This is a genomic window from Lysinibacillus sp. GW823-FHT06C08 (genome assembly GCF_058795135.1).
Genome location: NZ_JBXAHN010000001.1, coordinates 346029 through 576714, shown reverse-complemented (window position 1 = coordinate 576714; position 230686 = coordinate 346029). Strand labels below are relative to the sequence as shown.

Annotated in this window: 195 protein-coding genes, 2 pseudogenes and 1 other annotated feature (2 of these 198 only partly in view); of the genes and pseudogenes, 43 read left to right on the top strand and 154 right to left on the bottom strand. The window is 36.8% G+C overall.

Annotation, left to right across the window (positions count from 1 at the left end; genetic code table 11):
- The 16 genes from AC1Q6O_RS02600 to AC1Q6O_RS02525 all read right to left on the bottom strand — a co-directional run.
- Window positions 1-175 carry the 5' portion of a vWA domain-containing protein gene (locus AC1Q6O_RS02600; protein WP_008174099.1) on the bottom strand. It extends 1571 nt beyond the left edge of the window, so 175 of the gene's 1746 nt are visible here — the first part of the coding sequence; the start codon lies at window positions 173-175; its stop codon lies off the left edge, out of view.
- 11 nt (window positions 176-186) lie between these two features.
- On the bottom strand, window positions 187-1062 hold the full coding sequence (locus AC1Q6O_RS02595) for a DUF58 domain-containing protein (RefSeq protein WP_008174101.1): 876 nt from the start codon (window positions 1060-1062) through the stop codon (window positions 187-189).
- A complete protein-coding gene (locus tag AC1Q6O_RS02590; RefSeq protein WP_492400906.1) occupies window positions 1059-2054 on the bottom strand; it encodes an AAA family ATPase in 996 nt (331 codons plus the stop codon). The genes AC1Q6O_RS02595 and AC1Q6O_RS02590 overlap by 4 nt, the downstream gene beginning before the upstream one ends.
- A gap of 11 nt (window positions 2055-2065) precedes the next feature.
- Window positions 2066-3505 carry a DUF8809 domain-containing protein gene (locus AC1Q6O_RS02585; protein ID WP_492400905.1) on the bottom strand — a complete coding sequence of 480 codons (1440 nt, stop codon included), beginning with the start codon at window positions 3503-3505 and terminating at the stop codon, window positions 2066-2068.
- A 12-nt stretch (window positions 3506-3517) separates the two neighbouring features.
- Window positions 3518-4363 (bottom strand): ABC transporter permease, encoded by an 846-nt coding sequence (locus AC1Q6O_RS02580; RefSeq protein WP_008174107.1) that lies wholly within the window; start codon window positions 4361-4363, stop codon window positions 3518-3520.
- The gene (locus AC1Q6O_RS02575) at window positions 4360-5295 is read right to left on the bottom strand and encodes an ABC transporter ATP-binding protein (RefSeq protein ID WP_008174109.1); all 936 of its coding nucleotides are present in this window, start codon (window positions 5293-5295) and stop codon (window positions 4360-4362) included. The genes AC1Q6O_RS02580 and AC1Q6O_RS02575 overlap by 4 nt, the downstream gene beginning before the upstream one ends.
- Window positions 5295-7688, bottom strand: coding sequence for a DUF8725 domain-containing protein (locus tag AC1Q6O_RS02570; protein ID WP_492400904.1), 2394 nt, complete (start codon window positions 7686-7688; stop codon window positions 5295-5297). The genes AC1Q6O_RS02575 and AC1Q6O_RS02570 overlap by 1 nt, the downstream gene beginning before the upstream one ends.
- A 166-nt stretch (window positions 7689-7854) precedes the next feature.
- Entirely contained in the window at window positions 7855-8742 is an 888-nt protein-coding gene (ccpC, locus tag AC1Q6O_RS02565; RefSeq protein WP_008174113.1) for a transcriptional regulator CcpC, read from the bottom strand.
- Window positions 8743-8811: 69 nt separating this feature from the next.
- Complete coding sequence (cbpB, locus tag AC1Q6O_RS02560) at window positions 8812-9252, bottom strand: cyclic-di-AMP-binding protein CbpB (RefSeq protein WP_008174114.1); 441 nt, start codon at window positions 9250-9252, stop codon at window positions 8812-8814.
- A 198-nt stretch (window positions 9253-9450) separates the two neighbouring features.
- On the bottom strand, window positions 9451-9690 hold the full coding sequence (locus AC1Q6O_RS02555; RefSeq protein ID WP_008174117.1) for a hypothetical protein: 240 nt from the start codon (window positions 9688-9690) through the stop codon (window positions 9451-9453).
- A 63-nt stretch (window positions 9691-9753) separates the two neighbouring features.
- The gene (fadH, locus tag AC1Q6O_RS02550; protein ID WP_090002001.1) at window positions 9754-10521 is read right to left on the bottom strand and encodes a 2,4-dienoyl-CoA reductase; all 768 of its coding nucleotides are present in this window, start codon (window positions 10519-10521) and stop codon (window positions 9754-9756) included.
- Between the two features lie 152 nt (window positions 10522-10673).
- Entirely contained in the window at window positions 10674-11858 is a 1185-nt protein-coding gene (locus AC1Q6O_RS02545) for an iron-containing alcohol dehydrogenase (RefSeq protein ID WP_090002003.1), read from the bottom strand.
- 16 nt (window positions 11859-11874) lie between these two features.
- Window positions 11875-12636, bottom strand: coding sequence for a 3-hydroxybutyrate dehydrogenase (locus AC1Q6O_RS02540; protein ID WP_089985208.1), 762 nt, complete (start codon window positions 12634-12636; stop codon window positions 11875-11877).
- Between the two features lie 12 nt (window positions 12637-12648).
- A complete protein-coding gene (locus tag AC1Q6O_RS02535) occupies window positions 12649-13965 on the bottom strand; it encodes a GntP family permease (RefSeq protein WP_342550807.1) in 1317 nt (438 codons plus the stop codon).
- 66 nt (window positions 13966-14031) lie between these two features.
- Window positions 14032-15552: a CoA-acylating methylmalonate-semialdehyde dehydrogenase gene (locus AC1Q6O_RS02530; RefSeq protein WP_043989693.1), complete on the bottom strand. Its 1521-nt coding sequence runs from the start codon at window positions 15550-15552 to the stop codon at window positions 14032-14034.
- Window positions 15553-15567: 15 nt separating this feature from the next.
- Entirely contained in the window at window positions 15568-16461 is an 894-nt protein-coding gene (locus AC1Q6O_RS02525; RefSeq protein ID WP_090002009.1) for an NAD(P)-dependent oxidoreductase, read from the bottom strand.
- Window positions 16462-16696: 235 nt separating this feature from the next.
- Here AC1Q6O_RS02525 and AC1Q6O_RS02520 point away from each other — a divergent pair, with 235 nt between their 5' ends.
- Window positions 16697-17308 carry a TetR/AcrR family transcriptional regulator gene (locus AC1Q6O_RS02520; RefSeq protein ID WP_492400903.1) on the top strand — a complete coding sequence of 204 codons (612 nt, stop codon included), beginning with the start codon at window positions 16697-16699 and terminating at the stop codon, window positions 17306-17308.
- A gap of 45 nt (window positions 17309-17353) precedes the next feature.
- Here the strand turns inward: AC1Q6O_RS02520 and AC1Q6O_RS02515 are convergent, their stop codons facing one another.
- From AC1Q6O_RS02515 to AC1Q6O_RS02490, 6 genes are all read right to left on the bottom strand, one after another.
- Entirely contained in the window at window positions 17354-19360 is a 2007-nt protein-coding gene (locus tag AC1Q6O_RS02515; RefSeq protein ID WP_008174133.1) for a putative bifunctional diguanylate cyclase/phosphodiesterase, read from the bottom strand.
- Between the two features lie 29 nt (window positions 19361-19389).
- Window positions 19390-21546 (bottom strand): RNA degradosome polyphosphate kinase, encoded by a 2157-nt coding sequence (locus AC1Q6O_RS02510; RefSeq protein ID WP_008174135.1) that lies wholly within the window; start codon window positions 21544-21546, stop codon window positions 19390-19392.
- Complete coding sequence (locus AC1Q6O_RS02505; protein ID WP_492400902.1) at window positions 21536-23089, bottom strand: Ppx/GppA phosphatase family protein; 1554 nt, start codon at window positions 23087-23089, stop codon at window positions 21536-21538. The genes AC1Q6O_RS02510 and AC1Q6O_RS02505 overlap by 11 nt, the downstream gene beginning before the upstream one ends.
- A gap of 161 nt (window positions 23090-23250) precedes the next feature.
- On the bottom strand, window positions 23251-24153 hold the full coding sequence (locus AC1Q6O_RS02500) for a chemotaxis protein (RefSeq protein ID WP_008174137.1): 903 nt from the start codon (window positions 24151-24153) through the stop codon (window positions 23251-23253).
- Between the two features lie 65 nt (window positions 24154-24218).
- A complete protein-coding gene (locus tag AC1Q6O_RS02495) occupies window positions 24219-25541 on the bottom strand; it encodes an MFS transporter (RefSeq protein ID WP_089985199.1) in 1323 nt (440 codons plus the stop codon).
- Between the two features lie 197 nt (window positions 25542-25738).
- Window positions 25739-26059: a winged helix-turn-helix transcriptional regulator gene (locus tag AC1Q6O_RS02490; protein WP_043989697.1), complete on the bottom strand. Its 321-nt coding sequence runs from the start codon at window positions 26057-26059 to the stop codon at window positions 25739-25741.
- A 154-nt stretch (window positions 26060-26213) separates the two neighbouring features.
- Here AC1Q6O_RS02490 and AC1Q6O_RS02485 point away from each other — a divergent pair, with 154 nt between their 5' ends.
- Entirely contained in the window at window positions 26214-26606 is a 393-nt protein-coding gene (locus AC1Q6O_RS02485; RefSeq protein WP_008174140.1) for a DoxX family protein, read from the top strand.
- Window positions 26607-26672: 66 nt separating this feature from the next.
- Here the strand turns inward: AC1Q6O_RS02485 and AC1Q6O_RS02480 are convergent, their stop codons facing one another.
- From AC1Q6O_RS02480 to ykzS, 3 genes are all read right to left on the bottom strand, one after another.
- A complete protein-coding gene (locus AC1Q6O_RS02480; RefSeq protein ID WP_090002015.1) occupies window positions 26673-27539 on the bottom strand; it encodes an NAD(P)-dependent oxidoreductase in 867 nt (288 codons plus the stop codon).
- 295 nt (window positions 27540-27834) lie between these two features.
- Window positions 27835-28011: an aspartyl-phosphate phosphatase Spo0E family protein gene (locus AC1Q6O_RS02475; protein ID WP_008174142.1), complete on the bottom strand. Its 177-nt coding sequence runs from the start codon at window positions 28009-28011 to the stop codon at window positions 27835-27837.
- A 92-nt stretch (window positions 28012-28103) separates the two neighbouring features.
- Complete coding sequence (gene ykzS, locus AC1Q6O_RS02470) at window positions 28104-28292, bottom strand: protein YkzS (RefSeq protein WP_492400901.1); 189 nt, start codon at window positions 28290-28292, stop codon at window positions 28104-28106.
- A gap of 123 nt (window positions 28293-28415) precedes the next feature.
- On the opposite strand from ykzS, the gene AC1Q6O_RS02465 reads away from it, so the two are divergent.
- From AC1Q6O_RS02465 to AC1Q6O_RS02455, 3 genes are all read left to right on the top strand, one after another.
- The gene (locus AC1Q6O_RS02465) at window positions 28416-28604 is read left to right on the top strand and encodes a YkvS family protein (protein WP_004224583.1); all 189 of its coding nucleotides are present in this window, start codon (window positions 28416-28418) and stop codon (window positions 28602-28604) included.
- Between the two features lie 79 nt (window positions 28605-28683).
- Window positions 28684-29301, top strand: a complete 618-nt coding sequence (locus AC1Q6O_RS02460; protein WP_043989700.1) for a CPBP family intramembrane glutamic endopeptidase — start codon at window positions 28684-28686, stop codon at window positions 29299-29301.
- Window positions 29302-29362: 61 nt separating this feature from the next.
- Window positions 29363-30058 (top strand): DUF8580 domain-containing lipoprotein, encoded by a 696-nt coding sequence (locus tag AC1Q6O_RS02455; protein ID WP_089985192.1) that lies wholly within the window; start codon window positions 29363-29365, stop codon window positions 30056-30058.
- 121 nt (window positions 30059-30179) lie between these two features.
- Here AC1Q6O_RS02455 and AC1Q6O_RS02450 read toward each other — a convergent pair whose 3' ends face one another.
- Window positions 30180-30626, bottom strand: a complete 447-nt coding sequence (locus AC1Q6O_RS02450; RefSeq protein ID WP_008174146.1) for a MarR family winged helix-turn-helix transcriptional regulator — start codon at window positions 30624-30626, stop codon at window positions 30180-30182.
- Between the two features lie 121 nt (window positions 30627-30747).
- Complete coding sequence (locus AC1Q6O_RS02445; protein WP_258955259.1) at window positions 30748-32166, bottom strand: PAS domain-containing sensor histidine kinase; 1419 nt, start codon at window positions 32164-32166, stop codon at window positions 30748-30750.
- 259 nt (window positions 32167-32425) lie between these two features.
- Here AC1Q6O_RS02445 and AC1Q6O_RS02440 point away from each other — a divergent pair, with 259 nt between their 5' ends.
- Entirely contained in the window at window positions 32426-34165 is a 1740-nt protein-coding gene (locus AC1Q6O_RS02440) for a B12-binding domain-containing radical SAM protein (RefSeq protein ID WP_089985189.1), read from the top strand.
- Window positions 34166-34889: 724 nt separating this feature from the next.
- Here the strand turns inward: AC1Q6O_RS02440 and AC1Q6O_RS02435 are convergent.
- Window positions 34890-36245 (bottom strand): TrkH family potassium uptake protein, encoded by a 1356-nt coding sequence (locus AC1Q6O_RS02435; protein ID WP_089985187.1) that lies wholly within the window; start codon window positions 36243-36245, stop codon window positions 34890-34892.
- Between the two features lie 151 nt (window positions 36246-36396).
- On the opposite strand from AC1Q6O_RS02435, the gene AC1Q6O_RS02430 reads away from it, so the two are divergent.
- Entirely contained in the window at window positions 36397-36693 is a 297-nt protein-coding gene (locus AC1Q6O_RS02430) for a hypothetical protein (RefSeq protein ID WP_090002020.1), read from the top strand.
- Between the two features lie 412 nt (window positions 36694-37105).
- On the opposite strand, the gene AC1Q6O_RS02425 is transcribed toward AC1Q6O_RS02430, so the two are convergent.
- The 6 genes from AC1Q6O_RS02425 to AC1Q6O_RS02400 all read right to left on the bottom strand — a co-directional run bounded on the left by AC1Q6O_RS02425 (window position 37106) and on the right by AC1Q6O_RS02400 (window position 47442).
- On the bottom strand, window positions 37106-37861 hold the full coding sequence (locus AC1Q6O_RS02425) for a TerC family protein (RefSeq protein WP_008174164.1): 756 nt from the start codon (window positions 37859-37861) through the stop codon (window positions 37106-37108).
- A gap of 338 nt (window positions 37862-38199) precedes the next feature.
- Window positions 38200-39285 (bottom strand): SDR family oxidoreductase, encoded by a 1086-nt coding sequence (locus AC1Q6O_RS02420; RefSeq protein ID WP_008174165.1) that lies wholly within the window; start codon window positions 39283-39285, stop codon window positions 38200-38202.
- Between the two features lie 19 nt (window positions 39286-39304).
- Window positions 39305-42358, bottom strand: a complete 3054-nt coding sequence (locus AC1Q6O_RS02415) for an efflux RND transporter permease subunit (protein WP_492400900.1) — start codon at window positions 42356-42358, stop codon at window positions 39305-39307.
- Window positions 42359-42550: 192 nt separating this feature from the next.
- Window positions 42551-44128, bottom strand: a complete 1578-nt coding sequence (locus tag AC1Q6O_RS02410) for a peptide chain release factor 3 (protein WP_008174169.1) — start codon at window positions 44126-44128, stop codon at window positions 42551-42553.
- Between the two features lie 135 nt (window positions 44129-44263).
- Window positions 44264-45730: a UDP-N-acetylmuramoyl-L-alanyl-D-glutamate--2,6-diaminopimelate ligase gene (locus AC1Q6O_RS02405; protein WP_043989703.1), complete on the bottom strand. Its 1467-nt coding sequence runs from the start codon at window positions 45728-45730 to the stop codon at window positions 44264-44266.
- Between the two features lie 323 nt (window positions 45731-46053).
- Complete coding sequence (locus tag AC1Q6O_RS02400) at window positions 46054-47442, bottom strand: aldehyde dehydrogenase (protein ID WP_008174173.1); 1389 nt, start codon at window positions 47440-47442, stop codon at window positions 46054-46056.
- A 204-nt stretch (window positions 47443-47646) separates the two neighbouring features.
- Here AC1Q6O_RS02400 and AC1Q6O_RS02395 point away from each other — a divergent pair, with 204 nt between their 5' ends.
- Window positions 47647-47799 carry a hypothetical protein gene (locus AC1Q6O_RS02395; protein WP_008174177.1) on the top strand — a complete coding sequence of 51 codons (153 nt, stop codon included), beginning with the start codon at window positions 47647-47649 and terminating at the stop codon, window positions 47797-47799.
- Window positions 47800-47845: 46 nt separating this feature from the next.
- Here AC1Q6O_RS02395 and ssuE read toward each other — a convergent pair whose 3' ends face one another.
- The 7 genes from ssuE to AC1Q6O_RS02360 form a co-directional block, all read right to left on the bottom strand.
- Window positions 47846-48379, bottom strand: a complete 534-nt coding sequence (gene ssuE, locus AC1Q6O_RS02390) for an NADPH-dependent FMN reductase (RefSeq protein ID WP_492400899.1) — start codon at window positions 48377-48379, stop codon at window positions 47846-47848.
- Window positions 48380-48544: 165 nt separating this feature from the next.
- A complete protein-coding gene (gene lpdA / locus AC1Q6O_RS02385; protein ID WP_446935878.1) occupies window positions 48545-49882 on the bottom strand; it encodes a dihydrolipoyl dehydrogenase in 1338 nt (445 codons plus the stop codon).
- 232 nt (window positions 49883-50114) lie between these two features.
- Entirely contained in the window at window positions 50115-52196 is a 2082-nt protein-coding gene (locus AC1Q6O_RS02380; RefSeq protein ID WP_008174182.1) for a catalase, read from the bottom strand.
- Between the two features lie 125 nt (window positions 52197-52321).
- Window positions 52322-52897 (bottom strand): RloB family protein, encoded by a 576-nt coding sequence (locus tag AC1Q6O_RS02375; protein WP_089987213.1) that lies wholly within the window; start codon window positions 52895-52897, stop codon window positions 52322-52324.
- The gene (locus AC1Q6O_RS02370) at window positions 52894-54174 is read right to left on the bottom strand and encodes an AAA family ATPase (RefSeq protein ID WP_043989705.1); all 1281 of its coding nucleotides are present in this window, start codon (window positions 54172-54174) and stop codon (window positions 52894-52896) included. The genes AC1Q6O_RS02375 and AC1Q6O_RS02370 overlap by 4 nt, the downstream gene beginning before the upstream one ends.
- A gap of 101 nt (window positions 54175-54275) precedes the next feature.
- On the bottom strand, window positions 54276-55202 hold the full coding sequence (locus tag AC1Q6O_RS02365; RefSeq protein WP_008174188.1) for an NAD-dependent epimerase/dehydratase family protein: 927 nt from the start codon (window positions 55200-55202) through the stop codon (window positions 54276-54278).
- 188 nt (window positions 55203-55390) lie between these two features.
- Window positions 55391-55918, bottom strand: a complete 528-nt coding sequence (locus tag AC1Q6O_RS02360) for a YceI family protein (protein ID WP_008174190.1) — start codon at window positions 55916-55918, stop codon at window positions 55391-55393.
- 393 nt (window positions 55919-56311) lie between these two features.
- On the opposite strand from AC1Q6O_RS02360, the gene AC1Q6O_RS02355 reads away from it, so the two are divergent.
- Window positions 56312-56749: a VOC family protein gene (locus AC1Q6O_RS02355; protein WP_008174192.1), complete on the top strand. Its 438-nt coding sequence runs from the start codon at window positions 56312-56314 to the stop codon at window positions 56747-56749.
- 140 nt (window positions 56750-56889) lie between these two features.
- Here the strand turns inward: AC1Q6O_RS02355 and srtB are convergent, their stop codons facing one another.
- The 8 genes from srtB to AC1Q6O_RS02315 form a co-directional block, all read right to left on the bottom strand.
- A complete protein-coding gene (srtB, locus tag AC1Q6O_RS02350) occupies window positions 56890-57663 on the bottom strand; it encodes a class B sortase (RefSeq protein ID WP_237068728.1) in 774 nt (257 codons plus the stop codon).
- An 11-nt stretch (window positions 57664-57674) separates the two neighbouring features.
- The gene (locus AC1Q6O_RS02345; RefSeq protein ID WP_090003290.1) at window positions 57675-58445 is read right to left on the bottom strand and encodes an ABC transporter ATP-binding protein; all 771 of its coding nucleotides are present in this window, start codon (window positions 58443-58445) and stop codon (window positions 57675-57677) included.
- A 5-nt stretch (window positions 58446-58450) separates the two neighbouring features.
- Window positions 58451-59416 (bottom strand): FecCD family ABC transporter permease, encoded by a 966-nt coding sequence (locus AC1Q6O_RS02340; protein WP_089987217.1) that lies wholly within the window; start codon window positions 59414-59416, stop codon window positions 58451-58453.
- A gap of 94 nt (window positions 59417-59510) precedes the next feature.
- Window positions 59511-60416 (bottom strand): heme ABC transporter substrate-binding protein IsdE, encoded by a 906-nt coding sequence (gene isdE / locus AC1Q6O_RS02335; protein ID WP_090003291.1) that lies wholly within the window; start codon window positions 60414-60416, stop codon window positions 59511-59513.
- A 15-nt stretch (window positions 60417-60431) separates the two neighbouring features.
- Window positions 60432-61709, bottom strand: coding sequence for an NEAT domain-containing protein (locus tag AC1Q6O_RS02330; protein WP_342550801.1), 1278 nt, complete (start codon window positions 61707-61709; stop codon window positions 60432-60434).
- A gap of 83 nt (window positions 61710-61792) precedes the next feature.
- The gene (locus AC1Q6O_RS02325) at window positions 61793-63217 is read right to left on the bottom strand and encodes an NEAT domain-containing protein (protein ID WP_089987219.1); all 1425 of its coding nucleotides are present in this window, start codon (window positions 63215-63217) and stop codon (window positions 61793-61795) included.
- 1 nt (window position 63218) lies between these two features.
- Entirely contained in the window at window positions 63219-63836 is a 618-nt protein-coding gene (gene isdC, locus AC1Q6O_RS02320) for a heme uptake protein IsdC (protein ID WP_237068730.1), read from the bottom strand.
- A 229-nt stretch (window positions 63837-64065) separates the two neighbouring features.
- Entirely contained in the window at window positions 64066-64638 is a 573-nt protein-coding gene (locus AC1Q6O_RS02315) for a manganese efflux pump (RefSeq protein WP_036147235.1), read from the bottom strand.
- Between the two features lie 242 nt (window positions 64639-64880).
- Between AC1Q6O_RS02315 and AC1Q6O_RS02310 the strand changes: the two genes are divergently transcribed.
- The 3 genes from AC1Q6O_RS02310 to AC1Q6O_RS02300 all read left to right on the top strand — a co-directional run bounded on the left by AC1Q6O_RS02310 (window position 64881) and on the right by AC1Q6O_RS02300 (window position 68470).
- A complete protein-coding gene (locus tag AC1Q6O_RS02310; RefSeq protein ID WP_239354215.1) occupies window positions 64881-65753 on the top strand; it encodes a glycine betaine ABC transporter substrate-binding protein in 873 nt (290 codons plus the stop codon).
- A gap of 631 nt (window positions 65754-66384) precedes the next feature.
- Window positions 66385-67290: a PucR family transcriptional regulator gene (locus AC1Q6O_RS02305; RefSeq protein WP_008174212.1), complete on the top strand. Its 906-nt coding sequence runs from the start codon at window positions 66385-66387 to the stop codon at window positions 67288-67290.
- A gap of 82 nt (window positions 67291-67372) precedes the next feature.
- On the top strand, window positions 67373-68470 hold the full coding sequence (locus AC1Q6O_RS02300; RefSeq protein WP_342550799.1) for an ABC transporter ATP-binding protein: 1098 nt from the start codon (window positions 67373-67375) through the stop codon (window positions 68468-68470).
- 293 nt (window positions 68471-68763) lie between these two features.
- On the opposite strand, the gene AC1Q6O_RS02295 is transcribed toward AC1Q6O_RS02300, so the two are convergent.
- The 13 genes from AC1Q6O_RS02295 to AC1Q6O_RS02235 form a co-directional block, all read right to left on the bottom strand.
- On the bottom strand, window positions 68764-69639 hold the full coding sequence (locus AC1Q6O_RS02295; RefSeq protein WP_090003295.1) for an ROK family protein: 876 nt from the start codon (window positions 69637-69639) through the stop codon (window positions 68764-68766).
- Window positions 69640-69738: 99 nt separating this feature from the next.
- Window positions 69739-70755 (bottom strand): SIS domain-containing protein, encoded by a 1017-nt coding sequence (locus AC1Q6O_RS02290; protein WP_239354212.1) that lies wholly within the window; start codon window positions 70753-70755, stop codon window positions 69739-69741.
- A gap of 10 nt (window positions 70756-70765) precedes the next feature.
- Entirely contained in the window at window positions 70766-71704 is a 939-nt protein-coding gene (pfkB, locus tag AC1Q6O_RS02285; RefSeq protein ID WP_089987223.1) for a 1-phosphofructokinase, read from the bottom strand.
- The gene (locus AC1Q6O_RS02280) at window positions 71701-72543 is read right to left on the bottom strand and encodes a class II fructose-bisphosphate aldolase (protein WP_008174227.1); all 843 of its coding nucleotides are present in this window, start codon (window positions 72541-72543) and stop codon (window positions 71701-71703) included. Before AC1Q6O_RS02280 ends, pfkB begins: the two co-directional genes overlap by 4 nt.
- A gap of 71 nt (window positions 72544-72614) precedes the next feature.
- Window positions 72615-73346: a GntR family transcriptional regulator gene (locus tag AC1Q6O_RS02275; RefSeq protein WP_008174229.1), complete on the bottom strand. Its 732-nt coding sequence runs from the start codon at window positions 73344-73346 to the stop codon at window positions 72615-72617.
- 69 nt (window positions 73347-73415) lie between these two features.
- Complete coding sequence (gene nagA / locus AC1Q6O_RS02270; protein ID WP_008174231.1) at window positions 73416-74594, bottom strand: N-acetylglucosamine-6-phosphate deacetylase; 1179 nt, start codon at window positions 74592-74594, stop codon at window positions 73416-73418.
- A complete protein-coding gene (locus AC1Q6O_RS02265) occupies window positions 74591-75259 on the bottom strand; it encodes a YesL family protein (RefSeq protein ID WP_237068732.1) in 669 nt (222 codons plus the stop codon). The genes nagA and AC1Q6O_RS02265 overlap by 4 nt, the downstream gene beginning before the upstream one ends.
- A gap of 174 nt (window positions 75260-75433) precedes the next feature.
- Window positions 75434-77044, bottom strand: a complete 1611-nt coding sequence (locus AC1Q6O_RS02260) for an extracellular solute-binding protein (RefSeq protein ID WP_089987233.1) — start codon at window positions 77042-77044, stop codon at window positions 75434-75436.
- A gap of 24 nt (window positions 77045-77068) precedes the next feature.
- Complete coding sequence (locus tag AC1Q6O_RS02255) at window positions 77069-77947, bottom strand: carbohydrate ABC transporter permease (RefSeq protein ID WP_036226084.1); 879 nt, start codon at window positions 77945-77947, stop codon at window positions 77069-77071.
- Between the two features lie 13 nt (window positions 77948-77960).
- On the bottom strand, window positions 77961-78953 hold the full coding sequence (locus AC1Q6O_RS02250) for an ABC transporter permease (RefSeq protein WP_492400898.1): 993 nt from the start codon (window positions 78951-78953) through the stop codon (window positions 77961-77963).
- Between the two features lie 18 nt (window positions 78954-78971).
- Window positions 78972-80123 carry a Gfo/Idh/MocA family protein gene (locus tag AC1Q6O_RS02245; RefSeq protein WP_043989712.1) on the bottom strand — a complete coding sequence of 384 codons (1152 nt, stop codon included), beginning with the start codon at window positions 80121-80123 and terminating at the stop codon, window positions 78972-78974.
- 823 nt (window positions 80124-80946) lie between these two features.
- Complete coding sequence (locus tag AC1Q6O_RS02240) at window positions 80947-81762, bottom strand: thermonuclease family protein (protein WP_492400897.1); 816 nt, start codon at window positions 81760-81762, stop codon at window positions 80947-80949.
- Between the two features lie 551 nt (window positions 81763-82313).
- Window positions 82314-84062, bottom strand: coding sequence for an ABC transporter ATP-binding protein (locus AC1Q6O_RS02235; RefSeq protein WP_272898254.1), 1749 nt, complete (start codon window positions 84060-84062; stop codon window positions 82314-82316).
- Window positions 84063-84174: 112 nt separating this feature from the next.
- On the opposite strand from AC1Q6O_RS02235, the gene AC1Q6O_RS02230 reads away from it, so the two are divergent.
- The 3 genes from AC1Q6O_RS02230 to AC1Q6O_RS02220 are packed head-to-tail and all read left to right on the top strand — an operon-like array spanning window position 84175 to window position 88939.
- Window positions 84175-85605: an ABC transporter permease gene (locus AC1Q6O_RS02230; protein ID WP_171365804.1), complete on the top strand. Its 1431-nt coding sequence runs from the start codon at window positions 84175-84177 to the stop codon at window positions 85603-85605.
- 13 nt (window positions 85606-85618) lie between these two features.
- The gene (locus tag AC1Q6O_RS02225; protein ID WP_492400896.1) at window positions 85619-87115 is read left to right on the top strand and encodes an ABC transporter permease; all 1497 of its coding nucleotides are present in this window, start codon (window positions 85619-85621) and stop codon (window positions 87113-87115) included.
- A gap of 12 nt (window positions 87116-87127) precedes the next feature.
- Window positions 87128-88939, top strand: coding sequence for an ABC transporter substrate-binding protein (locus tag AC1Q6O_RS02220; RefSeq protein WP_096363630.1), 1812 nt, complete (start codon window positions 87128-87130; stop codon window positions 88937-88939).
- A 116-nt stretch (window positions 88940-89055) separates the two neighbouring features.
- On the opposite strand, the gene AC1Q6O_RS02215 is transcribed toward AC1Q6O_RS02220, so the two are convergent.
- Complete coding sequence (locus tag AC1Q6O_RS02215; RefSeq protein ID WP_008174245.1) at window positions 89056-89637, bottom strand: phosphatidylglycerophosphatase A family protein; 582 nt, start codon at window positions 89635-89637, stop codon at window positions 89056-89058.
- Window positions 89638-89750: 113 nt separating this feature from the next.
- Between AC1Q6O_RS02215 and AC1Q6O_RS02210 the strand changes: the two genes are divergently transcribed.
- The 3 genes from AC1Q6O_RS02210 (at window position 89751) to AC1Q6O_RS02200 (ending at window position 91499) form a co-directional block, all read left to right on the top strand.
- Window positions 89751-90470 carry an alpha/beta hydrolase gene (locus tag AC1Q6O_RS02210; RefSeq protein ID WP_096363628.1) on the top strand — a complete coding sequence of 240 codons (720 nt, stop codon included), beginning with the start codon at window positions 89751-89753 and terminating at the stop codon, window positions 90468-90470.
- Between the two features lie 81 nt (window positions 90471-90551).
- The gene (locus AC1Q6O_RS02205) at window positions 90552-91067 is read left to right on the top strand and encodes a YjcG family protein (protein ID WP_008174247.1); all 516 of its coding nucleotides are present in this window, start codon (window positions 90552-90554) and stop codon (window positions 91065-91067) included.
- A 3-nt stretch (window positions 91068-91070) separates the two neighbouring features.
- On the top strand, window positions 91071-91499 hold the full coding sequence (locus tag AC1Q6O_RS02200; RefSeq protein WP_008174248.1) for a GNAT family N-acetyltransferase: 429 nt from the start codon (window positions 91071-91073) through the stop codon (window positions 91497-91499).
- Window positions 91500-91618: 119 nt separating this feature from the next.
- Here AC1Q6O_RS02200 and AC1Q6O_RS02195 read toward each other — a convergent pair whose 3' ends face one another.
- The 6 genes from AC1Q6O_RS02195 to AC1Q6O_RS02170 form a co-directional block, all read right to left on the bottom strand.
- Window positions 91619-91867: a stage VI sporulation protein F gene (locus tag AC1Q6O_RS02195; protein WP_008174251.1), complete on the bottom strand. Its 249-nt coding sequence runs from the start codon at window positions 91865-91867 to the stop codon at window positions 91619-91621.
- Window positions 91868-92005: 138 nt separating this feature from the next.
- Window positions 92006-92188, bottom strand: coding sequence for a YjcZ family sporulation protein (locus tag AC1Q6O_RS02190; RefSeq protein ID WP_012292972.1), 183 nt, complete (start codon window positions 92186-92188; stop codon window positions 92006-92008).
- A gap of 65 nt (window positions 92189-92253) precedes the next feature.
- Window positions 92254-92613: a stage V sporulation protein AE gene (gene spoVAE / locus AC1Q6O_RS02185; RefSeq protein ID WP_008174255.1), complete on the bottom strand. Its 360-nt coding sequence runs from the start codon at window positions 92611-92613 to the stop codon at window positions 92254-92256.
- 16 nt (window positions 92614-92629) lie between these two features.
- Window positions 92630-93625: a stage V sporulation protein AD gene (locus tag AC1Q6O_RS02180; RefSeq protein ID WP_008174258.1), complete on the bottom strand. Its 996-nt coding sequence runs from the start codon at window positions 93623-93625 to the stop codon at window positions 92630-92632.
- Window positions 93619-94074 (bottom strand): stage V sporulation protein AC, encoded by a 456-nt coding sequence (gene spoVAC / locus AC1Q6O_RS02175; RefSeq protein WP_008174259.1) that lies wholly within the window; start codon window positions 94072-94074, stop codon window positions 93619-93621. The genes AC1Q6O_RS02180 and spoVAC overlap by 7 nt, the downstream gene beginning before the upstream one ends.
- Window positions 94075-94476 (bottom strand): YhcN/YlaJ family sporulation lipoprotein, encoded by a 402-nt coding sequence (locus AC1Q6O_RS02170; protein ID WP_225316259.1) that lies wholly within the window; start codon window positions 94474-94476, stop codon window positions 94075-94077.
- A 125-nt stretch (window positions 94477-94601) separates the two neighbouring features.
- On the opposite strand from AC1Q6O_RS02170, the gene AC1Q6O_RS02165 reads away from it, so the two are divergent.
- Window positions 94602-95126 (top strand): CotY/CotZ family spore coat protein, encoded by a 525-nt coding sequence (locus tag AC1Q6O_RS02165; RefSeq protein WP_008174263.1) that lies wholly within the window; start codon window positions 94602-94604, stop codon window positions 95124-95126.
- Between the two features lie 65 nt (window positions 95127-95191).
- Here the strand turns inward: AC1Q6O_RS02165 and AC1Q6O_RS02160 are convergent, their stop codons facing one another.
- From AC1Q6O_RS02160 to AC1Q6O_RS02135, 6 genes are all read right to left on the bottom strand, one after another.
- Window positions 95192-95620, bottom strand: coding sequence for a hypothetical protein (locus tag AC1Q6O_RS02160; protein ID WP_008174264.1), 429 nt, complete (start codon window positions 95618-95620; stop codon window positions 95192-95194).
- A gap of 29 nt (window positions 95621-95649) precedes the next feature.
- Window positions 95650-97026, bottom strand: coding sequence for a magnesium transporter (gene mgtE / locus AC1Q6O_RS02155; protein WP_492400895.1), 1377 nt, complete (start codon window positions 97024-97026; stop codon window positions 95650-95652).
- Between the two features lie 285 nt (window positions 97027-97311).
- Window positions 97312-98220 carry an RluA family pseudouridine synthase gene (locus AC1Q6O_RS02150; RefSeq protein ID WP_328038663.1) on the bottom strand — a complete coding sequence of 303 codons (909 nt, stop codon included), beginning with the start codon at window positions 98218-98220 and terminating at the stop codon, window positions 97312-97314.
- Between the two features lies 1 nt (window position 98221).
- Window positions 98222-99016 carry an NAD kinase gene (locus AC1Q6O_RS02145; RefSeq protein WP_025116813.1) on the bottom strand — a complete coding sequence of 265 codons (795 nt, stop codon included), beginning with the start codon at window positions 99014-99016 and terminating at the stop codon, window positions 98222-98224.
- Entirely contained in the window at window positions 99013-99684 is a 672-nt protein-coding gene (gene yjbM / locus AC1Q6O_RS02140; RefSeq protein ID WP_008181494.1) for a GTP diphosphokinase, read from the bottom strand. The genes AC1Q6O_RS02145 and yjbM overlap by 4 nt, the downstream gene beginning before the upstream one ends.
- 53 nt (window positions 99685-99737) lie before the next feature.
- On the bottom strand, window positions 99738-100121 hold the full coding sequence (locus AC1Q6O_RS02135) for a UPF0738 family protein (protein WP_036123426.1): 384 nt from the start codon (window positions 100119-100121) through the stop codon (window positions 99738-99740).
- Between the two features lie 127 nt (window positions 100122-100248).
- Between AC1Q6O_RS02135 and AC1Q6O_RS02130 the strand changes: the two genes are divergently transcribed.
- From AC1Q6O_RS02130 to AC1Q6O_RS02115, 4 genes are all read left to right on the top strand, one after another.
- Window positions 100249-100836 carry a CYTH domain-containing protein gene (locus tag AC1Q6O_RS02130; RefSeq protein ID WP_008181498.1) on the top strand — a complete coding sequence of 196 codons (588 nt, stop codon included), beginning with the start codon at window positions 100249-100251 and terminating at the stop codon, window positions 100834-100836.
- A gap of 28 nt (window positions 100837-100864) precedes the next feature.
- Window positions 100865-101632: a lytic transglycosylase domain-containing protein gene (locus tag AC1Q6O_RS02125; RefSeq protein ID WP_492400894.1), complete on the top strand. Its 768-nt coding sequence runs from the start codon at window positions 100865-100867 to the stop codon at window positions 101630-101632.
- Between the two features lie 216 nt (window positions 101633-101848).
- Window positions 101849-102256, top strand: a complete 408-nt coding sequence (locus AC1Q6O_RS02120; RefSeq protein WP_008181502.1) for a globin domain-containing protein — start codon at window positions 101849-101851, stop codon at window positions 102254-102256.
- Window positions 102249-103058, top strand: a complete 810-nt coding sequence (locus AC1Q6O_RS02115) for a DsbA family protein (protein WP_008181503.1) — start codon at window positions 102249-102251, stop codon at window positions 103056-103058. The genes AC1Q6O_RS02120 and AC1Q6O_RS02115 overlap by 8 nt, the downstream gene beginning before the upstream one ends.
- Window positions 103059-103443: 385 nt before the next feature.
- Here the strand turns inward: AC1Q6O_RS02115 and pepF are convergent, their stop codons facing one another.
- The 4 genes from pepF to spxA all read right to left on the bottom strand — a co-directional run bounded on the left by pepF (window position 103444) and on the right by spxA (window position 108115).
- Complete coding sequence (pepF, locus tag AC1Q6O_RS02110) at window positions 103444-105261, bottom strand: oligoendopeptidase F (protein WP_089986716.1); 1818 nt, start codon at window positions 105259-105261, stop codon at window positions 103444-103446.
- Window positions 105262-105314: 53 nt separating this feature from the next.
- Entirely contained in the window at window positions 105315-106436 is a 1122-nt protein-coding gene (locus AC1Q6O_RS02105; protein ID WP_492400893.1) for a competence protein CoiA, read from the bottom strand.
- Window positions 106437-106616: 180 nt separating this feature from the next.
- Window positions 106617-107285, bottom strand: a complete 669-nt coding sequence (mecA, locus tag AC1Q6O_RS02100) for an adaptor protein MecA (RefSeq protein WP_008181512.1) — start codon at window positions 107283-107285, stop codon at window positions 106617-106619.
- 434 nt (window positions 107286-107719) lie between these two features.
- Window positions 107720-108115, bottom strand: coding sequence for a transcriptional regulator SpxA (gene spxA, locus AC1Q6O_RS02095; protein WP_025116803.1), 396 nt, complete (start codon window positions 108113-108115; stop codon window positions 107720-107722).
- Window positions 108116-108602: 487 nt separating this feature from the next.
- Window positions 108603-108828: a binding site (T-box leader), on the top strand.
- Window positions 108829-108889: 61 nt separating this feature from the next.
- On the opposite strand from spxA, the gene trpS reads away from it, so the two are divergent.
- Window positions 108890-109879, top strand: coding sequence for a tryptophan--tRNA ligase (trpS, locus tag AC1Q6O_RS02090; RefSeq protein ID WP_008181516.1), 990 nt, complete (start codon window positions 108890-108892; stop codon window positions 109877-109879).
- A 4-nt stretch (window positions 109880-109883) separates the two neighbouring features.
- Here the strand turns inward: trpS and AC1Q6O_RS02085 are convergent, their stop codons facing one another.
- The 3 genes from AC1Q6O_RS02085 to AC1Q6O_RS02075 form a co-directional block, all read right to left on the bottom strand.
- Window positions 109884-110105 (bottom strand): YuzI family membrane protein, encoded by a 222-nt coding sequence (locus tag AC1Q6O_RS02085; RefSeq protein WP_043990806.1) that lies wholly within the window; start codon window positions 110103-110105, stop codon window positions 109884-109886.
- A gap of 111 nt (window positions 110106-110216) precedes the next feature.
- On the bottom strand, window positions 110217-111458 hold the full coding sequence (gene fabF / locus AC1Q6O_RS02080; RefSeq protein WP_090003095.1) for a beta-ketoacyl-ACP synthase II: 1242 nt from the start codon (window positions 111456-111458) through the stop codon (window positions 110217-110219).
- 30 nt (window positions 111459-111488) lie between these two features.
- The gene (locus tag AC1Q6O_RS02075; RefSeq protein WP_008181752.1) at window positions 111489-112427 is read right to left on the bottom strand and encodes a beta-ketoacyl-ACP synthase III; all 939 of its coding nucleotides are present in this window, start codon (window positions 112425-112427) and stop codon (window positions 111489-111491) included.
- 385 nt (window positions 112428-112812) lie between these two features.
- Between AC1Q6O_RS02075 and AC1Q6O_RS02070 the strand changes: the two genes are divergently transcribed.
- Window positions 112813-113007, top strand: a complete 195-nt coding sequence (locus AC1Q6O_RS02070) for a YjzD family protein (protein WP_025116798.1) — start codon at window positions 112813-112815, stop codon at window positions 113005-113007.
- Between the two features lie 49 nt (window positions 113008-113056).
- Here AC1Q6O_RS02070 and AC1Q6O_RS02065 read toward each other — a convergent pair whose 3' ends face one another.
- On the bottom strand, window positions 113057-115183 hold the full coding sequence (locus AC1Q6O_RS02065; protein ID WP_107921572.1) for an ATP-dependent Clp protease ATP-binding subunit: 2127 nt from the start codon (window positions 115181-115183) through the stop codon (window positions 113057-113059).
- 269 nt (window positions 115184-115452) lie between these two features.
- Between AC1Q6O_RS02065 and AC1Q6O_RS02060 the strand changes: the two genes are divergently transcribed.
- The gene (locus AC1Q6O_RS02060) at window positions 115453-116139 is read left to right on the top strand and encodes a Crp/Fnr family transcriptional regulator (RefSeq protein ID WP_492400892.1); all 687 of its coding nucleotides are present in this window, start codon (window positions 115453-115455) and stop codon (window positions 116137-116139) included.
- A gap of 59 nt (window positions 116140-116198) precedes the next feature.
- Here AC1Q6O_RS02060 and AC1Q6O_RS02055 read toward each other — a convergent pair whose 3' ends face one another.
- The gene (locus AC1Q6O_RS02055) at window positions 116199-116507 is read right to left on the bottom strand and encodes a metal-sulfur cluster assembly factor (RefSeq protein ID WP_036123413.1); all 309 of its coding nucleotides are present in this window, start codon (window positions 116505-116507) and stop codon (window positions 116199-116201) included.
- Between the two features lie 53 nt (window positions 116508-116560).
- Window positions 116561-117325: a prolyl oligopeptidase family serine peptidase gene (locus AC1Q6O_RS02050; RefSeq protein ID WP_008181759.1), complete on the bottom strand. Its 765-nt coding sequence runs from the start codon at window positions 117323-117325 to the stop codon at window positions 116561-116563.
- A gap of 121 nt (window positions 117326-117446) precedes the next feature.
- Here AC1Q6O_RS02050 and AC1Q6O_RS02045 point away from each other — a divergent pair, with 121 nt between their 5' ends.
- Together AC1Q6O_RS02045 and AC1Q6O_RS02040 are read left to right on the top strand one after the other, a co-directional pair.
- Window positions 117447-118256 carry a Cof-type HAD-IIB family hydrolase gene (locus tag AC1Q6O_RS02045; RefSeq protein ID WP_089986724.1) on the top strand — a complete coding sequence of 270 codons (810 nt, stop codon included), beginning with the start codon at window positions 117447-117449 and terminating at the stop codon, window positions 118254-118256.
- 144 nt (window positions 118257-118400) lie between these two features.
- Window positions 118401-119258, top strand: a complete 858-nt coding sequence (locus AC1Q6O_RS02040; RefSeq protein WP_069480125.1) for a DegV family protein — start codon at window positions 118401-118403, stop codon at window positions 119256-119258.
- 101 nt (window positions 119259-119359) lie between these two features.
- On the opposite strand, the gene AC1Q6O_RS02035 is transcribed toward AC1Q6O_RS02040, so the two are convergent.
- The 8 genes from AC1Q6O_RS02035 to AC1Q6O_RS02000 all read right to left on the bottom strand — a co-directional run bounded on the left by AC1Q6O_RS02035 (window position 119360) and on the right by AC1Q6O_RS02000 (window position 132563).
- Window positions 119360-120856 (bottom strand): alpha-amylase family glycosyl hydrolase, encoded by a 1497-nt coding sequence (locus tag AC1Q6O_RS02035; protein ID WP_275443951.1) that lies wholly within the window; start codon window positions 120854-120856, stop codon window positions 119360-119362.
- Window positions 120857-121025: 169 nt separating this feature from the next.
- On the bottom strand, window positions 121026-121394 hold the full coding sequence (locus tag AC1Q6O_RS02030; protein ID WP_012292941.1) for a YisL family protein: 369 nt from the start codon (window positions 121392-121394) through the stop codon (window positions 121026-121028).
- A gap of 186 nt (window positions 121395-121580) precedes the next feature.
- Window positions 121581-122483 carry a fumarylacetoacetate hydrolase family protein gene (locus AC1Q6O_RS02025; protein ID WP_025116790.1) on the bottom strand — a complete coding sequence of 301 codons (903 nt, stop codon included), beginning with the start codon at window positions 122481-122483 and terminating at the stop codon, window positions 121581-121583.
- 127 nt (window positions 122484-122610) lie between these two features.
- A complete protein-coding gene (locus tag AC1Q6O_RS02020) occupies window positions 122611-123774 on the bottom strand; it encodes a DUF418 domain-containing protein (RefSeq protein WP_492400891.1) in 1164 nt (387 codons plus the stop codon).
- An 83-nt stretch (window positions 123775-123857) separates the two neighbouring features.
- Complete coding sequence (gene addA, locus AC1Q6O_RS02015; RefSeq protein WP_089986727.1) at window positions 123858-127574, bottom strand: helicase-exonuclease AddAB subunit AddA; 3717 nt, start codon at window positions 127572-127574, stop codon at window positions 123858-123860.
- 1 nt (window position 127575) lies between these two features.
- A complete protein-coding gene (gene addB, locus AC1Q6O_RS02010) occupies window positions 127576-131085 on the bottom strand; it encodes a helicase-exonuclease AddAB subunit AddB (RefSeq protein ID WP_492400890.1) in 3510 nt (1169 codons plus the stop codon).
- A 276-nt stretch (window positions 131086-131361) separates the two neighbouring features.
- Complete coding sequence (locus AC1Q6O_RS02005) at window positions 131362-132000, bottom strand: TVP38/TMEM64 family protein (RefSeq protein WP_008178779.1); 639 nt, start codon at window positions 131998-132000, stop codon at window positions 131362-131364.
- An 11-nt stretch (window positions 132001-132011) separates the two neighbouring features.
- Window positions 132012-132563 carry a helix-turn-helix domain-containing protein gene (locus tag AC1Q6O_RS02000; RefSeq protein ID WP_008178780.1) on the bottom strand — a complete coding sequence of 184 codons (552 nt, stop codon included), beginning with the start codon at window positions 132561-132563 and terminating at the stop codon, window positions 132012-132014.
- Window positions 132564-132688: 125 nt separating this feature from the next.
- On the opposite strand from AC1Q6O_RS02000, the gene AC1Q6O_RS01995 reads away from it, so the two are divergent.
- Together AC1Q6O_RS01995 and AC1Q6O_RS01990 are read left to right on the top strand one after the other, a co-directional pair.
- On the top strand, window positions 132689-133423 hold the full coding sequence (locus AC1Q6O_RS01995; protein WP_008178782.1) for an AzlC family ABC transporter permease: 735 nt from the start codon (window positions 132689-132691) through the stop codon (window positions 133421-133423).
- Window positions 133420-133746 carry an AzlD domain-containing protein gene (locus AC1Q6O_RS01990; RefSeq protein WP_036123398.1) on the top strand — a complete coding sequence of 109 codons (327 nt, stop codon included), beginning with the start codon at window positions 133420-133422 and terminating at the stop codon, window positions 133744-133746. Before AC1Q6O_RS01995 ends, AC1Q6O_RS01990 begins: the two co-directional genes overlap by 4 nt.
- Window positions 133747-133777: 31 nt before the next feature.
- Here AC1Q6O_RS01990 and AC1Q6O_RS01985 read toward each other — a convergent pair whose 3' ends face one another.
- The 12 genes from AC1Q6O_RS01985 to AC1Q6O_RS01930 form a co-directional block, all read right to left on the bottom strand.
- Window positions 133778-133999, bottom strand: a complete 222-nt coding sequence (locus AC1Q6O_RS01985) for a DUF2198 family protein (protein WP_008178785.1) — start codon at window positions 133997-133999, stop codon at window positions 133778-133780.
- Window positions 133999-135180 (bottom strand): PDZ domain-containing protein, encoded by a 1182-nt coding sequence (locus AC1Q6O_RS01980; protein WP_171365798.1) that lies wholly within the window; start codon window positions 135178-135180, stop codon window positions 133999-134001. The genes AC1Q6O_RS01985 and AC1Q6O_RS01980 overlap by 1 nt, the downstream gene beginning before the upstream one ends.
- A 121-nt stretch (window positions 135181-135301) precedes the next feature.
- Window positions 135302-136744, bottom strand: coding sequence for a S41 family peptidase (locus tag AC1Q6O_RS01975; protein ID WP_036123391.1), 1443 nt, complete (start codon window positions 136742-136744; stop codon window positions 135302-135304).
- Window positions 136745-136978: 234 nt separating this feature from the next.
- Entirely contained in the window at window positions 136979-137566 is a 588-nt protein-coding gene (locus AC1Q6O_RS01970) for a redoxin domain-containing protein (RefSeq protein WP_008178790.1), read from the bottom strand.
- A 2-nt stretch (window positions 137567-137568) separates the two neighbouring features.
- A complete protein-coding gene (locus tag AC1Q6O_RS01965; protein ID WP_171365797.1) occupies window positions 137569-138201 on the bottom strand; it encodes a hypothetical protein in 633 nt (210 codons plus the stop codon).
- A gap of 323 nt (window positions 138202-138524) precedes the next feature.
- Complete coding sequence (locus tag AC1Q6O_RS01960; protein WP_008178793.1) at window positions 138525-139835, bottom strand: murein hydrolase activator EnvC family protein; 1311 nt, start codon at window positions 139833-139835, stop codon at window positions 138525-138527.
- Window positions 139836-139893: 58 nt separating this feature from the next.
- Window positions 139894-140778 carry a permease-like cell division protein FtsX gene (ftsX, locus tag AC1Q6O_RS01955; RefSeq protein WP_025116776.1) on the bottom strand — a complete coding sequence of 295 codons (885 nt, stop codon included), beginning with the start codon at window positions 140776-140778 and terminating at the stop codon, window positions 139894-139896.
- Complete coding sequence (gene ftsE / locus AC1Q6O_RS01950) at window positions 140768-141454, bottom strand: cell division ATP-binding protein FtsE (protein WP_008178797.1); 687 nt, start codon at window positions 141452-141454, stop codon at window positions 140768-140770. Before ftsE ends, ftsX begins: the two co-directional genes overlap by 11 nt.
- A gap of 240 nt (window positions 141455-141694) precedes the next feature.
- Window positions 141695-142882: a DUF4097 family beta strand repeat-containing protein gene (locus tag AC1Q6O_RS01945; protein WP_089986733.1), complete on the bottom strand. Its 1188-nt coding sequence runs from the start codon at window positions 142880-142882 to the stop codon at window positions 141695-141697.
- A 197-nt stretch (window positions 142883-143079) separates the two neighbouring features.
- Window positions 143080-145947: an excinuclease ABC subunit UvrA gene (gene uvrA / locus AC1Q6O_RS01940; protein ID WP_089986734.1), complete on the bottom strand. Its 2868-nt coding sequence runs from the start codon at window positions 145945-145947 to the stop codon at window positions 143080-143082.
- 7 nt (window positions 145948-145954) lie between these two features.
- Entirely contained in the window at window positions 145955-147934 is a 1980-nt protein-coding gene (uvrB, locus tag AC1Q6O_RS01935) for an excinuclease ABC subunit UvrB (protein ID WP_342531982.1), read from the bottom strand.
- Between the two features lie 327 nt (window positions 147935-148261).
- A complete protein-coding gene (locus AC1Q6O_RS01930; protein WP_036123367.1) occupies window positions 148262-148510 on the bottom strand; it encodes an IDEAL domain-containing protein in 249 nt (82 codons plus the stop codon).
- Window positions 148511-148736: 226 nt separating this feature from the next.
- On the opposite strand from AC1Q6O_RS01930, the gene AC1Q6O_RS01925 reads away from it, so the two are divergent.
- Window positions 148737-149246 carry a competence protein ComK gene (locus tag AC1Q6O_RS01925; RefSeq protein WP_036123364.1) on the top strand — a complete coding sequence of 170 codons (510 nt, stop codon included), beginning with the start codon at window positions 148737-148739 and terminating at the stop codon, window positions 149244-149246.
- Between the two features lie 40 nt (window positions 149247-149286).
- Here AC1Q6O_RS01925 and prfB read toward each other — a convergent pair.
- From prfB to AC1Q6O_RS01745, 36 genes are all read right to left on the bottom strand, one after another.
- Window positions 149287-150391 (bottom strand): peptide chain release factor 2 gene (gene prfB, locus AC1Q6O_RS01920; RefSeq protein ID WP_216604756.1). Its coding sequence is split into 2 segments (ribosomal slippage): window positions 149287-150315 and window positions 150317-150391, totalling 1104 coding nucleotides; the frame shifts between segments, so codons are not numbered across the junction.
- Between the two features lie 100 nt (window positions 150392-150491).
- On the bottom strand, window positions 150492-151028 hold the full coding sequence (locus AC1Q6O_RS01915) for a competence protein ComK (protein WP_008178809.1): 537 nt from the start codon (window positions 151026-151028) through the stop codon (window positions 150492-150494).
- A gap of 365 nt (window positions 151029-151393) precedes the next feature.
- A complete protein-coding gene (secA, locus tag AC1Q6O_RS01910; protein ID WP_427071506.1) occupies window positions 151394-153904 on the bottom strand; it encodes a preprotein translocase subunit SecA in 2511 nt (836 codons plus the stop codon).
- Between the two features lie 141 nt (window positions 153905-154045).
- Entirely contained in the window at window positions 154046-154597 is a 552-nt protein-coding gene (hpf, locus tag AC1Q6O_RS01905; RefSeq protein ID WP_008178812.1) for a ribosome hibernation-promoting factor, HPF/YfiA family, read from the bottom strand.
- Window positions 154598-154696: 99 nt separating this feature from the next.
- Complete coding sequence (locus AC1Q6O_RS01900) at window positions 154697-155077, bottom strand: PilZ domain-containing protein (RefSeq protein ID WP_008178814.1); 381 nt, start codon at window positions 155075-155077, stop codon at window positions 154697-154699.
- Window positions 155078-155270: 193 nt separating this feature from the next.
- Window positions 155271-155681, bottom strand: a complete 411-nt coding sequence (fliS, locus tag AC1Q6O_RS01895) for a flagellar export chaperone FliS (RefSeq protein WP_239354203.1) — start codon at window positions 155679-155681, stop codon at window positions 155271-155273.
- A gap of 210 nt (window positions 155682-155891) precedes the next feature.
- Window positions 155892-156251: a flagellar protein FliT gene (gene fliT, locus AC1Q6O_RS01890; RefSeq protein WP_008178818.1), complete on the bottom strand. Its 360-nt coding sequence runs from the start codon at window positions 156249-156251 to the stop codon at window positions 155892-155894.
- Between the two features lie 28 nt (window positions 156252-156279).
- Complete coding sequence (gene fliD / locus AC1Q6O_RS01885) at window positions 156280-158772, bottom strand: flagellar filament capping protein FliD (protein ID WP_107921579.1); 2493 nt, start codon at window positions 158770-158772, stop codon at window positions 156280-156282.
- Window positions 158773-158793: 21 nt separating this feature from the next.
- Window positions 158794-159183, bottom strand: a complete 390-nt coding sequence (gene flaG / locus AC1Q6O_RS01880; protein WP_391538787.1) for a flagellar protein FlaG — start codon at window positions 159181-159183, stop codon at window positions 158794-158796.
- Between the two features lie 197 nt (window positions 159184-159380).
- Complete coding sequence (locus AC1Q6O_RS01875) at window positions 159381-161402, bottom strand: sulfatase-like hydrolase/transferase (protein ID WP_342531969.1); 2022 nt, start codon at window positions 161400-161402, stop codon at window positions 159381-159383.
- A 25-nt stretch (window positions 161403-161427) separates the two neighbouring features.
- Entirely contained in the window at window positions 161428-162093 is a 666-nt protein-coding gene (locus AC1Q6O_RS01870; protein ID WP_342531967.1) for a class I SAM-dependent methyltransferase, read from the bottom strand.
- An 83-nt stretch (window positions 162094-162176) separates the two neighbouring features.
- Entirely contained in the window at window positions 162177-163229 is a 1053-nt protein-coding gene (gene pseI / locus AC1Q6O_RS01865) for a pseudaminic acid synthase (protein WP_342531965.1), read from the bottom strand.
- A gap of 16 nt (window positions 163230-163245) precedes the next feature.
- A complete protein-coding gene (locus tag AC1Q6O_RS01860) occupies window positions 163246-163938 on the bottom strand; it encodes a PIG-L deacetylase family protein (protein ID WP_342531963.1) in 693 nt (230 codons plus the stop codon).
- Window positions 163935-164636, bottom strand: a complete 702-nt coding sequence (locus tag AC1Q6O_RS01855) for a formyl transferase (protein ID WP_342531961.1) — start codon at window positions 164634-164636, stop codon at window positions 163935-163937. The genes AC1Q6O_RS01860 and AC1Q6O_RS01855 overlap by 4 nt, the downstream gene beginning before the upstream one ends.
- Window positions 164633-165184, bottom strand: a complete 552-nt coding sequence (gene pseH, locus AC1Q6O_RS01850; protein WP_342531959.1) for a UDP-4-amino-4,6-dideoxy-N-acetyl-beta-L-altrosamine N-acetyltransferase — start codon at window positions 165182-165184, stop codon at window positions 164633-164635. Before pseH ends, AC1Q6O_RS01855 begins: the two co-directional genes overlap by 4 nt.
- Before the next feature lie 44 nt (window positions 165185-165228).
- The gene (gene pseG / locus AC1Q6O_RS01845; RefSeq protein ID WP_342531957.1) at window positions 165229-166233 is read right to left on the bottom strand and encodes a UDP-2,4-diacetamido-2,4,6-trideoxy-beta-L-altropyranose hydrolase; all 1005 of its coding nucleotides are present in this window, start codon (window positions 166231-166233) and stop codon (window positions 165229-165231) included.
- A gap of 8 nt (window positions 166234-166241) precedes the next feature.
- Complete coding sequence (locus AC1Q6O_RS01840) at window positions 166242-166967, bottom strand: cytidylyltransferase domain-containing protein (protein ID WP_342531955.1); 726 nt, start codon at window positions 166965-166967, stop codon at window positions 166242-166244.
- Entirely contained in the window at window positions 166964-168121 is a 1158-nt protein-coding gene (gene pseC / locus AC1Q6O_RS01835) for a UDP-4-amino-4,6-dideoxy-N-acetyl-beta-L-altrosamine transaminase (protein ID WP_342531953.1), read from the bottom strand. Before pseC ends, AC1Q6O_RS01840 begins: the two co-directional genes overlap by 4 nt.
- Before the next feature lie 37 nt (window positions 168122-168158).
- Window positions 168159-169130: a UDP-N-acetylglucosamine 4,6-dehydratase (inverting) gene (pseB, locus tag AC1Q6O_RS01830; protein ID WP_342531951.1), complete on the bottom strand. Its 972-nt coding sequence runs from the start codon at window positions 169128-169130 to the stop codon at window positions 168159-168161.
- Window positions 169131-169387: 257 nt separating this feature from the next.
- Window positions 169388-169711 (bottom strand): DUF8042 domain-containing protein, encoded by a 324-nt coding sequence (locus AC1Q6O_RS01825; RefSeq protein ID WP_342531948.1) that lies wholly within the window; start codon window positions 169709-169711, stop codon window positions 169388-169390.
- Window position 169712: 1 nt separating this feature from the next.
- Window positions 169713-171398: a motility associated factor glycosyltransferase family protein gene (locus tag AC1Q6O_RS01820; RefSeq protein ID WP_342531946.1), complete on the bottom strand. Its 1686-nt coding sequence runs from the start codon at window positions 171396-171398 to the stop codon at window positions 169713-169715.
- Between the two features lie 188 nt (window positions 171399-171586).
- Window positions 171587-172396 (bottom strand): flagellin N-terminal helical domain-containing protein, encoded by an 810-nt coding sequence (locus AC1Q6O_RS01815; protein WP_342531944.1) that lies wholly within the window; start codon window positions 172394-172396, stop codon window positions 171587-171589.
- Between the two features lie 182 nt (window positions 172397-172578).
- Window positions 172579-172797 carry a carbon storage regulator CsrA gene (csrA, locus tag AC1Q6O_RS01810; protein ID WP_036225876.1) on the bottom strand — a complete coding sequence of 73 codons (219 nt, stop codon included), beginning with the start codon at window positions 172795-172797 and terminating at the stop codon, window positions 172579-172581.
- On the bottom strand, window positions 172797-173240 hold the full coding sequence (gene fliW / locus AC1Q6O_RS01805; RefSeq protein WP_342531941.1) for a flagellar assembly protein FliW: 444 nt from the start codon (window positions 173238-173240) through the stop codon (window positions 172797-172799). Before fliW ends, csrA begins: the two co-directional genes overlap by 1 nt.
- 14 nt (window positions 173241-173254) lie before the next feature.
- Complete coding sequence (locus tag AC1Q6O_RS01800) at window positions 173255-173818, bottom strand: DUF6470 family protein (protein WP_328203278.1); 564 nt, start codon at window positions 173816-173818, stop codon at window positions 173255-173257.
- Between the two features lie 60 nt (window positions 173819-173878).
- Window positions 173879-174781, bottom strand: a complete 903-nt coding sequence (gene flgL, locus AC1Q6O_RS01795) for a flagellar hook-associated protein FlgL (RefSeq protein ID WP_036167117.1) — start codon at window positions 174779-174781, stop codon at window positions 173879-173881.
- A 72-nt stretch (window positions 174782-174853) separates the two neighbouring features.
- Window positions 174854-176446 (bottom strand): flagellar hook-associated protein FlgK, encoded by a 1593-nt coding sequence (gene flgK / locus AC1Q6O_RS01790; protein ID WP_342550737.1) that lies wholly within the window; start codon window positions 176444-176446, stop codon window positions 174854-174856.
- A 16-nt stretch (window positions 176447-176462) separates the two neighbouring features.
- Window positions 176463-176963 (bottom strand): flagellar protein FlgN, encoded by a 501-nt coding sequence (locus AC1Q6O_RS01785; protein WP_008178860.1) that lies wholly within the window; start codon window positions 176961-176963, stop codon window positions 176463-176465.
- A 27-nt stretch (window positions 176964-176990) separates the two neighbouring features.
- Window positions 176991-177251 carry a flagellar biosynthesis anti-sigma factor FlgM gene (gene flgM, locus AC1Q6O_RS01780; RefSeq protein WP_036123292.1) on the bottom strand — a complete coding sequence of 87 codons (261 nt, stop codon included), beginning with the start codon at window positions 177249-177251 and terminating at the stop codon, window positions 176991-176993.
- A gap of 121 nt (window positions 177252-177372) precedes the next feature.
- Entirely contained in the window at window positions 177373-177786 is a 414-nt protein-coding gene (locus AC1Q6O_RS01775) for a TIGR03826 family flagellar region protein (protein WP_008178864.1), read from the bottom strand.
- Window positions 177787-177865: 79 nt separating this feature from the next.
- Window positions 177866-178456, bottom strand: coding sequence for a ComF family protein (locus AC1Q6O_RS01770; RefSeq protein ID WP_239354190.1), 591 nt, complete (start codon window positions 178454-178456; stop codon window positions 177866-177868).
- A complete protein-coding gene (locus AC1Q6O_RS01765; protein ID WP_239354188.1) occupies window positions 178453-179838 on the bottom strand; it encodes an ATP-dependent helicase ComFA in 1386 nt (461 codons plus the stop codon). Before AC1Q6O_RS01765 ends, AC1Q6O_RS01770 begins: the two co-directional genes overlap by 4 nt.
- 45 nt (window positions 179839-179883) lie before the next feature.
- A complete protein-coding gene (locus AC1Q6O_RS01760) occupies window positions 179884-180726 on the bottom strand; it encodes a DegV family protein (protein WP_144788499.1) in 843 nt (280 codons plus the stop codon).
- A 245-nt stretch (window positions 180727-180971) separates the two neighbouring features.
- A complete protein-coding gene (locus AC1Q6O_RS01755) occupies window positions 180972-181523 on the bottom strand; it encodes a DUF3225 domain-containing protein (RefSeq protein ID WP_008178872.1) in 552 nt (183 codons plus the stop codon).
- 295 nt (window positions 181524-181818) lie between these two features.
- Window positions 181819-182493 carry a response regulator transcription factor gene (locus AC1Q6O_RS01750; RefSeq protein ID WP_008178876.1) on the bottom strand — a complete coding sequence of 225 codons (675 nt, stop codon included), beginning with the start codon at window positions 182491-182493 and terminating at the stop codon, window positions 181819-181821.
- Between the two features lie 30 nt (window positions 182494-182523).
- Window positions 182524-183672 carry a sensor histidine kinase gene (locus tag AC1Q6O_RS01745; RefSeq protein WP_008178877.1) on the bottom strand — a complete coding sequence of 383 codons (1149 nt, stop codon included), beginning with the start codon at window positions 183670-183672 and terminating at the stop codon, window positions 182524-182526.
- A 165-nt stretch (window positions 183673-183837) separates the two neighbouring features.
- On the opposite strand from AC1Q6O_RS01745, the gene AC1Q6O_RS01740 reads away from it, so the two are divergent.
- Complete coding sequence (locus tag AC1Q6O_RS01740; RefSeq protein WP_069480059.1) at window positions 183838-184473, top strand: YigZ family protein; 636 nt, start codon at window positions 183838-183840, stop codon at window positions 184471-184473.
- A 149-nt stretch (window positions 184474-184622) separates the two neighbouring features.
- Window positions 184623-185684, top strand: coding sequence for an LCP family protein (locus AC1Q6O_RS01735; RefSeq protein ID WP_107921598.1), 1062 nt, complete (start codon window positions 184623-184625; stop codon window positions 185682-185684).
- Window positions 185685-186150: 466 nt separating this feature from the next.
- Here the strand turns inward: AC1Q6O_RS01735 and AC1Q6O_RS01730 are convergent, their stop codons facing one another.
- The gene (locus tag AC1Q6O_RS01730) at window positions 186151-187218 is read right to left on the bottom strand and encodes a glycosyltransferase family 4 protein (protein WP_008178880.1); all 1068 of its coding nucleotides are present in this window, start codon (window positions 187216-187218) and stop codon (window positions 186151-186153) included.
- A 225-nt stretch (window positions 187219-187443) separates the two neighbouring features.
- Between AC1Q6O_RS01730 and secA2 the strand changes: the two genes are divergently transcribed.
- The 3 genes and pseudogenes from secA2 (at window position 187444) to AC1Q6O_RS01715 (ending at window position 192331) form a co-directional block, all read left to right on the top strand.
- Window positions 187444-189807, top strand: a complete 2364-nt coding sequence (secA2, locus tag AC1Q6O_RS01725; RefSeq protein ID WP_492400889.1) for an accessory Sec system translocase SecA2 — start codon at window positions 187444-187446, stop codon at window positions 189805-189807.
- Window positions 189807-190703: an accessory Sec system S-layer assembly protein gene (locus AC1Q6O_RS01720; RefSeq protein ID WP_036147111.1), complete on the top strand. Its 897-nt coding sequence runs from the start codon at window positions 189807-189809 to the stop codon at window positions 190701-190703. Before secA2 ends, AC1Q6O_RS01720 begins: the two co-directional genes overlap by 1 nt.
- Before the next feature lie 300 nt (window positions 190704-191003).
- A pseudogene (locus tag AC1Q6O_RS01715) lies at window positions 191004-192331 on the top strand (IS1182 family transposase).
- A gap of 209 nt (window positions 192332-192540) precedes the next feature.
- Here the strand turns inward: AC1Q6O_RS01715 and AC1Q6O_RS01710 are convergent.
- Window positions 192541-193434: a C40 family peptidase gene (locus AC1Q6O_RS01710; protein ID WP_090003135.1), complete on the bottom strand. Its 894-nt coding sequence runs from the start codon at window positions 193432-193434 to the stop codon at window positions 192541-192543.
- A 250-nt stretch (window positions 193435-193684) separates the two neighbouring features.
- Between AC1Q6O_RS01710 and brnQ the strand changes: the two genes are divergently transcribed.
- Both brnQ and AC1Q6O_RS01700 read left to right on the top strand, forming a co-directional pair.
- Window positions 193685-195019, top strand: coding sequence for a branched-chain amino acid transport system II carrier protein (brnQ, locus tag AC1Q6O_RS01705; protein WP_089986780.1), 1335 nt, complete (start codon window positions 193685-193687; stop codon window positions 195017-195019).
- Between the two features lie 191 nt (window positions 195020-195210).
- Window positions 195211-196587 (top strand): S41 family peptidase, encoded by a 1377-nt coding sequence (locus tag AC1Q6O_RS01700; RefSeq protein WP_089986781.1) that lies wholly within the window; start codon window positions 195211-195213, stop codon window positions 196585-196587.
- Between the two features lie 24 nt (window positions 196588-196611).
- Here AC1Q6O_RS01700 and AC1Q6O_RS01695 read toward each other — a convergent pair whose 3' ends face one another.
- Window positions 196612-197232, bottom strand: coding sequence for a TetR/AcrR family transcriptional regulator (locus AC1Q6O_RS01695; protein WP_089986782.1), 621 nt, complete (start codon window positions 197230-197232; stop codon window positions 196612-196614).
- Between the two features lie 611 nt (window positions 197233-197843).
- On the opposite strand from AC1Q6O_RS01695, the gene AC1Q6O_RS01690 reads away from it, so the two are divergent.
- The gene (locus AC1Q6O_RS01690) at window positions 197844-198818 is read left to right on the top strand and encodes a proline dehydrogenase family protein (RefSeq protein WP_008181796.1); all 975 of its coding nucleotides are present in this window, start codon (window positions 197844-197846) and stop codon (window positions 198816-198818) included.
- A 124-nt stretch (window positions 198819-198942) separates the two neighbouring features.
- Here the strand turns inward: AC1Q6O_RS01690 and AC1Q6O_RS01685 are convergent, their stop codons facing one another.
- Window positions 198943-200280: an AAA-type ATPase lid domain-containing protein gene (locus tag AC1Q6O_RS01685; protein ID WP_089986784.1), complete on the bottom strand. Its 1338-nt coding sequence runs from the start codon at window positions 200278-200280 to the stop codon at window positions 198943-198945.
- A gap of 179 nt (window positions 200281-200459) precedes the next feature.
- On the opposite strand from AC1Q6O_RS01685, the gene pruA reads away from it, so the two are divergent.
- Together pruA and AC1Q6O_RS01675 are read left to right on the top strand one after the other, a co-directional pair.
- A complete protein-coding gene (gene pruA / locus AC1Q6O_RS01680) occupies window positions 200460-202004 on the top strand; it encodes an L-glutamate gamma-semialdehyde dehydrogenase (RefSeq protein WP_036123130.1) in 1545 nt (514 codons plus the stop codon).
- A 263-nt stretch (window positions 202005-202267) separates the two neighbouring features.
- Window positions 202268-204238, top strand: a complete 1971-nt coding sequence (locus tag AC1Q6O_RS01675; protein ID WP_171366121.1) for an S-layer homology domain-containing protein — start codon at window positions 202268-202270, stop codon at window positions 204236-204238.
- A gap of 127 nt (window positions 204239-204365) precedes the next feature.
- On the opposite strand, the gene AC1Q6O_RS01670 is transcribed toward AC1Q6O_RS01675, so the two are convergent.
- From AC1Q6O_RS01670 to AC1Q6O_RS01655, 4 genes are all read right to left on the bottom strand, one after another.
- Complete coding sequence (locus tag AC1Q6O_RS01670; protein WP_170844175.1) at window positions 204366-206288, bottom strand: N-acetylmuramoyl-L-alanine amidase; 1923 nt, start codon at window positions 206286-206288, stop codon at window positions 204366-204368.
- Window positions 206289-206521: 233 nt separating this feature from the next.
- Window positions 206522-207433, bottom strand: coding sequence for a C40 family peptidase (locus AC1Q6O_RS01665; RefSeq protein ID WP_008180868.1), 912 nt, complete (start codon window positions 207431-207433; stop codon window positions 206522-206524).
- Between the two features lie 221 nt (window positions 207434-207654).
- Window positions 207655-208722, bottom strand: a complete 1068-nt coding sequence (locus AC1Q6O_RS01660) for a CAP and S-layer homology domain-containing protein (RefSeq protein ID WP_008180870.1) — start codon at window positions 208720-208722, stop codon at window positions 207655-207657.
- 213 nt (window positions 208723-208935) lie between these two features.
- On the bottom strand, window positions 208936-212937 hold the full coding sequence (locus tag AC1Q6O_RS01655) for a cell wall-binding protein (RefSeq protein ID WP_492401026.1): 4002 nt from the start codon (window positions 212935-212937) through the stop codon (window positions 208936-208938).
- 599 nt (window positions 212938-213536) lie between these two features.
- Between AC1Q6O_RS01655 and AC1Q6O_RS01650 the strand changes: the two genes are divergently transcribed.
- Complete coding sequence (locus AC1Q6O_RS01650; protein WP_008180873.1) at window positions 213537-214214, top strand: hypothetical protein; 678 nt, start codon at window positions 213537-213539, stop codon at window positions 214212-214214.
- Complete coding sequence (locus tag AC1Q6O_RS01645; protein WP_492400888.1) at window positions 214214-215467, top strand: HlyD family secretion protein; 1254 nt, start codon at window positions 214214-214216, stop codon at window positions 215465-215467. The genes AC1Q6O_RS01650 and AC1Q6O_RS01645 overlap by 1 nt, the downstream gene beginning before the upstream one ends.
- Before the next feature lie 88 nt (window positions 215468-215555).
- Here AC1Q6O_RS01645 and AC1Q6O_RS01640 read toward each other — a convergent pair whose 3' ends face one another.
- The 5 genes and pseudogenes from AC1Q6O_RS01640 to AC1Q6O_RS01620 all read right to left on the bottom strand — a co-directional run.
- Entirely contained in the window at window positions 215556-218057 is a 2502-nt protein-coding gene (locus AC1Q6O_RS01640; RefSeq protein WP_492400887.1) for an S-layer homology domain-containing protein, read from the bottom strand.
- Window positions 218058-218116: 59 nt separating this feature from the next.
- Window positions 218117-220009 (bottom strand): stalk domain-containing protein, encoded by a 1893-nt coding sequence (locus AC1Q6O_RS01635; RefSeq protein WP_492400886.1) that lies wholly within the window; start codon window positions 220007-220009, stop codon window positions 218117-218119.
- Between the two features lie 571 nt (window positions 220010-220580).
- A complete protein-coding gene (locus tag AC1Q6O_RS01630; protein WP_492400885.1) occupies window positions 220581-225089 on the bottom strand; it encodes an endonuclease in 4509 nt (1502 codons plus the stop codon).
- A 92-nt stretch (window positions 225090-225181) separates the two neighbouring features.
- Window positions 225182-227008 (bottom strand): annotated as a pseudogene (locus AC1Q6O_RS01625) (bifunctional metallophosphatase/5'-nucleotidase); the annotation flags it as partial.
- Between the two features lie 2027 nt (window positions 227009-229035).
- Window positions 229036-230686, bottom strand: partial view of an S-layer homology domain-containing protein gene (locus AC1Q6O_RS01620; protein WP_342531890.1) — the end only. The gene runs 1796 nt beyond the window's last position; only the last 1651 of its 3447 coding nucleotides appear in the window; its start codon lies off the right edge, out of view; the stop codon is at window positions 229036-229038.

The following is a 230686-nucleotide window of genomic DNA, read 5'->3' as shown; positions in this document are numbered from 1 at the left end:
CATTCTTTTGCAAATGCTTTAAATACGGAGATACCCGTGTTTCCTGCATAATCTCGGACCAGAAAAGTGTTGAAGAAACCGTCTGATCTGTATATTTTTTTCGAAAGAAATAATAGAGTAGGACAATGACCGGGATGATGGCCGTCCAGCTAAATATGATTTGACTAAAGCCCAATACGGCTCACCTCACCTAATCCAATGTGCTTTTAATAATTGCTGAAAGATTGCCTGTTGCAAACCATCTTCCACCTTCAATTGTAATTTCCGAATGCCGAAACGCCGACAAATGGCTTCAAATTCTTCTTCATGTAATAAACGTCTTGCGTGATAGGTTTCTAAAACTTTTGTGGACATTGTCACATTGACTTCATTACCTGTTTCACGATCCAGAAGGCGAACATCACCCGAATAGTTTGGTGATAATTCTTCTTGCGTCACAATTTGTAAAATCCTTACATCACCAGCATAGCGTGGTAGCCTTTTTAAAAGTTGCTCCCATTCCTCGATGGACTCTAATCCATCTGTCACAATAAATAACACTGTACTGTCTTTTGGTAAAGCCTTTAAGGCACCCTGTGCAAAAGGATTCGAATAACTCGCTTCCTCTATATCTGTCACTATTTGTAAAAATGTTCGGCGATACATAGCACCCTTCCGACGAAACGGTGGCTTCGCATCATCCTGTAAAAATGAAAAAGACAAACGATCGTCTCGACCAAGTACCATAAAACCAAGGGATGCCACTATTTGACGAGCAAAAATCCACTTGGCTTCTGTCCCCATTGATTTTGTGGTATCGAGTAAAATGTGTACGCGCATTTCTTGTTCATCTAAAAATCTTTTAATAAAGTATTTATCCGTTCGGGCAAAGACGTTCCAATCCACTTGTCGTACATCATCACCTAAATGATATTCTCGAAAATCCGAAAAATCGAGGGAAGCCCCAAAGCGCTGTGAACGATGCGAGCCTTTATGCTGCCCGCGTAGTTTGGAGGCAGTCGCTATTTGAAAACGACTAATTTTTGCTAACCAGTCTTCGGGCAATAAGTAGTTGGCTGTCACTTGCTAACACCTTGCTGAATTTTTTCTAAAATAACATCAATGACATCATCTGCTGTCTTTCCTGAAGCCTCCCCTTCATAGTTCAACAGCATTCGATGACGTAATACAGGCTTAGCTACAGATTTAATATCCGCTACCGAAACATGGAACCGCCCATTCATCAGCGCTCTAGCTTTAGCTAATTTTATTAAACTTTGCAAACCACGAGGTCCACTTCCATACATGGCATATTGCTTGACCTCGTCCAGAGCATCAGCTCTTTCTGGGTGCGTTGCCACCACTAAATCAGTGGCAAATTCCAGCATTTCATCAGCAACCAGCACTTCTTTCACCATTTGCTGTGCTTCTATTAGAGCCTCAGTGTTCATCAATTTTTGTAAGCCAATTTCCTGAGCACCTGTCGTACGTTTCATAATTTCCATTAGTTCATTTTTTTCTGGATAGGGAACAAGAATTTTACAAAGGAATCGGTCCATCTGTGCTTCTGGTAACGGATATGTCCCTTCCATTTCAATAGGATTTTGCGTCGCTAACACGAAAAAGGGTCTCGCCATTTTTTTTGTATCTCCCAAAATCGTTACCGTTTTTTCTCCCATTGCTTCTAACAAAGCACTTTGAGTCTTCGGTGTAGCACGATTTATCTCATCCGCTAACACCATCTGACTAAAAATCGGACCTGGCTGAAACGTAAATTGTTGCTTCCCATCTGGGATACGTTCAATCATACTTGTTCCAGTTATATCAGCCGGCATAAGATCTGGTGTAAATTGTATTCGTGAAAACGACAAGTCAAGTACTTCAGAAATTGTACGGATTAACATTGTCTTCCCTAAGCCTGGTAAACCTTCTAATAATGCATGACCATCTGCTAGTACAGCGTACAAAGTATAATCAATTGCATCTTCTTGTCCTACAATAAAGCGATGGATTTCATCTTTTACTTGTTGTAATTTTGTACTCATTTCTACATACTGTTGCTCTGTAAATGCCATTTCATTTCCTCCTACTGCGACTCAATTGACGTGAAATAAGATTGCACGACATTTTGTAAATCCTTCGGTAATTGTAAACGCTCTGAGCTTTCTAAATAGCTGTCTTTATAGGAGCCAATTACTTCTTCATACGGTCGAATGGTACCCTTTGTTATCGGACCATTCCCCTGTTGCTCAGAAACATGGGAACCATCTCCCAATGCTCCCCCATCTACGGATGTCTCGTTTGACCCACCTAGACGATTCGGTGTCGTCAATAAATCACGACCACCTTGACCTCTGCCTGCGCCTTGTCCCTGACCTTGACCCTGTCCTTGTCCTTGTCCTTGTCCTTGGCCCTGACCTTGGCCCTGTCCTTGGCCCTGTCCTTGGCCCTGTCCTTGGCCCTGTCCTTGGCCCTGTCCTTGTCCTTGATTATTACCATTCTGTTGTTGGGAACCACTTTGAGCATTATTTTGACCAGACTGGCTTGCCTGCCCTTGCTGATTGCTTGGCTGGGAATTCCCGGATGACTGCTGACTACCTTGTTGTTGGTTATTATTTTGATTGTTAGTGCCAGCATTATTAGCACTAGCAATCGCATTTTGTAAGGAATTACTTGCTGGTTTACCAAGTTTACTCATAGCTGTTTGTGTGGCATTTGCATTTTGTGTGAGGTTTTGCTGCATTTGAGCAAGTTCTTTCAATTGTTCAACTTCTGCTTTCGATAAGCCTTGTTCGTCGGTAGCACCGTCTTGACTTGCCGTTTGCTTATCCTTTAATTGCTGCTCCTTAAGAGCAAGCTCCTTTTGCTTCTTCACCACTTCGCGCAGTGCCTCTTCAGCTGTTTCTGCTTCCTTAAGCGTGTTTTGAAGCTCTTGCAATTGCTCTTTTACTTCTTTTGTCTGTGCTTTATTCTCCAGCTCCGCAACTTCCTTCTTCATATCGTCGATTACAGCTTGCTCTTTTTCAACTTCTATCGCTTCAATTTGAGTCGCTGCTGGGAACATATAAAGGATTGCTAGGACGACTGCTGTGCCAAATAATCCAATAAACGCCTTTGGTCGAAACAAATTTTTCTTCCGAGCCTTAAAGCGTATGAAAGCCTGTTCAACATTCTGTATTGCCTTTAATAATAATGCTTGAACAAGTGGGTCCTGATCGTCTTTCAATGATAAAGCAGTCACCAACTCATTATGTGAAAAATAATGATCCAATGTATGCAAAGCTTCTTTCTCTTTAACACGTCTCCACCAGATGTAAACTATCGTTGCAATCAGAAGCGTAACAAAGACAGCCAACGCAATTTGGCGATAATAGGGCCAGACAAATAATCTTGAAATAAGAACAAGAGAAGCACACGAAAGCAATGCCAAAAACAGACCGTATTGTGCAATAGGGATGCTTTTTTCAAATGTTAAACTCGACTTTGCACGCTGAATGTATTTTCGTAATTGCTTACGACGCTCCATAATAATTCCTCCTCATCGGTTACTTTTCATGTTGGCACGTAATTTTTTTATCGCAATCGTTAAACAAAGTACAATAATCAATACATACGCAATTAAATAAGTAATCCACACAGGTAGTTCCACTCCTGAAAGCTCAGCTAACGCATTGCCCATCTCCGGTGAAATCAGCGTCAGCATTAAGGCACCTGGATTAATTGAAGCCCAAAAATAAGTCATAAAGGAGGTACTTGCACCAACGGCATTACCCATTTGATGGAAAGCCATTGTTAAAAAGAAGAAGAATGCAGTAATCCCTCCTAAAAAGATAATAGATCCATATGTGGCTATCATGGCAACTATTGTTTTTTTAGTAATCGTTGAAAACATGACGCCAATACTACCTATTGCTACAACAGTAACTAAGTAAAATAAAAATATAGAAATAAGCTGAGAAGGTGAAACTCCACCAAATAGGAACACTAAACTATATAATGGTAATCCTGCTACGAGCATTAAAACTAGAAACGACACGGACGATAATAATTTTCCAATGACAATTTGTGTAGAGCTTTGTGTCGTTGTTAGCAAAATATTTAAGGTTTGTTTTTCACGCTCACTACTGATAGCTCCTGCTGTTAAGCTTGGTGTAATGAATAGAACTAATGCCATTTGTAAAATCGTTAATACAGCAAACATCATAAAACTTGTTTCTGGTCTAAAAAATCCTTTGCCAGTAAATTCAGTTGTCAGCAATAAAAAGCCTGCAATGAAAATACAAAGTACTGCTAAGTAAAACATTAATCCTGAGAAGCTTTTAAAAGAACGGAATCGTAACTTTAACTCTTTCACAAATACTGGATTATAAAATCTTTCCATCATTGACTGTCCGCTCCCTTCGTAATCGCCATAAAGACATCCTCTAAATCTTTTTCTTCCTCACTTAACGCATAAATTGGTAAATCGGCAAGTATGGCCTTTTTCAGTAATGCCACCTGCTCTGCATCTGTTCCACGATAATTAAAGGCTATTTCAAGACGATGCTCAAGAACATCAATAGACGAAATATGGGGATCTTCTTCTAAATATGAGCGTACTTCATTTATACGATCTGTCACTTTCATTACAATACGCTTTTCTCCCTGTAGCTGTGCCTGAATGGCAGCAACATTTCCATGTGCAATTAATTTGCCATTATCAATGACGCCAATTTCATCACACATTTCAGCTAGCTCCGGCAAAATATGAGAAGAAATTAAAATGGTTTTACCCATAGACTTTAAATTTCGTAAAATATCTCGCATTTCCACACGGGCGCGAGGGTCTAATCCAGATGCTGGTTCATCTAAAATCAATACTTTAGGATCATGAATAAGTGCACGGGCAAGACATAAACGTTGCTTCATCCCACGCGATAATAAATCTACGTATTCATAACGTTTACTCGTTAAATTTACAAGTTCTAAAAGCTGTGGAATCAGCACTTGGCGTTCTGCCAGTTGTATACCATAGCTAGCTCCATAAAAATCTAAGTATTCATCTACTTTTAGCTGATCATAGACACCAAAGAAATCAGGCATATAACCAATCTGCTTGCGTACTTCTTTCGGTTCCTTGACGACACTTTTACCGTTTATCAACGCATCGCCTGATGTCGGTGACAATAATGTCGCTAAAATAGAAAATGTTGTTGATTTCCCTGCTCCATTTGCACCAACAAAGCCAAACACGATGCCTTCTTCTAAGGACAAATTTAAATGATCCAGGGCCGTAAAGGAGCCATATCTTTTCGTTAAGTCACGAATTTCAATCATTATTTTGCCACTCCCTTCAGCTCTATTTCAGGTAATTTCGTTTGTTCGCCAGTTGGATCTGGGCCATATTTTATTTCAAGTCGAACTTCACTATCTTGATTAATATAATTTTTAATGTTATTTGTAAACACTTGCTTTGTATCCACTAATGGCTCATACATATTCGTCGCATTATTCCATATCGACAGTTGCATACGCTTAACATCCTTATTAGAAATAGTTAGTTCATTAAGTGATTCCACAGCGTCCATAAATTGATCGGGCATTGCCATTGTTAATTCGTATAAACCATCAGATAGATACCAGTTATTTAATTCCTCATCAATTTTATCGAAGTATCCACTCGCCGATAGTGAGTTTAATGAGTACGTGAAATTATTACGTTTCATTGTAAAGGGTCCTGATAGTTCCACTTTCCCTTTAAACGGTTGAACAAGCATTGTAATTGGAGACATATTTGCACTTGTTTCAAGTTCAGCTCCTACAATCGCTTGATCTGTCCATGCTGTCAGTACTGGCTGTCTATCATTCTCTACAAGTGGCAATGCTAATGTTTTCATTCGTTCAACACGCATAGGATCTACCTCATCCTTCTGAGATGGGTAACTATAATTATAACTATTAAAAACAGATGGCTTTTGAAGTACTGTTGTCTTCATTTCCTTGTCTACTTGTAAGGTTCCGTTTGCTTTAATATCACCCAGTTTTACTTCTTTCACGCCAGAGATTAAAGTGACGTCTTTTAATTCAAATGGGAAATTATTTTTTATTGTTCCAGTTAGCTTCTCATTTTTCAACGTTATATCAACATCCATTTTGCCAATATTTTGAGCAGATGTTTTCCCTACAAATGATTGAACAGACCAATAATTTAAATCACGTAATGTTAACGTTGAACCGTTGGCATTTTCCTTAATATAAGAAGATTCATGTAAATCACCCACTGAACCCGTGAAATTATTATAATTTCTCATTGCAACAGCCGTTGTGTTTTTATCCGTATTCACAATAAAATCCCCGCTACGATTCGTTAAGATTGATTCAACATAGTACCCATTTAAACTACTATCCTCATTGACCTTATAAAATGCGGATTGTTGTACTTGTGGCTGAACAATTCTGTCTTTTGCTCCAACAATGAAAAGACCAATCGAAAGAACGATTGAGAACACCGGAATAATCCACCATGCATGCTCCCGCTTATCTACCTTTTTCAGGACAAAATAAAGAACTGGACCAATGATGATAATATAAAGAATAATGACGATAAGCATATAGCTTACTGAAACTTCAAAGGACGGGAATAGTTCATTTATGTTACGAAGCTCATAAGAAATTTGATCGAGTGGGGATTGTCCCTGACTCATCATTCCTTGCTGTGAAATACTTTGAATATCAATTATCTTTGCTAGGAGGGCTGCATAGCCATCCATTGAAGCGAGCGGCTGATCTCCTAAAGAAAAGGCTGTTTGAATAATTTCGCCACTGCCAATTTTTTTCTTCGAGGCTAGGACTACATTATTCTCCGTTAATACAGGTAAACTTTCTTCATGATTAGTAGCTGTATGAATCGAAATTGGCTGCGTAAAAATACCACCGCCCGATAATTTTGTTAATGTTTCTGCAGAAATAGATGTCATTTCTTGTGATAATGACATTGGTAAATAATCTTTAAAAACCCCTGCTGTGGCATCTACTTGATCAGTAGCCCCTAAAAGTAATGTACCCCCATCTTGTACCCATTTCAGCAATGCCGCTTGTTGTTTTTGTGCTAAGTCGGCTATTGCTACTTCATCTATGACGATGACGTTTGCCATGGCAAGTCCTTGTTCATCTTCTGGGAATGTATAATCCTTTAATTGATTAATATTAAATATTTCCACATTGTTTTGAGAAACAAATGATGATAAACGTAAAAGTGCAGATAGTCGATCACTTTTATCTGTTAATGTATAGACAAATGTTGATGTAGGATCTAAAAAATTGGATTGTAGGCGCTTGGTCCCCTTATAGGCAATCTTTTTTCCCTTTTCAATATTCCCTTCATAAAAGGCAAATAAATCTGCGTCCGAATATCCATTGTCAGCTAAACCATCTAGATAGAAGGTAAATGTCTTCTCTTCTCCTGCTGCAATATCAATTGGAACGACAAGTGCGGATGCTGCTTCATAAGAATTGGAAGAATTTATTGCCATATCCCCAGAAAAATCTGCACCGTTATTTTTCACTGTCACTTGTAATGGCACAACTGATTGATATTTAGCTTTCCCTGATATACCTGCTGTTGCTTTGACCTCTAATGGTGCAGCTGCTTGCGCCTGTGTGGAAGGCAGCAGAAAGCTCATCATCAGCATAACTAATAAGGTCAGTGCCGTAATTTTTGTCTTTTTCAAAAGCTCAACCCCTTTTTATGTAAGTAGATGGTTACATAATTATACGATTTAAATTGCATTTTGTTCCATTTCTTATGATATCTTCATCAATATTCATAAACTCTTAAGAAATCACCGAGCCAAACGAAAAAGACAATCCCCTAATAGACTGGAATTGCCTTATTTTTTATTTTGTATAGTCAAACAAACAACGAGCATGGTCTTGCACTACTTCTACAAATGCTTCTACCTGTCGCAATTCAAAAGATGATTCATAGCCAATGAGCCATGTATCGCGTGTAATTCCAAATTCCTTTTCATCGTTTGTTAAAGGTATTTTATGAATTTCATCATGGTCATTTAATGTAATGGATGGTAGTATAGCATACCCTATTCCATTTAAAGCCATCTGTTTACAAATTTCTATTTGATCGACTAAAATTTGTTTTCTTGGATTGGAGGCAAAGTGCTGCTGCCACCATTGTTGAATTTCCTGATAATAGTTCGAGTCACTTTTATATTGAATAAAAGGACGATCTGTTGTCAGCACATCTTCAATTGTCTTCACCTCTTTATCCACCAAATAAAGGGTGTCTCTGAAAAGGTGAATCTTTTCCCCTTTCCAATCTACCTGACCTCGTACAATTCCAATATGTGCCTCGCCCTCATAAAGGGCTTTCACAATTTCAGAACTCCAGCCCGTCATAAGTGATATTTTTGCATCGGGATATTTAGATACAAATTCCTTCAGGATTTTAGGCAACCAGTTTTGACCAACAATAGACGCACAGGCAATTTTCAAGGTTCCATTTACCTTTGTCGTTAAGGATTGAATCGTTTCAAATATTTCTTCCTTTTTGGCTAGCATTTCCTTTGCATAAGCAATAACCTGTTCACCAGCAGGTGTTGCTGTTAAACCTTTTTGTGAACGAATAAATAATTGTGCACCCCAGTCCTTTTCAATCGTTTGTAAACGTTGGGAAAGGGCTGGCTGGGATAGAAATAGACGTTCAGCCGCTTTCCGCATATTGCGTTCCTCAGCTAAAATTTTTAAAATCTCTGCCTCTGTTGCCATCAATCTGTAAACCTCCAATTACAAGCAAAGAGGGCCTCATGATTTTCATATGAGCTCCCTCTTAAACTACTACTCTTTTTGATAAATATATTTTTTCAATTGCTTTAAAATAACACGTCTTGTTAATATCCCTGCAAAAGTACCATCTTCGTCCACTACACATAAAAATGCGTGGTTAATGACTAAATCCAAAGCTCGCTGAAATGTATCTGACAACTTTAATACAGCGATCTCTTTTTCCATAATAGAGTCAACTTTAATATCAGGAAGCTTTTCATACTCAATATGCTCGAGTCCTAGAATCGATTCCGTTATCATTTTCATGCTCAGTAAACCTTGAAGTCGATATTTCAAATCTAATACAGGTATGGACGAATATCCTGTACGCGTTAGTACAAGTAGTGCGTGCTCAGCACTATTGCCACTTTGTACATGCGCAACTTTTTCAGAGGAAATGATAAAATCACTAATTGGCATTGCTAATAAGTCTTTGCTGTTAGTTGAAATCATGAACTTCTTCTCCTTTTCTGTCCTGGCTGTGCAGAACAGTCCTTCCCTTTCATCATATCACAACTTTTCTATGTCTGACCATGATCAGGACGGGAAGAGTTTTTCAGGAATAACGAATTTTTTTGAGCTATTCAACAAAAACTAAGTACACCCTCAATCAGTTAAAGTGTTTCATCTCTGATTGAGGATGAGTTATTTCTAATAGCCAGCCTTACTCCAGTAATAAAAAATCATGATCCCTAAAAAGAGTAAAAATATCAGATATACCCATACGATTGGATTGAGCATCGTTGCATACTCTTCAACCGTTTCTGAAATCGGAGTATCCTTTTCAGACTTCCGTTCAGAAGTCATCTTTGCAATTTTCAACGTGGATACAAACGAAATAACACAAATAATTATCATGGCAATTAGAGCTGGTATTAACCACATACCCATTGTCAAAACTCCTTTCTTTACCCTTAGTATGCGTCAATCCAGCTCTTCATTATGCAAACATTTTTAGAATGGATATTGATTGAGCCACTGACCACCATCCAGTGTCACACATTCTCCGTTCATATAGCTTGCCTTATTAGACATCATAAATGTAGCTAAATCAGCTATTTCCTCAGGTGTACCCGTACGTCCTAGTGGAACAGAATCTAATGTACGCGCAGCAGCTGCTTCAGATTCCCAAAGCTTATCAGCACCACCTGTTCGTTCTATTGGCCCTGGTGCTATGGCATTGACGCGAATACCATATTGCTTCCCCCATTCTACTGCTAATGTTCTCGTCAATGATAATACTCCCGCTTTTGCTGCAGCTGAATGGACCACACCAGCTCCTGCATTCCAAGCATAAGTAGCAACCATATTCAAAATAGAGCCCTTAATATTATTTTTAATCCAATATTTACCTACTTCTGAAGAACAGAAGAACGTACCATTTAACACGATATCTACTACTGCCTTCCAGCCATTAGGTGTTAAATCCTCAGCATGTACAATGAAATTACCAGCGGCATTATTAACAAGACCATCAACCTGTCCAAATTTTTCAACAGCAAATGCTAGCATCGCCTCGGCATGTTCTGGTACTCGTACATCCATTTGGAAAGTTTCAATCGTTGAGCCAGCCTCTGCAATAAACTTTTTTGCCTCTGCTAAACGTTCTTCATTGCGCCCTGTGATGACAACATTTGCTCCTTCGGCAACAAATTGCTTCGCCATATAAAGACCCATTCCACTTGATCCACCTGTAATTATAATTGTCTTCCCCTGCAACATTCCATTTCCCCCTTTGTCAAAAATGAATGGTTATTCATTAAAATTTTACTATATTTTCTCGAAACTGTCATTTTAATTCTGTCAATTGCACTTTTTATTTTCTATAAAAACATAAAAGAGCTATCCACATGAATGAATAGCTCGGAAATTTTTTAGAATTCATAAGTATAAGCTGTATGATATAACTCCATTAGTTCCTCTTTTGTTGGTATCTTTGGATTATTGCTAGGACTACCACTTGCAATTGCGTCTTCGACCATTTTAGGGATGGCCTTATAATACGCGCCTTCCTCTATCCCCCACTGTTTTAAATTTCCAATATTCATTCGTTTACACATTTCTTTAATGGAAGAAATAGCTAACTGAGCAAGGTCTTCTTGTGATAGAGTTTCATTCTTTTCATGAAAGAACTGGCCTAAAACTGCTAACCGATCTATACAAGCTTCTTTAGAAAATTCTAAAACCACTGGTAAAAGCATAGCATTGGAAATACCATGGGGCACGTGGAATAACGCACCTATTGGACGAGACATTCCATGTACTAATGCAACCGAGGCATTAGAAAAAGATAGACCTGCCTGCATGGAGCCTAATGACATAGCTTCTCTCGCATCTACATCATCCCCTTGCTCATAAACTCTCAAAATATTATGGACGATTAAATCCATGGCAGAAAGAGCAAGTACATTTGAATATGGATGGGCTAAACGGGACAAATAACTTTCAATGGCATGGCTTAAGGCATCAATCCCTGTAGCTGCAGTAATCGCAGGTGGTGATGTAATCGTTAAAATAGGATCAACAATGGCAACCGTTGGCATAAAGGCAGGCTGCTTAATCATCATTTTGACTTCACTCTTTGTATTGGTAATAACAGTGGCATCTGTTGCCTCTGAACCTGTTCCAGCTGTCGTTGGAATAGCAATATGTGGGATTGGCACTTGCTCTGCCATTTTTGCCATTTTCATATAATCTCCTATGTAGCCACCGTTTGTAGCCACCACTGCAATCGCCTTTGCTGTGTCAATACAGCTTCCACCTCCAACAGAAATGATAACATCACAACCTTCCTGCTGAAGAAGATGTAGCCCTTCCTTTACATACGTGTCATCTGGTTCAGTTACTACCCCTAAGTATGGAACCGCTTCTATTCCATATGTGTTTAACAAACTTCTACATTGCTTTACAAAGCCTAAGCTGTCCATAATTGGATCACTAATAATAAGTGCTTTAGTGCCGAGTTTTTTAGCATACTCGCCCACCTCTTCAAAGGAATCACGCCCATACACAATCGTTCCAGGTGAATGAACGGTAAAGCTTGTTTTTGTTTGAATCATCTTTTTCCCTCCTACACTATTGAGCTGTATACCCACCATCTAAAAGAATAGCTTGACCCGTTAATCCTTTAGCTAAATCACTCGCCAAATATAATGCAAGCCCTGTAACTTCCGATACATCAAGTAAGCGTTTTTGAGGTACAAGTGGATAGAGCACCTCTTCAAGTACTTCTTCTACTTGAATTCCTCTAGTTTTCGCTAAATCTTTAAATTGATGGCGCACTAGTTCGGTATCAACATATCCTGGACAAATCGCATTTACCGTAATTCCATCCTTTGCTACTTCCAGCGCAGCTACCTTCGTTAAACCAATGACTCCATGCTTTGCCGCATTGTAACCTGCCTTACCTGCAAATCCAATCACACCATTAATGGAGGCCATATTGATAATACGACCAAACTGATTTTTCTTCATATGAGGTAATACATATTTCATCGCAATAAATGGTGCAACGACCATTACTTTTTGCATGTCTTCGAAAATTTCCGTCTTAAAGTCTTCAATAAGGGAGACATGTTGAAATCCTGCATTATTAATTAAAATATCTAACGTTGTAAAGCGATCGATTGTCCATTCAATTGCCTCTCGTATGACTTCTTCATTTGACACATCACATGTATAAGCCGTTAAGGAAGGATTGTTTTCAACGGCCTCTCTTAAAAGCTGTTCATTTTTATCCGTAATTACGACATTGGCTCCTTGTTCGGTAAATGCTTGTGCCATGGAAAGACCAATACCACGAGCTGCTCCAGTAATGAATACTGTTTTTCCTTGCATACAACATTCCTCCTACATCCCTATTGAAAATAATATAATGGCAATTATTGTACCGATGGTTGGAATCATAACCGTCAACGCTCCAAATGGCATATAGGCGTCCTTATGCTTTTCATTACAGACTGAATTAATGGTAGTGACAACATAACCACCATGTGGCAAAGAATCAAGTGATCCTGATGCAATGGCAATTGTCCGGTGCAATGCCTCTGTATCTACCCCTATATCAATATAGTGGGGTGCAAGCAAAGGCATCGCAATTGTTTGACCACCCGATGCTGAACCTGTTAAACCTGCAATGACAGCAATCGCTAGGGCTCCCCCAATTAATGGACTACCAGGAATATTTGTCATGACATCTACTGTAGCCAAAAAGGATGGCGTTGCTTTTACGACACCACCAAAGCCTACTACAGCCGCTGTATTAGCAATAGCAATAATGGCACCCATTGCTCCCGCTGCTAATGTCGCTCCAACGGATTTGGCATACTTGTAACTCACTAAATAGGCGACAATACAACCACTTGTCAAAGCGACAATTAAAGCAGAAGTTCCAAGAGAATTATGGAAAGCAAAAGAAATCACTAAAACGACTAGTAATGGTATTAGACTAAGTAGTGGACTAGGAAGCTTCTGCGTTTCATCAACCACTGGATCTGTTGAGCGTTCAATAAATATTTCCCCATTGTTCACAGCTCGTTTAATCATCCAATTCAGCCAAAGTGAACCACCAACAGCCATAAAAATAGCGACAACAATACTAACTTGCCATCCTGCATAGGGTGTCGTTCCAAGGTATTGAATTGGAATCCAATTTTGAATTTCAGGTGAGCCAGCTGACGTCATCGTAAAAGTGACCGAGCCTAGACCAAGTGCAGCGGGGATAAAGCGTCGTGGAAAGTTCGCTTGTTTGAATAAACTGATGGCCATTGGATAAACAGAAAATGCAACGATAAAAACAGAAACACCCCCATATGTGAGGACCGCTGCGGCTAATACAACCGCATATGTTGCATATTTCACCCCGATTTTTTCAACAATCCATTTAGAAACACTATCAGCTGCTCCTGTATCCTCCATAACTTTCCCGAAAATAGCACCTGCCATAAACATTAAATACCAAGAACCAACGAAACCAGTAAATCCATCCATATAGCTCGTTAGAAAATTAGCTTGATTTTCATTAGCGGTTTGTGGAAAAAACGCAAGACCATTAGTTAAAGCAGCTAACAGTGCAGTTAACGGTGCTGAAATAAGTAAATTAACGCCTCTCATTGTTAAATACACTAATAATGCTAAACTACCAAAAAGACCAATGTACGCCAACATGTACATCCCTCCCCTCCCCTTTTTTTTGGAAAAAGAGCTGTATATCGCTACAGCTCTTTGTTGGTACTAATCGTTATTGCTTGGGAATGCAAATGTTGATGCAATTGATGTATCACTTACCATCCAGCGTTCTGAAACGGTTTTTGTCTTTGTAAAAAATCGCGCCTGATCTGGACCAAACATATGCCCTTCACCAAAACGAGACCCTTTAAAACCAGCAAAATTATGGTAACCTACTGGAATAGGAATTGGTACATTCACTCCTACCATGCCGACGTCTATTTCTGTTGTGAATTTACGAGCTGCTAATCCATCATTTGTAAAGATAGTGACACCATTTCCTAGCTCATGCTTATTAATTAGTTCAATAGCCTCCTCCAGAGAATCTACGCGTACAACATTACGAGCAGGTCCAAATACTTCTTGCTCATAAATTTCCATACCTGGCTTTACATGATCTAATAATGTAGGACCTACATAGAAACCTTTTGACTCTTTAACAATATCCAACTCACGACCATCACAAATAATGGAGGCTCCCTCAGACTCTCCACGATCAATGGCAGCGAGTATTGCTTCTTTTGATTGTTGAGAAATAACTGGACCAAAGTCTGAATCTGGATTTGTATATGGACCCACCTTTAGATTAGTAATTTTTTCCTTTAAAATCGACACTAGACGATCAGCAGTATCTTTTCCTACAGGCATGATTGTGGATATCGCCATACAACGTTGAGATGCTGCTCCATAGGCTGCCCCTATAAAGGCGTTTGCAACTTGTTCAAGATCTGCATCTGGCATGACAACCATATTGTTTTTTCCACCGCCAAGTGCCGTTACACGTTTCCCATGCTTAGAACCAGTTTCATAAATATACTTGGCCACTGGTGTTGAGCCCACAAATGAAATCGCTTGCACAGTTGGGTTCTCTAAAAGTTCATTGACTGCATCTTTATCACCATTCACCACTGTCCAAATTCCATCTGGTAAGCCCGCTTTTTTCCATAGCTCACTAACATATAAAGCAGTCATTGGTACACGTTCAGATGCTTTTAAAATCACAGCATTTCCGACCGCAATGGCCATACTCGTTTGAGCTAAAGGCACCATGATCGGGAAGTTAAAGGGTGAAATGGCCGCTACCACACCAAGTGGATATTTTGCGGAATAAGCGTTTATTTGACCTCCAACATTAACGGAGTACTCACCTTTCATGAGATGTGGGGCACCGATGGCTAAATCGACAGATTCAAGACCTCGTGTAATTTCACCTTTGGCATCTTCCAACGTTTTTCCGCTTTCCTTACAAATAATTTGTAGTAGCTTTTCCATATTTTCTGTCATAAGATTGCGGAACTTTAAGACGATTTCTGCACGTTTAGCCACAGATGTATTACGCCATAATGGAAAGGCTGCTTGAGCCTGCTCGATTGCCTCTTTTGTCTCCTCTACTGTTGCCAGTGGCACTTTAGCAATGACATCACCCGTAGTTGGATTGTATACAGAGCCAAATCTGCCACTTTTCCCTTCAACTAACTGTCCACCAATAAAATGCGTTAATGTTTTTACCTCTTGAGCTGTCGTCATCATCATTTCCTCCTCTTATAATTGTTTTATTTTACATGTATCCTTTAAGCTTAAATAAGCTGCAGACATATCATTTTCACCATAGCCCTGCTGAGCAATCTCACTATAAAGTTCCACCAATTTTTCCCCAATACGTAGAGATACACCAGCTTCATCAGCCATGCCCTTTGCTAACTTCAAATCTTTCAATAATAGATTCGTTGAAAAACCAGGTGCATAATTATTATTTTTCATATATTCCACATAGTTACGCTCATAAATCCGACTTTGACCGTAGCTATTACTTAATACTTCATACAGCGTATCCGCATCAATCCCCATTTTTTCACCAAGCACAATCGTTTCAGCTACAGCCTCTGTGTAAAACCCGATCATTAGATTATTTAATAATTTAAGACGTGTACCTACACTTGAGGATAAACCTAGATGATAAATATTTTTACCGACTATTCCGAATATTTCACTTGCACTATCATAATCGTCCTTGCCACCACCGACCATTATCGTTAAGGTAGCATTTACAGCTCCTATGACCCCTCCACTTACAGGTGCCCCTAAATATCGTAATCCCAACGTACTTGCTTCTTTATGTAACGAATCATTTAAGTCAGGATTGACCGTACTAAAGTCAACCAGTAAGGCACCTTTCTTAGCATGATGTATAATGCCCTCCTCTGATAAATACACCATTTCTACAATTTGAGGAGTTGGTAGGCTAGTCATTACCACATCACATTGCTTTGCAACATCCTTTGCTGATGCAAGACCTATTCCGCCAGCTTCTGTAAATAGCTCCACTGCCTTTGCATTTGTATCAAAGCCATACACCTCATAGTTTGCCTTTAATAAGTTAATAGACATTGGTAACCCCATATTTCCTAACCCGATAAAACCTAATTTTCTATCCATATGGATATCCCCCAATTCTTGAAAATTCAGCAATAGTGCTGGATGGTCACTAGCCAACTACAGTTTTTTATCGTAACATTAATAACGAGATACCTTTAATTGACCTCGGTCAGTGACTACGGTCAATTAAATCATAATCAAAATAAATCCATCTCGTCAATTAAAAATTTTATATTTTCAGAATTTTTAATTTAGAAAATATTTTACAATACTTAATATCGGAGGTAATCTCACTATGGAATCTCTAACTAACAGGCAAAAGAAGGCATTAGAAACTCGTGATAAATTATTAAAAACATCATTAGATCTATTCAACAAATTCGGATTTGAACATGTTACTGTCGAACAAATTACAAAGGCTTGTCATGTCTCAAAGGGTACATTTTATACACATTTCCCATCTAAATATGATGTTATTTTAGAAAAATTTAAAGATCTGGATCACTTTTATAGCACTGTAGAAAAAAATATCGACCCTACATTACCGGCAAGTGAAAAAATTTTATTCGTGTATCAAGAACAAATGAAATACTTAACGAATGTTGTAGGAAAGGACCTGTTACGCACTGTGTATACTGCTGCAATGACAAATCAGGTAAAACAGGATCATTACTTAATTAATCCCGAGCGCAAGATTTTTCAAATAATGAATACATATATTGAGGAAGGGCTACAACAAGGTGAGCTAAGACATGATGTATCAGCTCATGAAGTGCAAGCCATCATACAACGTTGTATGCGTGCCAATGTTTATGATTGGTTAATTCACGGTGAAGACTTTGACTTGGCCGCTGAGATGAATCGATTTACAGCTATTGTGTTAAACGGCCTCAAAAGCGTCAAATAAAAAAAGTAGCACTTCATCCTATGATGATGAGTGCTACTTTTTTAACTAGCTGACGAAATATTTCTGTACAATTGTTTCAACGGGTAAAGGTTTATTATACAAATAACCTTGTCCCTTTTGACAATGATGACGTTTAAGGAAATCAACTTGTGTGGGCTCTTCGATTCCTTCAGCAATTACCTCTAGCCCTAGGTTATGAGACATCGAAATGATAGCTTTAATGATGGCCTCATTTTTGTCATCTTTAGCGATATCTCTAATAAACGATTGATCGATTTTTATAATATCGATTGGATAACGCTTTAGATAGCTTAATGAAGAATAGCCTGTTCCAAAGTCATCTACTGACACATAAACCCCTAATTGCTTCAATTCCGTAAGAATCGAAAATGTCTCATGAACATTTGTCATAGAGCTTTCGGTAATCTCTACCTCCAGAAGTTCTGGAGGCACCTCGTATTTCTTTAATGCCGCTTTTATTTTTCGTGCGAAGTTTTCTTTTCTGAACTGTTTTGGTGATATATTGACGGCTATTCTTACAGGACGATACCCTTTGGATTGCCATTCATTTTGATGACGACAAACCTCGTCAATAATCCAATCACCAATTTCAATAATTAATCCTGAAGCCTCCGCAATAGGTATAAATTGTGCTGGTGACACAAAACCAAATTTACGGTTATTCCATCGCAATAAAGCTTCAAAGCTATTGATGCTATTATTTGTTAGGTCCATCTGTGGCTGGAGATGCAAACTAAGTTCATTAAATTCAATAGCACGTCGTAAATGCGCTTCCATTAAAGCTTCATTCGGGAAAATTGCCGTCATATCTTCACGATAATAACGATAGTGAGATCGTCCATGCTCTTTAACAGAAAATAAAGCCTTATCAGCTTTCCTTACAAGTGTCTCTAAATCCTTGCCATCTGCTGGACTAAGGGAGATACCGATTGAAACGCTAATAAAATATTCCTGTCCTTCTATCATAAATGGCTGCTTTAAAACTTCCAAAATGGCATTAGCGGTATGTTCAATTTTTTGAATAGTCGCATCTTTTAGCACAAAGATAAACTCATCACTGTTATAACGAAAAAGGGCACATTTTGAATAGCACAGTTCATTAAGCCTTTGACTAAACATACGCATAAGCTCATCCCCCTTACTTTCACCTAGGGATTCATTAAATTTTTTAAAACGATCTATATCCACTAAAATAAGGGCTGCTTGCTTATGCTCTTGTTTTTTATCGTTTAGATGATGTAGCCAATGCTCCTTGAATGCCTTACGATTCCAAATACCTGTTAATTCATCCATTAGCGCTAGGTAATAAAATGCCTCATGATCATTCATAAATGAATTTGCATCTTTTACAAATAAATGGACACCTATAACCTCACCATTATAATAGGTAGGGTGTGTTCTTAAGTAAAAAGGCTCTTTACTTAGCAATTGGTTCTTAAACAAGCATTTCGGCATACCAAAAGCTGAGCCTTCAATAGTTTTAGCAAATAATAATTTAAATTCTTTCATATATTTACTTTCCAATAATGAAAAAATATCTCGTCCTATTAGACATTGCTGCTCTCTAGAAAGTGCTGACGTAACGGCCATATTTTGATGAATAATTCGGCCTTGTAAATCGACCGTTAGCACAGGACTCACATGTTGTTCCACGTATTGTAAATAAGGTTTATCTTCTATCTGTGTTTCTCTCAAAATAACCGCAACCATGGATTTAGAAAAGTGTTGTACATGAATAGCAAATGCTCGTTCATAATAACCGGTACCTAATTTCAGGACATGCTGTGTATGGTCTTCTTCGTTTAGAAAATTCGACAACTGCAGCCAGCATTGCTTGGTAAAAAAACGTTCAGCGTTCGTCGCTGCTTTATCTTGCAGCTCCATAAATGATAATAACTTATCATTAAAATCAACGACCTCGAACACCTTTTTATCAACTTTTCTCAAACAAATGACTGCATCAAACGGATTCATTTGAATGAGTTGTTGATAATCTGCAAATGGCGCTACACTCTCTCTATAATTTTTCATTCTATCCCTCACTAAGTATCGTGTTTGCTCTATTCTTCGTCTAGCGTAGGCTTTAATGCATCTTGTAAGAAAATCTCCTGGCTATTCAATGGATCTTCACTACGATCAAAATCTTTATAATGATACTTACCATTGGAATCTTGAATACGAGCCTTAGCAGTATCCATTAATTGTGTATTCATTATGTCAATAATACGAGTTTTTGCTTCATTTGCATATACAGGGAATAAAATTTCTACACGTTTAATCATATTGCGTGTCATCATATCAGCTGAAGATAAATATACTCTATTCTCTCCATTATGATGGAACCAATAAATTCGGGAGTGTTCAAGGAAACGACCGACAATACTTGTTACTGTAATGTTTTCACTAATGCCAGGGATACCAGGTCTAATACAGCAAATACCACGTATGATAAGCTCTACCTTTACCCCAGCAATCGAAGCCTCATATAACTTCATCATAAGATCTTTGTCTGTCAATGAATTCATTTTAGCTCGAATAAAACCATTCCCGTATTTTTTATGACAAGCAATTTCTTCATCCATTAATCGAATAAATTCATCTCGAATATCAAAAGGTGCCACGACTAAATGATTAAATGTAGGTTTTTCTGTATAGCCACTTAAATAGTTAAAGAAGTTTGTCGCATCAATACCAAATTCTTTATCTGTCGTTATTATGCCCATATCCGTGTAAATTTTTGCAGTGGCATCATTATAATTTCCTGTGCCAAGATGAACAAAGCGTTCAATTTTGCCATTCCGACGACTAACGACTAATGTGATTTTGGAGTGTGTTTTTAAATTGTTCATCCCATAAATAACAAGACAGCCTGCTTGTTCTAGCTGTTTTGCCCAATGCACATTATTTTCTTCATCGAATCTGGCCTTTAATTCAACTAAAACTGTTACTTGTTTACCATTTTCTGCTGCCAGCTTCAGTGCTTGAATAATGGGTGAATTACCACTTACTCGATATAATGTTTGTTTGATTGCTAAGACATTGGGATTTACGGCTGCCTCAGAGATAAAATCAACGATTGGTGCAAATGATTCATATGGATGATGGAAAAAGATATCTTGTGTTAATGCTTTTTCAAAAATATTTTCATCGGATTGTAAATCTAAAGGTGGCTGTGGAATAAAACTTTCATATTCCAGATGTTCACGACCAACAGCTATACCTTTAACAAAAGAGAACATAAAGGTTAAATCTAAAGGTCCATCAATATGGAAAACGTCATTTTCTTCAATTTCAAATTCATCTAATAAGTAGAGAAGTACTTCCTCATTCATTTCTCCAACTCGAACTTCTAAACGGCTTCCTACTCCCCATTTACGTTTCTTCAATTCTTTTTCAATTTCAACGAGAAGATCCCTTGCTCCCTCTTCATGGATCGTTAAATCTGCATTCCTTGTTAAACGGAAGGCTTGTGCTGATTTTACGCTATAGCCATAAAATAATTTTTCAATATGCGCTACAATGACATCTTCCAACAATACAACGACCGTTTTACCTTCTTCAGTGGGCACTTTAATATAACGATCTAAAACAGATGGCACTTGAACGATTGCCACTTTTTCGCGACTTTCAAGATCCGATTCATCCTGCTCTAAAAGGACAAGTAAATTGAGTGTTTTCCCTAGCAATGTAGGGAATGCACGATACGCATCTACTGCTACAGGTGTTAGAACTGGGAATATAGTTTCTGCAAACATTTCATTAATAAAAGCTTTTTGTGTGCTATTTAAATCTTTCATGTCTGCAATATGTACATTATGCTGTGGTAATAAATCATAGATTAAATGGCGGTATACTTCAGTTTGTCGACGCACTAAAGCCTGTGTACGTTCTGCAATTTTAGCTAATTGTTCCTTTGGTGTTAACCCAGATTTATTCTCAGCTTTATGGAACCCTGCGCGAACTTGATCTTGTAAGCCAGCGACACGTACCATAAAAAACTCATCGAGATTTGAGCTAAATATAGCTAAAAATTTCAAACGTTCGAGCAGAGGATTATTCACATCCTCCGCTTCCTCTAATACACGTTCATTAAAAGCAAGCCAGCTTAACTCTCGATTATTATAGTATTGAGGCTTCGCAATCTCCTCTAATAATTGACTATGATTTTTTAAAAACTCTTCCTCATTCAGCTCGTTATTAGTTATTTCAGTTGTCATCCGTATTCCATCCTTCTTCAATAAAATTGATTGTCATTGGGATTTTTAATGCTCGCTCTAAATGCTTTTTATGTCGATTAGCTTGATACTTTTCAGCTGCTGCATTGTTCTTTACATAAATATTGAGCTGTACATAATCTTCCTCTGGATGCATCTCAATTGCATGTACAACATTTCGCTTTGAGACATTTAAAGCATAGACAAATTTTAATAACGCTCCAAAATCTCGTATTTTTCGATAGTCCTCACGATTCATCCAAGTGGAGAACGGGGCAGCAAATCGTTCAAAATAATCTTTGTTTTTATAAGAGGCTAGAAGGGCTAGTTTGACTCTTTCTGGGTGATTTAAACCATCAATAGATTGATTCGCAATCAAATAAAAGGTGTGTTGGCTTGCAGAGCTTAATTCGATATATTCACCGATATTAAAAACCTTCGCTGCTTTTCTTATTAACTGCAAATCTTCTACATTATATGTTAAATAGCCTAAATGACAACATTCGCGATACAATTGATCAGCTAAATGCATCAAATAATCAACCTCTTTTTCTGTTCGACCATACTGTCGTGCAAGCCTTCTGGCATTTCCTTCAAACACATTATATTTATCAAAGGCATTGCTATCTGCTTGCAAAATCTTTTTAATAATCAGTCCCTCACGTAAACCCTTCTTCGTAAGCTGAAATGACTTGGTTCCTACAGTATCCATTAACACTCTAAATACTTCTAAGGCAGGTAAAATAATATCAGCTCGGTCTGAAGACAGGCCATCTAGCTGCTTCAATTCTTGGAAGCTTAATTGACTTAAAAATAAGCTTAATTCATCTAAATTTTCTTTTGTCATTTCGTATCCATGGACACTAGCAATGGGATAATCATGTTTTTGTTGATGAATCTGTGCAATATTACGTGCACTCCCCCCAATTGCAATAATTGGTAAACCACTATTTTGAATCCATGATAATGTTTGAAATTGCTCTTTTATAAAGGCAATAAGCACCTTTCTTTCACCGCTATTCATAATGTCGCCCTTCACAAAACGTTGCTTTAAAGAAACTGTCCCGAATGGAAAGCTATGTGATTGCAGAATTTCTTTGTTTTCAAACAGCGTAATTTCGGTACTACCACCACCAATATCAATCGTAACTCCCGATTTGGTTCCACTGGAATAAGCAACAGCTACAAAGCCAAAATATGCTTCTTCTTCTTCTGATAAAAGCTCAATTTGAATACCAGTTCGTACTTTCATTTCTGCAATTATTTGGTCACGATTAGACGCTTGGCGGATAGCAGCCGTTGCCGCCGCTTTCACATCTGTCACTTCAAAATCTTCTAACATCGCTTTAAATGTTTGTAATGTCTCGGCTAACACATAGATTCCTTCTTCAGACATCTCACCAGAGGGTTGTATATATGTACGTAAACGTGCCACCGTTTTAATATTGCCTAGTTCATGGAGTCCCTCTTCATTGTTGTACTGATATAACACTAAACGAATAGTATTGGAGCCGATATCAATAATGGCTGTTTTAAGTTCATTCAAATAATCACATCCTTCAAGCATCTTCTAATTATTTTGTTCACAATATGTAGACCTATACAAAAAAGTCGGATACTTTAAAGGCATCCGACTTTACTTTCATTTATTTATACTTTCAGGATACCCATTATTAAAATTGTGAAGTATCATGTAAAGCACAACTATTACAGAATTAATTGGTCAACACGTAGGATGAGCTCTGCAATTTCTGGCTTACTAATTTGATCTTCTGCTCCTACCTGATCACCTTTATGACGAAGGTCATCCGTAATTAGACTTGAGAATATGATAACTGGAAGTTTTTGAAGATCAGGATGCTCTTTGATTTTTCTTGTCAAATGATGCCCATCCATTTGTGGCATTTCAATATCTGTTACGACTAATTGAATATGTTCTGCGATATCACTACCGCTCTTCGCAATTCCTTCTAAGTATTCATATGCATCTCGGCCATTTTCAAAGAACTCTACATTGTCATAGCCTGCTTCATTCATCGTATCAAATAATAACTTCCGTAATAATGGTGAATCCTCTGCAATTAAAATACGTTTACCGGTACGTTCACGTTTACCCAGCTTTTTAACAGATTCCACACTTATGCCTGATTCAGGATTAATATCCACCATAATTCTTTCGAAATCGAGTAGTAGAATCATTTGCTCGTTTTGTTTAATAACACCTATAACTTGTGATGTTCCGCCTTGATACATATCTGAAGGCTTTTCAATTTGATTCCATGATATACGGTGAATTTGTGTCACGTTATCCACATGGAACACAACACGTTGCTTATTAAATTCAGCAACAATATATTTTTGTTGCGGGTTACGCTCAGTACTCTGAATTCCAAGTACCCGTAGCATATCCACAACTGGTAATACTTCACCTCGTAATTGAATGATTCCTTCTACATGCGGGTGCGCGTGTGGAATAAATGTTACTGGAATCGGTTGAATGATTTCTTTTACTTTAATTACATTGATACCAAATTTATTGTTAGCTACTTCAAATTCAACGATTTCTAGCTCATTTGTGCCACTTTCTAATAATATTCCTTTATGTTCCAATGCAACCCCGCTCCTTTCTCTACTTCAATTTATAATTCAATTGTATCATAGGCAATACATTTCTCCTACTTGCTATTTCCATTTTTATCATTAACTTTTAGATGTACCAATAGGCCAATGACTGTCATGACGATTAGCGTCGATAGTGCAACACGGCTAGCTAGTGTTCCGTAATCCTTCATCCATAATGTAACTGTTCCGTATACGGCTGGCCCAATAATGGATGATACTTTCCCAGAGAAAGCAAACAAGCCAAAGAACTGTCCACGTTTCTCATCTGGTGACAATTCAATAATATAGGTCCTAGACGTTACCCACATAGAGCCAAGTGATATACCAAAAAGACTACCTGCAAGCCAAAACATCCATTGTGCTGTCGCAAATACAGCAAACACTAAAGCGACAATCATAATGAGGGCTACCATAGTAATCGCGCGTTTAGCGCCTACTGATTTTGTAATATAGCCAAATGCCAAAGACCCAATTATCGTGGATACAGTAGAGACTAAATAAAGAATGATAAATTGACCCGAGCTAAAACCGACAATAGCCGTCGCGTAAACGGCCATCATTGCAATCGTAGTAGCGATAGCATCATTCAAAAAGAAATAAGCAATCATAAAAGTAAAGATCGCCTTATATTGCTTCATATCCTTAAAGGTTTGAATAATTTCTTTATAGCCATCTAAAAATTTTAAAGACTTCCTCTGTGCTTTTGGAATTGGCTTATCTTTATTGATCAAAAATAAAGGCAGTGAAAATAATAAATATAAAATTGCAGTAGGAATAAATGCACGATGAAAATCACTGTTGCCAACATACAAATAAACGAGAAGACCAAAAAGTGTACCCAAATACCCAATTGCAACGCCATAGCCAGATATAAGTGGCATTTCTTCTTTCGTTCCTAAATCTGCCATCATAGAATCATAGAATACTAGACTTGAATTAAAGAAGAACTTTGCAATGACAAAACTTGCCACGACTAAAAATAAACTAAGGGGTACGCCTGAGTAATGAGTGGTTATCTGTAAATCCGCAAATATCCCCATCATAAAAGTAAAAAGAATGGAAATAGAAGCAAACCAGACAATAAATCTTTTTTTATAGCCAGTATTATCAATCCACACTCCGAAAAGTGGAGAAAATACTACAAGTAATAAGCTAGCAATGGCATTCGCATACGAAATAAATGTACTAGCTACTTGTTGCATAACTTCATTTGTTCCTAATACCTCATCCATATAAAACGGGAAAAAAATGGTATTAATATTTGAAGAAAAAATTGTATTAGCAAAATCATAGAAAGCCCATGAAAGTATTGGTAATGATAAGTAAATCGCTAACTGACTTCGATGCTGGACGTCTATTGCTGAACTCTTTTTCATAAAACCCTCCCTTACATTCTCTATAATAATCAATTAATTTCTTTCCGTAATGAAAAATTTCTTTTTTTAAAGAAAATTAATATTATTTACAATATAACAGTAAATTCATTGAAACATAACTGCTAAAAGATCGATAAATAATGCTTTCTTCAATCAAAAAAAGATATCCAAGCCCCCTCGCTTGAATATCTTTTTTATTATTCTTCTGTTATTGCTACCCATTCAGAAGACCATTGTTCAATTGCTTTTAGTACGGGTGCAAGTGCGTATCCCTTTTCAGTAAGTTCATACTCAATGACGACTGGGGTAGAAGGAATGACAGTACGTAATACAATTTCCTCGATTTCTAGCTCCTTTAATCGCTCAGTTAAGACGCGGCTGCTTATATTTAACTGATTTTTAATAACTGAATACCGCTGAGGACCATCTAATAATTGAAAAATGAGTAAAGTATTCCAGCGATGATTGACTATTTTTAGCGCCTTTTCAAATCGAGGACAAATTTTTTTTTGATCCACGTTACAAGCCTCCATTGTTAGTAGTTCATATACAACAGTATAACACTTCTTTCAATATTCAGTTCTTAAAGCACATTTAGTTACTTGACAAAAGTTATTTTTAAAAATAAACTAGGTTACGAATTGTAAGTTAAAGAAAAGGAGATATTTTATAATGCAAAACATTGGTTCAACTATTTTACGTGTCGTTCTCGGCATTATTTTTGCGGTGCATGGTTTTCAAAAATTTCAAGGAGGCATTAGCTACACGGCAGACTTCTTTGATAGTTTAGGTATACCAGGATTTATGGCGTATATCGTTGCAATTATTGAGTTAGTGGGAGGTATTGCCCTTATTTTAGGTTTAGCAACAAGAATTTTTGGCGCATTACTAACAATGACTATGATTGTAGCCATTTTCACAGCTAAGCTAAGTATTGGCTTTATTGGAGCTGATGGTTTAGCGGGATACGAATTAGATTTAGCCTTGGGTGCAATTGCACTATACTTCACTCTAGCTGGTGCTTCTAGCTTTTCATTAGACGCCCAACTTTTTGGGAAAGAGTAACAAAAAAACCTGAAGTCTCTCCAAAATGAAGAAACTTCAGGTTCTTTTATCCAAATAGGATTTTTATTATCTATAACGTTGAAGAAGAGCCTGTGTACCATTATCACCATAGCCCTCTTCGATCAATTTTTCATACATTTCATAGGCTAACACCAATCCTGGCAAAGTAATTCCCATTTTCTTGGATTCATCCAAAGCTATTTTCATATCCTTCACAAAATGTTTGATATAAAAACCTGGTGCAAAGTCTTCTTTGATCATGCGTGGTGCCAAATTACTTAGAGACCAAGAACCTGCCGCACCTGATGCAATGGACTGCAATACGGTTGGTAAATCTAGCCCTGCCTTGAGACCGTAAGCAAGCGATTCGCATACCCCAATCATGCCTGAAGCTATGGCAATTTGATTGCACATCTTTGCATGTTGACCAGCCCCTGCCTCACCTTGATAAACGATATTTTCTCCAAAATGCTTCATCAGCGGTAAAGCCTTATCGTAAGTTGTCAAATCGCCACCGACCATAATCGACAATGTACCATGTTGCGCACCGATATCACCACCTGATACAGGTGCATCTAAAGACTCTACACCAATAGTTTGTGCATGCTCATATATTTTCTTAGCCAAAGATGGCTCTGAAGTCGTCATATCAATGATAAGGTTGCCAGGTTCAGCTGTTTTGAAAAGACCATTATCTCCAAAATAAACCTCTTCAACATCTGAGGGGTAGCCAACCATTGTAAAAGCAATGTCTTGATGTTTAAATGCTTCTGCTGGCGAACTAGCCCATAATGCTCCTAAAGCTACTAGCGGCTCTGCTTTTTCTTTAGTACGAGTGTACACCGTCACCTCATGGTCATTTTTCAATAAGTGTTTAATAATACTTGTCCCCATTACACCAGTTCCGATAAATGCAATACGTTGCTTTTTCATATGTATATACTCCTTTGTCATAAAAGTTAGGATTCTTTCACCTACGTGACTTGATGTTTTCAGTTTAGGCGAATAAATAAAATAATTCAAACTCTTCCTATAACTTGTACTAATAATTAGATAACTTGCATATATACCGAATAAGCAAAAAAAAGAGAGCAAGTGATTGGGGGATCACTGCTCTAAAGGGGGAAATGAGAATGTTGCTGTGTTCATAGTAAGTTATTCCCCATTAAAATGCATTTTAAACATCTATTTTTTAAATGTTATTACTCTGAATACTGGAACAATCTTTTTATTCGTCTTGGTCTTTTTCTTCATCAAATGCTGTCTGTCTATAATAGGTATTCATTAACTGGTCTAATCTGCGACTCAGTTGAATGGTTTTTGCATTTTGTAACCCGTTTTCAACACCAGAGCGAATCATCAACTCACGAGTTTGTTCCATTTGTTTCAAGAGTAGATTGACCATTCATACAACCCTCCACACACAAATAATCATACCATTATTATACATTTATATTTCATTTCTTACAGCATTAACTTACGACAATGTTCGACAAATTAACTCCTAGGTATTTCGTTATAAGTATAGATAATTTGTCCATTTTGCTTGGCCTCACCTCTGAAATGTTTAAATAAAGGATGCCCTACAAGAATTTCTCGAAATTCGTAAAAATCTTCCTTTTGAATTTCAATACTTCCTATTTCCCCATTTTGTAATTGTTTAAGCATATTTTCGTATTTTTCCATTAGTTTTATTCCTTTCTTTTCATCTTTTGTGTAATAAATTATGAATTATTTAAAAAAAGCTTTACGTTTACCATTTTTTCATGCAAACTGTATATTATTAGTCGATGAAGGAGCTGACTGTCTGTGAAAATAGCTGAAGTTGGAAATATTATCGAGTTTAAAAATGGTCTCCAAGGTATTGTCGAAAAGGTAAATGAAAATTCGGTGATCGTTAACTTAACATATATGGAGAATTTTGATTCCCTTGAAATTGAAGAGAAAACGGTCGTCAATCATAAACGTTACAAAATTTTATATACGAATGAAGCTTAATAGTCTGAATAGTCCCTATTTGTCTTTATAGATGATATGGGGCTTTTTTTTTGATAAAATTAAAGCATGGAGGTCGTATATGCTAACAAATTCAAAACAAACAGTACTATTACTCCTTTCTCTATTATTCGTTTATGGCATGCTTGCCTTTACCTTTGCTAACCAGGCAGTATTTTGGTACATGTATGCATTTACTTTACTAGTATGTATTGCCATTGCCATATTAGCTGGTTCTATTGAAGATCAATTACCCACATGGCAATTTTTACTCTTTGGGATTGGATACGGTACCATCACTTATGGTATTATTCGCTTCGGTTATTGGCTTGCTCCATTTATTAATAATAACTTAGTACAATCTGTTCATAAATTTTTAACCAACTATGGACCACAAAATATTTGGCACTATGCATTACTTGTTTTTATTGTTGCCATCGGCGAAGAATTATTTTGGCGTGGTTATGTTCAGCAACAATTAAAACGATTTATGCGCCCTACTCTGGCTATCCTAGTGACGGCAGTTTTATGTGCAATCTCCATTGCCCTCAGTGGTTTTATTTTAGGCGTGGTTGCTGCATTGGTGACAAGTATTATTTGGGGCTTCTTGTATGAATGGCGGAAAAGTATGCCACTTGTTATTGTAGCTCATGTTGTTTTTGTACTATTATTATTTTTAGTGTTACCTTTAACATCATAACATTATTATTTGGAAACATTTTAGCTTTACTAACGTTTAATTTAGAAAAGGAGGGTTTTTTATGCAAAAAAAATTATTTTCAATTCTTGCATTATTATTAACAGCAGTACTAGTTGTAGGTTGTAATACCTCTGAAAAAACAGAGGATTCAGATACTCAACAAAATGAGCCGTCTGATACTGCTGCCGATCAAAAACCATCTGGCGATGATACAGCAGGTGAAGCACAAGAGGAAGAGAATACAGATACACCTGCATCAAATGAAACAAATACTGAGGATGCTTCTAAACAGCCACAACAAGATGTGACTTACAAACAAAATGGTGTAGATAAAACAGAAAAGGCAACTGAATCTAAAAGTGTTGACCAAAGCTATAAGCTACAACAACTTCCAGGATTCACATTAACGCAAGAAGAGCCAGGTAAAGATATGCTAGTATCTAATGATGATGACGAAGTGTTTATGCGTATTGAAACAATTGAAGCATCACAATCAAGCTTTACTGAAGTAAAAACAGCTATGCAAGATTATATGAATGCTGTAGGTGAAACAGTAGCTTTAACTACTGATGAATTAGCTGCATTTAAGGATGTTCAAAATATTGAAGGTTATGTTGTAGACTTTGACACAGAGAAAGTAATCGGGGTTGTTTTTGAAAATGATGGTCTCATTACAAAATTAACGATTCACGATAATGATAAGCAAGATTTAACGAATGCTATGATGAACATGGCAGCAACTATTTCTAAAAAATAATAATTTGTAATACAAGAAGGACGATAGACAAGGCATTGTCTATCGTCCTTTTATGTATATTTGAGATCTTTCTTTATCCACATGATTAAAAAAGTTGTCTCAAATGAATGAGACAACTTTTTTAATAAGATAAATCTTTAATAGAAAGGCCCATTTTCTTTAATAACGTAATAGCTTGCTCTTTTTCTTCTGAAGATAATACGCTCATTATTTCATGCAAATGCTGCTCATGCTTTGGGAATAGTTCCCCCATAAATGCTTCGCCTTCATCCGTGATTTCTGCATATGTCACACGACGATCTGAAGGACAGGATACACGCAATAAATAGCCTCTTTTTTCAAGCTTATCAATGACATACGTAATAGACCCACTGGCAAGTAAAATTTTATTGCCAATTTGCTGTAATGGCTGTCTTCCTTTATGATAAAGAAGCTCGAGAACAGCAAATTCAGTTGGGTTTAAACCATTATCCTGAAATAATTGATGTGTTGTCTCATTGATAGCTTTAAGTGCACGTGACAATACAATATATAATTTTAAAGATTGTTTTAAGTCTTCTGACGTCATATTCTTTTCCTCTCACTTCGCTCTTTATACTTGACATTATAGCGATATTAGAAAAGCATTGTCAAAAGCATTATCCGATTTAGAAGGTTATATTGTTGTTATCCAACCATTTTTACTCTCTTTATGTTACTAAATAGGCAGAATCTTTTGTGGATACTTCCATTGTATCCACTTGGTTAAATGTATAGATTGGGAACTGTAGATGGAAGCATGTCCCCTTCTGTAATTCACTATTAACACCTATAACTCCATCGTGCTCTTCGATAACTTTTTTCACGAATGCAAGGCCCAGTCCTGTCCCTGTTGATTTTGTCGTGTAAAAAGGCTGGAATAGGTTTTGAAGGGTTGTGCTATCCATTCCAACGCCTTCGTCTTTAATTGTAAGTTCAACAATCGCGCAGTCATTTGTTGTCATTTCTACAGTAATCGTACCACCGTTATTCATGGATTCCATCGCATTTTTAATGAGGTTCATTAATACTTGCTTTAAACGATTTTCACTTCCACCAATATAAACTTGATTTGGAATTGAAATGTACTGAATCATAATATTTTTCATGAGTGCATCTGGTAACATGAACTCAATGACTTGTTTTACAATATGATCTAGTTCCAATAACTCCACTTTCATAGTTGATGGCTTGGACAAAACTAAAAGCTCTGATAAAATTTGTTCCATTCGTTGAAGCTCACTATCAATGACAGAAAGGTACATGCGTGATTCATCGTCAGCATTTATTTTTAATAAATCAGTAAAACCCTTTAAAGAAGTTAATGGATTACGAATTTCATGCGCAATACTCGCAGCCATTTGTCCAACAACATTCAAAGCTTGTTGATGCTCCACTTTATGTTGAAGTTGCTTCTTCTCTGTTTCATCATTAATAACTGTGACAATAATATTATTGTATTCATCAAAAATACTGGAAATTTCATAATAACAAGTTCTACTTACTTGTGTTTCATCGACAACGTGAAGACTTGCATGTTTGTCACCCATTAATTTAGAAAGGTAGGATGTAATTTGCCCTTTTTTCAATGTAAATAGATCAAATATATGCTGATGAGCTTTATGGAGTAGCTGAGAGCTTTCTACTTTGAGAAACATTTCTGCATACTTATTAAGCCCAAGAATAATACCGCTAGCATCACTTACAATAACAGCATAAGGTAAGTAATCATATGCATTAAAAGATTGGGATCTTTCATGCTCTTGACTAACGTATAATTTATGGGCAACATCTTCATTTAATGTTGAAATTTGTGCAACAATTTCTTCTGCATTTGGGTCGTAGAAACATTTAAATGATAACATTTCGTACTCATTTCCTACTGTGCGAATGTTGAAAATTTCTTCCGATCGTAAATCCTTTTGTAGTTGTTGGACGAACTTCGCCCATTTAAATTTAGATGGCTCGTCCATAGCCAAATTGCCAATATACGTTAAATTAAGATTAAATAGTTGGATAGCAGCCTCATTGACGTTCAAAATTTTCCCTGCTTTATTGAGTATAAGTGTTGGTGACGAAGTACTTTTCATAAGATTTCCAAAACATTGATTAATATCATTTTGCTTCAACTTTCTCACCGAACCTTTCAAAAGAGTAAAAAACCTCTAAATCGAATTTTGAGCCTTTACTATACATTATGACAGCACGATTCTATTATTACAAAATTTAGTAAATTTAAGTATTTTAAATTATTTCACGAACTGTTCACAAAATAAATAGGCAAAAAGAATTATATTGTATGTCAAATACTTGACTGATACAATTAGATATTGAAAGGAAGATTATTGTATGAATACTATTTTAACTACTTTAAACGCAAAGTATATACACACAAATCTAGCATTGCGCTATTTAAAAGGTGCCGCTTCACCCGAATTTAATCCAATTATAGCAGAATATACAATTAAAGACCCTGCTTTTAATATTGTATCAGATTTGTTCCAAAAAAAACCTGATATCGTTGGATTTAGCTGTTATATTTGGAATATTGAAGAAACAATTCATGTTATTAAAATGTTAAAAACGGTCTGTCCAGATGTTAAAATTTTGCTTGGAGGTCCTGAGGTTTCTTACGATTCTCACCATTGGCTACGCCGTATACCTGAAGTAGATTTCATAGTGATGGGTGAAGGAGAAACTTCATTTAAGCAATTGTTACGTTATTTACACGGTGAGATATTACTGGAGGATGTCCCTGGAATTTGCTATTTAGAGGACGGAAAAGTTAAGATTCACGCTCAACCACCTAAGATAGATTTGCGTGAATTAGCGAGTCCGTTTCGCTTTGAAGAGGATCTTCCTCACCTTGGGAAACGTATTCAGTACATTGAAACAAGTAGAGGCTGTCCGTTTAGCTGTCAATTCTGTTTATCTTCTATTGAGGTTGGTGTTCGATACTTTAACCGAGAAAAAATTAAGGAAGATATTCGTTTCTTAATGGATAATGGCGCTAGAACTATAAAATTCGTGGATCGAACGTTTAATATAAGCCGTAGCTACGCTATGGAAATGTTCCAGTTTTTAATTGATGAACATAAACCAGGTGTTGTATTCCAGTTTGAGATTACTGCCGATATTATGCGTCCGGAAGTTATCCAATTTTTAAATGACAATGCGCCGAGAGGTTTGTTCCGCTTCGAAATTGGTGTTCAGTCTACAAACGATTTAACCAATACACTTGTACAGCGTCGCCAAAACTTTGAAAAACTAAAACGAACAGTGACAATGGTTAAAGAAGGCGGAAAAATCGATCAACACTTAGACTTAATAGCAGGTTTACCTGAAGAGGATTACGCAAGCTTCCGTCAAACCTTTAATGATGTTTTTGCCATGCGACCAGAAGAACTTCAACTTGGTTTTTTAAAGCTTTTACGCGGTACAGGGCTTCGAGTGGAAGCTGAGAAGTTTGGTTATACTTACGTCGATCTAGCGCCTTATGAAATCTTTTCTAATAATGTCCTCACATTTGATGACATAGTTCGCATTAAACATGCAGAGGATGTTCTGGAGAAATATTGGAACGATCATCGTATGGATCATACAATCGAATATTTAGTAACCGAGGTCTTCGATACACCATTTGACTTTTTCCAAAGCTTCGGTACGTATTGGGAAACTAAGGGATGGTCCCGTATTGGCCATCAATTAGAAGATTTATTCCGTCGTTTACTAATGTTCTTAGAAACTGTAGATGGCGCGAATTTAAACATTATACAAAGCTTAATGCAACTAGATTATCTAACGGCTCAGCAATTCCAGCCACGTAAACTATGGTGGAAGGAACGCCCAACAGTAGAGCAACAAAAAACAATCTACCAGACATTACGTGAAAATCCGGCTATCGCTGGTGAGGAATTTGCAGACTTTAAACTTACTGAGAAAGAGCTGTTTAAGCATACTTTGGTAATCCCACATGCTCTCAATTATGATGATTTCTTGAATGGCAAAATTGTACAAAAAGATGGCTACCTATTAACTTATTTCCGTCATGGTCAAGCACCTTACTTTGCAACAATCCCCACACTTTAATAACAAACGCTAGTCCTGTATGAGCGATCAGGACTAGCTTTTTTTATGTCTTAAACAATTCTTAAAGATGCACTGAAAAAGAAACGGGTAGCTGTTTTATAGCGTTTCTGCCTGCTTAATCTATTAGTCAAGTATTCATAGCCATTTTAAAAAAGTTTAGGGCAAATTTCTTAAAACAAACAATCTATACGTTGAAAATATACCCACTTAAAATGTTCACATTCGGGAAATTAAATTTTAAATTTTCCGAATATTTTGTGACAACTTACACATTTAGGCGTTTTAGTAACAAATGGAGCCCTCTTATCCTATATCAGACATCTTATTCTGTTCATAATTTTTACGTTTATTTGCTAGTTGTATTTTTTATTTTATTGGAACTACCTATTCCATTTCAATAGTTAATTTTCGTTTTCTAAAAAATGTATAGAATTAGTATAGATGTTTTTAATGTATATACAGTTGTAATGACAACTTTCGACAATTTTATCTCTTTTTACCCTATATAATAGAAGAAAGTCAATTACTCTTTATGCTATTTCTGGCTTTCGAAAAGAAGATTGTTTCATGTATGACAGTTTTAATTTATAAATGCAAGCTCACTCGGCTATGTAGCTACCAAACAAAAACATTTTTACTTAACACTTTTGACAGAAAAAAGGGGCAATATCATGATTACCCCTCAACAAATCCTTATATATCAATGTTCTGTGTTCTGTGAGCGTTACCCAATTATTACGCGTTCCTTTGGATAATGGAATTTCGATTTCTTTCCTCGTCCACCACCACCTAGCGTATACAGGAAGGATATTAAACCAACTCGACCAATGAACATTAAAATAATAATAATAATTTTACCAATAACCGATAAATCTGAAGTTATTCCTAACGACATACCACAAGTACCGAACGCAGAGGTGATTTCAAAAATAATTTGAATAAGGGAGGCATGTGGCTCTGTAATAAGCAAAATAATCGTTGCAATTAAAACCATGAAAAAGGCTAATAAGATGACAACGAAGGAGCGGAAAACATCAATTAAATGAATTTCTCGCCCAAACACTTGAATATCCTCTCTCCCTCTTGCAAATGTAATTAAAAATAAAATAGCTATGGCAAAAGTGGTTGTTCGAATTCCTCCCCCCACTGAACTTGGAGAAGAACCTATGAACATGAGAAAACTCATAAAAATATCTGTCGCCTCACTAAATGTCGTCACATCGTAAGTTGTAAGCCCAGCAGATCTTGTCGATACAGAATGAAACATCGCTGAAAAAAGCGCTTCGTGCCAGGACATTTCCTTGAAAGAATGGAAAGATTCGAGAAGTAAAATGACCAGAGCACCAACAACAAATAAAATGGCATAAGTAGACGTAGTAATTTTTGTAAACAAGCTAAATCGAAAATTCGCATGACGTTTGAGTAAGAAAGTTTTTAGTTCAATTAAGACAGGGAAACCTATTGCCCCTAACACAATAAGTACCATTGTCACCAGTTGAACAAAATAATCATCATGGAATGGCAATAAGCTCATTCCCGTAATGTCAAATCCCCCATTGGTCGTAGCAGAAATTGAAGCAAATGCTCCGTGTAAGAATGCTTCTTCTAACGTATCAAAATAATTGGTAAAATGTAAAGTTAAAATAAACGTACCTGCTACCTCAATACCAATTAAGATTTTTAAGATTTCACGTATTAATTTCACAACACCAGACAAATTGTACTGGTTGTGGTCAATCATAATTAACTGACGCTCACGCATCCCTATTTTTTTCCCGACTAAGAGCCACACAAAGGTACCCAGTGACATAATACCAATTGCGCCTAACTGCAAAATAACAAGAATCATCACAAGTCCAAATGTCGTATACGTTTCAGAAATATTAATAGTTGTTAAACCAGTTACACTTACTGCACTTACTGCCGTAAATAAACTATCTAAAAAGGATACCTTTACTCCTTCTTGATGAACGCCTGGAAGCCGTAATAACAGGAAGGAAATCGCTATAGCTATAAAATAATAAGAAACAAGTACCTGAAATGGTGTGACAAGTCTATTGGAAGATTTTTTCCAAGGCACTTTAACAACCCCTCCTACATATGATGCCCAACTAGATAGATTATAGTATAGAAAAAATACAAGAAAAAAGAAAGAGGAATAGTTATTACTATACTTTTTGAAAATGGACGATATCTGAACAAAAATGCTTTTTTATTTTGGAGGTGAAGTTTTGAATAAGCGGTTAAAGGCTTGGAGTATATTTATTTTTACAATCGGAGGATTATTAGTATTACTAATAACTAGGAGTGTTTTGCTTTTTTTGCATTTTAAGGATACATTACATCCAGATGAATCTGAAGAAGCAAAGGTACTTTTACAAGCAAACTATCCAACTATGACATACGAAATTTCTGGAGTTGAAGCAATTTGCGAAGAAAATTTTATATCTTCTATTGAGTATTTTCACTATGATTTGCCTATCGAACATACTCAGGTAAAGATTTTCTCTCACTGCAAAATGGGTTAATGAGTTTAGCTCAAAAAAGCTCGAAGTATGTAGGTGGAGTGATAATGTAGAAGTTGATCGGATCGTAGGGTGGCGACTAAGTGGGAATGTCGAGATCCTGGACTGAGCGCAGCGAGGGAAGCAGCTCGGCCCCGCCAGTGGAAACGTCAGCCCGTAGTGGAGATTAACGGCTATACTTTATAAACAGTCACTCCGATTGATTCTAAGCTATTTTTTTATTGTTGAAAAGTAAATCCTTAGAGTGACAAACAATGTTGACGAAAAATCACATTCATGACGTAAGCTCTCCAAGATTTAAGCCGAAAAAGTGAGATTAGATTTAGTAGTAAAATATCATAGAAAAAGAAAATACCAAAAGCCATCGATCATACTTTCGATGGCTTTTGACTACAGCTGGATAATTCAATCTAAGCTATTTTTTATTTCGAACCCCTACTAGATAACCTACAAATGCTATGCCGAGTAAGACAATCCAGAATGTTAACTCCCATGCAGTGGAATGTGGGAATTCTGCAGGTAATATCCCTACTTTTTCGTGGGCTAATGTTAAGACAACAAGCTTCACACCTACCCAGCCTACAATTAAAAATGCAGCTGTTTCAAGTGAAGGATAATCATTTAATACTTTGACAAACCATTGGGCAGCAAAACGCATCATAATAACCCCGATAAACCCACCAAGGAGCATGACGATAAATTGTCCACCATTAATGCCACCGATATCAAAATTCCCCAAATGAGGCAATGTGACAGCGATAGCTACTGCAGCCAACATGGAATCAATAGCAAATGCAATGTCTGCAGCTTCTACTTTGAGTACCGTTAACCAGAATCCAGAACCCTTTTTCCCAGCTTTTTCACTCGTCTCTTCCTCATCATCTTTATGTTTACGTAAATCATAAATATTTTTCGCAGACATAAATAGCAGGTAAGCCGCACCTACTGCTTGTATTTGCCAATAGTTTACTAAAACTGTAATGACAAAAAGAGCAGCAAATCGAAAAATCAGGGCGCCAAATAGTCCATAAAATAACGCCTTTTTTTGTTGTTCTTGCGGTAAATGTTTGACCATTACAGCCATTACTACTGCATTATCAGCTGCTAGTAATCCCTCTAATACAACTAGGACAATTAAAACCCAGCCGTATTGTAATATTATTGCTTCCATTTATGCTAGTGCCTCCTCTAAGCTCTAAATACCCAAATGACTAGTTCCACTAAAGTACAAAAGAAAAAAACCCCTGCCTTATGTAGGCAAAGGTCTCGCTAAGTAAATTAGTACCTTATCGGTACATCAATCTACACGTCATCAGTCATCATTTTACGCATAGAGCCATTCACTATCACACCCGATGGTAAAACCATGTCTTGACGAATGTGAAACCAGGTAAAATAATTGCAAAACCTGTTAGCTACTCCCCTTTGACAAAGTGTCGAAGGTATCTTCTTTCAAACATTATAGCACTATCATTTACAGCTTACAAAAATATCTATATGGTTTTTTCATTACTTAATTTGTATCTGGTAGCTCTTATCTTCTTTATGTGCTAAATAAAAATCAATCATTCGCGGCATCGTCCGAATAAAATCAGGACATGTAATTCCACCTTTTTGTAAAATTTGCTGGGCTTCAGTCGTGTCGAATGTGGCATTCCATGTTAAATAATCTAATGTCTCCTGCTCCACCCCTAGCTTTCTCCGAATAAAAGGAATTTGCAAGGATAGCTTTGCCCACGCAAACGGTAAATGTCCCTTCGGATAAGCATTTGTTACTAGTTTCACCATAGTACGATACACTTCCTGTACAGGGTGAGGATTTGGATCTGTTAAATGAAGGGTCTTGCCTTCAGCCTCTTGTTCTGATGCCAAAAAAGTTGAGGCATTTAATATATAATCTACTGGTACTACATTGATCGTAGATGTAGATTTTCCAATATAAGGAATTATGGGTAAACATTTTAAACGTTCTACTAAATTTAAAAAGAAATAGGGGCCATCAAACTTAATAGTTTCACCCGTTTCCGAATGTCCCCTCACAATGCCAGGTCTAATAATTGTTAATGGAATTTCGGATTTTAAATCTTCTACTCGGAGCTCAGCCTCATATTTTGTCTCTTCATAATAATTTTTAAATGCGAATGGTCGAATCAGTTCATTTTCACGCAGTACCCCCTCACGTGTACCAGCCACATATGCCGTACTAAAGTACATATAGCGTTTTAAATGGGGTAAAGTGCGCACAAATTCATTCACCATTGTTGTCCCATGTACATTCACTTTCCAAGCAATATCACGGGGTACAGCTAAATCGTATATAGCTGCCAAATGCCAGAGCACTTCAATTTGAGGTACGATTTCTTCAATCACTTGATTATCTAAACCGAGGTTCGGCAAGGTAATATCACCCTCAACAATACGAATCGATCCATTAGGAAACTCCTTTAATATTTTATCTTTTTCTCGATGAGCCTTAATGGTTTCGCCAGCTAATACGATTGCTATAACCTGTTGTGTTTGTTTTTTTTGGAACAATGTCCTAATTAATTGACTTGAAATGAAACCAGGAAAACCAGTAAAAAAATGAACTTTCATCTCCCATTCCCCCTCGATTCTAACGCATCTTTCTTGTTTCCTTATCCACTAAACTATAAACAATCGGTACAATATATAGTGTTAGTAACGTGGACGTCACAAGTCCTCCAATCACTGCAATTCCCATCGGTTGATTCATCTCTGTTCCTTCCCCAATGCCAAGTGCAAGTGGAAGCAATCCTAAAATAGTCGTTAACGCGGTCATTAAGATTGGACGGAGACGATCCTGAGTAGCCAGTAAAATGGCTTCATACGCTGACATACCACTCGCTTTTTGCTGGTTAATATAATCAACTAACACAATACCGTTATTTACAACAATCCCTACAAGCACTAAAATTCCGATTACAGATGTCACACCTATTAATGTATTTGTGGCAAACATGGCAATTGCTACACCTATGATCATTAATGGCACCGTAAACATAATGACAAACGGATATTTGAATGATTCAAATTGAGCAGCCATCACAATATAAACTAATATAATTGCCAGAATAACGGCTAGTAGCATATCATCGATTGCACTATCATAAAGCTCTCGATCACCGCTAAATACAATTTGCGTAGTAGGTGATAAATGAGCACTCTCTATTGCTTTATCTACCTTTGTTGACATTCCGCCTAAAGATTCCTTCGTTTCATATTCAACAAAAAATGCCACTGCTGCAGCCTGATCAGAACGACGAATAGAGATGGGACCCTCTTCTATAGAAACCGTAGCAACATCTTCTAATTTCACAAACAAGCCCGCAGGTGAACGAAGTTGCATTGCTTTTAGTGAATTCACACTGTCGTTGAAGGTCTGTCCGAAACCTGTGTAGATAGGTAACACAGCACCATCCTCTGCGATTAATTGGGACGTTAATTGTCCCCTTGTCATTTGATTGACAGACTGTGCAATTTGGGCCGGTACAAAACCATAATCTTTTGCAATCTCTCGATTAACTTCAATTTGAATTTCTTGAACCGTATTATCTAAATCTGTGGAGACTTTCGTCACTTCTTCAATCGCTTGTAGCTCTTGTTGTACTTTATTAACAGCCTGTTGGAGCCTTCCTTCATCAGAGTCAGTTAATCTAAACGTTAAAGTATGTGGTGATGAGCCAGTTGCTGTCGATACGTTAAATGTCAGCTCAGTCTTATCTCCTAACTCTCCCTGTAATTCTTGCTCTAACTCTTCGACAAATTCAAAAATTGAGCGTTCTCTATCCACTAAAGGCACTAGCTTTACATACATTTCTGCTTGGTTCGGGCTAGTTTGTCCACGTGATTGAGATTGTTGTGTGCCACCAATTAAACTAACATAAACATCTACATCTTTTTCCTGCTTTAAACGTTCCTCGATCTTCCTGACAACCTTTTCAGTTTCAGATACAGCTACACCCTTTTCAAGATTGACGCTAATGGTTGTGAATCCTTCATCGGTAGGTGGTAAAAATTCAGTACCAATTCTAGTCAATCCGAATAATGATAGGCCAAAGCAAGCTACTGTGAAAATTAGTATGAGCATACGATGCTTCAGAACCCAAACAATAGACGATTTGTATCGCTTATAAAATTGAGATTGACTACGCTGCTCGTAAACGTTAATACTTTTCATTTTTAAAAGACGACTCGCTAGCATCGGCACTACTGTAAGGGCAACTACTAAAGAGGCAATTAAACTAAATGAAATTGTGAGAGCAAATTCTGTGAAAATTTGTCCAATCAATCCTTCGATGAACATAACAGGAATAAAGACAGCTATTGTTGTTAGTGTTGAAGCTGTGATAGCAAGAGCCACTTCCCTTGTCCCTTCCATTGCTGCTGTAATAGGATTTTTTCCTAGCCCTAAGTGTCTTTCAATATTTTCAATAACAACGATTGCATTATCCACTAGCATGCCAATACCCAAAGCTAGAGCACCTAAAGTCATAATATTGAGTGAAAAATCAGCAAAAAACATCAATACAAATGTCACTATAACTGAATAGGGGATAGCGATACCAATGATGATAGGGCTCTTTATACTGCGTAAGAACACAAAAAGGACGAACATTGCAAACAATCCTCCTAAAATTAAGGAAGAGCCGATATTACTAATAGCAACATCCACGTAGTTGCCCTGATCTACTAATATGTCTGCTGTTATTCCCCTGTATTGCTCTTTCTCTAGCAGATCATTTAAGGTTTGTTGAAACTCCTTCGACACTTCTGCAGTATTCGCACCCGACTCCTGTATGACAGACATAAGAACTGCTGCATGCTCATTGGCACGAGTTGTCGTTACAGATGGCTGTTCTGCCCTTTTAACAGAGCCGAGATTGCCAACTGTTAACGCTTCACCTGTTAAAGGATTCACAGAAACGATTAAATTGGCTATATCTTCAGGGGAGGTTAATGTACTAACAATCCGTGTTGTTAACATTTTTTCATCATTAGTTAAAACCGGATCACCAGGAAGTGATACATTGTTCGCTTGAACGATTTGAATAATATCTGCCTGTGTTAAGCCTTTTTCGACTAGCTTTCCCTCATCTAATGTAATTTGTATTTCCTCTATAAGCTTCCCCGAAACATTCACACTTGCGACACCCTCTGTCCGTCGAAGCTCTTTTTCTAAATCCTCTGCTAATAAGCGCACATCAACATTTTCATTTTCTGCGCGCAATGATAGCTGAATAATTGGAAATTGAGATGGATCAAACTTTAAAAAGCTTGGCTTGCCCGAATCATTGGGAAGAGGTGTCATATCAATTCTTTGTAAAATATCAAGTTGGACATCTTCTAGGTTGGTGGACCAATTGAACTCAAGGACGATTAAATTGCTTCCTTCTTGCGAGGTTGACTGTAATTTCTTAATGCCTGGTAAGGTGGCTAGTGTTGCCTCTAAAGGCTTCGTTACTCTCTCATTCACCTCTGTTGGGCTTGCTCCAGGATAGGAGGTGACTACTACACCTATCGGAGGATTTAACTCCGGAATTAAAGTAATTGGTATTTTTAATAACGATACACCGCCTAATAAAATGACAAAAAGCATCGTTACAATTGTAAAGACCGGTCTTTTAATTGAAAAATTACTAATGTTCATATGATAAACTCCTTTTTCTGCCTCTTCCTTTCTATGATAGCCGAAAAGGGGATTATTTTATAAATAGGCTAATTTTCTACCATCTAGCGATGGCAATCTTAAATTTCCTAATACTTTATATATTCTACAGTCAGTGTCAAATTTCCTTGAAAAAAAACACGAATCGCAAAATTGTCGATTCGTGTTTGACTATTAAAGAAGGCTATAAAGTTTAATGTTCTCGTTTTTATCGTTAAACCATCGCATGGCAAATTCATTTTCGAATAAGAACACAAGGTTGTCAAAGCGGTCTTTCACCAGCATTGAACGACCAGAGGACATGGACTCTTTAACATCCTCTTCATTTTCAATCCAACGTGCAATTTTTGAACCAATTGGCTCCATTCTTACTTCCACATTGTATTCATTTTTCATACGATGTTCGAATACTTCAAATTGCAGTTGACCCACTGCTCCAAGAATAACTTCCTCTGTGTGCAGTGTTTTATAATATTGAATAGCACCTTCCTGTACTAATTGTAAAATACCTTTATGGAATTGCTTCGATTTCATTACATTTTTAGCCGTTACACGGACAAATAACTCTGGTGTAAACTGTGGTAATTTTTCAAATTGGAATGTTTTCTTACCACCCACAACTGTGTCTCCAATTTGATAAGTCCCCGTGTCATATAACCCGATAATATCTCCAGCAACCGCTTCATCTACAGTCTCACGATCATCAGCTAGGAATTGCGTAGATTGCGTAACTTTAAAGGATTTGCCTGTACGAGACAATGTCATATTCATGCCACGCTCAAATTTACCAGAAACAATACGTACAAAGGCAATACGGTCACGGTGCGCAGGATTCATATTAGCTTGAATTTTGAATATGAATCCTGAAAATTCTTCTTGTTCAAGCGGATCAATAAACTGTTCATCTTCCGTAATTCTAGGCTGTGGTATTGGTGCAAATTGTAAGTAAGTTTCTAGGAATGTTTGTACACCAAAGTTTGTTAAAGCTGAACCAAAGAACACTGGTGTTAATTCGCCACGACGAATTTTTTCCTCCGAATATTCATTACCAGCCTCGTCTAATAGTAAAATATCGTCCATTGCTTGAGAATAATAAGAAGTGACTTTCATTGGATGTTCTACAGCAAGTTCACCATTTTCATCTATTGGTAGAAAGCGCTCTGTCTCATCCGTACGGAACTGCTCAATACGCTTATTGTAACGATCATAAATACCAAGAAACTCTTTCCCCATACCAATCGGCCAGTTCATTGGATACGCATTAATCCCTAGTACTTCCTCAAGCTCTTCAATTAGCTCAAGCGGCTCTTTCCCTTGTCGGTCTAATTTATTAATAAAAGTGAAAATTGGAATACCGCGCATTTTACAAACCTTAAATAGCTTTAATGTCTGTGCCTCGATCCCTTTAGCAGCATCCACTACCATGACAGCACTATCTACTGCCATTAGTGTACGATACGTATCTTCTGAGAAGTCTTGGTGCCCAGGAGTATCCAAGATGTTTACACGTGAGCCGTTATAGTCAAACTGCATCACGGAAGAAGTTACAGAGATACCACGTTGCTTTTCGATTTCCATCCAGTCAGATGTTGCAAACTTACCTGTTTTTTTCCCTTTTACTGTTCCTGCGTCACGAATGGCGCCACCAAAAAGTAAAAGCTTTTCTGTAATCGTCGTTTTCCCAGCATCAGGGTGACTGATAATGGCAAAAGTACGACGCGATTGTATATCTTTTTCTAAATTTGAATTCATCTCGTCATTCTCCTTTTTTCATACTTAATAATAATAAAAGAAGACTTGCCTTTCGTACAACCTTTTTACATGAAATCGCCAAAAAGAAAACCCTTTAGTACTATCTAAAAGGGTTTCCTAAGATCTTATATTCCATCAAACAAATTTCAATCGGCCAGCTTCTATTGCTATTTCTGCATCACTATGTGGAAATTTTGTATTTTCAATAATTTGATAATCCTCATGGCCTTTACCAGCAAAAATTATCATATCGCCTGGTTCAGCAACCTCAATGGCATGTCGGACTGCCTCTGCACGATCCCCGATGCAAGCAAAATTGTCATGTAACATCCCTTTGGCTAAATCACCTGTAATACTATTATAGTCCTCATAGCGTGGGTCATCTGTTGTCAGAATGACATACTCTGCTGCCGACGCCTTCTCAGCCATTGCAGGACGTTTTGATTTATCGCGGTTACCACCTGTCCCAACTAAGAAAATAAGTTTGCCCTTTTTATATGGTTGTGCTGCTTCAATCGCTTTTTCAATGGCATCAGGTGTATGTGCATAATCAACAAACATTTGAACAGGTAGGTCAGAGCATACTTTTTCCATACGACCTTTAACTGGTGGGAGTTGCTCGATTTGCTCAATAATGGCTTCCATAGTATAGCCACGACCATAAAATGCCACTATCGCTGCTAACACATTATAAATGTTAAATTCACCTAGTAAATTCATTTTCACACGATAAATTCCTTCTGACATCTCCACATCAAAGGATGTCATATAATCGTGATATTCACAGTTAATGGCACGGAAATCTGCTGTTTCATTTTTTAAACCATATGTCCACACTGGAAATGGTGTCATAGCTGCGTATCGCTCTGACCACGCATCATCGGCATTTAGCACAACAAATTTATTTTTTTCTAAATCTTGTCCAAGCTGGGAGAATAATAAACCTTTAGCATGGCCATATTCCTCCATCGTACCATGGAAATCAAGATGATCGTGCGTTAGATTTGTAAAAATAGCAATATCATAGTCAACACCTGCTAAACGTCCAAGTGCTAAGCCATGGGATGAAACCTCCATCGTCATTAAACGACAGCCTTCCATTTTTGCTCTAAAAATCATTTGTTGCGTCGATAACGCATCACTCGTTGTATTGGCAGATTCATATAGAATTCCATTTAAATTAAAGCCAATTGTGCCAGATAGGGCCGATTTTTCACCCATACCATGCATGATATTTTGAATAATACCCGTCACAGATGTTTTACCATTCGTTCCCGTTACCCCGATCATCGTTATATCTTTTGAAGGATAATCAAAAAACTTTGCGGCTAATAAGCCTACTGCACGGTCCGTGTCTTTCACAATTACTTGAGCAATAGTCTCACCTAGTGGTAATTCTCGCTCCGTTACAACAATCGTAGCCCCACCATCTACAGCCTTTTGAGCATAATCATGTCCATCCACTGTATAACCTTTAATACAAACAAACATACTATTTGGCTGTACACTTCTTGAATCCACTACGATATCAGTTACTTGGTCTGGCAACATGCCAATTATTTTTTTCAAAGGTAATGCACTTAACAATTCCTCTGCATACATTTCATAGTCCTCCAATCAATCTCTACACTCACGTCATCATTTTTGATTATTCGACAAAAAACGACAATATGAATCCCCCCACGTTCTATTGAACTTATTTTACTACTTATTTCGTGATAAATAAAATGTCTCTGTGCTGTTTTTTCAACGAAAACGCTTACATTTGAACAAAAAACACGTTTTCTTCGAAATTTTCATAAATAATCAGGAATCGGCATTTTTCGACACGACTAGGATAGGATTTTTGGGAACATTTTTCTATACAAAGGAGGGGGTTTTTAGAATGAGGGTATCTTCATTTGAAAAAAGATACCCCCATTTTACTATTTCATAATAGAGCGTACAATTTTCACCTTTTGATTATAGGGTGGAAAAAGTACATTCGTCTCAAGCTTAGAAGATTTCTTTAAAATGGATTTCGAATGTGTAAAGTTTTCAAAGCTCGCTTTACCATGATAGGCTTTCACACCTGAAGGACCAACACCTCCAAATGGTAAATGTAAGTTACCAACATGTGTAATAGTATCATTAATACATCCTCCACCGAATGGCAATTCCTCTAAAAAGTATTGAGTCGCTTTTTCGTGCTCTGAGAAGAAATATGCCGCTAGTGGTTTCGGCAATTGGCGAATTTGATGGATAGCTAGTGGTAAATCGTTATACATCATAACAGGTAGGATAGGACCAAAAAGCTCTTCCTGCATCGATGGACTTGTCCACTTTACATATTCGATGATTGTTGGTTCAATATATAAATCATCTCGATCTATCCGCCCGCCAAATGTTATAGCATCTCGCTCTTCCTTAATAATTTGCTGTAAACGATCAAACTGTCTAAGATTCACGATGCGTCCGTAATCAGGGCTTTTTAATGGGTTCTTCCCATAAAAAGAACGTATTGTTTCTTTTAAAATTTTCATAAAGCGATCATACACATCTTTGTGAACAAGTAAATAATCTGGTGCCACACATGTTTGCCCAGTATTTGTAAATTTACCCCATACAATCCGCTTCGCTGCTACTTCTAGGTTCGCTGTTTGATCGACAATAGCTGGACTTTTCCCTCCAAGTTCTAAAGCAATAGGAGTTAGTCGTTCTGCTGCTGCCTTAGCTACCACTTTGCCGACTGCAACACTTCCTGTAAAAAAGATATAGTCAAAGGAAGCATGGATTAAGGCAGTAACCTCATCTTTTTCCCCTTCCACTATACGTACATAGGACGGGTGGAATGTTTCTTCAATTACTTTTTTTACGATGGCTGCAGTGTGTACAGATGTTTCTGACGGTTTGACAATAGCTGTATTACCGCCAACAATAGCACCTACCAGTGGTTCCATGACCAATTGAAATGGGTAATTGAAAGGTCCAATTATTAATGTAACACCATACGGTTCACGAACAATAAAGCTCTTACCCATCTGATATTGAATAGGTGTTTTGACAGCTTCTGGCGCCATCCATTCTTCCACATGCTTCACCATATGAGAAATACTATCTAAGACAATGCCAATTTCAGTTGCATAAGCTTCAAACTCACTTTTCCGAAGGTCTAAGTATAGGGCGTTCAGTATTTCCTTTTCATATTTCAAAATGGATTTCTTTAGTTTTTTTAATTGCTCTTTTCGAAACTTGACACTTTTAGTGGCACGAGAAAAATAAAATTGACGCTGCTCTGTTATCATATTTTCCACATCTTGAGACGTAAAATTCATCAATAAAGCACCCCTTTTTCAAAAATGGCATACATAGTTTTTTCATTTCGAAACAAACTATCATTGTCTATACGATACAACATCAGGAGGGAAAAATCCTCTTTCTACATCAGGGAGGATGAAATTTGAGTATGTAAAATGTTTTAGTTTTTTTATCTCGGGAAATATACAACTACATATTAATTAAAACGGGGGCGTAGATGAATGAAAACAACAACGACATGGTGGGAGTCTATTTTTTCAGGACCATTATCGCATGGGATTTGTGAAGAAAAATTAATGCTTTTGCAAGATGAGGCTTTCTTATATCTTTCTACAGCACCAGTAGAAATAGAAGAAGATCTTGAAGTAAATTAAAAGAAAGCGCATTATAGGATACCCCTATAATGCGCTTTTATCATATTTAATTAGCAATTAATACTCGTTGCAACTGCTTTAGCTCTGCTTCCAATCTGTTGATTGCTTCTTCTTCTATGGCAAAGCCTCCTTCATCCAGACGAATAATTTGTTTATCCACAATATAAACTGAATGTGATATTGTGGTCGCCCCGAGTACAGCTAAAACGGGCTTTAAAGCATACTCTAATGCTAATAAATGACCAATAGAACCTCCGACAGCAATAGGTAGTATGACCTTCTCATGCAGAGCTTTCTGGGGTAGTACATCTAAATAAGTCTTCAATATCCCTGTAAAGGATGCTTTGTATATTGGGGTTAAAATGATCACTATTTGTGCTTCCTCGACCCATTTATTCTCTAGCTGGATACTTTCGCTCCCAAAATTGGCTGTCATTAAATCTTTTGCTGGTAGCTCATGAACATAATTAGAATGGACTTCTACTCCTTGTGCCAGTAGATGATTTACAACCTTTTCATGAATTGCCGTAACTCTAGAGCTTTTCGAGTTACTTCCATTAATAATTACTGCTTTTGTCATTTCCCCACTCCTTTTATTTTTTTAAGCCATTAAAAAAGCTTCTATTTTACAATCAAACGGAAACCGCCTTGTAAAATAGAAGCCTCTAGATGCCTAGTCAACTTCAAAACCAAGTATTCTTATAAAATTAATCTAACATATATTCCTTTAAAGTCAATAGCTTTTTTATTGGTAAATAGCTTTTCCAAAAACGGCCTTGGCTGCATCTCCAATATGCTCACATACAGTCGGATGTGGGAAAATCATTTGTGCTAATGAAAGAGCTGTACCACCTGCATTTTTTGCCGCCAATATCGCATTCAGCATTTCTGTTGCACCATCTCCTACAACACAAGCACCTAGAATTTGACCGCTACCCTCTTCTGTAATTAGCTTCACAAAGCCTTCTGTATTGCCTTCCATTAAACCTTTTGGATTTGTCTTTAAAGGCATTTTTGTCATCGTGTAAGGCACTTTTACCTGTTCTTCTAGTAAACCAAATGTGGCAATCTCAGGATGTGTATAGACACAACGTGGGATAGATGCTTGGTCAATTGATGCTGGTTGATTACCCACAATATAATCTACAGCATAGATTCCTTCTGCACTTGCTGAATGTGCTAGCTGATAACCACCGACCAAATCACCAATTGCATACAGATGGGGCTGACTCGTCTGTAAATGGTCATTGACGGCAATTAAAAGTCCTTCAAATGCTAGCCCTAAATGCTGAGCGATCTCTGTATTAGGACGACGCCCTGTGGCAAATAGAAGATTTTCATATGTATATGTACCTTTAGTTGTATGAATAGTATGGCCTTCAAATTTTTCGAATTCGAAATCTGTTACAAGTTCAATACCAAGTTTCTTCATCTTTTCTCGAATAAGAGGTCTCGACTCTGGTTCTTCCGTTTGTAAAATATCCTCACTATGATTAAGCATTGTAACTTTCGTTCCTAGAGGTGCTAAACTAAAGGCCATTTCTACTGCAATGACACCACCACCAATAATCGTTAACTGTGCTGGTAGCTCTTTAAGATTGAAAAATGTATCTGTTGTATAGTAGGTAGCAGTCTCTAAACCTTGAAATGGTGGGACAAATGGATGACTGCCTGTTGCCAATATAATATCCGTGGCTGTCAAAGTTTCATTTCCAACTGTTATCAGCAAGTCTTTAGTTAATGTGGCTTCACCACGATATAAAGTTATATCGTTGTTGATGATATAGTGCTCAATATTTGTTAGAAGCTCTTGAATAATTGTATCTTTTCTTTGCATCAATCGAGGGAAATTTATTCGCACATTGTCCGTTTCTATTCCCCAATTATTTCCTTGATTGATTGCCTGTACTAGTTTACTATGCTCCAATAAAATTTTAGATGGAATGCAGCCGACATTATAGCAGGCTCCTCCTAATTTATCTCGTTCAATCAATGCAACCCTTTTGCCATTTTTCGCCGCATGAATGGCCGCTACATAACCTCCTGGCCCTGCGCCAATAATCGCTATATCAAAATTTTCCATATTTCTCACCTCATGTAACACCTTATCATTTGGAAAAATTGAATGCAATATTATCAGGAATGTCTTAGAGAGGGTTCTTTTAGAAAAGGAACAGGCTCATTTAAAGAAATGCCCACCAAGTAGAACACTCCAAAATCTTAAAATATGAAAATAACAAAAGCCACCGAGAGAAAGAACTTCTCGATAGCTTTTGTCCACAGTCTAAGCCTTATACGTTTATATTTTCCTATGCTTAATAAATATTGCGTTGCCAAAATCTTTGTTGTGCAATCGCGCCTACAAATTTTTTAGCAAAATCCTTATTACCAGTTGCTAAAACAATGCCTGGTCCCACATTCGCATTTGACATATTGAAAAACGTTGTACCTGTAACAGCAAACCCAATAGGTTTATAATGGCGATATGCCTCATTAATATAATTCACGATATGTGTATTAAATTTAGCTTGATTACTTGCCTTTACCCCCACCACATATAACGTGTCAAATAAAACGGCATCGGTTGTAATAAATGTGTCGGTTGCCGTTAATTGAACACCATTATTCCCTGTTACAACACCTAGTCGATCAGAAATAATGCTGTAGCGCACACCTTGCCTTGTTAAATATTTCAATACTTCGCCTACCTCATTTGCATCGAATCCATCACCAATTAAAACACCCACCTTAAGCGTATAAGGCAATTTAATGGTATTGGCTTGACTAAGTGCAGGTGAAGAAGCTGTTACCTTGGACTGTTCCCCACTAGGAGGGTTAACACCAACATTTTCAGCCACAGTTGTAGCCATTGCTTTATCCACACGAACAAACATATCCACAACTTGTTGTCGCACCGATTTACTTTTTACTTTTCCAACCTCAAAGCTAAAAGCGTCTATAATATGCTGTTTTTCAGGTGGGGACATACTGTTCCAAAAGAGCCTAGCTTGCGAAAAGTGATCGTCAAAGGATTTACTACGTGCTCTTGTGATTCGCCCTTCAACCTTTTCTTCATAATGAACGTATCCCCCTTCCCTTGCAGTAGATGTTGCAGGCGTATTATTGGCCAATGAATTTTTATGATAGCTTACTCTACCTAGATTAATTGCCTGTCGACTAAAACCATTCCGTTGATTATTATGCACAGGACAAAGAGGGCGATTAATAGGGATTTCCGCAAAGTTTGGTCCCCCGAGACGAATTAACTGTGTATCTAAATAGGAGAAGAGTCGACCTTGTAACAGTGGATCGTTAGTAAAATCAATGCCTGGTACAACATTCCCTGGGTGGAAGGCAACTTGCTCCGTTTCAGCAAATACATTATCCACATTACGATTTAAGGTCATTTTTCCAATTTTCTTTACGGGTATTAGTTCTTCTGGCCAAAGCTTAGTGGCATCTAAAATATCAAAATCAAATTTAAATTCGTCTTCCGGTTCAAGTATTTGCACCCCTAACTCAAACTCTGGATAATCTCCAATTTCGATGGCCTCCCACAAATCCCGTCGCTGAAAATCTGTGTCTTTCCCTGCAATTATCTGTGCTTCATCCCAAACTAGTGAATGCACACCTAGTACAGGCTTCCAATGAAACTTCACAAATCTCGATCGTCCTCTGTCATTAACAAAACGGAATGTATGCACCCCGAAACCTTCCATCATACGGAAGCTTCTAGGTATTGTTCGATCAGACATATGCCACATAATCATATGTGCTATCTCCTGATTGTTCGCAACGAAATCCCAAAACGTATCATGGGCAGAGGCTGCTTGCGGCATCTCATTATGCGGCTCTGGCTTTACAGCATGAATTAAATCTGGAAACTTAATAGCATCCTGAATAAAAAAGACTGGAATATTATTGCCTACTAAATCATAATTTCCTTCATCCGTGTAAAATTTTGTTGCAAACCCCCGTACATCACGAGCTGTGTCCATCGAGCCTAAACTACCTACCACTGTCGAGAATCTAACAAACACTGGTGTTTTCTTTTTCGGGTCTTGCAAAAATTTCGCTTTCGTATACTCTCTCATTGACTCATATAATTCGAATTCACCATGCGCTGCAAAACCTCTAGCATGTACGACTCTTTCTGGAATTCGTTCGTGGTCAAAATGTGTAATTTTTTCTCGAAGGTGAAAATCCTCCATAATTGTCGGACCGCGGACTCCTGCTTTTAAGGAATCCTCATCGTTAGACACTCTAAGACCCTGATTCGTAGTCATTTTTGTGCCTTCATTCTCAACACGAAACGGCTCTAGTTGCTGATCCTTGGCATTATCCTCTATATTTTTGCGTTGATTCGAATTTGGCTTATCCACGCAATCCCCTTTCATACTATTACTGATTTCGCTCAATAGACACTATATGTTTGTTTGGAATAAACATGCATTTATTTGACAATCTATCTCCACTAAAGTAAAAAGTAGGTTCCCTATATAACATAAAGAACCTACCAATCTTAAAATATGTATCGTATCATTTCATGTATGTTACAGTAGGGGTTGTCACGGCTCTCCGTACTACGAAGAGCCATCATGTCCGTACAATTTTTAATCGCTACCTCATGTCGTAATGCAATAGGGGCAATAAGAGACTCGTCAGCCTTATGACGGAAATATCGACTCACGCCAAGATGTTGTTCCATTTTGTCATTTAAGACAGCTCGTGGATATTTTTCCGAGCTATCCACTTCTTCAAAATGCAAAAGTAACCACAATTCAAAAGCTTCATTTGAATAAGCAATATGAATCCCTTTTTCCTCACAAAATTGATTTACTTCCTCCAATTGCTTTTCAGTTAAATCATCCTTATCAAAAACAATCCAGACCTCGTCAAAATATTGATAACTTGAATCCCGATATGCATGTTGAGCAAGCTTAATTGCAGAACGTTTAACGTTTTTTATTTTCACACTCACCATTTTAGAGCGCTTCAAAATACGTAGCTGCTCAAAATAAATACGTTCCGTTTCACCTTCACAATAAATTAAAATAGTTTTCCGCAGTGTTCGGTTTCCTTGTTGTCGTACTCTCACTGCTCAGATACCTCCGCTTCATCTAAATATTGTTCAGATAAATATTCATTAATAACGGGAGTTGCGCCAAATTCTCCTTTTAAATAACGTTTTGCATATGAAAGGTCGCCACGCTTTTTTTGCAGGTCTGCAAAATCAAATAAAGAATAAAGCTCAGATTCATTTTTAAAGGTTTTATTAACAAACCAAATTTGATCGGACCGCAATGGCTGATCCAATAATTCTATTTCATGACTCGTCACGACAAATTGATTACTCGTATTGCGTTTACTATTCATGATTGCCATTAGAAATTCACAAATTGACACATGAAAAGCTGTATCAAATTCATCAATAAAAATAGTTTTTCCTTTATTATAAGCATCTACCATCACACAAGCTAAATGCAACATGCGCACAGTACCTTTAGAATCCATCGTCCAATTGATCGTCTCTGTCCCGATGGGGGCACCTGCTTCATCGAATGATAAATAATGCAGATCGATATCAACTTCTTGAATGATCTCAGGGGTGTCAAATTCGTAGCCAATGGTATTTTTTTCTCTGCGTTCCACACGTCTTGCTGTGACATCTTGAATCGAAAAATCGGCAATTTTAAGAAGTTTGATGACCTCTTTTTTAAAAGGCTCTTCTTCAAGTTTACGAATAAGGGGATGACTTGATAACCGATTCGCTTCATCGAGAAACAGGATTTTATGTAAAAACCAATCGAATACCTTTAACGCATCTGAATCATTAAAAACATGGAGCACTGATAAAAAGGCTGTATTATTACGTGTATATTTTGTTAATTCCTGTGCCGTCGAATGAGCTGTGTCATACGAATAGTCCACACCATCCCAACGTCGGACAAAAAGTTCTTCCTTCAAATTATTTGTTGTCTTGTGAAGGCGCTCATATAAAACTAAGGAAGCATTATACTGAATTTCATAATCATACAAAGCTCCGTCCAAAAATAGGGAAATCATAAATTCTGTTGGTTTGCCCTGCTGACTTCCTAGCTTAAATGGTTGATAAGGTAGACGTAATTGTTTAATATTGTTTAAATTTTCAAAGTTAAAAAGTAAGGACCGCAAAACCTTAATTGCGGTAAATAGATTAGATTTACCACTTCCATTTGGCCCAAAAATAAATGCACTTTTCACTACACGCAGTGAATCATCCAATTGCATGGTATGGGTATCCTTCCATTTTCGCAGACGACTTCCCGCTACCATTGAAAATAATGTATCCTCTTTATAGCTTAGACAATTGTTTACTCTAAAATCTACAAGCATATGTAAGCCTCCGTCCACATCCATTTCTTTAATGAATTATTATACTATAGACATAGAAAAAGACATATTACACAGTGTAATATGCCAAATCCTCTATATCGTTAAATTTCCGCTAATTTATCAACTTGTAAAGCATTCAGCGTACGTTCAATTCCCTCTGCAAAAGAAATTTTGGGTCTCCAACCAATTGCATTAGCTAATTTGTCATTATTTAAAAATGAATGTTCAATATCTCCTTCTCGCGCGGGGGCATATTGAATTTCAAGTGGATGATTTAAATGCTGAAGTAGCAAAATAACTTGATGAAGTGACCAGGCTTCATTTGTGGACACATTATAGATACCCTGCAATCGTGCATGGACACCGGCATAGATGGCGTCTGCAATATCATCGACGTAAATAAAGTCACGTGTCTGTTCACCATCACCATAAATCGTAAAGGGTTTTCCCTCCATACTACTTTTTAACATGCTTGGGATGACAGCAGCTTCACCTTGCATTTGTTGTCTTGGACCGAAAACATTGGCGAATCTGTAAATAAGAATAGGTAACCGATAATCCTTTTGCCATTTCTCACAATAGGTTTCTCCAATGCTCTTGTTTAATCCATACATAGATATCGGTTCACAGACATCTGTTTCTTCTAGTGGCGGGTAGTGACTATTTCCATACACAGCAGCTGAGGAGGCAAAAACAAAATGCTTTACCTTATATTTAGATGATAAAAAGAGCATTTGACTTAGCCCAACAATATTCGTCAAAATATCCTTTACTGGCTCCTGTAAGGATTGTTGAACACTTGTTTGCGCTGCACAGTGAATCACCACATCGAAATGTGTTTCTTTAAAAAGGTGCTCACAAACCTCATCTTCCACATTTAAAAGATAAGATTTATGCTCAAAGTCAACATTTCGTAAGTGACCCGTACTTAAATTATCAATAATATAAACCGATGCTCCTTCTTCAAAAAAACGCCTACCTACTGCACTGCCAATAAAACCATAGCCACCTGTCACTAATACATTCATCCTATCGCCCCCAAAAACAATATGATGATTTATATGCAGTATTTGCTAAAAATATGCAAGAAACTTATTTGGTGGGATTTTTTTACAGAATATCATTACTAGAATATATGATAAGCACATGCCTATTTTGGGACATATAAAAAGCATGCTCGAATATTACTTCAAGCATGCAAGGAAAAATCTCTTTATTACGCTGGGTTAATTTCTAACTCAACTGATACTTTAATATCTTTACCTACAAGAACTCCACCAGTTTCTAAGGCAGCATTCCAAGTTAAACCAAAGTCTTCACGATTGATCGTTGTTTCAGCTTCAAAACCATATACTTCTTGCCCCCATGGATTTGTGCCTTTGCCGTTAAACTCCGTATCAAATGTTACTGATTTTGTTACACCTTTAATTGTTAAGTCACCTGTTACTGAATATTCATCGCTAGATTTTTTTGTAATATTTGTTGATTTAAACGTAATTGTTGGATATTGTTCAGCATCAAAGAAATCTTCTGCTTTTAAATGGTTATCACGATCTTCACTACGTGTATTAATGCTTGCTGGATCAATTGTAAAGCTGATGTTAGCAGTAGTTAAGTCTGCAAGATCTGCCGCCTCAATGTCCGCTGTGTATTTGTCAAATACACCTTTCACTTTTGATACCATCATGTGTTTTACTTGAAAGTTAATTGCTGAGTGCCCTAAATCAATATTCCATTTTGCCATTTTAAAATTCCTCCAATAAGTTGATTTTATCTCGATTTCGAGATATATTTTAAAATATGAAGCAACTACAGTAATTATGTTACCCAACATTATTTAGGATAAACATTTGTAGTTACTTATCTTTTTTTACTACTTTAGTTATAAAAAGCAATTGATTACTTTATGTAACCTACTATATATTAATAATCTAATTACGTCAAGTAATTAAATTGTTTTTTTATTTAATGTTCATGTTGAAAACTGAGATATCCTATTCCTCTGAACATGTATACGTTTTTCCATAGCCGAAGTAGCAAAAAAAGCATGACGGTAAAGAGACTTTTACAGATACTTAAAATAGTAGGTTGTTGTATAATTCTGCGAAGAACACTTGATTTCAAGGAGGTATAACATATGAAAATCAATCGAATGGATCATGTGAGTATAAACGTAAATGATCTTTCAGAGGCTAAAGCATTTTTTCTTGAGTTAGGACTTGAAGTAAAAGCAGAATGGGAATTGGAAGGAGAACAATTAAGCCGAATAGTTGGGCTTAATCATGCTAAAACGGCATGTGTAGGTTTGGGGATGCCTGATGGTCAGACATGGATAGAGCTAGTGAAATTTTATTCGCCATCAGATGACAAAGATATTCAGCAACCTCTTGCCAATACGCTAGGAATCCGACATATTTGCTTTAATGTTGAAGATATTGACGGTATTATTGCTAAATTGAAAAAAAGGGGTACAGAAATTTTTAGTGAGATACAGCAATATGAAGATAGTTATAAATTATGTTACGTTCGTGGTCCTGAAGGAATTATTTTAGAGCTGGGAGAGAAAATCAAATAAAAAGAAACTGAAATAATGGAAACGTAGACACCTGCTTATTGAGAGTAGTCATTATGGCTTAAAAAATAAATGGAGAACCTTGACAATAATGGTTCTCCTCCATAAAAGGGTGTCGAACTTTTCGTACTTCCCTACTATTCTTATTCTCCACGTTTTACTAATTTACCCTGCACAACAAAGCGATGATCGTCACTCATCACTGAATCCTTACAAGTAGACAATGTCAGGATTTTATCACTGGGACTTATAGCGACATTCATTTGTATGGATGAGCGCTTCTGAATGTCCTCTAGAAATTGCTGATAAGCTCCGTCACTTGTAAAGTCCGTTTCAATATAATAGAAATCAATAGTTGTCTCATATGCAGCAAATACCTCGATATCATACCCTTCATATAGGGTATCTAAATAAATAATTGGATGGTCATCCGCGTAGTCTTGCTTTAAATAATTTTTTAGACTACCAAACATCGTATTGTTTTTCATAGCATGACCATATAAAATTGTATTTTGATTCATAGAAAGAATATTATTGCGATAATCCATAAAGACACTTCCTGCACGACTTTCCTCGTCTTTAAAATTATGATTTAAATAAAACTCATTATTGTCAGCTTGTAGTACTGGATTATTTAACTTTGTTCCATCCACTGAAATCCATCCCACAATTTGACGGTTCATTGCTAATAAATCTTGGAATTGAGGTCTTATCGTTGAAGGAGCTTGAGTTTCTTCCTCTTGACTTACTGGCTGATCCTCAATAGTGCTTAATGTAGCTTGATATATATCCTGCACTTCCTTCAGTGATTTTGATGTCTCATAGTACGTATATAGATACTTAGCCAGAGAAAATGCAGAAAATAAAAATATCACTAAATATAGAAATGTGACTAACTTTGACGCCTTCTTTTTCATCCTATCACCAATCATATCCCTATTGGCATCATATAATAGCCAAGTTGTTTATCTTCATTAAATACCGCGTCAACTCCATAAACCTCTTTAATAACATCTTTTGTGATCACATCACGTGGAGCACCTTCTGCGAATAGTTGACCATCCTTCATTAAAATAATATGGTCACTATAGCGAATAGCTTGATTAATATCATGAAGCACCATGATAATCGTTAAGCCGTGCTGCTCGTTTAATGTTTTGACTAGCTCTAATAATTCTAATTGATAATAAATATCCAAATACGTTGTCGGCTCGTCCAAGCATAGTATTTCAGATTGTTGTGCCAAAGCCATAGCAATCCAGACACGTTGGCGCTCGCCACCTGATAACGCCTCTAAATTTGTTGTACTCTTTTGTTGTAAATTTGTACAAGCCAATGCCCATTCAATGGCTTTTGCATCTCCTTCATTGTCTTTTTTCAGCAATGTTTGATGGGGAAGACGACCAAAGCCGACTAATTTTTCAATTGTTAAATCTTTCGGTATATCGTTTTGCTGATACACTATCGCTAGTTTTTTAGCGAATTCCTTAGGCTTATAGTTTAGTACGTCTTTATTTTCTAACAGGACATTCCCTGATTTAGGTAAATGAAGACGAGAGATAACACTTAATAAAGTTGATTTCCCACAGCCATTCGGGCCAATAATTGTTGTAATTTTGCCCATTGTAATGGATGTTGAAACGCCATTTAGATGGTTACGTGTATTATCATGCGATACAATGATGTCTTGTATATCCATGTTTGTCACTCTTTTCGTAATAAGAATATGAGGAAGGGTCCACCGATAATTGCCATAATTGTGGACGCTGGAATTTCAAGTGGTGCAACAATTGTACGTCCAATTGTATCTGCTACTAAAATTAATAAAGCTCCTGCCAGTGCTGTAAACGGAATAAGCACAGCATGATCATGACCAACCAATCTGCGAGCAATGTGAGGTACTAATAGTCCCACAAATGAAATAACACCTGCAACAACAACTGAAACGGCTGCTAATAAAACAGCCACGGCTGCAATTAATAACCGTGCTCGCGCAACTTGAAATCCTAAACTTTTAACAGTTTTGTCTTGTAATACGAGTAAATTACACCAACTATATAAAGCAAAAGCCCCTATTAATCCGATTGAACCATATGTCACAATTGTGGAAACATCTTTCCATGTTCGCATTGTTAGATTAGAACCAATCACACTAGATGCGGACATATTTAAGGAGCCACCTAAGCTAATCATAGCCTCGGTTAAGCCTGTAAACATAGCGTTAATCGCTATCCCTACTAAAATCAATTTGAGAGGGCTTAGGCCAGATTTCCAAGATAGTGCAAAGACAAGCATACAGGCTAAGGCTCCGCCCATAAATGCTAAAACGGGTGTCATAAAAAATAATGTGGGGAAAAAGGCAACAATAAATAATTGAACAAATGCTGCACCCGAAGATATTCCGATAATCCCTGCATCTGCCAATGGATTACGCATCACCGATTGTAAAAGCACCCCAGAAACTGAAAGTGCGGCACCTGCAAATAATGCGACGATGATACGTGGGAAGCGTAAATCACGGATCGCCTCCATTTGACTATTTCCTTCATCAAATAATGCCCCTATAAACTCAAAAAAGCCCATTTTAATGCTACCTGTTGTGGCTGAATAAATAACTGTCACAAGTAATAGAAAAATTACAAGTAAAAAACTGACGATTCTTTTTGTCATATCGGACTTCCTTTTTCTTTTTTTATTCCATATAGGATAAGAAAAACGCTCTATGACGAGTAAAATACTGATCATACGAGCGACATTCAAGTTACTATTTACGATAGAAAATTTCCATCAGCTGCCCTAAAGCCTGTGGTACCTGCAAGGAGGATGTCGTCCCGAATAATTCTTCCTCTAAATCATAGACTTTATCGTTTTTCACTGCTTCGAAATGTTTCCAAATATCATTTGTTTTAAATTCTTCATCAAACATTTTCACAACTTCATCGGGCATACCATGTGATAAGCGCAAAATAATATCCGGATTACTATTATGGAGATATTCCGTATTAGAAGATAGATATTCTGCATCCTGTCCTTCCATTACATTGATACCTCCTGCTCGTTTCACAAGATCCCCAGCATATGAATTTTCTGTTGCTACTAAATAACTCCCTGGTATACCTAGTAAAATTAATACGCGAGGACCTTCTTTATTCGCAGCTACACTTTGGACTGCCTCGATATTCTTCTGTAGATCTTTTACTAATGCATCGGCTTGGGATTGACGATTATAGCGTTCTCCTAGCGATGTTATTTCCTTCAGCATGGCATCAACGCTTTGGAAATTAAGAAAATCAACAGGAATATTAAGTTGTTTAAATTTATCCTGTAAATCGTATTCTAAAGTTGAAACGGATAATACTTCTGTCGGATTTAATGACTTAACTATTTCCATATCCGGCTCCATCGCATTACCGATTGTTGGCAGACCATCATAACGCTTTGCTAATTGCTTTTCTGTTTCTGGTACAGCAATTGCGTCAAGCTCCAGCTTATCTAGGATATCTGCTATAACTACCGTCCCCGCAATGATACGTTGCTCATTATCTTCTGTTACCTGTTCTTTATCAGTAACTGTCTCTTTCTTTTCTGCTTGATCACTGCTACTACATGCAGCGAGAATTAGTGATAGTAATGTCAACAACAGTAACTTCAGTTTCCAATCTTTTTTCATTGTGTCATCCCCCACTTATTTCTGCTCAGTCGTCTCATTTTTGTTTTTTCTAATACGCTTAATAAGTAGCCAGCCTGATACGAGACATATAACGATTAGCCCAATAATTTTTACGATGTTTAACGGTTCAATTGGCTGTTCTGCAGTCGTATTTTTCACTACTTTATTGTCCGTAGTCTCCTCCATCGTTTGGCTATCCTCTAATGTTTCATCTAAAGTTTCATCAGTTGGTTCATCAAGTGTACGATCAAATGTTAATTTTTCTTCCCATGGTATAAGCAATGGTGATTGAATAGCTGGTAATGTCTGTGTAGCTTTGCTAGATACACTCTCTCTACTTATTAGTGCTTGTGGCTTTTGTACCTGCTCCTTAACCGTTTCCACTGACTTGTCAGGTACAACTTGCGTAGTAGGTTTTTCGTTGATAGGTTTTTGTAAAAGCAATGCGACCTGTTTTTGATTGAATGCTAGCTGAACATAGTATTGATGATGATATGAAATGTCAGGAATATCGATTTTCACCCACATTCGTAACGGCTGTGTTAAGTCCTCAACCTCAAATTCCACAATGCGTACATTGTCTAAAAGTGAAACTTGCTTCGGTTCAATCTGATTTCCCTTATAATCTACTTGTAGACCTGTCACCCAAGCTGATTGTAAAATGGTCATTTGCGCATAGTATCTACCATCCTTTTCAATCACCTTTGCGGTTGGATTCACATAGTTATTCATAATAGAAGGTTCATTTTTACCATCCGCTAATAATACATAATCCACTGCCCATTCTTGACCCTTTGTTTCTTCTACAACTACGTTTTCAGCATCATCCGTCTTGTTTTCTTCCTGAGGAACGGTCGGTATAAGTCCCGCCATTTCAATTCGTAGCTCTTGAGTGAATGAAAAATAAGTTTCTTCAGCTGCAAGCTCTACATTGCCCTTTATAACAATAGGGTCTTGTAATGTCAAAACATCAAACTGAACTAAATTTTCTATATCTTGAGTCCAAGAAATTTCATTACCAAGCTGTTCGATATGTATATCACGTACAGAATATGGCTGTTCAAGTGCCAAAGCTAATTGATACTGTCCATCCTTTACGGTGAGAGTTGCTTTATGTTTAAAAAGATTTTCTTCAAAGCCCTCAATAGGAGAAAAACTTAGTTCAACTTGATAACTACCATCTATTATGCCAAGGTTTTCAGCTTTTGCTTGCATAAAAATGGATGGAGGAAAAACAAGCAATAAAACTGCCAAAACAGCCAAAATACAAATGTGCTTTTTTATGATTGTCATTGCATAGTCTCCTCCCATTTTAAACACATAGGAACTTCCTCCCCCATAAAATATGAGAAAGGAAGTTGCTGTAAAAATTCTTATTATTTATTCATGTATTGCAAAGAGCCATTTAAAATTTTCGCCATATGTGAACGTTTTAATGGACTATTTGCATCAATAACTGTCTTACCATCAGCAGTTGGAGAGCCAGTCATTACTTTACCTGCATATAGAAGGGCAAAGGCTTTTTTTGCTTCTTCATCTTTCACTTTTGCTCCATCAGCATAGTAAGAAAGACTTGTATCACCAAAGCTCATTTCTTTTCCTGCTACATGTGTTACAGTGCGATAAATCATTACAGCTGCTTGTTGACGAGTAAGTGTATCATTTGGATTGAAGTTTGTAGCTTTTTTAACAATCCCAGCTTCAGCTAATGCATTAATAGCTTGAACAGCTTCCGCACTAAGCTTGCCTGTATCTTTAAATCCAGCATCTTTTGTAGAAGTTACGTTCAATGAACGTGCTACCATTAAAGCAAATTGAGAACGTGTAATGTTGTCATTTGGTCTAAAATTATCTTGTGCCTTCACAATACCTAAGCTGTAAAGTGATAGGATGGCATCTTTATTCGCATCTTTACTAATGTCCTTAAATGGATTAATAACTGGCTTCACTGCACCTTCCACAGCAAAGCTAAATTGTACTGTATGATTCGAATCATACTTCACACCTTGTGCTGGTTCATTTACAACGATGTGTAATTGAGCATTTACCAGTTTCTTCAAATCTGCAACTTCAAATGAATATGTGCGTGAATTTGTTGTATCATCTTGTTTCACTAAAGTTGCTTCCTTACCCTCTACAGTGAAACCTTTTACATATTGACCTTGAGGGAATGTCATTGTTACAACATTTTTACCGTCTTTTACAGTAATCCCTACTTTTGGTGCGATATACTGTTTCATCATCGACTCTTCTGTTGTACCATCTTTGTAAACAGTGACAGCTACTTCATTCACTTTCACTTCTTCTTTTACTTCTTTCACTGCTTTTAAATCAAAGTCATACCATTTATCCATATTTGCGGACGGAACGACTACATGAATTTTTGCTGATTTAACTTCATCAACAACAACAGGGAAACTGTATGTAATTGTACCATCGCTATTTTTTACTTCTTTAGCATCTACAAATGTATCGCCTTGTTTTGTTTGTAGACCTGCAATCATTGGTGCAGATTTAGCTGTAATTGTTAATTGAGCTTCAAATTTACCGTCTTTTTCAACAATTGTTCCTTGTGGTACTAAATGAGAACTAATTGCAGGCTGTGCTTCTGTCGTACCTGTTTTAAAAATTTGGAAATTAATAACTGAATCTGTTTTAGCAGCTTTCGTTGTTTCTGCTTTCACTTCTGTATTTGTTGTTGCTAATTCTGCCGCAGATGCAAAGGAAGGAACTGTAAGAGATGCTGCTAACAATGAAGCTAGTACTATTTTAGTTGCGCGTGATTGACGTTTTTTAGCCATTTTATTGACCCTCCGTTTTTGTTTGTAGTTTTTTTCTATAAAGTAAAAATGCTGACCCCACTAATGCAACTATTAATAGATAAGGTGTTGCATCATCTGTTTGTGGATTGGGCACTTGACTTTCAGTTGTAGTTGCTGAAGAAGTTGGTTGTGATTTACTGGATTCTGTTTTTTGAGTAGAAGCAGATGCTGAGCTTGCAATTGATGTGGCATCAAATACAAGTGATACACTGTATTCATGATGATAATTGATATCATCAATATCAATTTTCATCGCTGTTACTACAGGTTTTGTTAGGTCTTTAACGGTGAATTGTACAGTTCGTGTATCTGCTGCTTGATCTTCACTTACTACAGTTGCTCCACCTGGTGGTTGAAATTTCGTAATCCATGCACTGTTTTTTAATGTAATTTGTACTACTGCAGTGCCATTTTTCACCGTAACTTTCGCAGGTTTTACAAAATAATCATTAGCAATTGATGCGGAATTACTTTCAGGTTTATTGACCTGATATTTTATCGAATGAGTGCCATCAGCTAGTTGAGCAGATGCTTGTGTTAAGCCGAAGTTAACGACAAAAATACTAACAAGCATGATCAACATGAGCATTTTCTTCATGTGTTGCACGCCTCCCTTAGTCATAATAAAACATCCTAATTGATAGATTCACTTCCACGAAAGCACTTTCATGTAAACGAAAATAATTCTCAATTACGATTCTACTCCCAAGAATAATCGTTACTGCCAGTCAATGTCAACCGTTAATCCAAATTCGTCCTCAATATGTCAAATTTTCCTCCTAATAAAAAGAATATCACCAAAATTTGGTGATATTCTCGCTCTTAATTTATTTTGCAAAAATCTCTAAAATACCGATCAACAATAAAAGCCATCCTGAAATGGCTGTTGAATGCCTCCCAATAAACGTTTTGGAGAGCAATGCACCACATTGACTGCCTACCCCCACCGTAACAAATGAGAAGACACCAATGGAAATTACTGTCCATATTGCAGAAATGCCATTAGCACCGATGGCAATACCTCCTGCTAAGCAATTAGCTGACAATACAAATCCGAGTGCCATTGCCTCTCGAGTTGAGATGACTAAATTTTTATCTTCATCAAATAGCTCAGGGTTACCTGCTATGCGTTGATTAGAAAAGTTATTGGACATCAAGGTCCATATACCAATAACACATAATAGTAAACTTCCTAATAAATTGGCAGTATGCGGTGAAATATATTCAACAACAGTGCTGCCAGCTGTTACTGCGACATATGTGACAATCATTGACATGCCAGCGATCACTGCATTCGATAAAATAGGAATTTTAACTTGCTTGACACCATAGGCTAGGCCAATCCCCAAATTATCTAGATTTGCAGCAATTCCTATTAGAATAATAGTAATCCAGTGCATACTAAGCCTCCTCAAAACCCAGTCTCCATTTTCACCTATCATATGTAATCGTGTTAAAAATCTATGGGCATTTTAGAACCCTATTCAGAACCTTTTCCGTAATGAAGCCCCCATTTTATTGCATGCGTTGCATGAATCATCAATTTGACAAAAGTAACAACTTCTATATAAAATTAAGTTGTTACTTGTTAATATTTATTAATTTTCACTAGGATGTAAGTAATTATTGAAAGGGGAATTTGATGAGATATTTAAAAATATGGAAGATAGGATTTGCTTTATCATGCCTACTACTATTAGCTGCATGTGGTTCTGCTGATGCGGGTACAAAAGATAAAAAAGAAATTAACTTGGCGTATGTGGAATGGGATACAGAGGTTGCTTCTACCCATGTTATAGGACAAGTTTTAGAGAATTTGGGATATGATGTGACGCTCACACCATTAGACAATGGCATTATGTGGGAGGCACTTGCGAACGGTGAGGTTGACGGTATGGTATCTGCCTGGTTACCCCAAACACACGCTCCGCAAGTAGAGAAATACAAAGATAAAATTGAGAATTTAGGCGAAAACCTTACTGGTGCTAAAATTGGCTTAGTCGTTCCAAGTTATATGGACGTTAATTCCATTGAAGACTTAACAAATCAAGCCAATAAAACAATTACAGGTATTGAACCAGGAGCTAATATGATGGCCACAACAGAAAATGCCTATAAGGAATATCACAATCTAGAAGGCTGGAATATACTAACCTCTTCTGCCGGTGCCATGACCGCAGCCCTTAGTCAAGCCATTTCAAATAATGAAGAAATCATCATTACAGGTTGGTCACCCCATTGGATCTTTAATGCCTACGATTTAAAATATTTAGAAGACCCAAAAGATTTATATGGTACGGAAGAATATATTGGTACATTTGCCCGTAAAGGATTAAAGGAAGATGCTTCCGAGGCATATGATGTCCTAAATCGTTTCCATTGGACCGCCGAAGATATTGAAAGTGTGATGTTTGATATTATGGAAGGTATGAGTGCCACGGACGCTGCAAAAAAATGGATTAACAATAACCAAGATAAAGTAGCTGAATGGACAAAAGATGTAAAGACACCATAAATGAAAAATATCCATTTACTAGCGATTAGTAAATGGATATTTTTCATTAACCTTCTAACTGGAAGCCTCCTTTTAGAAGTGATCATCTTGAGGCTAGTTTTTAATTTTGCACCATGCATTTTCGCTCAAGTTACTCCGTCACTGTATAACTCAACAAACTGGTCCTAAATCCAATAACTAATAGCCCTCAACAATAAATAGTAAATAGCGAACTTAGGTAAATTGATTGGAACGAAGGCGGCATCTACTCCTATAGTAAAACACAACTAAAAATTATTAGAGTTTGTCTACAACATTGAAATGTTAGACAATTTTTACATCGTTCAAACATTATTGGGATTCATGAAGAAACAATCAACTCAATAATGTTAACTATTTTTCCTCGTTTTTCACCATGTGACACGAATGAATATAAACTTTCTTTTCACTCATATGGGCCTCCACGAATTATTATCTTCATATCAGTGAATTTACTTATATTTCTTAACTTTTTTAACCTCAACATTTATTATTACTAGTAATGATAGAAAATTTTAAAGCATATTTTTGATCATCATCTTTTATGTAGCTTTTTCCCGCACAACCTTTCAGTTACATCTTTTACTATATATCGAAAGAAAAGGAGTCTTTCATGAACTTAAATCTCAAAGCATTGTTTCCTTCCTATCGTTATTTTCGTTCAAAGCCAACTCAACTATCCTATGATTCTCATATTTTTTATCATCACGAAACAAAGGAATGGTTTTCTATTTCCAAGCATGAGGTTTCACAGCGGGACTACGAATGGTTGACGGTTTTTTATACTGAAGTTACCTCTTCGCCAGTTCAGGCATCAGATTTATGGTATGAATTTATTTATTCGAATGGTGACATGCCGCCCAAATTAAAATTTAACAAAGCACGGGTTATTCAAATAACGTTTATTAACGAAAACCCTCCTTTAGAAGCTTTAAAAGAAGCGCTTTATAATTTTTTTCAGGAGGATACGGTATTCCTTCAAGTTGCTAAAAATCAATTTTTACTTATTGAACCTGAAAAACATTCAATACGTGAGAAGGAAGATTTCATTGCCCTTATCCGTACGATAGAAGCCGATTTTTATGTTCGCATCCATTTATATTTGGGAGAATTTTATACAATCAATCAAGATTTTTCGGTTAAATTCCAAAGGGAAGCACAATGGTTCAAGGAATGCTTACATTTAAGATTTGCTGAACCTTATTATTCATTTCAAACGATATTCCCTATTTTACTAACAGAACAATTGCCCACTTCTATTCTTACATTTATCGAGGAGCAAATTATTATACCTTTAAAATCTGACAAGGAATTATTGGAAACGGTTAAAACCTTTTGTGAATGTGGTTTCAATATTTCTTTGACATCAAAAAAATTACATATGCATCGTAATACGCTTACCTATCGATTATCCAAGTTCCAAGAAATCACCAATATTCATATCAAAAATTTAGATGGTGTTATTCTTGTTTACTTTGCTAGTTATCTTTGGTCATTTTTACAACATGCACAAAAATAATTAACTGAAAATTATGCACATTAAACATAGGTTTTCTTCATTACTTTATTTACACTGAATAAAAGAACAAAGGGGATTAAACATGGAGAAAATAGTACTTAATCATATTTATAAAATATATGATGGCGGTGTAACAGCTGTATCTGATTTTAATTTAACTGTTCAGGATCAAGAGTTTATAGTACTTGTTGGTCCTTCAGGTTGTGGAAAATCAACAACATTACGTATGATCGCTGGGTTAGAGGAAATTTCGGAAGGTGATTTTTTAATTGATAACAAGAAAATGAATGATGTGCCATCTAAGGAACGTGATATTGCGATGGTTTTTCAAAACTATGCTCTCTATCCACATATGACAGTTTATGACAACATGGCATTTGGCTTAAAGCTCCGTAAGTTTTCAAAACAACAAATCCAAGAACGTGTCCACAATGCTGCAGCCATACTTGATTTAGAAAAGTATTTAGATCGTAAGCCTAAAGCTTTATCAGGTGGTCAGAGACAACGAGTTGCCCTTGGTCGAGCAATCGTCCGAGATGCGAATATTTTCTTAATGGACGAACCATTGTCCAATTTAGATGCAAAACTACGGGTGCAAATGCGTGCAGAAATTACTAAGCTCCATCGACGATTAAAAACAACGACAATCTACGTAACACATGACCAAACTGAAGCCATGACAATGGCAACACGTCTTGTCGTCATGAAAGATGGTATTGTTCAACAAGTCGGTACTCCTGAAGAAGTATACGGTTTACCTGAAAATAAATTCGTTGGTGGTTTTATAGGCTCACCATCGATGAACTTTTTTAAAGGGATTTTCCATGAAGAAGGGATTCAAATAGGACCTATTTCACTAACCATTCCTGCAGAAAAATCCAAATTATTAGTAGAAAAAGGTTATTTACAAAAAGAGCTGATCTTGGGCATTCGTCCTGAACATATTTATGAAAATTCTTCTGTCAATTCAGACCCCTTCTTCTCAGCTATTGAAGCAGATATCGATGTATCCGAATTAACAGGGGCTGAGCTGATGTTACATGCACAGTTAAATGGCCAGCCCTATATTGCACGTGTAAACTCTGATACTCGAATAACTCAGGGTCAGGTAGCAAACCTACTATTTGATATGTCACGCGCTCATTTCTTTGACTTAGAATCAGAGCAGCGTATTCGGTAGAGTAAAAGCTTTATTGAAAGGGATTCAGATAACAAGTCTGTTTCCCTTTTACAGTTCAACATTGGTTTTTTAGCTATTTTGATCCCATTTTAGAAGGCGATTAGTGTTTCCCCATTGGGAACAACCACATTTATCTTCCTAACAGTTCGCCATCCTCCGCTACCTTACGTCAATCAAAATGTTGACGAAAAAAACCCAATTTCTCAATATAAGCTATATATAGAAGTTGGGTCTTTGTATGAAATTTTTATCGCTGTAATTTTCCATTTTCCTCATCACGCCACTGTTTTTGATTACTTCAATGCTGCACCATACAGTCCCGTCTCACCTTTATGAATACTACTCTCTATAATTTGCTCTTTCCCTTCAAAAGGAGTATTCAACAGGCGCTGCTGAATTCCGTCTTTAATCAGTTCAATGATTTTCGGCTGATGATTAAAAAAGCCTCCGCCTAATACTATGCAGTGTGGATCAAGCATTAAAATCATTTGATGTAACTGTTTTTCCATGCAATAAATGATTTGCTGCAATACTTTCACCATAATAGGGTCACCCTTGTAATAGAGCTCCATCATATCTTTTAATCGGATATTTGAATTTCCCAGTAATGTTCTTCCCAGCTTTTCTATAGCTGGCCCTGCGACACTTTCTTCTAAAGTTTCACCAGCTTGACCGACAATATTAAAACCTATTTCACCAGCTAATCCTGTTCCTCGTAAAAAATCACCATTAACAATGGTACAACAGGATATCCCTGTACTTAATGTTATATATACCATCGTTTCCTTCCGAAATCCTCTAGCATTATACTCTCCCCAAGTAGCCATATGCACATCGTTATCCATCATAATCTGTGCATGGGGAAAAAATTCAGTTAATCGTTCACAAATAGGAAAGTTACTCCACGGTATATTATTTTGGTAGACGGCTAGACCCTTTTGAACATCAACAATACCAGGTACACCAATACATACCTTAGAAACTTCATTAAAAGAGAGCTTCTTCTCCATACAGAGTATTTCAAAGCTATCAATTAAACAATGGAATAAAGCTTCTTTTGTGGAAATATCACTTGGTACCTCTCTTTTAATTAAAATATGCTGATGTTGGTTGAATAAAGCCGTGGCTAATTTTGTTCCACCAACATCTGCTACTAAAATATGACTCATCCTTACATCACCAGTTCTCCCCACAGAATTTATTTAAATTCAAAATTATCAGAAAGTAATAAGTGGAATAATATCTATTACTTATTGAATAGGTTTTTATTATGAAAGTTTAACGACTTGTGTTAAATTACGTGGTTTATCGGGGTTACGCCCTTTAAATATTGCATGTTGATAAGCTAAAAGTTGAAAGTAAGGGACCGCTTCAACAAGGCGATTTAAATCATCTACTTCTGCTGATAGCTTAAAAATTAAATCTGCTTCTAACTCCTCTGAAGCTATACCAATAATAACAACGAAGCCTCCAAGCTTTTGAATATCCTTCACTAATGCCTGATCATATTCCTTCGTTTCATTTTGTGTAAATATAATAACAACCGTTTCTTTATCAACAATAGAAATTGGTCCATGTCGGAATTCCAGATTTGAGTAACTTTCACATTCCGTTTGAGTCATTTCTTTTAGCTTTAATGTTGCTTCTTTAGCCAACCCATTATAAGCACCTGACCCTAAAAAGATAAAGCGCTTTTTTGAAGCATCTTCCGTCACCTGCGTTAATTGTTGTCCATTGCCTAATGCTGATTGAACAAGAGCGGGGATTTTCTCTAACTGTTCCAGTATATCCGTGCGTCCACTAATTTTCGCAGCATATAATTGCAAGGCGTATAGCATATTAGAAAATGATTGTGTCATGACCACACTTTTTTCTGATATATCATTTAAGGCAATCAATTCATTTGTTAATCTTGCCATAGGTGTGTCACTATTACATGTTACTGCCATAGTACGTATATTTTTCGCACCATTCAAATGCTCTAAGGACATAATAATTTCCGAAGTTGTCCCCGACCGGGAAATTCCAATAATCAGATACTTTTTATGCGTTAAAATAAATGTGTCTGTGTGTAAAAATAACTCAGATGCGGGTACAGCAATGGCAAACGCTCCAGTAACAGTTTGATAATAACGCGCTGCTGCAATCGCTAAATAATAGGATGTTCCACATCCTGTGAAAAGCACTACATCTACAGCATCTTCATTAAAAGTCATTAATTGCACAATATCTTTTGTTCTTTCTAACTTTTGTCCCTGTGCCATAATCTCATTGTAAGTGTACATAAACAAATCCCTACTTCTCTTTTATTTTAGTTATTTGTATCTCCTCTAAGAGTTTTTCCACTGTATCTCTTTGGACTTTTGCAATCTCTTTATGTGCTGCATTCGCTGAGCCACATGCAACAGCCCATTTATATGCCTCTGTATGGTCTGCACCATGTGAGAGCTTATAAATAAGACCTCCTAAAAAGGCATCACCACTTCCTACTGTATTGACCACATTTATCCGTGGTGCATTTACTTTGTAAATCCCTGACGGATGAACAAATAGAGCGCCTTGCTCGCCCAATGAAAAGCATACATGCTCAATGCCTAATTTTTGAAATTTTATACCCACCTGAACTAAGTCTTCATGAGTTAAAGCAGGTCTACCGATTAATTGAGTAATTTCATCCTCATTTGGCTTAATAATGAAAGGTATTGCTGTAATACCTTTTCTCAAAGCCTCGCCACTTGTATCAAGTGCGACTCTAATACCTTTTTCCTTTAATAAATGGATAATCGTTGCATATGCCGTTTTTTGTATACCTTGAGGAAGGCTCCCTGACAATACAAAATAGGTAGCATGTTCTGCTTTAGTTTCAATCCAATTTAACATGTTTATCCATTCTTGCTCATGAATGGTTGGCCCTACCTCTAACAGCTCGCTCATTTCCTTCGTTTGCTGATTAATAATCGTTAAACAAATGCGATTTTCTTCCTCTATTTGTATGAACTCTGTTTGGAGATTTTCTTCCTGTAAAAGCTCGACTATTTTACTTCCATTTAATCCACCAACGAAACCGCCAATATTCACTTCGCCACCAAGTGATGCAATTACACGAGCTACGTTAACCCCTTTCCCACCACCTTGTTGTGATTTCTGCAATACACGATTTGTTTGACCAATCATTAAAGAGTCCAGCTCATATACTTGGTCAATGGCTGCGTTTAAGGTTAATGTAGTAATCATTTTTGTAACATCACAATCTTTTGCTCTACTAATTTAATTAAAGATTCACGTGCAGGAAGGAAATACTTTCTTGGATCATTTTCTGTTGGATGATCATTAAAATATGCTCTTAATTCTTCAGCAAATAAGTCTTTAAGCTCGGTAGAAAAATTCACTTTTGCAATTCCATACTTCAAAGATTCACGTACATCCTCTTCTGGCACCCCAGAGGCTCCATGCATGACTAATGGAATATTAGTAGAGCTATGGATTTCTTGTAAAAGCTCAAATAGCAATTTTGGCTTTTGCTGATACTTACCGTGTGCTGTACCGAAAGCAGGGGCGAATGAATGAATTCCTGTTACTTTCACAAAATGCTCCGCTTGCTTTGGGTCAGTAAAGAATGCATTCTCTTCCTTTACGCTTACACTATCCTCGACACCACCAATTGTCCCAAGCTCTGCTTCAACAGGCACATTTACCGCACTTGCAGCTTCAACTACTTTTTTTACTAATAAAATATTTTCCTCATAAGGTAAGGAAGATCCATCAATCATTACAGAGGTGTAGCCTGCTCGTAAACATTCCATAACAGTATGATAAGATTCGCCATGATCCAAATGTAATGCCACCGGTACTTTTGCCTGTTCCGCTGCTGTTTTTGCCAGTGCAATTAGATAAGGCATCTCTACATATTTATACGTGCTTGAAGTTGTTTGCAAAATTACAGGTGCCCCCACTTTTTCTGCCCCAGCAATTACAGCTTTAATCACTTCTAAATTATGTGCTCCAAAAGCACCGATTGCATAATTATTTTTATAAGCGTCTTCTAACATATCTTTAGTTGTCACTAATGGCATAATAGAATTCCTCCCTCAATGGGTTGTTGGTATAATTTAAAACAAAAATAAATGCAGCAAACGATTAGATTTTAATTTAATTCCGTATAAAAACGGCAACGATCTCCTCTTACAATTGAAATACAGAATTCCACTGGTTTTCCTGAGGTATCAAACGCAGTCCTTTCTAGCAATAAAGCTGGTTTTCCAGCATCTGTTTTCAATAAAGGTGCTTCGTCTTTATTAATTAGGACCGGTTCGAAGGCTTCTCTCGCCCTTACAACAATAATGTTAAAACGTTCGGCTAATAAACTGTATAAAGATGAAGACGTTACTTCTCGTAAAATTTCAATATCCTTAATAAGGCGTAAAGGTAAAAAAGATGATTCCAAAATAATCGGCTCATTATCGGCAAATCGTAAACGCTTCATTTCTACAACTTGTTCATTTTCCTCTAATGCTAAATTCGATCTAACTTTAGTTGAGGGATACACCTTTTGTATTTCTAGTACTTCATCTTTTTGATTAAATCCTTTTTCTTGAATCATGCGACTAAAGCTATAAAACCCTCCAAGAGATTGTTCAAGTCTTGGCTTGGAAACAAAGGTTCCTTTTCCTTGAATACGATATAATTTATCTTCCTTTACTAATTCCTCGATTGCTTTTTTTACTGTATTTCGACTAACATGGAACATCTCCATCAATTGATTTTCCGAGTCAATTTTATCTCCTGGTTTCCATTCACCTGATTGAATTTTCCCAAATAAAATTTGTTTTAATTGATGATATAATGGGATTACACTAGATTGATCTAATAAATGCATCTTTTTTCCTTCCTTCTCTAGGTTTTGTAATCAATATACCATCTATATAATAGGATGCCTATTGATATATCAATCCTTTTCAAAGGCAAAATTCCCTAAGCAAAAAGTTTTTTCTACTTCTCCTTCTTCGTTCAACCAAACGATATCTGCGTCCTTTCCTAGTGCAATAGACCCTTTCCGATTGTCCATGCCTAAATGCTCTGCTTGATTTAAAGAAACAATACGTATTTGCTCAACAAGTGAAAGTGTAAGCCACTCTCCTATGTTTTTCCTTGCGGTATTCATATTTAACACACTTCCTGCTAAGGATCCCGTTTTGCGTTGAATACATTGATTATTCATGACTTCTACTTCATTACCACCTAATTGATACAAACCATCTGGCATCCCCTTTGCACGTATACCATCTGTTATGATGAGCAAACGATTTAAGCCCGTCATCTTGTAAACCATTGGTAGTAGATCTTTATGAAAATGTACATTATCTGGAATTATCTCCACATACACATCTTCCGCTAGAAGTACTGCTCCCACAACACCTGGATCACGGTGGTGTAGTCCACTCATGCCATTAAATAGGTGTGTTACATGGGTAATACCAGCTTTTATTGCATGTTGCGCTGTATCATAGTCAGCGTCAGAGTGGCCAATAGATGCAATAACCCCTTTATTAGTTAATTCGTGTAGTAATTCAAAATCGGTATCTTCCTCCGGTGCAAATGTGACAAGACGAATTGAATGATGAGACTTATCATACAAATCATTAAATTGTTGAACATTTGGTTTTAAAATAAAAGCTTCGGATTGAGCCCCTTTTTTAGCTTGACTAATAAATGGACCTTCTAAATGAATTCCTAACATCTCAGGCACTGCTGTTGGTTGGTTTTTATAATAATAGGCAAGTGCCTCAACAGCAGATTCGATCTCAGACATAGGACCTGTCATCGTTGTAGCCAAAAAAGCAGTTACGCCCTCACTTGCTAAGTATTTGGCTATTTTCGAATAACAAATATGGTTCGCATCCATAAAATCATGACCTACAGCACCATGTATATGGATATCGATCATTCCAGGGATGATATAGCCTTTTTGCTGACAGTCTATTACATTCTCTCTTAAAGCGAATGAAGGGCAATTTGCCATTTGATCAATTACTGTAATTTTTCCTTCCGACATTTCTAGAAATCCGTTAGTAATAATTTTATTTTCCATTACGATATTCGCATTAATAATCCATTTTTTATTCATGAGGTGATCCCTCTCCCAGCAGAGTAATATGGTAGATTAGTATGTTCGTCTGCTTCTCTATCATTCTTAAATATATGGGATGACATCCACGTTAAAAATAAGGCAGCTAAACTAACACCGAAAAACGGTATTAAGCCTGGAAAACAGCTATATAGTTTATAAAGAATTATAAGCCCAACAATATTGCTAATCATTTGTAATGGATACGCAATACTAAATATGATGGAAGCAGCAAAGTAGCGCAATATTGGTAAATCATAATGGGCGTATAGCTGAAATATATTCACAACAATCATACCGAACAGTATACTAATAGAAATAAACACTGTGAGTAATAGTAAGCCTAGTAAGCCATGTAACGATGAAACTATTTGAAAATTAATCGTTACAAAGTAGCCAACACTCAGTAAGATCATACCTATTTTATTTGATGGAATAAATTCAACTTTATATGTATTCCAATAGATTTTGACTAATCGTTTTAAGTCATCTTCTCCTTGTAATCTTTTCCGTAAAGTAGTAAACATGGCAACAGTCGCTGGGGCTACTCCAAATAGCAAAAGTCCAAGTAAAGTTAAACCTGTCCATAGTAACTGTAATACTGCTAATAATGTGATCCATTCTACAAACCAGTATAGTTTACCTTTCCACCCTTCCAATTCCATGCCCATTACCTCCCTACGATTCACATATTACTATCTATACATTTTTTGCATTTACACTCTGCTACATCCATCAATAGAAGGTTCAACAAGCGTGCGTCACATAAGCCTAGTTGAATGGTAATCTTTCAGCTTATGTGACCTTCTACTTGTTAAGTTTGAAGAAATTGAACCTCCTTATTTGGAACGGTCATATGCCCCTTGTGCTACTTCCATATAGTCTTGCAAACCCATTTTTTCAATTGTATTCTTATAGTCATTCCATTTATCGAAGCTTTCTTTTCCTGTTATAAAGCTTGCTGTCATTTCATTTACATAGGTTTGAATGTCTGTTAAAACAGCGGACACTCGATCATTTTCTTCCACTGTGAAATTCAAGCCTGGAATAATATCTTCATCCTTCAAAGCATATGGCATGACTTGCTTGGCATTGTTAAGAGAGTTTTCCTTAGCCTCTGCCCCTTGGAAATACTTTTGCGTTACAATCCCAGGATAATAACCACCAGGCCATGTTAAATAATCACTTATTGCTTGGTCTAAATTTTTGCCATCTGGATTATTAGTAATATTGTCGATATATTGAATTGTTCCATCCTCATTTTCTTCGTAAGTGACACCTTCAAAGCCCATAAAGAACATTTTAGCTCCCTCATCACCATATAAATGGTCAATCCAACGAACCATTGCTTCAGGATTTTTTGCTTTATCTGTTACTACAAACATCCCTAGATTCCCAAGACCATTAGACATCGCAGTATATTGTCGATCCCCATTTGGCCCTTCTAACACTTGTGCACCCGTATAACCATCTAGTTTAAATAATTCTTTAGGATCTACTTCACTAAGAATGCCAAACGTTCCTTTAGCTGCTTCTGCCGCAAATTTTTGAGGCTCTGTCGTAAATACATCCTTATTAATTAAACCTTCTTTATAAAGCTTATTTAAATATTCAAGTAATTGTTTATATTCGTCGGTCGTTGGCACAAATCGGAATTCCTCAGTACCTTCTTTAAAATCTAAATTCAGATTCATCGTTCCTTGTTTGTTCAAGCCAAATGATCCTCTTAAGTAATTAATAATTTGATTCACACCATAACCAGTTCCCCAGCCTTGCTCATCTTGTAAACCATTACCATTCGGATCATTTTCTTTAAATGCTTTTAGTACTTTGTACAAATCATCTGTTGTTTCTGGTGATGGCAAGCCTAGATGATCAAGCCATTCCTGATTAATCCACGGCGCTCCAACGCGAAGTGATGAAAATTTTGGATCATAAATTGTTGGGAAGCCATAAATATTTCCATCTGCCATCGTCACACCCTGCTCGACAGATGGGTATTCTTCTAATAGCTTTTTAAAATTGGGTGCATATTGATCGATGTATTCATTCAACGGTAAAAATACACCTTGTTGACCGTATTTGATTAAATCTGTTTTTGAAAATGCCGATGCAAAAAATATTTCTGGATAATTTCCTGAAGCTAAAAGCAAGTTCTTTTTGTCCGCTAATACCTCCGTCTGAACAGTTGTCCAATTTATATGGATATTAGACATTTTCTCGTATTCTTCCCACAACATTAGTTGATTCCAGTCCTGAGATGCAAAAAACTTTGCTGCAAAACCATCTACTTCAATTTTCTCCTTTGTAATCGGCATATCGGTCGCATTCAAATTATCAATATTATCACTTTTCACTCCACCGGTTGCTTTATCATCCGAACATGCTCCTAGCAAACTTGCAGCTAACATTAGGCTTGTTACGACACCATAAACACGCTTTTTTTTCATTTCCACTTAAATCGCTCCTATTCTTTAACCTTTTAATGAACCAATCATGACACCTTTTACAAAATATCTTTGTAAGAATGGATAAAGCATTAACATTGGTAGGTTAGCAACGATTAAAACTGCGTATTTTAACCCTTCAACGCTAAGTTTTTGAGCTAAAAAGCTTTCTGACGTCGCTTGAATCATATCGTCAGCTTGTCCTTGAATTAATATTTGCCTCAGGATAAGTTGTAGTGGAAACTTATCTTGGTCTTGCAAGTAGATCAATGCCTGGAAATAAGAGTTCCAATGCCCTACAGCGTAAAATAAAACCATGACTGCCATAACAGGTAATGATAGTGGTAGAACGATACTCCATAAAATACGGAAGTTCCCTGCACCATCGATCATGGCCGATTCCTCTAACTCATAAGGAATGGATTGGAAAAATGTCCGCATAATGATGATGTTCCATACAGCTACCGCATTCGGAATAATCATGACCCAAAATGTATTTATCATACCCAAATCACGGATTAATAGATATGTAGGAATTAGTCCCCCACTGAAAAACATGGTGAATACCATAAATGCCATAATAAAGCCCTTCCCTTTTAAGTTTCTACGTGAAAGAGGATAAGCTGCACAAATGGTCATCACGATATTTAGTAATGTTCCAAAGAATGTGTATTTCAAAGTATTGATAAATCCATTAATAATATCTGGATTTTGGAATACTTTTTCGTAAGCCTCCACTGTAAATTCCTTTGGCCATAGCCATAAATCCCCTGAAATGACGTACTCGGGATTACTAAGAGAAGCACTTAAAACAAAAATAAGTGGATACAAAACAACAACTGCTACGATTGCTAAAAAAATATAATTAAAGATAGTAAATGCACGATCGCCCTTTGATTCTTTCATGTCAATCTCTCCTTTACCATAAACTTGTATCACTCACTTTTTTGGCTATTCTGTTAACCATAATAAGGAGGATAAAATTAATGATAGAGTTGAAGAAGCCCACTGCTGCTGAAAAGCTATACTGTGCTTCTAAAATTCCGCTACGATAAACAAAAGTGGATATAACATCTGATGCCGACATATTTAAGTTATTTTGCATTAAAAATACTTTCTCAAATCCAATAGCCATGACAGAACCAACATTTAAGATGAATAAAATGATAATTGTCGGCATAATCGCAGGAATATTAATATGAATAATCCTTTGAAATTTTGATGCCCCATCTATCATTGCCGCCTCATGCTGTGCCGGATCTACGGCAGCCAAAGCAGCAATATATATGATGGAACTCCATCCCATCGTTTGCCAAACATCAGACAGTACATATATGGATTTAAACCAGGCAGGTTCTGAAATAAAATCAATGGGTGTACCCCCAAACAACATAATGATTTGGTTGATCATCCCATCCGATTTTAAGAATAGTAATAGCATCCCAACTACGACTACTGTTGATAAAAAATGTGGGGCATAAATGACTGTTTGTACAAATTTCTTAAAGTGAAGACTCTTCACTTCATTTAATAGCAATGCAATAATGATTGGTACTGGAAAAGATATAAGTAACGTGAATACGCCAATCCCAATTGTATTTTTGATTAAACGCCAAAAATAATAACTATCAAAAAAACGTTCAAAATGCTTTAATCCTACCCACGGACTCCCCATAATTCCCTTTGTAGCAATAAAATCTTTAAAGGCAATTTGCAACCCATACAGTGGGTAATAATGGAAAATCAAAAAGTAAAGTATAACAGGGGCTAGTAAAAAATAAAGCTCCCAATTTTTTTTGATAGATTTTTTCCACTCTACCAGGTGATTTTTCTTTACCTTTGATTGCTTTTTGAAAAAACGTTTTGTTTTAGATGATTTTTCCTCAACAGTTGTTTTATCTAAAAGCGTCATAACTACACCCCCTATTTATCAATGTTGCAGAATGGTAGATTCCTGCTTAATCTCAATAACCTTACCTCCGTTACGAATAGATTCTGTTGCTGCACAGCCCACTGCGACACTCATACGTCCTGCAAATGGCGTTGTCAAAGGTTTTTTATCGTAGAGGATGAGTTCTACAAAATCTTGGGCAATTTTCGGGTCAGCTCCGCCATGGCTACCTTCCTCAGGCTTCATTTCGTACACAACATCACTCAATTCCTCCCAAGAATTTGATTTCCGTGTTTTTAAATAAACTTTATTATTGATATCATCATTTTCGAGACGCCCCTTCGTACCGATAAATGTATAATTTCGCGAATAGTCAGGTGTAAAGTGACATTGTAAATAAGAAGCCTTTATGCCACCTTCCAACTCCATCATGACCATATTATTATCCTCTACATCAATTTCTTCACGGAACGCACATTCCGTAAATGTATGGGCAACATATTCTGGACAAGTTTTTTTCTGATCACAGGTTGGACATGTTAACGTATTAGGTTGATTTCCACCGTAATAATCTAAGCTTCCAAATGCAGATACCTTCTGTGTATATTTCCCTGAAATCCAATGAATGACATCTAAATCGTGTGAGCCTTTTTGAAGTAGTAAGGAGGTTGTATTTTTTGAATTACCATGCCAATCGTGGTAATAGAAATAACCACCGAATCCAACAAAATGACGCACCCATATTGCCTTTAATTCTCCAATGGCCCCTGAATCAATTATGCCTTTCATCGTTTGATACATACTCATATAACGCATATTAAAGCCAACCATCAGATGCTTTCCTGATTTTTCCCAAGCATCTAATATTCGATCGCAGCCTTCCACCGTAATAGCTAATGGTTTTTCCGCATACACATGCTTACCCGCTTGTAAACAAGTAATAATATGCTCCTCATGTAAATAATCTGGCGATAAAACCGCAATGGCATCGATGTCATCTCTTGTTAATAACTCTTTATAGTCCTTTGTTAAAAATAAGGGTGTATCAAATTTTTCCTGAAATTTTTCTAAACGTTCCTGAGAAATATCGGCTAGTGCTACTATTTCTGATTCCCCATTAGGTTTATGCCAGTATTGTGCCAATCCCCCCCTTAAGCCAGCTCCAATCACACCTATCCGTATTTTCTTCATGTTAGTTCCCCCTCGTTTCATCCTTGTGCCTCTGTATTTCTTAAACATTTGCAACAAAACTTATATTACCCAAAACAACACGACTACACGTCAACACGTTGTAGGTACAAGTTAATATATAATGAATATTCAAAAAATTTAACTGGAATAAATATATAATTCCAATACTTAGTATGTCAATACCCTAGATTATGGTTGCTTGTATGCACCAACTGCTATCAACATGAGTTGACCCATCCTAAAATTTAGAACATATACCGCTTCTTCAAGAGCTCAATCTACCACTCCATTTGTTTAAATTTTTTTCTGACATGCCAAGTTCTTCGGCGGTACCCTAGCTATTTTAGATACAATCACCCCTGTTTGACCTAAGCAAAAAATTATCTGAGTTCAGGAGTTGACCTGACTCAGATATTTTAGTAGGAACATTATCTTTCATCCACCTTAAAGCCTGTATCTTGAGCTTCTTTAACTGAACGATAAAGTTAATATAATTTTTAAGCTTAAAGAAATTAAGAAGCTTGTATCAAGGACTTTACTATAAATTGAGGTATTAATTCTCGATCCCTTAGAAACTGCTGATAAATTTGAAGGAGATATTAATTTCAAAGAAGTTTATAGCCGTTTTTTCCTTTTGATAAACCCATTCCCGCAGTCGAAGTCATAAAATTGTATTATATAGACAAATAACACAAAAAAAGGGAGATGGTTTCTCTCAACATAGAAACCATCTTCCTTTTTTCACTTACGTTTTCCCTGGTGCTCGTTCATACTTCTTAGCGTAAACACTGAACATGCCGCTAGAAGTATGTAATGCCTGATTTTATTGCTTAGCAGGAATAAACCCAGCGGCTTTCGCTTCTTCTTCCGTACAGAACATCTCTTCTGCTATTGTATTCTCATAGTCCCGTTGCCCTGGCATATGATAAATTTTATTACCCTTGGAGTTAATATTTCCTTTGATTTCGCAACTGCCCTTGTTGTTATTGGTATTCGATTTATCCTCAACTATGTTAGACTGATTTCCATTTTTTATAGCAGCATAATATACATCTTTATCGTATCCACGATTTGTTACATAGTCTTCAACTGACCATATCCCAATAGCCGACTGTTGTGCAGTTTTTTGAATGGATTTAAACCAATCTACATGCCTCGTATTTGGATCATATATATAGGCCACTCGTGCTAATCCATTTTTCAATAACTGCTCCTGAACACTTATACCTTCTTTCGTATAAATATAGGCAAGTAGTCTTTTATATTTATCACGATAAGAAACGTCAAATTCTAAATAGACTGTATCCAGACCAGCTAATAGTTGCTTAGTAAATTCTTTAGCTTCTGGTCCGTACGGTTGCTCTCCTAATGTCTCATGATTAGTTTCCGGGGTATCCACAAGTAAAAAGCGAACTTTTTCAGGGCTACCGTTATATTTTATCCTTATTGTGTCCCCGTCAATTACACTTTCTAGTTCATATTCTTCAAACTTACTTACATCGTGTTTCTCTGCGTTTTCTATCGTTGAAGATATTAGATCTCCCATATCTCCAGTCTTAATACTATTCGTACTAGTTTCTTCTGTGCATGCACTCAGAACCCATATAGAAATGAATAAAACAAAAATAATTTTCTTCAAATTTACACTCTACTTTCTAATTTATATCCCCTACAATTAAAAATCTCCGGAGTTAACTAATTATTTTTTCATAAATGGTTTCCTTCTCCCATTGCAAGATTGCTCCTGTAACGAATGAAAAGCCTTCAGTCATTGTAACAACTGAAGACTTTTATACATATATTTATTTAAATATTAAATATAAAACAACAGCCAAAATAATTGTTCCACTAGTTATTAGCGTTTTAATATCTGATTGTTTCACTTTTATCTCCCTCAGCTATTTATTTACACTAATCATAACATGTCCTAGCCCTTTTTATATAGATTCAAAATTATTCTAAACAAAAAGATTATGTACAGTAACTACATAATCCCCTTGTAACAAATATATATTTTTCTATAATTCTTTGAATGTATTAAAAGACTTCCATTATATGCAACTACATTTTATTTATGCAAAATAAATAATGTAGATATTCCATCTAGGCTCTAATATAGTTTAATTAAAGGTTGTTCATTTTCAGCGGAAACCTGCCAAATGTCTCTATTGTACTATAATATGGCAGCCATCATGTTGAAACGGCAACCCAATGATTTGGAAAAACTTCTACAAGCTGGCTATTTTCTACCTCGTAGTGAACTTTCACGTCGTCTGTATTTTCCGCATCACTATATTTCTGCTTTTCAATCGCTGGATCGGGGATTGGTATGGACTGTAATAATGCACGTGTATAGGGATGCTGAGGATTAGCATATAGCTCCTCACTTTCAGCTAATTCTACAATTTTCCCCGCATACATAACTGCTACCCGATCACTAATATGCTTCACCATCGATAAATCATGTGCAATAAATAAATACGTCAACCCAAGCTTTTGTTGTAATTCCTTTAGTAAATCCACAATCTGTTTTTGAATGGATACATCTAAGGCTGACAAAGGTTCATCACAAACTATAAAATTAGGCTCAACCGCTAATGCTCTAGCAATCCCAATACGTTGTCGTTGACCTCCTGAGAATTCATGTGGATAACGCATAGCGTGTTCTTTCTTCAAACCAACAAGCTCAAGCAGTTCCTCTACCCGTCCTAGTCTTTCACTATGTGATTTCACTAGACCATGAATATCAAGTGCTTCCCCAATAATATCTAAGATTTTTTTACGAGGATTTAACGATGAATAGGGATCTTGGAAAATTATTTGCATATGGCGACGCATCGCCTTTAACTGCTTTTTCGTTAGTCTCGTTACAGGAATCCCTTGGTATAAAACTTCTCCATTAGTAGGCTGATGAAGCTGTAGAATTGTTCGACCAGTGGTAGATTTACCTGATCCTGATTCGCCTACTAAGCCTAAAGTTTCCCCTGGGAGTATATGGAATGATAAATCATTGACAGCTCTTAATGTTTGGCCTTTTCCTAATGAAAATTCCTTTGACAGATGTGTGACTTCGATCAAAGGTTTATTTGGATCAATACCTGGTTGGATAGTAGAAATTTCTTTTGGCTGCTTTTTTTCATGTAGCTTTGGTAGCGCATTCAATAATTTTTGGGTGTATGGATGCTGCGCATTTGCAAAAATCTCTTCCGTCGTACCCTGTTCAACAATTTCTCCTTCTTTCATGACAATGAGACGATCACACATACCAGCAACGACACCTAAATCATGTGTAATTAAAATAATAGATGTGCCCATTTTCTTTTGCATATCTCGCATCAATTTCAAAATTTGGGCTTGAATAGTTACATCCAATGCTGTCGTTGGCTCATCCGCAATCAGCAGTGACGGATTACATGCAAGTGCCATAGCTATCATTACACGTTGTCGCATACCACCTGAAAATTCATGTGGATATTGTCGATAACGCTCTTCTGCATCCCGAATGCCAACAAGTTTTAATAATTCAATGGTTTGCGTATAGGCTTCCGTCTTTGACATGGATTGATGCTTGATTAAACTTTCAGCCACTTGATCTCCTATTCGTATGGTAGGGTTTGTAGATGTCATAGGATCCTGGAAAATCATGCTAATATCTTTTCCACGAATTGTTTCCATTTGTTTTTCTACTAATTCCGTTAACTCCTGACCTTTGAACTTAATAGTGCCAGATTTTAAAAATGAAGGTGGAGATGGTAATAAGCGCATAATGGAGCGTGCTGTTACACTTTTCCCACTCCCAGACTCACCTACAATTCCGAGTGTTTCACCTTTATTTAGATGGAAGCTTACATCTTTTACAGCTTCAAACTCTGTCTCCCCGGTAAGAAAGGAAACACGAAGATTATTGATTTCTAAAAGCTTTTCGCTCATTCGAATCATCCTTTTTAAAATTTGTGATTGACTTACTTTCATGTATAATCCATACTTTACAATACTGATAGGAATTATACAATATAGTGTTGAATATTTTATTAACGCTTGGAGGAAATGCATGGTTACTTCAAAAAATTATTTAAAACCAAAGGAATTTACGTTCTTTTCTATGGTTTATCAAAAACTAATGCACCAAAAGCCTTATAATATACTACTTTTTCTTTTAAGTATTTTGGTTCATCCATTTACATACTTTATCTATCGGAAAAAGAAACATTCAAATACTTATGACCAGGCTTTTGAATTGCGTAGTCAGTATTACTTGAAGAATGGTTTATTTGCCCAATGGCAGCAATCTTTTGAACAGCAAGAAATAGCAAAAGCTTCATTTTTTCAAGAAGCTGTATCATCATCGCGAATACAGCAAACTGCTAATGAATTAGCCAAGAAAAGGCTTCAACAGCAAGTAGATCATGATTTACAAAATGAAGGTATACAACCATTAACTTATGATCAATTTTTTAATCAGCAACTGAAAAACAAATATTTTGTAGCTCTTACCTTTCTACCAGCTGTTTTATTTTATGTAGTGCTAATTTTATTTGCGAACCCGTTTTTGCAATTTATCATTGAAAGAATTTTACAAAGCTTCATTGTGATTGTTGGTGTGGCAACATTAGTGTTTACAATTTTGTATCTATCACCTTTCGATCCAGCCAGAAACTTACTTGGCGTTGAGGCGACAGCAGAGCAAATAGCCAACTTTAATCGCATTCATGGTTTGGATCAACCTTATTTATCTCAATTATGGCATTCACTATCTGGCCTATTTACTTTTGACTTAGGCACATCCTTTGCAGGTAAAGAAGATATTACGCACAGCATTACAAATAAATTTCCTGTCACACTTGAAATAGCCGTATTATCACTGTTAATGGCTATTGCTATCGCCATTCCAGTCGGTATTATTTCAGCGGTTCGTCCTAATTCGTATTTGGATTATACATTTATGTTTATTGCTTTAATTGGTTTATCCATTCCAAGCTTTTGGCAAGGTTTAATTTTTATTTTAACGTTCGCGTTAAAGCTACAATGGTTTCCAGCGACCTATAACCCCCAAAATTGGTTATCCCTTATCATGCCAGTTATCGTCTTGGGGACATCCATTACGGCATCCATAGCTAGGATGACAAGGTCGAGTATGCTTGAGGTGATCCACGAGGATTACATTATTACAGCTAAAGCAAAAGGTTTGAATGAATTTAAAGTAATTTCAAAACATGCCATTCGTAATGCCATGATTCCGATTATTACGGTGATAGGACTTCTTTTTGGAGGTATGTTGGGAGGCGCATCTGTTACAGAAAAGGTATTCAATATTAGTGGGATTGGTAGCTATATTGTTGATAAACAATTTATTCCTGATATTCCCGCAATCCTTGGAGGCGTTGTTTATATCGCTATTACGATCTCCATTGTCAATTTATTGATTGATATCATGTATGCCTTTTTTGATCCACGCATTCGCTCGAAAATGAAGAAGTCTTAAAGGAGGATCACCTGTGAAAAACATCTTACATGTCAAACTACTTTTGAAGATTACACAGGAATATGTCAATTCTCATTTTACCTTTGTCTTTTCCTTACTGTTTTCTTTATTGTTTCTAGCCTATAGCTATAATTTTTCAACCCATAGCTGGCGACCAATTGTTCTACTATTCTTTGTTATTTATGCCATTACTGCGATCTATGTGGCTTTTGTAAATTTACGAATAAAAAGAGATTTAGCAAAGTTTGGGGAGATTCGAAGAGGTACTCGTATTTTCGGCTATCCTCTACTATTAACCGTTCTTTCTGGCAATATTTTTTCTACATCATTTGCGTTTATGCTTGTGTCCACTAGAAAGACTGCCGAATATACGTTTGCTGCCTATGCCTTTATTACGCAATTATTCATCATTGGTATTGCAGCATTAAATTTATTTAAGCCTTATGTAACAGATACCTTTTTACTGGCGATGAGTGTTTTCTCCATACTTGCGCTTATTTATATCGTGATGACCATTTTATGCGTTAAGTTTGTCACACCAACAGCGGCTCCAAGATGGATGCTTATCCCTGGTATTTTATTACTATTGGCTACTTTCACTGGTAATCTATTTGCTACATTACTAGGTTATAGCCTTATTCAAAAGGCTCGAAAGGCAAACCCTTCTTCTATTGAAAAGTGGCAAAAAATATGGGAAAAGATTTTACGAAATACGATGGCTGTATTCGGATTATTTTTCATTATTTTTATGTTTTCATTGTCCATCACAAGTACTTGGACTTTTGACTATGACTTTGCTACAGAAAATAACTACGGTGCCCTGCTGCAAACACCATCATTAGAATATCCTCTAGGCACAGATAATTACGGGCGAGATTTATTTTCCCGTATTGTATTTGGGGCACGCATTTCATTAATCGTCGGATTTTTCTCAACGATTATTCCTGCGTTAGTCGGAGGCGCGTTAGGGGCATTTTCCGGCTATTACGGAAAAACAACTGACAATGTCATCATGCGAAGCCTAGATATTTTATATGCTATTCCGGGCATTCTGTTAGCCATTGCTATTATTGCTGCATTTGGTGCTAATACGATCAATCTCATTATTGCACTTAGTGTTGGGGCAATTCCAACCTATGCACGTACAATGCGGGCGAATGTCATGCAGCTAGCAAATTTTGAATTTGTGGAATCCGCCCGAGCTTTGGGGGCATCTGATGCGGCCATTATTTTCAAGCACATTGTTCCTAATTCATTAGCACCCATGATTGTTAAGGCAACACTTACGATTGGTGGAGCTGTTATTTCAACAAGTAGTTTAAGTTTTTTAGGGCTTGGTATTGAGCCACACATTCCCGAATGGGGCAATATTTTAAAGGTTGGTAGTACGTACCTGGAAACTCATTCATATGTTGCGATTTTCCCAGGTCTTTGTATTATGCTTCTTGTCCTCTCCTTTAACTTCTTAGGAGATGGTTTACGAGATGCTTTAGATCCAAAAACAAATTAATTGGAGGTACCTATGAAGAAATTACTTGTATTATTATTCGTCGCAGTATTAGCTTTAGCTGGCTGTGTACAGACGAAAACTGACGTAGAAGGAAGTAAAGATTCAAAAGATAGTGACAAGAGCAATGGCAAAGTAGCCATTGAAGTATTAGGCATGGCAGCTTCTGAAGAAGATATGAATATTGTTCGAGACCAATTAGTAAAAAACGGCTTTGATGTAAAGCTTAATATTCAACCAGATTACGGTTCATTCTCGGCCCAAAAAGAAGCAGGCAACTACGATCTTGCCCTTTCAAGCTGGACGACAGTAACAGGAAACCCGGACTATGCTGTTCGTGGATTATTTAAAACGGGTGGAGATTACAGTGTTGTTGCAGATTCAAAATTAGATGCCCTAATCGATGAGGCGAGTACATTAACTGGTGAAGAAGCAGCGGCTAAATATAAAGATTTAGAGCAATTACTAGTATTCGATCAAGCTTATATTGCGCCTTTATATATTTCCAATAAGTATCAAGGGATCTACTCGGAGTTAGTAAATCCTAAAACTGTACATTTACCAAAATCTCGTGCGCAAGTATGGGAAAAAATCGAATTTAATGATTCTGCTAAAAATGCAACTGAACCATTAATTTTACACCAAACAATTAATTCTCTTACCTCGCTAGATCCGATTAAAGGAAATGATGGTTCCATCAACACATTAAATACAAATATGTATGTTCGTCTTGTTAATTTAACAAACACGGATGACGTTGTTTCAGATGGTTCATTATCTTATAACCATGTAATGGCAGAAGGCAATCAAGACTATTACTTTATTTTACGCGATGATATTCATTTCGCCGCAGTGAAAGATGGCGCAGCTGTTGATACAGGTGATCTAGTATCTGCTGAAGATGTGGTCTTCTCATTAAACCGTGCTAAAGATGCTAATTCAGTACCAGATCACCGTACTTATAGTATCCATGAAAATATTGAAACAGTAGAGATTGTTTCAGATTTAGCTGAATTACAAAATAAAAAAGTATCTGGCTCTGATCAAACAGTTCTGGAAGCATTATCACAAAACCTCCCTGCATCTGTAGCGCAATTAGCAAAAGACAAAGGGTCTGTTAACAATGCTTCTGGTTCATACCAAGTTGTTAAAATTACAACACCAACACCATTCCCGCAAGTGTTAAACTATTTAGCACACCAATCTGGTGGTATTGTATCTGAAAAACAAGTAACAAGTATTAATACGTATGATGTAGCTAACTATGACCCTGACAAAGATATTGCCTATGGTGATCAAGCTACAATCACTGAAGGATCAGCAACTTTCAACAATCAACTTTATGCAAGTGGTCCTTATATTTTAGTAAAGAAAAATGATTATGAAGCACAATTTGTGAAAAATCCTGCCTACCGTGTTGGTAGTGAGTATGAACCAAAAATTTCGAAAATCAATGTTCGTTTCATCTCTGATGTTGACAGTGCTTTATCAGCATTACGTAATGGAGAAATTCACGTTCTTCAAACAGTTCCAGAAACAAAACTGGATATTGTGAAATCTGACGATAAATTAACTTTAAATACTGCCGATAGCAATGCTGTTTCTTACTTACAAATGAATACATCTGGTCGCGCAGTTTCAGATTCAGCTGACTTACGTAAAGCGATTTTGTACTCCATCAACCAAGACGAGTTCATTAGCTATTACCAAGGCAATAAGAAACCTGCTGTATCAACTGTATCTCCTTTAGTTGACACTGGGTTAAAACTTGAAGCCGATAGCGAAAAAGTAAAAGAATTTTTAAAAGCCTATAACGATAAAAAGTAATAAAGGGATTTTTTAAAAGAATAAAATGACAAAAGCCATTGAGAGTAAAAATTCTCGATGGCTTTGTCTATCCTTCCCATATTTGAGAAAGTTATTTTTTATAGTAGAAACTCATTTTATATTTCATTATGTGATTTTGGCTTTGGTCCTAGCTCTTCTGGCTCGATATCCGCAAATGTCTCGCCCTCTTCCTCTAAATCACGCATACGGTGAGCAATTCGTGATGCTGCAGAAGCCGCGATACTGCCAACTAAATCATCTAAAAACGTGTTAACATGATGCCCAGGCTCAGTATCTAATTTTTTAATAATGCCAATTTTTTGCTTGTCTAAATGACCAAATGTGGTTACTGCAATGCTGCCATATGTAAAAACAGATCCTAGTGCGATTGTTTCGTCCACACCAAATAAACCTTCATCAGATTCTATAATTTGCTGTAATGGTGATGATAATAATTTTTTCTCAGCTAGCTCATCTAATTCAATTCCTACTAAAAGTGCATGTTGCACTTCTCGTTTACGCAGTACACGCTCAACCGAATGAACACAATGATCCAGTGTTAAACCTTCATTATAGGTTTTTTGCATTTCGTAAACAATTTTTGCGATATCCTCGATCGCCACACCTCTACGAATTAACGCGGCATGTGCTGCCTTCGCTACTTCATCAGAGTGCACACGAATACTTTTATTATGCATAAGCTACCCCTCATTTCGATTTTATTGCTAGTATAGTGCTAGCCCAACCTATTATACCTTTACTTTCGTAATATGGTACAATTTTGTTACAAACATAAGAAGGAGTGTCATCATTGGATAAGGGAACAGTACAGGATTTAGCATTCTATAGTGAGGCATTACAGGAAGAATTACAGCTCTATATTTATGTTCCTGCAAATTATTCTCCACTATATAAATACAACATTCTAATCGCATCAGATGGTAAAGATTATTTCCAGCTTGGTGGTATTACAAAGCTAGCTGATGAACTGATTGATGACTATGAAATCGAAAATTTAATTATTGCTTTTGTTCCATACAAAGATATTAACGATCGACGTCATAAATATATTCCTAGTGGTGAGCAGCATGAAGCTTATCTCCGCTTTTTAGCACATGAGCTAGTACCTTATTTAGATAACGAGTTTTCCACGTATCAAATGGGTATGAGTCGTGGAGTAATTGGAGATTCGATGGCTGCTACAGCTTCCTTAATGGCCGCATTAAAGTATCCCAGTATTTTTGGCAAGGTCATTCTTCAATCACCATACGTGGATGATGACGTTTTGAAGGCAGTCGAAAATTTCAAAGATCCAGCAGCCATTTCTATATACCATATAGTTGGTAAGGGTGAAGACCAAGTAGTGACTATGGATAAATCTGTGAAGGATTTTTTAACACCTAATCGTCAGCTCCATGATCTTATGATCCATAAAGGGTTCTCTATATTTTATGACGAGTTTGATGGCAATCATACATGGAAATATTGGAAACCAGACCTTCGACGTGCATTAATTGAAAATTTTAATTAATGTGAGTGATTAAATTACGAAAATTGGATTTTCTGATATACTTAAATAGAAAAATTGTTTATTTACGGGAGGTAATGGACTATGAAGTACGGTATTGTGGCATTTCCATCAAAAAAATTGCAAGATTTAGCGAACACTTATCGCAAACGATATGATCCTCATTTTGCGAAGATTACACCGCATATGACGTTAAAAGACAGCTTTGATGCGTCTGAAGAAGAAATTCAAACCATCGTTAAGCAATTGGATGAGCTTGCTGCTAAATATGCGCCTTTAAACATTCATGCATCACGCATCAGTTCGTTTTTCCCTACAACCAATGCCATTTATTTCCGCATTGAACCAACTGAACAATTAGCTGCTTTCCAACATGAAATCCAAGAAAATATTTCTTATGGGGAAACGAAACATGTATTTGTACCTCATATTACAATCGCTCAAAAAATGTCGGATTCTGAGCATGACGACATCTTTGGTCAATTACGTATGACTGGTGTAGATGAAAAAGATACAATTGATCGCATTCATCTTCTATATCAATTAGAAGACGGTTCATGGACAACATACGAAACATTCCGTTTGTCTGGAGCTGAGTGATGATTGTATAACGTTAAGATTGTTGAAACAAAGCAAGAACATGATGATGCGTTTACTGTACGAAAAAAAGTTTTTGTTGAAGAGCAAGGCGTTCCACTCCATTTGGAATGTGATGCTGAAGATGCAACTGCAACGCATTTTATTATGTATGAGGACGATGAGCCTGTAGGAGCAGCGCGTTTACGTAGTATTGAAAACAATACAGCAAAAATTGAACGTGTTTGTATTTTACAATCTCAACGTGGTAAAAAATTAGGGGCTTTACTAATGAAGGAAATGGAGAAATACGCCATTTCTATCCCAAAAGAAACATTGAAGCTTCACGCGCAAAGCCATGCAATTCCATTTTACGAAAAGCTTGGCTATGCGGTAACTTCTCCAGAATTTCTGGATGCTGGTATTCCGCATCGAGCAATGGAGAAAAAAATTTAATGAAAGGGTGTTACGATATTGTTCAATGTCGTAACACCCTTTTTTAAACCAAAATCCGCTTGCCACCATTTATCTACTCTATCGTAACAAGCTGCTTTGCCAAGTAGATATGCCATGCGCTACTTCATCATTCTAGTGATTTTATCGAAATCTAGTGATGCTCCATCTTGAATAATAGATTGTACTAATTTATCTTCTAACTCTTGTGTAATCGTTCTGTTAGATATCTTAGCAACACGTCGTACGATTTTTCTTACTTGTTTTTCACTTGTAAAATCCGCATGTTGAATGGCATTGGCTAATGCGAAGATTTCATCCATCGAAACACCTGTTTTTTGCTCAATTGAATTAAATAACGAGCGATGCATGTTTTCCCTCCTATCATTAAAACTCAATTTGACCTTGCGACTTGCCCGAAGCATTCACAAATGGTGGAGGCCTTAACTTTATTTAGGTATGTGAACCCTCTAAATAAGAGTTAAAGCCTTTACAATATGTTCATCAAATTAGATGTAAGTAGCGCCAACAATAATTAAAAGAATAAATAGAACAACAATTAGAACAAATGTTGAACCATAGCCAGAGTTGTTGCCTCCACAATAACTATAGTTATTGCCTCCGCAATAGCTATTGTTCCACCCACCAACATTATTTCCATACGGTTGTGAGGACCAGCCTTGATATCCCATAAAAGCACCCCTCCCTTCTACAACCTATAATATGTTTGGGTTGTAGAAATGGGAGGGGTATTCGTCTAGTCGATATTTCCTTTAGGCTTAAAAATTAATGCACCAATAAAAGCAAAAACAATAGCAGCACTGATACCTGAGCTTGTTACTTTAAACATTCCTGTTAAGACGCCAACCAGTCCATGCTTTTCTGCCTCAGCCATTGCCCCGTGTGTTAGAGAATTACCAAAAGAGGTAATGGGTACGGTAGCTCCTGCGCCAGCAAAATTAATTAATGGCTCATATAACCCCATACCATCCAATATAGCACCGAGGACAACGAGTGTACTTAATGTATGGGCCGGTGTTAAATTACCGACATCCATTAATAATTGGCCGATGACGCAAATAATGCCTCCAACAATAAATGCAAATACAAATGTCATTACCATAATTTATGCCTCATTTCATTGTAATTTCGATGGCATGTGCCGTACATGGAATCGTCTCACCTTGTTGAAACGATAATGGAGACAATAATGCCCCAGTTGCCACTAGTAATACACGCTTATAGCTACCCGCTCGCATCTGCTGAAGAACGTAACTAAAAAAAACAGCTGCTGAACAGCCTGCACCACTTGCCCCTGATTGAAAGGATTCATCTTGCCCATAAAACTCAGCACCTGCATCGCGTAAAAGAGTTAGTTCCTCATTTTTCACACCATTTTCAACAAGCATTCCCTTCAAAAGCTTTAACCCAAGCTGACCTAAATCGCCCGTCAAAATTAAATCGTAATGATAAATTTTTTGATTTCGTTGTTGTAAATGAGATTGAATCGTTTGAAAGGCCGCAGGTGCCATTGCAGCACCCATATGGAAAGGATCATCCATGCCGTAATCCACAGATTTTCCAATTGTGGCAGCTTCGATGGAAGGATACTCTTCACGGTGTTTACCGATTAGCGCATAGCCAGCAGCTGTTACAGTCCATTGAGCAGTTTGTGGCTTTTGTGCACCGTAATTGATAGGATAACGAAATTGACGTTCTATCGCATTATGCTGACTTGACGCACCGGCTAATGAATAATTAGCAGCACCTAATTCTGTTAAAAGACAAGCAATAATGACGGAAGAAACAGAGGTGGCACACGCAGAAAATAGTCCAATAAATGGTATTTCTAAATCCCTTGCTGCAAAATTGGTCGGTGTCATTTGATTGACCAAATCTCCACCCATTAAATAATCAATATCTCCACCTTGTACGTTCATTTTCTTCATAGCCGCATCACATGCTTCTTCAATCATTTTACGATGCCCCTGTTCATTGGTTTTCATTTGCCAACGTTCATCATCATACACAGCATCAAAATACTGACTAAAAATACTTCGGTTCTCTAATGGGCCTGCTACAACTCCACCTGCTAATAGGGATGGTTTCGATTGAAAAACGATTACCATGAAACCACTCCTATCATCACGAAGATATATTTAATAAGTGCTACGAAAAACGCTGCTACTACACCAAATAAAACCACTGACCCTGCTAGCTTAAATAAATTACCGCCAACTCCTAATACTAAGCCCTCTGATCTATGCTCGATGGCTGCGGAAATAACGGCATTACCAAATCCAGTTACTGGCACTGATGAACCTGCCCCAGCAAATTGACCCATTCTTTTATATAGACCAAGCCCCGTTAGCAACATAGCAAAAAATACCATTGTAGCTACGGTTGGATTACCGGCTGTCGCTTCTGTAAAATTGAAGAATATAATATAAAAAAGGGACACAGCTTGGCCAATTGTACAAATAAGACCGCCGACAAAAAACGCCTTTGCTATATTCTTTATATATGGAGGCTTTGGTGTCACATTTTGCTCCAACTGCTGATATTGCTCTTTTTCCATTTATGTCTTCTCCTTTGCTAGCTCTTTAAGTTCTTTAATTTTATCGCTCAATTTATTATCTTCAATCTGATCCTTTTTTATTTTATTGGCTTCATAAAAAATTTTATAATCAGCTGAGACAAAAACATCTTTATTTGGATATTTCTCATCAAATTTTTTCTGCAACTTTTTCTCTAACTTAGTCTTTTTCCACTTTTCCCATGGTTTAATTTGTACTGCAACAAGCATACTATCGTCATAATGGATAACGGTTGATCGTTCCACATAGTCCTCTTCTTTTATAAGGGCTTCGACTTCACTTCCATTTTGGGATGGACCGTAGACGATAAATTTTTCTTTTTCAGCACAACCATTTAACAGCAAAACGACTAAGAGAGGTAACGTCATTCCAAGTAGCCTCAAGTTTTACCCTCCTTTTCTTTAAAGTTTCTCCACACATAAAAAAACTATTCATAGATACAATAGCCCGAGTCCAAATTTGAAAAGCACATATTGTAGAAGTAGTAACAAGGAAAGGAGGTGACAATATGGGTTGTGGTAAGCCAACAAATCCTATTGGACCAATCCATTCAGCAGGCTGCGTTTGTGACGTAGTGCGCGCTATTTTAGATATTCAAAATCAAGCGGTGCGAGATGAGTGTTCTCCATGTACAGCAAACTGTTTCTTAGAACCACTAGGCGGGATTGTTAGTCCTGCTCGCTCTCAAGCAGATACACGTGTATTTATGTTAATTACAAAAGATGGTACTCCTTTCAAAGCATTCTTTAATTCCCCAACTGCAGATCCTTGTATTTGTACATCCGTATTCTTCCGCGTTGAAGATATGTTTGATGAGTGTTGTGCGACTTTACGTGTTTTAGAACCTCTATGTACATTCGATTCTAGTGAAAGTACAGTAGATTTATTAAGTCGTGACGGCTGTTGCGTAAATATGAAGAAGATCTGTAAAGTGGATGATTGGAACTCAACAGATAGCTGTATTACTGTAGACTTATCTTGCTTCTGCGCTGTACAATGTATCGCTGATGTTGACTTAGGGATTTGTGACTAATTTCTTTCACCTTTGACACACACACATAAAAAAAAGTGTACAGCATCCTCTGCTGTACACTTTTTTTATAATGATGGTAATTGTCTTCCTCGCCAAAGGACTTGTTTTATATCTTCAAAATAAATGATTTCCTGTGTTTTTAATTCTAGTGAGGTAAGCATTAAAGAATCATTTTGTACATCTGAAGCAGAACCAGTTAATTTTCTACCATCTTTTAAACAAACTAGAAGCGGCTGATAGGCTCGCTGACGAAATGGCTTTTCTAAAAATTGAAGTTGTTTTAGTAAATGCGGATCCACTTCCACATCTTTTACAACTTCTTCTTCTTCTTCGTCAACCGTTTCATCTACATAAGTATTGTCCTTGACGTATACAGATGTACTTTCATCTAAATCAAGTTCATGCAACACCTTAGAAATATTTAAAAAATACGATGGTGATTTTATAAACAAGCGTGGTTCTTGACCCACAATACTCACTTCCCCTTTTTCCATACAATATGCGAAAGTAAGTAAATTGGTTCTTAGCCTATTTGACTTAAGAAAACTGTTGCTAAACCTAAATAAATTAAAATACTTGTAATATCATTTAAAGTTGTAATAAACGGGCCAGAGGCAACAGCTGGGTCAATTTTTAAACGGTGCATTAACAAAGGTATAAATGAACCAGCTAATGTCGCAACTAAAATCGAGCCACAAAGTGCAGCACCTACTAACATCCCAAGTACTAGTTCTTGTTTCCAAAAATAAACGATACCAATGACAATTAAGCCGCAAACAATTCCTGAAATTAAGCCTGTGCCCGCTTCTCGTAGCAGTAATTTTAATTTACTATGTTCTTCTACATCACCTGTAGCAATACCTCGAATAGCTACGGCCAAAGCTTGTGTTCCACTATTCCCCGATGTTCCTGAAATCAACGGAATAAAGACTGCCAATAAGGCAACCTTATCTAAAGTATCCTCAAATTGCCCCATTAAATTGGCTGTTAGCATACCTAAAAACAGGAGTACCACCAACCATGGCAAACGTTTTCTGGCAGCTTGGAGTGGTGTGACATCAAATTTATCCATATCGGAAATACCGGCTAACTTAGAGTAATCCTCAGATGCCTCTTCATCAATAACGTCGATAATATCATCGACGGTAATAATCCCAAGTAATTCACCTTTATCATCAATAACAGGTGTCGCTAAGAAATTATAATCTTTCATTATATGTGCAACTTCCTCTTGGTCATCTCCTACATGTACCATAACGACACGTTCATTCATAATTGAACGAATAAGTGTATCCTCTTCGGCAATAATTAAATCTCTTAATGAAATAACACCCGTCAAACGGTGCTTTTCATCTACTACGAAAATATAATAAATGGTCTCAGCATCCGGTGCCTCTTTACGTAAAATGGCCATTGCTGAACGCACTGTAGAGTTTTCTGGAATAGCGACATATTCAGTTGTCATAATGGACCCAGCTGTATATTCATCATAGCTTAGTAGCTCATTAATTTCTTCAGCCGTTTCCTCATCCATCATTTCCAGATAACTTTCACGTTGTTCCATATCCAGTTCATTTAAAACATCGGCTGCATCATCTGCATACATATGAGAAAGCATTTCTGCCCCATAAGATGGATCCATTTCAGCTAGATATGCTTTATACTCATCATCTTCAATCTCGATTGCCTCAAAAATATCAGCCATTTCTGTTGGAGACAAGAACGAATAGATGATCTTCCTTATATCAGGTTCCACCTTTTCGTAAAACGTTGCCTGATCATATGGATGAAGTTCTAAAAACTCATCACGGAATGCGTCAATATTATGTGCTTCGAGCATGCCTCGTAAATGTGCTTCGTCAAATTGCACATCATCCTTTTCATTTCTATCCTCTATCATGCTTGTCCCCTCCTTCCGAGCTATCCATCATTATTACGGGCAATGCCGTAAATCTACCTTCTATATAATAGAGCGAATTATACCCTTCTGCAAACCCTTTTTTGTTTATTTCCACGAGGATTTACATGCCCTTCAATATAATGGTATTCCTTCCTAAAAAAACGTGACGTTTTCACTATACCCTATATTTGTACTTGTCAAATGAACAGGGTGTAAAGAACACTTTATTTACTATCAAAAATGATAAGGAGATGCCCGTCGTGCGAACATCTCCTTATCATAATATTAAGCGGAAGATCCTTTAAGCAAATTTTGCATATCTTCATTAAGCATACTTGTGAACTGCAAATGTTCACTTGTTAAGGGATGTGTCATATTTAAGGACACACAATGTAGTGCCTGACGGTCCATATGAAGTCGACTTCCTCCATAAAGTTCATCACCAACAAGTGGATGACCTAAAGACGACATATGTACACGAATTTGATGTGTACGTCCTGTATGCAATTTAAGAGCTACATGTGTCATCGGTTCATTCCCTAAATAAAAACGTTGGATGACGGTTACATCTGTATGAGCATATTGCCCATCCTCACGTACTTCTCGCTCAATAATGCTTGTTGCTTTACGCCCAATAGGTGCCACGATTGATTGGCTATCCTGGTCAACATGTCCGTGGACAATTGCCTCATATTGCCTTGAAATCTCCCCATTACGCTGAGCCAAGCCTGTCAAATGATGAATATGTGCATGCTTGGCAATACAGAGTAAACCTGAAGTATCTCGGTCAAGTCTCGTTACAATATGAGCAGTGGACGCTAATCCTTGCTGCTCAAAGTAGCCACAAACTAGATTGGCAACACTATTGGTTGGGTGTTCACGTGAGGGAATCGTACTTTGGTGAGCTGGTTTATTTAACACCAAGATTGTATCATCTTCATATACAATAGCCAAATCGCCATGCTCGATCATGAGCCCCTCACTCTTTTCCTCAGGAGGAAATGTCACTTCCACACAATCATCAACTTGAAGAGCATATCTCACATTACGTTCGATCCCATTCACCGTTAATAATCCCCCATCGAACTTTATAGCTGTTAATGCTCGCTTAGATATACGCCATTCTTGTAGAGCTTCTCGTAATAATTGGCCTTCTTTCTTAGCCATAAAGCGCAATGTAAATCTTGTATCCATCTTACTCATTTGCAACGAAAGATTCATGCACACGTTCCCAAAATGGGAATGGACGGAAACGTGCGAAACGTACCCTTTCATTAGCCACGTTAAATACAATTGCCTTTACATCACCCTGTGTAATTTGTAAATGGTCCACAGTCATATTAAAGTTTTGTTCATTTACTGGACGTAAAACACAATGATGGTGGGCGGGTAAAATTAATGGAGAACCAACTGTCCTAAATACACGATTATTAATCGATGCAATTTCTGTAATTTGAAGTGCTGCTAAAGTTGGATGGATGATTGCTCCTCCAAGCGCTTTATTGTAGGCTGTACTTCCAGAAGGAGTTGACACACAAAGACCATCTCCTCTGAAACGCTCGAATTGATTGCCATTTAACTCAACGTCCATTACCAGTGTGACATCTGGCGATTTAACTGTTGCCTCGTTTAAAGCTAGATACGTATTTGATTCTGCATTATGATGCTCCACCTTCACTTCTAACAGCGGATATTCCACCACATTAAAATCCTTTTTAGCAATGGACAAAACTAATTTTTCTAATTCTGAAGGCTTCCAGTCTGCATAAAAACCTAGGTGTCCTGTATGGATGCCGACAAATGCCACTTGATCTAATAAATGAGAATATCGATGAAAGGCATGTAAAAGCGTTCCATCTCCACCTATAGAGACAACAATTTCTGGTGCTTCCTCATCATACGTTAAGCCAAAATCCTGTAAGTAGGTTTTAGCTAGCTCCATTAGCTCATTGGATTGTGCATCTCGACGTGATTGAATCGCAAATTTCATTGTGAGTCACGCTCCTTCTCCGATAGTAAATTAGGATTCGATGCTTCCTTGTATTCGCTGAAATACGCCTGTGCTTCTTGAATTTCACTACGAATAGATGACATTTCCTCATCTAAGCGAAATGCCGCCTCAGCCGCACTTTGCAAGCGATTTTTTATTTCCTCTGGGAACATGCCCTTATATTTATAATTTAAAGAGTGCTCAATAGATGCCCAAAAATTCATAGCGAGTGTTCGTATTTGGATTTCGGCTAACACTACCTTTTTCCCCTGAATCGTTTCAACAGGGTATTCAACAATCATATGGTAGGAGCGATAACCACTTGGCTTATTATGTGTAATATAATCGCGTTCTTCCACTACACGCATATCTTTTCGTTGACGAATAAGCTCCGTTACTGTAGCAATATCATCAACAAATTGACACATAATTCGAAGACCGGCAATATCACCGAGTTCATCACCAAGTTGTTTAGATGGCTCAAAAGCTAACCCTTTTTCCAATGTTTTATCATATATACTTGCTAAGGGCTTTACACGACCTGTTACAAATTCGATAGGTGAATTGGCATTAACAATACCGAATTGCGAACGCATGCCCTTTAATTTTACTTTTAGTTCATCTACTGCTTGTTTATAAGGACTTAAAAATATTTCCCATTGTCCCATCACAAAAACCTCCCGACATTCGGTATCGAACACCGTCTGTTCGTTTTGTCTTTCTATTCAGCGAGAATTGCCTTGAAGTGTTGTTCCACTGTTTGGACAAATTCTGCCCCGTAATTGTAATTTCCTTCAATATTATACACGAGCATTTCCAATTCATCGTAGAAATTTGTAAGCTCGATTGCTTCTTCACTTATTCGTAGTATTGGATCTTTCTTTTTTTGTAAAATATGTACAAGATTTTCCCAACTACTCGGTGGAAAACGCAAGTAATGATAGTCTTCGCCTGCATCCAGTAGATAAATAAATGCAAAATCATCTGAATCTGCAATAAGTTGTCCAGCAGGTTTTAACTGTAAATTTACTTCATTGTCGTTTAAACTAAAATGAAGTTGATCTTGTTCAAAATTCGATGTTTCTATTGTATAAATTTTACGCACGTGCGGTTCCCCTTTTCGTTGTACTCTTCCTCTTATTTTAGCACAGAGGGTAAATAGTTGCAGTGTGTAAATGTTAAATCAAGCGAAACAGCGAATGAAAAATAAAAAAATAAATAGGTGAATATAAATGACACAAGAAATTGAAATCGAGTTTAAAAATCTCCTAACTAAACATCAATACGAGCAACTATTACAAGATTTCCACATTCGTAATAATGCTATTCATCGTCAAACAAATCATTATTTCGACACACCTACTCATGCGATTCGCAAGCTACAAAGTGGACTGCGCATTAGGCAAATCGGTGAATATTATGAATGTACACTGAAAGAAAAAAATGCTGAGCATGCTCACCTTGAAACTACGGACCCATTAACAGCAGATCAAGCTCAGAAAATGCTGGAGGGCGAAGGCTTTTTTGCTCAAGAGGTTGCCAAAAAACTTGCCCTTCATGGCATTCCCTTAGACCAATTACGGGTGTTTGGCTCACTTACTACAGATCGTGTCGAAATTCCATATAAAGAGGGGCTTCTTGTTTTTGACCATTCTTACTATTTGCAGTGCGACGATTATGAGGTAGAATATGAAGCAAAAGATGCCATAAAAGGAAAAGCAATCTTCGACGAATTTTTACAACAATATGGTATTCCAAAGCAGGAAACTGATAAGAAAATCGCCCGCTTTATGAAGGCTTTACAGCAGCAAAATTTATAATAGTATAAAAAGAAAGGTGACTAACTTCTTGGATATTCAATCACTAAGATCTTTAATGGAGATTCAAGCATTACAAACACTTGGATCGACAGATGGTTCAGCCACAAACGCTTTGACAGACAATCAATCTATTTTCTCTGACATGATGAATGAATTATTAGGGGATGCTTCAACTGCCAGCAATGCCAAGCTTTCTAGCTTACTAGGTCTAGGCACAGCAAACGCTGATATCTTCAATCAGTTAGCTAATACTTCAGAAGGCACGCTTGAATCATTGTTATACAAAGGTTCTAATGCTGTGTACATTCCTGAATCCGTTAAGCAGGCATTAACAAGCTCTTATGAGCATACAAAACTTGATTCCTATGTTTCAGATAATGTGATTGGCTCAACTGCCTATGCAAACTCCTTGGCAGGAGCAGATCAATATGCTGCTATTATCGAAAAGGCCTCAGCAACCTATGGTGTACCTGAGAAGCTTATTGCAGCCGTTATAAAACAAGAATCTAATTTTAATCCATCTGTAGTTAGTCATGCAGGAGCCCAAGGCTTGATGCAATTAATGCCTCAAACAGCACAGTATCTAGGAGTTACCAATGCTTTTGATCCAGAACAAAATATTATGGCTGGGGCAAAATATTTGCGCCAAATGCTAGATAAGTTTAATAATGATCCTACACTAGCATTAGCAGCCTATAATGCTGGCGCTTCTCGTGTCACAAAATATGGAGGCATCCCTCCTTTCAAAGAAACACAGAATTATGTCAAAAAAGTAATGAATTACTTCACCGTGTAATCGCATTATTCTTACTATCTATCTATTTTCCAACAAATTTCACCCTCTGTGGTGAAATTTGTGCTTTTATAGCGAACAACAATTCGAAAGAGCTCTTTATTTGTGAAAACGAAAAGACGTTGATAGAATGAAGGTAGTCACAAGAAATTCACATTTTAATGACGGAGTATGTAAATGGTACTTTACGATATAAAGAATTAAAGGAGCATATAACTTATGAGTCGAAAATACACTGTTCCTTATGAGGAGCTGGGGGCTGAAAAACTGGCAGAGCTTATTCATGCATTCTATAAAAGAGTTGCTCAGCATCCTGATCTTATTCCAATCTTTCCAGAGGATTTAACAGAGACAGCCCGTAAGCAAATTCAATTTCAAACACAGTATTTAGGTGGACCAAATCTCTTTACTGAAGAACATGGACATCCAATGATGCGTGCACGTCATATGAATTTTCCGATTACACCAGATCGCGCACAAGCTTGGCTGGAATGTATGTCAGAAGCTATGGATGAAGTAGGTTTGGAAGGGAAGTTCCGTGAAACTTATTATCAACGTTTAGTATTAACAGCTCATCACATGGTTAATACGCCTAATGACGATGAGGGGGAATTGTTACGTGAATAATATTCAAATGCTACAAGAACCAACGCCAACGATTTCTACTGCCAATAAGCCTATTGAATTGTATATTTTCGTAGATCCACTTTGTCCTGAAGCTTTTAGTATGCAAGCTGTACTTCGTAAATTACAGCTTGAATACAACCATTACTTCACTTGGCGTTTTGTTCTAAGCACTGAGCTTACTTCTTTAAACTGCTTAAGCAAGCGTGTAAAGGGTTGTATATCAGGCATAGAGCTAGATATTAATCATCCTGTATTACCTTCTATCGCTATTAAAGCGGCCGAATTACAGGGCAAACGCGCAGGTGCACGATATTTATCGAAATTACAAGAATATGTATTACTAAGCCATCAAGATGTAAACTCCTATGCTACTCTTTTAAAGATCGCAGAGGATATTCAACTAGATATGAATGAATTTACCGTTGACTTCGGCTCAAAGGAAGCAGCACGAGCTTTCCAATGTGATTTATACATTAAACGTGAAATGGAAGTTGACGAAGTCCCAAGTATCGTATTTTTCAATGAATGTATAGAAGATGAGGGACTAAAGGTTAGTGGTAGCTATGCCTATGAAGTTTATGAACATATTTTAGAAGAAATGCTCAATGAGCAGCTTGTACGTCAGCCTTTACCATCAATAGAGGACTTATTTTCAAAATTCCATACACTTTCTACAAATGAAATAGCATTTATCTATTCATTAACAGAACAAGCAGCCGAACGTGAACTAAAGAAACGTATGCTGCAACAAAAGATTGAACGAATCCAGACAACTCACGCTACATTATGGCGTCTTAAATAATACACGTTAAGGACTTAGCTAATAATCATTAGTTGAGTCCTTATTTTATTACATAAAAACAAAGAAACGCCTCTATCCTCGACCGATAGAGACGCTACTTTTTCACAAAGGGGATGGGAGAAATGTTCACGTTCAAACAAAGGGGTGTATGTTTGTTTTGTGATTTATTTCACAAGAATTACTCTATCATGGAATAATATAATTAGCAATGAATCCAATACTAGATTCACAAATTTGTCAAATAGAAAGCGATTTCAAACAGTATTTTTCCAAGATGCACTCTTTTAAAGTATTTATAAATCAAAAAAAGTCATTATTCTTTCCATTCAATTAAAGCTGTCTATAAAAAAAACAGGCTATAGGAATAATCCTATAGCCCAACAAATTAGTTATTCAACAATAATTTTTCTAATTCAATTAAACGCTCTTCAAATACTTTACAAGCATCCTCTATTGGTTTCGCGACGTTCATATCAACACCCGCTGCCTTTAATACTTCAATTGGGAAATCCGAGCAACCTGCTTTTAAGAAGTTATTAATATAACGTTCTACAGCCGGTTCACCCTCCTCTAAAATCTGTTTACTCAATGCTGTAGCTGCCGATTTACCTGTCGCATATTGATAAACATAGTAATTATAATAGAAGTGCGGAATACGTGCCCACTCTAAACCAATTTCCTCATCCACAACCATATCATCACCGAAGTATTTTTTATTAAGTTCATAATACACTTCAGTCAATCGATCGGCTGTCAAGGATTCACCATTCTTATCCATTTGATGAATTAGGTGTTCGAATTCAGCAAACATTGTTTGTCTGAAAACTGTACTTCTGAAACCGTCTAACCAATGATTTAGCAAGTAGATTTTTTGTTGAGGGTCATCAATGGTTTTAAGTAAATAGTCATTTAATAGCTCTTCATTACATGTCGAAGCAACCTCAGCGACAAAAATAGAGTAATCCCCATAAACAAATGGCTGATTATTTCTTGAATAATAACTATGAACACTATGACCAAATTCATGTGCCAACGTAAAGAGATTATTCACATTATCTTGCCAATTCATTAGAATATAAGGATTTGTTCCATAAGCACCGGATGAGTATGCACCACTTCGTTTCCCTTTATTCTCTAAAACATCTACCCAACGGTTATCTAGTCCGTTTTGAACAATGTTTTGATATTCCTCACCTAATGGTGCTAAAGCCTTCACTAAAATATCTTTAGCTTCGTCGTAAGTAACCTTCATTTCCACCTCTTTTACAAGAGGTGCAAATAAATCCCACATATGCAATTCATCAACACCTAAAAGCTTCTTACGTAACGAAATATAGCGCTGCATCGCAGGTAAATGCTTATGAATCGTTTCTACTAGTTGATCGTAAACATTTTCAGGAATGAAATTATTAGACATTGCTGCCTCGCGTGCAGAGTCATAATGACGAATACGAGCACTCACATTATGTTTTTTCACATTCCCTGTTAGCGTTGACGAGAACGTATTTTTAAACTTGCCATATGTTGCGTACATGGCTTTAAAAGCACCTTCACGAACTGAGCGATCTTTGCTCTCTAAAAACTTGATATAGTTACCATGTGTAAGTTGTACTTCTTCCCCATCTTCATTTTTCACGTAAGGGAATTCCAAATCCGCATTATTTAACATGCTGAATGTATTAGAGGCAGTGCCAGTTACCTCAGACATTTGAGCGAGTAATGCTTCCTGTTCCGCTGGTAAGACATGTGGACGTGCCATTGTTATTTCTTTTAATGATTGCTTGTACAATTGTAGGTCTTGATTTTCAGCTAAATAGCTTTCGATTGTCTCTTCATTTAATGCCAAAATTTCTGGCGTTAAAAATGATAGACCAGCAGAAATACTCGTTGCTAATGTTTGAATACGGCTATTCATATCTTGATAAAAACTATTTGTCGTATCCTGGTCATAGCGCATATGAGCATATGTGTAGAGCTTCATTGCACGTTCATAAATATGATCGTGATACTGTAAAGCTGCTAATAATGCTTGTGCTCCATTATTTAAAGTACCTGCAAAACTAGATGCTTTTTTAGCAAGCTCTGCAACTTCCTTGAACTCATCTTCCCAAAGTGCATCGGATGCAAAAATATCCTCTAACCGCCATGTTAATTCTTCAGGTACTTCATTTCGTACCAAAATTTGATTACTGTTACTAGCCATGTGCATGCCAGCCCCCTTTATATGTGCTTTTTTCCCTATACTCTCATATTTTCTCAGTATATTGCGGCAATTGCAAATAATTGTGCGTAAACGATCTCACAAATATCCTGTAGTTTCTGATCTTGTTCTATTCCATTCAATATGAGGCTATATTGTTGAACAGCTTTTACTGCCTGCCCGGTATATTCTAAATGAGACTGCATGAGAAAATCTTGAATATGGTGTTTTTTTAATTCATATGGCTCTAAACGTAACTGTTGACTAAAATGCAACAGCATCGTTTGCCATTCACTTGCAAATAGTGAAATTGCTGTCCCATCTTTTACCGGAATTCCGATATAAGAGGGCATTGCCGAAATAGAAAAATTCAACTCATAACAACTTCGTAAAAATGTATCCTGCACGCCTTGTTTACTATGTAGGAGGCGCCTATTTGCAAATTGCTGGCAAGCATGTTTATATAGCTGCCAATACTGTTGAAATTCTTCTAAGGAAATGCAAGTTGGTAAATAAAATGGAAAGCGTTGCTTATCTATGGGGATTTTTTGGACTTTCCCTATAAAAGTATGCCCATGCACATGAAGGAGATTCGTCCAATATTCAAAATGGGCTGTTTTGGCATTATAGGTCATTAAATAAGGAAGGCCTGTTGAAGTGGTCATGAATGACTTTTGTAGTAATGGAGGAATACTTATTTTTCGAATTCCATTGATTGCTTCGTATCTTTGAGGCGTTAAAAAGAGCCAAATGGCTTGAATGTTATTTTTTTCATAGCCTGTTGTCCGCTCCTGCCATTTATGATGAGTAAGTGGGCTACATTGAAATTCCAGTGCGACGTTGTTAGTTTCTAAAGCAACAAGCAAATCTGGACGCTGAGAAAGCTCTGTTAAATAGGGCTCCAACTTCACTTTATGTCCAAGCTTTTGTAGCCATTCAAACAATTGAATTTTACCTTGTAAATGAAGTTTTGATTCACCTTCAGCAAATAATTTCGGACATTGACTTTGCGTATGATGTGCAAAATGCGGGATATTATAGGAACCAATTTTTAAATGAACTGGTTCTAGACATTGAGGACAAAAAAATGTCATCTGGCGCCTATATGTCTGCAATGCTTTTCTCGTATATTGATATGCGTGAAAAAGCTGCTGTAAATTATTATAGGCAATTAGCATATAATCAGCTCCTTTTTGGCCAACTATAGTAAAAATTATTAGCTATCACAAATTAAAAGCTGTTTTTTCTTGAAATTTATGAAATGCCACACTACTGAGCTTTTCGTATAAAAAAACTGTAGTGAATCTCGATAAATTTACCGAGTTCACTACAGTCTAAAAAATCAAGTAAACATATGCTTAAGCAAAGTATTTTCGAACTGTCTCAAAGCAATTAAATTCCATAATTTTTTCGCCGTACTCCTCTAAACGATGAATCGTAAAATTAGATGGCGTTAAAAATTCTTTGATGACCGCATTTCGATCGTGACGGTTTAACTCTTCATCTGCATTACCGAAATCAACAACTAAATAGTACCAATTTTCATATTTAAATAATGAGGAATCCACTAATTCGTCCGTCATTCGTTTTGCAACAGGGATTAACTCATCAATATCTTTAAATTTATATACATAAATGTCTGTATCCATAAATAATTCTGATTCATCCATGTCACCAAATTGAGTTAGTTGGCTAAGAAGATCGTCCCCAACTTCATCGAATGGTGCAAACATCTCTTTGTGTTCATCAAAATTCGAATGACCATCTAATGTTTCACCGTCTTTTAAGATATGTGCACGTGTGACAATGATTTCTAAGCCTACTTCAGATGCATTGATATGAATCCAAATCGGACCTTCTACATCAAAATAATCCTCCGTATTTACTTCATCAATCATATCCCAAAAAAGCTGTTCACCCTTTGCTCGATTGTACCAGATTTCTTCACGACTATAGCCGCGATCCTCTATATCATTGTACGTAATAAAGAGCTTAAGTGTATTTTCATTTACACGTTCGATGTCCACTAGACCTCATCTCCCTTCACTGTCATATGTCGAAAAACAGTTTTGTTTCATTAGTATGCTTTTATTCTTTGTTTTTAACCTTCATACTGCATTGTTTTTCAACCTTTGACCACACCAGTAAAACCACACGAGGAACTGCAAACATTAAAATTTTTTATTTACAGTTGTCTCTAACACTATTGTATGCTGTTCTGTCATAAAATGAAAAGGATATACACCATTTCACAGAAGATATTTGAATTATTGAAATTGTAGTAAACTATTTAACTTAAATCAAGTTTAACATACTTTAACGGAAATATATGACTTTGCCCTATTAATTATTATACTTTATATAGAAGGTTTTACATAAGTAAAACATAAAAAAATAGATGTCACAATATGCATCTCACATCTGTAACATCTACTACTTATTTTATTCAGAATAGATAAAATTAATTCACCATTCTTTGTGCTTCTTGCAACTGATATGCTCGAACTTTTCGAGGTAAGAAACGACGAATTTCATCTTCGTTATAGCCAACTTGTAGACGTTTTTCATCTAGAATGATTGGTCGGCGTAATAAACCAGGATATTCCTGAATTAATTCATATAAACGTTGTAAAGGTAAACTTTCCACATCTACATTTAATTTTTGGAATATTTTAGAACGTGTAGAAATAATTTCATCTGTGCCATCTTCCGTCATACGTAAGATTTTTTTAATTTCACTAATACTTAGTGGTTCAGAAAATATATTACGTTCTGTATAGGGAATTTCGTGCTCCTCTAGCCATGCTTTCGCTTTACGGCAAGAGGTACAACTTGGTGATGTAAATAAAGTTACGATCATTCGTTCTGACACATCCTTTCATTTTGTAATCATATCTATAAACCAGTGTGTTAAATTAGAATTAATGTAATGTAAAATACACAGTACCATTATACAGCACTCCGCTGTTTTTGAATATAGTTCCAATAAAAAAAAGAATGAGCGTCTTGCTAAATTTTCTGTCTTTTTATATACCTTTTTAATGTATATACTTTTTTCACAACATTTCGAACTACTACTACTATTCCCACTTTAAGTGTATTTTAAACATCTTTTTACGTCGCTCTGCTGTTCTCATTTACCTAAGATAAACGAGAAAATTGTCAGTTCGACGTGTACACCTCAAGTTAATTTTAATAAAAAAGTTTCTTTTTATAACAAATTTACACAACAAAAAAAGCATATAATTTTTTCTCTAAAAAAAACACCGCCAAAAGTCTGACTTTACACAATGAAATCTTTATAATATAATTCAATGCAATAAAATCAATTTCATGTTAAATTGAGAAAAACGCTGACGAAGAGTAGTACATATGTTAATGACACGTTTAGAGAGTCTGTGGTTGGTGAAAACAGATCGTGGGGCATATGGAATGGACTTCCGAGTTAGCTTTGTGAACGTTTCATGAATGGAAACTACTAGCAAGGCTCGTCCCTTCACGTTACGAAGCTGAGTGGCCGTTAAGGCAAGCTGGGTGGTACCGCGGATTCAAACATCATTCGTCCCTTCATTAGAAAAAGTCTAATGAGGACGCGTGATGTTTTTTATTTGAATTCGAGGAGGAAATTTTCATGACAACCATCTTTTCTGGTGTACAGCCTACAGGAATTGTAACTTTAGGGAACTACTTAGGAGCCTTCAAGCAATTCCCTGCCCTTCAAGATGAAGGAGATGCAATCTATTGCATCGTCGATCAACACGCTATTACAGTCGCTCAAGATCCGAAGGAATTACGAGAAAGTATTCGTAAGCTTGCTGCTACTTATATTGCCACTGGCATCGATCCTAAAAAATCTACATTATTTATTCAATCTGAGGTGCCAGCACATGCTCAGGCAGGATGGATGTTACAGTGTGTTGCATCTATCGGTGAACTTGAACGTATGACACAATTTAAAGATAAATCTCATGGTAAAGAGAGTGTCTCTGCGGCTCTTTTAACATACCCACCATTGATGGCTGCAGACATTCTACTTTACAACACAAATATTGTCCCAGTAGGCGATGATCAGAAACAACATATCGAGTTAACACGTGATCTAGCAGAACGCTTTAATAAACGTTATGGTGACGTTTTAACAATTCCAGAGATTCAATTACCAAAAGCTGGTGCTCGCATTAAATCTCTACAAGAGCCAACAAAAAAAATGAGCAAATCTGATCCCAATACAAAGGCGACAATCAGATTGCTAGATACAGCAAAAGACATTGAGAAAAAAATTAAATCAGCTGTAACTGATTCTGATGGGATTGTAGCATTTGATGTAGAAAATAAACCAGGTGTTTCAAATTTATTGACGATTGAATCGGCTATTTCAGGTATTTCTATTGATGATCTAGTTAAAAAATATGAAGGCATTGGTTATGGTGGCTTCAAGCAAGGTGTAGCTACTGCTGTAATCGATCACCTGACGCCAATTCAAGAAAAATTCTATCATTTAGTAGAATCCTCTGAATTAGACGTCATCCTTGATGAAGGTGCTGAAAAAGCAAATGCAATTGCCAGTGCCACATTAAAACGTATGGAAGAGGCAATGGGCCTCGGTCGGGCACGCCGCTAATCATTTATAGCTTATCTGACGTTCGATCAAAGCCTATATCAAGAACGACAGCGCATATGATGATACAAGCACCAACCGCCATATAAAATTCCGTTGTTTGAAACATAAATTTGAACACAACTTTCCAAGAATACCCTAGCGTACGGTAATTTAAATACAATATAAGATTCCCTAATGAGAGGATCATGAGACCATAGCTTACTAAAAATAAAAAGAGACGGAACAATGTAACGGCATCCTTTCTATTTCTTCTTACTTATCATTTATTCACAAAACTATAAAAAAAGACGTCAGCCGTTTAAATTTGGCTGACGTTTTTTGAGTTTAGATGTACTATTTATGCTTCATATTTTTTAAATAGAAGACTTGCATTGTGCCCACCAAAACCAAGAGAATTACTCATTGCATATTGAATGTTTGCTTCTCTCGCTTCATTTGGAACATAATCTAAATCACAATCAGGATCTGGATCTGTTAAATTAATTGTTGGTGGTAATATACCTTCTTTAAGCGCAAGAGCGGTAAAAATAGCTTCTACGCCCCCTGCTGCCCCTAATAAGTGTCCTGTCATAGACTTTGTAGAACTCATAGCTAGGTTATAAGCATGGTCACCGAAAGCAGTTTTAACAGCTTGTGTTTCAAATAAGTCATTATATGGCGTACTAGTGCCATGTGCATTAATATAATCAACTTGAGATGCCTCTACACCAGCATCTGTCAATGCTTGCATCATTGCACGTGCCGCACCTTCACCCTCTGGAGCTGGAGCAGTAATATGATGAGCATCTCCTGTTGCACCATAACCTAATACTTCCGCATAGATTTTTGCGCCACGAGCTTTTGCATGTTCGTACTCTTCTAAGATGACAATACCTGCGCCTTCACCAATAATAAATCCATCACGATTTTTATCAAATGGACGGCATGCTTCTTGTGGATTTTGATTTAAAGATAATGCAGTATTGGCACAGAAACCTGCGACAGCCATCGTTACGATTGGTGATTCCGCACCACCTGAAATCATAACATCTGCATCCCCACGTTCAATAACTTTAAAAGCATCTCCAATTGAGTTTGTTCCAGAAGCACATGCTGTTACTGAGCAAGAGTTAATTCCCTTTGCACCAAAATGAATCGACACTTGACCTGAAGCCATATCAGGAATCATCATTGGAATGAAGAATGGGCTAACTCGTCTTGCCCCGCGCTCTTGGAATGTTAAAAACTGTTGCTCATAGGTTTCCATTCCACCAATACCCGAACCAATCCAAACACCCGCACGTGGAGCTAACTCCTCATCAATTGTTAGCTGTGCATCTTCCATAGCCATGATTGAAGCAGCTAATGCATAATGTGTAAAGCGGTCCATCTTTCGAGCTTCTTTACGATCAATATATTTTTCAATATCAAAATCTTTCACTTCTGCTGCAATTTTGGCTGCAAAAAGCTCTTTATTTAAACGTGTTAGCTCACCAATGCCAGATTTACCAGCTTTAATGTTCGTCCATGTTTCTTCGATGCTATTTCCTAGTGGTGTAACTGCGCCAATTCCTGTAATTACTACTCGTCTTTTACTCATTGTCATACTCCCCTCAAGCATTTTTCCTATTTATTTTCCCCATCTCATGGCTACGGCACCCCATGTTAAGCCGCCACCAAAACCAACAAGGACTAATAAATCATCCTCTTTAATTTTACCTGCTTCAAGCTCATCTACCAAGGAAATACCAATCGATGCTGCAGAAGTATTCCCATATTTATGAATCGTTTTTGACATTTTTTCTGGTGGTAGCTCTAATCGCTCACGAGCAGATTCCATAATACGTATATTTGCCTGATGCGGCACTAAAAAATCTACGTCTTCTTTTGTTAATCCTGCTTTATCTAACACACTTACAGCCGATTCACCCATTTGACGTACAGCAAATTTAAATACTTCACGACCATTCATGGCAATCGTGTCTTGTTTTGTTAAATAAAGATTTTTACCGCCTGTGCCATCTGCACCAAGCTCAAATGATAAAATACCTCTGCCTTCAGATACTGGCCCTACAACTGCTGCGCTCGCGCCATCACCGAATAATACTGCTGTATTACGATCATTCCAATCAATGACTTTTGACAGCTTTTCAACACCTACTACTAAGACATATTTATAAGTGTTTGCCTCTACAAAATGTTTAGCTGTCACTAAACTATATATAAATCCTGCACATGCGGCTGCTTGATCCATCGCCGCAGCATTTACTGCTCCGAGTTGTTCCTGAACCATACATGCTACACTTGGGAAAGTTTGATCCTGTGTGACAGTTGCTACAAGTATTAACCCAATCTCCTCAGGCGTAATACCCGCTTTTGCAATAGCTTCTTTAGCAGCGGCTACTGCTAAATCTGAAGTTTCCTGATCATCTGCCGCAAAATGGCGTTCTTCAATGCCTGTTCGCGTACGAATCCACTCATCCGAAGTATCCATTATTTTTTCTAAATCAAAATTTGTCACGACTTTCTCAGGAACGTATTTGCCTATTCCTAAAATACCAGCGTTCATATAGCAACCCCTCAGCTTTCTTACTATCAATTATTAGTAACTGGTCATAATTATAACGCATAGTAAAGGAATGACGCAAGATGATTTAAAATTATTGTGTATGGAACGAGTCGTTTCTTTGTTATTGAAAGTAAGCTTAGGCTTATACTCCGTATAGTGTGAAGTCTATAGAGTTGCCAAATTCCCTTTTTCAGGTTTGCATACTTTGGCAAAATGAATGCCGCAAAAAATACATGAGAATTATAAAATGCAAAACCTTGTATTTGTTGTGACAAATTCGCCATGTTTCACATAAAAGATTCATTTTTTTTCGATTTATGTTATGATATGATAATGAATATGAGTAAAAACTTATGATGAAAAAAGTTCGGTTGAGGTGAAATTAATGCAATATATCGTAACGTTCGTATGGTCATTCCTACTAGTTTCAATGTTAAACTATGTAGTCAGCTCTGTACTTGGTGCACCATTTGATTTTAAGACAGGGGCAATCGTTTCAGTTGTATTCTCCATCTTAATTTTTATTATTGGAGCAATCATTCCAAACGATCCTACACCAGAGGCTGCAGACCATCATTAATTCAGCTAGAAAAAACCTGTTCCGCATTATGCGAAACAGGTTTTTTCTGTTATTTTTCCACTATACAATGGCCATCACGCATTTTTACATGCAATGTTTCTCCAGGCAATACCTCGCCTCGTAGCAGTTCCTTAGCCACAGCCGTTTCGATATGTCGTTGTACGAAGCGTTTTAGTGGTCTTGCCCCGAATTGAGCATCTGCTCCTTGTAGGACAACCCAATCAATAACTTCATGGTCGACAGCTAATGTAATTTCCTGTTCAGCCACACGGTTAATTAACTGCTCTACATACTTCCAAGCAATCGCTGTAAAGTGTTTATTTGATAGGGCATGGAAAAAAATAATATCATCCATACGGTTTAATAACTCTGGTTTGAAATGCTGTCTGAGAGCAGTCATAACCAAGTCTTCAACGGTTGGATCGTCATCTTTTGCCTCCATTAAATAACTAGAGCCGATATTCGATGTTAAAATCACTACGGTATTTGTAAAATTGACCATACGTCCTTGACTATCTGTAATTCGACCGTCATCTAAAATTTGCAATAAAATATTAGCCACATCTGGATGTGCTTTTTCAATTTCATCTAATAACACTACAGAATAAGGGTTACGACGGACAGCTTCCGTTAATTGACCGCCTTCCTCATAGCCAATGTACCCTGGAGGAGCACCAACTAAGCGAGACACACTATGCTTCTCCATATATTCGCTCATATCAATTCGAATAAAATGATCCTCTGAATCAAATAATTGAGCAGCTAGTGCCTTAGCAAGCTCTGTTTTACCAACACCTGTCGGACCTAAGAATAAAAAGCTACCAATTGGACGATGCGGATCTTTAATGCCTGCACGAGCACGCCATACAGCCTCTGTTACTAATTGAACAGCTGTATCTTGGCCAACTACGCGTTCATGTAATGTATCTTTTAAACGTAATAGTTTTTCTCGCTCGCCTTCCACTAATTTTGTCACAGGAATACCTGTCCAGCGAGAAACAATTGCTGCGATTTCTTCAGCTGTCACTTCTTCACGTAAAATACGGGACTCTGCGCCGCTTTCTAATTCTTTTTCGAGCACTTGAATGTCTTTTTCAAGTGTTGGAATTTTACCATGACGTAATTCTGCGGCTTTATTTAAATCATACTTACTTTCCGCTTCATCTAAATCACGACGGTACTTATCTAATGTCTCCCGTTTTTTCTGAATATCATGTAGCTTTTCCTTCTCTGCCTCCCATTGTTGCCGCATTCCTTCAGAGGACTCTTTTAATTTTGCCAATTCCTCTCGTAATTGCTCCAGACGCTTTTTACTTGCTTCGTCCTTTTCCTTACGCAACGCTTGTTCTTCAATTTCTAGCTGCATAATACGACGAGTCACGGCATCAAGTTCCTGTGGCATTGAATCAATTTCTGTTCGAATCATTGCACATGCCTCGTCAATTAAATCAATCGCCTTATCTGGTAAAAATCGCTCTGTAATATAACGATTGGAGAGTTCAGCTGCGGCCACAATCGCGCGGTCATGAATACGTACTGCATGATGTAATTCAAAGCGTTCTTTTAAGCCTCTTAAAATAGACACAGTATCCTCAATAGAAGGCTCACGTACAAGAACTTGCTGGAACCGGCGTTCTAAAGCAGGATCTTTTTCAATATACATACGATATTCATCTAATGTAGTAGCACCGATACAATGTAATTCACCACGAGCTAGCATGGGCTTTAACATATTTCCTGCATCCATAGCGCCATCCGTTTTGCCTGCGCCTACAATTGTATGAATTTCATCAATAAATAAAATGATTTGACCTTCTGAATCTTTCACTTCTTTTAACACGCCTTTTAAACGCTCTTCAAATTGGCCACGGTAGCTTGCACCTGCAATTAAGGCACTCATATCCAGCTCGTATAGCACGCACTCTTTCAAGCCCTCTGGTACATCACCCTTCACAATACGTTGAGCTAAACCTTCTACAATCGCTGTTTTACCAACTCCTGGCTCACCAATTAATACAGGATTATTTTTTGTTTTACGCGTTAAAATGCGAATGACATTTCGAATTTCCTCATCGCGCCCAATGACAGGATCCATTTTGCCATTTTTAACTTCTTCTATTAAATTACGGCCGAATTGCTCTAATGGCTTTTGATTATCTGTTTGTTGAAATTGCATAACTAGCACTCCTTTACTTTAATATTTCGCATAATTTTTATACCCATTCTGGTTCTTTTTAAAAGTTTGACCTTCTTTGACTAACTTTATTTTACATCACTCGACAGTTCTTCGCAAAGAAATAGCACTAAATTTTTACACTTATTCATGAAAATTTACGTTATAATAATAGTATGTTTCTATGTTTTAGTATCGAAAAATCCACTGTCCTTTTGTAATAATCGCCATTTATTACAAAAAGAAAGCGATGTGTTGGAGATATGGTTTCAATGGATAATATGTTTGAAAAAATTATGGACCTTTTTCAAAAGCATGGTGTTTTTATCAAAGTAAATAAAGGGAATAAAATTTTTCTAGAAGGTGAACGGTCAAAGGAAATATACTATATTAAGTCAGGTGTTATATCGATTAGTCAAGAAACTGAGGCTGGCAAGGAATTGACGATTCGTATATGTGGTCCTGATAGTATCATTGGAGAGGGTTCATTATTTTGTAACCTTGTCTATAACTCCATGACTGCAAAAGTTTTAGAATCTGCTACGCTATATGTTTTAAGTCGAAAGTCATTAGAACATTTACTGGAAGAACAGCCTACAATCATGGTGGAATACATGAAGTGGCTACAGACAGAAAATTTAAAGCATCAGAGTCGTTTGCGTGATTTAGTGTTAAATGGGAAAAAGGGTGCCTTGTTTTCAATACTCATTCGTCTATCTAACACGTATGGTAAACCTTTAGAGGATGGTTCCATTTTTATTGAGTTTCAACTAACAAATACGGAAATTGCCAATTTGTGTGCGACTAGTCGTGAAATGATTAATCGTATGTTGAATGATTTAAAAAAACATGACATTTTGACTTTTGACAAAGGCTTTATTACTATTCATGATTTACAATTTTTAAAAAATGAGATTGCCTGCGAAAATTGTCCATTACAAGTATGCCGTATCGATTAATTCGTTACATGCTAAATCCCTGCTTATTTTTTATAAGCAGGGATTTTTAATAGCCACTATTAGCGTACACCCAATGCCATTTTTGCATAGCGTGACATTTTATCTTTTGACCAAGGTGGATTCCATACAATGTTTACATTTGTACTTTTCACTTCTGGAAGTTCATTTAATGCTGTATTCACTTGATCCACGATTACTGGGCCAAGTGGACACCCCATCGATGTTAGCGTCATTGTAACCGTCGCTACACCTTCATCATCTAATTCTACATCATACACTAAACCTAAGTTGACGATATCAATTCCAAGCTCAGGGTCAATTACGTTTTCTAATGCACCTAACATGCTATCTTTCATATCTTGATCCATTCTCATTTCTCCTTCCATCATAGTGTTAACCTTATCATAGCAGATGCATCATATTATGCCAAATGCTCTGCAAGCCAATCTGTTGCTGCTACCATTCCGTCACGTGGTACAGCATGTCCAGCCTTTTTATTCACCATGAATGTTAAATTTTCAGGGGTTGCTTGATAGTATTCCCGTAATGTTTCATAAAATTTATAGGTTTCATGGAAAGGTACAGTTTTATCTAATTCACCGTGCCAAAAGAAAACCGGGCGTCCCGCAAATTTTTCAGGAGTTAGACTGACATCATAGGTTGCGAGGACCTCATTAATCTTTTGCACATCATCCTCTGTCATGGGCCAATTAACACCATTTTTTATAAATTGCTGCAATTGGTATTCACCCAATTTTATAAAACCAGGCGCACCCATACATATTGCAGCCGATTGAATCCAATCATAAAGCTTAAGACAGCCTGATGTCACAATACCACCCATGGACGTACCTGCTATGCCAATTTTATGATGAGCTAATAAATTTTTATTCTTTAATTCATTATATAATTGTTCCACTTCATGAATAGAATTTATAACAATGTCCCAAAAATTCAAGTTCATTTGCATCTCTGTGAGGCCTTCGCTACGGTCACCATGAAATTTTGCATCTGGTAATAGGACACGCACCCCTTTATGCACCAACTGATATGCATAGTGTAAGTTATGTTCTTTTGCACTCATAAAGCCATGTAAAAAGATCACTACCGGGGTATCTTCATTCATATTGTCTGTATGTATATGTAATAAAGGAATATTTCCCCACATTTCTTTTTCTACAAACATTCTTGTCACTCCCAACTCTTGTCTCACCTTTATGTTAGCAAACTTTTTTCACTGTGACAAAATTTTGACGAATGAAAGACAAAGAGATACTATTCAAACTATAGGAAAGGGGCAACAAGCTATGAAACCGCATTTAATCGTATTGGATTTAGATGGTACTTTATTAACAGACCAACAACAAATTTCCGCAAAAACAAAAAAATCATTATTGCAGGCTAAGGAACAAGGACATCAAGTAATGATTGCAACTGGCCGTCCATACCGTGCCAGTGATATTTATTATCATGAGCTTGGGCTTACAACACCAATAGTCAATTTTAATGGAGCCTATGTGCATCACCCTAAAAATGTCTCTTGGCAGCATATGCACACTCCCATTGATTTAAGTGTTGTCCATGATGTCGTTAATTCCATTAATAGTTACGAGTATGAAAATATCATTGCTGAGGTGAAGGATGATATTTATGTACACACAGAGGATGAACGCATCTTAAATATTTTTAATATGGGTAATCCGAAAATTACACTTGGGGATTTATATACACATCTCTTAGATAATCCTACAAGTTTACTGATACAGGCAAATGAAGCCAATTCTGTCATTATTCGCGACCACTTACAGGCAGTGCACGCTGAAGTTATTGAACACCGTCGTTGGGGCGCACCTCTTCATATTATAGAGATTGTTCGACGTGGCTTAAATAAAGCAGTAGGCCTTGCACACGTAGCAAAGGATTTAGGTATTCCACGTGAACGTATTATTGCTTTTGGTGATGAAGACAATGATTTAGAGATGATCGAATATGCTGGACTTGGCGTAGCGATGGGGAATGGTATATCAAGCCTTAAAAATATTGCCAATGAAATAACTACTACAAATAATGATGATGGGATTGCAAAAATACTCATCGAACGCTTGAAATTATCATAGTTACGTAGTAAGTTCAAGTTACCATACCATTTTTACCAGTTTAACTTTATTCAGTGGTACCCCTTCCGGTTGATTTAAGTGAGTACCGGCTGAATAAAGCTAAAAAGGCTTTAAAAAGTAAGTTGAAATTAGGGGGACAAGAGAATGAAGATTTTTACGGATAGTGGATGTGATCTACCAAAGTCTTACTATGAAGAAAATGATGTCGTGCTACTCCCTTTACGAGTGCAATTGAACAACAAAGAATATGAAGATGTCATTTCCATTGATTCCAAAGAGGTTTATGATGGAATCCGTCAAGGTGCCCAACCCAAAACATCTCAAGTATCGCCAGAGCTTTTTTTGAAGCACTTTGAAGATTTAGCTAAAAATGAAGAAGAAGGTATCTATATTGCCTTTTCATCAGAATTATCCGGCACATATAGTACTGCTCAAATGATTCGTAATCAAGTATTAGAACAATATCCTTCATTGAAGTTAGTCATTATCGACTCTAAATGTGCATCACTAGGACATGGTCTTGTTGTGGAAGAGGCTGTTCGGCTTAGAAATTTAGGTACCTCATTTGAAGATGTAGCGTCTAGAATTAGCGCTTTCGCTCCTCAAATAGAGCATTTATTTACAGTTGAAGATTTGGACTACCTCGCTAAAGGTGGCCGTGTCTCAAAAGCGAGTGCCTTTTTAGGTGGCCTTCTAAGCATTAAACCTATTTTAAATGTAGAAGATGGCAAACTTGTACCGATAGAAAAATCACGTGGTCGTAAAAAAGCACTTAATCGTATGCTGGATTTAATGCAGGAGCGTGGAGGTAACTTTACGAATAAAATTGTTGGTATTAGTCATAGTGATGATATGGCCTTTGCTAATGAAGCAAAAGCATCCATTCAGGAGCGTTTTTCTCCACAGGCTGTTCAAATTACGATGATTGGCTCAGCCATCGGTTCACATGTGGGGCCGGGCACTATCGCGATTTTCTTCACGAATAAAAGCTATGAAGGCTAAACTATGATAGCTTGGAATTGCCGAGCTATTGGAGCATCCGTAAATGAAAACAAAAATAGCATGTTAGGATGATTCCTAGCATGCTATTTTTTGTGTAGATATTAAGAAGCGTCTTGTTCTTGACGACGAACTTTTCCTCGTTTAATGATGATTACAACAAAGCCAATAAAGATGACCCAAACTAAACCAAGGGCAACCATATACGGCACGTTTAGCCCCTCATCATTGCGAACCTGATAAATCTCTACCATTTCTCTGTCTAAAATGACTGGATACACTTGCTTTTCATTTATACGAACTTTTTCCTCATGTAAAATCCCGTTTAGCATTTTCCCTTCACCCAGTTGTTCAGGTGTTAAGTCCACTCGCTGGGTTTTGCTCGTATTATTGACCATAATTACCCATTGCTCTTCATCCGAAGTACGTGTAAAGACAAGTAAACCATTCTCATTAGTAATGATGTTAAAATCACCATTACGTAAAGTAGCAGACTGATTTCGTAAGGATTGAACATTTTTAATATAGTCAATTAATTCTTCATCTGTTTTAAAGTTATAAAGTTGATGTGTATCAGGTTTAGCTTCCCCGTTCATCGCAATTTCTGTACCATATTGGACAACTGGAGTTCCTGGCATCATAAATAAAGCACCCATAGCCATTTTTAAACGTGTAGGTGGGAACATGTTTTCATTCGCAGAATCGAATGTAAAACGGTGTGTTTCTAAAGAATCCACCATAATTTGCGTCGGCTTTTCGCCTGAAAACGGTTCTGTCAATTTAGATGAGTCCATATCAACATTCTTAAAGATATTGCGATAAATTTCTGCTGTCGCTGGTGAGAAGGTTGCATCAAAATCAGCCTCGCTCGCTTCATTTGTTATGACATAAAGAGATGCTTTTGACTCTTTTAATGCCGCTATCATTTTATTAATAAAATCCGTATCAGCATCTGAAATATGAGTTAATCGAATTCCACCAATATCATATGTAGAAACAAAATCGATTGCAGATTGAATAAGTGCTTCTTGCACATCTGTATTCGTTAAATCCCATTGAACTTGTCCATTATTCGTTGAAGCAATCCAGTCTGCTTTCGCAGCATCCTTTGCCCATTCATGTTTAGGACTTACATCATTGAGTGGAAAATCCACCATTATAGACATATTTTTAGCTTTATAAGCCTCTACAACACTTTGGAATTCTTCTGCAGTTCCAAAATGGCGTTCAATCGTAGAATAGCTTGTTAGCATGGATCCATCATATTTCTCTGTAGAATAAATAGGTCCAATGGAAACAATCGAATAGCCCATTTCATCGATAAATTTTAATTTATCTTGTAAACCTGTAAAATCCCCTCCTGCAAATTTCGAAGGGTCTTGCGTATTTGTATCAAAATCGTTTGTGCCCGAGCCATTAAAGAAACGGTCAACGAGTAAATCATAGATGCTCTCTTCTGCAATCGATGTTGTCGCTTTTTCATCCGCATGCGCTACAGGTGTAGTACTTACGAATGTAGTAGCTAGTAAAAGTGATGCAGCTGTCGCACTTATCCACTTCTTGAATTTCACTGTTATTCCCTCTCTTTCAAACCAATCCATCGTCATTTTACCAAATATCACTGTCACGTCGCTATCTTTTCAAAAGATTTTACGAAAATGCGGAAGGAATTACGGCAAAAAGGTGTCCGTTCCCTTCCATTTCAGTATGATCGCTGTTTTTAATAAAATAAAAGCCGCGAAGCAAATACTTCACGACTTTCACCAAATATTATGCTAAGAAGTTTTGACCCATTGGTAGCTTGAAGCCTAGGAACAATGTAATCAATAAGAATACTGCAAATAAAATCCAAAACATGCCAGTTGGTTTATTTTTCTTTTGGCGTACTAAAACCATTTCCATCATACCAATTACTAGAATACCGCCTATGAATTTAAAGCCGTAAAGCATGCCCATGTTGTAATTCATGCCTTCAATGAATAATGCCCCACCTGTAATGATAATTAGTACATAAAATAGACGCAATGTCATATGTAAGCCTTTTGATTGCTTGCCCATTAGCGCAGCGATTAAAAAGATAACAATAGCTACTACCCAAGTAGTAATATGCAAATGCGTTTGGCTAGTTAAAAAACCCATGTTTGTCCCACCTCATTCATTTTTCTATCAAACTCTATCCTACCATGCGATGGAAAGGGTTTCAAACATTACAATAGTGTTCACATAATTTACACCATTTGTGACTTAGAAACTCCCTAAAAAACAACTTACACGGTAAGTATTAAAAAAATCCGCGGAGTAAAGACTCACGCGGATTCCCTATTATTATTCAAAATGGTTGACTAAAGTACCGATGCCTTGAATAGATACTTTTACCGTATCTCCAGCCTTTAAGAATTGTGGCGGGTTCATGCCTTTTCCAACTCCAGCTGGTGTACCTGTTAAAATAACATCCCCTGGCTCAAGTGTTACATGCTGAGATAGGATAGATACTAAAGTTTCAACTGAGAACATCATGTCCTTCGTCGAGCCATTTTGGCGCACTTCATCGTTTACCTTTGTGACTACTGTTAAGTCCTGAGGATTGGGAATTTCATCCTTTGTCACAAGATATGGTCCAAGCGGACAAGTGCCCTCCAAGCTTTTACCTAAGAAGAATTGTTTATGCTTCTCTTGTAAATCACGAGCTGTTATATCATTGGCAATTGTATAACCAAATACATAATCATATGCTAAGTTTTTCGGAATGTTTTTACCACGTTTTCCAATGACAATCGCAAGCTCCCCTTCATAATCCATTTTCGATGAAAGGTCCGCGTGAATGGAAAGTGTTTGTCCATCTGCCGCAATAGCCGTTGGCGATTTTGTAAATACCATTAATTCCGTTGGTGCTGCTTCTGCACCCATTTCTTTGGCATGTTCATTATAATTTTTACCTATACACATAATATTTTTGGGTGTACGTGGAATGGGTGAAAGCCACTCGATTTCTGTAAATTCACGTTTAAAACTATTAGCACGATCTGATTTTTCAGCTGCTTCTACTAATTTACGAATCTGTTCAACGAAATCAAAGCCTAGTGCAATACCATCTACAATAGAACTTGAAAAAGAAGGGAGAACTTGAAGTTCATTTTGAATAGCGAGTACATCCCATACCGCTTCTTCTTTTTTTACTTTTGGTCCAAAGCTTACATGTCCACCTAATTTGAATGATAAAATTTTCATGATTGAAAGAGCTCCTTCTTTTTTCTACATGATACAACAATATGATAGAAATTGCCTCACTTTTGCGACAATAATTTTATAAGTTGTTATATCTTCATAGATTATGCATGTGAAGCGGAATATATTATCACATTTCTACTTTTTCCTTATACGTTAATTTACGCCATAAAGCCTCTAAAGGACCTTGCTTCCATTTTGTTAACCAAATTTCGGCGATGATCATTTGCACAACAATTATTCCAATGGCAATGAGTACGCCTGTTTCTACACTTATCTTCCCATACCAGCCAAAGCCAAATTGATAGAATAAACACGTGCCGATAATGGAGTGCATAATATACATCGTTAACGACATCCGTCCGATTTTACCAAAAGGACTAAGTAGCTTGGGTACAATTGGTAACAGGCAAAGTAGCACTATGACCGCGGCATAACCCACTGAAAGGATAGGACCACCTATGTATACCTTTAAATAATCAAATAAATACGTCCGTGTAAACATGATGGGTAAACTTTTGATCGTTATACCTATAATCACCCCAGTAATCGCAAGTGCTAGCCATAGCCATTTTAATTCTTTCGCTCGCTCTACTAGTCGCCATTTTGATGCAGCTGCCCCTATTAACATATACGGTAAAATAGTAAACAATGCCGCAAACCACATTCCTATACCTGCTTGTGTCGATAAGTCTGTTAAGCGTTGCATAAAAGCATCTAGCCAGTTTCCTGTACCGTAAGCTGTAATCGCCTTCTCTACAGATACAATATCTAAATAGTCATCCACCTTCGTATTAAATTGCATAATCCCAATGACAAATAACATAAAAACTTGCATCAAACCGTTAATCATAACTGCACTAACCACTAACCAAATAGGGCTTAAACGTAGTAAAAGCACTAAAAATATCCCACAAAAGGCGTACATCATTAAAATATCGCCCCACCATATTAGCACGGCATGTATGAAACCAAAGGTAAATAATACAGAAAGTCTACGTAATCCTAGCGTATAGAAATTTTGCTCACGACTTTGTGCTTTTTGCCACTGCATGGCAAGCCCATATCCAAATAGCATCGCAAACAGTGGGTAAAAGCTACTTTGTACATAAATATCTAAATTTTTTTGCCATACGATATCGGATGGTGTTGTAAACCAAGATGCTAAATCAATATGCGGCATTGGCAAATAAAAGGTATACATATTTACGAGCAAAATGCCTACTAAACTAATACCTCGTAAAATATCTAATGTTGCTAGTCGATCCTGCAACATTGTCGGTTTGAACTCCACAAAATAGCCTCCTCTTAAATAGCAGCTATGGTTGAAGCAGAGCAAGCAAAAAATTGTATCCTCCGCTTTTCCATAACAAAAACTTATGCCTGTACAGTTTGTTCATTATCGAATAAATACAGCACTTTATCGCTTACTTTAATTTGTAAAATGGACTCAATAGCCTCACTATAAACACGAAGCTGAACAGCATAACGCCCCATTATTTCTTTTGTCAGAGCGGGCTCCTTTGCAAAATGAGGCAAAATACGGTCTGTCTTATAATCTAGCAAGACCCAGTTGCCATATTCATCCTCAAACAAACAGTCGATAATCCCTTGGACGATTTGAGCATCCCCATCTTCATCTACTCTGCTAATAGTAAATGGCATTTCTCTACGAATCTGTCTTGCTTGCTTAAAGCGTTGCCCAATTTCGGTATGAAAGAAATGAAAAACTTTCGCTATAGGGACCACTTTTCCTTCTGCCTCTGTCAGTAGCTGTTTTGCTACTAAATCTGCTACAAAGCCTTTTACAGCTCCAATATCATCAAAGCCAAACTGTGGAATATGCTGCATCACTGTATGGACAGCCGTTCCTATTTCGGCACCTGTTAGCTGTTGATCCTGTAAAAATGTTGGTCGTGGTGCAATAGAAGCTGACGTCTGCTTAGCTGGAGGTGCAAAATAATATTCTGGCTCCTCCTGACGCTGTAAGTTTTCTATACGTTTAATTTCACTAACCGATGTTTTAGAACGTTTTCTTGTTGACTTTTGATACGTATACTGCGCTTGAAAGCGTGTCGTTATTTCGGATAAAAGCGCCTCGTCCTCTTGTGTTGTAAGGAGTTGTTGTATGTCATCATCAAATGGCTGTATATCATACGAATAATGTCTCGTATCAACCGGCTGTATCCACCAATGGGATGGGCTGTCCAATTCCTTATATGAAGTGGTAGCTTGAGAGGCAAAGTCACCATGCCTTGCCACGGCTGGACCAACCCAGTCTAGATAGCTATTAGCTCTTGCCCGCAAATATTCTTGAAGTGGGGCATCACTTGATATATTTTGCGCATCCTGCCAGTTGTCTCGCGTTTTCTCCCAATTTTTCACGGAACCCACTAAAATTAGACGCTCCTTCGCGCGTGTCATGGCAACATATAAGACACGCATTTCCTCTGCACGCATTTCCAGCTCTTTCTTCTCTTTCAGCGCCAAAAACGGTAATGAAGTATAAGTAATGCGATTTTCTGGGTCAATGGCCTTTACAGCTAGTCCAAAATCTTGGTCGAATAAATAAGGATTATGAAAATCCATTTTATTAAACGGACGTCCCATCCCTGCCACAAAGACTACAGGATATTCTAATCCTTTGGAGGAGTGAATGGTCACAAGGCGTACTACATCGTCCTTTTCACCAATTGATTTAGCCGTACCTAAATCATCCCCACGTGTACGCATCCGATCAATAAAGCGTAAAAAGCGGAAAAGACCTCGAAAGGCTGTTTGCTCATACATTAATGCACGATCATGTAAAATTCGTAAATTGGCCTGACGCTGCTTACCGTTAGGCATTGCGCCAACCATTTCATAATAATGTGTATCTAAATAAATTTTCCAAATTAAATCTGATAGTGACCCACGACGTGCTAAATCTCGCCAATTTTCAAAAGCTAGCATAAAGCGTTGAAGTTTTTCAAACGTAGTTGTCTGTATCTCTTGTCCTTCACTTCGGATAAATTGTCGTAGCGCATCATAGAAAGGTACCTTTGAATCAGCTAAGCGGATTTTAGCTAATTCATTTTCTGTTAAGCCAACAAACGGTGCACGCAGTACGGAAGCTAACGGGATGTCCTGATAAGGGTTATCTACTACCTTTAGGACATTTAACATAATCATGACTTCCAGTGCATCAAAATAGCCTTTGGACGACTCTGCATAGAGTGGAATACCTGCTAGCTTAAATTCCTCCACTAAATCTGTCGACCATGTCATAGAACGCATTAAAATAACAATATCACTATACTTCAACGGCCTTTCTGTCAGTGATTTCGTATCATAAACAGTTGTTCCATCTTCCATCATTTGTCGAATACGATCAATAATAAAACGTGCTTCATATTGTGACTTTTTTAATTCCTCTAGCTCAGTCGCTTCTTCCGTCTTATCCTCTTGCTCGTCTACCACTTCCTCATCCTGTGGAGGGTGCATTACGACAAGCTCAACAGGTACTTCTTTTTCATCATAGGGCGCTGCGGGCTTTAATGACGCATTGTCATCATAAAGAATTTCGCCAACACGCTCACCCATAATTTGTGCAAAAATATAGTTCGTCGCGTTCAATACCTCTTTACGACTACGAAAGTTAGCATTTAAATCAATACGCATGCCCGTTACCTCAGGCGTTTCCAAGAACTCACTATACTTCCTCATAAAGAGCTTAGGTTCAGCTAAGCGGAAACGATAAATACTTTGTTTGACGTCTCCCACCATAAACAGATTACCATCCTGTTCTTCCCCTGACTTGACAAGTTGTAAGATCGTTTCCTGTAGCATATTTGTATCCTGGTATTCATCCACAAGTACTTCTTTAAAACGTTTTTTCAAATCAAGTGCTACGGGAGATGGCTGTAGCTCTCCATCGATCTCGACTGTTAAAATTTGCAGTGCATAATGTTCTAAATCTGAAAAATCAATAATACCCCGCTCTAATTTGGCAAGTCGGAATTGCTCACTAAAAATCGTCGTCAATTCCACTAATGTGCCAATAATTGGCGCCATTAAGCGTATTTCTTCTAGCAATCGTGCGGGGGTGCGAATAAAATAGGTTTCTTTCATTTTATTCATAATTTTTTTCGCTGCTTCTCGCTTTTTCTTTGCAAGCTCCTGTAGCTCCACGTCTACTAAAGCATCCTTGGATACTCGTTTTAATGTAGACCATTTAACGGTCGCAAAATAATCAAAGAGTTCCTGCCATGTACCTTCCTGACTTATTCGAATCCCTTCCTGAATCATAGCAAAATCAATTTCTGCCGTTTCAGCATAGGGGGCAGGTCCATCGGGTTGGAGGGTGATTGCTCGCATTTCTGAAATTAGGACGAAGGCTTCCTCCAAACTATGTCGAACAGTCAATTTAACATAGTGAGATAGCTCTAAATCATCAATCGTCACTTCCTCTGCTAATTCATAAGCTTTTGGTAAACTCCTTAGCCATCTTTGAGGCTCTGCGTGTACACGAGAAGTATCGTAAAGCTTACTAATCAGCGTTTCAATCGCTTGATCATCTCGATCCGACGTAAAGCTATCCACAAGTCGATAAATAGCTTGTACCTGTGTCTCTTCTTCAGAATCATAGGCTCCTTCTAGAACATCCGCCACTATATCATCTCTTAATAAAGCTACCTCTGCTTCATTAGCAATACGAAATCCAGGATCGATGTCGAGCATATAAGCATATTGTTTAACAATCGCTAAACAAAAAGAATGCAATGTTGATATTTGCGCCTTATTAATAAGACTCAGTTGTCTTCTTAAATGATTGGAAGTTGGATTTTCTACTATAGCCTTTTCTAGAGCTTCTGACATTCGATGGCGCATTTCAGCTGCTGAAGCATTCGTAAAGGTCACCACCAGTAGCTCATCTACATTAATGGGATTGTCAGTAGCAATAACTTTTTCAATCATACGATTAATCAGTACCGCTGTTTTCCCGGACCCCGCCGCAGCCGACACAAGTGTATCTTGCCCACTAGCGTAAATGGCCTTCCACTGATCGTCTGTCCAAGAGACATTCGCTGGCTTTATAGGAATTGTTTGGACCATGCTACTCTATCTCCTTCCGAATTTTATCAACAATTTCATTTGGTTTCGCTTGCATCAACTGACGATAGTTTTGTTTACCATCGGATGGATCAAATTGGCAAACCGCGGCAAATTGACAATAGTCACAGGCCGTTTTGGATTTTAATTTATACGGGCTGATGGCAGTATCACCAGACAAAATCCCATTCCCTGCCTCCTGATGCTTACGACGTACGAAATGCTGGAGTCTTTTCATATCATTTACAGGCACAATGCGTGATTGCGATTCAGAAGGTGTTCCATCTTTTTTCATATAAACAGGGATAATTTTTGAGTGTCCACTACTTTCCTCTAACTGCTCGTCCATCGATAAAATGGACTCAGCATTCTCAGACAGCAGACCCTTCATTTTATATTGCTTTAACCGGTCCTCTTCTATTTCACTATCCGTCATATCCTTATCTAGTTTTAACATAGGATTATGGACATGAACATACAGTACCCCAGCTGGCTCCGTTTCCCCTGGAAGCCAATAGGAGCTATTTTCCATTGCCACATCTAAATAAGTAAGTACCTGTAAAGACAATCCATAATAAACCTCATTTAAATCTAAATCTCGAGCTGATGATTTATAATCAACAATCCGTAAATAAGAACGGTCATCTATCGTGGCACTATCGATACGATCAATACGACCTCGCATAAACATTTTTTTACCACTAGTCAAATCAATCTCAAGAGGTGGAAGCTGTTCATGTTGTCCTGGGCCAAATGATGCCTCTATCGCAATTGGCTTAAAGTGAGACACATTCGCATGCTGTGTCAATGCCATCATCGTGCGCTCCACAATTCGAATAAGCTTCCGCTGAATATAGCGATAACGCGCACTAGATAATAAAATTTGATGGGAGAAGACAGGAACAATTTGCTCTACTGCTTGACGTGCCAACTGTTTAATTTGCTGTTTTGTTAAACGAATCCAAGATAGCTGCAGTCGGTGAGTTTCCTCTGTTATCCACTTTAATGCCTCATGGAATAGATCACCCATTGCAAAGGTTTCTAATCGGTACTCCGCACGTTCCTCTAAACGTAGACCATACGTTGTGAAATGAGAAAATGGACATCTAAAATATTTCTCTATTCGAGATACACTAGATGTAAGTTTTTTCCCATATAGCTCTTGAGTTATATAGGTTTCCAATGGCTGTGCTTCATTTTTATGAGTAATCGGATAATGTACTCGATCAAAGATAAGTGCCCAGTAAGGGTCCTGCTGATAAAATTTTTGTAGCGCCAGCCATTCAGGTGCCAGTTCACGGCTATGCTCTGCCTGACGTAGTTGCACCATTAAATGGGCTAATGCAGTTCGTGGATGGCGTAAATACGGTAAAGCATTTCCATCTAATAATTCTATTGGATCCATTACAACCCGCTCCGCCTGAATCCCACTTAACAGACCAGCTGTTTGATCATTTCCGATGAATTTTTTTATATAAAGAGACGATAACAGTGCCTTTCCTTCTTCATCTGCTGTAGGATACGTCAAATAAAGCTTATCTGACGGTGTTGTGGCAGCACGATAAAATAAGAAATTCTCCTGTAATAAACGGTTAGAGGAGGTTGGTGCAAGCTCATAACCAATTTGACCAAACCATTCACGCTCTGTATCTGACAATAAACCTTCATATTCCATTCGAGTTGGATATACACCATCATTCATTCCTAAAACGAAGGCTGCTTTAATATTGGATAAACGAGCTAAATCAACCGTCGCTACCATAACCTCATCTAATGTTGGTGGAATGCGAGAAAATTCTAATGTATCAAAGCCTTCATCAAGAATTTTAGCCGCTTCCTCCACTGACATCTCCTGCTCGCCAAACATATAGACAAATTGATCCAATACATTGATCCATTCATTCCACGCTTGCTCATGTTCACTCGCTGCTAGTGCATCCCCCCGCTCAAGCTCACGATCCTTCATAGCTTGAAGCTTCTCATATACTTGTAATGACTCTACTAGCTCAAATAAAGCAGTGGCAACATCCTTACCCGTTGGCGCCGTACTCAGTTTGTCTTGAAACTCCTTTAAAGGCTGACGAATTTCGTCACGAATTGCCTCAATTTCTGCTTGCATTGCACGTTCCTCATCTGTTTGTACACGTGAATGGAACTCAAGCCCACGATACTTTTTATAAAACCACCGAGCCTCTTCAAACCAACGTTCACCATAGATTCCTTGCGCTAAGCAATAGTTTTCCAATCGATCAGCTCGCTCACGCCAAATAGTTAGCTCTGCTTGTAAGGGGAAAAACAAATCTGTTTTTACACTTCGAAATACAGGTTCATACTTCCAATTAGACGTCATGATTTCTAATGCCGAACGACTAAGCTCAATCAGAGGATGATGGAGCATTGTTTTTTTAGTATTTGTAAAAATAGGAATTTCATATTGTTGAAAAATACTTGTAATCAATGGGTCATAAAGTTCTGCTTGTCGATATAAAAGGACAATATCTTGATAACGATAGCCATCTTCTCTTGTTAACTTTGTTATTTCCCGGGCAATCGCGTGAACCTCCGCTCGACGATTCGATGCTTCAAACACCATTACATCTCCAGAAGTTTTTTTCGTTTGCGGCACCATATTAGCAAAATTTGCTTCCACATGTTGTAAATCTTCAGATTGGAATCTTTGAGTATAATAAAAATGTAAAGGTGCCTCGACGTCTATGCCCTCTTCATTTGCAATATCATGTAGTCGCTGATTCGTTAACGCTGCTTCATGAAAAAGAGCCTGTTCATCAAAAGCTTCGTCTATATGATCAAACGGAAGAACGACGGTTACCTGTTTAGTTACCTTAAGCAATTCTCGTACCAGCTCTAACTCTCGCACTGTGAAGGCTGTGAATCCATCAATATAAATGGTTGCTTGCTTCATTGTTTCGGCATACTTCAATTGCTCCGTTAATATCGGATAATAGCCCTCACTATCGACATATGTCGTACCAAGTCGTACTTCTAATGCCTGCAAAACGACATGTAAATCATTCGTTTTGGCTTGTAAGGTATTTGGCGCGTCAATCGCCTTTAAGGATTCTGTTACCTCAGCTAAAACAGAGCTATTGACACTATATCGACTAAATTCCTTTAAAAGTGTTTCAATTTCCTCCGTAAAACCACGTTTTCCGGCAGCTTGTCTAAATAAGGAGAACTCACTTTTTTGTTCCTCCAAAAGTTTACGAATCAGCATTCGATAACCATAGCCATTTACTTCTTTACGAGCAATACCACCTGTCTCCTGTAAAACAAGCCATGCTAAACGCTTAAACGTCATCACTTGCGCACGAATCAAGCCCTGCAAACCATGCTTATTCGTTAGCTCATATTCCGTAGAATAAGACATCTGGTCAGGAACAATGACAAAAATAGGTTGACCGAGTGGATCAGTCTTTAGCTGTTCAACAATTTCTTGATGAATAAATACGGATTTCCCTGTTCCCGAGCGTCCCGAAACAATTCGCAATGTCATTTCGTTTCCCCTCCTCTATAAATTACTGTCTAACTATTTTGACTGCACGTTAGCATCCATTCAATAATATATATATAGATTATTTTTTATCGTTTCTATCACTTAACCTGATTCCATTGTCAGAGTGACGCTATAAACATCAGTGATCCTCTAGCTTAAATTCTATCGAAAATAACTAGCAAATACTATCTATCAACCTTCGATAGACAATAAAAACCAATGATTCATTTCACAAAAAAACAGCCTCTTCAACAAATCAAAGAGGCTACAACTATTTTATCTTGCATGGTGATCCTGTTTTTTCGTCAAATTTCGCGCTTGTTTTAAATCTCTTTCTACACGAGCATTCAAACGCTTCTCAATTAGTTTACCAATAAACCATAAAATAACAATCGCAACTGCCGCAATTATTAATTTCACAGGGCTTGTTAGTAACGATTTTAAATCATATCCCAATACACTCATACCTAAAATCATCACGAATTTTCCTGCTAGTAAAACGACTAAGTAAAATTTTTTATGAATATGGGATAAACCCGCCACAATGTTCACAATGACAGAAGGGGTAAAAGGGAAACATAGGAGGACAAAAAGAGGGCTTATGCCATTCATATCCACCCATTTAATAAGTTTCTGTACTTTTTTACTGCCAGTTATAAATCGCAACCTTGGATGTTTACCAAAATGTCGAACAAGCAAAAATACCACGTATGATCCAGCCGCAGAACCCAACCAAGATAATAAAAATCCAAGCCATAAACCAAATGCACTTGCATTAGCTACAACGAACACCACTAATGGTAGGAATGGTAAAAACGCTTCTAGAAAAGGTAGCAGTAAACCAATGACGGGGCCAAGTGTTCGATACTGCGCCGCAACAAGTTCAATATTTTCTACTGTAAACCATTCTTTCACTATCGACACCTCTATTTATACTGTAAAATTAAATGAAAAATTGTTAACCCTTCAGATGTATTTCGATATTCATGGGGTTGATGCCCCGAGAATACTAGTGTATCCCCTTCATCCAGTAATTCATGCATATCTCCAGCAGAAATAGCAGCTTGTCCTTTGATAATCATGACAGTTTCCTCTACCCCTTCTGTGTGGGCTTCACTCCTACTAATGGCTCCAGGCTCCATTTCAACCTTGTAGAATTCCCAACCTCGTTCAGGATTATACGGAATAATCGAATAGACACGATAGCGTCCCTCATCCTCATCAACATGTGGGACATCCTTACCGCTGTAACGCATGAAATGAGCTGTTGGCGGCTGTAATAAAGAAGAAAATGAAATACGCATTCCAGCAGCTATTTTCCAAATGGTTGATACAGTAGGATTCGCTTCTCCCTTTTCTATTTGAGCGAGTTGCGCTTTACTAACGCCCGTTGCTTTGGCAACATCATCTAAGCTTAAATGACGTTGTTGTCTAATTTTCTTTAATTGAAAGGCTAAATTTCTGCTCATTTGTTCCATTTTTAATCACCAATTTTCTATTGTTTATTTTATCAGACATATGTATACTTTAATAAACATCAAGAACTATCAAACTATTCCATCAACAGTATACATGGAAATTTTTAAGAAAGGATGACCTATTTATGACAAGTACAACAGAGCTTCATCATGATCCGGCAACAAACTCTCCCAACGATAGCTTTATACAGGGCGTGAAGGATTGTGTACCTACTTTACTCGGTTATATTAGTATAGGACTTGCATTCGGTGTTGTAGGTTCCGCTTCAGGACTATCAGTACTGGAAATCGCCCTTTTAACCATATTGATTTACGCAGGCTCTGCACAATTTATTTTTTGTGCACTACTTTTAACAAGTAGTCCTGCTTCTGCTATCATTGTAACCATTTTTGTCGTCAATTTACGCCATTTATTAATGAGTTTAACATTAGCCCCTCATTTTACGCATTATTCCATGCTTAGAAATGTAGGCTTCGGTACTTTATTAACAGATGAAACCTTTGGGGTGGCTGTGACCAAGCAAATGCAAACCGGTAAATTATACGGTAAATGGATGGATGGGCTTAACTTAACAGCGTATATTTTTTGGATTTTATCTTGTGTCACGGGTGCCTTCTTAGGGCAATGGGTGGCAAATCCTGAACAATGGGGACTAGATTTCGCCTTAGTCGCTATGTTTGTCGCTCTTTTAGTTTTACAATTGAGTAGTGTCGGCAAAAGTAAAATCATGCATTATATTAAGTTAATCGGCTATATGGCTGTTATTATGTATGGTCTTTCTTATATAGTACCTTCACATGTGGCTGTTTTGCTAGCAACGGTGATCGTAGCAACTATTGGGGTGGTGACTGACAAATGACAACAACCGCTTATATGGTATGGCTGATTATTGGCTGTGCGCTTGTCACATGGCTACCACGTGTCATTCCGTTTATTTTTGTACGCAGTGTCACACTCCCGGATGTAGTGCTAAAGTGGCTTAGTTTTATTCCTGTTTGTATTTTAAGTGCTCTTGTCATCGAAAATTTAATCGATACCGAAAGTGGCAAAGTTGTGACTCTTGATTGGCCAGTCTTTATTACATTCGTGCCAACGCTAGTTATTGCGCTCATTACAAAAAGTTTATCTATTACTGTCGTTGCAGGAGTTATCATAATGGCAGCTGTGCGATTTTTCATGTAAAAAGGTCAGTCCCCACGAGGACTGACCTTGTTTATTTCTTCATTTTACTTGCTAACCAAAAGCCCACCGTTAATGAAAATGCATCTATAACGAAAATAATTGGTGGGGATGTATATCCTGCATATACTGAGGCAGCGATAAGCGCAATAGCCAATAATAGAGCAACATAGCGATTATACGTAATTCTTGTGAACAATAGCACCAATAAAGCAGGTATGAAGAGCGCCAACATCATTTTCCCAAAAACGTCCATTATATATCCCTCGGCTCAGCAAGTAGTAATCCAATTCGGTAATGATCATTACTATAAATGACATGCTGCGTTAAACGAATTTCATTGTTTCGATCTAGCACTTCGAGACGACAATGAGCGGCATTTAATTGTAATGCCTCGTATAATTCATTTTCTGTAAAAATAGAAACACCATTTACTTTCCGAATACATTCCCCTGCAAGTAAGCCCATTTTCTCAGCTGGCGAATCAGGAAACACTGCTGCAATAATTGCACCCTTTGTGCTAGGTGCTACCGCATAATGATCTGTTTTATCCTGCTGAGCATAATAGATGGAGATGATGATACGGATAATTGCTCCCAACCCAAGCGTCATATAACCGATCATTGGTTCAAGATATGCAGCCAGCCCCCCTATTAAAATAAGCTGTCCAAGTATAACTACAGAACGCCCAATTTTAGGAAATACTTGGGCAGGTAAATCCCTTCTTATCAGCTTCGAAAAGCCAATTACGAGTGGGAAAAAGATCAGTGCAAAGCTAGTATCCCCTATCGTAAACTGTGGCCAGTACGGGAATACAGCAGAAATCGCATCACCAGGCATAACAAAGAAAATAGGCAGTACCCAAACATTTCTTGAACGATAGACAATCGCCTGCATACCTCGTTTTGTTTTTTCCACGCAAGGTGTTGTGACCTTCATTGCTGCACGTCGAATTAAAAGACCTTCAGCAATAACACAAAGACCTACAAGAATAGAAATGGTAACGATAGCCCCATTCTCTAAATCGACACCTGCTAGGGAAATGTTCCACCAAGTAAAGGACCAGTTGTAGTAAGACATAGCCCATATTGCTAGCGTTGCTATACCCATTGTTAAAATAGGTGACAAAGCATTTAGGAAATACAATACGAGCCCTACTACCGAGACTGCTATTACAAGGATTAAAAAAACTTTTGGAACGGTAAGCCCTGCCGCCACACTAATTAGCGAAATAAGCAATGCATAAAGCCATCCATCTTTCCATTGTCCGACTAACTCTGTCCAGCCCCAAATAATCCGTCTATTAAAATATTTACGCTCCTGCTTTACGCGACGATAACCTAATAAAATAGCAAATATGATGGCTACATACAGTAATGGGTTGAGTAAAAAGCGGCCAATCGCTGTTACAATTTCTAATAATATATCACTAACCATACGAACACCCGCCGTTTCTATCTTGAATACTATGAATTTATTGTATCAAACGACTACACTCTTGCGTAGTACAAACTCATAGAAAGCTCTGTATTATGGTATTTTTGTTCTACTAGTGAGTTTATTGTTCGATTGCGTGTAGTAAAAAACTAGTTGCCATTTGGAATTGTTGGTCGTTTTGACGGTCTACTTTATAATTTTTTAATGTTTCATTCAAGCTATTAAAGAAGGTCGTATCCATATAAAATTCATCTTCTGCTAGTTTTAATTTTTTCTGTTTTCGATAAAGGTTAACCGCTTCAGCCGTTGTATCATCCATATAACCATCTAAGCGATCAATCTGATAGCCAAGTTTCTGCAAGGCATTTTGAGAATAAGAAATTTCCTCGCTCATATCGCCCACTTTAAACTTCCCTGTCAGAGGATGTAGTTGAAAAGCGAATAATTCATTTTGCTCGATTACTAAGCTTGCCTCAATGCCTTGCCCATGAATCCATTCACGTTTTGGTGTTAGCCATTTATTCGTGGATAATTTAAGCTCTCCGCCATTCGAAAGCTCCCATGATTCCTGTACAGTTCCTTTCCCAAAGCTCTTCACCCCAACAAGAGAAGCACGCCCCCAGCTTTTTAAGGCTCCGCTCAATACTTCACTTGCAGAAGCACTTCCTTGATTTTGTAAAACAACAATCGGAATTTTGTTCATTTTTTCTAAATATTTTTCATCGATACCTTTTGTTTGTGTTTTTAATGGTTCCATAGCACCTTCAGCATTTTGCATATATGCAAATACCTTGCCACTATCTAATACTGTGCTTAGTAGCGCTGCGACGCTATGTAAATACCCCCCTGGATTATCACGAACATCAATAACAATTCCTTCAACATCTTTCCGAAGTAATTTACTTGTTTCAGCAACCCATTCATTTGCCGTCTTCTCACCAAACAGTGAAATCGAAACATAGCCAATTGCTGTATCCTCTACTTTTACAACTTCACTTGAGACAGTCTTGTTAGAGATCGCAGCCCGCTCCATTGTCATCTTAATATGCTTATCCTCACTTGGACGGTAAACAACAATGGTAACCTTCGTCCCCTTCTCCCCTTGAATTAAATGCATCAATTCGCTCATCGTTTTACCATCTACACGAACACCATCAACTTGTACAATTTCATCGAGTGAACGCATTCCAGCCTTCTCTGCTGGTGATGAACGAACAGGGGAAACTACGATAAATTTCCCTTTATTTTCTGAGAGTTCAATCCCAATACCTACTCTTTCTTCAGCTAGCATTTGTCGATGTTGCTCAGCCTCTTCCTTGGAATAATAAGTGCTGTAAGGGTCCTTAATGGCATCTGCCATACCACGAAGGGCTCCTTCCACCAAAGCATCCTTTTTTGTACTGTATACTGATTTTTCTTCAATGAGGGTTATGGCCTCACCAATTGTGTCAACCTCCGTAACAGGCTCCTTTTTATCACCAATATTAAACCAATCAAAGTAAATACCACTGCCTACCACTAAACTACTAAGTAGGACACCGACACCGGCCGTTAATTTGCGCAAATCTTCCCTCCTCCGTCTCTTTTACTGTATGACACTATTTTTTCAAACATACAAGATTAGTTTTCAAAATTATGATTTGAGGAGATACTTTCTATCACTTTGTGAGCAATCGGCATTACTCTGTGGAAATGTAAAAAAACTACTATGCATGATGAGATTCCTCATCACGGTGTCACCGTAAAATAAAAAAATCTGCTCGTTTCTACGATAGAAACTGAACAGATTTTTTATGAATTAATCTAATGCATCTACATATTCTTTTAACATATCCACGTCCATTGGTCCTTTAATGGCACGTTGAATATAGCCGTTTGAATCAATAAAATAAGTTGTCGGAATGGTGATAATTTGGTAGTCTGAGCCTGCTGAATTTTCAGGATCCAACAAAATTGGGAATGTTAGCTCAAAGCTATCTCTAAAAGTCATCACCGTATCCACTTTCGCATCCGCTGTCACATCACGCTCAGCTGATGTTAAATTGACAGCTACGATTTCTACATTTTTTTCTTTGCCATATTTATCATAGAAACTTTGCATATGGGGCATTTCTGCCTTACATGGTGGACACCATGTCGCCCAGAAATTTAATACAACCTTCTTTCCACGAAGATCACTTAATGTGATATCTTCCCCATCTAAGCTTGTTAATGTAAAATCTGGCGGTGTATCTCCATTTCCTAAACCAATTTCTCGCTCCCCTATATCCTTGCCAAGAGCAGATTTTTCAATCGCTCTGTCTTCATTAATTTGCTGTCTAACATATGTACCAATCATCGCAACTACTAAAAGCACGACAATCAGTAGTCCAATATTTTTTTTCATTCTTACCCTCCCACTTTGATTCGTTCTTCTTGTTCTAAAACTATACCAAGACAAAGCAATAATAAACTCATACCTACAGCCGTTTGCCCTATACCAAGTGGCTGGAAGAAGGCAACAATGATTAGACCAGCTGTATACAGTATTAAGCCTCGTTTTACTCCTCCCTGCATTTTCCATAGTATGAAGACAGTCAATACACTTAGTACCATTAATGTAGTAACTTCACTCGTTGTAGAGTTGTCGTTGAACAGCACTACAAGCCATTGATAAATGGATTGAGTTAAGATGATCGCCCAGCTATACGCCATTATATGATGGCCTTGTAACGAGAGATTATGTCGCTTCCGCCATACTTGCAAAGATGCAGCGATGACGCCAAGAAAAACACCAACTGTACCTCCATTGAAATAAAGTAATGAGATAGGCTGCGCCACCACTGATTTAAAGTCAGTGACAAGCAAGCTAAACTTCCACACAAGTATAAATGTAAAGGCTGCATCACTATATGCCTCAGACCACTTTTTTGAAAATTGTAAGCGCAGAATAAGCCAAACTATGAAAAATGTAATAAGTAGAGCAATTGCAGTTGCTGGTAAAGTTAGTGCTCGGATGGAGTACCAATTTGTATTGATCACTCTCTAATCCACCTCCGAAAGATACATACAGCATAGCATAGAACTTTTCAACATAAGCCAATTTCACACTGTGTTCAGAAAATCTTAAGAAATATACCCCGCTACGTATATATTCATCATAACATTAAATAGAATCTGATCATAGGAAAAGGGAGGAGCTTCGCTAGTTCCACGTCCTAACAATATTGCTGTTTACCCAAATAGTTATGGTTAGCTAGTAATTCAATTTTTTCGTTGGAGCACTAAACATATTTAGGTCCTTCATAATGCTGAAGGACAAAAAAAAGCTACACACTAGATTGCTCTAATGTATAGCTGATAGTTTACAATGGAATATATTTTAGCGGGTTTACACTACCAACTGCTTGTCCTCTCCAAGGTCCAATGTGCACTTCGAAGTGTAAGTGTGGACCAGTAGAACGACCAGTGCTACCCATTGCAGCAATTTGCTGACCTTGCGTTACTTCTTGTCCTACACTCACATTAAATGAATTTAAATGTGCATAGACAGTTGTATAAATTTGCCCATCCACCGAATGCGTCAGAATGACAACATTTCCATAGGAACTTAGTGGTGCAGCGTAAGCAACTACTCCATCCGCTGCTGCCCAAATTGGTGTCCCTGTTGAATTGGCGAGATCCACACCATAATGGAATTCAGGGCCTGCTCCAAGGTTCCGCCATCCATAAGGTGATGTTAAACGACCATTCGTTGGTTTTATCCATGTGCCGTTCGATTGTGGGGCATTAACTGTACCACCTGATGAGCCGCCACCGCCATTGTTGGCAGCTGCTGCAGCCGCTGCAGCTGCGGCTGCTTTACGTTTTGCTTCTTGCTGACGAGCAATTTCAGCTAAACGTTTTTGCTCAGAAATAATTTGATCCTGTAATTCTTGGCTTACTTCCAAAGCCTCTGAATATTCTTTTTCAAGTAATACTTTTTCTGATTTTAGCTTTTCTTGCTCTTTTTCTAATTGGTCAACTAATTTATTTTTCTCAGTCTTTTGGCTATTTAAGGAAGCCTTTAATCGTTCAAGCTCCGCTCGTTGACCTTCCAACTTTTTACGTTTTTCTTCTACAATTTGCTTTTGTTCTTCTAATTTTTGCTTATCATCTTTTTGATCTTGAATAATTTGACGATCCGCTTCCATTAAGGCATTGACCGCAGAGAATCGATCAATAAAGTCTACAAAACTATTAGAACCTAATAATACGTCTAAATAGCTAACAGAGCCTCCTGCTTGAATTGCTCGAGCCCGCTCTTGTAATAAAACATCGCGCTCTTCAATTTTATGCAATAGTTCTTTAATAGACTCTTCTAGTTTTTTTATTTCTTCATTCGTTGCTTGAATTTCGGCTTGTACTTTTTTTATATCACTATTTGTTTTGTCGATTTCAGCGTTTAATGCTTGAATTTGATCTATGATTTTTTGTTGTTTTTCTTGATTCGCTGTAATGGCATTTGATTTGTTTGAAATGGATGAATTTAATTCATTTTTCTTTGTTTCAATTTGCTTTTTCTCTTCTTTTAAATCCGATAAACTTGTTGCAAACGCTGATGGAGTTTGGATAAAAAGAATTAGAGCAGATGCTACTGCAAGTGTTTTCAATGTGTTTTTCGCCTTACTTTTCACCGATTGAACTCCCCTTCGACTATTTTTCCCACACACAAATATCCGCTGTGAGTGTAAACTAAATTTTTAAAAACTTACGCACTGACATGAAGCTTCCCCAAATACCGATCAACACACCAATAAGTAACAGAAGACCGCTCACCTGATACACGAGTGGAGAAAAATCTAATACTTGAATGAGCTCACCTTGTAAACGAGGTGCAATAATTTTATATATATTGTGGTAAAGGGTTGTGACAACCGCAATCGGAATAATAGAACCTAAAATTCCGAGCCACATACCTTCCAATAGGAACGGGATACGCACGAATGAGTTCGTGGCACCTACTAGTTTCATAATTTCAATTTCATCTCGTCGAGCAATAATCGTAATTCGAATAGTATTTGAAATTAAGAAAATCGCTGTGAATAATAACCCTAAAATAAGCACGATTCCTACATTACGACTCATATTTAAGAAGTTAAATAGTTTTTCTACTTTGCCTTCACCATACATAACGTCATATGTATACTCATATTTATCAATCGCCTTCGCCACTTTTGCCGTTTGCTGAGGATCTGTTGCTTTTACATAAATTACATTACGTAATGGGTTACTTTGCTCAAATAGCTTAAAATCGTCACCAAAATCTTTAACTAATTTGGTTAACTCATCTTCCTTAGTTGAGTAGTTCATTTCTGAGACACCGGGCAATTTTTTAACTTTCTCAATGAGCGCTTTTTCTGCCGCCTCATCTGCTGTTTCATCAATTAAGACTTTAATCTCAACGTCGTTTTCTAAATCCGATGCCACTTTATTTAAATTCATCATAATAAGCGCAAAAACACCAACTAGGATAAGTGTAACTGTGACTGCACTGACAGACGCAATCGTCATCCAGCTATTTCGTCCAAGAGACTTAATACTTTCACGGAAGTGACGCTTTACAGTACTAAATTTCATAGCCGTATTCACCTCCGTGTTCATCACGGACAATTAACCCGCCCTCAATAGCGATAACTCGACGTCGAATCGTATTCACAATCTCACGGTTATGGGTCGCCATTACAATGGTTGTCCCCCGCGCATTAATTTCTTCAAATAAATTCATAATCTCCCATGAAGTTTCAGGATCAAGGTTCCCCGTAGGTTCATCCGCAATCACAACTTTTGGTACATTGACGATAGAGCGTGCAATGGACACTCGTTGTTGCTCTCCTCCTGAGAGCTCATTCGGAAACATTCTAGCTTTATGCTTTAATCCAACAAGCTCTAAAACTTCCATAACGCGACGTCTAATCTCATCAGGTTGTTCCTCGATTACTTCTAGCGCAAACGCTACGTTCTCATAGACATTCAAACGAGGTAATAATTTAAAATCTTGGAAAACAACTCCAAGTTGACGACGCAAATATGGGACTTTCTTATTCTTTAACGTTGCTAAATCGATACCATTTACAATAATCTGCCCTGACGTTGCTTTTTCTTCACGGTACATCAATTTGATAAATGTAGATTTACCTGCACCACTTGGGCCTACTACATACACAAATTCACCCTGCTTTATGTTTACAGAAATACCATTTGTCGCAACAACGCCATTGGGGTACTTCTTCGTTACATTTTTCATTTCTATCATGATTAAACCACCTAAAACTCTCACTATGTAAGAGGTATTTCATTTACTATTATAGCACTCTATTTCTGTTTTTTTATTACAGTTTCATTTCAATCCGTGGCAGTTCCTTCTATTTCGTTCTTTCCTTGCCATAATCCTTAAAAATTTGACATAAAATAAAAACAGCAATCGACGACATCTATTGTCGATTGTTGTTTCAAAAGAAAAAAGCATCCAGGCAATCAGCCTGAATGCTTTGTATTAAACTTGCTGCTCGTCTGTTGTTGTGTAGCGAATTAAAACAGCACCTGTTTTTGATTCTCCTTCGATAAATAAGCGATTTGCATGTTCAACTTCTTTATCAAAACGAACAACTTTAGAGAGGAATTGATCCTGCGACTCCATTTTGGAAACATCATGTATACCGACGTCTACTTTCCCAAAATTCGTCACCACTTTACCACTTAATGAAATAGTTCGAGGCACGTATAATTCAACCGCTCCCGCAACCGTTTGAGCTTTTATTTTGGATGAATTTGTTGAGCATGTCGTCACCACAACATGTCCATTAACAGATTTAGCTTCTACTTCGTCCAACGCACCATCTAAATAAACACGTCCATTTAATGTTTCAGCTTCTAAATCTTTCCCGCGAACCTTTGTTAATTCAATGGAGCCATTAGAGGAATCTACTTCCGCTTTCCCAAAACTGAACTTAGTCCCTTTAATAGCACCGTTTAATGTTTTCACCTTTAATTCTTCAACATCTGTATCCTGTAATGAAACACTACCATTCATCAGTCGGACAGATAATTTTTCAAGTTTATCCTTTGGAACTAGTACCTTTGCATTGACTTGAACAAGCTTTAATTGGCTCAAAATTCGAAGTGAATGCTCATCCTCTTTCACAACAAATTGCTCTAAAAAGTGATTGCGTGTTTCTTCTTCACTATCATTCATAAGCGGTGCCTTCACCTTGCAAATAACTTGAATCGTATCTCCCTCACTGGATTCCAATGAAAAGTTACCATTCGGTAACTCAGCAATAATGCTTTCTACATTGGCAGCAGCCACTTCTTCTGTATGCGTAAACTCAAATTTATCGCCAAACGGAGAAGCTACATCAAATTCCTTCACCTTTTTGACAGCTGTATTCATCATATCCATAAAGAGAGAACCAATCTGTGTTAAATCCTTACGAAAATCTTGCATCTCATCTTGGAAATGTTTCATAAAATCTTCTTTTTTCTTGTCGCCATCTTTAGACTTTTCTTCAAATAATGACTCTTTGTCAGAAGAAAATGACTGTGACTCTTTAGACACATCATCCATAACATTTTGAGTAGATTTGCCGGTTTGCTCTAATGCTTCTAATAATGTAATCGCCTCTTGTGCCGAAATCGTACCTTTTTCTACAAGTTCTAAAATTCGTTGACGTTCATTTTGCATAACTAAATAGCCTCCCTCAGTTCGTTATACTATTTATACGATTCTTTTTTTGAAAAGTTTCACTGCAAAATTGAAATAAAATGGATTTTTTATTACAACGAAGGCTTTCCTTCTTGTCAGCTTGAAAGATGTGCTCCCATTCTTCTTTAATTCTATGGATTGAGTTGCGCTTTTCGTATTCCGATTGAAGGCCGGGATTAGGATTTAGAAGCTTGTGCTAATACTGCTTCCATTCTAAGGCGGTCACGTTCTAAAATTGGTTTTAAATATTTTCCTGTGTAAGAACCTGGCACTTCTGCCACTTCTTCAGGTGTACCTGTTGCAATAATCGTACCCCCTTTGTCTCCACCCTCTGGACCTAAATCGATAAGATAATCAGCCGTTTTGATAACATCTAGATTATGTTCAATAACTAATACGGAGTCACCATTTTCAACAAGACGTTGTAGCACTACAAGTAAACGTGCAATATCGTCTGCATGTAAGCCTGTCGTCGGTTCATCTAGAATATAGAATGATTTACCTGTTGAACGTCGATGTAATTCAGATGCTAATTTTACACGCTGCGCCTCTCCTCCAGACAAGGTTGTGGCAGGTTGTCCTAATTTCATATAACCTAATCCAACATCAACAATAGTTTGAAGCTTACGTTGAATCTTTGGAATATTTTCGAAGAATACTACTGCATTTTCAATCGTCATATCTAAAATATCTGCAATACTTTTGTCTTTATATTTCACTTCAAGTGTTTCCCGATTATAGCGTTTGCCGTGACATACTTCACAAGGAACATACACATCAGGAAGGAAATGCATTTCTATTTTAATAATTCCATCTCCACGGCATGCTTCACAGCGGCCACCCTTGACATTAAAGCTAAAGCGACCTTTTTTATAGCCACGCACCTTTGCTTCATTCGTGGTAGCAAAAACATCGCGTATATCATCAAAGACTCCCGTATAAGTAGCTGGATTCGAGCGTGGGGTACGGCCAATTGGAGATTGGTCAATATCGATGACTTTTTCAAGCTCATCCATCCCTGTTACCTCTTTATGTTCTCCCGGTTTAACCTTGGAACGATTCAGCTTCTGTGCCAATGATTTATATAAAATTTCATTAATCAGCGTGGATTTCCCTGAACCAGATACACCTGTCACTGCGACAAATAAGCCAAGTGGAACATCGACTTTGACATTGCGTAAATTATTTTCCTTGGCACCCTTAATCGAAAGCTTACGACCATTTGGTTGACGTCTTTCAACTGGCAATGGGATAAATTTTTTCCCGCTTAAATATTGTCCTGTTAAAGATTTATTATTTTCCATGACTTCCTGTGGTGTACCAGCTGCAACAATTTGGCCACCATGTACACCTGCACCTGGTCCAACGTCAATCAGATAATCAGCTGCTAGCATCGTATCCTCATCATGCTCCACCACAATCAGTGTATTACCAATATCTCGCATGTTTTGTAAGGTGCTAATCAAGCGATCATTATCACGTTGGTGTAAGCCAATCGATGGTTCATCTAAAATATATAGAACGCCTGTTAATCGTGAACCGATTTGAGTAGCAAGGCGAATACGTTGTGCTTCCCCACCAGATAATGTACCTGCTGCACGACTTAAAGTTAAATAGTCTAAACCTACATTAACAAGGAAGCCCAGTCGTTCTTCAATTTCCCGTAAAACTAGACGAGCAATTTTCATATCCTTTTCAGTGAGATCTAGCTCTTTGAAAAATGTGTCAGCTTCCTGAATTGAATATTGTGTCACCTCACCAATATGTTTGTCGGCAACTTTTACAGCTAATGTTTCTGGCTTTAAACGATAGCCTTTACAAGAAGGACAAGCCTGTTGTGCCATATATTTTTCCATTTGCTCACGAACATAATCTGAAGTTGTCTCTTTAAAACGACGCTCTACATTTCGGACAACACCTTCAAATTCAATCATTTGGTCTCGTACATTGCCAAACTCATTTTCATAATGGAAGTGAATCTTCTCTTTACCTGAGCCAAATAACACTTTGTCCATCTTGTCTCTTGGTAACTCTTTTACTGGCACATCCATTGGAATATTATAGTGATCACAAACTGCTTTTAATAATTGTGGATAGTACTGTGAACTTGTTGGCTCCCAAGGTGCAATAGCATGCTCTAATAAAGAACGATCCCAATCCGGCACCACTAAATCTAAATCCACCTCTTGCGTCGAGCCTAAGCCGTCACAGCTTGGACAAGCACCAAATGGACTATTAAATGAAAACATGCGTGGCTCTAGCTCACCAATAGAAAAACCACAAATAGGACAGGCATGATGTTCACTAAATAGTAATTCCTCATGCTCCATGACATCTACAAGCACACGACCATCGGCCAAACGAAGAGCTGTTTCTAAAGAATCACTTAAACGTGCAGCGACACCTTCCTTCATTACAACACGGTCGATCACTACCTCAATAGAGTGTTTTTTATTTTTATCAAGATCAATCGCATCATCTAAATCTCGTAAATCTCCATCAATTCGCACACGAACGAAGCCTTGCTTTTTTAAATCTTCTAGCAGTTTTACATGTGTTCCTTTACGTCCAGAAACCATTGGAGCAAGGAGTTGCATTTTGGTTCTTTCTGGATAAGTTAATAAACGGTCCACCATTTGCTCAATCGTTTGGGAAGTAATTTCTATCCCGTGATTCGGACAAATCGGCTTACCAATACGTGCATATAGTAAACGTAAGTAATCATAGATTTCTGTAACCGTCCCTACCGTAGAGCGTGGGTTACGACTCGTTGTTTTTTGGTCTATTGAAATAGCAGGCGATAATCCTTCGATTGCATCAACATCTGGTTTGTCCATCTGCCCAAGAAATTGACGCGCATAGGCGGAAAGAGACTCGACATAACGTCGTTGTCCCTCCGCATAAATCGTATCAAATGCTAATGAAGATTTACCTGATCCTGATAATCCTGTTAAAACGACTAATTGATCACGTGGAATTGTGACATTAATATTTTTTAAATTATGAGCACGTGCACCTTGCACGACAATTTCAGTATTTTTCACAAGTCATTCACCCTTCTACCTTCAATTCAAATATTGTATCTCGAAGCTCAGCTGCACGTTCGAAATCTAGCGCTTTTGCCGCTTCCTTCATTTCTATTTCTAGAGAAGCTACGAGCTGGTCTCTTTCTGCCTTTGTCAGCTTTTTGCCCTTCGTCGCCTTTGTTACATAGGATTTTTCTTCTTCTGCCACTTGTGTAGCACGAATTACTTCTGGTATTTTTTTACTAATGGTTTGAGGCGTAATACCATGCTCTTCGTTATAGGCCATTTGCAATTCACGACGACGTTTTGTTTCATCGAGCGCCTTTTTCATCGAGTCGGTTACATGATCTGCATACATGATGACATGACCGTTCGCATTACGCGCAGCTCGGCCAATCGTTTGAATGAGTGAACGTTCTGAACGTAAAAATCCTTCTTTATCCGCGTCTAATATGGCTACAAGTGATACTTCAGGAATATCAAGTCCTTCACGCAATAAGTTAATTCCAATTAGTACATCGTAAGTGCCCTTCCGTAGCTCACGAATAATCTCAATACGCTCTAATGTTTTAATCTCAGAATGCAAATACTCAACCTTTAAGCCCATTTCCTTCAAATAGGCCGTTAAATCCTCTGACATTTTCTTTGTTAGCGTTGTTACTAATACTCGCTCATCACATGCAATTCGACCTTGAATTTCATCGATTAAGTTATCTATTTGCCCTTCAATTGGGCGGACATCTATTAATGGATCCAGTAAACCAGTAGGTCGAATAATTTGCTGGATCATTTCTGGTGTATGTTCCAACTCATAGGGTCCAGGTGTGGCAGATACATAAATAGCTTGATGTACTCGATTTTCGTATTCTTCAAAACGTAATGGACGGTTATCTAGCGCAGATGGCAAACGGAAACCATGTTCTACGAGTACCCCTTTACGCGCTTGGTCACCGTTGTACATCCCTCGTACCTGTGGAAGAGTTACGTGACTTTCATCTACGACAAGCAAAAAGTCCTCAGGGAAATAATCAAGCAACGTATATGGAGTCGCACCTGCTTCACGTAAAGTTAAGTGACGTGAATAGTTCTCAATCCCTGAACAAAAGCCCATTTCACGCATCATTTCTAAATCATAACGTGTCCGTTGCTCTAGACGCTGAGCCTCTAATAATTTATCCTCGGCACGCAGTAAAGCTAGACGATCCTCTAATTCTTTTTCAATGTTTTCTATCGCTTTTCGCATTTTTTCTTCTCGTGTAACGAAGTGGGATGCTGGGAAAATAGCGACATGCTCTCGATCTGATAGTATTTCTCCAGTTAAAGCATCTACCTCACGAATGCGATCAATTTCGTCCCCAAAAAACTCGACACGAATACAATGCTCATCACGTGAGGCTGGGAAAATCTCTACTACATCTCCTCGTACCCGAAACGTCCCGCGTGTAAAACTAACATCATTGCGCTCATATTGAACATCTACAAGTTTGCGCAGTAGCTGATTACGTTCAATTTCCATACCCGTGCGGATCGAGACAACCATTTCACGATATTCTTCTGGAGAACCAAGACCGTAAATACAGGATACAGATGCAATAATAATGACATCATCACGCTCAAATAATGCAGAAGTTGCAGAGTGGCGTAGCTTATCAATTTCATCGTTAATGCTAGAATCCTTTTCTATATAAGTATCTGTCTGCGGTACATAGGCTTCTGGTTGGTAATAATCATAGTAACTAACAAAGTATTCTACAGCGTTATTTGGAAAGAACTCTTTGAACTCACTATATAATTGGCCCGCCAACGTTTTATTGTGTGCCATAATGAGTGTCGGTTTTTTAACCTGCTGGATTACATTTGAAATCGTAAATGTTTTCCCAGTTCCTGTTGCACCAAGTAATGTTTGATGACGCTTGCCTGCTTTCACACCCTCCACTAATTCCGCAATTGCCTGTGGCTGATCTCCATTAGGCTGATATGGCGCTTGTAAATCAAAAGTTTGCACACCTGTCCCCGTCCTTTCTTTCCAATTTGTACATATATTTTAGCATAGCAATATTAAAATTTCGAACATTTAACGAACGAATGTTTGTAAATTTTTTTTTCTATCCCTAAAATGGAATATGGATACTCAACCTTCTACTCTCATAATAGCCGTTTCGTCAGGTTTTCAAGCCTTATCTAGTAATGAGATGTCAATTGTAGAATGGTAGTCGTTCCTTCTCTTTTCTCATTTTTAGAGCAATACTTTTTATACATTAGGTGAATGGCACAGCCACTCTATCATCTCCAAAAAAAATCCCGCTCTCCATAGTCGCGGAGAGCGGAATTATTAATATGATTCATCTTCTGATTGCTGCAAGGAATTGAGTTCGGTTGCGTATTGATAAAATGCGTTTTCATCTTTTTCATCGAGCGCTCTATCTATTAAAACGATGAGCTGCTCTTGTCGATGCATACGCTGGATACGATTTAAAAATAAATCTAAATAAATCTCGTTTAATAATTTCTCTGCCTCATCAACTTTTTTTGACTGACCAACGGCTTTTAGAAAATCTGTGTACGAATAATATTTATCCAACGATCTCACCCCGATCCTTTTCTAAATTATATGAAAATTGAAATTAAAAAGCAATGCTTACGATTTGAAAATAACTTGGATTAACTAGTAAACTCGTGAAATTTAAAGCAAATTCTCTAAGCATTTCATTCATTTATCAACCTTGTTTCATTACTTTGTATATTTTTTGAAATTCATTTTATGTATTACACTACGGTTATCAATAGAAAAGGGAGGCACTTCCAAAATGACTAGTAAATTTGTAAATGGCTATTTAATTTCCTTTAACACTTACTTGCTCCAACCAGTTCAGCATGACACTAAAGTTTTCACTCATGTTATAGACAAACATAATGAGCTAATTGTTACTCGGAAGCCGATGCATGTACTGCGAAAATCTTGTATTTCATTAGGCTCCACCTATGAAGCAGCAAAGCAATCTGCTAAACGCTTTTTTGGTAATCAACATAAGCTACCAATCGTCGTGGCCTTTGATTATGGTTTTCCTTGCATCTTTCTACCAACCTATTCACCTAATTCCATTCATAATATATGGATAGGGCTCCATGCGATTATCAATATTACGCCGAGCGAAACAGGATGTGTGGTCACATTAAAAAACGATCAAAAGATTGAGCTACCTATTCAATATGCTTCTATTAGTAAACAGTTTGTGAATGCTTCTATGCTCTATAAACATTACATGAATGAACGAAAACAACTTAGTCAAGATTCACCCTATCATCCATTCTTTTAACTAAAAAATCCCCCAAGAAACAACTCTTGGGGGATGGCTATTAGTTAATTTTTGAACGTAAGTAAGCATTAATAAATGGATCTACATCGCCGTCCATTACCGCTCCGACATTCCCTGTTTCTTCATTCGTACGGTGATCTTTTACCATTGAGTATGGATGGAATACATACGAGCGAATTTGCGAGCCCCAGCCAATGTCCTTTTGTTCACCACGGATCTCATCAAGCTGCGCCTGTTGCTTCTCTAACTCTAATTGATATAATTTCCCTTTTAACATAGCCATCGCTTTCTCACGGTTTTTAATTTGTGAACGTTCTGCTTGGCATTGTACAACCGTACCAGTCGGGATGTGTGTAATACGAACAGCTGAATCTGTTGTATTAATATGCTGACCACCCGCACCTGTCGCACGATACGTATCAATTTTCAAATCCTCTGTACGAATATCAATTTCAATATTTTCGTCAAATTCTGGCATGACATCGCAAGAAACGAAAGAAGTATGTCGACGGCCTGATGAATCAAATGGTGAAATACGCACTAGGCGATGGACACCTTTTTCAGCTTGTAAATAACCGAAAGCATTATGACCTTTAATTGAAATGGTTACAGATTTAATACCTGCCTCATCACCAGGAAGATAATCCATTGTTTCCACCTTAAAGCCACGCTTCTCAGCCCATCGTGTATACATACGTAGTAGCATAGAACCCCAGTCTTGTGACTCTGTTCCACCTGCTCCTGGATGCAACTCTAAAATAGCATTGTTTTGATCGTATGGACCACTCAATAATAATTGCAGCTCAAAATCAGCCATTTTTTGTTGAAATTCTACCAGTTCTTTTCCTAACTCTTCCTGCAATTCTTCGTCTGGCTCTTCACGTAAAAGCTCCAGTGTCATATCTAAGTTCTCATGTATTTCTTCTAACTCTTTATATTCATTGACGATTGCTTTTAAACCATTGCCCTCATTAATGATCACCTGTGCACCTTGCTGATCATCCCAGAATCCGGGCTCTAGCATCATTTCATCTAGCTCCTGTATACGTGCCTCTTTGTTTTCTAAGTCAAAGAGACCCCCTGAAGTCCACCAATTTTTTGGCTGTAGTGTCTAACACATTGCGTACATCTGCTAATTCAATCATTGTAAAATCCTCCGAACGTTAGTAATGGAGACTAGTGTGAAAGCTCCGATCTTACTATTATAACGTTTTTACCGAGGAAAACATACATAAAAACACTACTCTACGTCTCGTCCTCAAGCATATCAAGCGCAAAACGTTGAAATACTTTCACACGATCATATTGAACAAGTAAATGCTTCGTTCTTCGCTCTAATCTATATTTTAATAAAAATGCCCGCTGAATACGATACTCTATCGTTTTGACACTAACATCTACAATAATATCCTGACCATTCGTAAAGATTATCTTTGTACTCTTTTTATCCACAGAGAAATACTCTTCAATATGATGGACAGCAAACCATATACATTCCGGATGTAGAGGTGACTTGCTTGGAAACCATAAAATATTCCCTCGCTCATCCACAACGATTGGGTTTTTATTAAGCTTACCTAAAATCATTTTTGATCCATCAAAAGCCCCTCTTAAGCTAGAACCATAATAACGCAGATTATAGTCCATTAACTTTGTCGGCGGTATTTTAGAAATATAATCTTTACTTTTTTCCATCACCCGAGTACATAAATTTCCAAAGGAATCATACACAGGCATATACAACATAGTTTCACTACTCATAATATCCTTCTTATGCATCATTATTCCCCCTTTATGCACTTATGTTTTCAGCCTAAATAAAAAAAGAATATACCAATGTCCGTACATTCCCGATTTTTTCTACAAGTCGAAATTGCTTGGAAAACTCTATTTCCACCCACATTTCTCCCACCCCATCTTCAATCTTTTGTCACTCTTAATTCTTTGTTTTCCAACTCATCTAATTATTAGGATAATAGTAAATAATAATAGAAGTATTCTCTAAAACTAAATTCCTAATATTACAGCTATTGTATACCCACATTTTACTATTGTCTATAAATTATGACTTTTATGACAATATTTTATTTTTTTATACAAAAAAAGATCATTTCAACATACAGTTAAAATGATCTTTTCCATTTCTATTATTGAGCTGCACCATGACAGTTTTTAAACTTCTTACCACTTCCACAAGGACATAAATCATTGCGTCCAATATTTTCAGCTTTACGAACGGGTTGCTTTTTCGGAGCAGGACCGCCTTCTTCTTTCGGATTAACAGCCTGACCTTTCGCCACCTCTTCACGCTCAAGATTGCTGCGAATTTCAGCCTTCATTGCATACTTCGCAACATCCTCGCGAATGGAAGCGACCATATCTTCGAACATCGCAAAACCTTCTTGTTGATATTCACGTAGCGGATCATTTTGACCATATGCACGCAGATGGATACCTTGACGAAGTTGATCCATAGCATCAATATGATCGATCCATTTTGTATCAATAGAACGTAATAAAATAACTTTTTCAAACTCACGCATACGCTCTACTGTAAGCTCTTCCTCTTTTTCATCATATCGAGCGTGGACAGCTTCTGAAATCAATTGGTTAATGTCTTCTGCAGATTTACCTTGGAAATCAGCTACTTTTAGTTGACCTTCCTCTAACAAATTAGCAGCTACAAAGTCATCAATAGCCTTTAGATTCCAATCTTTTTGCTCACCTTGTGTATAGAGTCCGACAACATTGTCGATCGTCTCTTGAATCATTGACTCTACAAGGACGCGCATATTTTCTGTTTCTAGCACATCATAACGCTCTTTATAAATAATCTCACGTTGCTGACGGAGAACATCATCATATTGTAATAAACGCTTACGAGCATCAAAGTTATTACCTTCGACACGTTTCTGCGCTGATTCTACAGCTCTCGACACAACTTTTGATTGCAATGGCTGTGTATCGTCCATACCTAAACGCATCATCATCGCCTTCATATTATCTGAACCGAAACGACGCATTAAATCATCTTCTAGTGATAGATAAAATTGTGTCACCCCTGGATTCCCTTGACGACCAGAACGTCCACGAAGCTGGTTATCAATACGACGGGATTCATGTCGCTCAGTACCAATAACCGCTAACCCGCCAATTTCTAATACACCTTCACCAGGTTTAATGTCGGTACCACGACCCGCCATGTTTGTAGCAATCGTTACAGCACCCTTTGAACCAGCATTAGCAATAATTTCTGCTTCGCGTTCATGGTTTTTTGCATTCAGTACATTGTGAGGGATTTTATGTTTATCAAGCAATTGCGAAATAATTTCAGATGTTTCAATCGCAACCGTACCAACAAGCACAGGTTGTCCTGCCTTATGGCGCTCTGCAATATCAGCAGCCACCGCTTTATATTTTCCTTCCATAGAAGCAAAAATTAAATCTGGACGGTCATCACGAGCAATTGGCTTATTCGTAGGAATCGCAATAACGCTCATATTGTAAATATTGCGGAACTCTTCTTCCTCTGTTTTCGCTGTACCTGTCATACCTGCAAGCTTTTGGTACATACGGAAATAGTTTTGGAACGTAATAGTAGCCATTGTCATCGATTCATTTTGAATCTCAACGCCTTCTTTAGCTTCAATAGCTTGGTGAAGGCCATCCGAATATCGGCGCCCTTTCATTAAACGACCAGTAAAGCCGTCAACAATCACAATTTCGCCCTCTTGGACAACATAATCAACATCATTATGCATACTCACATGTGCCTTTAACGATTGGTTAATGGCATGATTTAAGCGGACATGTGTTAAATCAAATAAATTGTCAATGCCAAATGCCTTTTCAGCCTTTTCAACACCGGCATCCGTTAATGTAACACCTTTTGTTGACTCTTCATAGGTGTAATCTGTTTCTGCACTTAACATCCGTACAAACGCATTAGACTGTTTGTACAACTGTGCTGATTTCCCAGCCTGACCCGAAATGATTAATGGCGTACGCGCCTCATCAATTAAAATCGAGTCAACCTCATCGATGACAGCATAGTGAAGCGGACGTTGAACACGCTCTTCTTTATAAAGCACCATATTATCACGTAAATAGTCAAATCCTAATTCATTGTTTGTACTATAAGTAATATCCGCTTCATACGCCGCACGCTTCTCTTCTTTAGAAAGGCTATTTAAATTTAAACCTACTGTAAGACCTAAGAAATTGTACAGCTGTCCCATCTCAGCAGCATCACGGCTAGCCAAATATTCATTGACTGTGACAACATGCACGCCTTTACCAGTAATCGCGTTTAAATAAACCGCCATTGTCGCTGTTAACGTTTTACCTTCACCGGTCTTCATCTCTGAGATATTACCTTCATCAAGGGAAGCCGCACCCATAACTTGAACACGGAACGGATACATCTCTAACACACGTTTCGACGCTTCGCGACAAACAGCAAAAGCCTCCGCACGAATCGAATCTAACTGCTCCCCATCCGTATAACGCTTTTTAAACTCTTCTGTTTTCGCTTGTAATTGATCATCTGAAAGCTGTTCCACTTGAGAAGCGAATCCCTCAACCTGGTCAGCGATTTTTTCTAATTTTTTTAACTCACGTTTATTGAAATCAAATAATTTATTTAATAGGTTTGCCATGAATGTTTTTCACTTCCTATATAGATTCAACTTTCATTTTACCATTGTGTAACAGTTTCATGCAAACAGTCGCCCTATTTACATAAGAAAGTCATACAAAAAAGACTCTCGCCATCGCGAGAGCCTTTGTCATCATGAAGTTTAAGTTGTTTCGATTAAGCCATATTTTCCGTCTTTACGTTTATACACAATATTTGTGCCGTTTGATTCAGCATCTGTAAAGACATAGAAATCATGCCCTAACATATTCATTTGTAATACAGCCTCTTCTTGATCCATCGGTTTTAAATCAAATTGCTTGGTACGTACAATGGAGTATTCTTCTTCATCCAATGTCGTATCAACGACTGCTTGAGTAGTAGCAAAATAAAGGCCTGCCCCTTCACGCTCACGGAATTTACGGTTTACTTTCGTTTTATGCTTACGAATTTGACGCTCTAATTTATCAACAATGAGATCAACCGCAGCATACATATCATTATGACGCTCTTCAGCACGAAGAGTTAAGTTCTTCATTGGGATTGTAACTTCCACTTTTGTTTGCTTGTCATTATAAACCTTTAAATTTACGTTAGCATTGGCGTTAACATCTTCGTTAAAATAACGTTCAACTTTTTCGATTTTATTCTCAACATACTCTCGAATAGCTGGAGTTACCTCAATATTTTCACCACGAATGTTAAAGTTTAACATGTAAACTCCTCCTTTATAACTGCTATACTATCTATTTCTACACAAGTGTGTGAAATTCCTCTAAAATAATTCTTTATTTTACAAAAAACTTTTATAAAATTAATATTGGCTTTGCTTTTTCGCTTCTGCCGCTTCCTTTTTACGTCGTAGCTTTAATTCATCTACAATCAACTCTTCAACGCGCCCTTGATCATTAAAATAAACGCCATATTGCTTACCACTACCAAATGGACGACTCCAAATCACTTCACCATAGGCCCGCACCTCTTGCGTATCAAGCACAAAATGGATATCCAATGGTGGAGGATTCACACCTAAATCCACTTCCGTATACATCTTTAACCCACGCGGACTAATATCCAGCAATTCAGCCATAGCCGTCTGCCCATGATTAACTCGCCCATTTTCATAAACAGCAAAAGTTATTTGAACAGGCTCCTCAAATTTAAATCGGAAACCTTCTTGACGCTTAAAAATCATATTCCCACCCCAGTATATTGTTAAACATTTATATTGCTTTGATTATGACACGACGCCCATCTTACAGCTAGGGGAATAAGTAACATATTTTACCGTTGGATAGCCTAATTTATGACTATTTAGTGATAATTTCTAGCAGATGTTTCTGTCTTAAAGAAAAGAGACCATCTTGGTGGATGGTCTCTAATAGTGTCTAAATTTGTCCGCTGTTTCCCTGACCAAATTGCTGTTGTCGATTAATGCGAATAACTTCCTTCCACGTATCGCGGAATTCTGTCACTAATCCTTCTACTTCTTCAATAACGGCTACATCATTTTGAATGTTTGCCTCGACTAAACGATGATTCATATATTCGTAAAGAGGTAGCATTTGTTTCGAAATCTCAATATCCATATTAAGCGTTGCCATTAATTCACTTATAATTGCCTGTGACTTAATAAGATTTGTATTTTTTTCTTGGATATTTTTTTCTTGAATAGCTTGTTTCGCCTTATTCAAGAATTTCAAACATCCATTATAAAGCATTAACGTCAGCTCTCCTGGAGAAGCAGTGGTGACACTATTTTGTTTGTACGCATTTTGTGCTGTTAAATTTGCTGCCAATAAAGGACAACTCCTTTGAAAGGTTACTTATTTACTAGTTTAAACCATTTTCCGAAGAAAAGCTATTTGATCAATTACGCCCAAGCGTAATTGTGTCGGGATTTTGAATTGTGATAGCACAATTCACTTCTTTTAAAAATCCTTGACATCCGCCGGGGCTTTATCTTCATTCAGCCTGTGGCTTCCACCACACTGAATGAAGATAAAAGGTCAATTCTTTTTGTCGTAATACATCCCGTCCATCACACGAACATTGGAGTAAGGGTTGAAATATTGCTGTTCACTTTTTTTCGTTTTTTGTAGGTTTGCCATGTCTTGTTTAACTGCATCCATAACAGCTGCTAATCTTTTTTTTATACCATTATCTAATTCAAGTAGTGTACGATGAATGCGGTTCTGTTCATCGAATTGAAAACCTTCTTGTCTCAAGCCTTTAATAATTGTTTCACGCTTGTCCAACATGGTATTAATTGTTTCAATATATTCGTCACGTTCTTCACCATTTGGAATGTCACCTAAATGCTTAAAGAGATTGGCAGACACCTGTAATAGTTGATCTGTTTGATACATAATACTCTCCTATCTAATAAAGAAAGCCTTAGCCTTGCATAAACATGCTTGATTGTTGATTTGCTTTATTAATAGCTTGCTCCATTGCTGTGAATTGTTTCCAGTATCGTGCTTCAATATCCTCTAGTTTTCTTTTCCAAGTGCTGATTCGACTTTCTGTATCAACCAAATTTTTTCCAATTGCATATTGAGCGTCGGTCATCGTAGAGCGGCCTGCTTTTTTTTCAATAGTAATTTCAAAAGTTTTCATCGATTCACGAAGTTTATCTAAATAACCGCGTGTATCGACTGTTTTTCCGTCTACGACATCATCTTTTTTACCTTCACTATTTTTAAAGAGTTTTTCAACTGCATCAGGGTCTTCTTCTAATACTTTTCGTAATTTTGTTTCATCAATTTCTAAAGTACCGCCATCATTATAATTTTTTGATGTTGTAATCCCAATACTAAAGAGGGAATTATATTTTGAGTCAATACCAGAATTTGATTGGTATACTAAAGAACGCATACCTGCAAGCCCTTCACGAATAAGAGTGTCACCTCTTAATAAACCACTCTTCGCTTTTTCTTCCCAAAGCTTAATCTCACTTTCTGACATCTCTTCTCTTTGTTCACTAGTCAACGGCTTATAATCACGATATTTTGTTTCTTTCGTTTGATCATTTAAATCTTTGATAAAACCGTTATAAGTAGTGACAAATTCCTTAATTTTAGCCATGATGTCATCCACATCTGTTGTGGAAGTCATAGTGACCGCTTGTGCTTGTGGAGCAGCATTTACTTTATCCTCGTCAACTACTTTACCGCCACTACCATCATCCTTTAAAATACCTGCTGCAGTTGCATCTGCTGTTGCTGCTTTTTCGGTATTAGTAGCCTCTGTTAAACGAGTTTGAGCTGCTTTTTCTTCAGCAACTGCAGTTAAATACTCGGAACGCTTAATATTTTGATCGGCTAAATCATAAAATTGACCTTTTTTTTCTGGTGATAAGCTATTCCAAATCTCTTTTTGTTTTTCTGTTAAATCTTCAACCTTTTTAGTACCTTCTTGCAACTCTTTAATTAACGCATCGCCTAACTGACTATACTTTTGTTTGAAATCGTCAGCCTGAGCTTTTTCTTGATAAGTTTTTAAAGTTGCTGAATCTGTTGCTATTAAATTAGTTAAATCATCTTTACTTAAAGATTTTAGCGCATCTTTTACTTCCTTTGTAAACTCCGGATTATCATCTATATCTTTATGAATTTTTTCAATTGAATCACTGCTGTTATATGAGAAACGTTTTAATGCATCAATGGCATTTTGATCAAAATCTTTTAATTTTACACCATATTTTTCGTATTCCGCTTGAGCTTTAAAATCTGTAAGCTGATCTTTGTTTGAAAATAGAACATCTAACACATCATTAGATAAATCCTTTAATTTCGCTTTGCTTTCATCACTTAAAGAGCTTCCATCTAGATTATCTTTAATACCTTGTGCAGATGATTGGTTTTTAATGTAATTTATTTCATCAGTTGATAAATTTCTCCACGCATTATTCCCAAGTTTGTTATACTGCACTTGTTGTGATAAAGATAAAGTATTACCAAAGGCGTTTTTATATGCAGTTTCATGGTTAGCTGTATAACTATTAACATCACTAGCACCATAAGCATTTTGTTTTGTAATAAGATTTGCTTGTTTATTTGCTAAATTGGTAGTAGCATTTTTTAATTCTTCCACAGCAGCCTTATATTTATCTGCAATCGTTTGGAGGCCATTAAATGTATCTTTTAACGTTACATTATAGCCTGAAATAGTAAACGTATTTGTTGTTCTTTCTGTAGCTATGCCATTCACAGTGAAAATAGCATTTTTTCCTTCTGTATTTTGAACTTTATTAGGATCAGCAAACCCTAACTTGTTGAAAATATCTAAACCACCTACAACTTTGATTTCATCATCACCTTTAACATCACCAGTGTTTTTGGCAGTAAAGGAGAATCGACCATTTTCAAATACAGCACTAATTCCTGCATTACTAGAATTCACTTTACTAATAAATTGATCAACTGTCATATCAGGAGTAATTTCAATCTTTGTTGCTTCACTTGCTAATTTGCCGTTGGTTTGGATGGCTTTAAACTCTATAGTTCCTGTTGATGCAAAATCGGATATTTTCGTAGTTCCTACAGCATTAACCTGGTCACCAACTTTACGAGCTGCTGTAGCTAATTGAGAAACACCCTCAATTGACAGTGTTCCCGCAGCACTTCCTGTTGCAGTTGCAGATACTAAATTAGAATTGGAACTAGCTGCAGTTTTAGAAATGAGACTTTTTAGTACTAGATTATCTGATATATAAGTATCAAATGTTTTTAGTTTTGTATTAACACCTCGGTATGCGTCACGTTGCCACTCGTACGTTTGTTTCTTTTGATATAACTTGTTTAACGGTGCTCTTTCCGCATTCATTAATTTTTTTACCAGTGAATCTATATCCATTCCTGAAGCTAAACCGCCGATTCTATTTACCATTATATTTCCTCCTAAATATTCTTATATTTTTTCGTCCACGATCATCCCTAATAACTTTTGCATCTCATAATATGCGTCTAAAAGTTTTTTGGGAGGGATCTCTTTTACGACTTCTTCTGTTTGGGTATCAACAACTTGTACAAAATATCGATCTAAACCGTCATGTAACACAAATTTAGAAGCATTATGATTGATTTGCAAAAATTCATTCACAGTGTCTATCGCATTTTGCAATTTTTCTTTAGATACCTCTTGACCCTCAGCAACTGGTATTTTTTCTCCTTGTAATTGCGTTATTAACTGAGATTTACTAGTAGTCATCGTAGTTTCTTCTAAACTAGCTTTCTGAGAAGATGTTGATGACGTTGCAGTGCCCATATCTGTAGATTGTCCTTGAGCTGCAATACGCATAATATGTAACCTCCTAAACTTTTCTTATTCTTATATTTAATATCGGAAGTTTTTAGGAATGTTTCACTTTTTCTCTAGAAGTACTTTGATTTGTATGTATGACTTCAAAAGAAAAAGCCTCTTGATCAAATAATTCTTTCTTGAACAAGAGGCCTTCAATTCTATTTAATTTTAAATTCTCTCACTGTATTATTATTTTACGACTGTAATTTTATTGCTCTTTGAATAGTTATATCTACATATTTCTCTAATTTATCAATAAATTGTACTGATACATCGTCTAATGTTTTTAAGTCTAATAATTGCGCTTCATAATGCTCTAAATCAACTAATCCATTCTCAGTTACATTAGATTTGGTCTTAAATCTAAAAATATGTTCAGTATCTGTAATAGCAACTAAGTATGGCTGATTAGGGTGTAATGTCTCCGTTATTGCTGTATCACGCCCCTTACCTCCAAAATCTTTTAATACAACACCTTCATTACTATCTAACTTAATGTCAATAAGTTTAGCAATTGTAGGGAAAATATCAAGAACGGAACATAATTCATTACTAATTTTCCCTTCAACTTTTCTACCTGCCAACATAAATGGGACCTTACGTCTTGGTTCATGTAAGAGAAAGTCGTCTTCTTTTAAATAAGTTTGTCCATGATCAGCTACTAAAGCGACAATAATATTTTCTTTGCCAAAACTTGATTCAAGATAACTATATAGTGAGGATAAATGTAAATCTACTCGCTTTAATTCTGATTCGTACTTTTTAATTTTATTTGGGTCATAAGAAGATAATACAGAAGTTGCCCCAAGATTTTTATTTTGTCTATATTTAGCTGAAACATTGACTTGACTCATTAAATCATTATTTATTTCATCTGCGACATCATGTAAATCCATTAAGCTAATCCATAAAAAATGATTATTATTTTTAAAAGTCTCTAAATGTTCTATTGCCTCTCCAACTACTTCTCCAGCTGTAAAGCCTCCTGCATAATTTTGATATAAAATTCGATCCATTCCCTCTAAATAACCGTAGGTTGGTGTAACACGCCAGTCATTATTAATTTGAGTAGTCAAATATCCATTTTCTTGAAAATTTTTAGTGAATAGATGATTATATTTGTTTAATTCGAAATGCTTTGAAGGATGGTATAGACCGTGATGTAAGGTAGTTTTTCCAGTGTACATACTGGCAACACTAGGCAATGTCCAGTCTCCAGTAGTATAACAATTGTTATTTATATAGCCATTTGAAAAAAAGTTATATGTACGAGGCATTAAATTATGTAATTTTTCTTCTATTACACTGTTAGCTAGACCATCTACAAAAAGAGTAATTACAGCTCGAGCTGGTTTTAAAGTAGGTTTCAAATTAACTGGTTTTCCAACAAAAAAGGGTTTACTCGACGTTACTTTATATTCACCTACATCAGTAAATGTAAAATAATTAAATTGGTTTGACCTTAAAACATTTCTTGGGAAACGATAATTAATTTTTGGGCCTTCCACTACTATTTCATCATATTGTTCAAATAATGCTATTGGTAGTGTTGTTGAATTATTAATATCAAAAGCAAATGCATCAGTAGCTTTTCCTTGTAACAATTCAGTTTTAAAAAAGTAACGTGATGTTTTATCAATATCCATCACATTCAATGACTTATACATTTCTGTAAAGTATTCATTGCCGGCAGAATCTTTTACAATTTTTTTCACAAGACTTTCATTAAAGCGATTTATTGGATAAGTTCTTTCGTCTTCTTCTCGAAGAATCATTTTAGTATAATCTGTAGCTGCACGGAATTGATCAGGAGTTAATGTAGAATCTTCTTTTATTTTATCTATTACTTGATTCAAATTTTGTGTCGCTATTTCACGATCATCGTCAGAATTCGCTAATTTTACACATCTTGCAAACATCCATAAGCTATCAATATGCTCTCCAACTGCACTTTTTAAAGTAGCCAAATTAAAAATGATTTCAAACGAAAAAGGAAATTCTTTTAATGCCTCGTCCTCTAATAAAGTTATTCCTAGCTGATACTCACTAAGTAAATAATAATAGTTTGCAAATAAGGAATAATACGATTCATTTCTTATACTTATTTTATCTAATTTTTCCTTAGCTTCTGGTAATAACCCTTCATTTAAGAGCAGTGTGATTTCTTTTTCAAATTTTTTTAAAGCTGTTATTCTTGCATTTTTCAAAAATATCACCCTTTTCAGTTTTTTACACTACATACTAGTTCTTTTTAAAAATTATTCTTGCTAAAAATGGATTTTCATTTTTGTAAACAGAAAACCCTCTTCCTTTAGAGAACTCTTCAATAGAAAATCCAAGTTTTATTAATTTGGTAATTAGCAAATCTGTATCTATATACCTTCTGTAATGATCATCAAAAACTTTGTCTAATTCCTCATCTTCTTTAGTTCTGAACTCCGCTACTATTTCACATGGGATTTTAATATTCTCAAGAATGCTTTCAAAAATCAAATTTTCAGTTTCTTCTGTAATTGCATGTAAGAAAAACCTAGTATAAAACAAAATTTTTTTTTCTTGAGATATTAAAATTTCGTTAATTTTGGTCATTAATTTTTCAACTTCATTAACATCACTTAAATCAACACAGGCAAAATCAATATTTTTATTGGAATTAAAATGTTTCTTCATTATATTATTATTAATTTTTATTACTTCTTCTGATCCATCGATTCCAACAACTTCAAAACCATTTTTTGCAAAATAAAATGTATCTTTTCCAGTTCCACATCCTAAATCAATTATGATTGTGTTATTAATAGTTTTTTCATTTTTTTTTAAAATAAACTCGCCGAAGGCTGAATATTCAGTTAAATCAACTCTATCCTTATAAAATTCTTCCCAGTATTGCTTATTTATGTATCCCATCTAAAATCTCCATTCTTTAATATACTCAATTTAATCTTTTAGTTTATAGAATTTGCAATTCTATATTTTATAATCCCTCAAAATTATATGAAATCAAAATTAAAAGGTTCTCCTTTTTTTATTGAACACTTTACTTTTTTGCCTAGTAGTTGTTCATAATATTTTGGTTTAAGCCCGTTTCCTGGACGGACTATTCTAATGTTCTCTTTAGTAAGTATTTCTCCTATCTCAATATCCCTAGCAGCGTATATTGAACGTCTAAATTTTAATGAAGCTTTTTCTTTTTCTGTTGGACCATAAGTAACTTTTCCCATAGCTAACCAAGCACGTTCCGTTTCTTCTACAAGCGATTTCATTTCAGCAGGTTCCATTGAAAATGCTGCATCTACCCCACCATCAGCTCTATTTAGAGTAAAATGTTTTTCAATGACTGTCGCACCTAGTGCAACACTTGCTACAGCCACACCTATCCCGAGCGTATGGTCAGATAATCCAATTTGGACATCGTCAAATAACTGTTTCATATGAGGAATGGTTAAAATATTTGTGTTCTCAGGCGTAGCAGGATATGTACTTGTACATTTTAATAATACTAAGTCTTTACAACCAGCTTCTTTTGCTGTCCTTACTAATTCATCTAATTCCGACAATGTTGCCATACCTGTGGATACTATCATTGGCTTACCAGTTGCAGCAACTTTTTTGATAAGCTGTAAATCCGTATTTTCAAATGAAGCAATTTTATAGAGCGGAACTTCTAATTCCTCTAAAAAATCAACAGCTGTTTCATCAAATGGCGTACTAAAAGCAATCATTCCTAATTCTTTTGCCCGATCAAAAATTGGTTTATGCCACTCCCAAGGTGTGTATGCTTGCTGATACAAATTATATAGATTTTGTCCATTCCACAAACTTGTATCATCATTTATTTGGAAACCTGGATTATCTAAATTTAATGTCATTGTATCTGCTGTATATGTTTGAATTTTTAATGCATGTGCTCCTGAAGCTGCAGCAGCTTCTACTATTTTTAAAGCACGATCAAGAGATTGATTATGGTTCCCTGACATTTCTGCAATAATAAATGGTTTTGAAGATAAACCAATTTGGATATTTTCAAATAATATATTTTTCAATATCAACAATCCTCTCTTAATCTATTATTTTTCTTCCTAACATAAAAGCTTCTGCCGCTTCAACTCCAATGTTAGAACCTCTCCATCTAGATAAATGCTCTAATGCTCTTATTGATCTAGCATGTGGCCAATCGCGCATTTCATATTCATATGCCTCTAATGCTTTCAGTTTCCTATCTAAAGTCTCACTAATGTTTACATACCAATCTGGTTGAAATGAAGGTGCAGACCCGTGCGTCATCCACTCAGTACTCGAAGCAGTTTCAAAGAAAAGTAAGTCTTGTACTCTATGATTTCCTGGTATTGGCCTAACTGCTGTCAATACTGCCCGATGAATTTGTTGATGATCGACATTTACATCACCAATATGATGTGTATATATTACATCTGGTTTATATTCATTTATTATTTCCTCAACTTTCTTAACAATGTCCAACAAATCAAGCCCATCCATACGATTGTCAGGAAAATCTAATAACTGAACTTTACTTACACCTAAAATTTCATTTGCTTTAAGTGCAGCTTTATGTAATATTTCAAATTCTTCATTATGAATATCTCTATTTCTTTTTAAATCTCTACTAGTAATTCCTTCAGCCAATATTATTGAATTAACCTCGTCTCCTTGAATTACATGTCGTGCCATAGTCCCTCCACAACCTAATACCTCATCATCTGGATGCGCAGCTATTACAATAACTTTTTTCATAAATTTTCTCCTTTCTTTTTAATTCTAACATCAGCTAAAATTTCATTCCCCTTAAATGATGGTCTACTAAACTCTAACTTAAAATGATCAATTTCAATATATGCCTTCGGGTATCCTTCAGCATCTAACATTCTTATATAATCAAAAATTTTATTTAATTCTTCAATCTCCATAATATTACTGTCTTCAGGTTTCCGTCGTTTAAAAGTAGTAACTTCACCTGATTGAATAATAGGTACAGGATTATTTTTAATAATGATTTCTATCATGTCTTGTATTATATCTGCTGCACGCAAATAAATTTCTTCGGCATTACCATAAAGACTGAACGGTACTTTTAAATATATTGGTCCAGAGTCTAATTCTTCTTCACATTTTAACGCCGAAATTTTAGTACTGTATATTTCATTAGCTATCAAATTTTGTAATGGTGATCCTCCCCTTCCAAAAGGTAAATCAGTCATATGGAAAATAATACACTCATAATCTGTGTAAATCTTTTTTGGAATAATATAAGACCAATGAGGAAAAAAAATATATTTAGGCTTAATTTTTTCTAAAAATTCACAAGTTAATTGTTTTTCGTTTTCTATTTTATAAAAATTAACATCATGAATTTTATTTTTTAAATTCAACTCAATTTTTTCATAAGTTTGTTTAGAATATGCAATAACTATATTCAAATCAGAATCACTCATTTCAAATTTTTCAATAATATTTTTTTTATTACATCGCTATGTAATAACCATTTCTCTTTAGTAATACTGTATTTGTATATATCAAATTTTTCATTACCTTTAGTGAATCCACTTTCAAATCTAGCATCTAATAAAAAACCTAATTTTTCATGAAATTTCCTACTTGCAATATTATACTCAATGACTTCTGCAGTTAGTTTTTCAAAGCATTCCATTTTAAATAAATACTCTAGGGCAAGATATCCAAGAATTAATCCGTTTCCCTTTTTATTTATTGGATTTCCTATATAAAAACTCCAACTACAGGTTTTTTTATTATCAATATCGTTAAAAATTACTACACCAACAGGAATATCTTTATAATACAATACATTGGGAATACTCCTTTTAGTCTCAATAATAGTATTGTACCAGCTTAAATGTTCTTCCCATGTAATAATATCACTCTTATACATTAATCTACGTATCTCTTCTCTATTTCTCCAATCCAGTACAAGATGTAAAATTTCTGGTGTCATATCTTTTAATTTATATCCTAAAAAATTCATATAATTCACCCCTTCTGTTTAATTTTTATAAATCTTTTGAAATATCAAAAATTACGATTCATTTCATTTAGAATATTGTTATTAATAATCAATTCATATAATGACCGATAAATATTCATTGAAGAAACATTCTTTGATTCTCCAATAATTTTTATAACACCTAGTTTTTCGACATCCATCGAAACTTTTTTTTGATTTTCAGCAATAATAATGACAAGCGAGGGCAGTTTCATTAATATACGCTCCCAAGTCGTCGCTCCACCACCACCAATTGCTAAATCTGCTTGTGCCATTAATTCTGCTATATTACTCACTTGGCAATAATAATGGGTATTTTCAATTCCGTCACATAGTTGTTTGATTTTCAATTTATTTGGATTTGAATTTCCTACAACTACATCTACAACTAATTTATATTGCTCTATAATTGACTTAATTGCCAAAAGAACTTTTTCTGTCTCATTGGTTGGATCACTTCCACCGAAGAAAATAAATATACGTTCAACTTTTCCATTAAAAGGTTTGATATGCTTTTTTGCTTCTATAAATTCATCTCTTAACAAAGCATGACTTGGTCCTAGTAGCATTTTAGCGGAAGAAGGAACTAACCCTTCATACCTTGTTTCCATATCCGAATAAAAATTTTGATCCAGTAATAAATCACAATCATGTTTACGATTTGCTAAGTCATCAATAACCATTATATTCTTAACAAATGGTCGAACTAAATGTTCCCATTTAACATCAATTGAGTAATGATCAATAATCAGTTTTTTCACATTGTATTGTTTTAAAATCTCAATTGTCTCATAAGCATCTTTCTCCCAGTATTCGGTCACAAAATTCCATAATGAACCATAACAAGGAGGCAAAGTATAAACAACAAACCCTTGTTGTTCTATTAATGTTATACATTCACCCTCTGCACCTCTACAAATAAAAGCTACCTGTTGCCCATCTTTTTTTAACCTGTGCGCTAATGTTAAACAACGCATGACATGTCCAGTGCCAATTTCAACTGAGGCATCCACTCTAATAAATGTATCCATATTATCACCTATAACTTCTTTTGTTCAATATGAGCGTTAATATAAAACCAATCTGGATTAGCTTCCATTAGATTTACTGTATCATGTAGAGTAAATTGAGGATTTTTGAAAAAAAGCTTTTCAATTATATTTTTAATTAGCTGAAAATCTTCCTCTGTATCCACTGTCCATCGATATTTACTATAATCCACTTCATTTTGGACACTACCTACTTTAAAAACATCAGGATTCGTATAAAAATAAGCAGTGACATGTTCACGATCCCTTGCTAACGTAGCTTCATTGTAAGCCTTCTCTAAAGCTGCAAATGTAAATACTTCCGTATCTAAACCTCTTGGATATGTTCTTTCTACTGTATTTGATACATATTCAAAATTATTATCCATAAAATTCCATATTGTTTTATCAACCACTTGCACATCAATTATTGGACAATCAGAAGTAATTCGGACTATTACATCTGCTTTAAATGTTTTAGCTGTCTCATAATATCTAGCCAACACGTCTTCTTCTGATCCTCTAAACCACAAAATATTATTTTTTTTGCAAAACTCTACTATTAAATCATCTTTTTCATCAATGGTAGTTGCTATTACTAAATCATTTATATAATTACTTTGCTGTAAACGCTCTAGTTGATATGATAATAAAGATCTACCATTCACTTTTTTTAGGATTTTCCCAGGTAGACGAGTTGAACCCATCCTTGCTTGAATAATAGCTACGATTCTCATTTTTTCACCTTTTCTAATTCCATAATCACTGAATCGATTACATCCATTACATCCGCATTAGACATTTTAGGGAATAATGGTAAGGTAATAATTGCTTCATATAGTTCTTCTGCTTTAGGCATAGACACTTTAACATACCCTAATTCCTGATAATATGACAAAGTATGTACTGGAATATAGTGTACATTCACACCAATATTTTGAGCTAATAATGCCTCAAAAATTTCTTTTCGAGTTACACTTATATTTTCTAAATTTAATTTAATAATATAAAGATGCCAACTTGAATTACCATCTACATGCTGGATTGGTGTAAATAAACATTCATTATTCTTAAACGCTTCATTATATAATTGAGCAATTTCACAGCGACGTGCTACAAATTGATCTAGCTTCTTTAGCTGACTAATCCCAAGAGCCGCTTGAATATCTGTCATTCGATAATTGAACCCTAAAAACTGCATATCATAATACCAAGGACCATCTATTTTTGAAAGATTGCATGCATCTCTTGTTATTCCATGAGAACGAAATTGTATAAGTTTTTTATAAAGAGCTTCATTATTAGTTGTTATAACGCCACCTTCACCTGTGGTTACGTGTTTTACTGGATGAAAGCTGAACATTGTCATATCACTTAAGGCACCTATTTTTTCTCCTTTATATCTAGCTCCTAGTGCATGTGCTGCATCCTCAATGACAATTAAGTTATGTTTCTTCGCAATATCATGGATTTCTGCCAACTGCACGGGTTGACCTGTAAAATGAACAGGGATAATAGCCTTTGTATTCGGTGTAATTTTTTTTTCAATTTCCAAAGGATCAATGTTATATGTATCTTCTATAATATCCGCAAAAACAACTGTACCACCTACATAACGTACACAATTTGCACTTGCTGCAAAAGTGATTGGTGTAGTAATAACTTCATCTCCTTCTCCAATACCTGCAGCAAAGCATGCTCCGTGAAGTGCTGCCGTTCCATTTGAAAATGCTACAGCATATTTTGAACCAACATATTTTGCCACGCATTCTTCAAATTTCGAAATTGTTGGACCAGTTGTTAAGTAACTACCCTTTAATACGTTCACCACAGCTTGTATATCCTCATCATCTAACCATTGTTGTCCATACGGTAAATATGTATCTCTCATTCTTATCACTCCCCGAAAGAAAAAATGCAGTCTGAGACTACATTTCTTCTACTAAATCTTTTAATTGTTCAATAGTTAACCATTCGGTATTATTATCACTTGTGTAAGCAAATCCATCAGATAAAGCTTTCCCACCATTTAATTGTTCTTTAGCAAACCAAGCAAGTTCAGGTTGGATAACATAGTAATCATCAAACTCTAATGTATGACGAGCATCATCTTCCATAATCATTGCTTCATGTAATTTCTCACCAGGACGAATCCCGATCACTTCTATTTCACATTCAGGTCCAATCGCTTTTGCTAAATCTGTAACTTTCATACTTGGAATTTTCGGCACAAAAATTTCTCCACCATACATTCGCTCTAAATTATCTAATACAAATTGCACTCCCTGACCAAGGGTAATCCAAAAACGTGTCATACGTGCATCAGTAATAGGTAACTTACCTGTATATTTAATCTTCTTAAAGAATGGTACTACGCTACCACGACTTCCTACTACGTTGCCATAGCGTACAACAGCAAATCGTGTTTTCTTTTCTCCTACGTAAGCATTGGCTGCGACGAATAATTTATCTGATGCTAGTTTTGTCGCACCATATAAATTAACAGGGCTACATGCTTTGTCTGTAGAAAGCGCAATTACCTTCTCTACTCCACGATCAATTGCTGCTTCAATAATATTTTGAGCACCATGAATGTTCGTCTTAACCGCCTCAAATGGGTTATATTCACATGCATCGACATGTTTCATAGCTGCTGCATGGATAACAATATCCACACCATCAAATGCACGATACAAACGGTCCTTATCACGAACATCACCAATAAAGAAGCGAATGCGTTCATCTTGAAAATCTTGCTTCATTTCATATTGTTTTAGCTCATCACGACTAAAAACAATAATCTTTTTTACACCTAATGTAAGTGCTTTTCCGATAAATTTTTTACCAAAAGAGCCTGTACCCCCTGTTACTAATACCACTTTATCTTTTAAAACACTCATTGTATTTCTCCTTATCTATGTATCATATAAATATTATATCGGACAAATTTAGCGTATTTCTACATTTGAGAAATAAATATAATAATTTAATATGATGTCCATTTTTATTTATACTAATTTAATTTTTAGCCTATGTTCTTAACCATTCTTTCCATACCAAATAATTTAATTTAATAGAAAATAAGAAAAACACTTTTGAATTTTAATTGAACATTCAAAAAGTGTTTTTAATAACCTATCGCTAATTATTACTAATTTCAAGCTACTATTTTTTCAAAATATGGCAAGACTTCATATTCAAAAATATCAGCTACAAGGACAAAATCCTGTTTTTCTAAACCTTCATTGATAAGATTTAAATATTCATCCAATTGATTTCTATCTAAATTCGTATTGACCCCTTGGTCAGTTAAAATTTCTTCCATTTGTTTAATCCAAGTAATACCTTCTGAAAAATTCAGGATTTCATTTAATGCCATGGGAATTTTATCAGTTCTTAAATTATCTGCAATATATTGTATTCCTGCTGGTAGTTTTGCTACATATTTAAAATATTCATCTACAATCTCTGTTTTATTCATGTTAACACCCTCCGAATTCATCTAATGCAACTCTAGTAAATTTTAAAGATTTTTCAGTTGCCTCTAACAGATTTTCATAAAGATACATATTTTGTTTATGTATTTGTTTGAAATTATCAATTCTCTCACTTTGTTTTTTATCCGTAGTCATTCGCATTACATCCATAGTAATTGGATCAACAATTCTTTCCATTATAACTTGTGGATAATACTCCTTCAATTTTGAATCTATTTTATCTAATTTTTTTAAAGTACTAGTTGTAAAGATAGTATTATTTCTCTCTTCTTTTAAAAGATGAATTGCATCCACTAGTAATTTTTTTATTTTTAAATAGACTTGTATTTCTTGATTCATAAATTCTTTATAATTTGCTTCGTTATCATTTATATAATTCTGAAATTCCAACTTAGTAAGTTTATTTGTTATATTAATATAACTTTCACAAAATGCTACGAAATCTATTTGTGGCATACCATTAATCTTTACACCACCTTCAGTACAATTATAGATTTTATGATGATGCTGTAAGTTTTGATATAATTTTTCTAAACTTTTTCTCATACTATTAAACTGGTGATTCGTCTTTACAGTTTCACCATAGTAACCTTCTACTTCAAATGTCAGATCTTTCTTAAAAAAATCATCTGTTAACTCACTGTAATGGTTATTATTTTCTGCATGGGATTTATTATTAGTAAATGCAAGATCTTGTCCAATGATTGCTATAGGTCCCGAACTAATTTTACTTGCAATTTCTAATGCAGTAATAGCAACTGTACCACCAGTTGATAGCATTGGTAAATCTTTACCTAGACCTTCTTTAATACGTTTATGAATACTATCTTCTCCATAAAAACAAAAGCTATAGCGGTTTCCTTGAAAATCTCTTTCTATTTTCCATGCATTCCCTAATCCATAAATTAAATCAAAATCATAACATTTAATGTTTTTAAAGTGTAAATAGTTACTTTCTCCACCATCCATTGTTACTACATAGTCAGGAATAATGTCTGCGGCCAATAAAGAATTAATTGTAGAACCAGCACTTATTATCAAACATTTATCTTTAATCTTTTTTAACAATGATAATTGTTTCGTTAAGGAAGGTCCTCCCGAAGCTAGAATTACAGGGCAATCATACTTATTATAGAGTGCTTTTAAACTATTATCTTTATTAACGTAGTATAAATTCATAATGTAATTTTCTTGCCATAAATCGCCAAAAAATCTTATGGTATTTTCATTTACTATATCTTCAATTTGAACATGACGAATAAAATCTAGAAATTCTTTATATTCTCTGTCAAAAATTTTATCATAATTAGGTGAGAGTAGAATATTGACCTTACGATCAAATTCAGCAATATAATCTTCTGAACGCTTACAAAAGTCTTGTAAATCAGTAAAAATTCCTTCAATATTATCCTTATTTTTAATATTTAAACTACTAAATAAAGGATCGTAAACCAAAATACCTGTATTCCCATACTTGTTTACAATAGTATTAGCTATGTACCCTAGGCCATAGCCAAATAATATATTTAAATATCCTTCTTTATAGTTATTATTTATGTATTTTTCAGCCTCTGCTTCTGGATTGTAATTACTATGTAAAAAATATCCATTCACTTTTGCATTAGGCTTATTATTTCTTGTTTGTAAATAAATTATATCTAAATCTTCCATAAAGTCGTCTCCTTGCTTTACTTAGTAAGACTATCCTGATAAAAGCACTTTTAGTAGTATTCTTTAGAAAAATAATATACTACCTCTTTGTTTATATCGGTATAAAAAAGGATTTTTAAATTTTTTATTAAAAAAAGCTTGAACGAGGACTCGTTCAAGCTTTTAATATTATTCTAAATGTTAGTCAATTATTGTAATAATTGAAGTACACCTTGTGGTTGTTGATTAGCTTGAGCTAACATAGACTGAGCAGCTTGCATTAAGATATTGTTCTTAGTGAAGCCCATCATTTCTTTCGCCATGTCAGTGTCACGGATACGTGATTCAGCAGCTGTTAAGTTTTCAGAAGTTGCACCTAAGTTATTGATAGTGTGCTCTAAACGGTTTTGAACAGCACCTAAATCAGAACGTTGTGAAGAAACTGATTCTAAAGCGTCGTTGAAGTTTTTGATAGCTTTGTCAGCTTTTGTTTGAGTATCAATTGAACCCGTAATTTTCAGACCTTTTGTATCCATTGTACTAATTTGTAATGTAATCGCTTGTCCATCATTAGCACCGATATGGAATTTTTTACCTGAAAAAGTACCATCTAATAAGTTTTGAGTATTGAACTCAGTGTTTTTAGCGATACGGTCGATTTCTGATTTTAATGCTGTTACTTCTTTGTTAAGTGCTGTACGGTCTGCAGTTACGTTTGTATCGTTTGCAGATTGTACTGCTAATTCACGCATACGTTGTAGGATTGCGTGAGTTTCGTTAAGAGCACCCTCAGCAGTTTGGATTAAAGAGATAGAGTCTTGAGCGTTTTTAGTAGCCATATCAAGACCACGGATTTGTCCGCGCATTTTTTCAGAGATTGCTAAACCAGCAGCGTCATCGCCCGCACGGTTTACTTTGTAACCAGAAGATAATTTCTCAAGGTTTTTAGAAGCTTGAGTGTTGTTGAAAGTAAGGTTACGGTGTGTGTTTAAAGCTGAAATGTTGTGTTGAATTCTCATTTGGAATTCCTCCTTGAATGTTTGTTTTGTTATTCCACATCCGTGTGGAATTTAGGAATAGGTAGTATGTTTGTACTTCCTGCCCCTTACAAACTATATATCGTAATTAGTTGGAAATGTTTAATAGTTTTTTAGAAATTTTTTTATTTTTTTATGTAATAGTTTTAAACAACTTATATCTCTTATTTTTTCTTCAATTGCTCTAAAAAGTTTGTTGTTGAAGAAAGAGCTTCTTTATTTTGAGCTTGTATTGCTTGAAAAACTTCCGAACGATGTACTTTTACCGTTTTTGGGGCAACAATACCTAGCTTAATTTGCTCTCCTTCTACGGCTAAAATCTTTATTTCAATTTGATCACCAATCATGATTGACTCATCTTTTTTTCGCGAAAGGACTAGCATTATTTTGCACTTCCTTCCAATGACTGCATTGGGTAACGTAATGGATAGAATTTACTATCCTGAAGGACAATTTGTTTACCGCATTTTTTTTTCATATTAATGATTAAAGGTGCAAGTAAATTAATAGTTGAATCTTGGAGTGTATCCTTCATTGTTACTATAGAGTATGTTAACACATCCTCTTCCTTCTCTAAGTGTAGCTGCCCAAGATCCTCTTCACTTATATCAAAGCTATAATCTTTTTTGAAAGCGAAAGGGTATGCAACGACAAAACCAATTTCAGGCCGCTCAACTGATTGTAATATTGCTAACGGAAGGTCTGCATCAATTGGTAGCAATATAAATTTCCGCTCCTCCTCTAATCCTAGTAAGCCATGTTCAAATGTTAGGATATCCTGTTCAATAATTTCAACTTCTCCTAAAAATTTAGTAGCAATTTTCATTTTAAAACTCTCCTTTAAATGATGACATCGATGTCAACATCTGGTCTTTGTATCATTGTACCAGTTACTTTTCCTGGTGTGTATTCATGTATAGGTTTGTTCACTTTGGCGTCAATTACTGGTTCTCTTCGTTGAATATTGATATCCGTTGTACCTGGAGTGAAATTAATTTTGACGGATCCTACGGATGGTACAAATTTGACATTAAATTGTACACGATGTGGACCGTGGTTTTGCTGAGCGATATTTTGAATTACTGCACGCCCTTGATCTTTCCCTGAATTCTCCATAATTTGTCGTCCTTCTCTTGCTCTTCGTGCCATTCCTTTTAGCGCCTCTTGTTTCCCTTTTTCAGCGTAATTTGCACTTGATTCTAAGGGACCGATCATTCCTATGTCTCTTCTTGCCTGTGAGGAGTCAATCTTCAAAACACTTCTCGTTGTATTTATATCTAAAATAGCGGCTGGCTGTTCAATATGCTGTGTCGCTTTTGGTTGTTCAATATGCTGCTGAGGTTTACCAATATGAAGATCAATTTTGGCATCGATTGTACGAATTTGTATTTGTGGTAGCCTCACAATACTAGCTCTCCTTTCAAGAAAAGCGTTTGAACAAGGTGTCCAAACGCCTAAATGATATTAACGGATAAAATCCACTAGTGTTTGTTGAATAATTTTAGAACCTACTGAAAGTGCAGCCTGATGAATAGATTCATGTGTCACCATTTCAGTAATGGCCTTTGCATAGTCAACAGACTCATTATCTCTCAATTGTTTTGTTACGTTAACCTCACGTACACCCAAACGATTTTCCATCATTTCTACACGATTTTGCCGTGCCCCGATGTCTGCCTGTGCTTCTAAAACTTTATTATGCATGGCTGTAATATCATCATTTGTAGTAGATGAGGATACTCCACCTAGCATGCTAGCAATTTCTTCACCTGTTTTTGTTGGATCGCCTAATAAATCCGAAATTTTCCCCATCATATCATCTATATTATTAAATAGATCTTTCCCTGGTGTATTCACAGAAAGCTGGATACCATCATATATTTCTACTTTTACACTCTCTTGATTAGTATTTGGGTTTATGGCACCTCCTATAAACAAAGGCTCGTTTGTTCTAGTTCCACTAAATATGTAACTACCACCTATATTCGTATTCCCTACATCCTGTAATTGTTGGCGAATTTGGTCAATTTCTTTTTTTATTTTGTCTCTATCCTCAGATGTATTTGAATCAGTGGCCGCTTGAATAACCAGTTCACGAACTCGCTTCATCTGCTCACCAACCTGATTTAAAGATTCATCCGTCGAATCCAACCAGCTTCCTGCCGTAATCATATTGCGAGTATATTGTTCTACTTTAGCTAAATCTCGACGATAGCCCATACCCTTTACTGCAATAACTGGATCATCAGATGGACGAGTGATTTTTGAACCCGAATTGATTTGATCTTGAAGCTTTGACATTTTACCATAGCTGATATTTAAATTGCGTAGCATGTTACTTGATAGCATAGATTGTGTTACACGCATTTTGTAAAAAACCTCCTTCTTGTCAGTTGGAGAAAGCTGTCTCCATTAATTACTAATTACTCTTTTCTATCGTTATAAACCTACTCGGCCCATACCGTTAATAATTTTATCCAATGTTTCATCGACAACTGTAATCATACGTGCATTTGCATTATATGCTTGTTGAAAAGTAATCATATTTGTCATTTCTTCATCTAACGAAACAGCACTTACAGAATCGCGGCTTTTGAACACCATTTGAAGTTGGGATTCAGACGAGGCCGCTAAACGTAATGCTTCTTCACCATCTACACCAACTTTTCCGACAATCGCTTGATAGAATGATTGTAAGCTTGCATTATCTATATCTGCATATAATTTATGCTGCATATTGGCAAGCTCGTAAGCATTTTTACCATTTCCTTCTTCTGTCGGATTAGTCGATGCTGCTAAAAGATTAGGATTTTTTTTGATATCCTCATTAACCTTAATTCCACCAGCACCAGCTCCTTCAAAGAAAACGCCACCTGGTTTAGAAGCATTGATGATGTTTCCATTCGCATCTTTTTCTTCAAGGGTATAACCCTTTGCATGCTGCGCATTGAATTCTTTAATAAATGCATTAGCCAGCTGATCTAATTTTTGTAAAGTTTCCGAGTAGTATCCTTTAATATCGCCGCCTGCACTTTGATACCCAAACGAATTGATGAGTGAAAGTAATTTCCCTTTTGATGCTTCAAAGTCTTGCTGTTTAATGGCTGTTTGTGTACTAGTGACAGCACCTGCTTCGTGTGCATCTAAAGATTCCAATCCTGTTAATTGTAATTCAGAGAAAGAATTTGTAATATCGTCGCCTGTCACCTTCGTGCCATTAGTACCCATTGCTGTGAACTGAGCGAAATCTTTACCGTTTACTAAATCTCTGACAACACCATCTGCGCCTTTAAATGTAATTTTTAAGCTGCCCTCTGCAACCTCTGATGCTAAACCACCAGAAGGAATACGTTCAATTGATACCGGGATATATTCATTTAATTTATCGACTAACGTATCACGAACATCATATAAATCATTTGGTACATGTCCACTAGGTTCAACCTCTTGAATCTGTTTATTAACAGCAGCGATCTGTTTAAGGATGGTATTAATTTGAGTTGTCGAAACATTAAGCTCATTTCCAAGATTACCTTGAATCATTTTTAATTGCTTATCAAGGTAATTAAAGGATTCAGCTAAGTGCTCCGCACGACTAATGGCTACTTGACGTGAAGCACCATCTGCAGGCTTTGTCGCAATATCTTGAAGACCCTTCCAGAACTGTTCGAAAGCTTTATCTAAACCAAATTCTGAAGGTTCATTCATAACATCCTCCATTTGGGCAATAGCATTTGTTCTAGATTCCCAATAACCTAACTTATTCGTCTCTTGACGATATTGGCGGTCAATAAATTCACTGCGAATACGTTGAATTGAACTTGCTTCTACCCCAGTACCAAGATGTCCCGGGTAAGTTGGTTGGTTTAATCCAGCAGTTGGAAAACCAGGTGTTGCCTGCATGTTTACTCGTTGGCGTGAATAACCTAATGTGTTGGCGTTGGAAATATTATGTCCTGTTGTGTATAAAGCTGTTTGTTGTACGAAGAGGCCACGTTTACTTGCTTCTAGCCCCATAAATGTTGAGCGCATGTTTCTTCCTCCCTTGTTAGGCTTGTGAATCGAAATATGATTTTTTTGCTATGTTATTTGTGCCGAGAACCTCGTTGCTAGAGTAGTTCATTTGCTCTGTTCGAGGTCTTACAGCATCTAATGTTAGGTTGACGATTTGTAGTGACTGGAACACGAGTTTTTGATTTAGGTCATTTTGTGTGCGTAGATCATTGATAATTTGTAATAAGCGATCGCGAACTACTGATAATGTTGCTTTGTCCGTTTGTTGTTCAGCAGCCTCGATGACGTCCGCAACAGTTGTTTTGTCAGATGAAGCAAGTCCCTTTGCTTCAAGGTAGTCCGTTACCTGTTTCTGACGCTGTTGTTCGAGCTTATCGATGGCCGCTACGTGTGCCTGCTCATCCTTGAGCAATTGGTCTAGCGCTTCGATATCGCCAGCTTTAATGATCTCTGTTTTTTTGAAGGCTAGTTCAAGTAAGCTTTTATGCATTCTCTCTAGCATCATTAATGTAGAATTAATCGCTTCTACAGACATTTCGCTATACACCCTTTCTGCTATACCCTAGAAACGATAATATTTCAGCATATCCTCAGCTACTTTACGAGCATCTACTTTGTATTCTCCAGAATCAATGTCTTTTTTCAGCTGTTGAACACGGTCAGCTCGCTCCGTATTGTAAGTTGAAACGCTTTTCATGTCTTGAGCAGCTTTTGAAATTTCGATTTTATCTGCAAAAGATGTTTTGTTTGTATCGGATTTAACATTGCGAACCTGGTTTTTATAGGCGTTCACTGCATTAATTCCATAAGATGTAATTTTCATCTTGAAACCCCCCGTCTAAAAATCTTATCTTACTATTATTTCGGATTGTCTCACATAATGTTAAGTTTTCACATATAAAAAAGTGTGCTAATTTTGTTTAAAATTAACACACCTTCAATTATTAACGTTTTCGGTCTGCGTGATATGTGACACGATCGCGTTGCTCTACACTATCACGGAATTCCTTAGCCGCTTCAAAAGTACGTAAATCAGCTTTTAATTCATCCTGACATTTTGTGCAAAGCTTGCCTGTCGTCGTCAGATGACCACAGTTATCACATGGGTAGCCTAAGTTAGGAAACATTGCTGGTTGCAAGCGACCTTTACGCACCCATTTATATAATAGCTCTTCCTCTGCTCCCGTCGCTTCTACAATACGCTCCACTGTTGCAGCACGGTTCTCACGTTTACGTAGGAAGCGATATACGATTTGATACAGTTCTTCTTCTGATTGTGCACATTTATGACAAACTTCCCGTACCCCTGTATAATTAAAAAACTCATTACATTTTGGACAATTTCGAACCTCTGCCATCTAGTTTTCCTCCTCTAACAAAATATCTTATCTACACATACTAAACTCATCATCTATTATACATAATACACTGGAAAATTCATCCTTCAATTAATGTGAAGTATTGGACATTTTTTGCACCTGCTTGCATTAAAACATCTGCAGCATGCTGTAATGTGGTTCCTGTAGTTTTTATATCGTCAAATAGAAGGTAATCTTTATGCTCTACATTTGCGCCCTCCTTTAAACGAAATAGCGGAGCTGCACGTAAGCGCTGTTCTCTATTTTTGGAGCCTTGTGTTTCTGTTGTGGTCTTTTCGAGCAGCTGAATATAGGGTATATTTGCTGCCTTTAATAATTCATTAGTATGAGAGAAAGTACGCTCCTGTTGTTTGAGGGGATGCATAGGAATTGGTAGAATCATGGCTTTTTCTTTATAGAAACGGGCATACAGCTCCTGCCGAAATACTTTTGCCAGAGCTACATCTTGTAGGAATTTAAATTGGTGTAAATAGTCTTTCATAGCCTCATTATATTGATAGAGTGCTGTAATGGACTGTGAATGCTCAAAGCGAGCAGTGCATCTTGTACATATAGTTGGAGTAAATCGCTTTATTAATAGCGTTTTCCAAGTAACTGAGGTTTTTAATAGCTGTGAGCATAATAAGCAATGCGATTCTGTTTTATTCATACCGGAAATCCTTTCTTATTATAAAAGAGGATTTTCGCACATGCCTCATCCATCTCTGTCGTAATGCCATGGTGAAAGAATACGATGTCCCCATTTGGATATGGATTATTTCGTCCAACTCGTCCAGCAATTTGAATGAGTGCACTTGCGGTAAATAAGGAGGATTCTGCCCCAATAACCGCCACCTGCACATTACTAATGGTGATACCTCTTTCTAATATGGTGGTTGTTAAAAGTCCGGGTACTTCATTATTTCGGAGCATCTCTACTTTCTCTTTCCGATCTGGATCTTCTGCATGCACAGCAAGGATATTTTCATTTACTAGCTGAAATAGAGGCGCTGCTTTATGCATGAGGGCGATAGTAGGGAAAAATAGTAAGAATGGTTCCTTTCCTTCAAGGCGTTCTTCCGTCCATTTTTTTAACTTTTTAGGGATTTTTCCATGTTTGAAGCTTTTATTGTACCCCCATAAAGCACGAAACTGAGGAACTGGTAATGGATGATTGTGAAAGCGTTTAGGGATGAAGGAATAGCTTTCATGTTGGAAGGCATTGAGTAATTTCTGTGATGGCGTTGCTGTAACAAATACGATAGGTGCCTCTTCCTTTTTGGCCTTTGTCACTGCTCTTTGTAGAGTTTCATCTATAGTATAAGGAAAAGCATCTGCCTCATCTACGATCATGACATCAAATGTGCTTTCAAATCGGTAGAGCTGATGAGTTGTGGCAATAATAAGCTGGCCATAAGCATTTTGCTTCGTTACCCCACCATATAATGCATGAATAACTGTCTTAGGGAATGCTTGTTGAAAGCGTGGATATAGCTCTAATACTACATCCGTGCGCGGTGTAGCAATACAAACACGCAAACCCCGTTTTAATGCATCATGGACAGTTGGAAAAAGCAACTCCGTTTTTCCTGCCCCACATACAGCATGAATAAGATGGGAGCGTTTTGCTTGTACACTTGCTAGCATTTCACTTGCAGCCTGCTGTTGGAGTTTTGTCAACTGCCCTGCCCACTTTAATGTATGCTTTCTCATTTTGATTACTTGAGGGCCTGTCCACATCATCAATTGCGTACAGCTACTCACCCTGCCCATTCGAATACAATGTCGACAATATAAACATTGCTGCTGACATTTTGAACAATCGAATATCGTGAATAAATGTAGGTCTATATTGTGGCAACGATTGCATTTGGTGACGGGCGTCAATTCAATTCCTTCTATTATACGGAAGTAATTTTGCTTAATTGCTCGATCAGTATCTATAGTTGAAAATGGAGAATGATGCTTTAACCAAATACGTCCTTCATGGAAATCCCGTAAAGCTGGTGGTAATAGCCAACCTTTGTATCTCAAAATGCTCTCTCCTTTCATAGAAAAAAGCCTCTACAATTTCGTAGAGACCTTCATCGATTACGTTTATTTTTTGGTCCAACCTAAGCCCATTGATCCTTCTCCTAAATGAGTACCAATAACAGGACCAAAATAGCTTAATTTAAAATTGACGTTCGGGTACGTTGCGGCTAATTGTTCTAGCCATTCTTGCGCTTCTGCTGGGCAATTGCCGTGAATGACCACAGCATCCATGGCATCATATTTTTTAGCATCCTCTGCTAGCAGTTCCTCCGCACGCTTTAAAGCTTTTTTACGTGTTCGGATTTTTTCGAAAGGAACAATTACCTTGTCCACAAAATGAAGGACAGGCTTCACTTGTAAAAGGCCACCGATTAAGGCTGCCGCAGAAGACAAACGCCCACCACGTTGTAAATGTGCTAAGTCGTCTACAATGAAGTAAGCACGAATATACTGCTGCATGTCCGCCAATGCTGCAAGTATTTCTTTGGCTGAATAGCCCTCTTTCGCCATTTCAGCTGCTCTTAAAACGTAAAAGCCTTGAACAGCACAGGATATTTCACTGTCAAAGGTATACACATCAATACCTTCCACCATTTCACCTGCCTGCACTGCACCTTGGTATGTTCCACTAATTCCACTCGATAGATGGATAGAAATAACCTCATCGTAATCCTTTGCTAGCTCATCGAAAAGAGCGACAAATTCTCCGATTGGAGGCTGTGTTGTTTTGGGGAATTCTTTGGCACCACGCACCTTATCATAAAATTCAGATGCTGTGATATCTACTTCTTCTGCAAATAATTGGCCTGAAATATTAACACTTAAAGGTATCATATGGATATTTAAGCGTGCACGTTCCTCAGCTGTATTATATGCAGTACTATCTGTTACGATTGCCGTCCTCATCTATGTCCACTCTCCTATGATTCATAGTTTACAATCTATTTCATCTTGGTGCAATTGTTGTTGGGTTTCTCACAGATTTTGAATGAAAACAAAAAAGAAATGAATGTGATGAAGGACGAACGTATATTTTACGTTTGGTCATTCGACAATGAGCTAGTAGCTAACTAGCCTCCATTTCACATTCATTTCCTATGTATAGTAGGCGTATCTTCACTCAATTCTATGTTGAATGAAGATCGCTCCTCTTAATTGCCTGTACTTGACTGTGAGTCATCGCCAATATAAAAGACGCTTGTTACTTTCCAATCATCATCTTCTTTGACAAAGACCGTTACCTGTCGTCCTGCGCTTTCATGCTCAACATTTGTTTCGAGTTGAAGAGAATGCATTTTCATATTGGCAAATACTTGAGCTTCTTCTGACCCGTATTTGGCAATCGTTACATTTTCGACGTCACGCTTTATATCAAATTGATCGAACACTTCCGTTGCATATGTTTTTTCTTCATCATATTTAAAACCCTTTGGATTTTTCGAAATCGTTTTCATATAGCGGTCGATTTCCTCCGCATTTAGGGCTGCAATATATTCATCGAAAGAAGCTAAAATAGCTTTTTCATCTGCTGCTGGTACGTTTTCTGCTTTTTCTACATTACCGCCCATCATCTCAAAGCCAACGGTACCATCCTCTATTACCTTTTCTCGATCGTCATCACTAATCTTTTCTTCTTTATTACCACATGCAGTTAAAGTGAATACAAATAAAATTAAAACTGCTAGAAAACTTTTCTTTAACATCACAAAACCTCCCGCGCATATTGTAGCATATAAATGCTGTCGTAGGAATTTTGTTGTGCTTTTTCAACATTTAGGTGCTACATCTTCCTTATGACGCATTCGGTAGTAAAATGTTGCATGATCTGACAGTTTCCATATTTAATACCTACTAACAGGACGAAAGAGCAATGTTACAAATTTGTGAAAGGCGATCCAATATCTTTAACAGGCCATTCAAATAGTTACTAAAAAACAATAAAAAACTGTTTTAAAAACTACTTCTATACAAAGTAGCTTTTAAAAACAGTTTTAATCATTATCGTACTTCAACCCAACCATTTTTAATGGCTGTTACAACGGCTTGTGTACGGTCATTCACATTCATTTTTTGTAAGATGCTTGATACATGGTTTTTAACTGTTTTTTCAGAGATAAACAGTGTCTCACCAATTGTACGGTTTGATTGACCATCTGTTAATAGCTGTAATACTTCACATTCACGTTTTGTTAGTAAATGGAATGGACGGCGAATTTCCGTTTGATGAAAGTTACCTTTATTTTCGTGTTCTGAAAGTCTCTTGAACTCTGCCACTAAATTTTTTGTTACTTTTGGATGTAAGTAAGATCCACCATTTGCAACAACTTTAATAGCCTCCACGATTTCATCTGCATCCATTTCTTTTAGCATATAGCCAAGAGCGCCTGATTTTAATGCATGTGTCACATATGTTTCATCATCATGGATGGACAGCATAATGACCTTCGCATCAGGAAATTCATTAATTAACTCCGATGTTGCTTCTACGCCATTTTTGCCTGGCATGTTAATATCCATCAGTACTACATCTGGTTCGTTTTCAGCGTATAACGTCACCACATCAGTACCATCATCACCTTCTGCTACTACGTCAAACGTATCTTCAAAATCTAAAATACGTTTTACTCCTTCACGGAATAGCTGGTGATCGTCTACAATAATAATCTTTGTCATTTGTCTTTACCCCCTAAATTTCTGCAACAGTTACTTTACTTCTAACGGAATTTTAAATAACACCGTTGTACCTCGGTTGATTTCACTAGTAATAGTAATTGTACCATTTAAAATTTCAATTCGTTCTTTCATTCCTAAAATCCCAAAGGAATGATCTTTCACTACTTGTTGGTCAAAGCCTATACCATCATCTTTCACAACGATATTAACAGCATTTTTTAACCACTCAAGCTTTACCCAAATGTCTTTACATTTTCCATGCTTCATGGCATTTGTTACGCACTCTTGCACTAGTCGGAAAATGGATACTTCGTAATTGGAAGGTATACGTTTTTCTGTACTTCTCGATTGGAAATGAATGTCGACACCTGGATTATATTCAGTGACTGTTGATAAATACTTCTTTAATGTCGGAATAATTCCCAAATCATCAAGTGCCATTGGTCGTAGATCATAAATAATACGTCGCACCTCAGATAATGCGTTTCGCACCGTTTTCTTTAAATCAGCAATTTCTGCTAATGCATTTTCTATGCCTTTTTCACGATACGTTCTATCTATTAAATCAGTGCGCATTAGTACATTTGCAAGCATTTGAGCAGGTCCATCATGAATCTCTCTGGACAAACGCTTACGCTCCTCTTCTTGAGCTGCAATAATACGTATCCCAAAATCTTGCTTCATTTTTGCTTGTTCAAGCGCTAAACCAACATTTTTTAAATCTGAAGTTAAGTAATTCAAAACGACATTTACCTGATTGACAATATGATCAGCACGTTCAATCGTATCGAGTAATCCTCTTAATCTTCTCTCTAGATCATCTCTTTTATCGCGTAGCTGTTTTTCTTGCGTTCTAATAACGGAGAGCTTTACTTGAAAATCATGTGCAGTTTCATATGCTTCTCTAACTTGTTCTTCGGTATAATTATCAAAAGCTTTACTTACTAAGACAAGTCTTTGTTTAGCAAGCTGCGTACTTTTTTCCAATGCATCGCCTTCATCAATTACAATTGATATTTGTTTTCGAACAATTTCTAGCTCTTTTTGCATATCTTCAAAGCTTCTACGGCTTTGTTCGCTTATAATAAAGATATCATCCTTCGAGCTCATGATTGTATCTAACATTCGATTAAAAATGTCATCAAGCGACTTTAAATCGAAGGTATCATTTGAAAACATACTATACTCCCCAGTCTAATGTCTTATGATTACTTACTATTTTAATAGACCAAATTCTTATATTCCATAGTCTACACCTATTATAGCATTACCATGCTAAAATTTAATGCTTTTTCTTTACGAAAATTATAGAATAGAACTCTAGTTAAAAGGAGATTGATACGGATGAGAGAAAACTATTTAACAGTAAAAGGATATGGCGAAAGCGAAATTGTTATTTCTAAATCCCGCTTTCTCACTTATATAGAACGTGCAGAAACGGAAGAGGATGCAATTTCTTTTATAGATCGTATAAAAAAAATGCATCACAACGCAACACATAATTGCTCAGCCTATATAATCGGCGAACATGATAACATTCAAAAAGCGAATGATGACGGGGAACCTAGCGGTACGGCTGGCGTCCCTATGTTAGAGGTCTTAAAAAAGCAAGGCCTAAAAGATACGGTCGTCGTTGTGACTCGGTATTTTGGAGGCATTAAACTCGGCGGTGGCGGTCTTATACGTGCATACGGAAAAGCAACAACAGAAGGTCTTATTGCCGCGCAAGTAGTTGAGCGCAAGCTCCATCATTTCATGAAGGTTGCCATTGATTACACATGGCTTGGAAAAGTCGAAAACGAAGTAAGAGGTTCGTCCTATTCGTTAGAGGACATCCGTTATTTAGAGGGTGTCGAAATCATCGTCTCTGTGCTAAAAGAAGAAGAGGAACAGTTCCGAAGCTGGATGACAGAAATCACGAATGGACAAGCATCCATCACATTCGAAGATGCTCAATTTATAGAATTTATTGTCAAATAAATAGTTTTAATTGTCGAAACTAAATATGCATAGTATAATTTTTTTGTTAGGCTATTTTTATGGACCACACGTTTACTTCTTTAGTAATTGAATAAAATTTAGCTTTATCGCATTATTATTCCCAATAATAAGAGGAGAATATATCCATTATGAAAAAAAGATCTGTTAATAAGTTCAAAAAGAGATCTTCTAAAGCTTCCTTAATTATAAAAGTTACACTACTCCTAGTTGCTAGCTTAGTGATTTGTGTTACTGCTTATGGTGTTTACCTTACAAAACAGGTAGAGCATGCGGCAAACTCAGCCCATGAAGTATTAGAAGGTCGGGAAGTTTCTAAGCTCCGTGAGGAAAAAGTAGAACCGGTACATGATAATGTTTCTATTTTATTTGTCGGAGTTGATGATAGTGATAATCGTGGACAAGGTTCTGATCATTCACGTTCTGATGCCCTTATTTTAGCAACGTTAAATAATAAAACACATACCATTAAAATGTTAAGTATCCCTCGTGATTCTTACGTTTATATTCCTAAGGTCGGTTATAAAGATAAAATCACTCATGCTCACGCGATGGGTGGAACCCTTACTACGATTGAAACAGTAGAACAATTATTCGATATCCCAATCGACTACTATGTACGTATGAACTTCAATGCCTTCATTGATGTTGTCGATGCTTTAGGCGGTGTTGAAGCAGAAGTACCGTATGCCCTACACGAATTAGACGAATTTGATAAGTTTACAATCAATTTACAGCCAGGACTACAGCATTTAAATGGTAGTGAGGCACTGGCTCTTGCAAGAACACGTAAACAAGATAGCGATATCGAACGTGGTAAACGTCAACAGGAAATTCTTTCAGCTATAATTAAAAAAGTAGCATCTGTTGGTTCCATTACAAAGTATGATGATGTGATTAAAGCACTTGGTGATAATATGAAAACAGATATGACATTTACTGAAATGAAGTCCTTCTTGTCATACTTATCAAAAGGCGCTCCACGTATCGATGCTTTAACTTTGGAAGGTACAGATGATATGTCTACTGGTATTTATTATTACCAGCTAAATCAGGATTCTGTGGAAGAAACAAAGGAAATATTTAAAAACCATCTTGGCCGAAATGAAGAATCATCAAGCCTAACATCAAGTGGTAGCAGCAATACAGGAACTGATAGTGCTGCTAGCGATGAAAATTCAGTTGTCGAATAATCAGTTCGTATAACAATAAGACCCTTCAGACCATAGACAAAATTTTGTCTATGGTCTTTTTTTCTTCCAATCAAGGTCATTTTTAGTTTATCTCTCCTTCACTTTTCCATACGCCATAATGACCATACGAGCAGATTTATAGATGTTGCTTCTTTTCCCTTTAATGCGCTACTTTAAACAGCTCTCATCTCAGTTAGTGATAACAACCAACTCACCCCCATAATAAGCATATGCATTGCAAATCAACGATTTAGTTCTCTCGTCTCATTTATATGACTCCCTTATCAACTATCAACTTCAACCATTGTCCTCATAGCTTCCTGCCATGCTCAAAGTCGAAATTCTAGGCTGAACGAAAAGAGTGAAGCAGTTCGACCTAAATCCGCCGTAGTGAAAATCAAAAAAAGACTAAAGACAAACTCAACTTTTTTGAGTGTGTCTTTAGTCTTTAGTATTTAACAAAGCTCTATTTACTAAAGCTTCGTACAAAATTCAACAATGGTTTGTAGTTTTTACCAGCAAGCCCGATAATTTCTACAAATATTTCAATGGCTGTTAGGATGACAGCGACAAGTAAAATGGCTCCCCATACTTTTGCCATTGAGAAAATAATAGCTGCTAGCCCAAACATCACGGCAATTCCGTAAATAAGAAGTACCGTTTGACGATGTGTGAAGCCCATATCCAGTAAACGATGGTGTAAGTGGGATTTATCTGGATCAGACCATTTCTTCTTCATACGAACACGACGAACAATCGCAAAGAACGTATCAGAAATCGGTACACCAAGAATAATAATTGGGATGATTAAAGAAACGAACGTAACATTTTTAAAACCAAGTAGCGCTAGTACAGAAATCATAAATCCAAGGAATAGTGCTCCTGTATCACCCATAAAGATTTTAGCTGGGTGGAAGTTATAAAATAAAAAGCCAAGTGAAGCTACAGCTAAAATGGCTGCTATCGCTAAAACAAACATATTACTCATAATAAATGCCATGACTGCTAATGTAATCAGCGCTATCGTGGAAACACCCGCCGCTAGACCATCTAAGCCATCAATTAAATTTACTGCATTTGTTATCCCGACAATCCAAATGATTGTTAATGGAATACTTAGTAAACCAAAATCTAATGTTCCTAAAAACGGTAAGTTTACCATATCGATTTGAATGCCGCCTACAAAAACAATAATGAGTGCAGCACCTAGCTGCCCTACCATTTTTGCTTTAGCAGAAATCTCTCGCATATCATCAACAACGCCTGTCGCAACTATAATACAAGCACCAATAATAATTGCTATTAAATAATCGCTATTGCCATTTTTAGTATGAATTAAATACGAATATAAAATCGTTACACCAATTATAAATGCAAGGAAAATAGCCAAACCACCAAGTCTTGGCATAATTCGAGCATGTACTTTTCGATAGTTTGGTGCATCCACTGCACCTATTCTAAACGCTAAACGTTTCACTAATGGAGTTAACAAAATGGATGCAACGAATGCTGCTATTAAAGACACGTAAATCATGTCTCTCCTCCTCAAAAAAATAATCTACATTGAAATCCAAATTGATTATAGCACGAACAAGCTTTGAAATATACTTTTTCTAAACATTTTCCACGATTTCACAAATATTTTGTACATTTTAGCATTCATAGATTCCTATATAGTCAATTGTAGTCACCATAAGTAAAATTTGATAGAATAATGGTGTGTCTAGCATTTAGGCAACATTAAAGGAGCGTATATTTCATGTTCTCAATTTTCAAAAGTAACAAAGAGCAAACGAGTGCTCGTCAATTAAAACGCTACTACAAAATAGTAGATCAAATTAATAATCTTGAAGAAAAGTATGTTGATAAGTCAGATGCTGAATTACGAGAAATGACTTTTATTTTCAAAAATCAATTAGAACAAGGTGAGCCTATTACATCGATCATCCCAGACGCATTTGCTGTTGTACGCGAAGCCTCAAAGCGTGTATTAGGAATGCGTCATTTTGATGTGCAGCTTATCGGTGGTCTAGTGTTAACAGAAGGTAATATTGCTGAAATGCCTACAGGTGAAGGTAAAACATTAGTTGCATCTCTTCCCTCTTATGTACGTGCATTAGAAGGTAAAGGCGTTCATGTCATTACTGTAAATGATTACCTAGCAAAACGTGACTTTGAGCTTGTTGGTCAAATCCATCGTTTCCTTGGCCTAACTGTTGGTTTAAATATTCCGATGATGGAAGCTGCTGAGAAAAAAGAAGCCTATAATGCAGATATTACATATGGTGTTGGTACTGAATTTGGTTTCGACTATTTACGGGACAATATGTCCTATAGCTTAGCAGATAAAGTACAGCGTCCTTATCATTTCGCCATTATTGATGAAGTGGATAGTGTATTAATCGATGAAGCTAAAACACCACTAATTATCGCTGGTAAAATGCCTTCAAATGATGAATTACATCGCATCGCAGCTATGTTAGCTAAACGTTTCAAAAAAGATGAAGATTATGATTTCGATGATGAAACAAAAGCTACTTCCCTAACAGATAAAGGTATTGAAAAGATTGAGGCTGCTTTCAATGTTGAAAATCTGTATGATTTAGAACATCAAACACTTTTCCATTACGTCATCCAAGCGGTACGAGCTCATGTCATGTTTAAACGTGATGTAGATTACATTGTCAAAGATGACAAAATCGAGCTTGTCGATATGTTCACTGGCCGTATTTTAGAAGGTCGTTCACTTTCTGACGGTTTACATCAAGCAATTGAAGCCAAAGAAGGCGTCACGATTACGGATGAAAATAAATCACAAGCACAGATTACCATTCAGAACTATTTCCGTATGTATCCGAAGCTTTCTGGGATGACGGGTACAGCGAAAACACAGGAAAAAGAAATTCGAGAAGTATATGGCATGGAAGTTATACAAATTCCAACAAATCGTCCACGTCAACGTGTCGATCAGCCTGATATTATTTTTAGCACACAAGAGGCAAAATATAAGTATGTGGCAGCTGAAACTAAAAAACGCCACGATAAAGGTCAGCCTATTTTAATTGGTACAACATCAATCTTACAGTCTGAAACAGTGGCGGACTACCTGAAAAAAGAAAAATTAACATTCCAATTACTGAATGCCAAAACCGTTGAGCAAGAGGTTGAGCTTATTTCGCAGGCAGGTCAAAAAGGTCGTATTACTGTAGCGACAAATATGGCTGGCCGTGGTACGGATATCGTGCTAGGTGACGATGTTCACGAACTTGGTGGTTTATATGTCATTGGTACCGAAAAGCATGAAAGCCGCCGTGTAGATAATCAGCTTCGTGGCCGTTCTGGCCGTCAAGGTGACATAGGCGAAAGCTGCTTCATTCTCTCTATTGAAGATGATATGTTCCGACGCTACGCAAAAGAAGAAGTTGAAAAATTCTCTGCCAAAATGGTCGTTGATGAACAAGGCATTATTCAAAATAAAGAGGTTCAGGAGCTAATAGACCGCACACAGCGCATAGTCGAAGGATCTCAATATGGCATGCGTGAATATAACCTAAAGTTAGACGATGTTATTAATGATCAACGTACTGTACTTTACGGACTACGAGACAAAATTTTAGCTGGTGGAGACTTAATGGGCGAGCTGAAAAAAATGCTCCATGAAACAATTGACTTCGCAGTGCTAGATGCTGCACCGGAGGATTTATCCACAATGGAATGGGATTATGATCGAATGGAGCATGCACTTAACTCCCTATTTATCACACCGGTTACAATCGATCGTGAGGTTGGTAAAGTAAAACAAATTTTAGCTGATATTCAGCCTTCTGAACAAGAGCTGCTCGATCATATGGAGAAATTTGCGGAAAATGAAAGAGTCATAGAGGTTCTGCCACAAATTATGCTTAGCTACATCGATAGTGGCTGGGTAAGACATTTAGAGGCAATGACGCATTTAAAAGAAGGGATCGGCTTACGTCATTATCAACAAGAAGACCCAATGCGAATTTACCAACGAGAAGGACTTGAGTTATTTGGTAAAAATTTCCAAGAACTACGTCGTTCTATTATAATAGAAATTACAGGCTTCATGAAAACAGTTGAGGCACAACAGGAGGAACAATAATGGGTTTATTTTCATTTTTTAAAAAATCGGACAAGGTTGGTCAAGAAAATACGATTGACTCTAAAGACCTGCTAGGAAATGCTACAACAAAGAAAGGTGATAACCGTGATGTGGTAACAAAACTGTCCTTTCATCCAGAATGGGATGTGCCTCAGGAGCAAAAATACATCTTTAACTTCCTTGCTAATGAGTTAGAACCATTGAAACCGAATCAATTATCACTATCTTCTATTAGTATTGAAGAGGCTCGTGCTGGAAAATGGCTCGTTCGTGCATTTTTCCGCTCTTCTTTACCACAAGCAATTGAGCTAGGTGAAATTGAACTTTTCATTTTAGATAAAGATGAAGAGCTTATTGCATCTAAAAAATTCGATTTTAAAGCATTAGGAACAATTCCAGCAGAAAGTGCTCGTCCATGGGTTTTTGAATTTGAAAAATCTACCATTAAAGTAGACGAAGTTCCTGAAGATGGCTGGAAAATTGCCTTTAACCTTGTATCCCTTCGTGGTCACCAATTAGAGCTTGACCCATCATGGGAAAAGCAATTGCCAGCAGCTCAAAAAGAAGAGCTTGAGAAAATCGTTAAAACATTACCAGAGCTAGGTGAAACTGAGGTAAACTTTACAGGCTTACAGGCAAAACTAGCTGACAACGGTAATCTAAACGTATCCATCTTTATCCGCAATGGTCACAATAAAGCGATCAATCTAGAGCAATTACCTTTAGAAATTATTGATTCAACAGGTAAGCAAATTGCAAAGGGTTCTTTTAAAATGGATCCAATATTAACTGTTCAACCAAACTCAACAAAGCCATGGACATTTATCTTCCCAGCAGATCTTGTTGACGCAGAAGACGCAGATCTTTCTCGTTGGACAGCACGTGTAACGCAATAACAAAAAGCCCCTCTCTCTAAAAAAAGAGGGGCTTCAGACTGTAGACAAACTCAAAAAATTTGAGAGTTTGCCTACAGTCTTTTTTCTTTTACAATGAAATAAAGTAAAGCCGTTGATTTCCACTACGGGCGGACGCTTTCCGCGGGCGGGGTCGAGCTGCTTCCCTCGCTTCGCTCAGTCCAGGATCTCGACTTTCCCGCTTTTCCCACAGGAGTCGCCGCCCTTCGTTCCAATCATCTTCTACATAAAGAACTCCTTATTCATATGTTGATAAAAAGTAAACTTCTGATGTGAACAACCATGATGACGAAGAATCAAATCAATGAACGTGAACAATTAGAAATGTTAACAATAGACCAATTAGTTCCCAACAATCATTTAGTGCGAAAACTAGAGGCTGCTATTGATTTTTCATTTATCTATCCATTAGTAGAAAACCTTTACTCTGCTAATAGGCGTCCTAATATTGATCCTGTTGTTCTCTTTAAAATGACGTTTATTCAGTACGTTTTTGGTATTCGATCCATGCGTCAAACGATCAAAGAAATTGAAACGAATATGGCGTATCGCTGGTTTCTAGGATTTGGTTTCCATACAGAAGTCCCGCATTTCTCTACCTTCGGTAAAAATTATGCCCGTCGCTTTCAAGACACCGATATATTTGAACAGATTTTCTATCGTATATTAAAAGAAATTATGCATCAAGGACTCCTCCATGCAGACCATTTATTTATTGATTCTACGCATGTAAAAGCGAGTGCGAATAAACGAAAGTATGATAAAAAGGTTGTCCGAAAAGAAACACGGGCTTATGAAGAGAAACTTCAAATAGAGTTAAATATGGATCGTGAGGAACACGGAAAAAAGCCTTTTCCCCGGAGAAGTTTGAAAAAGAAGAATGGAAAGAAATAAAGGAAAGCACGACAGACCCTGAAAGCGGATATTACGTGAAGGATGAACGTACGAAGCAGTTTGCATATTCCTTCCATGCTGCGACAGATGAAAAAGGCTTTGTCTTAAGTGCCATTGTGACTCCGGGAAATGTGCACAATAGCCATGTATTACAGCCACTTGTAGAAAAGGTCATTCAAAACGTTCAAAAACCATTAGCTGTTGCGGCAGATGCAGCCTATAAAACACCAGCGATTACGAACTTTTTGTTAAAGAATCAAATGTTGCCTGTTCTTCCGTATACACGTTCTAAAACGAAAGATTGATTCTTCCGAAAGCACGAGTATACATATGACGAGCACTATAATTGTTATCTTTGCCCACAAGGGCAGATATTGAATTATGCGACAACGACGAGGGAAGGATATCGCCAATATAAATCGAATCCTTTAATTTGTGCGAAGTGTCCAAGCCTTTCCCAATGTACAGAAAGTAAGCATCATCAAAAACTCATTCAACGTCATATTTGGAAGTCTTATGTGGAGGAAGCTGAACATTTACGCCATGCCTATGACATCAAACAGATTTATGCAAAGCGCAAAGAAACAATTGAGCGTGTCTTTGCGGATGCGATGGACAACCTTAAGAGGTCTTAAAAATTGTCCATGCAGGCGATGCTTACTTTTGCTGCCATGAATTTAAAGAAACTGGCTACTTGGACGTGGCAGGCAACTTAAAAGAGTTTTTATGCTTGTAGAGTATGTTTAAACGGGTAGAAAATCACCATTTTTAAACATATTCATAGACGAAAAAAAGACAAAAGGAATCGAGTGTGAATTCTCGATTCCTTTTGTCGACAGTCTGAAGCCCCTCTCTCTCTAAAAGAGGGGCTTTTCAATTTCTCACTAAACAAGTGATTTCCACCTTAGCAGAAATCGCTTGTTTTTTATTTCACACTATCAAACCGTTTATAGGCTACTAGTTTAGATGACCAGTAAGGATACGTAACATCTGATATTTCTACGCCATCCGTACCCGCATGGACAAATTTATTATCACCAAGATAAATTCCCATATGAGAAATGCCTTCTTTATACGTGTTCTCGAAGAATACTAAATCGCCAGGCACTGGATTTTGTACAGATGTTGTATTGCCATTAAAATACCCTTCACTACTTGCTCTGCCTATTTTTAAACCGCCCTGATTAAAGGCATAGAAAATAAAGCCACTGCAGTCAAGGCCTACCGGAGTATTTCCTCCATATAGATATGGTGTACCAACCAATGTATGCGCTACTTCTACTGTTTTCTTATAAATAGCTTGTCCATTAGTTGTAGGATCATTTGATGTTACATTTGATGGTGTACCCGCATCTGATGTCACATTATTATGTATCGAATCGCCCTCGGGAATGACTGCGCCTGGAGATATTTTTAACACTTGTCCAATGTAGATTGTGTCTTTCTCAAGCTTATTCCAATTCATAATATCCTTAATTGTCACATTATATTGCTTAGCAATTTTCGATAATGTATCACCTTTCGCTACCGTATGAGAAGTAGTCGTTGGCTTTGTGGATGCTGATGGGACTGACGGCTTTTTACTATCACTCGTTGCTTGCTTTTGAATGTCAAGCTGTTGAGCTACATAAATCGTATCTTTCGAGAGATTATTCCATTTCATAATATCTGCAATCGTTACTTGATGATTTTGGGCGATTTTAGATAATGTATCGCCTTTTTGTACAGTATATGTTGCAGCCTCTGCAGTTTGTAGAGTTAAAAATGAAGTGGCTAAAGTGCTTAAAACAAGAATTCTCCATTTTTTTGTTTTTTGCATACCAAAGTGCCTCCGTTCGTGCTAGAATATTTCCTTGTGTGTCTATCATACTAGATAATTATAGTATGAAAAATCGGAAATACTGACTATTTTTCAAACATTTTATCAAACTTATAGAAAACGACGAAATCCGACTATATTACAATAATATATTCGTTGCAAGATTTTGGTTCCTATGATAACATACACATCTGTATTTAAAATTTTTAGAAAGTTTTAGCTTTTCAATCTTAAAGGAGTTTTTATACTTATGAAAAACATCATGCATTTCATCAAAGGAAATTTAGCAGTAGGATTACTACTATTTGCCTTATTCTTGGGTGCTGGGAATATTATTTTTCCACCGTTATTAGGTCAGCAGGCAGGTGAAAATATCACAGTAGCTATGATTGGTTTCCTTATAACAGGTGTCGGTTTACCACTATTAGCTATCGTAGCTGTCGCCAAAGCAGGAGGCGATTTACAACTGCTCGCCAATCGTGTTAGTCCCGCTTTTGGTATACTCTTTACCTCTATTGTATATTTAGCAATTGGACCATTCTTTGCCGTACCACGAACTGGATCAGTGTCCTATGAAATTGGCATTGCCCCTTTTCTTCCAGAAGTTATGAAGGACCATTGGGCACCGCTTTTCATTACATCTATTTTGTTTTTTGCCTTAATTCTTTATTTATCCATTAACCCTTCGAAGCTTGTCGATCGAGTAGGAAAAATATTAACCCCTGCCCTGCTTCTTGTCATTTTATTGCTAGCAGTCAAAAGCTTTATTTCTCCAATGGGAGAGCCAGGGGAAGCGGCAGGAAACTATATTAGCTCCCCATTTGCTGAAGGATTTGTCCAAGGTTACTTAACAATGGATGTTCTGAGCGCACTTGTTTTCGGTATCGTTATTTTACAAGCATTACGCGATATGGGAATGAAGGATAAAAAAAAGCAAGTGAATACAACTATATTTGCTGGTGTTGTTGCAGCCATTGGTTTATCTTTTGTTTATATCTCACTTGGTCATATCGGTAATACAAGTATTACTGCCATTGGTACTTCTGCTAATGGTGGAGATATTATTGCAAAATCAGCTGAAGTACTTTTTGGAAGTCTAGGAAGTATTATTTTGTCTGCGACTATTTTACTAGCTTGTATTTCAACAGCTGTTGGTTTACTAACTGCCAACGCACAATTTTTCCATAAGTTATTCCCAAAAATATCTTACAAAACATTCTTAATCGTATTTACTATTTTTAGTACAGCCATTACGAATGTGGGACTTTCAACAATTATTAATGCCTCTCTGCCTGTGCTGTTAATCATTTATCCTATAGCAATGGTATTGATGGTACTATCATTAGCGGATCATTTCTTTAAAGGTGGACAAATTGTTTATATTTTAGCGTTAATCCCTACTTTCCTTGTCAGCCTATATGATGGCTTAAAACAAATGAAAGTTGAAATCACTTCCTATGAAAATATTCTTCAAGCATTGCCATTGTATGACCAAAACTTAGGATGGCTTGTACCTGCCATTGTCGGCGCATTCATCGGTTTTATTATTCACAAACTTATGAACAACAACCAAGCCTCGGCCTAATGGACATTATATCTTCAACGAGAATCTGCTTGCTATACAAGGCTAGCAGATTCTTTTTCTATTATTAAATTCATCCACTATTTCTACCGTTCATGTATAATAAAAACTAGATACTCAACTGTAAAATGTATCCATCCACTATCTAGAAGGACTATGCATTCCTACTTTGAGTGCTAGAAAAGAGGTGTCCAATGAAAAAATTAATATGGTCGTTCGTATTTATACTAGGCTTCTTTCTCCTACCGTTAACGTCTACTCAGGCAGCTAGTCAGGAACAATCGTTAGTAAGAGAAATAAAGGAAATAATTCAGAATACGTATGTAGGGACGATCAACGGAAACTTAGAGAAGGCCACATCCATTGCAGAAATTATTGATATGCTAGATCCTTACTCCACCTATTTTACAAAACAAGAATTCGAGGATTATATGAATAGCATCAATCTTTCAACCATCGGCATTGGTGTTGTTATTGAAGAACATGAAGATGGTATTCATATTTTACAAGTAATTGAAGGCAGTGGTGCATTTGATGCAGGTTTACAGGCTGGAGATATCATTATTGCTATAAATGGTGAATCTATTATTGGTCGTTCTACACAGGAAACCTCTTCTCTCTTAACGGGGCATGAAGGTAGTCAGGTGAAAGTGACACTTAAACATAGAAATGAAACGACGACTACGAAAACCATTACACGAAAAAAATTCACATTACCAAATGTACAATCTGAATTATTGTTTGGACAGGTTGGCTATATTTCACTTGCTTCATTTTCAGAAGATGGTGCTCAGCTTGTCAAAAAAGCGCTGATTGACTTAAAAAAGAGCGGTGCCAAATCGTTTATCTTAGATTTACAAAATAATGGTGGCGGTTATGTTACAACAGCAGAAGAACTTACAGGACTATTTCCATCAGCAAAAGTTGCTTATCTATTAGAGGAAGCACATTCCTCTTATACAATACCAGCTGTTAAGCAAAATACTAAATTTCCAGTTAATACACGTATTTTAGTCAATCGTTATAGCGCTAGTGCCTCTGAAATGCTTTCTGCATCACTAAAAGATCAGAAGGCCGCTATTTTATACGGTGAAACAACTTACGGAAAGGGCGCTATGCAAGGTTTTTATATGCTCCATGATGGAAGCTACTTAAAATTAACTGTCGGCAAATTTACAGGACCCCTGCAGCAGACTATTCATGAAGTAGGTGTCAAGCCTAATATTCAAACAACATCAGCTCCTATTTTCCAGGCGCATTTTGATGCCATTAAGGAGCAATATCCTAAATATAAAAAGCTTTTAATTGCGAAAACTGCTGCCATTCAAACAGAAAAATTAACGGTGAAACTACCACCAACACTTATTTCACAAATTGATAAGGAGCATATTCAGCTTATTGCTTTAGGAGCAGACGAAGTAGTAGCAACTACTAAAGTCGAAGGGCAAACATTAATTGTTACCCCAACGAGTCCTTTATCACTCAATCAGGAATATATGCTACTCATTCATCCGAATAAGCAAAGCAAAGTACAAAAAGGTTATTATCAACATATAAAGTTTGAAAATTAAGAAAAATCCTCTCATCGATCTACATTACGATTGATGAGAGGATTTTTGTTTTATTTCTTCGGTTTTCCAAAAATATAATTGTACAATATCGTTCGCTAGTTCGGCAGGCAATCTTTTTTGCTCCAGTAAATTGGTTAATATCAGTCTCTCCATCGATCCAACTAAAGAATCTATTAAAATTTTAATATCCACACGATAACGTTGTAGGTCCTTGTCACAATCATGAAGATAAATAAGATGAATCAATTGTTGCGTTAACTGAGATTTTACTAAAAAAGCCTGCTTAGATTCTATAAAGCCAATTTTTGATAGCTTCGGATTTTCGATTATATAGAAGAATAAATTTGACAGTTTTTGTTCTAAAATCGAAATAAATGCTTCTAATCCATTCGCCACACTATCAGAGGATTTGCTATTCATCACTTCAAAAAAACCATTCTGAAATTGTATATTCAAATCATTATAAAGCGCATCCTTGCTTTTAAAGTATAAATAAAAAGTAGGCTGTGTTAGATTAGCAGCCTTCACAATATCACTAATTTTTGTATGGTGATATCCTTTATCTGAAAATAGCTCTATCGCTTTTTCAAGTAATAGTTGTTTGCTTCGTTCTCCATTCGAATTAAATTTTCTACCTCTTGCCATACTTTCCACCTTATCTTAGTTTATAGTCGCCCTAATCCCTTAGCATCATTAATAGACACACTATTCTTAATCAAAAGTAACTAAATTTCCATAACAAGTACATATTTTATTCATGATTATACTCCATTGTATTATAATACACCTTCTAAATATTTACTATAAATGATAGATTTATGATCACACTAAAAAAGTGTATATTTTATAACGAATTACCAAAACACCACAAATACCCACTTCGAAAAGTTATTTCAATATATTTATAAAGAAAGCATTCAACTTGTTTCTTTTCTCTTTTAGATTGGTCTAAACATACACGCCAGCATCCAATAACTTGCTAAAATTATTTTAAAAAACTCCTTCAAATAAAATAGCACTTCTGTTTTAAGACAAAAATTTTAACATAAAACAAAACTACTATTTTGAAAAGTCCTTTTTTTTGAAAAAATATTTTTTATGGCCATTTCAAAATTTAAAAAGTCAATTGTGCCAATAGTTTACGCCCTCAGTCTTCCGCGCAAAAATTTTTTTTCTAAAAATCATACCATTTTACTTTTCGAAAAAAGTGTTATAATCGCCAAGAATTTAAAATTTTCAATTTTGGAGGCATATAAATGGTACTACGTGATTTTTTCATTTACTTATCAGAGAACAAAATATTAAATAGCGCTGCACAAAAATATGGTCTAAAGATGGGTGCTCAAAGTGTTGTGGCAGGCACTAGCTTACCAGAAGTTGTACAATCCATTAGAGAATTAAACAAAGCCAATATTTCTTGTACAGTCGACAATCTTGGAGAGTTCGTTTATGAGAAATCAGAGGCAACTGCTGCAAAAAATAATATTTTAGCTGTTGTTCAAGCTATTCACGATGAGCAACTAGATGCTCATATTTCACTTAAACCTTCCCAATTAGGTTTAGACATTGATTACGCATTTTGCTATGAAAACTTAAAAGAGATCGTAGAGCTTGCACATCAATACAATATTTTCGTGAACTTCGATATGGAAAATTACGAGCGTTTACACAGCTCTTTTGAATTACTAGAGGAATTACACAAAGAATTTGATAATGTAGGGACAGTTATTCAAGCTTACTTCTTCGAGTCAGAAGAAAATATTGAAAAGTACCAAAACTTCCGTTTACGTATTGTAAAAGGTGCCTACAAAGAACCAGAAAGTGTAGCCTATCAATCAAAAGGTGATATCGACCGTAACTATTTGAAGCTCATTGAACATCATTTACTACATGGTAAATTTACTTCTATCGCTACGCATGACCACAATGTGATTAATCATGTGAAGCAATTCGTTAAACAACATAACGTTCCAAACGAAAAATTTGAATTCCAAATGCTATATGGTTTCCGTAAAGAAATGCAGTTAGATCTTGCACGTGAAGGCTATAATTTCTGCACATACCTACCATTTGGTAACGACTGGTACGGTTACTTTATGCGCCGTTTAGCAGAACGCCCACAAAACGTAGCACTTGTGACAAAACAAGTGTTTAACAAAAAAACAAACCTAGCAATTGGCTTAGGTGCAGCAGCATTCGCCCTTGGTCGCCTTTCAAAAAAAGGAAAATAATAGTTGAGGCAAGTGACTACCCAGCAATTTGATAGTGCTATCCATCAGTTTCGGTATCCTATCCGTCAGTTCGACTTTGCTATCCGTCACTCTACCCAAGCTATCCAAAAAAGCGAAAACATTGTTAATCAATGTTTTCGCTTTTTTTATTGAGCTTATAGTTTTTTACGCGATATTGTAAGCTTTGTCGACGAATTCCTAATGCAGCTGCAGTTTTGGAAATATTTCCTTGGTGAAAGTCTAAAGCCTTCGAAATATAATATTCCTCCACCTCTTTCATGTAGACATCTAATGGTCGAATATCTTGCTGATTTTTAATGACAAACAAATCACTTGTTGATACTTCATTTTCTGCTTCCTCACAGGTGCTTTGGATTTTCCATTTAAAATGAACTGGTAGCATATGGGATTCAACGATAGTTTCGTTGGTAATTAGTGAGGTGATCTCATCCAGCAGTACTTCTAATTCCTTTAAATTTCCTGGCCAATCATATTTCAAAAACGTCTCTTGCACTTCTTCCGAAAGACCTTGGATTGTTGAGCCAAAGCTGTCCCGATGTCTTTTGAAGTAATCATCAATAAACGGCATCATATCTTCTTTTCTTTCACGTAAAGGCGGTACATAAATCGTGATTCCAGAAAATAAGCGGTAAAGTTTTTTAGACAGCTCCTGCTTTTGAATTAAATCTATAGGGTCTTTGCCAACACTAGCAATTAAAACATGCTGATGATTTGGATGATTGTTGAAAAGCTCGACAATCTTTTCTTGGGCTTCGAGTGATAAATATTCGATGCGTTCAGCAAAAAAAGTAATTCTCTCTTTTTCAACAATGTATTTTTCAAATTGATTCAACACTGTTTGCTCATCTCGGCGGCAAATTAGAGCGATAAACATATCATTTTGCACCTTTAGATCATGATGAATACCCTCTGCAACCATATCGATTCCTGTGCCTGACTCCCCAATTAACACAACAGGCATTCTGCTCAATGCAACAATTTTTGCCTTTTCGATGACATCCTTCATGACTGCGGAAACAGCCGTAATAATATCAAACGTTAGCGGTGCACCATATCTTCTTAATGGCTGATACATCATATATTCAAGCTGCGTAATATCTCGCGCAAATTCCACGGCCCCTATTAACACACCCTCATAGTGCAACGGATAAATATTGCTTATGTAGGTCACTTCTTGATTTTTTTTATTCCAATACGTTTTTTTGACGTGTAGAACTGGCGTTTCAGAACTTAGGACTTTAAAGATATCGCTCTTTTCGATTTCGAAATCAATGATTTCTATCGCTCGCCTCTCCTCATATTCGTCCTCATTCACGCCCTCCAGTTCTCGCATTTTTTTATTGTATATGAGCAACTTGCCTTCAGTATCGACAACGCAAATTCCCATATCACCTTTTTCAATGACGTATTTATAAATACTTAGTAGTACATTATTATCCATCTTGTCCTCCTGTATTCCATTAAGCTTATTCTAACACCAATACGAAAAACAGATGCAAAAATTAAAAAAGTTTTAAAATTTGAGTTGATTAATGCCAAATTATATTGCATTATATAAATAACAAAATCTTTAAAGGTGCATAATCATTTGGCACCCTTTATCCAGGGGAGGAAACAGATATGATTCCATACAAACACGAACCATTCACAGATTTTTCACAAGAGGCAAACTACAATGCTTATGTAGAAGCTATAAAAAAAGTTGAAGGTTATTTAGGTCAAGACTACCCACTTATTATCGGTGGTGAGCGTATTACAACTGAAGATAAAATCGTTTCGTATAACCCTGCAAAGAAAACTGAAGTTATTGGCCGTGTGTCAAAAGCGAGCAAAGATTTAGCTGAAAAAGCTATGCAAGCAGCAGATGAAACATTCAAAACTTGGAAAAAAGTTGATCCAGCTATTCGTGCTGATGTTCTTTTCAAAGCAGCCGCTATTATTCGTCGTCGTAAACACGAATTCTCAGCATTATTAACAAAAGAAGCAGGGAAACCATGGGCAGAGGCTGATGCAGATACAGCAGAAGCAATCGACTTCTTAGAATACTATGGTCGCCAAATGCTACGTATTAAAAACGGTCAACCAGTAGAAAGCCGTCCAGGTGAATACAACCGTTATGACTATATTCCACTAGGAATTGGTATCGTCATCTCACCTTGGAACTTCCCATTTGCGATCATGGCTGGTACAACAGTAGCTGCTTTAGTAACAGGTAACACAGTATTACTAAAACCAGCTTCTACAACACCAGTAGTGGCGTATAAATTTATTGAAGTATTAGAAGAAGCAGGTCTTCCAGCAGGAGCTGTTAACTTTGTACCAGGTTCTGGTGCTGAAGTGGGCGACTATTTAGTGGATCACCCAAAAACTCGTTTCATCAGCTTCACAGGTTCACGTGATGTTGGCTTACGTATTAACCAACGTGCATCTGTCCTAAATGATGGTCAAATTTGGATCAAACGCGTAATCGCTGAAATGGGCGGTAAAGATACAATCGTTGTCGATAAAGAAGCAGATCTTGAATTAGCTGCACAATCAATCGTGAAATCAGCCTTTGGTTTCTCTGGTCAAAAATGTTCAGCATGTTCTCGTGCTGTTATCGTAGAAGATGTGTATGACCAAGTGGTGAACCGTGTAGAAGAGTTAACAAACGCTTTAACAGTTGGAGATCCAACAGATTTCAGCAACTTCATGGCAACGGTTATTGACCAAGCAGCATTCAATAAAATTACGGAATACATCGAAATCGGTAAAGGCGAAGGTCGTTTAGTAGCTGGTGGTACAGCTGACGATTCAGTAGGTTACTTCGTACAACCAACCGTATTCGCTGACGTAGAGCCCTCTGCACGTATTATGAAAGAAGAAATTTTCGGACCAGTAGTAGCGATCGCAAAAGCAAAAGATTTCGATCAAGCAATTGAAATTGCTAACGATACAGAATACGGTTTAACAGGTGCTGTCATTACGACAAACCGCGTAAACTTAGAAAAAGCACGTGAAGAATTCCATGTTGGAAACCTTTACTTCAACCGTGGCTGTACAGGTGCGATTGTTGGCTACCAACCATTTGGTGGTTTCAACATGTCAGGTACAGACTCAAAAGCTGGTGGCCCAGACTACCTACAACTTCACATGCAAGCAAAAACAACTTCAGAAATGCTATAATATTTCCCATTATAAATGCCGTACATGTTTTCTTATGTACGGCATTTTTTCATCGTTTATCTCAAACGTATATATAATAGAAGAAACTCATGTGAATATCGATTCACTTCCCTCATAGATTCCTCTTTTACTTTCTCTACATGCGCCAAAAGGATACTTTTCTCCTATAATACTCTGGTATATTTTATGGTATTTCTAACATTTGACCCTTAACTTGATTGTGGAACTTTGTTAAAATGATATCAGTTTAGGAGGGTAAAACTATGAAAAAACTATCAATTTTTATGTTATTCATGATGCTTATTAGCGTAATCATTTCGCAACCCCAAAAGGCCTATGCTGATGAGCTATCAGGACATATGCATGAAAGTGGTCTGCGTTATTTGATTTCCAAAGGAGCCTTGCTGAAAGATGCTACTGGCAGCTATCGTCCGAATGATACTGTTACACGCGGTGAATTCGCCACATACATAGCAAAGGCTTTAAACTTAGAGACAAAGGATAATAGTACGTTTACAGATGTCTCTGACACATATTTATTTGCCAATGAAATCAAGCTTGCCGCTACTGCTGGCATAATTACCGGCTACACAGATGGCACATTTAAGCCAGATGCACGTATTTCAAGAGAGCATATGGCCGTTATGTTAATTAGAGCGGTTGATTATTTAAAAATTCCAAAAGGTACTTCCTCTATTACATTTACAGACAATGCTACCATTTTCAAAGATTTCCGTCAGGACATTGCCATAGGTGCTCAATTAGGGCTTATTAAAGGAAGCTCTAACGGCATGTTTTTACCTAGAGACAATGCTACAATTGCTGAAGCATCAACATTTATACTTCGCTTAATTCTCCTTGCTGATACTGTTGAAAATAATAATGGGAATAGTGAAAACAATAGTGGTAATTCCAATAATAATGGGAACTCTGATAACGACAATAATTCAGGTAATAATAATAATACCAATGCATTTATTGTTAAAGAAATCTCAAATGGTAATCTTGTAGACAAGCAATCTTATGCTAGTTTTGAAGCTGCTGAAAAAGCGATGACAAACAGTTCTTTAGTGGTTACTCAAAATAATAAGATTATAAAAATGTCTTCCGGTATTATTGTTACAAATAATTATGTCGCATTAAATTCCGAAACGATTAAAGATCAAATTGCCGTTGCTGCTAATACAGAAATGGAGTATCTGGGTAGTGATGCCACTCAAGTAAGAGTACGCTTAGCTGGACAAGTTGGTTCTTTAAAACAAGCAGACGTTACTTTAATCCCTTCTGCTTTAGTAAAGGGACGCGCTTATTATACAAATGAAAATGGTGAAATTAAACATACCTTATATGATTATAAAGCCAATAAGTACTCATCTAGTTACGTCTACGGCAAGGCTCCTAGCTTTATGAAGCAAGGTGAGAAGTACTTTAGCTGGGATGGTATTAATTTTACGAATGGTAACGGCTCTTCAAAGGGAGAAGGCTATAATTACTATCAATTCTTACCTGCTCGTGCTACAACACAATATACAGCTGAAGAAATTGATCAATATATTATGCAAAAACTAGCTGAAGTTGAGAGCTCAGGTGCTTCTATTTACAAAGACGCTACGACAAAAAGTAAACTAATTGGTTTAGGTACCGTGTTAAAAGATGTCGAAGCGAATGCCCATATTAACGCCATGCTTATTTTAGCACTGGCACAGCATGAAAGTGCCTACGGGATGAGTGATCATGCTCAAAATTTGAATAACCTATTTGGTTTATATGTATATGATACAAATCCATTAAACAAAAAATTTGATAGTGTTGGCGCAAACATTAATGAGCTTGTTGAAAAGTTCTTACAGCCTAATTACATTACGCCTGGAGGACGTTATACAAATGGTTCAGTCGTTGGCTCTAAAGCAATTGGGTTTAACGTAAAATACGCCTCTGACCCTTTCTGGGGTGCCAAAATTGCTGGACACTATTATCGTGCCGAAAAAGCATTAGGCTATAAAGATGCTAGTAACCCATATAAAATTGCACTAACAACAACAGCTGGTCTAAACGTTCGTGCTGATGCATCCACACAACAAAGTCCACTATTCACCTTTAATAAAAGTAATATGCCTGTTATCGTCACAGATATTGGTGCTAATGGTTGGTATCAAGTAATTTCAGATAGATCTCACTCAGAACCTGCTTATATTAGTAAGGATTATATTAAATTCATCACTACTGTCAAGTAAAACTAAAAGGCTACCTCTCTAATAATGGAGGTAGCCTTGTTTGTTTTTTCGGAAACCGGGTACTTAATAAGTAAAGAGAAAAAACGACCCCAAAGCTAGTAAAACTTTGGCATCGTCTCTTCAACTTTTATTGTTTTTTATAGTATTGCAAAATACCATTATAAATTGATTCTGCAAATAGATTTACATATTGATCATTTGTCATTTTATTGTGATCCTCAGTATTTGTTAAGAAACCAAGCTCCACTAGAATAGATGGAATGACCATATTGCGAATTACGTAGTACTGTTCTTGTTTAACACCACGATTTTTCATATTTAAATTGTTAACAATTTGGTTATTTACAAATGTGGCTAAATCTATGTCTTCCTGATACATATCTCCTGTAGATATAGCATAATATGTTTCAGTACCTTGTGCTGACGAATTGGCAGCAGAATTGACATGGACACTAACAAAAATCTCACCGTAGTTTGCTTGTGTGAAATCTACTCGATCTTGTAATGATGGGTACGTATCACCAGTACGTGTCATATACACTTTGGCACCAGCATTCTCTAGTAATTGCTTTACTTGCGTGCTGACCTTTAATGTAATGCTCTTTTCAGAAACAGAACCTTTTACTGTCCCTGGATCTTTACCACCGTGACCTGGGTCAAGGATGATAACGCGATTTTGTAAAGGTTTAGCTGACTGATTTAATAGTTTTAAATAAGATTTATGAACATAACCTGTTTGTCCATTGTATGTGATTTCTGCCCAGTAACCGCTTATGCTATTAACTTGGACATACTCTCCTTTATTCAGCTTGAAAAGTACTGCTGACGTTGAATTACTTTGACTGCGCACATTTAGGTTAGCAACCGTTACTCTTCCTAGTACATCTCCTGAAGTAACAGGTGGTGTTCCTGGATCTGGATTAGGATTAGGCTTCTCTTCTTCAACCGTATCCGTTGTACTATTAGCTACCACATAACCTGGTAAACCATTCACTTGTGTTAAATAGTAGCCGCCTACTGTTTTATATACTGGTAATTTAACATTTGCTTTAATCGTTGAAATTACTTTTGCTGAAGAAGTTGGCTTTACATATAGGTTAACAGCATTTTTTGTCGTTACTTCTTTTTCGACTGCTCCTAACGCATTGCCATCTGCATCTAAAAATTCAGCATATTGTTTAAAAATATAAGCATAAGCACCTTTATAAGATACTTTTAACCAATTACCTTCAACTGCATATACTGATAATTTACCGCCTGTATTGACTTTACCTACAATGTTCGTAGTTGAAGCGCTATCCGTTGATTTACGAATATTTAAACCATCTGTCGTAACTTTTACTAAGCCAATAACCTGAGATGTATCAGGTACCGTTACACCTTTTACAGGCAATTCTAAACGATATTTCTCACTTTTTGCACGTGCCACAAATAATGAGAATTGTGAACGTGTCACCGTGCTGTTTGGTAAATACGTTTTACCTGTTCCGTTAGTAATACCATTATAATAGATTGTATTGATGTACTTCACATATTCGTGTGTGATTCCTACATCTGTAAATGGTGAATCGATTCCCTCATACTCACTTGTATCTAAATTAAATGCCTTTGTTAAGACATAACTCATTTCTCCACGAGTTAGAGCTTTGTTTGGCAGAAATTCACCTTTTATATTTTTGTCGAAGAAACCTAATTGTACAGCACGTTCTATATAACCTGACATTTCAGTGCCTACTGTAACATCTGAAAAGCTAGATTTATTTACGATTAATGGTTTGTTTCCGGAGGCAACGACAACCATTTTGGCTGCTTGTCCTCTCGTTACATTGTTATTTGGGCCAAAAACTCTTTTACCATTCACAAAATAGCCTTGGATAACACCCAAACTTACTAAATAATTAATTTCTTCATAGGCTGGGTGATTTTTAGTGACATCTTCAAATGTAATATTTGAGTTGGTAGCTGCACTGACACTTGCACTATGTATCGTAAACATAGAAGCCGAAATGAATAAGACGCACAAGATAAGACTAATTTTTTTGATGTTCAATGTCTTATTTCCTCCCTTCTTGTTCTCTTAACGTGTCCATTTTAACAAAATTAGCTAAATAATGCATCATACAATAGAACTGTTAAATTATATTTTCCATATCACTTCCTCTCCTAAGTAGTTATCATAAAAATAGAAGAGTCTGCGATTGCAAACCCTTCTTCCATTATACGCTATTCAAAAGATCAATTCTTGCAATCTATGACAAAATTAACTTGTAAAATTCAAGAAATTTATTGTTGAATTCTTTCAATGAAAACTTTAAGTTGTTTGATTTTTAGTAATTCATCAGTGCCAAAGCTTCCATCTCCATCGCCATTTGTAACACCATTAGAAGCGAGGATAGAAACATAATTACTAGCCCAGTTATTTTGAGGAACATCATTGAATGCTACTGTTTCTCCTTGGTTTTCAAGACCGAAAGCTAGTACTAAAACTTTAGCGATTTGTGCACGTGTAATTGGTGACGACGGGTTGAACTTACCGTTCGCATCGCCTTCAAAGATCCCCAATTTTTCAACAGCGGCAATAGCACCTGCATTTGCGTTTGTTGGTTTCACATCTACAAAATTAGTAGTTGTATTAGAAGTATCTAAGTTTAAAGCTTTTGCAATTTGTACAGCAACTTCTGCACGAGAAGCATATACTGAAAAGTCAATTGCAGCTTTTTTAACTTCAGCTTGTTGTTGCGCATCAAATGTTGCCACACGTTTAGCCCCTACATAACGAGAAGCCCAATAATATGGATCATTAACACTTGAGTAGCTAACGCCTTGACCTGTTTGAGAGTGGATCATATTACCATTACCTATGTATATACCCACATGTGAAATACCGCTACCACTTGTATTGAAAAATACTAAATCGCCAACTTGTAGATCACTCTTTGCTACTGCATTACCTTGTTGGTATTGAGAGCCTGATGTACGATTTAATTGAATGCCTAAGTCTGAAAATACTTTAGAAGTGAATCCAGAGCAATCAAAACCACTTGTTGTTGTACCACCGTATTTATATGGAATACCTAAATATTTAGAAGCTGTGTCAGTGACATCGTCTTTTGTCGCTGCTTCAGCAGTATTTATATGAGTTGTTGAAAATAACATGAAAGATGCAAAAATCGGTAATAACCATTTCTTATTCATACTTTTGTTATACCCCTCTCAAAACTTTTTTGCCTATAAATAGACTATCATAAAAGAAGCTCTTGTTATTTTTCATTTATGTAACGGTTTTAGACAGCAAAAAAACGCTGTAATACCAACGTTTGGTGGTATTTCCAGCGTTAAAAGAGGGATTTTTTTATCATATTTTGAAGCTTTCGTAACATTACTGTAATATTAGAGCTCCTTTGTTACACAACAACTTATTGACTAGAAAACATTTGAACCCAATAGTAATTTTCTTTGCTATCCTGCGCTATTGCAACACCTGTATTCGTATAATGTTCTTTCAAAATGTTATCGCGATGACTAGGTGAAGCCATCCATGCCTTTACAGCAATCTCGGGCGTTTGAATATTTCTGGCGATATTTTCTCCAAAGCTCGTATAATCATAATCAAATAAAGTCGCTAAATCCCATGGGGCACCATAAAACGGCGAAACGTGTTCAAAATAATGGCGGTTCACCATATCCTGCGCTTTAATGATTGCGATTTGTGTCAATTTTGGATCATACACAACAGGTTCTAGCTTTTTCTTTTGTCTTTCAACATTAATTAACTGAATAACCTTTTTCGACCATTCGGTAGAAAGGTTGACTGTTGGAATATAATCCTTTGCCAAATAATCATAAGCCACTTCTAATTTGTTTATTTTTTGCTGAAAATAAATACTTCGTTCAACGAACACAGCAAATTGGGCGCGTGTCACTAACTGATCAGGTGCAAAGTGTTTAGCGTCTACCCCACTGATAATGCCTATATCAGCAAGCGATTCAATATAATTATGTGCCCAATGCGTCTGAGGAATATCTGCGAATTGGGTATTATTTTTGTTATCAACCTTAAATTGATACGCTAATGCTAGCATTTTTGCCACCTGCATTCGCTTTAAAGGCTCCTCAGGATGAAAGTCTTCCCCTTTTTGGATAACCCCCAGTTTAACAAGCTGACAAATCTCTTTGTAATAGGGATGACTAGCAGTGACATCCTTAAATTTTGTCGTATTTGCTATGTCTACATTGGTCTGAATAGATCGAGCAATGGCAGCAGCAGCCTCTGCCCTTGTAATTGCCTGCTCCGGTTTAAATTTGTTATCGCTATATGTAGTCATATATTGCTTTGTTAGCATATGTTGTATCGAAGCATTTGCCCAATATGCATTCGAAACATCCACAACTTTGGCAGATGCCGCTTCTACCTGACTTAAACTTGTTAAACTTCCTACGGTTGCAGCTATTGAAAGGATGATGATACTCAGAATTTTTTTCAACAGGGCTACCTCCTCAATATGTCAAATATGTAGCAAACGGCGCTTTTTCATCACTGAAGTGGAGAAACGAAAATTCACCATACATACTATATGATACGAAATTTGAATAAGATAGTTTCACTTTTTTTGGAAAATATTACATTGATTCATCATTTATCATTATAAAAGGAGTTTTCCCTTAATATTCGTTGGGAAAACTCCTTTTTTCTCATACTATTGAATCATTTTAAGAAATTCTTCTAAAATACGATAGTTATACACTAATCCCTGTTGCTCTATCGACAATGAGCTGTAGTCTTTTTGAGCTGCTAATACTTTTTTCTCGAATGATGAGCTATCTGGATCGATATTGCCAATCGCTTGAACGACCTTGAGAACGGCAGCCACATCTTTTTCAGCCTGTTTGAGTAAGTCTTCATTGATGACTTGCCCCCGTACTTTAGAATCCAATGCCTGATAAGCAGCTACGGCATTGGCCACATCCTCTATATACGTTGGTGAACTTGGAGAAAGTCCTGCAATCATTTCAACGACCTTCTTGACATCGGCCATACTTTTCTCCGCCTCTAATAGAATTGAATAATTGGAGATACGCTGTTTATCTGTCGTATTCAAACTATCGTATTCTTTACGTACAGCTTCAACCATACCAAAGTAGAATTTATCCTTAGGATTTAATTTTGCAATGTTATTATAGACCTTTATCACGTTGTCTAAGGATAGTAACAATTGGTCGTTATACACATAGCGTCTTTGGTCAGCATTTAGCTTGTCGTAAGCTTTTAAAATCTTTTGATATTGACTATCCATATCCTTAGCAGTTAAGAGACGATCAATATCCTCCACAATACTTATAACGGGCTTAATCAGCTTTTCTTGGTCTTGTAATACTCTGTAGTTTTCCACAGCTCGTTGCTGATCCTTTGGTAAAGCATTATAAGCAGCACGAATTTCTTGAATACGTTTTACATACTGCTTCGGATCAACAGATGGTAATGCATCAATCATTTGCATTACATTGCCAGCTCCTAGAATACTTGACTCAGCAGCCTGCAATAAATAGTAGTTTGTCACATATTGCTGCAAATCAGCAGGTAATGCATCATATAGTGAACGGGCTCTTGCTGTATCTTGAAGGAATGTATTACTTGAAGATTTTAGTTTGCTAATCAATTCAACAACATTGGATACAGGCTCATATTTTAAGAGTACATCAATATTGTCGATGTATTTCTTCTGATCTTTCGATAGTTTGTCATATGCCTTACGGACAGAGTTAACCTTACTAACAAAGCTTTTCGATTCTGGATCAAGTTCATTAATTTGTACCATCACAGTTAAAATAGGCTTAACCTCTTTTTCACGCGTTGTTAAATCTTTAATATTCGTCACTAATTTCTTTTGGTTCGATGACAGCTTATCATAGGCAACACGTGCATTCATCAGCTTTGTTAAATAGTCTCCATCCTGCACTTCTGTTAATTTGATTAGCTCAATTACGCCCTCAGCTAACCCCTGTTCATTTTCAGCTGCTACCAGTGCATCATAGTTGATAATGGCTTGCTTCTTCTCCTCAGATAATGCATCGTAAAGCTCACGTGCCGTTTTCATATCTTGGTAGAATGTTTTACTTGTTGGCTTTAACGAAGCAATCAGGCCAATTAATGAAGCCACATCCTCGACAGCTGTAAGATTCGTATAGTTCGTCACATGTTTTTTTGAAACTTCATCAAGGGCATTATAAGCCTTCCGTGCGGCAAGTACCTTTTTTGTATAATCCTTACTCGTTGGGTCCAATGCATTGATCATTTGAATAACCTTGATAACGGCTTTATTGCTCTTTTCATAATTACTTAAAGTTTTTGCCTGCTCCACAAGCTTCTGCGCATTTTTATCTAATGCTTTATAGGCTGTAGTTAGCTCCGCTACCTTTTGGACAAATGTGTCCGGATTTTCATTCGCTAATGCAAGAACACGTTCATCGAATGCCTTTGCCATTTCGATATAGGCTTGTGCTTTTATAAGATCAGGATAATTAATAACCTGGGCTTGATCTGTTAATGCTGTATATGCATCTGTTGCTGCTTTCACATCATCCTTATACGTTTTTCTAGAAGGATTTAATGCATTAATTTTCACAATTACGTCTATTACAGGTACAACCTCTTTTAAATTCTTATAATTTTTGACATAGGTTTTATTTTTATCATCTAGCTTAGCGTAGGCTGTATAAGCTGATTTGGCTTTAGAAATATAGCTCTTAGAGGATGGATCAAGCTTTTCAAATTGTGAAATAACATTCACAACCGTTTTATATGATTTCTCTAAATCAGTTAAAACTTTAATATTCGTTACACGGCTTTTTGCCGAAGAAGGGAGTTTATCATAGGCTGCTCGAGCAGCTAAAATCTCCGTGATCATATCATTTGATTGACTTAGCTTTGATATTTGCTGAATCACACCTGCTATTACTAAATCTTCATTTAAAAGATTGGATAATTTCTCTTCAAGTTTACTTTTCATTTCAGCCAATGGAGCCGCGTCATTACCATTCCCAGCATTTAACGCCGTCACCTTTGATTGCAGTTCCGTAATTTGGATCTTGTAATCTGGCATTGTCGGTTTAAGGGCATTGACTTGTTTCGATAAAGTCGCATATTGGTATAGAAGATTTAAGCGATCTTTATTTTGCACAAATTCCTTTTCTTCCATAGCCAATTTGTCAAAGGCCGACTGAGCAGCAAATGTTTTGCTCTCAAATGTAGAAGCTTTAGGATCAATACCGTCAATTAATTTGTCCACGCTTATAGATGCATTGTAAACCTTCTCCCACTTTGTTAGCTCAGCAAGATTATTGACAATTTTTTTGACGTTTGCCGCGTTAATAGCTGTGCCAGTTGTTGCTGGTGGCACATCATAGGCAGTACGAGCAGCTTTGATCGCCTCCACTTTATCTGGAGCACTTGCAATTGCCAAAATAAGTCCTTCGATTTTTTCAGCAGAAGCAATATTTGCTACTGCTACATTTAGATCCGTTGTATTTTTTACAAGTTCTTTATCAATTGTTAATGAATCATACATCCCTTTAATCGCGTTTACTTCTGTACGATATGCCGCCTCATTGGATACACGCAGTGCTGTAATTTGTTTGGAAATATCAGCAGCCTTTTTATATTGTTCAAATGTAGAATAGTTTGCCACTAACTTTTGTGAAGCTTCATCTAAAGCGTTGTAGGATTTTTCAATAGCCGTTACAGCACTAATAAAGCTTGTTGCTGACGAAAAGTCTGCTGGTTTTTTAGCTATTAATTGAGTAATACTTAGTGAAACTTTATCTATGGCTGACAGACCCGTTAAAGCATCCTTATATTTTTTAAAAGGTGTTACTGTATCATTGTTTGGATTATAGGCCTCAGCCACTTTCTTTTGATCCGCCGTTAGTAGGTTATAAGCTGCTGTAACTTTATCTAATGCTGAAGAAATAGCTGGATAATCCGTTGGGCTTTGCTTTAATACATCCACTAAAGCGTCAAGCTCTGTTGCAGTAGTTTTGACTGCTGCTGCATCATCAACTAATTTTCCAAGTTTCGCAATATCTACTCCTTTGCCTTTAAAATAGTTATTGCGATCAGCTTCTTTATAGCCATATTGTAAGACTGTTCCTCGAATGGTATTAGTAATGCTGCTAGCACTATTGGCAAACGCTGCATCGACCGCTTTCTCAAATTGCTTTTGTACGAATAAATATGATTTGTCTGCCGTTTCATTACCTAAAAAACTTTGATATTCTGTTTCTACAGCATTTACATCGTCTATAAATGTCTTACTAGTATTAGAGATTGCACTAATTTTCTTCCAAATTGCTTGTAGTTCATTTAATAGGCGACGTTGTTCCACTACATAGTCGTACTTTGCTTGAATCAGTGCCTTTTCATTGTTGTCAAATCCAAGGTCATTCGAATTTTGTACAACTTTAATATCACCATCTGCTATCACCATCTCATTAGCAGTCGAATTCTCCGATAATTTACCGAATTGGGCAATGAGCTGTTCCTTTGTCGTTGCAGCTGCCACAGCGTTGACATAGGAAACTTGCTCCGTTTGTGCTGTGACACGAGATTGTGCATCATTTTCCTGTGCATTTGCTATAGCTGTAGGTGCTAATAAAAGACTTGTTATAACACCTGCTGTCAATTTTCGATTCAATCGAATCACCCTTTCATTTTTTATGTATAAGAAAATGATGATGTTCATTTTCATTTATCCTGAAATGGCATAGGATACCTCTTTTTAAGAGAGTGCGTAATCAAGATAAAGCATCCGAAGATCATTGAGATTTATTTCGAGCAAAATCGAAAAAATCTGGACATAAATACGCAGAGACGTAAATAATTAATCATTACTTTAGTATCGGTGTAAATTACACGTTTTCAAGCCATTCTATTATATTTACAAAATAATGGACGTCAAAAGTAGTTTTTCAAAATTACTAGCTAGAAAAACAGGAAGTTATTTCAATTATACTATACAATAGATTTATCTTGATTCTTCGGATTTCCAACGTCTATTGAATCATAAGAAGTCCTCTGGCAGATACTACAGATTTTTGACGAGTAATTGTGAAAAAATGTGACACAAATCCGCCGAGGTGTAATTGATATTAGGAATGTTTTTCATCCATCGACATGTAATGACGAAATACGTTTTTTCAACGAAATTATTGGAAAAAAACAGCTATTTTCATATGTCATAATGTCTTTACAAGGTGTATACTACATCTTTGATATCCTATTTTGGAAGAAAGGACGCTGTTTATGTTTTACCATTATAAGTTTTGGCATAGCTTAAAAAACCCTACCTACTTTACAAACATCGTAGAAAAAGGTGAGATCATCGGATATAAAAAACGTGCATTAACGGTGTTCATCCTTTTCATCCTATTGTTTGCTACTCGCGAATATTGGGGAATGGGGACAGAAAATTTAACGTCCTTATTTGCAATGGATTTACAAAATGAATACTATGTGGCACGCGTACTTTCCATGCTCGGTGCCATTTTATGGGCGATCATTTATTTTTGCTTCCATTATTACGGTGTTACCTATCTATTACATCTATTAACGGACATTCCTTATACTTGGATAAAAAAAGTCCAGCTTTACGTTGTTGCCTTTCTGCTCATTGAAAAAGCAATTCTCTTTGCTGTTTTTTATGGGGTGGGCTATACAACGATGTTTTCATTCTTTTCTTTGGCTCCCGCTGCCTTACAGGTCATTAAAACTGACTTCGTGTTATTTACAATCAATCAATTGACGGTAACGACCGTTTTAATCATTATTGTGCAGTATCTATTCCTGTCGAAATGGGAGGAAGAAGCTAGTAGAAAAATGTTAGTAGTCAAATTGATTGGCTTACAACTATTTATGGCCTTATTTGTGGGCATGATTAGTGTGCTACCCATTAAAGAATGGATTGCTAGGGGGTTAGGATAATGGCATTTATCAAGGCAAGACCATGGACAAGTATAGGTATTGTGGTGGCGATGCTCATAATCGGTATAAATGCTTATTTTGTTTTCAAAGAAGATAGCACCGTGACACGATCCTACTTTATTGATGAATTTCAGAAAGCTTATATAGGTACGAATACGGAGCGTGTCAATAAGGATACCATTGTGGCACCCGCCGAGACATATACGATTACAGCTGATGCAACAAAGTTATCCGCTGTCAATGTAAAACGTGGCCAGGAAGTGATGATGAATGATTTACTCGCTACCTTTAAAACAGATGAAGTAGACGAGGAGCTTACAAAGCTTGAATCGGAACGCACTGCCTATGAAACAGAATTAAATGATTTACAAAATGCACTTGATCAAATTGAAGACGAATACGACGATTCGAATCCAAAAAGCTCTATTAATACCGATCAAATCAATGATAGATTGTCTGTTACATTAAAATTAGAGCTTGCTCAACAAAATTCGCTATCGACAGCAGTTGCCCTGTTAAATCGACATATTGCTGAAACAAATCGTCAAATTGCAATCATTGAAGCGCAAATTACACAAATAGAGTCTCTTCAAGGCATTGTCAGTCCTATAGATGGTGTAGTGTCAGCAGTGAAAGAAGAAGCTGGTGCTTTAACCTTCGAAATCTATTCGAATGAAAAAGCCATGTATGCTTATTTGTCAGAAAAAGAATGGCAAAAAGTACAGGAAGGCCAAACGGTTGATTTTAAAGTGAAACATGTCAAAGATGCATTATCTGGTATCGTTTTAGACAAGCAAATGATTGCTACAGATGATGAAACATTTTGGGCAAATGAATTAGCTAAAACAACAAACCTTCCGCATCCAACAAATTATGAAGTATTACTGCAACAAGATGCGCCAATAGAGGAAGTACCGTTTTCAACAACTGGTAAAGCCTCCATTATTGTCAATGAAGCGTTCGATTCTTATAAAGTCGATAAATCGTGGTTAGCGACAACAAAAAGAGGAAATAAAAAGCTCCATATCATTAATCAGGATGGGAAAATCCAATTGATAGATATTAATGTCCAATTTAATACGACTCAATCAGCTATTTTCTCAGACTATCTCGATGAAGGAACACCAATGCTCTCTAATGAGAAGCGCAATATAGAAGCCTACACCTTCCGTACATTACCTATTGAGAAATTGCATTGGAAGCAGTTTAAAGAGTTAACTTGGAAGCAATATATGAAATACATTGTTTTCTAAATGCAAAATCCGCCTCACTCTCTCTAGAGATGGGCGGACTTTTTTTATGAAAATATCCCTTGTAGCTATTACAGGGGGTATTTCATGTTTATTTTAGTGATAAGCATCTATTTAAGAAGCTTGCAAATTGAGCACGAGTAATTTGTGCATCTGGTCTAAATGTATTATCTGGGAAACCTCCTGTTAAATCATTCGCCACAAGTGCTTGGATATTGCTGTATGCCCAGTGTGTTGATTTAACATCTGTGAAGGAAACTTTACTTGTACCTGTTAATTTGTAGGCTCTTGTTAAAATCGCTGCCATCTCTGCACGTGAAAGCTGTCCGTTTGGATTGAACTTCCCTGCTTCTTGTCCTTTAATAATGCCAGCCTGCTCGACTGCTGCAATGGCACTATATGCATAATGACCTTTACTTACATCTTTAAAGCTAGAATCCTTTGTTGTTGATAGATTCAGTGCTCTGGCAATGATTGTAGCTGCCTCTGCACGTGTAATGGACGCTTCTGGCTTAAAAGTACCATTTGAGTAACCTTTAATCAGCGATTTATTGTATAAGCTTTGGATTTCAGAGAACGCCCAATGTCCTTTGTTCACATCCGTATAAACTAATTCTTCATGATTATCTTTGTAGACAGCCTGTAATTGATCGAAGTACAGCTGACCTTTCTTTTGAAGAGAAGCTGTTGGTTGAGCAACATATAAACGTTCGAATTTCAATGGTGTTGCTAGATTACTTGGAATATCAGCCGTTACGTATTCCCAGCCATTCCAGTCTAGGCCGCCCTGACTTGTGAAATCAATCGTGTGCTTAGTTCCTGATCCATCTACGACAACGCCTCTTAGCCAATGCTTACCTGCATCGCCAAATACCCAAACACCGATATTTTTAGGCTGCCCTGACATAGCAATAGGTGTTTTAGCAACCATATAGGCAGCCTTTGTTCCTGTGCCCGCTACTGTAAAATCATAGTTTAATTGCATGCTAGCTGTTCCCTGTCTCGCATACTCTTTTGAGTTTGCTAATGAAGCATTCGCCTTTGCTACTTCCGTTGTCCAAGAAGACACACTATCAAAGCTATCTAGCACAATAGGCTTTTCTGCTAAATCTATTACAGAAACAGCTATGGACGTACGAATACCTCCATATTCTCCAATAATTTTCCCTTCACCCTTTTGAGTAGCTGTAAAGGTTGCACCCTCCATCTTGCCAATATTTCCTTCAACTGACCACTTCATACTTGTCGGATTGATGGTCATCGGATTTAAGTATTGATCATAAGCAGTCGCTACCTGCATATCTACAGATGAACCTTTCATGACTTGACCAACACTATTTAGCGTAATAGATTTTACATTCCCTGGTGGTGCTGTATTAACGACCTGTAAAATAGCCGATACACGACGCTCACTTCCCTCAGACGGTTTGTTCACAAGATTGGCGAAATACCCTCCTGGATTGCGCGCGACCATCGCTGTAGAACCGCCACCATCTAAGTTAATAGCCGAAGTAGCCCCCATTGAAATTAAATGTGAAGCTAAATCTGATAAGTTAACACCATTACTATGGCCACTTAAACGACCATCAATTGTAATAAGTGACACCTTTGTACCTGTAGCATCTACCGCTACTGCTGTACGAGGACTGCGTGTCGAAGCAAAGCCAGAATTTGTTGGCATCGAAATATCAACTTGACCATTGCGCACAAGCATTGGTCCTGCAGCTAAAATGAATTGAGCATCCATCCATTTTTGATCAATCGACAGGCTGACATCGATATTTGTACCTGCCGAAATATTGCTTAATTCAGCGGCTAATTCTTTATTTTGTACTGAAATAACAAAACCATCCGCTGGTACAGATGAGTTTCCTTCTGCACCATACGTCGTTACATGAGAAACTGTGCCTGAGAATTGATCACCGAAATGCAAAGTATTTGTATCTTGGCTAGCACCTGACACTACTAGTTCTAACCCCCATGCATTTGTACCAGTTGTCTTTTTTTCTGGCGTATATAAAACGTTTTTATTTGTTCCTCGTTCACTATTAATGAGATCAATAGGATATGTTTTTCCATTTACTTGAAAGGAGAGATTCGTTGTATAATAATCTGCTATCGCTTTCCCTGACTTAGATAAGCCAAATGCAACTGGCTTTTGAGTCGGGCTTTCATACGTATCTCCCAAAATACCATAATTGACAATTTCATTCTTTTCCGCTAACAAGTTCGCGGGCATACCATTTCCTAAAAAGTATGAAGCGTTAACAGCTCCAACAACACGATGGCCATCATACGTGTTTTGCTTCGCCATAGCTGATGTCGTTTTTAGGGAATTAATAGGATTGGGCATCCCAATTTCTAGTTTTGTATATGTATTATTTAAATTTACATCTAAAACATTTACAAACTGACGGATAGAGCCTGAAGTATAGGTTTGCTGTAAGTGATTTACTTGTGGGGATACCTCTGTTTTCACTTCACTCACTTTATTGCCAAAACCGGCTGCTTGCCCGTTGAGGGGGCTAACAGTTAACATAAGCACGAACATAACTACAACAATTGAGACTAATTTTCTTGCCAATTTCTTCACTCCGAATTAATCAAAGTATGGCACGATGTCATGTCGTATGACCCGTGCCAGTGACTTCTTTATTTTGTTTCTACATAGATTGCTACTGGAAGATTGACACCACCAGCATGCATTAGTTCTAATTCAATCGTACCTGATGAACCTTTCATTTCGTAATCAGGCAACTCCACATATTCTTCTCCTACTCGTAAAGAAGGCACTAAATGGACCTTACCATTCACCTTAATTGCACCACTGTATAAGCCTCCGCGACCAGCAAGTTTCAGCTTAATCGTTTTTGTAGACCCAGTTGGATTTACAACAGGAATTGACACCTTGTAGTTCATACCGAAATGACCTGGATTTCCGACTGCTCCATTAATTTGTGAAAATGAATTTTCAGCTGTTTGTAAATGGTCAGTACGGCCATTCGAAATGTTATAGCCGACTTCTGGCGAATCTACTGTATAGGCTGGTAGCTCTGCTAGAATTGTAGCGCTTGACCAAGCACCTCTTGGATGTTTCGCATACTCATCGATGGCAACCTGCTCCGATTGAATCGTTGTTAAATCACTATTGTCTTTTGTAAGCACTGTGCGAATCATATACTCTGGTTTTCCACCATTGACCGCTTGAATATCTAAATCATGTAAAAAACCAATAATATATTCATGGTGTAGATCGTATGTTTCAATGACCTTTGTTTCTCCTGGTGCAATGACAATTCCGCTACTTTCTGATTTTTTAAGCTTGTTATTTAAGGTAGCATCAGCAATTGTCAAACCAATATCATGCCCTACCCAGCTATTACCTGTCTTTTGATTAATACCTCTTGAATTTACAACTTTAATACTCTCTGTCGTAGATTTGTTTTGAACCGTAATCCCAATATTGACATCTGTGCCTAGTGTATTGTAATGCCAACCAAAGACACGATGCTTATTCGTTACTGCCGTTGAGTTCACGTCATATTGCGAAAGCGTCACATTGTTCTTTGGGACAAGCTTACGCGTTAACGTTTCAGGATTATCACTAATAAATAAATCACGATCTCCCTCTAAACGAGCAGAAGGTACAGCTGCTGGCGATGATGTAGAGCCATAAGATTTTTCAAGGAATGAACTTGTATACATATAACGGTAAACGTAAATATACATTTCTTTTTTATCACTGATATAACGTAAATTTCCGCCTAACGCATTCACAAGAAACGTAATAGGCACATACATTTTTCCTTTTTGAATAAACGGTTTTTCTGTTAATGTTACCGTTTCGTTATTCACAAGAACCTCATTGCTATTATCTTTGAAAACAAAGCTCATCCCAGCAATTTGTAATTCAAAGGAATTGTCTGGGAGCCATGCACCCGCAGAATCATCTAAATAATCATGGATATAGCTAGCAGGTAAATAAGATCTTGAATCCTTCATAATAATAGGATCTTTCATCACGATACGTTTGTTATTGATATGTAAAATATAAGGGTCTTCCTGAGGCGTTTCAGGCAGATCATCTGACATCGTAATATCTACCGATTGTGTTTCTGGGTCCCAATGAACATTACCATCAAAGTTTTCACTAACGAAACGCAGTGGCATATAAGTACGATCTTGATGCATGAACGGTGCGACATCCATCGCCACTTCTTGTCCATCTACTAAAGCCGTCATCGAATCAATCTTTAAATCCACAATCTTCCCGTTACGAGTAGCTGACGCTGTCTGTGTTTCTTTATTCCAATCCACATTCGCACCAATCGCTTCATATAAAGCACGCATTGGCAATAATAAGAAATCCGATTTATTTAAAATAGGGTCATAGACACTAATCGTCTCTCCATTAATTGTAATCGAAACATTGTTTTTTATCTGAATTCCATTGTTACTAATTGCTGTTGCAGATGCTTGTCCAGGTAAAATTGTAGCCAAAGCAACCGCTGATACAATACATGTATTCCTTAGTTTCTTAAACATGCTAATCTCCTTTTTTTCACATTCAATTGTCTTTATCATCTTAACATGAAAAAACCCCAAAATGTGGGATTCTTATCGAAAAAAGTAGAATTCGGTACTAGAGTTCTAACCTCTCTCCTTCAAAAGCTTCATATGAAGTAAATGTTATTCCAAAATGCCAGTATATTTTCTTGCAAACTGTTTTCTTCCTTAATAGCTCCTTATATATACCCTCCTTTGAAGCAAATTTTAAAGCAATGGTGTAGCTGCTTTCTATGCAATTCATACCGATATATAGATAGTATTTGATAGGTAACTAGATTGGCCGATATTATTAGAACAACTAGCAAACTATTTTATAAAGTAGACTCTTTTTATTTTAAAAAGTTACATAGCCTGGGAAAATGGTGGATTATTCTCGTGTTTTGTATTAAAAAAAGCTTCATTCCTAAAATACGGATAAAGTTTAACTGAGGTGGACGATGGCGATATAAGGAAAGCACCCTCAGCTGAGAGTGCTTATAATAGTTATTGATTTCATTGAATGCCCGTTTTGACTTAAAACATAGAAAAATATATAGTATCATATGAATTATTTTAATTTCCATATCATTTCTACCCATTCCGGATGGTCGATAAATGGATTACGATTACCTTGGATTTCATAAATTCGATTGTTTCTTTGTCTTTCATAGTTATCTACTGGATCATCCTTGTGCCACTGCAATAAGACAGAAAGTTTGCCGTGGTAAGGTGCCGAGCCATTATTTACTTTATCATTTAATTCAAGATCAACCTTATCTCCTGGCTCATAACGCGTAGCCATGTAAAACAGCATTCGAGCAACATCACCTTTTACACGTTTCGGTGGTTCGAACGAATCGGAATCCCTCAGACAACCCGTACAACCAGTCACTGGACTTCCGCCATTATCGAAGTCTAAATTACCCCTAGAGCTATTAACCTGCACATCCGTTGGGCGTAAATGATGAATATCTGTTCCAGGTCCATTACTAGTTCCGAAATTACCATGGGATTTTGCCCAAGTATGCTCTCTATTCCAGTTCCCTACATTTCCGCCGCTATTTGTTTTGGAGCTAGATTTTCCAGAGTAAAATAAGATGACATTACTTGTATTATTTGGATCTTCATCTGTATATTTTATGGCGTTCCAAACTTCATTATAAGAAAGTATTTTTTGCTTCGAAATGATGTCATGAAGCGCACTTTTTAATGCCTGTCCATCTTTATTCAGTGCTCCAACATAATAATCGTTGGCTGCAGATACTGTCACACTGAAATTTGTAGTCACACTTTTTTTGCCATCTGAAGCCGTCACCCCAACAATATGACTGCCCTCTGCTAAATTAAGCGTGAGGATATTTCCTTTTATAGAACCTTTTGTAGCCGTAAACGATAATTCATCACCATCTGGATCAGAGAAATGATCTGTTAATTGAATATTAATGACTTCTCCAACTGCTATCGCTTTGTTTGTAATAGGCTTTTTAATAGTAGGTTGCTTATTTTCAGACGGTAAAGAAGGATCCTCAATGGGATCCCCTTTTGAATTCGTAAATTTGACTTTCTCAGGAGCCGCACCATTTATAAACTTTATTGATGGGATATCAATTTTGTCAGCCCCTCTAATTTCTTTCACATTCGAACCGTCAATCGTTATAGATTTCATAGCATTACCTTTTAGATCAATAATTGCTCCTGCTTTATCAGGATTTATGATTACATCCGTTGTCTTAAATCCTTCACCATGTAATTCAGCATAGTTGCCTTTTAAGAAAATACCCTTTGTAATAACAGATTGAGCATCTAAATGTACTGCCACACTCGGTTTCGTAATCGTCAATTTATCGGTTTTAAAGTTCTTAAAATTATAGATTGTTTCAGGCTGTATTGGTTCAACACTTGAGCCACTTTTCAAATCAATTTGAACCATGACTGGATCATGATCACTTGCGCGTCCTGCCATATCTGTAAAGTCTGCATTTATGTGCAAGATATCAATCTCAGATTTATTGACTAAATTATTGGATACTAAAATATGGTCTAATACTTGTGAATTCCCTTGATACACATATGTGTAACGATCAGAGTCGTCTACTTTATTAATCATATTGGTCATTAATTGACCTTCATGAATTTTAAGAGCCTCTGCAAATTGATAGTCGTTAAAGTCACCTAAAGAGACAATATTTGCATCCTTATTGTTTGTTTTAATGTCTTTGACAAAATCATAAACAATTTGTGCAATTTTTTTGCGTTGTACCTCACTACCATTTTGAGGTGGCTGTATTGCACCAAACAATGGTGTGTCACCTGATTTTGAATTCCAATGGTTTGCGATGACTACTACATCTTCCCCTTGGAATTCAAATTGAGCAGCTAATGGTTTACGGCTACTATTAAACGCTGCATTTGTTGGATCAATACGTCCTGGATTCAATGTTAATTTTCCATCTTGATAGCCCACTGCTGTAGTAGCATTACCTGTTGGCAAGCCCTCCTTCAGCTTCACACGATCTGGGTTATAAAGGAAGCCCACGCGTATATTTGCGTTAGGTGCGCCACCATCCTGATTGTTAATTGGATCGATATTAACATACTGATAGTCGACGCCACCTGCTGCTTTAATAGCGTCAATTAATCTTTTATAGCTTTGATCTGCCTTCGAATCACCTACAGTTGCCCCGTTATTATCTTGTACCTCTGTTACACCAACAATATCTGGGCTTTTCATATCAATCCCGATAGCTCTTGCTAGTTTTCTCGCCTTATCGTCAGTTGTGGACGATTTATTATTGGAGAAATTTTCTAGATTGTATGAAGCAATCGTTAGTTTATCATCAGCTTTTACAATTTTTGTTTTCTCCGGTGATGTAGATCCTTTTTGATGAGCTGCTTTCATTTCATCTAATGGAACATAAATTTTAAAGTTTTGATAGGAATAACCGACAATACCTGTAATAGGACCCTTAAAGGTATCACCTGTCGCTACTTCAAAATCACGTGCAGTGCCATTAGGTTCTAGACGAAATTGTATTCTATTTGGATTTGCATTACCCTCTTCAAACCGAACACCACCATGGAGAGTATTTGTTTGCTCATCTTTTAGTACCGTTACTAAATCACCATGCTCTTGTGGTGAAACAGCTTTTACATCCCCTACTTCAACACGCATACCTTCAATACTTTCCCAAAAATCAATGGCGTCGATGGTTGGGTTGAACGTTTGCAGATGATCGCTGTCAATGTTACTGAAAGACATTTTTAATGGATCGATTTTAATAGGTTCTGGTAAGGCAACACTAGTTTTTATAACATCTACTTTTCCACCCTGATCGTCCCGAACATTAATTTGTGTTGTTTTTAAATCTGTTTGCTGCCTATCATCGTATCCATCATAAGCATACTCACTTACTTGTCCTTTCACGGAAACTAAGTTACCGACGCTGAGTGGTAATTTCTTGTTTCCGCTATATAGAAGAATTCCCTCCGATGTATTCGGGTCATCATCTATCCATTCATCAGGAGTTTGAATTGTATAATAATTGTTTCCTCCTAATGCAAAGGAGTAGGTTACGATTCCCTCAATTCCTTCAACAGTTTTACCATTGAACGAAGAGGTATGACTAGCACCTTGAATATCATGAATTTGTAATTTATCAGTAAGCGTATATTCATACGTAGCCACTTCACTTAAAGTACCGTCTTTGGCTTTGACCACTGCTTTTAATATAGTAGTTTCAGTAATATCAATCGGTGCCTCATATTTTTGACTTTCAACAGTTGGATCAGAACCATCTACTGTGTAATAAATTTCCGCTTCTGCCGTAGTTGTAGTCAACGTAACGCTAGTTTTTCCAATAAATGTCCCGCTTCCAGGTGATGCGATAGCAGGTTTTAAAGTAGAGCTATCAGCGACGATATCCGCTTTTGATCTTGGAATCACTTGATAAGCTTTATCGAACTCTTGAACAATCCCCGTTATGGATTCATAGATAGTATCTTTAGTCAATCCAAGAGTATTTGTTTCATCACGCACAATAAAATTAGTACCATCACTTGCCGTAAAATTAGCATAGCCTGGTTGTTGATTCACATCTGTTAGCGTTACATTTTTTACTGTTACTAACTGTGATTCATTCTCTTCACTCACTTGAGAACCTGTTACTAATTTGGGTATGGGTGCACCGGTATTTTCAACCTTTTCAATAATAGTAGCACTATCTAATTGTAATAACCCTCTATAGTCCGCTAATTTACCTGTAAGCGTTACTTCGTCTCCAACTGTCATAGCTAGACTAGTAGGTCGAACAGCGATACCACCTGTTTCATCTTGAACAGAGAATGTATTTTTCAAGGTCGCTGCTACTTTACCTTTAATCGTTACTGTTTCCCCAATCCCTTTCGCTCTTGCCTCACCAATAGACAGAGTGACTGGTACTTCAGGGTCCGTTGGATCGACTGGCCCCGGATTTTCGGGGTCAACATTTGTATCCATTGTATGCTGTCCTAAATTTGAAAAATCATTATTGGGGAATGTCGTCCATTCTGAAGCTGAATTAAACGTGTCAGAGATATTCATATCGCCAAAAAGGACTGAGCTTTTTCTTACTAATGTGACGTCCTTTGCAAAATCTGCTGAAGAGCCAACCTGTCCAATTGAGTCAATTATTTCCGAGGACTTCTTTAAGACGATTGGATCATTCCCATTAAAGTTGATAACAATCGAATTTTCAAGATTCCCTTTGGCTTTTATAGTAGCATCAGCATCTTTATGATAGACAACATACGTTGCTCCATTATCTAAAACACCTGATAGACTCATTGTTTTATCTGCGGCCTCTGCACCATTTGTATGAAGCTCTAATGTATAATTACTTAAATCTACCGGTGAGCCCGTACCATTGTAAATTTCAATTGCCTTATTAAATGAACTTCCCTCAATATACTCTGAAATAATTAAATCCTTTGCAAATGTTTCAGCTTTAACTGTAAGTGGTGCTACTGGTGCGACAACGCCTGCTACTAGTGTGGTTGCTAAAAAGGCATTTACGGGCTTTTTCCAATTCTTCTTGGACATCAAGTCAATTCTCCTTTCAATTTTAGGAAGTTTTTTTGTAAAAATTAATAGCAAAGCCTCTACTCTCTGAATAGAAGGCTTTGCAAATCAACTTATAGAATTGTTTCTCCATTCACTGTGATTCCATCGAAATCCACTTTATCAACATCTATTTTGGAAAGATCTAGATTTCCTTCTACTTTTACATTTACAAATGATAATTCATTTGTGACAGTACCTGTTATGATTAAATGACCCTTCACTACAGCATTTTCTAAGATTGAAATATTGTTAATATCAACTGTTACATTGCCTTCATATACTTTAGGGGTAGTAACTGTGCCGGAGAATTCAGTTTCAGCAATATTTTCGTCAGGTACTTGACTGTTGGAAACGTCTACAACTCTTCCCTCAACTTTTGAATTGACTGTGCCAAGAGACGTAATATGCTCAGCAAGGTTTTCCCAATCTGATAAACCTAAATCTGTCACACGGCCCTCTTCGTATGCTTTTTTGAAGACATCATAGCCATCTCCACCTTTAGCTGTAAACGCATTTGTAGCTATTGTATACGTGACATTATCCTGAATCTCTACATATTTCCCTTGTCCATCCATATATGAAACTTTAACAATTCGTTGACCTTTTGCTTTAGTTGAATCGAATTCAACCTTTGCACCTGAAACATGTAAGAAACCACCATTTTCAGCTGGGTATTGTCCAACACTCACTTCTAAAGCTTCTTTTAATTCTTTGCCAGTTAGGCTCATCGTCGCTAAAGTATTACCGAAAGGAAGTACCGTTATGACTTCACCCACTGTAATGGGCCCCTGATTAATACCAGCTCGAATACCCCCACCATTTTGAAGTGCCATAATGACATCATTGTTATACTGTTTAGCCTTCTTTAGCATTCCATCTGTAATTAAATTGCCTAATGGAGTTTCATTTTTTCGAACACTTGGTTTTATATTATCTCCACCTGTTCGAGGATTATCTAAGGCAATACTTGCGGTTGCCCCAGTCTCTGTATTAGAAAGCTCTTCAACTTTATCTTTAAATGGTTTTAATGTTGCAAGCGCTTGCGCATCCTCTACATAATCAGCTACTTTTAACAAAGCCCCATTATGTGCAACGACAACTCCTTTGTTATTAAAGGTAACATCTAAAGTTCCTAAATAATCATTGTACTGATAGGCTTGAACAATCAATGTAGCATCCTTTGCTTGTCCAGCAATATTTTTATCTACCACAACAGGTTTATCTAGCTGGGTATGACTATGCCCACCTACAATCACATCAATTCCTTCAACAGATTTTGCTAAAATTTGATCATTATCATACGCTGGATTATCATCATAACCAATATGCGTTAAGGCAATTATTTTATTAACACCTTTATCTTCAAAGGCTTTGACTGCTTTTTTGGCTTCTGTAATATAATCTTCAAACGCAATACTGCCTGGAGACGATATATCTTTCGTTTCAGCCGTTGTTAATCCGAAAATGCCTACTTTCTCTCCATTCATTTCTTTAATAATTCCATTGTAGATTTTTCCGTTTTGAGGCTCACTAGAGATAAGGTCCGTAAATAAACCTGTGAACTTTGTGTCCTTTGAAAAATCAATGTTAGAAGAAACGAATGGGAATTGCGAGCCTTTAATGAAATCAACTAAGGCTTGATGTCCCTCAGGAGTAGCGCCTAAATCAAATTCATGGTTCCCGAAAGTCATGACATCATACTTCATTAAATTCATAAACGCTAAATCAGCTTGTCCTTTAAATTCGTTAAAATATAAAGTTCCCGAGAAAACATCACCAGCATCTAATAGTAATGCGTTTGGTTTTTTAGCTCTAACCTCCTTCACAGCGGTTACCTTTCTAGCGATATTCGCTAGATTAGCATGCGTGTCGTTCGAATGCATTAACGCCAAAGTAAACTGCTCATTGCCATTCCCACCTTATACCACATCTCTCTATCTGGGCTTTCGGTTTGGGCCTACACCGTACAGGCGACTTTCATCGCATACGGCGTGCCATCAATAGTCTAAATATTCAAAACTTATTTCCCCACTACAATATATATGTAAACATAGTAATGTTAATGCACTATTTTTATAGTATCTATAGTATGTAAATAAATTGTAATATTAGTAATGTAACAGCTATCATAGAAAATTTGATAAATTTTAAAAAATATTATAAATAGGTTTACAGTTCCAACATGCTGCCGGTAAAATAGATCAATAAAAGAAGAACCTCCTAAATGAAAGTAGTTTAGGAGGTTCTTCTTTGGATGGGAATATATGCAGTTTCTAAATAAACTAAAAAAGAATCACACAGGAAAGTGATAGAAAAAAGAAAAGGACCCACCCGAAGGTAAGTCCTTTCTTATGAATTGCTCTACTGAAAAAGAAAGTAAGCAAAAATAGGTTTATTCTTTTAGTGTGAAAAAGATGTATAAACAATACAAATTAACCCTCAAGAACGCTCTCAAATGAATGTTTGGAAACGCACTTAAAAACCTCAAAATGAAGTTTAGTTATTCCATTAAAGGGCGCGATTTTGGAGCAACACAGGTAGAAATAATCAAACTTATAAAACCTAACTTAAAACTGCTAAAGAAGAATCCCTTTTGATCAATCTTTTTTCAAAAGGGATTCTTCTTATTTAACGCAAAATAAAGGATTGCAAGGCATTTTTGTTCAAATTACATTTCAAAGCAACGCACTTTCTTTACAGAGCCTCTAATATAAACTTCTCGATTAAATATTGATAAACAACCTATCAGTCATTTGATAAGCTGTTTATTATATTCAATCCACTTTTCCATTTCCCTCTCAACTGCTCTATTTTGCCATTCAAACCAAATCCCTGAACATTCACTACAATGACTGTCTACCCCGTTCTTTCTATACGTATCTCTATAAGTAAATATAGTTTTTTTACGACAACTGTAGCAAAAGATTTCTTTTTCTTTATAAAATTCCATATTTAACCTACCTAATGATTTTTACTTATTCATCTCCTTTTTTCATTAAAGTTATTCAAGCATTTTTATGAGTTAAATTTTCAAGAGTTTTCTATTGCATAGTTATTAGTCTATTAAGACAAGAATTGTACTAAAAAAGCAAATAACATTGGGTAAGATAAGAAATTAAAATAAATACTACAAGGAATTTCTCTATACTAAATAAAATTAGGATTTTTCTACTTTCTACTTTCTACTTTCTACTTTCTTACATAGAATAGATACAAAATAAAAAAGAGACAATCATATAATATGATTGCCTCTGAATTTAACTTTTAAAGAAACAAATTTGGGGAAATAAGTTTCTTATAGATTTACCACTGACTGGGTTTCTTCGCTCCTGCTAGTTTTACCCTTCTCATATGTTACCATACAAGTCCAAACGGCTAGCAATCTACACTACTACAAACCCGCTGCCATCTTATTAGCCTCACTAGTGCTGACACACCTCTTCTAACAAGACTTCAAACGTTCCACTACTTCCATCCCTTATTTTGATTTCCTTAGGTTTCCACTATCCAGGAATAAGAACGACCGGTTTAACAGTCAATTCATCGATCGCCACTATAGTATTTCGACTATAGGGATGTACAGTGAGCTCCTAGCTTTATTTCGCACCATACACTAGCTTACCCTGCCTACATGGATTCGTCTGCCTAACCATAGAAATCTTTTAAAGAACCCCGCCCCGGTACCACCGGGTACGACTTCACCTGACTTCATCCCTTTTGTGTGATTCAGCACAGCACTGGATGCAGGAGGATTAGGTACTTGTAGACTGACTGTTTTACAAGAACAGGACTTTCACCTGTTAACTGGAAGTAATAGTTAGAAAGAAAACCCCATATTTATTGCTTAATGCAAAACATGGGGTTTTCACTTCCACTCATTTCACTGAATGAATTAGCTTATAGAGTAACGTTTCGTTTAGTTTTATTAAGAAGCTGTAACTGTGAAAGTACCAGTTTTAACTACTTTACCTTCAGCATTTAGTACATTAACAGTGATTACTGAAGTACCAGCAGCTACGTGTGTTACTTTAACTTTATTTCCTGAATCAACTACAGCATTCACTTTAGTTGAATCAGCAGAAATAACTTCAAGAGTTTCACCTGTAGCAAGTGCAACTGTAGTATTTGAGTCTGTGTCATTAACTGCTGCTAATGTTACATTACCTAGTGCAGGTGTAATAGCTACAACTACAGCATTATTATACTTTGTAACAGCTGCATCTAAATCTGCTTTTGCATCAGTTAATTGTTTTAATGTAGCTGTCGCTGGATTAACTGCTTTTGCAGTAGTAATAGCAGTTGTTAAAGCTGCTTTAGAACCTTCAACTTTGTTACCTACTGCTTTACCTTCAGTAGCAGGAGCAGCTGCAGTTGTATCTGCAGTAGCAATTGAAGTGTTTAAAGCTGTTTTTGCAGCTTCAAGTGTTGTTGCAGCACCTTTTGAATCTAATTCCACAGAAGTTGCTTCTATTTTAGCAATGATATTACCTGCTAAATCTTCAACAAAACGTGGGTTAGTAACTTCAACTGTAGCAGCAACTAAACTTTTCTCTAGAGTTAAGATAAGAGTTTTATTAGTAGCATCTGTTGTATCTACTTCAACTTTATCTACTTTAACGTTATTACCTGATGATTTTAGACCATCTTTTACAATGAAATCTGACTCTGGTTTACCACCAGCTGTAAGTTTAACAGCTTCATTGAAAGTAATTTTAATTTGATCGTCTCTGTTTTGAACAGCAGTAATTTTTTCAGTATCAACAGTAGCTGCAATTTTGTCAACAACAGTTGGTGATACACCACCTGTGATATTTTTACCTAAAACATCAACAGTTGAAGGAGATGCTTTAACAGCTAATGTAACTGCATTACCATCTTTTTTAGCATCTTCAGCTAAATCTGTTTTTAAAGTGAATGTTACTGTTTTACCATCAGCAGAAATTTCATTATGAGCAATTTCAGAACCAGTAATAGTGAAATCACCTTGTACTAGTGATTGAATTGGGTTAGAGAATTCTACTTCTACTTTATTTTTTGCAGTAGCTTCAACTGAGTTAATAATAGTAGTTTGTTGTCTATCAACAACTAATTCTCCCTGTAATCCCTCTAAGTAATTTCCAGCTAAATCTTTAACTAGTTGTACTTTTACTTTGTAGTTAGGGTTAAGAGGTGTTGTAACTTCAGGAATTGGATTACTGAAGTTAAGAATAACTCCTTTTGAATCTTGAGTCACATTAAATGATGCAATTGTTATTTTTTTATTATCTGGACCAGTTACAGTATATTTATCAATATCAACGATTGAACCGTCTCCACTTGTAGCCATTGCTTCATTGAATGCAACATAAATTTGTTTATTGTTTAATTGAGTAACAGATACTAATTTAGGAGCAGTTACATCTTTTACAGATAAAGTTGTAGTGTATGGAAGCATTACATTTTTCAATGTAGTGTTATCAGCTACACCATTTACACTTAAAGTGTAATCAGTATTATCTTTTAAAGAACCTAGTAATGTAATTGTAACTTCTTTATCTTTTGATACATTTACAGTACTAGAAATTGGTTGTACTTTA

What these genes read in the sequence shown, in the direction of transcription:
- csrA (WP_036225876.1), bottom strand. Translation starts at nt 172,797, where the DNA reads ATGCTAGTCCTTTCGCGAAAAAAAGATGAGTCAATCATGATTGGTGAT.
- AC1Q6O_RS02050 (WP_008181759.1), bottom strand. Translation starts at nt 117,325, where the DNA reads ATGTTTGTAGAAAAAGAAATGTGGGGAAATATTCCTTTATTACATATA.
- AC1Q6O_RS02475 (WP_008174142.1), bottom strand. Translation starts at nt 28,011, where the DNA reads ATGGTCAATCTACTCTTGAAACAAATGGAACAAACTCGTGAGTTGATG.
- AC1Q6O_RS02540 (WP_089985208.1), bottom strand. Translation starts at nt 12,636, where the DNA reads ATGCAAGGAAAAACAGTATTCATTACTGGAGCAGCTCGTGGTATTGGT.
- AC1Q6O_RS02425 (WP_008174164.1), bottom strand. Translation starts at nt 37,861, where the DNA reads ATGGAAGCAATAATATTACAATACGGCTGGGTTTTAATTGTCCTAGTT.
- AC1Q6O_RS02525 (WP_090002009.1), bottom strand. Translation starts at nt 16,461, where the DNA reads ATGGATAGAAAATTAGGTTTTATCGGGTTAGGAAATATGGGGTTACCA.
- AC1Q6O_RS01685 (WP_089986784.1), bottom strand. Translation starts at nt 200,280, where the DNA reads ATGGATAATAATGTACTACTAAGTATTTATAAATACGTCATTGAAAAA.
- AC1Q6O_RS01650 (WP_008180873.1), top strand. Translation starts at nt 213,537, where the DNA reads ATGTTTTACCATTATAAGTTTTGGCATAGCTTAAAAAACCCTACCTAC.
- AC1Q6O_RS02220 (WP_096363630.1), top strand. Translation starts at nt 87,128, where the DNA reads ATGAAGAAATTACTTGTATTATTATTCGTCGCAGTATTAGCTTTAGCT.
- secA (WP_427071506.1), bottom strand. Translation starts at nt 153,904, where the DNA reads ATGGCAAACCTATTAAATAAATTATTTGATTTCAATAAACGTGAGTTA.
- AC1Q6O_RS02380 (WP_008174182.1), bottom strand. Translation starts at nt 52,196, where the DNA reads ATGAAAGGGGATTGCGTGGATAAGCCAAATTCGAATCAACGCAAAAAT.
- ccpC (WP_008174113.1), bottom strand. Translation starts at nt 8,742, where the DNA reads ATGGCAACAGAGGCAGAGATTTTAAAAATTTTAGCTGAGGAACGCAAT.
- AC1Q6O_RS02120 (WP_008181502.1), top strand. Translation starts at nt 101,849, where the DNA reads ATGAGTCGAAAATACACTGTTCCTTATGAGGAGCTGGGGGCTGAAAAA.
- AC1Q6O_RS02280 (WP_008174227.1), bottom strand. Translation starts at nt 72,543, where the DNA reads ATGCCATTAGTGACAACTAAAGATATGTTAGAAGACGCTTATAAAAAT.
- AC1Q6O_RS02130 (WP_008181498.1), top strand. Translation starts at nt 100,249, where the DNA reads ATGACACAAGAAATTGAAATCGAGTTTAAAAATCTCCTAACTAAACAT.
- AC1Q6O_RS01925 (WP_036123364.1), top strand. Translation starts at nt 148,737, where the DNA reads ATGACTAGTAAATTTGTAAATGGCTATTTAATTTCCTTTAACACTTAC.
- AC1Q6O_RS02440 (WP_089985189.1), top strand. Translation starts at nt 32,426, where the DNA reads ATGAATACTATTTTAACTACTTTAAACGCAAAGTATATACACACAAAT.
- AC1Q6O_RS02295 (WP_090003295.1), bottom strand. Translation starts at nt 69,639, where the DNA reads ATGAGTCATATTTTAGTAGCAGATGTTGGTGGAACAAAATTAGCCACG.
- AC1Q6O_RS02330 (WP_342550801.1), bottom strand. Translation starts at nt 61,709, where the DNA reads ATGACAATCATAAAAAAGCACATTTGTATTTTGGCTGTTTTGGCAGTT.
- AC1Q6O_RS02105 (WP_492400893.1), bottom strand. Translation starts at nt 106,436, where the DNA reads ATGCTAATTGCCTATAATAATTTACAGCAGCTTTTTCACGCATATCAA.
- flgK (WP_342550737.1), bottom strand. Translation starts at nt 176,446, where the DNA reads ATGCGCTCAACATTTATGGGGCTAGAAGCAAGTAAACGTGGCCTCTTC.
- addB (WP_492400890.1), bottom strand. Translation starts at nt 131,085, where the DNA reads ATGACATTGCGAATTGTTTCGGGACGCTCGGGAACAGGGAAATCCGTA.
- trpS (WP_008181516.1), top strand. Translation starts at nt 108,890, where the DNA reads ATGACAACCATCTTTTCTGGTGTACAGCCTACAGGAATTGTAACTTTA.
- AC1Q6O_RS01630 (WP_492400885.1), bottom strand. Translation starts at nt 225,089, where the DNA reads ATGTCCAAGAAGAATTGGAAAAAGCCCGTAAATGCCTTTTTAGCAACC.
- AC1Q6O_RS02585 (WP_492400905.1), bottom strand. Translation starts at nt 3,505, where the DNA reads ATGGAGCGTCGTAAGCAATTACGAAAATACATTCAGCGTGCAAAGTCG.
- srtB (WP_237068728.1), bottom strand. Translation starts at nt 57,663, where the DNA reads ATGAAAAAGAAGGCGTCAAAGTTAGTCACATTTCTATATTTAGTGATA.
- pepF (WP_089986716.1), bottom strand. Translation starts at nt 105,261, where the DNA reads ATGGCTAGTAACAGTAATCAAATTTTGGTACGAAATGAAGTACCTGAA.
- AC1Q6O_RS02060 (WP_492400892.1), top strand. Translation starts at nt 115,453, where the DNA reads ATGGATAATATGTTTGAAAAAATTATGGACCTTTTTCAAAAGCATGGT.
- AC1Q6O_RS02485 (WP_008174140.1), top strand. Translation starts at nt 26,214, where the DNA reads ATGCAAAACATTGGTTCAACTATTTTACGTGTCGTTCTCGGCATTATT.
- AC1Q6O_RS02255 (WP_036226084.1), bottom strand. Translation starts at nt 77,947, where the DNA reads ATGAAAGAATCAAAGGGCGATCGTGCATTTACTATCTTTAATTATATT.
- AC1Q6O_RS01755 (WP_008178872.1), bottom strand. Translation starts at nt 181,523, where the DNA reads ATGTTAAAGAAAAGTTTTCTAGCAGTTTTAATTTTATTTGTATTCACT.
- AC1Q6O_RS02545 (WP_090002003.1), bottom strand. Translation starts at nt 11,858, where the DNA reads ATGATTCAAACAAAAACAAGCTTTACCGTTCATTCACCTGGAACGATT.
- AC1Q6O_RS02150 (WP_328038663.1), bottom strand. Translation starts at nt 98,220, where the DNA reads ATGGATACAAGATTTACATTGCGCTTTATGGCTAAGAAAGAAGGCCAA.
- AC1Q6O_RS01710 (WP_090003135.1), bottom strand. Translation starts at nt 193,434, where the DNA reads ATGCAAAAAACAAAAAAATGGAGAATTCTTGTTTTAAGCACTTTAGCC.
- AC1Q6O_RS01980 (WP_171365798.1), bottom strand. Translation starts at nt 135,180, where the DNA reads ATGGTTAGTGATATATTATTAGAAATTGTAACAGCGATTGGCCGCTTT.
- pruA (WP_036123130.1), top strand. Translation starts at nt 200,460, where the DNA reads ATGATTCCATACAAACACGAACCATTCACAGATTTTTCACAAGAGGCA.
- AC1Q6O_RS02400 (WP_008174173.1), bottom strand. Translation starts at nt 47,442, where the DNA reads ATGAATTTTACGTCTCAAGATGTGGAAAATATGATAACAGAGCAGCGT.
- AC1Q6O_RS02535 (WP_342550807.1), bottom strand. Translation starts at nt 13,965, where the DNA reads ATGTTGGCGTACATTGGTCTTTTTGGTAGTTTAGCATTATTAGTGTAT.
- AC1Q6O_RS01860 (WP_342531963.1), bottom strand. Translation starts at nt 163,938, where the DNA reads ATGAAAAAAGTTATTGTAATAGCTGCGCATCCAGATGATGAGGTATTA.
- AC1Q6O_RS02520 (WP_492400903.1), top strand. Translation starts at nt 16,697, where the DNA reads ATGGAATCTCTAACTAACAGGCAAAAGAAGGCATTAGAAACTCGTGAT.
- AC1Q6O_RS01820 (WP_342531946.1), bottom strand. Translation starts at nt 171,398, where the DNA reads ATGGAAGATTTAGATATAATTTATTTACAAACAAGAAATAATAAGCCT.
- AC1Q6O_RS02575 (WP_008174109.1), bottom strand. Translation starts at nt 5,295, where the DNA reads ATGATTGAAATTCGTGACTTAACGAAAAGATATGGCTCCTTTACGGCC.
- flgM (WP_036123292.1), bottom strand. Translation starts at nt 177,251, where the DNA reads ATGAAAATTACATCTTATGGAATTAATGCAGTGAACGCCTATAAAAAC.
- ssuE (WP_492400899.1), bottom strand. Translation starts at nt 48,379, where the DNA reads ATGACAAAAGCAGTAATTATTAATGGAAGTAACTCGAAAAGCTCTAGA.
- AC1Q6O_RS01760 (WP_144788499.1), bottom strand. Translation starts at nt 180,726, where the DNA reads ATGAGGACGGCAATCGTAACAGATAGTACTGCATATAATACAGCTGAG.
- AC1Q6O_RS01635 (WP_492400886.1), bottom strand. Translation starts at nt 220,009, where the DNA reads ATGTTTAAGAAACTAAGGAATACATGTATTGTATCAGCGGTTGCTTTG.
- pfkB (WP_089987223.1), bottom strand. Translation starts at nt 71,704, where the DNA reads ATGATTACTACATTAACCTTAAACGCAGCCATTGACCAAGTATATGAG.
- AC1Q6O_RS01745 (WP_008178877.1), bottom strand. Translation starts at nt 183,672, where the DNA reads ATGTTTTCAAATGATACCTTCGATTTAAAGTCGCTTGATGACATTTTT.
- AC1Q6O_RS01915 (WP_008178809.1), bottom strand. Translation starts at nt 151,028, where the DNA reads ATGATGCATAAGAAGGATATTATGAGTAGTGAAACTATGTTGTATATG.
- AC1Q6O_RS02065 (WP_107921572.1), bottom strand. Translation starts at nt 115,183, where the DNA reads ATGCAATTTCAACAAACAGATAATCAAAAGCCATTAGAGCAATTCGGC.
- fliT (WP_008178818.1), bottom strand. Translation starts at nt 156,251, where the DNA reads ATGTATCAAACAGATCAACTATTACAGGTGTCTGCCAATCTCTTTAAG.
- mgtE (WP_492400895.1), bottom strand. Translation starts at nt 97,026, where the DNA reads ATGATAGAGGATAGAAATGAAAAGGATGATGTGCAATTTGACGAAGCA.
- AC1Q6O_RS02395 (WP_008174177.1), top strand. Translation starts at nt 47,647, where the DNA reads ATGAAAACAACAACGACATGGTGGGAGTCTATTTTTTCAGGACCATTA.
- AC1Q6O_RS01945 (WP_089986733.1), bottom strand. Translation starts at nt 142,882, where the DNA reads ATGCAAAATGAACGTCAACGAATTTTAGAACTTGTAGAAAAAGGTACG.
- AC1Q6O_RS02230 (WP_171365804.1), top strand. Translation starts at nt 84,175, where the DNA reads ATGGTTACTTCAAAAAATTATTTAAAACCAAAGGAATTTACGTTCTTT.
- nagA (WP_008174231.1), bottom strand. Translation starts at nt 74,594, where the DNA reads ATGAATAAAAAATGGATTATTAATGCGAATATCGTAATGGAAAATAAA.
- AC1Q6O_RS02355 (WP_008174192.1), top strand. Translation starts at nt 56,312, where the DNA reads ATGAAAATCAATCGAATGGATCATGTGAGTATAAACGTAAATGATCTT.
- AC1Q6O_RS02510 (WP_008174135.1), bottom strand. Translation starts at nt 21,546, where the DNA reads ATGACAACTGAAATAACTAATAACGAGCTGAATGAGGAAGAGTTTTTA.
- AC1Q6O_RS02310 (WP_239354215.1), top strand. Translation starts at nt 64,881, where the DNA reads ATGAGATATTTAAAAATATGGAAGATAGGATTTGCTTTATCATGCCTA.
- AC1Q6O_RS02290 (WP_239354212.1), bottom strand. Translation starts at nt 70,755, where the DNA reads ATGTACACTTACAATGAGATTATGGCACAGGGACAAAAGTTAGAAAGA.
- AC1Q6O_RS02495 (WP_089985199.1), bottom strand. Translation starts at nt 25,541, where the DNA reads ATGAAAAAGAGTTCAGCAATAGACGTCCAGCATCGAAGTCAGTTAGCG.
- AC1Q6O_RS01740 (WP_069480059.1), top strand. Translation starts at nt 183,838, where the DNA reads ATGAGAGAAAACTATTTAACAGTAAAAGGATATGGCGAAAGCGAAATT.
- AC1Q6O_RS01720 (WP_036147111.1), top strand. Translation starts at nt 189,807, where the DNA reads ATGGGTTTATTTTCATTTTTTAAAAAATCGGACAAGGTTGGTCAAGAA.
- AC1Q6O_RS01735 (WP_107921598.1), top strand. Translation starts at nt 184,623, where the DNA reads ATGAAAAAAAGATCTGTTAATAAGTTCAAAAAGAGATCTTCTAAAGCT.
- AC1Q6O_RS02480 (WP_090002015.1), bottom strand. Translation starts at nt 27,539, where the DNA reads ATGAAAAAGCAACGTATTGCATTTATCGGAACTGGTGTAATGGGGACA.
- AC1Q6O_RS01990 (WP_036123398.1), top strand. Translation starts at nt 133,420, where the DNA reads ATGACAACAACCGCTTATATGGTATGGCTGATTATTGGCTGTGCGCTT.
- AC1Q6O_RS02075 (WP_008181752.1), bottom strand. Translation starts at nt 112,427, where the DNA reads ATGAACGCTGGTATTTTAGGAATAGGCAAATACGTTCCTGAGAAAGTC.
- hpf (WP_008178812.1), bottom strand. Translation starts at nt 154,597, where the DNA reads ATGTTAAACTTTAACATTCGTGGTGAAAATATTGAGGTAACTCCAGCT.
- AC1Q6O_RS01785 (WP_008178860.1), bottom strand. Translation starts at nt 176,963, where the DNA reads ATGTCTGTAGAAGCGATTAATTCTACATTAATGATGCTAGAGAGAATG.
- AC1Q6O_RS01690 (WP_008181796.1), top strand. Translation starts at nt 197,844, where the DNA reads ATGGTACTACGTGATTTTTTCATTTACTTATCAGAGAACAAAATATTA.
- pseG (WP_342531957.1), bottom strand. Translation starts at nt 166,233, where the DNA reads ATGGATACATTTATTAGAGTGGATGCCTCAGTTGAAATTGGCACTGGA.
- AC1Q6O_RS01675 (WP_171366121.1), top strand. Translation starts at nt 202,268, where the DNA reads ATGAAAAAACTATCAATTTTTATGTTATTCATGATGCTTATTAGCGTA.
- AC1Q6O_RS02030 (WP_012292941.1), bottom strand. Translation starts at nt 121,394, where the DNA reads ATGGGTTTTTTAACTAGCCAAACGCATTTGCATATTACTACTTGGGTA.
- AC1Q6O_RS02515 (WP_008174133.1), bottom strand. Translation starts at nt 19,360, where the DNA reads ATGAAAAATTATAGAGAGAGTGTAGCGCCATTTGCAGATTATCAACAA.
- flgL (WP_036167117.1), bottom strand. Translation starts at nt 174,781, where the DNA reads ATGCGTGTAACACAATCTATGCTATCAAGTAACATGCTACGCAATTTA.
- yjbM (WP_008181494.1), bottom strand. Translation starts at nt 99,684, where the DNA reads ATGGGACAATGGGAAATATTTTTAAGTCCTTATAAACAAGCAGTAGAT.
- AC1Q6O_RS01855 (WP_342531961.1), bottom strand. Translation starts at nt 164,636, where the DNA reads ATGAGTGATTCTGATTTGAATATAGTTATTGCATATTCTAAACAAACT.
- spoVAE (WP_008174255.1), bottom strand. Translation starts at nt 92,613, where the DNA reads ATGACATTTGTATTTGCATTTATTGTTGGAGGCATTATTTGCGTCATC.
- AC1Q6O_RS02235 (WP_272898254.1), bottom strand. Translation starts at nt 84,062, where the DNA reads ATGATTCGAATGAGCGAAAAGCTTTTAGAAATCAATAATCTTCGTGTT.
- pseC (WP_342531953.1), bottom strand. Translation starts at nt 168,121, where the DNA reads ATGAGAGATACATATTTACCGTATGGACAACAATGGTTAGATGATGAG.
- AC1Q6O_RS02315 (WP_036147235.1), bottom strand. Translation starts at nt 64,638, where the DNA reads ATGCACTGGATTACTATTATTCTAATAGGAATTGCTGCAAATCTAGAT.
- AC1Q6O_RS02340 (WP_089987217.1), bottom strand. Translation starts at nt 59,416, where the DNA reads ATGACAAAAAGAATCGTCAGTTTTTTACTTGTAATTTTTCTATTACTT.
- AC1Q6O_RS02300 (WP_342550799.1), top strand. Translation starts at nt 67,373, where the DNA reads ATGGAGAAAATAGTACTTAATCATATTTATAAAATATATGATGGCGGT.
- AC1Q6O_RS02035 (WP_275443951.1), bottom strand. Translation starts at nt 120,856, where the DNA reads ATGGATTGGTTTGAAAGAGAGGGAATAACAGTGAAATTCAAGAAGTGG.
- AC1Q6O_RS02180 (WP_008174258.1), bottom strand. Translation starts at nt 93,625, where the DNA reads ATGGTAATCGTTTTTCAATCGAAACCATCCCTATTAGCAGGTGGAGTT.
- pseB (WP_342531951.1), bottom strand. Translation starts at nt 169,130, where the DNA reads ATGAGTGTTTTAAAAGATAAAGTGGTATTAGTAACAGGGGGTACAGGC.
- AC1Q6O_RS01695 (WP_089986782.1), bottom strand. Translation starts at nt 197,232, where the DNA reads ATGGCAAGAGGTAGAAAATTTAATTCGAATGGAGAACGAAGCAAACAA.
- pseH (WP_342531959.1), bottom strand. Translation starts at nt 165,184, where the DNA reads ATGAATTTTTTAGGATATAAATTAAAAGATATGACACCAGAAATTTTA.
- AC1Q6O_RS01985 (WP_008178785.1), bottom strand. Translation starts at nt 133,999, where the DNA reads ATGGACGTTTTTGGGAAAATGATGTTGGCGCTCTTCATACCTGCTTTA.
- AC1Q6O_RS02370 (WP_043989705.1), bottom strand. Translation starts at nt 54,174, where the DNA reads ATGCTTGTAGATTTTAGAGTAAACAATTGTCTAAGCTATAAAGAGGAT.
- AC1Q6O_RS02265 (WP_237068732.1), bottom strand. Translation starts at nt 75,259, where the DNA reads ATGGAATTGGAAGGGTGGAAAGGTAAACTATACTGGTTTGTAGAATGG.
- addA (WP_089986727.1), bottom strand. Translation starts at nt 127,574, where the DNA reads ATGGTCCAAACAATTCCTATAAAGCCAGCGAATGTCTCTTGGACAGAC.
- AC1Q6O_RS02460 (WP_043989700.1), top strand. Translation starts at nt 28,684, where the DNA reads ATGCTAACAAATTCAAAACAAACAGTACTATTACTCCTTTCTCTATTA.
- ykzS (WP_492400901.1), bottom strand. Translation starts at nt 28,292, where the DNA reads ATGGAAAAATACGAAAATATGCTTAAACAATTACAAAATGGGGAAATA.
- AC1Q6O_RS01870 (WP_342531967.1), bottom strand. Translation starts at nt 162,093, where the DNA reads ATGGGATACATAAATAAGCAATACTGGGAAGAATTTTATAAGGATAGA.
- ftsX (WP_025116776.1), bottom strand. Translation starts at nt 140,778, where the DNA reads ATGAAATTTAGTACTGTAAAGCGTCACTTCCGTGAAAGTATTAAGTCT.
- AC1Q6O_RS01815 (WP_342531944.1), bottom strand. Translation starts at nt 172,396, where the DNA reads ATGAGAATTCAACACAACATTTCAGCTTTAAACACACACCGTAACCTT.
- AC1Q6O_RS02245 (WP_043989712.1), bottom strand. Translation starts at nt 80,123, where the DNA reads ATGAAGAAAATACGGATAGGTGTGATTGGAGCTGGCTTAAGGGGGGGA.
- AC1Q6O_RS01700 (WP_089986781.1), top strand. Translation starts at nt 195,211, where the DNA reads ATGAAAAAATTAATATGGTCGTTCGTATTTATACTAGGCTTCTTTCTC.
- AC1Q6O_RS01775 (WP_008178864.1), bottom strand. Translation starts at nt 177,786, where the DNA reads ATGGCAGAGGTTCGAAATTGTCCAAAATGTAATGAGTTTTTTAATTAT.
- AC1Q6O_RS02055 (WP_036123413.1), bottom strand. Translation starts at nt 116,507, where the DNA reads ATGGATCAAGATATGAAAGATAGCATGTTAGGTGCATTAGAAAACGTA.
- AC1Q6O_RS01665 (WP_008180868.1), bottom strand. Translation starts at nt 207,433, where the DNA reads ATGAATAAGAAATGGTTATTACCGATTTTTGCATCTTTCATGTTATTT.
- AC1Q6O_RS02040 (WP_069480125.1), top strand. Translation starts at nt 118,401, where the DNA reads ATGAAGATTTTTACGGATAGTGGATGTGATCTACCAAAGTCTTACTAT.
- AC1Q6O_RS02530 (WP_043989693.1), bottom strand. Translation starts at nt 15,552, where the DNA reads ATGACGACAGCTCAAGAGGTAAAAACATTAACGCATTTTATTGGTGGA.
- AC1Q6O_RS02590 (WP_492400906.1), bottom strand. Translation starts at nt 2,054, where the DNA reads ATGGCATTTACAGAGCAACAGTATGTAGAAATGAGTACAAAATTACAA.
- AC1Q6O_RS02275 (WP_008174229.1), bottom strand. Translation starts at nt 73,346, where the DNA reads ATGCATTTATTAGATCAATCTAGTGTAATCCCATTATATCATCAATTA.
- fadH (WP_090002001.1), bottom strand. Translation starts at nt 10,521, where the DNA reads ATGTTGCAGGGGAAGACAATTATAATTACAGGTGGATCAAGTGGAATG.
- AC1Q6O_RS02450 (WP_008174146.1), bottom strand. Translation starts at nt 30,626, where the DNA reads ATGACGTCAGAAGACTTAAAACAATCTTTAAAATTATATATTGTATTG.
- AC1Q6O_RS02195 (WP_008174251.1), bottom strand. Translation starts at nt 91,867, where the DNA reads ATGCATCGCTCGTTATTTAATTCAATTGAGCAAAAAACAGGTGTTTCG.
- AC1Q6O_RS02410 (WP_008174169.1), bottom strand. Translation starts at nt 44,128, where the DNA reads ATGAATTCAAATTTAGAAAAAGATATACAATCGCGTCGTACTTTTGCC.
- AC1Q6O_RS02305 (WP_008174212.1), top strand. Translation starts at nt 66,385, where the DNA reads ATGAACTTAAATCTCAAAGCATTGTTTCCTTCCTATCGTTATTTTCGT.
- fliW (WP_342531941.1), bottom strand. Translation starts at nt 173,240, where the DNA reads ATGAAAATTGCTACTAAATTTTTAGGAGAAGTTGAAATTATTGAACAG.
- AC1Q6O_RS02260 (WP_089987233.1), bottom strand. Translation starts at nt 77,044, where the DNA reads ATGAAAAAAAAGCGTGTTTATGGTGTCGTAACAAGCCTAATGTTAGCT.
- AC1Q6O_RS02025 (WP_025116790.1), bottom strand. Translation starts at nt 122,483, where the DNA reads ATGAAAATTTTATCATTCAAATTAGGTGGACATGTAAGCTTTGGACCA.
- AC1Q6O_RS01900 (WP_008178814.1), bottom strand. Translation starts at nt 155,077, where the DNA reads ATGATTTTTAAGCGTCAAGAAGGTTTCCGATTTAAATTTGAGGAGCCT.
- AC1Q6O_RS01770 (WP_239354190.1), bottom strand. Translation starts at nt 178,456, where the DNA reads ATGAATAAAACAGAATCGCATTGCTTATTATGCTCACAGCTATTAAAA.
- AC1Q6O_RS02360 (WP_008174190.1), bottom strand. Translation starts at nt 55,918, where the DNA reads ATGGCAAAATGGAATATTGATTTAGGGCACTCAGCAATTAACTTTCAA.
- AC1Q6O_RS02070 (WP_025116798.1), top strand. Translation starts at nt 112,813, where the DNA reads ATGCAATATATCGTAACGTTCGTATGGTCATTCCTACTAGTTTCAATG.
- isdE (WP_090003291.1), bottom strand. Translation starts at nt 60,416, where the DNA reads ATGAAAAAAGATTGGAAACTGAAGTTACTGTTGTTGACATTACTATCA.
- brnQ (WP_089986780.1), top strand. Translation starts at nt 193,685, where the DNA reads ATGAAAAACATCATGCATTTCATCAAAGGAAATTTAGCAGTAGGATTA.
- AC1Q6O_RS02145 (WP_025116813.1), bottom strand. Translation starts at nt 99,016, where the DNA reads ATGAAATTTGCGATTCAATCACGTCGAGATGCACAATCCAATGAGCTA.
- flaG (WP_391538787.1), bottom strand. Translation starts at nt 159,183, where the DNA reads ATGCGTATTGCAGCTCAAGGACAATCTACAGATATGGGCACTGCAACG.
- AC1Q6O_RS02445 (WP_258955259.1), bottom strand. Translation starts at nt 32,166, where the DNA reads ATGAAAAGTACTTCGTCACCAACACTTATACTCAATAAAGCAGGGAAA.
- ftsE (WP_008178797.1), bottom strand. Translation starts at nt 141,454, where the DNA reads ATGATAGAAATGAAAAATGTAACGAAGAAGTACCCCAATGGCGTTGTT.
- fabF (WP_090003095.1), bottom strand. Translation starts at nt 111,458, where the DNA reads ATGAGTAAAAGACGAGTAGTAATTACAGGAATTGGCGCAGTTACACCA.
- AC1Q6O_RS01765 (WP_239354188.1), bottom strand. Translation starts at nt 179,838, where the DNA reads ATGAAAGGAGAGAGCATTTTGAGATACAAAGGTTGGCTATTACCACCA.
- AC1Q6O_RS02580 (WP_008174107.1), bottom strand. Translation starts at nt 4,363, where the DNA reads ATGATGGAAAGATTTTATAATCCAGTATTTGTGAAAGAGTTAAAGTTA.
- AC1Q6O_RS02215 (WP_008174245.1), bottom strand. Translation starts at nt 89,637, where the DNA reads ATGCATAATAAAAGTATTCGTGTGCACTCTGATGAAGTAGCGAAGGCA.
- AC1Q6O_RS01995 (WP_008178782.1), top strand. Translation starts at nt 132,689, where the DNA reads ATGACAAGTACAACAGAGCTTCATCATGATCCGGCAACAAACTCTCCC.
- AC1Q6O_RS02415 (WP_492400900.1), bottom strand. Translation starts at nt 42,358, where the DNA reads ATGAACATTAGTAATTTTTCAATTAAAAGACCGGTCTTTACAATTGTA.
- AC1Q6O_RS02000 (WP_008178780.1), bottom strand. Translation starts at nt 132,563, where the DNA reads ATGGAACAAATGAGCAGAAATTTAGCCTTTCAATTAAAGAAAATTAGA.
- AC1Q6O_RS02405 (WP_043989703.1), bottom strand. Translation starts at nt 45,730, where the DNA reads ATGTATGCAGAGGAATTGTTAAGTGCATTACCTTTGAAAAAAATAATT.
- AC1Q6O_RS01645 (WP_492400888.1), top strand. Translation starts at nt 214,214, where the DNA reads ATGGCATTTATCAAGGCAAGACCATGGACAAGTATAGGTATTGTGGTG.
- spoVAC (WP_008174259.1), bottom strand. Translation starts at nt 94,074, where the DNA reads ATGGAAAAAGAGCAATATCAGCAGTTGGAGCAAAATGTGACACCAAAG.
- AC1Q6O_RS02455 (WP_089985192.1), top strand. Translation starts at nt 29,363, where the DNA reads ATGCAAAAAAAATTATTTTCAATTCTTGCATTATTATTAACAGCAGTA.
- AC1Q6O_RS02190 (WP_012292972.1), bottom strand. Translation starts at nt 92,188, where the DNA reads ATGGGATATCAAGGCTGGTCCTCACAACCGTATGGAAATAATGTTGGT.
- AC1Q6O_RS02555 (WP_008174117.1), bottom strand. Translation starts at nt 9,690, where the DNA reads ATGGGTATGTGGTTAATACCAGCTCTAATTGCCATGATAATTATTTGT.
- lpdA (WP_446935878.1), bottom strand. Translation starts at nt 49,882, where the DNA reads ATGGAAAATTTTGATATAGCGATTATTGGCGCAGGGCCAGGAGGTTAT.
- AC1Q6O_RS02325 (WP_089987219.1), bottom strand. Translation starts at nt 63,217, where the DNA reads ATGGCTAAAAAACGTCAATCACGCGCAACTAAAATAGTACTAGCTTCA.
- fliD (WP_107921579.1), bottom strand. Translation starts at nt 158,772, where the DNA reads ATGGTAAATAGAATCGGCGGTTTAGCTTCAGGAATGGATATAGATTCA.
- AC1Q6O_RS02160 (WP_008174264.1), bottom strand. Translation starts at nt 95,620, where the DNA reads ATGGAAAAAGGGGAAGTGAGTATTGTGGGTCAAGAACCACGCTTGTTT.
- AC1Q6O_RS02250 (WP_492400898.1), bottom strand. Translation starts at nt 78,953, where the DNA reads ATGACGCTTTTAGATAAAACAACTGTTGAGGAAAAATCATCTAAAACA.
- secA2 (WP_492400889.1), top strand. Translation starts at nt 187,444, where the DNA reads ATGTTCTCAATTTTCAAAAGTAACAAAGAGCAAACGAGTGCTCGTCAA.
- cbpB (WP_008174114.1), bottom strand. Translation starts at nt 9,252, where the DNA reads ATGATTTCAACTAACAGCAAAGACTTATTAGCAATGCCAATTAGTGAT.
- AC1Q6O_RS01750 (WP_008178876.1), bottom strand. Translation starts at nt 182,493, where the DNA reads ATGACAAAGATTATTATTGTAGACGATCACCAGCTATTCCGTGAAGGA.
- AC1Q6O_RS02045 (WP_089986724.1), top strand. Translation starts at nt 117,447, where the DNA reads ATGAAACCGCATTTAATCGTATTGGATTTAGATGGTACTTTATTAACA.
- AC1Q6O_RS01825 (WP_342531948.1), bottom strand. Translation starts at nt 169,711, where the DNA reads ATGAATAAAACAGAGATTGTAGATGAATATTTTAAATATGTAGCAAAA.
- AC1Q6O_RS02205 (WP_008174247.1), top strand. Translation starts at nt 90,552, where the DNA reads ATGAAGTACGGTATTGTGGCATTTCCATCAAAAAAATTGCAAGATTTA.
- AC1Q6O_RS01730 (WP_008178880.1), bottom strand. Translation starts at nt 187,218, where the DNA reads ATGATTTACGTGTCTTTAATAGCAGCATTCGTTGCATCCATTTTGTTA.
- AC1Q6O_RS02365 (WP_008174188.1), bottom strand. Translation starts at nt 55,202, where the DNA reads ATGAATGTATTAGTGACAGGTGGCTATGGTTTTATTGGCAGTGCAGTA.
- AC1Q6O_RS01840 (WP_342531955.1), bottom strand. Translation starts at nt 166,967, where the DNA reads ATGAGAATCGTAGCTATTATTCAAGCAAGGATGGGTTCAACTCGTCTA.
- AC1Q6O_RS02420 (WP_008174165.1), bottom strand. Translation starts at nt 39,285, where the DNA reads ATGAAAGTTCATTTTTTTACTGGTTTTCCTGGTTTCATTTCAAGTCAA.
- AC1Q6O_RS02345 (WP_090003290.1), bottom strand. Translation starts at nt 58,445, where the DNA reads ATGGATATACAAGACATCATTGTATCGCATGATAATACACGTAACCAT.
- AC1Q6O_RS02165 (WP_008174263.1), top strand. Translation starts at nt 94,602, where the DNA reads ATGGGTTGTGGTAAGCCAACAAATCCTATTGGACCAATCCATTCAGCA.
- AC1Q6O_RS01970 (WP_008178790.1), bottom strand. Translation starts at nt 137,566, where the DNA reads ATGAAAAAAAATATTGGACTACTGATTGTCGTGCTTTTAGTAGTTGCG.
- isdC (WP_237068730.1), bottom strand. Translation starts at nt 63,836, where the DNA reads ATGAAGAAAATGCTCATGTTGATCATGCTTGTTAGTATTTTTGTCGTT.